Consider the following 228426-nt stretch of genomic DNA (forward strand, 5'->3'; position numbering starts at 1 on the left):
TGTCGGCCTCGGCGTTCTGGTAGGCGGCGTTTTCGATGGGGTTGTACTCAATCAGGTTCACCTTGCAGGGCAGCCACTTGGCAATTTTCAGCAGCTCGGCCGCGTCCTCCAGCTCGTCGTTGAAGTTCTCGAACACGATGTACTCGTAGGTGACTTTGCGGCCGGTTTTTTGGTGGTAGTACTGCAGGGCTTCCTTCAGCGCGGCCAGGGAGTTGGCCTCGTTGATGGGCATGATTTCGTTGCGCTTGGCGTCGGTGGGGGCGTGCAGCGACAGGGCTAGGTTGGCCTTCACGTCGTCGTCGGCCAGCTTTTTAATCATCTTGGCGATGCCGGCCGTGCTGATGGTGATGCGGCGCGGGGCCATGTTCAGGCCGTCGGGGGCGGTGATGCGGCGCACGCTTTCCACCACGTTGGCGTAGTTGAGCAGGGGCTCGCCCATGCCCATGTACACGATGTTGGTGAGGGGCGTGCCGTACTGGGCCTCGCACTGCTCCCGGATGCGCACCACCTGGTCGTAAATCTCGGCCGCGTCGAGGTTGCGCTTGCGGTCCATGTAGCCCGTGGCGCAAAACTTACACGTGAGCGAGCAGCCCACCTGGCTCGAAATGCAGGCCGTCATGCGCGTGTCGTGCGGAATGAGCACGCCCTCCACCACGTTGCCGTCATACAGCCGGAAGGCCGACTTGATGGTGCCGTCGTTGCTCAGTTGCTTGTTCTGCACCGTCACGCCGTTGATGACGAAGTGGTTGGCCAGCAACTCGCGCGTGGCCACCGAGATGTTGTTCATCTCGTCGAAGGTGGCGGCGGTGTTTTTCCACAGCCATTCCAGCACCTGCTTGGCGCGGAAGGGCTTCTCGCCGTGCTCCACCATAAAGGCCTTGAGCTCGTCGGGCGAGGTTTTGCGGATGTCGCGCTTTTTGATGACGGGGGCGAGGGGCAGTTCCAGTAACATAGCACAAAGATACAAGCCAACAGGGCGTTGGGTTCCCAGCCAGCGGCGGCCCGAGCGGAAGCCCCCAAGAGCCTCAGGGCGTAACGGGCAGCGGCGGCCCCAGCAGCTGCATGCCGTGGTCGCGCGACAGCTGCTCACGTTCGGCCTGGGTGCGCGGCGTTTTGCTGGCCGAGAGCGCCCGGAAGAAGTCCTCCATCTGGCCGGCGGGCTGCAGAAAATACACCAGCTTGCCGGTAGCGGTGAGCTGCGTCCAGGTGTGGGGCACCTGGCGGGGTAGGAAAATGGTGTCGCCGGCCTTGAGCTGGCGCTGCTCGCCGCCCACCACAAACAGGTATTCGCCGCTCACCACATAAAAAACTTCGTCCTGCGCCACGTGCAGGTGCAGCGAGGGGCCGCCCTTGGCCACGCCCGTGTACTCAAACACGGCCAGCGCCCCGCCCGTGTCCTTGCCCGAAATCTTGATGTCGTTGGGGTTCGGGCCCACAAAGGTTTTCTCCTGAAAGCGGCCCTCGCCCGCGCTCACCACGAAGCTGCCAGCGGTTGGGGCAGCGGGTTCGGCCGCAAGCGGCGGGGCGGGGTGGGGAAGGCCGGTGGCGGCCAAAGCGGCTGCGGGCGCGGCCAGCAGCGAGGTAGCGAGAAAGTGTCGGCGTTGCATAACCAAAGGCGTTTGAGGTTGGGAATGCACAAATATTCCGCCCCGGCAGCTCCGGCTATTGGTAAAAAATGGACGTTTATAGCAGTGTTGGTGCGTGATAACACGTCATGCTGAGCGCAGTCGAAGCATCTCTACCGCAGTAGTAATAAATCGCCGGGATTAGTTGCGCGGTAGAGATGCTTCGACAAGCTCAGCATGACGTGCCGGAAGTGGGCAAACCCGCCCGCGCCCTACGCCTCCACCAACCCAAAAGCCCGCTCGGGCGCCCGGTTGTCCTGCTCGAAAAACGCGCTGGGGCTGCTGCCCGTGAAGGCGCGGTAGTCTTTGGCGAGGTGCTGGTGGTCGTAGTAGCCGCAGGCCAGGGCAATGCTGAGCCAGTCGAGCCCCGGCTGGCTGTTCTTGAGCCGGAAAGCCCGGTCGAAGCGCACGATGCGGGCGTAGAGGGCGGGGCCCACGCCCAGGCGCTGGGCAAACTGCCGGTCGAGCTGCCGCGGGCTCAGGCAGGCGTGGCCGGCCAGCGCATCGAGGGTGAGGTGGGGCGACGGGTGCAGCAGCAGCCGGCCCACGGCGTCGGCGGGGTGCGGGGCAGTGCGCACGCGCCGGATGCGGCCCAGCAGGAATTCTTCAACCATGGGCAACATCTCGGGCCAGGCAGCGGCGCTGCTCAGGCGCTCGTTCAGTTGGCGCAGTTCGGCGGGCCACACGGCTTCGGCGTCGATGTAGGTATTGGTGAGCTCGGGCTGCGGAATGCTGGTGAGGCGGTAGAGGGCCCCCGGCTGCAGCACCACCTGCAAGGCCAGAAATTCGCGGCCCACGTAGCGGTTGCTCACCACGGCGTGCTGCCCGATGAGCGCCGCGCGGGGCCGGACGGCCTTGGCCGGGCCGGTGGGGTAGGCCACCGCTTCGGCGTCGCGCGGGTAGAACGACAGGCACTGCTCGGGCCGCGGCGGGTAGGCCTTGAAAGGCAGGGGCACGCCAGCCTCGAACACAAAATGAATAACTTGGATGATGCGCACGTACTCCCGCAGCGGCGGGCTGGGCAAAAAATCCTGAAGCAGCATGGCCGGTGGAGGAGCGGTTTATTATGCAGAAAACCTAATATAATATTTTCTGCAATAAGCTGCGGCCACTTGCCTACCCCAGTTGCGCCGCTAGCTCTGCGGGCAGCAGGCGCAGCTTGCGCACGTTGTAGTCGAAGCAGAGCATGCCGGTTTTGGCGCGGGCTATTTCCCGGCCGGCCTGGTTGTGCACGTGGTACACCACGTCGAAACCGTACTTGCTGGCGTCGGTGGCGGCCATGTTGAAGCGCAGCACGTCGCCGTGAAAGGCCTCGCCCTTGTACTCCACGGCCGCGTCGACCATGATGAGGCCGAGCTTGCTGACGGGGTCGTAGTCGTTTTCAAGGCCCAGCGAGCGCAGGAACTGCACCCGCGCCTCGTGCAGCAGGCCCAGCAGCGCATCGTTGCCGAGGTGGCCGCCGTAGTTGAGGTCGGTGATGCGGACCGGGATTTCGGTGCGGAAGGAGAACGTATCGGGCAAGGCTACTTTTACGCGGGGCATGCTTTCAAGAAGGAAATAGGAATGAAGAACGAAGAATTCGCCGACGAGCCAAAGGTAGAAGTGCGGCGCACGGCCGACGGCTCGGCCACGCTCTACGTGCCGGCGCTCGACGAGCACTACCACTCGCGCCACGGCGCCCGGCAGGAGTCGGAGCACGTGTTCATCGAGGCCGGGCTGCTGCCGCGGCTCGAAGCCGGGCTGGGCGGGCCCTGCGCCCGGCCGCTGCACCTGCTCGAAGTGGGCCTCGGCACCGGCCTGAACGCCCTGCTGACCCTGGCCCGCGCCCAAACGGCCGGCGCCGCCGTGGCCTACGACGCCCTCGAAACCGTGCCGCTGCCGCCCGAGGTAGTAACCGAGCTGGCTCGCAAATGGACCACTGATGCACCCGAAAGCGTGGCCTTGCTGCACCAGCTGCACGCCGCCCCTTGGGCCGAAACTTTCCCGTTGGCGCCCCACTTCTTCCTCACCAAGCTGCCCGAGGCGCTGGAAGCCGCCCAGTTGCCCGCCAACTACTACGACCTGGTTTATTTCGACGCTTTCGCTCCCGAAAAACAGCCCGAATTATGGACCGAAGCCATTTTCATTCAGCTTTACGCCGCCGCCGCACCGGGCGCCGTGCTGGTGAGCTACTGCGCCCAGGGCCAGTTTCGGCGCAACCTGCGGGCCGCTGGCTGGCACACCGAAAAGCTGCCCGGCCCCCCGGCAAGCGCGAAATGACGCGGGCGCGCAAGCCATCGAAAGCTGAAGACGCCGCTTGACAAAGGCAATAACCGCCGTTACCCTTTCCACCTGATTGCTGCTATGCCGACCAACTCTACGCTCGAAATTTATTGCCCCCGTTGCCGCTGGGCCCCCGACGGCGGGGCGCATTGGCAGTGCGACTGCGGCTGCATCTGGAACACGTTCGATACGGCGGCGGTGTGCCCGCAGTGCCGGTACCGGCATAGCCATACCCAGTGCCCAACCTTCCCCGGCGGCTGCGGCGCCTCGTCGCCCCACATCGACTGGTACCACGGGCTCGATGAAACCGTGGCGGAACTGGTGGAGCAGGCACACACCGCGCCGGTTAGCGTATGTTGCACCAGTAATGAGTCGTAAATTTCTCGAAACCGAAAGCCCCGCCTGGGTGGCCGAAGGGCTCATCAGCGAAGAGCAGCGGCAGAAGCTGCTGGCCCGCTACCCGCCCGAAGCCCAGGCGCTGGGGCTGCTGCCGCTGCTGGGCAGCGTGCTGGTGGGCCTGAGCGCCCTGAGCGTGGTGGCCGCCAACTGGCAGGGCCTGCCCGCCGTGTTGCGGCTGGCGCTGTTGCTGGGCAGCCTGCTGGGCGCCTATGGAGCGGGGGCCTACTTCCGGCGGCGTGGCAACGTGGATTTGAGCCACGGCCTCATCGGGCTGGGGCTCATTGTGTTTGGCGCCAGCATTATCCTGGTCAGCCAGCTCTACCAGCTGGTGGGCTACGACGTGAGCGGGCTGCTGGCCTGGGTGGTAGCCGGCGTGGCCCTGAGCTACGTGTACGGCTCGCGGCTGCTGGTGCTGCTCACGGTGGTAATAGGCGCTGCCGTGCAAACCTATTGCGTGGAGGTGTTGGGCAGCTTCAGCTACGCCACGGCGGTGCTGGTGGCCGCCGGCCTGGGCTACTACTGGTGGCGGCGCCCCGAGGTGGTGAGCAGCACCGTGCTGGCCACCGGCCTGCTGTGGCAGGCCGGCTTGCTAGTAATTGTGCTGCACGCCAAAATCACCTGGTTTTTTGTGCCGGCCATGGCCATCTACGCGGCCGGCGACTGGCAGCAGAGCCGCAACGGCGCGCGGGCCCTGCAGGGCCCGCCGCTGGTGGCGGCGTATCTGTTCATGTTCGGGCTGGCCACCTTTGGCGAAACCGACACCTACGCCAACGTGCTGCGGCCGCCGCTGCTGCCCTACCTGCTGTCGTTGGGGGCGGTGTTTGCTATTTCGGTGGCCGGCAAGCGGGCGCGTGGCCGCTTCGATACGCTGCTGGACTGGCTGTTGCTGCTGCCGGGGTTTTACCTGCCCGGCGGGCTGCCGCTGGCGGTGGCCACGCTGGTGGTGCTGTATGCGCATGCCGGCTCGGTGCTGGCCCGCGCCCATCGGCAGCAGGATTCCGACCAGCTCACGCTGGGCGCGGTGCTGTTTGTGGTGGCCACGGCCGTGGCCTATTTCAAGCTGACCTGGGCTTTTCTGGACAAGTCGCTGTTCTTCCTGCTGGGCGGCGTGCTACTGCTTGGCCTGAGCTGGTACCTGCGCCGCCGCAATGCCCAAACGCTGGCGGCCGCGCCGGCGCCCACCGCCCCAGCCGCCGGCGAAGCGCCCGACTCAACTGTTGCACCCGAAACTCCGCCGCGCCATGACTGACCTGCTCACCTGGGCTTCGGACCCGGCCCGCCGCCGGCCCCTGCTGCGCCTGCTGGTGGCCGCGCAGGTGCTCTACGTGCTGGGTGTGGCCGGTGCGGGCTACGCCACCACGGCCTTAGGGCAGCACATTGTGCTGGCCACCACCCCCGTCGACCCGCGCGACCTGCTTTACGGCGATTTTGTGCGCCTGCGCTACATCATCAGCGAAGCGCCCCTGAGCCAGTGGCACGATGCCGCGCCGCCCAAGCGCCGCCAGGGCGTGTTCGTGCTCCTGGCCACCGGCCCCGACAGCCTCAGTACTACCGTGGGCATCTACCCCAAAGCCCCCGCGGCCGCCCCCGGCCAGGCCGTGCTCCGCGCCTGGGTCACCGATGTGTTTCGGCACTCATTGGCCCTGCGCTTCAATCTAGAGCGCTACTACGTGCCCGAAGGCAGCGGCCTGCGCCTCGAAAAAGCCGGCCGTCGGCACCCCTTGCGCGTGCATGTCAGCATCGCGCCCTGGGGTCAGGCGCGCATCGCACGGGTAGTGGATGTGGGGGCCGTGGCTGGTAGGAAGTAGGCAGCTTTGGTATCAGCCGGTTTTTGCGTGGTTCCCACCGGTCATTGCGAGCGCTCTGCTCACAATGACAGATGAATGTTTCGCAATGGTAAGAGGCACTGCTACTGAATCTTGAACGTGACGGGCACGGTGAACGACACGCTCACTTCGCGGCCGTTCTGCTTGCCGGGGATGAACCGGGGCAGCGCTTTGATGGCCCGCATGGTTTCCTCGTCGAGGCCGTAGCCGAGGCCGCGCACGATTTTCACGTCCGTCACCTCGCCCTTGGGGTTCACCGTGAAGCTGGCGTATATCTTGCCCTCAATGCCGTTGCTGAGGGCCGGGCCGGGGTAGCGGGCCGATTTCTGGATGGCGGCCACGATGGCGGCCTGCCCGCCACCGCCCGGCAACTCCGGCATCTGCTCTACCGAAACGTACACTTTGGTATCCACGGCATCGCCCACGGTTTTGGGGCCTTCCACGGCTTCCAGCGGTTCGTCTAGTAGGCCGGGGTCGTCTTTGCCCTCCACGGTCACGGTGGAGATGCGGGCATTTTGCAGGTCTTTTTGGTCGGGCACTTCTTCGGTCACCTGCGGGTCGGGCGCCACCACGGGCGGCGTGAAGCGAATACTGGGGGGCGTAGGTGCCTGAGCGGGCGGCTGTGCAGGTGGCGGCGTCACGGGCGGCGGCGGGATGGTTGGGTCGAGCGGCGGGGCAATGAGGATGTTGCCTTCATCAATCTTAGGCGCCGCCACAGGCGTTCGGTCCTTCAACCACTGGGCGGCCAGCGGAAACACCAGCAGCAGCGCAAAAATGGCCGTGCCGATGACCAGCGCCCGCGTCACGTGGCGTTGGTAGAGGGCGCGGAGCTGGTAGGCCCCGTAGTGGCGGTTGCGACCATCGAACACGATGTCGTCGAGGCTGGCCGTGGCCAGTTGCGTATTGGTCATCATAGGGTTGCGGTTTTAAGTAAGGTGAGGTCGGCGGGGGTGATGTTCACCAGCGCGTATTTCTTCTGGTTCGTGATGCTCATCTCATCGAGAATGTCCACCATGTCCTGGTATTTGGAATCGTCGCTGGGCTTGATGAGCACCACCAGGCCGGGCCGCTGCTGGCTGCGCCTGAGCAGCACCTGCCGGATGCCGTCGGCCGCAAACGTGGTGGTTTTCAATTCGGGCGCGGCCACGGTGTTGTCGTTGGGCGCGTTCAACCCGAAGAAGTAATGCACCTGATGGCCCTTGCCCAGAATGATAGTCAGCGCGTCACGCTCCCGGATGGGCGTGTTATCGGTGCTTTTCACCGGCATTTGCAGCTCCAGGGTGTAGGGCTTGGCAAACGTGGTGGTGAGCATGAAAAAGGTGAGCAGCAGAAAGGCCAAATCCACCATCGGCGTCATGTCGATGCGGGTCGACATCTTCTTGGCTCGTCGCTTGCCGGCTTTGTTGGGCCCGGCTGCCTGCGGTTGAATTTCGGCCATGGGTTCTATCAGGTTGAAGTGAAAGATACCCGCCCAACGCAGCGCTTGAATAACTTATTGTCAGGATGTTACGACTAAAAAATAAATTTTTATCGACATACTAAACTGTATAAATCCCGTTTTATCAGGTTGCCCTAAAAGCGCCACAACCGGCTGGGCGTCAGGCAGGCGTGCAGTGGCACGTCGGTGGGCAGCACGTCGGCCAGGGCCGGCACGGGTTCCTCGTCCAGCACATTCAGCCCGATGAACTGCGTGCCCGGCCTGCACTGGGCCAAAAACCGGTCGTAGAAGCCACCGCCGTAGCCCACGCGGTGCCCCGCCGTGTCCACGGCCAGCAGCGGTACCAGCACGGCATCGAAGGTTGCGGCCGCCACCTCGGTAGCCGCTTGCGCTACAGGCTCCGGTATGCCCCAGCGGCTGGGACGCAGCTCGGTGTCGGGCGCCAGCTCGTAGTGTTTCAGCGAAACGCCGTCGGGCTGCACCACGGGCACGGCCAGCCGCACCGGCCACTGCTCGGCCCAGATGCGGCGAATTATCGGCCAGGTATCGGGCTCGTTGCGCTGGCTCAGGGGCAGAAACAGGTGCAGCCAACGCCACTCCGCCACCGGAAAATGCCGAAAAAACTGCTCGCAGAGCTGCTGGCTGCGCTGGGCCACTTCGGCGGCGGGGAGGGCTTGGCGGCGGGCCAGGGCGGCGCGGCGCAGGGCGGCTTTGGTCATGGTTAATTAATCCACAGCGTAAACCGGTGAATAACTGACCATCTATTGTCGCTGGTTTTTTCAAGTAGCAGCAACATGCCGTTGCCATTCAATTCATTGCGACGAATTGCCCGGTACACCACTGCCTTATCGAGGTGTTTGGAATACCCTATTCTGGAGAACTCAAATACTTCATCGGCCAATGGAAATGCTTTGTGAAAGCGCTTCCAACCGCGAAGGGCATCGTTCTTGAAAAAGTCGTTGAATTTGCGCTTAGAGATTACGTAAGCCGAGGGGCTGAACGAGGGTTGGTTATTGATTTGCGCATCAGCGCCGCTCCTGCCAAAGTAGCTCGTGAACGCCTGCAAGCTGGACGAATCCAAAACGGCAGGTTTTAGTGGTACTCCCCAAGATAGCAACGCGAGGACGTTTTCGTCCCGCTCCCGAATGGCGCTGTCTACAATCCGGGACTCACCCTCGGCCACCAACTCCCGAATCACCACCACAGCTTTTGCCGTTGGCGGTGATTCACTCCTGATAATCTCTGCATAAAGCTCATAGTCCAGCCTCGACAACTGTTGCCCTGTGCCAATGAACGGGCATAGTACAAGGGCAGCAACGGAAGCAACCAGGAGCTTTGAAAGCATTTCGGCAAGTTTATCACTGCGCCAAAACTACCCTATTCCTCGCACAGCACGGTAAACTCCAGCGCCAGCGGCTCAAACGCTTCCAGCAGCTGCCGGATGAAGCCCGGGTTGTTTATTAAAATGCTGAGGATGTTCTCGCTGCGCTCCTGCAGGCCGCCGTCGGGGAAGAGCTTTTCCTTGAGGGCGGCGAGTTGAGCGTAGGCCGTTTCGTGCTTGGCTTCGGCGGCTTTGCTCAGGCGCTTTTCGAGGCCGGCGAGGCCGCCCGCGGCTTTTTGGGCTTCGGCAGCCACGGTTTTTACCAAGGTGGGGTCGAGGCGTTGAGCCAGATCCTGCACTTGCTGGAAGGCGGCGGCCAGGGCCTGCTGCTGCACCTTGAGGCTGATTTCTTCCTGGCCCAGGGCGGCGCCCACCTGCTTTTTGAGCTCGGGCAGCGGGCGGAAAATTTCGCGCGTGGTCAGGCCCAGTTTCTTGAGCTTGCCCGCGTTGGCCCGGCTGATGTACTCGGCCGAGTTGCGCGGCAGCACGATGGGGTAGGGCACGCCAAAGGCCGCAAACACGTCCTTCAGCTGGAACCAGTATGCCACTTCGGCCCCGCCGCCGATGTAGGCGAGGTTGGGCAGCAGGATTTCCTGGTACACGGGCCGCAGCACCACGTTGGGGCTGAACTGCTCGGGGTGCTGCCTGGCCAGTTCCAATAGCTCGGCCTGGCTATGGCACTTGGCCGTGTTGCGGATGGTGACTTCCACGCAGTCGGCGCCGCTGGCGTCGGGTTCGAGGCGCTCGCGCTTGCCTTCGTCGGTGATGAAAAACAGATTGATGGGCCGCGAATACACCTGCGGCTTGTAGCCCGCGGCGGTGAGGCGCGCGTTGGTGGCTTGTACCGCCGCGTTCGACACCTGCTCCTGTATCTCGCGCTCCAGCACCGGCACCAGCGCCTTTTTCAGGGCGGGGCGGTCGGCGTCCAGCGTCACCAGGCCATACTCACCAAACAGCGAGTCGACCAGCTTGCGGGTGGCCTGGGCCAGGTTTTTCGACTCGGCGTAGGCCTTGTGAAAAGCGGCCGGCACTTCGGGCGGCAGCTGGCTCAGCAGCTGCTCGGCCAGACCGTCGAGGGGCAGACGGCCCACCGGCCCGCCGGGGGTGGCCGCGTCCCAGGAATAGCTTTTGCCGAAGAGCGAAAAGTGGTTGATTTCGGCAAAGTCATGGTCCTCCGTGGCCATCCAGTACACCGGCACGAAGTCGTACTGCGGGTATTTTTCCTTCAGCTGCCGGCTCAGCTTGATGGTTGAAACGATTTTGTAGATGAAATACAGCGGCCCGGTGAGCAGGTTGAGCTGGTGCCCGGTGGTCACGGTGAAGGTGGTGGGCTCGGCCAGCAGCAGCAGGCTGTCTTCGATGGCCGGCTCGGGCTCGGGGGCGAAGCCGTACTGGTCGCGCAGGGCGGCCACCAGGCGCTTGCGGGCTTCGGGCGTGTAGCTGGCCTGTTTTTCTTCCATCTGCGCCGCGAAGTTTTCCAGCGTCGGAAAGCGGTGGTAGAAAGGCGCCAGTTCGGGTTTCTGGGCCAGGTAATCGGTCAGCAGGCCGGAGAAAGCGCCGGTTTCGGCGTAGGACAGAGTGCTACAGGTGGTGGGCATGGGCAAAGAGCAGGGCCGGGTTCGGTGCGAACCCTTAAGCCAGTGGCAAAAGTCCGCACAAAACCCGGCCCCGCCGGAAAAGTTACTTTTGGTTGGTTTGAACGAGGTAGAGACGCAATATTTTGCGTCTCGTCGTCCGCGCTGCATGGGTGTCGTTCAACGCAAGCCGTTCAACGACGAGACGCAAAATATTGCGTCTCTACACCAAGTGCCCGTAGAGGTCGAAATCCGACGCCGAATCAATCTTCACGTTGGCGAAGTCGCCGAGGCGCACGAACGTGTCCTTCTCTACCGGCACCAGCACTTCGTTGTCTACCTCGGGCGAGTCAAACTCGGTGCGGCCCACAAAGTGGCCGCTTTCCTTGCGGTCGAACAGCACCTTGTAAGTCTGGCCCACGCGGGCCTCGTTCAGCTCCATCGAAATGCCCTGCTGCAGTTCCATGATGGCGTCGGCACGTTCCTGCTTCAGCTCGGCTGGCACATCATCCACCAGCGTGTGCGAGTGGGTGTTTTCTTCGTGCGAGTACGTGAAGATGCCTAGGCGCTCAAAGCGCGTCTGCTCCACGAAATCATACATTTCCTGGAAGTCCTTTTCCGTCTCGCCGGGGTGGCCGGCGATGAGCGTGGTGCGCAGGGCAATGCCCGGCACCCGCTGCCGAATGGTGTCGACCAGCTCCATGGTGCGGCGCTTGGTGATGCCGCGGCGCATGGTTTTCAGCATGTTGTCGGAGCCGTGCTGCAGGGGCATGTCGAGGTACTTGCAGATGTTTTCGCGCTCGGCCATCACGTCCAGCGCATCCAGCGGGAACTGCGAGGGATAGGCGTACTGCAGGCGAATCCAGTCGATGCCGTTCACGTCGGACAGGTGGCGGAGCAGGTCGGCCAGCTTGCGCTCGCCGTAGGCCTGCAGGCCGTAGTAGGTCAGGTCCTGGGCAATGAGAATGAGCTCTTTGGTGCCCATGCCGGCCAGGCGCTTGGCTTCTTTCACCAAGTCCTCGATGGGCCGGTCCACGTGCTTGCCGCGCATCAGCGGGATGGCGCAGAACGAGCAGGGGCGGTTGCAGCCCTCCGCAATTTTGAAGTAGGCGTAGTGCTTGGGCGTGGTGATGAGGCGCTCCCCGATAAGCTCGTGCTTGTAGTCGGCGTTGAGCACTTTCAGCATCTGGGGCAGCTCCAGGGTGCCGAAATAGGCGTCTACCTGCGGGATTTCCACTTCCAGCTCGTCCTTGTAGCGCTGCGAGAGGCAGCCCGTCACGTAGAGCTTTTCGAGGCGGCCGGCTTCTTTCTCGTCGGCGTAGCGCAGAATGGTGTCGATGCTTTCCTGCTTGGCGTTATCAATAAAGCCGCAGGTGTTGATGATGACGATGTTGGCGTCCGACTTCTCCGACTCGTGGGTCACGTCGAAGGCGTTGGCTTGCAGCTGGCCCATCAGCACTTCGCTGTCCACGAGGTTTTTGGAGCAGCCCAAGGTGATGACGTTGACCTTGTTGGTGGTTTGATTTCTAACCTTCATGAATCACAAATTTGTCGAAACGCGCACCGGGAAGGCGGATTTCGGAAGAGTAGCGGGCCGCCTGAAACGGCTGAAATAAGAGCTTTTATAAAATGCGCCGGGGTGGGCAGTCCGGTTGGGAATACAAAATTACGACGTAGCCAGTCCCCGCCCACCGGTCAGCACTGCATAAACCCCGGGCACCGCCCAGCGCAGCAGCGCCCCTACGCCAACGCTCACTACGACGACGAGCAGCGGCAGCAGCAAATAGGTAAGCAAATGCAGGTGCGGCACTCCCCGGCCGTAGCGCAACACCACTTCCGTGGCATAGTTCACGAGCGGCACGTGCAGCACGTAAATCATGAACGAAAAGCCCGTGAGCCAGCGGAACCAGCCGCGCGCCATGCACCCGCGCACCACCCCGTTCAGCCCAAACCACGCCACCAGCATGCCGCTGATTTCGCCCACGCGGTGCAGCGCCAGCATAGTCAGCGCCACCGGCAGCGAAAACGGCGGCCCCGCGTGAAACGCCAGCCAGGTTTTCACGGCCGCCGTGCCTAGCCACAGCCCAACCATCAGCCACAGCCGTAGCCAGGCGGGCCGCGTCAGTACGTCCTTGTCGCGCAGGGCCAGCCACACGCCCAGCCCAAAAAACAGCAGCCCGTCGCCTTCCACGAGCGGCAGGGGCACCATGAAAAACCACAGCAGCGCCGCCACGCCGAAATAAATGGCCGGCCGCCGCGCAATGGCCGTGCGCAGCCATGGATACGCTAGGTTGCACACCAGCAAGCTGCGCAAAAACCACAGCTGAAACGGTGCTGGCACCAGCAACCAGCGCTGCACCAACTCGGCGCTCGAGTACTGGCTCAGCAGCTGGCGGGGCCAGAACGGGCTGATTTCGGCATCAATAACCGCCTGTTTCGTGAGGGGAAACTGCTCCAGGGCCCACAGCACGCCCAGCCACATCAGGCTCCACAACAGGAAGGGGAGGCCCAGCGTGCGCAGCCGGCGTTTCACGCGCTGGGCGTGCGGCGCCGTGCCTTCGTGCCGGGCAAACAGGTAGCCCGAGATGGCAAACAGAATGGGGATGCGAAAGCGCAGCACTCCATTGGCCAGGAAGTATTGCAGCCAGGTGCCCACCGACAGCGGTTCCTGCACGGGCGTGAAGGGCTGCAGGTAGCGCGGGTGCAGGTTGTAGGCGTGCACGTAAATGAGCAGCACCATGGCCATCAGCGACCAAAACTTCAGCTTATGGCTCAGGAATGGGTCGAGCGGCGTGCGGGTGGTGGGCAAGGGTAGGGGAGGCGGCATACCGGCAGAGATGCAAAAAAGCGGGGAACGGTTGTCGCCAACCATGCCCCGCTCCTTGGTATTGAATAGAATACGTCTGCTTACAGCGCTTCAAACTGCCGCAGGAAGCGCATGTCATTTTCCGTGAACAGGCGCAGGTCCTTTATCTGGTATTTGAGCATGGCAATGCGCTCGATGCCCATGCCCCAGGCGTAGCCGGAGTACTTCTCAGAATCAATCTTGGCGTTTTCGAGCACGGCGGGGTCCACCATGCCGCAGCCGCCAATCTCGACCCAGCCCGAGTATTTGCAGATGTTGCAGCCCGCGCCTTTGCAAATGAGGCAGGTGATGTCAATCTCGGCGCTGGGCTCGGTGAAGGGGAAGAAGCTGGGGCGGAAGCGGATGTTGATGTCCTGCCCGAACAGCTCCTGCACGAAGTAGTACACCGTCTGCTTGAGGTCGGCGAAGCTCACGCCTTCGTCAATGAAAATGCCTTCCACCTGGTGGAACATCATGTGGGCGCGGGCCGAAATGGCCTCGTTGCGGAACACGCGGCCCGGCATCACCCGCCGGATGGGCAGGGGCTCGGTTTCCATCACGCGCACCTGCACCGTGCTGGTGTGGGTGCGCAGCAGGTGGGGCTGGGTGCCGGGCTCGCTGCCCACGGGCGGGGTCACGAAAAACGTGTCCTGCATGTCGCGCGCCGGGTGGTTCTCGGGGAAGTTGAGAGCGGTGAAGTTGTGCCAGTCGTCCTCAATTTCGGGCCCCTCGGCCACGGCAAAGCCGATGCGGGCAAACACGCGCAACATTTCCTCGCGCACCAGGCTCAGCGGGTGGCGCGTGCCCAGGGCATTGGGCACCACAGGCAGGGTGTAGTCGAAATCGGGGTTGGCCGGGGCGTTGTCGGCGGCGGCTTCGGCGGCTTGCTGTGCTTCGTCGAAACGGGCCTGGGCCTGCTGCTTCAGCGCATTGAGCTGCTGGCCTACCGCGCGCTTTTCCTCATTAGGCACGGTCTTGAGCTGGTCGAACAAGTCGGCCAGCCGGCCCTTGCGGCCGAGGTAGCTGATGCGAAATGCGTCGAGTTCGGCGGGATTATTCAGTTCGGCCTTCGTAATTTCGGCCGTAAGAGCGGCAATGGATTCCTGCATCATAGGCCGCAAAGTTACGGCAAGGCCCCGGCCCCTGCCGAACGATTCACGAACACATTCAGTTACCCCGATTCCGTATCCACCCCCACTAAAGCCTTTGTCATGAAACGTGCGCTATTTTTTCTGTTCGTATTCGGCGGATTAGCTTCCACCGCCTCGGCCCAGAGCGGCTGGGACACTCCTTCCAGCGGCTGGGGCGATGCCCCGAAAAAAGCCCCTGCCAAGAAAACCACCAAGGCCGCCACTTCCACCGCGGCTGGTCAGAAAGCCACGCAAAATGGCGGTGCGGCCGCTGCTCCGGGCGCCCCCGAAGCCACGCCCGCGCCTGAAGCTGCCGCCGCCCCCGCCGCTGCTGATGACAAAGGCTTTGGTGCCGCCGCCGGTGGCGGTTCGTCTCCGAGCAGCGCCAGCATTGGCCAGGGCATTTCGGTAGCACCCGGCGCCCCGGTGATGATGCGCGGTGGCCGCCACGTGATGCAGGACGACGCCATTGCCGCCCGCGAGCGTCGCCTCAACCGCAAGCCCCGCCGCGAAAAGCCCTGGCCGCCGCGCCCCGTGGCAGACGCCGCTCCGGCACCTGCGGCACCTGCCCCGGCTGCCGCCGCCCCGGCCCCCGAGCCCGCCCCGGCGGCTGATGCCATGGCCGGCAACGCCGCCACTGCCGCCAAAGGCGGCGCCGCTGCCGAAAAGCCCAAAACCGCTACCAAGGCCCCGGCCAAAGCTCCCGCGCCCAAGAAAAAGGCGCCTGAGCCCCTCGGCTGGTAGGCCAGCGCCTCCGCGTTGGAGGTAAGCACATGGCCCGGTCGTTCCCGTAGTGGAATGGCCGGGCCGTGTGGCGTTTTGGGGTTTTGTGAGGCCGTACCGGACCGCAGGGCAGGGTTTTGCGTATGCCCAAAGGCGTTAGCCCGAGGCGAGGGCAGACTCGCTTTTACTTGGGCTGAGTGCCAACCCCCCTCGTTGCAGCCGCAGGCGCCCGAAACGGCCGTTTCGGGCGCCTGCGGCTGAATCTTCTCACCCTTCACCCGCTTGCTTATGTTCCGCATGCTTCTTTCCGGTGTACTGGCGCTGGCCGTGGTGGCCGAAGCCGCCGCCCAAACCGCACCGACCACCAAAACAGCTACTACAACCCGCAAATCCGGCGCCCGGCCGGCGGCTAAAGCGGCCGCTCCTGCCCGGGCCGCCACCACCACGCGCGCTGCCGCTGCTAATACCACGGCCGCAGCGGGTGGTCGCAACGACATCGGCCCCGGCGGCAACGGCGCGGTGGGTTCCACCGAAAGCGCCGACGGCAAGGGGCAAAGCATATACGCCGCTCCCGGCATGCCCGTGAACGTGGACAACCCCAAGAAGGTGGGTAAATACGATGGACCCGCCCCGGTGCGCACCAAAAGCCGCACCACGCTCACCCCGCGATAAAAGGCGGGAGTTGGTCGATGCAATGGCCCGGTTGGTATGCATTTGCGTGCCAACCGGGCATTTTTTTGGGCGCTGATGAGCAGGTTGAAAAAGTTGGCACGCCTTTGGAATATGCCCATACAACAACGGTAACCAACTTTTCTTCCTTTCACTCCTCACTCCTTCAGCCATGCTTCGTTCGTTCCTCACCCTTGCCCTGTCGATGTTCCTGCTGGCTGAAGCCAGCGCCCAAACCACCCCGGTGGCCTCGACCAAAAAGACGGCCCGCGCCACCAAAGTAGCCGCCCGCAAAGCCGCCAAAGCCCGCCGCGTCGCCGTGAAGTCGGCCCCCGCCGCGCCTCTCAACGACGGCTGGCCGCCCATCGAAAACAACACCCAAACCGCCGTGGCTTCGAACGACGGCTGGGGCTCGCCCGAGTCGGTGCTGCCCGCCAGCACGTCCCGCGGCGAAATCGACAACCAGAACATTTCGGCCGCGCCCGGCATGCCCGTGCACGTGCGCACCAGCAACGGCCTGACCCCCTACAGCGTGCGCCCGCCCCGCAAGCCCGCCGCTACCCAAACCACGCTCGGCAACTAATACTGCCCGCTCAGCCGGCCCCAGGACGGAACCTCGGGCCGGCTGTTTGGCTTTGTCCGGCCCCGGCTTCCGCTTTGCGCACCATCCGCCTCGGGCCGTTGTGCGTATGAGTGGGAGCCGGGGTGCTTTGGGTCCGGCTCACACCGCTTTGGCGTCCGCACTTTTTCTGTTTCCTCTCTAATACCAGCCCATATGTTTCGCTACATTTTCCTTTCGCTCCTGTTGCTGGCCATCGCCGCCACCGACGCCTCGGCCCAGACGGGCAACCGCGGCAAGAAAATCACCCCTTACTCCACGCGCGGCCCCCGCAAGGCCAAGCCGGCCGTGAAAATCAACCCCCACACCGGCAAGCCCTATGGCGCCGGCGTGCCCGAAGACATCAAAAATGGCTCGATGTACCTGGCTCCCGCCACGCCCATGCGCCGGCAGGTGGGCTACACTAACAACGGCGGCTACAACGACAACCGCACGCCCCGCCCGCGCTACACCAAGCCCGCCAACAGCTCCCTGAGCCGCGACAGCAATCTGCCCGTAGCCCCCGCCAAAACCAAGGTGAAAGCCAAGCGCAAGTAGGAAAATCCGGACTTTATAAAACAGCGGCCAAAAAAGAACGGTCATGCTGAGCGCAGTCGAAGCATCTCTACCGTGCTACTAATCAATTTTAGTGCGGTAAAGATGCTTCGACTGCGCTCAGCATGACCGTTTATTGTTTTGCGTCAATTATTTGCGCCGCAGGCCGGCTAGTCCTGCGCCACCGCTTCGTAATAGAGAGTGCTGCAGTTTTCGGGCCGCAGCACTTCCTGAGCCGCGGCGCGCACGCTGGCCACCGTCACGGCCTGAATGCGGCCGCTTTCCTCGTTCACTAGGTTGGCGTCGCCCTGCAGCTTGCTGTAGGCCAGGTTGAGGGCGCGGTTCAGCAGGTCGATTTCACCGAAAACCAAGCTACTTTCGGCCTGGTTTTTTACTTTTTCGAGTTCCTGGGCATTCACGTCTTCGGCCAGGAATTCGGCCACCACTTCTTCCACGGCTGCGTCGGCGGTTTTCAGGTCCACGCCCGCGTTCAGCTTGCCGCTGATGACGAGCAGGCCGGGGTCGAGGGAGCCGGTGAGGGAAGCCGAAATGTTATTGAACAGGGCCTTCTCTTTCACCAGGCGCTGGTGCAGGCGGGCCGATTTGCCGTGGCCCAGCATGTCGCTCAGCAGGTCGACGGAATTGTAGCGGGCGTCGCTGCGGGCCGGCATGTGGTAGGCCTTGTAGAGGGCCGAGAGCGGCACGGGGGCCTGGGCCGTGAGGTGGCGGGCTTCCTGCTGCGGGGGCTCCTGCGGCAACTGGCGCTGATAGGTCGGCCCGCCGGGAATGGGCCCGAACCACTTTTCGGCCAAGCGGCGCACCTCGTCGGCGCTGGCGGCACCGGCCACCACCAGCACGGCGTTTTGGGGGCGTAGTGCTTTTGGAAAAAGCCGCGCACGTCGTCCATCACGGCGTTTTCGATGTGCGAAATCTCCTTGCCGATGGTGTTCCACTGGTAGGGGTGGGTGTGGTAGGCCAGGGGTTTGAGCTTGAGCCACACGTCGCCGTAGGGCTGGTTGAGGTAGCTCTGCTTGAATTCTTCCACCACCACTTTGCGCTGCACCTCCAGGCCGTTTTCGGAGAAGGCCAGGTTCAGCATCCGGTCGCTTTCCAGCCAGAAGCCGGTTTCGAGGTTGGCCGCCGGCAGCGAGAGGTAGTAGTTGGTGACGTCGCTGGAGGTGAAGGCGTTGTTTTCGCCGCCCACGCGCTGCAGCGGCTCGTCGTAGCTCGGAATGTTCACCGAGCCCGAAAACATCAAGTGTTCAAACAGGTGCGCAAAGCCCGTGTGGCCGGGGTCTTCGTCGCGCGAGCCCACGTCGTACATCACGTTGAGCACGGCCATGGGGGTAGAAAAATCTTCGTGTACGATGCAGCGAAGGCCGTTGTCGAGGGTGAATTCCTGGAAATGAATCATTGATAAAGCTGGAGCAATACAAGTGGAGCAAACTTAACAGCCCCACTGGCAAAAAGGTCTACGGGAAAATGGGCCGGCCTGTCAATGCCTGATGAGAATTCGTGCGCTGGCTAAGCACCGCCATCAAACCAGGCGCCGCTAAAAGCTGGCCCTTACGCCCAATAGCCAGGTGCGCGGCACGGGGTAGGCATTGGTGTCGTAGCCGGCGGCCAGCAGGGTGGCGCCGCCGCTGCTTACGTTGGGGTCGAAACCGCGGTAGCGGGTGAGCACGAACAGGTTCTGGCCGCCCACCCACACGCTCATGGGGTGGGGGCTGGTGGGCCGAAGGTCGTAGCTGAGCGTCAGCTGGCTAAGGCGCAGGTTGGCGGCCGACTGCGGCGTGCCCGAATCGTAGCGGGCCAGCACGATGCTGCTGCTGGCAGAAGCTTGCGGAATGTCGGGGTTGTTGGCGGTGGGCGTCCAGCGGTCGAGCAGGCGGGTGGTGCCATTGGTGGCGCCGGTGGGCAGCTCCAGGCGGGCCAAGGTAGTGTTTAGCAGCTGGTGGCCGCCCAGCGCATCGGCTTGCACATCCAGGGTGAAGCGCCCGAGCGTCAGGGTCTGGGTGAGCGTGAACTGGCGAGTGGGCAGGACCGTGCCCTGGTAGCGGGCGTCGGCCTCGTTCAGGCGGCCGTTGCCGTCCAAATCCTGGTAGCGCACCTGCCCCGCGGCGGGTTGTCCGCTGGCGGCTACGCCCAGCCGCTCATACAGCAGGTAGGGGTGCGGGGCCTCGCCCACCACCAGCCCCGCCACCGCAACGGCCGCGCCCCCGCCGAGCGGGCCATCGGCTACCGCCAGCACGCGCTGCTGCAGCAGTGCCGCCGCCACGCGGCTGTTCCCCTTGAGCTTGCCAATGGCCCAGGTGCTGCTGGCGCTCAGCTGCAGGCCCTGGGTGCGCAGGTCCGCGTCGCGCTGCTGAAACACGTAGCCCACGCCCGTGGGCAAAGGAGTCGGGACCAGCTGCGGCACGGCCACGTGGGCGGTGGTGCGACGGTAAGCGTCCACATCGAGCAGCACATGGTTTTGCCACAGGCCCACGCGCAGGCCGGCTTCCAGCTGGGTGGTGCGCGGCAGGGCCGAAGCCGGGTAGGGCAGCGCCGCAACCGGCACCGGCGGCCCCACGGACCCGCCCACAACCACCTGGCCGGCCTGCACCCCGCTGCCCAGGCCGCTGCTCACCAGGCCCGTGTTGCTGGTCTGGCCCGCTGCCGCCCACAGCGTAAGCGTCTGCAGGAATTGAGAGCCCGATAGAAAATTTTCGTGGTGCAGGTGCCAGCGCAGCTCGGCGCCCGGTAGCCAGGAAGTAGTCGTCGGGGCGTTGCGGTAAAATGTGGCCTGGTTCACGTCGGCCCGGAGCGAAGCCAGCGCTTCGTAGCGCTCCCGGTAGCTGTACCTGGCCACCAGGGCGGCGTTGTAGAGGGTGTAGTTGGTGGTGGCGCTGTTGCTATATGAAGAGCCGGGCGCGAGTTGCTGGGTGGTTTGTTCGAGGCGGTAGCTCTGGCTGCCCGCAGTGGCCTCCAACGCCAGCAGTTGGTCTTCGGTGAAATGATGGTCGTAGGCCAACTGCAGCTGGGCCACGGTGGCGGCGGTAGTGAGCGTGGTGTTGCGCACGTTGTCGGGCGCAGGGGGCGGGCCACCCCCAAACAAAGCAAAAAGTGTACGGTCGGTACCATCGGTGCCGGCCCCTTCGTGGCTGGCCGATAAGCTCACCCGGAAATTGGGTTGCAGTTGGTAGTGCAGCCCGGCTTGTAGCAGCAAGCGCCGCGTAGTGCCCTCGTAGCCCGCATCGTTGGCAATGGCCAGCGGATTGAAAAATGTGCCCGGGAAGGAGTATGGGTAATAACTATTGGTTTGGTAGTAGCGGCCGTCGGCCTGGCGGGCCGGCAGGGTAGGAGGCGCCAGCAGTGCGGCCGCCACCGCCCCCTGGCCGGGCAGCGTGTGGGCGATGTGGGCCGCCGCGGCGTTCAGCGAAACGCGCAGCTGCGAGCTAAGCTGCTGGTCCAGGTTGAGGCGCAACGCATAGCGGGTCAGGTTGGAGTGCTGCACCACGCCGGCCTGGTTCAGGTAGTCGGCGCTCAGGGCGTAGCGGGTGCGGGCGCTGCTGCCATCGAAGGCAAGGTGATGGTTTTGTAGAAAAGCTGTGCGGAATAGCTCCGCCTGCCAGTCGGTGCCGGCGCCGAGGCGCTCCAGGTCGGGCGATGGAAACGGGACGCCGAAACCGGGACGCGCCGTTGTTTCGGCTTCGTTTGCCAGGTCGGCGTACTGACGGGCATTCAGCAGACTATACCGCTGGCGCACCTGCTGCACGCCGCCGAAACCGGCGTAGCGCACGCGCAATGGCTGTTTCTGGCCCGACTTGCCGCCGCGCTTGGTCGTGATGGCAATCACACCGTTGCTGCCTTGGGCCCCATACTGGGCCGTGGCCACCGCCCCTTGCAGCACCGTGATGCTTTCCACGTCCTCCGTCGGCACAAACAACAGCGGGTTGGCGCCCACCCGGGCGGCTTCGGGCCCGGCCCCAAAGGCCACCCCCTCGCTGATGGCTGCGCCGGGGGCAAAATCTGCATTCAGCGCTGGTAGTCCGTCCACCAGGTACAGGGGCTGGTCGGTGTCGGCCAAGCTGCTGCCGCCCCGAATGCGCACCGTGGCCCAGGCGCCTGGGGCGCCGGAAGTGGGCGTTACCTGCACGCCGGGTACCTGGGTCAGGATGGGCTGAATGGTGAGAAAAGACGGTGGCGTCCAGTGATTGACGATGATTTGAACAGGACAGTAAATAGTGCGGTGGCTAAACGTCTGCACTAGTTGTGGGATAATACTATCAGACATCGTGCCGCGCACGGCAACGCGGCGGGCAGTCAGCGTATCAATTTGCTGAGCCTGAGCGGCCGTGATGGAAAAAACCAGAAGTGCAGCTGGTAGAATTCGACTCATTGGAAAAAAGGGGAAAGAAACTGTCCGAAGCTAGATGCGCGGACCCTGCCGTTTGCACAGGCTTGGGGCCTAACCGCTAGCGCAATGCCCCCAGCCGCAGCGTAAAGCAGGAATCTGTGCGCACCAGCACCTCACACTGGTAGCGCTGCAGCCAAGGCCGGGCCGCAGCCGCTCCACAAGCCACCAGCACGGTGCCCGGCGCCAGCGTGCCGGCCGCGTCAGGCTCGGTGCGGGCAATGCGATGCTGATGCTGCGTGGCGTAGACCTGCCGGTAGTATTCGGGGCTGTCGTTGAAGGTGCCGTCGGTGGCCAGCGCGTAGGCGTTTAGCTCCGGGTGCTGGTCCACCTGGGCCCGCAGGTGGTTGCCGTAGAGCAGCTGCGGCAGCTCAAAGCGGCGCTGGTACCACTCGCGCAGCTGGGCCAGCCGGGCAGCGTAGGGGCCCGCCACGGCCAGCAGCACCGCGCCCGTGAGCACGGCCGGCCGCAGGCGCCAAGCGCGCTCGCGCACCACGGCCTGCCCGGCCCACCACAGGCCCGCCGCCGCCTGCAACGCCAGCAGGGGGTAGAGCGGCGCATCATACCAAGCCAGCTTGGTGCGAGCCAGCGAAATAATCAGCAGATGGCCGCCCGCCGCGGCAGCCGTGGCCCGCGTGAGCCACCAGCCGCGGCTGCCGCGGGGCCGCGCCCACCCCAGCACGTAGCCCAGCAGCGCCGCCGCCAGCCAGAAGCTGAACTTGGCTTCCACCATTTTGCTGATGTACCAGTGGAAGGGTTCTTCGTTGTTTTCAATGACGGCCCCGAAGCGGCCCGGACCCTCGTTTTGCCACACGGCGGCCAGGTAGCCGGGGGCCGCCCGCTCGCGCAGTCCATACCAGATGGCGGCCACGGCCAGCACCAGCGCCGCCGCCAGCCACGGCGCCGGCCGGCGCAGGCGGTGCCAGCTGCCGGTAGCGCCCACCAGCGCCAGCAGGCCCGGCCCGATAAGCACGCCCGCCACGCCTTTGGTGAGCACGGCCAGCGCCAATGCTATGCCAGTGACCCAAGCCAGCCGCGCCCGCCCGCTGGCCACGTAGCCCAGCCAGCTCAGCACGGCGCCGGTGGTGCAGATGGTAAGCAGGGCATCGTAATCGCCGCCGCGGGTGACGTGCCGCGTGACGAAGCCGCCAGCAGTGGCCAGTACCAGCGCCGCCAGCAGGCCCGCTGCCGGGTGGCCCAGCCAGCGCCGCCCCGCGGCCCACACCAGCGCCAGCGTGCCCAGCCCGGCTAGCGCCGAGGGCAAGCGCAGGGCCAACTCAGTGGGCCCCAGCGTGGCAAAGCACAAGCTCTGCAGCCAGCGCAGCAAGGGCGGTTTCACCACCCACAGGTCGGGGGCGCCTTTGTAGTAGGACACCAGCCACTCGCCAGGATGCCGCAGGGCTTCGAGGGCGTGGATGCCGGCCCTAGCCTCGTCCCACTGCTGGGCGGGCATGCTGCCGAGCTTCCAGAAAAGCAAAAAGCTGCCGGCGGCTACGGCGAGTAGCAAGTAGGGCCAGCCAGCCGGGCGCGAAGCGGGAGAAATGGCGGCCATTGGCGAAGTAGATGAGAGTGGGCAACGGAAAGGCGCGGGCCGTGGACGCCCCGCCGGTTCAAAGCTAGCACGCCGCACGGAGCCGCAGCACGGCAGTTCGTCGGCCCATCCCTGCCCGCTACCTTTGCCTTTCCCAACCCACCCCTTTTGCTCCATGACTCCCACCGCAACGGCCCTTCAGTTCGACCGCCAGGACCTCTCCAACGACACCCTGCTACACCTCTACCAGCACCTGCTGCGCCCGCGGCTGATTGAGGAGAAAATGTTGATTTTGCTGCGCCAGGGCAAGGTGAGCAAGTGGTTTTCGGGCATCGGGCAGGAAGCCATTTCGGTGGGCAGCACCCTGGCGCTAGAGGCCGACGAGTACATCCTGCCGCTGCACCGCAACCTGGGCGTGTTCACGGGCCGCGAGGTGCCGCTGGGCCGCCTATTTGCGCAGTGGCAGGGCAAGCGCACGGGCTTCACCAAGGGCCGCGACCGCAGCTTCCACTTCGGCACCAATGAGCACCACATCGTGGGCATGATTTCGCACCTCGGCCCGCAGCTGGCCGTGGCCGGCGGCATTGCCCTGGCCGACGTGCTCGATAAAAAGCCCAAAGTGACCCTGACCTACAGCGGCGACGGCGGCGCCTCCGAAGGCGACTTCCACGAGGCCCTGAACGTGGCCGCCGTGTGGCAGCTGCCGGTCATTTTTATGATTGAAAATAACGGCTACGGCCTGAGCACGCCCAGCAACGAGCAGTTCCGCTTCAAGTCTTTCGTCGACAAAGGCCCCGCCTACGGCATGGAAGCCGTGCAGGTCGACGGCAACAACGTGCTCGAAGTGTACGCCACCGTGAAGCGCCTGGCCGAGGACCTGCGCGAAAACCCGCGCCCCGTGCTGGTGGAGGCCCTCACGTTCCGCATGCGGGGCCACGAGGAAGCCAGCGGCACCAAGTACGTGCCCCAGAGCCTGATGGAAGAATGGGCCGCTAAGGACCCGGTCGAAAACTACGAAAAGTGGCTGCTGGCCGAAGGCGTGCTCACCGAAACCGCCCGGCACAGCATCCGCGAAACCATCAAAGCCGCCATCGAGGCTGGCCTGCAGGAAGCCGATGCTGAGCCCATGCCCACGGCCAACATTCAGGAGGAAATGGCCGACATGTACCAGCCCTTCGAGGCGCCCGTCACGGCCGCGCCCCAGGACGGCGCCGTGCCCGAAAAGCGCTTCATCGACGCCATTTCCGAAGGCTTAAAGCAGAGCATGGAGCGCTACCCCGACCTCGTGCTCATGGGCCAGGACATTGCCGATTACGGCGGGGTGTTCAAAATCACGGAAGGCTTCGTGGCCGAGTTTGGCAAGGCGCGGGTGCGCAACACGCCCTTGTGCGAGTCGGCCATTGTGGGCGTGGGCCTGGGCCTGAGCATCAAGAAGAAGAAAAGCATGGTGGAAATGCAGTTTGCGGACTTCGTGACCTGCGGCTTCAACCAGATTGTGAACAACCTGGCCAAGAGCCACTACCGCTGGGGGCAGAACGCCGATGTGGTGATTCGGATGCCTACCGGCGCGGGCTCGGCCGCCGGGCCGTTCCACTCCCAGAGCAACGAGGCGTGGTTCACGCACGTGCCCGGCCTGAAAGTGGTGTACCCCAGCAACCCGCACGACGCCAAAGGCCTACTCTGCGCCGCTATTGAGGACCCCAACCCAGTGCTGTACTTCGAGCACAAGATGCTGTACCGCAGCATGAGCGGCCCCGTGCCGACGGCCTACTACACCACGCCCATCGGCCAGGCCGCGCTGGCGGCCGAGGGCGACGAGCTGAGCATCATCACCTACGGCATGGGCGTGCGCTGGGCCCTCGACGTGTGCCAGGACCTGGGCGCATCGGCTGACATTCTGGACCTGCGCACCCTGCTGCCCTGGGACCAGGAAGCCGTGCGCCGCACCGTGGCCAAAAACGGCCGCGTGCTCATTTTGCACGAAGACACCATGACGGGCGGCATCGGCGGCGAAATTGCGGCCTGGATAGGGGAGAACTGCTTCGAGCACCTCGACGCGCCCGTGCGCCGCGTGGCCTCGCTGGACACGGCCATCCCGTTTGCGCCGCCGCTGGAAGCCGCGTTTCTGCCGCAGCAGCGGCTGCGCGAGCAGGTGCAGGCCCTGCGCCAGTACTAGGTGCCGAAGTTGGCGCGGTTTTCGCGCCCGCAAGCCTTACCTTCCCTCTGCTTCCTCGCTGACTTTGCACGTTTTACGGTGATTATTCGTATACCCTCTGTTCTTCTTCTGCCTTTGTTGGGCGTATGGCTGCTGAGCAGTTGCACGCTCTACCACAAAGTGGTGCATCCCTACCGCCTGCCCACGCCCAAACCTTCCCCCGAATACAAAGCCCAGCTCGAAGCCAAGAAAAAGAAAGAAAAAGCCCTGCTGTCGTTTCAGCACGACGCCGATAAGAAAGCCAAGGCCAACGGCGACGACACCGAAGAAGCCGCCACCGACGTCTCGACGCCCAGCGGCGGCACCATGGGCACCCCGGTGGCCACCACCACCGAGCCCCGCACGCTGCCCGAGCGCTCTACGGTGCGCTACGACAAGAAGGGGCTGATGAAAAAGCCCAAGCTCAAGCGCCGCAAGGTGAACAAGCAGCACAAGCCGTTCCGTCCCTTGCAATCCATTAAGGACTTCTTCAAATATGGCCTCCACAAGAAACCCAACTACGACATCGACCACAAAGTGGCTCCCAAAGCCCCGCAGGACGAGCCCGCGCCCAACCCCGCGCCCGACGATGCCGGCAGCAAGCCCTAACGGCCGGTTGCTGTGGCTGGCTGCGGCCCTGCTGCTGTGGTTGGGCGGCGGCACGGCGCAGGCCCAGATTTCGCGTGAAAAGCCGGCCCAGGTGAAGGCCGCCAACCGCCGCGCCCTGCGCGAGGCCAAGCGCACCGATTCGCCCTTCAAAGACAGCCACCTCGACGTGACGCCGGCCCGCCTCAAGCGCGGCCAGAGTACCCAGCCGCAGCCCCAAATCGACCCGGAGCTGCGCTATAAGGGCACGGCCCCCGGCGTGAAGCCTCGCGGCTTTCTGGGCCTGCGCCGCGACAAAACCACCACCGTGGTGCGCAAAGAGCAGCGCACCAAGCCTCGTAACGCCGACGGTGGCAAGGCCGAGAAATAAATTTGCCCAACCGTCGGGGAATCAACTTCCCCCCCAACTTTGTAGTACCGGCACCCCGCCGCCCGGCCGCGCTTCTGAGCGCGTCTTCGGGCGGCGGCTTGCTTCACCAATCTTCATATCGAATGTCGACCCCCTGGCTTCCCCTTACCCAACCCGAACAACTTACCGACCTCGCCCAGGCTTCGCACGAGCAGCCGGTGCTCATTTTCAAGCACAGCACCACCTGCTCCATCAGCGCGGCGGCCAAAAGCAAGATTGAGCGCCAGTGGGCCGACAGCGGCCTTGACCTACCCATTTATTACCTCGACCTGCTGCGTTTTCGCCCCCTCTCGGCCCAGATAGCCGAGCAGTTTGGCGTGCGTCACGAGTCGCCGCAACTGTTGCTCATCAAAGACGGCGAATGCGCCTACGATGCCTCGCACATGGGCATCCGCCTCAGCGACGTGCAGGCAGTGGTGAAGTAGTGGATGGGCGGAGTGGTGGGTTGGTGGATTGCCAAGGCTTTTCCGATTAATCCACCACTCCATCACTCCACCAAGCCGCTATTTGTACTCGAACACCACGTTCTGCACCAGGTCGGGGTGCAGGCTCAGGGCTACCGGGCAGGTGTGGGCGGCGCGCTCCAGCACGGTGCGGGCGTTGGCATCAAGCGCGGCCGGCAGCGTCAGCGCCACGTCAATTTGCGCAATGCGGCGCGGGGCTTCCGTGCTCATGTGCTTGGTAACGTTGAAGGTGCTGCCGGTGAGGTCCCAGGCGTGGCGCTCGGCCACAATGCCCATCGTCGTGATGATGCAGGCCCCAAGGGCGGTACTCACCAGGTCGGTGGGCGAAAACGCTTCGCCCCGGCCGTGGTTATCCACGGGGGCATCGGTCTGAATAACGGAGCCGGAGGCCACGTGGGTGGCTTCGGTGCGGAGGTGGCCGGCGTAGCGGGCAGTGGCGGTGTTCATCAAGTCAGGCAGTTACCTTTACCAGGAAGTTTCTTATTTCGCTAAATTACGTACTGTGAACCGGGCCGGGCCGGTAGCGGTTTACGGAGTACATTTTCGGTCGACTATGTTTTCTTCTCTTCATCGCTTTGGGGGGCTGCTGGCCCTCGGTTTGCTCGTCGCCGCTGGGGCCCGGGCCCAGGCACCCGTGCGCTCGGAAATCGTCCCGGCCGCGCCCTCCGACGAGCAGTCGTACAGCAAAGAAGTCGTGTACGGCATCAATTTCAACACCCAGGGCGGCCTGCTGGGTGGCGCGTCGGTGCGTTCCTCGCGCGTGCTCGACGACCGCCTGCTCCGCTTTTGGAGCATTGAGGGCGTGATGCTGAAGGACAAGGCCAAGGAGCTCACGGTGAATACCATTGTGGGCGGTAGCTACGTTGACCGTAAAACCAACTATGCCTTTGTGCTGCGGCCGTCCATTGGCATGCAACGCATCCTGTTTCGCAAGGCCGCCGATGCCGGCGTGCAGGTCAACGGCTTGCTGAGCGTGGGCCCGTCCATCGGCCTGCTGATGCCTTATTACATCAGCTACGACTACACGGCGGCCCGCACGCAGGTCATCAACATCCAGACCGACGACATCCGCAACGAGCAATACGACCCGCTCAAGCACGTCGACCCCAACGTCATTCTCGACCACGGCCCGCTCTTCAGCGGCATCGGCGAAACCAAGGTGGTGCCCGGCTTCCACGCGCGCGGCGGCCTCAGCTTTGAGTACGGCCGCTACCGCGACGCCGTGACCGGCGTCGAAGTGGGCGTGCTGGTGGAAGGTTTCACCAAGCGCATGGTCATCCTCAGCCCCAGCAACCTGGCCGAAACCGACCGGCTGAACCGGCAGTTTTTTCCGTCGGTATACCTCACGCTGTACTTCGGCCACCGCAGCTAAGCGCACTTAGCCGTTCAGCGTGAGCAGTTAACGACGGCCCCACCGGGGACGGAAGGGATATTGTGTCCGGCACACGTTTCGGGAGTTAATTTTGTATGGCTTGCCAAGTCGAAACGATTTGGCCGCGAATTGCTTTTCATAGGGTTAACTGCTCACTGTTAACTGCTAATCGTTAACTGAAAATGATTGATTTGCCCGTTATCCAGCCCGAAACGGCTGCCCCTGCCCGCCCCCGCAAGCCCGACTGGCTGCGCGTGAAGCTGCCCGTGGGCGAAGAATACGCCGCCGTGCGCCGCCTCGTGGACGAGCACAAGCTGCACACCATCTGCGAGAGCGGCAACTGCCCCAACATGGGCGAGTGCTGGGGTGCGGGCACGGCCACGTTCATGATTCTGGGCAACATCTGCACCCGCTCGTGCTCGTTTTGTGCCGTGGCCACCGGCCGCCCCACCGAGTACGACCTCGACGAGCCCCGCCGCGTGGCCGAGGCCATTGCCCTCATGAAAGTGAAGCACGCCGTTATCACCTCAGTGAACCGCGACGAGCTCAAGGACCGCGGCGCCAGCGTATGGCGCGAAACGGTGGTGCTCACCAAGCAGCTCTCGCCCGGCACCACCATCGAAACCCTGATTCCGGACGTGAAAGCCAACTGGGACGCGCTGGACGTGATGATTTCGGGCGGCCAGGAAGTGATTTCGCACAACATCGAAACCGTGGGCAGCCTCTACCGCCTCGTGCGCCCGCAGGCTCGCTACGACCGCAGCCTGGAGCAAATTCGCCGCACCAAGCAGGCCGGCCACCGCACCAAGTCGGGCATCATGCTGGGCCTGGGCGAGAAGCCCGACGAGCTGTACCAGGCCATGGACGACCTCGTGGCCAACGGCCTCGACATCCTCACCCTGGGCCAGTACCTGCAGCCCACCAAGCGCCACCTCGACGTCGCCGAGTTCATCACCCCCGACCAGTTTGCCCACTACCGCGAAGAGGGCCTGCGCCGCGGCCTCAAATACGTGGAAAGCGGCCCGCTGGTGCGCAGCTCCTACCACGCCGAGCGCCACGTTAACGTGCCGGTGTAAGGACGCAGTATATTGGGCCAAAAATCAACATATGGCCTTTTTTACTGCTAAGGGGCGCTTGCGCCGTCGTGCTTACCTGCTGCGGCTGCTGGGGCTTTATGCCCTGGCAATCCTGTTCTACGCAATACCCGGCTTGCTCTATGCGAGCGACGTGCCGGCCGGCTTGGCTTTGGGTGCGTTGGTAGGCATCGTAGCCGTGCTGTACCTGACCATGGTGCAGGTGGCGTTGCGGCTGCACGATTTGGACCTGCGGGCCTGGTGGTGGCTTGTGATGTTGCTGCCGGGCGTGAGCTACGTGCTGGGAGCCGGCCTGCAGCTCGTGCAGGGTACCGTCGGCCCCAATCGTTTTGGTCCCGACCCCAAACGACCCTATCTGCTTCCTCCCTTGCTTGTACAAGACCCGGAAGCCGAATCTGCCTCCGAAACGTGACAAACAAAAAGGCCGCTCCAATGCTGGAGCGGCCTTTTTTGTGCTTGTACCTGCCGGGGGCTAGCGGCGGGCGTTGTTGCCCTGGGGCGGGTAGGTGCTCAGGATGCCGTTCACGATGCGGTGGGTTTCGGCCTCGTCAATAGTGTTCTGGTCGACCTGGGCCTGGCCGGTGCCACGCCAGGCAAGTTCTTTGCGGCGGGCGTCGATGATGTCAATCACCACGGTGCCGGCTTTGTACTGCGTCACGGGCGAGTAGCCGCGGCCGTAGTAGCCATACCCGTAGCCGTAGGGGTAGCCCAGACCATTGTAGTAGGGCGATACTTGCTGCTTGTCTTCTACGCGGGCGCTGTAGGCCACGTAAATATCCGGGGCCGAGGTCACTTCGGTCAGGCCCTTGGCCGTCATCTCAGCAGCCACGGCAGCGCGCATGCGCTTGTCGAGGAAGGACTCGTAGCCTTTAGCAGGGCCACCTTCAGCGTCTTTGGGCTGCTGGGGGTACCAGGCCCAGGTTTTGAAGGCGCGGAAGTTCACAGCGTGGTCAAAGTCGTTGGTGACGCCCACACGGGCGGCGGAAGTACAGCCGCTGGGGCCCAGCAGCAGCACTAAGCTCGCGGCGACCAGGGCCACCGGATGAGCCAGGAATCGGGTGATGCGGTTCATAAAAGAAGGGTAGGATACTGAGTGAGGTAAGAGCCTAAAAACCCGCGTCTCAGCGAGAAGCGCGGTGGTTTTCGGGGCTGCTGTACTAACGAAAAACCCAACGCCGGCGTTCACTTTTTATGGAGTGCAAAACGAGAATGGCGCAGGCGTGAGAATGGCCTGCAACATTGACATAAAAGGATTTTATCCTACCTTACCCCCAAATTCCCATTCCCTCGTTCCTGCTTCGTCAATGAAAAGTACTGTCTTGTTGGTTCTGGCCATTATCGGCATGCTGTCCGCCTGCACTTCTTCCCGCGACGAGCTTCGCCAAACCTCCTCCAACGCCGTGCCGGTGCCGCACAACACCATCGTGGACTGCCCCGTGTACGACGGCATGAAGAAAACCTCCACTGTGCTCACGCAAACCACTGCCGGCAACGAAGTGCAGGTGCTCGATACCATCAACGCCTACTTTGTGCGTGTGCGCCTCGAAAAAAATGGCTTGGTGCAAACCGGCTACATGGACCGCCGCTGCTTCGGCGAGCGGGGCAGTAAGTAACAGAGCAACTAGGTAACTGAGTAAAGAAAAAGCCCGCCTGAGATGTCAAGCGGGCTTTTTCTTTACTCAGTTACCTAGTTACCGTTAGTAGGACGGGCCTTTGTCGGCCTGCACCAAATCTTCTTCCTTGTCGGCGTACTGCTCGATGGGCGTGCAGCTGCAAATGAGGTTGCGGTCGCCGTAAGCCGAGTCGATGCGGCTTACGCTGGGCCAGAACTTGTTGGCGCGCACGTAGTCCATGGGGTACACGGCCTGCTCGCGGGTGTAGGGGCGAGTCCACTCGTGGGTGAGCACGGTGGCGGCGGTGTGCGGGGCGTGCTTGAGCACGTTCTCCTTGGCATCGGCCTGGCCAGCCTCCACGGCCGCAATTTCCTTGCGAATGGAAATCATGGCGTCGCAAAAACGGTCGAGCTCGTCCTTACTTTCGCTTTCGGTGGGCTCCACCATCAGGGTGCCGGCCACGGGGAACGACACGGTGGGGGCGTGGAAGCCGTAGTCCATCAGACGCTTGGCGATGTCCTCTACTTCGATGCCGGCCTTTTTGAAGTGGCGGCAGTCGAGAATCATCTCGTGGGCGCAGCGGCCGTGGCTGCCCGAGTACAGCACCGGGTAGTGCTCTTCGAGGCGGGCCTTGATGTAGTTGGCGTTCAGGATGGCGATTTCGGTGGCGCGCTTCAGGCCCTCGCCGCCCATCATCGAGATGTAGGCGTAGCTGATGGGCAAGATGCTGGCCGAACCCCACGGCGCGGCCGAAACCGAACCGTTCACGCGGCCCTCAACCGCTACCACGGCGTGGCCGGGCAGGTAGGGCACGAGGTCGGCCACCACGCCGATGGGGCCCACGCCGGGGCCACCGCCGCCGTGCGGAATGCAGAAGGTTTTGTGCAGGTTGAGGTGGCACACGTCGGCGCCGATGTTGGCGGGCGAGGTGAGGCCCACCTGGGCGTTCATGTTGGCGCCGTCCATGTACACGCGGCCGCCGTGCTGGTGAATGGTCTCGCAGATGTCGATGATGGTTTCCTCGTACACGCCGTGCGTGCTGGGGTAGGTCACCATCAGGCAGCTCAGGTTGGCGGCGTGCTTCTCGGCTTGCGCTTTGAGGTCGGCCACGTCGATGTTGCCGTCTTCGGTGCTCTTCACCACCACCACCTGCATGCCGGCCATCACGGCCGACGCGGGGTTGGTGCCGTGGGCCGAGGCCGGGATGAGGGCCACGTTGCGGTGGTGGTCGCCGCGAGCGTCGTGGTAGCCTTTGATGGCCAGTAGGCCGGCGTATTCGCCCTGCGCGCCGGAGTTGGGCTGCAGGCTGACGGCCGCGAAGCCGGTCACCTCGCACAGCCAGGCTTGCAGGTCGGAGAAAATCTGCTGGTAGCCCTGGGCTTGCTCCAGCGGAGCGAAGGGGTGGAGGCCGCCGATTTCAGCCCAGGTCACGGGAATCATCTCGGCGGTGGCGTTCAGCTTCATCGTGCACGAGCCTAGCGGAATCATGCTGTGCGCTAGGCTGAGGTCTTTGTTTTCGAGCTGCTTCATGTAGCGCAGCATCTCGTGCTCGGCGTGGTGCGTGTTGAAGATGGGGTGCGTGAGGTACTCGCTGCTGCGCTGCAGGCTGGCGGGCACGCGCAGCTCGGTGGCTTCCACGGCTTCGGCCAGCTGGTCGCTTTCCTTGCCCAGCACTTTGGCAAACACGTCCAGAATGTCGGCCACGTCGTGCAGCTCGGTGTTCTGGTTGAGCGAAATGCCCACCCGCACGTCATCGAAGTAGCGGAAGTTGATGCGGGCAGCTTCGGCTTCCTGGCGCAGGGCCTGCTGCAGCTCGGCGCTTTCCAGGCGTAGGTTCAGGGTGTCGAAGTAGCTTTCGTTGGTTTGCTCCACGCCCAGCTTCTTCAGGCCAGCTTCCAGGGTTTGGGCCAGCACGTGGGTGTTCACGGCAAACTGGCGGAGGCGCTGCGGGCCGTGGTACACGGCGTACATGCCGGCCAGCACGCTCAGCAGCACCTGCGCGGTGCAGATGTTGGAGGTGGCTTTTTCGCGGCGGATGTGCTGCTCACGGGTTTGCAGGGCCATGCGGTAGGCCTTGTTGCCAGCGGCGTCCACGCTCTGGCCGATGAGGCGGCCGGGAATCACGCGCTTGAACTGGTCTTTGCAGGCGAAGAAGCCGGCGTGCGGGCCGCCATAGCCCATTGGCACGCCGAAGCGCTGCGAGTTGCCCACGCACACGTCGGCGCCCAGCTCGCCGGGCGAAGTCAGCAGCGTGAGGGCCAGCAGGTCGGCACCCATCACCACGAAAACGTTATTCTTCTGAGCCTGGGCGATGAAGTCTTTGTAATCAAACACCTCGCCGTCGGCCGCGGGGTACTGCACCATGGCGCCGAAGAAGCCTTCGTTGCTGAGGTCAATCTGGCGGTGGTCGCCCACCACCAACTCGATGCCCACCGGCGTGGCGCGGGTGCGCAGCAGGTCGATGGTTTGGGGAAGCACCTGCTCCGACACGAAGTACTGGTGCGCGCCTTTTTTCTTGGTCTGGCTGTGCAGCATGTGCATGGCCTCGGCGGCGGCGGTGCCTTCGTCGAGCAGGCTGGCGTTGGCGATTTCGAGGCCGGTGAGGTCAATCACCATCGTCTGGTAATTGATGAGGGCTTCGAGGCGGCCCTGGGCAATTTCGGCCTGGTAAGGCGTGTAAGCGGTGTACCAGCCCGGGTTTTCCAGAATGTTGCGCTGAATAACCGGCGGCAGGGTGGTATCGTGGTAGCCAAGGCCGATGTAGGACTTGAACACCTGGTTCTGGCCGGCAATCTGCTTGAACTTGGCCAGGAAGGCCCGCTCGCTGAGGGCAGCCGGCAGCTCCAGCGGACGCTTGAGGCGGATGGCCGGCGGCACCGTTTCGTCGATGAGCTGCTCGATGCTGCTCACGCCAATGGCGCGAAGCATGGCGGCCTGCTCGTCGGCGCCGGGGGCGTTGTGGCGGGCTTCGAAAACGTCAACTGGCGAGAATTTCAACGACATAAAGACGAATAAAGGTTGGGAGTGGGGGCTGGTTTCGGAGACAACAAAGGTAGCCCCGAAAGGATTGCCGCCGGTGCCAAATGCCGGGCAAAAGCCGGGTGCCGCCCAAGCCGCTGGCCGCGCACATCCCCGAAAACTTTAGCTTTGCAGCTCCCATCCACCCTTTGATTCCCACCCATGTCCATTACCGTAGGCCTGCTGCGCGAAACCAAAACCCCGCCCGACAAGCGCGTGCCCCTCACGCCCAAAAAATGCGTGGAAGCCCTAAGTACCTTTCCCAACTTGCGCCTGGCGGTGCAAAGCAGCCCCATTCGGAGCTATTCGGACCAGGAATACCGCGACCTGGGCCTGGAAGTGCGCGACGACGTGAGCGACTGCGACGTGTTGATGGGCGTGAAGGAAGTGGCCGTCGACCAGCTCATTGCCAACAAAACCTACCTCATTTTCTCGCACACCGTGAAAAAGCAGCCCGCCAACCGCAAGCTGCTGCAGGAGGTATTGAAGAAAAACATTACCCTGGTCGACTACGAGCTGCTGACCAACGCCCGGGGCGAGCGCATCGTGGCCTTTGGGCGCTACGCCGGCATCGTGGGGGCCTACAACGGCCTGCTCACCTACGGCCGCAAGCACGGCCTCTACGACCTCAAGCCTGCCTACCAGTGCGTGGACATGGACGACATGCAGGAAGAGTTTTTCAAGGTGAAGAAGCTGCCGCCCATCAAAATGGCCGTGACGGGCTCGGGCCGCGTGGCCCAAGGCGCGCTGGAAGTACTTGACCGCATGGGCATCCGGCGCGTGAGCGTGTACGACTACCTCTACCTCGATTTCAACGAGCCCGTGTATACCCAGCTGCGCAGCTCCGACTACAACCGCCGCCGCGACGGCCGCGTGTGGGACACTCCCGACTTCCACCGTAACCCGCAGGAATATGAGTCGGCGTTTGGCACGTTTCTGCCCGTGACGGATTTGCTCATTGCCTGCGCCTACTGGCACCCGGCGGCGCCTAAGCTGTTTGAAGAGGCCGACACGCGCCTGCCCGGCTTCCGCATCAACACCATTGCCGACGTGACCTGCGACGTCGATGGCTCGGTGCCCACCACCAAGCGCAGCAGCACCATTGCCGACCCGGCGTTCGACTACAACCCCGCCACCGGCCAGCTGGAGCCCGCCTACTCGCGCCCCGATAACATAACGGTGATGGCTGTGGACAACCTGCCTTGTGAGCTGCCCCGCAACGCCAGCCGCGACTTCGGCCGCCAGCTCCTCGACAATGTGCTGCCTCACCTGCTGGGCAATGACACTGAGGGCGTGATTGCCCGCGCCACCATTGCGAAAGACGGACAATTGATGCCCCGCTATCAGTACCTGGCCGATTACGTGGCCGCTCCCGTGCAGGCGTAGGCTGCGGCTACAGGCCGCGCAGCAGCGGGTACTTGGCCTGCACCAGCGAATACAGCCCGTAGGCCAGCAGGCCCGCGGCCACTACGCCCAGGGCCAGCGGCCCCATGGTGGCCAGGAAATCGAAGGCTTCGTCGGTGCTGCCCACGGCGCCGGCGCGGGACTGCCGGCCGGCCTGCACAAAAAAGTAGCCGATGATGGCCACCACCACGCCGCGGGCCGTGACGCCGACCTGCCCGGCCCGGAACACTAGCCGGGCCTGCTCGGCGCTGAGGTGCTGGCTATCCACATCGTTTTTGAGCCGTCCCGAGAAAGCGCGGTAACCCTGAAAAAGGCCAATGCCGATAACGACAAGGCCCGCGATGAGGAGGAGCCAGTCGCCGGCGGGCCAGGCCAGCACGTGGGTGGCCAGGCTTTGGGAGGAGTCGGTGCCCTTTTCGGCGCGGCCATGCAGGGCCAGCTTGCCGGCATAGATGGCCAGGCCGCTGTAGAACAGGCCGCTGCAGATGTACCAAAACCGAAAGACCCAGCCCTTGGCCCCGTTGCCCTTGCCCTCGGTGTCGCGGATGGCCTGGGTGAAGCGCCACACAATGTAGCCGAGCAGCCCCACCGCAATCAGGCCCAGCAGCACGCTGCCGGCGGGCAGGTCCTGCAGGTGATGCACGGCCTCTTCTTTGTCGGCATGGGCTCCGGCGCGCTGGCCAAAGGCTGCCAGCAGCGCCAGCACGCCCATCAGCACATACACCACCCCGATGGCCGCAAACCCCAGCCGCGCCAGCGCCCGAATGCCGGAAGTGGGGGTGCGGGGAACAGCAGCAAGCAGGGAGTCGGTGGTGGACATAGCAGCGGTAATAATGACGTTAAGCAGCGCAATGGCATACGCACAGCCGCTCATGCGAGGATAAAAGCGGCCGGCAAACCATAACTAAAAAGCCCCTTCCGTTGCCGGAAAGGGCTTTTTGCTAACAACGCACCGGCGTGGGCTCAGGGAAGGCGCCTGGCGTTGTTGGGGAAAGGTGCGCGGGCTAGAACGTGCGGTTAAACCAGTTCTTGATGTCTTCCACGGCGTGGCCGGTTTTCTCTTGCAGGCGGCCAAACCACTCGTCCTGTTTGCCGTCCTCGTAGTCGAGGTCGTCGTCGGTCAGCTGGCCCCACTTCTGCTTGGCTTCGCCTTTCAGCTGGTTCCAGTTGCCGCGGGCTTTGAGCTCGGTTTGGTCGTTGAGGTTATTCTGGTTGAGGTCCATGAGTGAAAGGGTTGAAAAGGTAAGGAAATGTGGATGGGAAGAAGTATAACAGTTGGGCTTGTACGGCCCCGCTGGTGGGTGCGTTGAACCCCATATTCAGAATGCCAGAATTTTGTACGTCTTCGGGCTTCTGCCGGCGACCGGGTTCCTCAAAATGCGTGCACGTAGGTGACCTCCGTTCCCGAGGGGCAGTAGATGCTGTCGCGCACTTGGGTGTGAATGCCGGCTTTGGTTTTGTAGATGACGACGTGCGCGTACTGGTTGGCGGCGGTGGTGCAGGTGGCTTCGGTCACGCCGGACGGGCCCACCTCGGTTTGGGTGCCGGGGCGGTACAGCGTCACCCCCACGCCGGTATAGTAATTGCCCTGGTAGCCCACATACGACACCGAGGTATAAGTGCTGTTGGTGGCCGACGCACCGGGAAAGCCGGTTATCAGCACGCGCAGCTGGCCGGTCAGGCGCACCAGGTGTATGGGCTCGTTGCGCTGGGTGCCCGGCGCCAGGGAAAGGTCGCGGTATTGCCGCTCTATAATCCCGCCCTGAGTAGAGCCGTAGCCCTTGTTGGTGAACCGCAGGCGGTAAAAATCGGGCGCGGGCCGGAACCGCGGGTCAAACTGAAGGGTGTAGTTGCCCTGCTGGTCGGCGCTGGTGCTTTCGATGAGGGATTCCTTGACCGAAGACGAAAAAATGCCGGGCACGTAGGTGGCGGCCAGGAGTTGAACCTGGGCGCCGGGTACAGGAGTAGCCGAGCGGTGCCCGGTTCCGACCCGGCCCGTCACCCTGATGCAGTCGCCAGTTGAGCACGTGTCGTCCTTGGTGCACCCGTTGCTGGCAAGGAGCAGCACTCCACAGCCCAGCAGAGGCCACGAGACGCAGGAAAGCAGTAGGTTTTTCATGGTAGAGAAGGAATCCAGTGGCATTAGCGGTGCCGGGCGTTGAAGCCCACCAGCAAGCTCACGCGCATGCCGTCGCGGCCCGGCACCACGGCCAGGTTCACCGGGAAGTTGACGCCGTAGGAGCGGATGGACGTGCCCATGGCCAGCACCAGGCTTGCACCCAGCGGCGTCACGTTGGGGCCCACGCCAAACTCGAATCCCTTGGCCCCCCGAATGCCCAGCAGGCCGTTGATGCTGGGCAGGAACCGGCCCTGTTCGAGCCCGCCCACCAGCGGTACAAATTCCACTAGTCCGCTCACGCCGTTGGGCAACCGGAACAGGCGGCTTTCGAACTGCCAGCCAAACTGCGTGATGACCGCGCCCACCTCCACGCCTTCTTCAAGGGCCTTGCTCCGCACGCCGCTGGAAAGGAACGTGACGCCCACGCGCGGCCCGTCGAGCCGGATGGGCTCTTCCAGCACCGCGTCGTTGGGGTCTTCGTTGCCCACCTTGGGCACTTCGCCGGGGAAGGCGGCGCGCACGGCCGCGGGAGGGCTGGGCGGCCCCGTTGTCTGGAAAATGGTGGCCGCGTTCAGCACCTCTTTCACGCCGTTGGCATACACTATCATGAACACATCGGTGCGCCACACGCTGATGAGCGGGCCGTCGAGGTTGTCGGCGCGGCGAAATTTCACCTCCGAAGGCGTGATTTCAACCACCTTCACCTTTAGCTCCTCGCCGTTGCGCTTGGTGAGCACGTCTTGGGCCCGGGCCGCGCCGCCGGCCAGCAGCAGGAATAAAAAAACGAGTAGGCATGTCCGCATGGCAAGTCGGGGTTAAAGTGGAACCATGCCTAAAGGTGGATTTTTGCGCGGCGGGAAGCCAGCTCATTTGTAGTGAAATCGGACTTCTCTATCAGGTATTTATTGTGGGTAATAATTGATTACTAATGAGTTAAGGGTAATTTTGAGGATATTATGAATATAGGGTAATTACGTTTAAAGCTCGTTTCTCAAGCAATAAAAAAAGCCCCGCTACCGAAGTAGCGGGGCTTTTTGCTGCTGCGTGCAGGCGTTATTTCTGCGGGGTGGCGGGCACTTCTTCCACCACTTTGTCGGCGGGCGTGTTGCGCACCACGGCGGTGTCGCCGGGTTCGCGGGCCATGTCGGCTTTGGCGCTGTCCACGGCATTGTCCATAGCGTCGCCGGCCTGGTCGGCGGTGTTTTCCACGGAGTTGGCGGTTTCATCGGCTTTTTTCTCGGAGCACGACGTGGCGGTGAAGGCTCCCAGAGCGGCCACCATAAGCAGGGTTTTGAAGGACGTTTTCATTGGGTTGTTGGGGAAAGGAATGGTTGAAATACGAGGTTAATGAGCTGCTTCGGCAAAAGGTAACCCGGCAAAACGCTACGGCTGAGCTTGGGCGGGAGCGGCAGCTTAACCTTATGACGGCGCTTTTTCGCTCGTTGCCAGAACGCTGCCGCCAGGCGCCGGGAAAAAGAAAATAAGTGGGCCAGGGCGCCCATGAAGTTGGTTGGCGGCGGCACCCCGCGCCGTAATTTGGCGGCATGGACGACTTGCGCACCACGCTGCTTACCCTGGCCCCCGACGAGCGGCGCGACTTTGGCGTGTTCATTCAGCGGCAGCGCCGCAAGGCCGCCGGGCGGCAGGATGTGCGCCTCTACGAACTGCTGGTGCAGCCCAAGGAGCTGAAATCGGAACAGCTCATTGCCCGCCTCTACCCCGACGAGCCCAACCCCGTGGCCTACTACGCGTTGCGCAAGCGCCTGCTGCGCCACCTCACCGATTTCCTGCTGCTGCGCCAGCGCCAGCTCGACACCACGGCCGCCGCTTCGGTGCGCGGGCAACTCACCCTGGCCCAATACCTCTTCGAAACCGGTATTCCGCGCTTGGCCTGGAGCACGCTGCGCAAAGCCGAAAAGCTGGCCCACGAAAACGAGCAGTACGAACCCCTGAACGCGGTCTACAACCTCCAGATTCAATACGCCAACTCGCCCTACGCTCCGCCACTCGACGAGATTCTGCCGCGCTACCGCCTCAACAAAAAGGCCGCCGACGAGGAAGAGCGTGCCAACATCGCCGACAGCCTGTTGCGCCAGCGCCTGCGCGAGTCCCGCGCGCGCGGCCGCGCTGCCGTGCCGGTCGACGACATTCTGCAGAAAATTCTGGCCGAATACGACCTGCAGGAGGCCTTCGCTCGCTCGCCCTCGCTGCTGAGCCGGCTCATGTCCATTGCCCGCAACGCCATGCTGGTGCGGCGCGATTTCACGGCGTTTGCCCCGTTTATTGAACGCTGCTACACGCTCATGGAGCGGCGGCACGGCTTTGCGCCGGCCCAGCGCGGGCACCAGCTTCGGCTGCTGTACATGCTGGCCCACGCCTTGTACCGCTCGCGCCGCTTCGCTGAGTCGGTGGCCTACCTGCAGAAAGGGCAGGCCTTGCTGTCGGCCGGGCCGGCGCGGCAGTTTGGCGAGTTTGTGCCGCGCTTCACCTTCCTGCTGGCGGCCAACTACGCCTTCCTGCGCCGCAATGCCGAAAGCATTGCCTTGCTCGAAGCCCTGCTGCGCAGCCCCAAGCCCCTGGCGGCGGGCGACGACCTCACGGCCCGCTTCCAGCTCTCGTTTCACTATTTTTCCGAGGGCAACTTCACCAAAGCCAACCACAGCATGCTCAGCCTGGGCCGCACCGACCACTGGCTGGAGCAGCACCTGGGCTTGGAATGGATGGTGAACCGAAACATCGGCGAGCTGCTCATTCAGTTTGAGCTGGGCAATTCCGAACTGGCCCTGAGCCGCCTGCGCGCTATTGAGAAAACCCTGCGCGAGCAGTTTCCGGGCGTGCCCGCCGAGGGCGAGGCGCCCGCCGTGCCCGTGGGCGGCCCCTACAACCCCGTGCTGCTGTACCTGGGCTTCGTGCGCGAGGTAATTGAAAACCCAACCGCCGCCCGCCAGCCCGACTTCGTGCACCGGGTGGCCCACATCCCCAATTTTCTCTCGCAGGAGCGCGAAGATTTACAGGTGCTCAGCTTCTACGCCTGGCTGCGCGCCCAAACGCTGGGCCGGCCCTACTACGACGTGCTGCTGGAGATGGCCGCGGCCTAGCGCTCTCATTGCCAAAAAGGCCCGGCCGCAGCTGCGACCGGGCCTTTTTGGCAACGGGGGAATGCAAACTTATTTCTTCGTTGCTTCCTCCACGTTGGCTTTGGTTTGCTCGGCCGAGCGTTTGGCGGCGTCGCCCAGGGCTTTCATTTTGGCGTCGAGCTTGTCGCTGGCGGCTTCCATCTTAGCGTCGGCCTCGTTCATTTTGGCGTCGAGCTTTTGCCCGGCGGCGTCCATCTTGGCATCAAGCTTCTGCCCGGCAGCTTCCAGCTTATCGCCGGCTTTGGCCGCGGCGGCGTCGATTTTGGCACCGGCCTCGGCGGCCGAAGCGCTGGGGGCCATGCTGTCGGTGGTGACGGTGGTCGTGGTGGTGCCGTCGGCCGCGGTGGTGGTTTCGGCGGTTTTCTGCTCGCAGGAGGTGGCAGCGAAAGCCAGAGCGGCGGCGGCAAACAGGGTTTTGAGCGAAGTATGCATGAGAAATAAAAGTGGAGGTGAACGGATGCCGCTTAATTAAGCAGGACGGTAAAAGGTAACCCTGGCGCGGAGCCCAGCCTTGGCGGCCCGCCAGACGGCCCGGGCTAACTTTTTAGTCACGGCGCTAGTATAGCCCCCTACGCATCTCCCTTATTTCGCATTCCCATGGATTCAACCGCCGCCACCCCGCAGACGCCCGCCACGCCCGAAGTGCCCATGGCCGTGAGCGACCAGCAAAACACCGCGCTGCTCGACGATACGCTTACCTTCCTCACCGCCAGCACGCCCGCCAATTCCGGCCCGCAGGGCGTGGTGGAAATTGAGCGCTGGGCTGCCGTGCTCGCGGCAACCGACCGCCCCGGCCTGGCCAAAATCAAGCAGGAACTCAACCAACTGAGCGAGTTGCTGGGCGACGCCAAAAGCCCTGCCCACGACATTGCCGAAATCCTGGCCAGCCTGGGCGCCGAAACTGCCAAAGTAGCCGAAGAAGCCGGCGGCGACTACAGCGCCCCGCTCACCAACCTGAGCAAGCTGCTCCTCAAAGCCGGCAATTCGCTCTCGCGCTAACCCGCGCCGCCGTAACCATTGTAGCGCGAACTTTGTAGTTCGCGTCCTCCCGCACGCTGCCCCGAACATTCCGGCCCGCGTGCGAGGCGACGCGAATTGCAAAGTTCGCGCTACTTTTTTTTCCGATGGCCCCATTCTCTCCCGCCGACCTGCTGCCCTACGACCCGTTCGACGGCATGCGCTTTGGCCCCGAAACCTGCTTCCTCAGCGGCCAGCCCGTGGGCCCTGCCGATACCGTGCCCGTCTTCGCTGAGTGGCTGCAGGCCCGTTACCACCTCGCCGAACGCCCCATTCAGCTTCTCGACCAGCGCACTGTTCTCATCAAAGACCTGCGCCTGCCCGCCAGCCCGGCTGCCCGCCAGCGCATCGAAGAGCTGGAGAGCAGGGTAGAGGCCGCCGCCGCGCTAGGCCCCGCCGCCCTGCGCGCCCTCGGCGACGACACGCTCTTCCTCTGGATGGGCAAAATGTTCTACGGCATCTTCATCACCGAGCTGCTGAACGAGTTCGAGCCGCTGATTAAGCCCAAGTACCCGCTGGCCGAAAACGCCGCGCTGGTGCGTCGCTTTCAGGCGTTTTTCCAGCTGTTGCAGGGCCTGCGCGTGCCCACCGAATATGCTGATTTTGTGCCCGGCTCCATCTTCGTGCTCGAAGCCGACCCCACCGAAGACGTAACGCCCTTCGAGTACGACGACGACCTGAACACGCTCGTTTTCAGCATCAAGCTCGACAAAGCCGTGCTGGTGGCCTGTCTGGTCGATATCGGCCTCGTGGGCCAGGCCATGCGCAAGGTGTACGCCGATGCCCAGCGCCCGCTGCATCCCGTGCAGATTGCCGAGTTCAAGGCCCGCGTGTACTACGCCGCTCACCTGCTGCACGTGGTGCCCGACATCTACCCCCGCCACCCGCGCCCGGGCGATACCCAAATCGTGTACGATGCCCTCATCGACGACGTCACCGGCGCCATCTTCAACCCCTGGGAAAACAGCGCATATACCCAAACCCTGGCCGAAATGTGGCAGCGCTGGAACATTACGCTGGCTGACGTGGTGGCCAAGCCCGCCGAGCCGATGAGCCTGCTGTATGATGCAGCCGGCGAGCCGCGCGAGTTGAAGCATTGGCCCGAGACTATGTAAGGTTAATGAAACGTCATGCAGAGCGCAGCGAAGCATCTCGCCTGCGCAACTCAATTAAAGAATTAGTGACTGCGGGCAAGATGCTTCGCTGCGCTCTGCATGACGGATTTGATTAAAATATGCTCTCGTTGCCACCTTTTCTTCGCACCGCGCTGATTCTATTGCTGCTCCTGCCGCTGAATAGCTGCATCCGGCTACTGCTCAAGCCGGGCCGCGATTTTGAGAAATATACGCCCCCGCCCGCACCCGACTACGCCCAGGCCAGCAGTTGGGCTGCCCTGCCCACCCGGCGCGACTCCGCCGACGCCGTGCCCCGCCATTCCACCCTGCGCAACGAGCAGGCCACGGCCGAAGTCGATGTGTTTTTTGTGCACCCCACCACCTACTATTCGCCCCGCCACTGGAACGGCGACCTGCGCAAAAAGTGGCTGAATAAGTATACCGACCGCACCACCATCAAGCAGCAGGCCAGCGTTTTCAATGCCACCGGGCGCATCTACGCGCCGCGCTACCGGCAGGCCACCCTCTTTTCCTTCCTCGACAAAGAGCCCAACGGCCAGAAAGCCCTGGAACTGGCCTATTCCGACGTACGCGCCGCTTTCCAATACTACCTCGCGCACTACAACCAGGGCCGCCCGTTCATCATCGCCGGCCACAGCCAGGGCACCGACCACGCCACGCGCTTGCTCCACGAATTCTTCGACAAGGCCACCCCGCTACGCCGCCAGCTCGTGGCCGCCTACCTCATCGGCTTCCAGGTGAAGCCCAACGAATTCCTCACCATCAAGCCCTGCCCCGACTCGCTGGCCACCGACTGCTTCGTCGCCTACAACACCTCTGACGCCGGCCACGAGTCCACGATGTTTCAGCCCAGCATCGCCGTCAACCCCCTCACCTGGACGCTCGATTCCACCCTAGCCCCGGCCAGCCTTAACCGCGGCGCCGTCAGCATCCGCTTCAAGCACGTCCACCCCTATTTCACCGATGCCCAGATTCACCACGGCCAGCTCTGGGTGCACGCGCCGCGCTTTCGGGGCTTCCCACACTTCCCACCCTCCGGCAAAAAGAAGCTGCGCTACTCCCGCCACATCGCCGATTACGCGCTGTTTTACATGAACATCCGCGAAAATTCCCAGGCGCGGGTGCGGGCGTGGCTAAATAAATGATACTAAGGCTAAGCCGATGCTAGGATAAACAGCAAGTAACCCATTGGCACAATAGCACCCGCTGCAAACCCCCATGCATACTGCCTGCTTCTTTTTGATAATAGATAAAGTAGACCGGCATTGATAAGCAGAAGTAGGCCCAGTAGCAGCTTATAGCTGAGAGGCAGCGGGTCTATATGAAATCCTGATTCTCCCGGCATCACTCTGTCCATCGTCGCAAAGTCAACGCCATCAGCCCATAGCCACGCTACCAGAAATCCATCTAGTAGCAGTGTGCCAATGATTATAGCAAGAACAGTTACAACTTGGGACAACCGACTGGAATTGTGAACGGAGGCATTCATAATCACAAAGAAAAGCCCCGCCGGCACGATGCCAGCGGGGCTTTCCATTTAAACTATAAGCTGCAATTAAGCGCCGATAGCCACGCGCTTGAAGTCCGTCACGGTCATGCCTTTCGACTTGCTGTCGAGCAGTTGGGCGATGGTCATCGAGCCGTCTTTCACGAACTCCTGGTTCAGCAGGGTCTGCTCTTTGTAGAACTTGTTCAGCTTGCCTTGGGCGATTTTCTCCAGCATGGCTTCGGGCTTGCCTTCGGCACGCGCCTGCTCTTTGCCGATTTCAATTTCGCGCTCCACCGTAGCCGAGTCCACACCGTCTTTGTCAACGGCAACGGGCTTCATGGCCACGATTTGCATGGCTACGTCGCGGCCCACGGCAGCAGCGTCGGCCGAGCCCACGTTTTTCAGGGCTACGAGCACGCCTTTCTTGCTGTCGGAGTGGATGTACGAAGCCACTTTCTCGCCGGTCAGGGTCACGTAGGTCAGGTCCAGCTTCTCGCCGATTTTGCCGGTCAGGTCGGTGATGTGCTCCTGAATGGTCAGGCCATCGTCCTCTTTCACGGCCAGCAGGTCTTCTTTGGTAGCGGCGTTGGTGCGCACAGCGGCATCCAGGATGCGCTGCACCAGCTCGCGGAAGTTTGCCACTTTGGCTACCGACTCCGTTTCGCAGGCCAAAGCCACCAGCTTGCCGTTGGTGCCGTCTTCGCTCACGGCCACGGTCACGAAGCCTTCCGAGGTTTCGTTCTCGGCGCGCTTGTCAGCGATTTTCTGACCGGCCTTGCGCAGGATGTCGCGCGCAGCTTCGAAGTCGCCATCGGCTTCGGTCAGGGCTTTTTTGCAATCCATCATGCCGGCACCGGTCATGGTGCGGAGCTTGTTTACGTCTGCGGCGGTAATAGCGGCCATTAGATGTTGTGTTTGTTGGGTTGAAATTCAGGGAAAAGAAAAAGGGAACCTCCGGAGCCTAGACTACTCGAAGGTTCCCTTTTTTCAAAGAGCTCAGAAGGGACTATTCTTCGTCAGCAGCCGTTTTTTCGGCAATGGCAGCCTCGTCGGCTTCCTTGCGCTCGGCGTCTTCTTTGTCAACTTTGCGCTCCGACAGGCCGTCTTCGATGGCCTTGCCAATCACGCTCACGATGAGCTGAATCGACTTCGAGGCATCGTCGTTGGCGGGAATCGGGAACTGTACCAATTCGGGGTTCGAGTTTGTGTCGCAGATAGCGAAAACCGGGATGCCCAGTTTCTGCGCCTCTTTCACGGCGATGTGCTCGCGCTTCACGTCCACTACGAACAGGGCAGCGGGCAGACGGCCGAGGTCGGCGATACCGCCGAGCACGCGGTCGAGCTTGGCGCGCTCACGCGACATCATCAGCTTCTCGCGCTTAGCCAGTGCGGCGTAGGCGGTGTTTTCTTTCACCATCTTGTCGATGGTGGCCATCTTCTTCAGGCTCTTGCGCACCGTGGCGAAGTTAGTGAGCATGCCGCCCAACCACCGGTCGGTCACGAAGGGCATCTTCAAACGCTCGGCTTCCGTCGTAACGATTTCCTGCGCCTGCTTTTTCGTGGCTACGAACATGATTTTGCGGCCGCTTTTCGCGATGTTGCGAATAGCCTGGGCTGCGTAATCCAACGAAACCAGCGTTTTGTTGAGGTCAATGATGTGGATGCCGTTCTTCTCCATGAAGATGTACGGCGCCATTTTGGGGTCCCACTTGCGGGTGAGGTGACCAAAGTGGGCACCTGCGTCGAGCAGGTCCTTATAAGTCGTCTGAGCCATGATGTATTTCCTCCTGGATTAGCGTTTCGAGAACTGGAACGAACGACGAGCCTTGCGCTTGCCGAATTTCTTGCGTTCCACCATGCGCGGGTCGCGGGTCAGGAAGCCCTCCTTCTTCAGAGCGGGGCGGCTTTCTTCGTTGTCGCTCACGAGCGCCTTGGTGATAGCCAGACGGATGGCTTCGGCCTGAGCCGAAATGCCGCCGCCGCGCACGTTCACCTTGATGTCGTACTGGCCGACTTGCTCGAGGATTGCCAGGGGTTGGTTCACGACGTTCTCCAGCAGTTCGTTGCTGAAGTACGACTTCATGTCCCGGTCATTGATAGTGATATTCCCTTGCCCGGCCTGCATGTAGATGCGGGCCACCGAGGTTTTTCTTCTACCAGAGGTGTTGGTAATTGCCATTTAGTGGAAAAATAAAAGCGTAAGCCGGCGTTGGCTTACAGGTTGGTCAGTTCGATGGCCACGGGCTGCTGGGCCTCGTGGGGGTGCTCGGTGCCGGCGTACACGTACAGGTTGCGGTACTGAGCGGCGCCGAGGCGGTTGTCTTGCAGCATGCCTTTCACAGCGTGCTCAATTACGCGGCGCGAGTCGCGGGCCATTTGCTCGCGCACCGTGCGGCGCTTCTGGCCGCCGGGGTAGCCCGAGTGGGTGATGTAGACCTTCTCGGTCATTTTCTTGCCCGTTACGCGCAGCTTGTCGGCGTTGAGCACGATGACGTTGTCGCCGCAGTCCGAGTTGGGGGTGAACGAAGGCTTGTGCTTGCCGCGCAGGATGTTGGCAATTTGGCTGGCAACGCGGCCCAGCGGGGCCACGCTGGCGTCTACGATAACCCAGCTCTTCTGGGCGTTGGCCTTATTGACGTGGGTCGTCTTGAAGCTCAGGTGGTCCATGAGTCGAAAAAAAGGTATGCTAAACTATTGAATAAGAGTACGGAGCCGCGAAGGCTTCGGGAAAAACGGACACAAAGGTACTGATTTATGGGGAAATAGCCAAAAGTGTCTGAATAGTTTTCTGATGACCTCCTCAAGCCCTCGGTTCGCAGGCGGCCGGGCCAGGGGCGCCCAACAGTACCCAATCGTACATTTGGACCTTATTATTCCGTATGAGTCCATCTGCTAGTTTCTCCGCCGCTTCGCCAAATTCGGCCGATTCCAACCGTCGGGCTTTGCTCTTGCTGGCCGCGTTGCTGCTGGTTTCGGTGGTGATGGCCTTCGTTACAACCAACACCTACGACTCGGGCGACAGCATCAAGCACTATTTGTTTGCGCGCTACGCTTTCCAGTACCCCATGAACTATATGGACTCGTGGGCCAAGCCGTTGTTTACGCTGCTGGCGTCGCCGGCCGCACAGGCCGGATTTATCGGCATGAAGCTGTTTCAGTGCGCGATTGTGGCCCTATCGGCGTGGTGCGCTTATGTGGTGGCGCGCACCCTGCGGCTGCCCGCGCCGGAGCTGTCCATTTTGTTTGCCTACGCGTCGCCCGACTACTTTATCATCCAGTTCTCCGGGCTTACTGAACCTCTGTTCGGGCTCATCCTAGTGGCCTCGGTGGCGCTGCTGCTGACGGGCCGGGCCGGGTGGTCGGCGGCGCTGATTACCTGGCTGCCCTTTGTGCGGTCGGAAGGATTTATCCTGATTGGGCTGTGGGTGGTGTATTTCCTGTGGCGGCGGCAGTGGCGCTACCTGCCGCTGCTGGTGCTGGGCTATGCGGTGTATAGTGCGGTGGGCGCCGTGGTGCTGGGCGAGCCCGGCTGGGTGTTTGGCCACAACCCTTACGCCACCAAATCGGTGTACGGGCACGGCGAGTGGGACCATTTTGTGTTCAGCCTGCCGGGCCTGCTGGGCTGGGTGGTGCTGTTTCTGGCGGTGGTGGGCGGCGTGCGCATGACGCTCGACCTGCTGGACCCGGAGCGTCGGCAGCGCCGCTTGTTCAGCGCCGAACTGCTGCTCGTTTACGGCAACATCTGCGTGTTTATTGCGGCCCACACCATTTTTTGGGGCGCGGGCCTGTTCAATTCTTTTGGCATGACGCGGGTGCTCGACGTGACGGTGCCGCTGTTTGCCGTGGTGGCGCTCAATGGCCTGACCTGGCTGGTGCAACTCGGCAAAACGCCGGCCGCTCAGCGGCGCATCCGCATTGGGTGGGTGGCGGCCGCGGTGGTGTTCCTATTTCTGGGCACGCGCCAGGGCTTTCGCTGGCGGCGCGACTTCACCCGCCCGCCCGACCAGGAAGTGGCCGAAAACGCCGCCGCCTGGATTCGCAAAACCTACGGGGAAGGCACCCGGCCGCTGGCCTACGAGTTTCCCTACGTGGCCGTGGCCACCCACAATAACTTCTTCGACCCAAACGAGCACCCCGTGCTCCAGGGCCACGGCGACCGACTAGACGAAGTGCCCGTGGGCACGCTGGTGGTGTGGGACGACTGGTTTTCCCGCACCGAGGGCTACGTACAGCTGCCCATGCTGCGCAACGATGCCCGTTTCCGGGAAATGTGGCGCGACGCCCAGCCCCGCAACCGCTACCATCCGGAGCGCGACACCACCCAGATTATCGTATTTGAGCGGGTGCGCTAGCCCGGCAGCTTACTGGTGCTGCCGCAGGGTATCTACCAGCACCCGAAAATCTTTCGGGTAAGGCGCTTCCACGGCAATTTCTTCGCCGTTGAGGCCCGTGAACTGCAGCCGGAGGGCGTGCAGCGCGAAGCGCTTGATGAATGGTTGCTCTTCTTCGCCTTCCTTCATGTTGAATTTCTTCTTCAACGAAGACAGGTAGAAGTCTTCGCCGCCGTAGTCTTTGTCGCCCACGATGGGCGCCTGCAAATACATCAGGTGCAGGCGAATCTGGTGCATGCGGCCGGTCACGGGCTCGCACAGCATGAGGGCGTGGCGGGTGAAGGTTTCGAGGGTGGTGAAGTGCGTCTCGGCGGGCTTGCCCTTGTAGGCCAGGCGGGCCTTGCCGCGCGAAGTGGTTTCGATGTTGCGCTCCACTACCTCGTCCTGTAGCTGCGGCGTGCCCCACACCACGGCGTGGTACTGCTTTTTTACCTCGCGGTTCTCGAACTGCATGGCGAGGTGGCGGTAGGCGGCCGGGTTCTTGGCGAAGGCCAGCGCGCCGCTGGTTTCGCGGTCGAGGCGGTGGGCGGCCTGAATGTCGTCGTGGTGCTGACGGGCTAGGCGCAGCATGTTGGGCGCGCCGCCCACCCGCTCGTCCAGCGTGGCCAGAAACGGGGGTTTGTTGACGACAACGTAGTCGTCGTTTTCAAAAATGACGAGGTCGGAGAAATGGGGAAGCTTCATACGCAGCCCCAAAGGTACGGCGTGCAACCGGCGGGCGGGGAAGCCCCATGCCGAACGCAGCCTCGGCAGGGCGTTGGACGGCTAGCTGCCCGCGGCGCCTTTCGGCTTGCTCAGCTTGAATTCCAGCGTGGTGCCTTCGCCCACGGTGCTCTTCACTTTGATGGTGGACTTGTGCGCCTCCACAATGTGTTTGCTGATGGCCAAGCCCAGCCCAGAGCCGCCGGACTCGCGCGAACGGCTTTTGTCGATGCGGTAAAAACGCTCGAAAATGCGGTTTTGGTGTTCGGGGGCAATGCCGGTGCCGTCGTCGCGCACGGCAATGCGCACGCCCCGGCTGCCTTCGATGAGGGCCACCACCACGCGGCCGTTGTCGCGGCCGTATTTGATGGCATTGTCCACCAAGTTCACCAGCACTTGCCGGATGCGGTTGCGGTCGGCCACCACGGGCAGCTCGGCGGGTAGGTTGGGCGGAAACAGCTCCAGAGTAGTGCCCCGACGGGCGGCCTGCTGTTCCAGCAACTCAAAAATCTCGCGCACCAGCGCCACCAGGTCGAAGCGCTGGCGGCGCATGCGCACCACGCCTTTTTCGAGCTGGGCAATGGTGACAAGGTCCTGCACCAGGGCGTCGAGCGTGTCGAGGCTGGCGGCGGCTTTGGCCAGAAACTTGTGCCGGGTGGCGGCGTCGATGTCGCCGTCTTCGTCGTCGAGGATGGTGTGCACGAAGCCCTGGGCCGCGAAAAGTGGCGTCTTGAGCTCATGTGACACATCGGCCAAAAACTCGCGGCGCAAGGCCTGCAGGCGCACCAGCTCATCAAGCTCCTGCTGCCGCCGCTCGGCCATAAACAGAATTTCGTCGCGCACGCGCTTTACCGGCTCGGGCCGAAAGAGGAACTTGCTGCTGAGCTTCTTGAACTCCTTGCGCTTGATGTGCTCCAGGCCCGCGTAGATGCCGTTGATTTCGCGAAAAATCAGCGCCTCAAACGACAGATACACCAGCAGAAAGCACGCCGCCACCGTGATGCCCGCCGCCAGAAACGCTTCCCGGAACGGCAGCGTAGGGCCGATGCGGGCATAAGCCGTGAGCACGCCCGCCACCAGCAGCGCAATCAGAATGGCAATGGTGCGAGAAGAGAGGTTCATTGGATTATCAGTAGCTAAAAAAACGTCATGCAGAGCGCAGCGAAACATCTTGCGTGCAATAGTAAATAATTACTGGTGGCGGGCAAGATGCTTCGCTGCGCTCTGCATGACGTTTTGCTACACTCAACCAATCAATCCACGTTGAACTTGTAGCCCACGCCCTTGATGGTCTGGATGTGGTGGTCGCCCACCTTCTCGCGCACCTTGCGCACGTGCACGTCCACGGTGCGGGCCAGCACGAAGACGTCGTTGCCCCAGATGTTCTGGAGCAGCTCTTCGCGGTTGAACACCTTGTGGGGCGTGGCCGCCAGGAAGGCCAGCAGCTCAAACTCCTTCTTGGGCAGGCTGATTTTTTTGCCGTCCTGGTACACGGCGAAGGCCGTGCGGTCGATGCGCAGGCCGTTGATGTCAATGGCGTCGACGGCGCCGTGGGGGTCCTGGTCGCGGCGCTTGACGGCGGCCAGGCGGCCCAGCAGGGCGCGCGGCTTGATGGGCTTGGCAATGAAGTCGTCGGCGCCGGCCTCAAAGGCGGCCACTTCGGAAAATTCCTCGGCGCGGGCCGTCAGGAACAGGATGTAGGTGTCTTTGAACTTGGGATTTTCGCGCAGCAAACGGCAAGTGGCAATGCCGTCGAGGTGGGGCATCATCACGTCGAGCAATATGATGTCAGGGTTGAAGCTGGCAGCAATTTCCAGGGCTTTGCGGCCGTCGCCGGCCGAAGCGGTGAGGTAGCCCTCCTTCTTCAGGTTGAACTCCAGCAACTCAACGATGTCCGGGTCGTCGTCGACCACGAGAATCTTGTATACGGCGGATTTGGGAGCAGTCACGGCGTTGCGGGGCTAAGTGAAGCAATTGTTACGGGCACAAAAGTACCGCTTTGGTCGGGCCGCGCTGTGTTACGATTGTGTGACGCCGGTTCCCCGGCCGGGCCGTCGGTGGGTTTTAAGCGCTGGCCGCGGCCGTTGTTCGGCGCGGGGCAATGCTCAGCGCCACGCAATAAAACACGTTCAGGAAGGCGTACAGCATGGCGTGCACGGCCCACACGTTCCGGCTGATGGCCGGCGAGTAGCGAAGCACTAAGTTGCTGGTGAGAAAAATCAGCAGATTGCCGGAGAAGTAGAGCAGCACACCGGTCGAGACCCAGAACATGGGGTCGCGCTCCAGCCGCTCGGTCACCACCTGGCGCAGCACTTCCCGCCGGAAAAAGAAAAACACAAATGCCAGCATCACCACCCCCTCGATGAAGTGCTGCACCGGGCTGAACTCCGCTGTGTCGAGCCGGGGCCGATAGGTGACGGCCGTGCCGAGCAGAAACACGCCGATAAGGGCCGGGATGTACCGGCTGAACGCGTACTCGCGCAGCGTGCGGCGGTACATCAGGGCCAGCAATGTGAACTCAATGGCCGTGTCGATGGGAAACAGGAACAGGTTCGGCCGGTGCTGGCGCTGAAGCGCCGTCGTAATGGCCGTGATGACGATGGCCAGCAGCGTGAGCACCACAAGGTAGCGCATGGTCAGGCCGAGCCGCCGAAAGCGAACCACGCCGATGAGGCCCGCCAAGCACAGCACCACCGTCGATGCATCCGCAACATAAATCAGAGCCGAGACGGGCATGGGGGCGAAGTACGGTCAGGCAGTTCAGAGTTCGAATAGCCGAACCTTCCGGCAGGCAGTGCCCTGTGAGGCAAGGCGAGCCGGCGAATTAATTCACCAAGTTAAGCCGCGATTTCAGCCCCTGGTAGCGCACCATGTCCACCTTCACGGTGCCCACAAACATCTCGGCCTGAAACAGCACCGGAATCTTGTTGCGGTCATCGGAGAAGTACACCGAAATGGCGTTTTCGCCCCGGAAAAGCTTGTTGTTCGGCATTTTGGGCACCAGCTTAAAGGCGCGCACGTCGCCGGCCTTGGTTTCCACCACTTCGCGGCCTTTAAATACCACTTCCAGCATGAAGTTGTCGCCGTCGAAATAGCCGGGCACGCGTACCACGTCGCCCACCTTCATGCGCTCGAAGTTGAGGGTGCGCAGGTAGTAGAAGCCGCTCACCAGCTCCAGGGTGTTGTTGGCCACCTTCACGGTGCTGCGGGCGTTGTTGTGGGTGTGGTCGGTCACCTCGGCCACGTCGTGCAGGTGGTCGAACTCCACGGTTTCCTTTTTGCGGTAGTTCTTCTCGGCAATCTCGCGCTGCGCGCGGATGGGCAGGATGCTGGTGGTGTCGATATAGGCACGCCACTGGTCGCGAATGCGCAGGAAGAAGTCGAACGAGCCAGTGGTTTTGCCGCTCACCGTGGCCTTGTAACAGGGCCGGTCGTTCACGCGCTCCAGGCCGCCGGCGGTTTCCACGGTGGCCTCGCCGCCGTTGATGAGGCCGTAGTGCACGGTGTACTTGATGACCTCGCCGCGGCCGAAGCTGGACTGCGGAATGCTGCGCACGGCATCGCCGGGGCCCAGCGCCAACTGCGCCGATGCCAATAGAACGAGAATAGCAGGGGTAAAAATGAGCCAGCGGCGGTTCATAACAGAATAAGTAGAAGTAACGATTGCAGCCATAGACAAACGCAATGCCAGCCAAAGCATTCCCAAAGATACGGACGTAAAAAAAGCCCGTTGCGGATTGCAACGGGCTTTCACTTTTACCGGTTCCGGCGCGCTTACAGCGTGTCTTCGCCGTCTTCGGGGCCGGCCATGTCCACAGGGATGACGTCGGCATCGCCCTTGGCCATGGTGCGAATCTTGCCTTCGATTTCGTCGGCCAGCTCGGGGTTGTCGAGCAGCAACGTCTTCACGGCTTCGCGGCCCTGCCCGATTTTCTGGTCGCCGTAGCTGAACCACGAGCCCGACTTGGCAATGATGCCCATGTCGACGCCGAGGTCCACAATCTCACCGACTTTCGAGATGCCTTGGCCGTAGATGATGTCGAACTCGACCACCTTAAAGGGCGGGGCCACTTTGTTCTTCACCACCTTCACCTTGGTGCGGTTGCCGGTCACGTTGTCCTTGTCTTCCTTGATTTGGCCAATGCGGCGGATGTCGAGGCGCACGGAAGCGTAGAATTTCAGGGCGTTACCGCCGGTGGTGGTTTCGGGCGAGCCGAACATTACGCCGATTTTCTCACGCAGCTGGTTGATGAAAATGCAGGCGCAACCGGTCTTGTTGATGGTGCCGGTGAGCTTGCGCAGGGCCTGGCTCATAAGGCGGGCGTGCAGGCCCACTTTCGAGTCGCCCATGTCGCCTTCGAGTTCGCCTTTCGGCACGAGGGCCGCCACGGAGTCAATGACGATGATGTCAATCGCACCCGACGAAATCAACTGGTCGGCGATTTCGAGGGCTTGTTCGCCGTTATCAGGCTGGGCGATGAGCAGGTTGGTGGTGTCGATGCCGAGTTTCTCGGCGTAGGATTTGTCGAAAGCGTGCTCGGCGTCGATGAAGGCCGCCATGCCGCCTTTCTTTTGCGCCTCGGCAATCATGTGCATGGTCAGGGTCGTCTTACCCGACGATTCCGGACCGTAAATTTCAATCACGCGGCCGCGGGGCACGCCGCCAATGCCCAGAGCAATGTCGAGCGAGAGCGAACCGGTGCTGATGCTCGGGATGTCGCCCACTTTGTTGTCGCTGAGCTTCATCACGGTGCCTTTGCCGTAGGCTTTGTCCAGCTTGTCGAGCGTGAGCTGGAGGGCTTTCATTTTTTCGGCTGCGACGTTGGTCTCCGCCTTGTCGGCTTTCGAGGCCTTTTCGGTAGCTACTGCCATGGGGTTGGGAAAAAGGAATTAGGTTTGGTAAAGTTAAGGGTTTTGGCGACGTCGCAATCAGATAATTCTATTCCTTGGTTAAAACTTCGGAAAGGCCCTTTTGCGGCGGCTTTTTCTAACACACAGCCCTTCGGAATCGTGCCGTAGAAAGCGGAAATATATGAGGAATTATCTAAGAATTTTAGTTGGCCTTGTGGCTGTGCTAATTAGAGTGGAAACGGCACGGGCGCAACTCGACAATTCTGCGTTTACAGGGCGTTCCCTTGGCACACTTCAAACAGATGGTACATTCGATACAATTGGTTGTCTGTCGCCAGATTCTATAAATAATGAAGCTCGAACCGGTGAATTGCGACTTTCGCTTCATGCCTTTACTTTCTTCAAAGACAACGAGTACTTCAACAAAATTGTAGACGGCTACACGCTCTACGGCACGCAGCTGAATCCGCAACTCGTGTATTATCCGACCAAGGACCTGCGTCTGGAAGGCGGCGTGTTTCTGTGGAAGGACTTTGGCAACCCGGTGCTGCAACAGGTGCGGCCCACGTTCCGGGCCACCTGGACGGTGGGCAAGCAGCAGATTATTCTGGGCAACATCCGGCCAAATCTGGCTCACAATTACATCGAGCCGATGTTCAACTTCGAGCGCGTGATGCTGAACCCGCTGGAAGAAGGCATTCAGGTGCGCTACCAGGGCGACCGACTGTTTGTGGACCAGTGGGTGGACTGGCAGCGCCAGCAATACCGCTACAGCAACTACCAGGAAGAAGTGGCCGGCGGTGTCAGCAGCAGCTACCGCATCAGCCCCGATGGCAGCCGCTGGACGGTTTCCATCCCGTTTCAGTTCACCGCCATTCACCACGGCGGCCAGATTGATACGTTGAACAAACCGCTCCAAACGGCCTTCAACGAAGCTTTTGGACTGGTGGCGCATTATAGTGTGGCCGGCCCCACGGTGCGGGGCGTACGCTTCAACGGCTACGTGCTGGGCTTTCAAGACTACTCGTTCACGGCGGGCCAGTTTCCTTATAAATATGGCCGGGGCCTGTATCTGAACGGCACCCTCGAAACCCGCTTTGTGGACGTGATGCTAAGCTACTGGCAGGGCTCGCGCTTCATTGCCCCGCTGGGCGGCGACTTGTATCAAAGCGCATCGCGCACGGTGTCGAATCCGGACTTTCGGGACCCCCAGCGCAACATTGTGCTGCTACGACTCATGCGCGACTTTCGCATTGGCGACGCGGCGGCGCTCACGGCCCGAGCCGAACCGTTGTTCGACCTCAACGCCAAGCTGCTCGACTACTCCTTCGCGATGTACCTGAACGTGCGCACCGAATGGCTACTGGGCAATGTGGGCAAGCGCGTGCGCGTGGGCCGGTAGCTACTCGTCGCGCGCGAGCCAGAAGCGGCGGATGTTGCTGGTGGCCTCGCTGGCCCGGAACCAATGCGGGCGTTTGGGCGGGGCTTCGGGCTGGAAGCCGGCAGCTTTGGCCACGGCCTGCCCGCGGGCGTTGTCGACGAAGCAGCGGATGAGCAGCTTCTGGCTGCCTACGGGCCCAAAACCGAAGTCAATGATGGCGTTGAGGGCTTCGCGGGCGAAACCCTGGCCTTCGGCGGCAGCGGCCAGGTAATAGCCGATTTCGGCCTGCCCGCGGGCTTGGGGCATCAGGCAGATGTCGCCGAGGTAGTCTTGCGTGGTGCGGAGCCAGATACCAAACACGTAGAAACGACCCGATTCCCAGTCCTGCGCAAAAGTCTGCAGGGCCGTGGTGGCGTCGGCGGGCCCGCGCACGGCCTGCAGGCGGTCGGGGAAGGAGGTGCGAAACCGGGCCCGGTCGGCGTCGAGCAGCGCAAAGAAAGCGCGGGCGTCGGCCGGCTCGTAGGGGCGCAGGCAGAGGCGGGCAGTGTACAGCGGAGTGCGGGGCAACATGGCTGCAGATGCGGCGAAAGCGCCGCCGGAAGAAATAAAAGGAGGCCTTAAAAAAACAGAAGCCGCCTCTGGTCCAGAAGCGGCTTCGCTCGTTGAGACGGGCCGGCTATTTGTTTACGCCCGCGTATTGGCTGGGGCTGCCCAGCGCTTGCTGGGTGCGCATCACGTTCACCTGGCGGGCGGCTTCGTTGAAGAACTCGAGGCGGCGGATGAGCATTTCCTTGGTCAGCACGCGGCCTTCGGGGGTGCGCATGGTGCCGCGCTTGTCGGCCAGCACGCGCTGCATGGCGGCCAGGGTCTGGCCTTCGTGCTTCATAAACTGCTGCTGAAACTCGGCCAGTCGGGCCACGCCGCTGGCGGTGAGCGCGAAGTCTTCGCCGGCGCCCTGGTTCAGCACCTCGCACAGCACGTACACTTCAATGGGCAGGCTGGTTTCGAGGGCCGTGGTGCGCAGGTCGAGGCCGGCAGCCAGGGCGTCGAGGATAATGCGCACGTTGCGCTCAAATTGCTGATAATAGGCTTGGGCTTCCATATTGGGGACTTGGGGCAATGGGGCTACAAAGAACGTCATGCAGAGCGTAGCGAAGCATCTTTACTGCAACAGTAAATAGATTACTGGTAGCGGGCAAGATGCTTCGCTACGCTCTGCATGACGTTCAACGAAACCGCTATAACAACTCTTTCACAATCTGCTCCACGCCAATGCCTTCGGCTTCGGCTTTGAAGTTGCGCACGAGACGGTGGCGCAGGATGGGCACGGCCACGGCGCGTACGTCCTCAATGTCGGGCGAGTACTTGCCGTTGAGCAGAGCGTTGCACTTGGCACCCACAATGAGGTGCTGCGAGGCGCGCGGGCCGGCGCCCCACTCCAGCAGCTGGTTGGTGCGGGCGTGGGCGCGCTCGGTGTTGGGGCGGGTTTTGTGCACCAGGCCCACGGCATATTCCACCACGTTGTCGGCCACCGGCACGCGGCGCACCAGCTCCTGAAACGCCTGAATGTCGGCGGCATGGAGGACTTTGTTTACCGTCGGCTTGCGGTCCGAAGTAGTGTTTTTCACAATGTTCAGTTCCTCAGCATAGCTGGGGTAGCCCAGCTCGATGTTGAACATGAAGCGGTCGAGCTGCGCCTCGGGCAGGGGGTACGTGCCTTCCTGCTCGATGGGGTTTTGGGTGGCCAGCACGAAGAACGGGCGCTGCAGGGCGTAACGCTGGCCAGCCACCGTCACGGCGTATTCCTGCATGCTTTCGAGCAGGGCGGCCTGGGTCTTCGGCGGCGTGCGGTTGATTTCGTCGGCCAGAATGATGTTGGCAAACACGGGACCTTTCACAAAGGTGAAATCCCGCTGCTGGTTCATGGTTTCCGAGCCTACGATGTCGGAAGGCATCAGGTCGGGCGTGAACTGGATGCGGTTGAACGACAAATCCAGCGAGTCGGCAATGGTCTGAATCAGGAGCGTCTTGGCCAGGCCGGGCACGCCCACCAGCAGGCTGTGACCTTGCGAAAACACGGCGGTGAGCACCAGCCGCACCACCTCGTCCTGCCCCACGATGACTTTGCCGATTTCCTGGCGCAGCTTCTGGAAGGAGGCGGCCAGGGCGTCGGCGGCTTCTTTGTCGGAGGGAAATTGGGCCATTCGGGGTCAGTATTCTTGTCTAAATAAAAAGTGTCATCCTGAGCGCAACGAAGGACCTTACCAAGACCGAACAGTTGCAGAATTTCTGCTGCTGACGTGATAAGGTCCTTCGCTGCGCTCAGGATGACAAGGATTTAGCCTATTTGTTCTCTGTCGATTCCAGCACCTTGCACTGGGCGTATTCGGGAGCCACTTCGAGGTATACGCTGTTGCGGTTCTTCTCAAACCACTCGTCCAATGCCTTGTTGCGTTTTTCGTTGAGGGCGGCGGCGGCAATTTTTTGGTAGTCCTGCTCCAAGTTGGCTTGGTGGGGCGGCGTGTTCGACTTCAGCCACAGGATGCGCATGGCGTCCTTGCCGTCGTCGGTGCGGTAGGGCATGGGCGGGGTGATGTGGCCCACCTTCATGGTGTCGATGGTGAAGAACACGGCCGGGTCGAGCTTGTCGAGGGGCAGGCGCGAGCCGCCGTCCTGGCGGTTGGCCAGCAGGCCGCCGTTGGTGCTGCTCTGCTTGTCGGAGGAATTGTCCTTAGCGGCTTTGGCGAAGCTGATGCTGTCGCTCAGAATCTGGCGGCGCAGGCGGGTGAGCTTTTTGGCGGCTTCGCTGGCATCAGCGGTGCCGGTTTCGGGCTTCAGCAGGATGTGGCGCGTCGAGTAGGTGTTGCCCTTGCGCTCGATGAACTGAATGAGGTGGAAGCCGAATTGCGACTGCACCACCGGCGACAGCTGGCCGGGCTCCAGCTTCATCGAAGCCGCTTCGTACTCCGGCACCAGCTCGCCGCGCTTGAAAAAGCCCAGGTAGCCGCCTTCCTTGGCCGAGCCCGGGTCTTCGGAATACTGCTTGGCCAGCGTGGCAAAGTCGGCCCCGGCCAGCACCTGCGCCCGAATGTCGTTCAGCTTGGCCAGAGCGGCCTGCTTGGCCTTCTCGTTCACCTGCGCCGGAATCACAATCTGGCCCACTTCTACTTCGGTGTTGAAGTAGGGCAGGCTGTCCTTGGGCACGCGGCTGAAGTACTGGGCCACTTCGCGGGGCGTCACCGCCACCTTGCCGGTGATGGTTTCCTGCATTTTCTGCTGCGTGAGCTGGTCTTTAATCTGCGGACGCAAGTCATCTTTCAGCGCCTTGATGGGCTTGTTGTACTGCTCTTCCAAGCGCTTCTCGGAGCCAATCTGCTGCACGAAGTAGGCCATGCGGCGGTCCACTTCGTCGTTCACGCGCTTGTCTTCCACAATCACGGAATCGACTTCGGCACGGGCCAGCATGAGCTTATTAAGCACCAGGCTTTGCAGGATTTTGCACTTCAGGTCCGGCGGCGTGGGTTTGCCGGCAGCGCGGGCCATCTCCTGCATGTAGATGTTTTCCACATCGGAGCGCAGCACAATCTGGTTATCCACTTTCACCACGATGCCGTCGAGCAGCTCCTGGCCTTTGGGCCGGCTAATGCCCAATTGGGCTTTGGAGGCGGGCGCAATGCCCACGAGCAACAACAGCGTAAGCAGGGCCGACGCCGCGGCGCGATTCACTTTCACAAGCATAAACAAATAAATAAAGCCTCTCGGCCAAATGCCGGGGCCGGGGCCACACGTGCGCACTAACACGCAAACGGCCCCACAAATTTCATGATAAATCCGCGGGCGGACAAAAACAAGGAGCGCCGCCGCCTTCAGATGGTTGCAGAGCCTCGGTAATAGGGGAATGAGTGAATGGCTGAATGAGTGAAAAATTGCGTTTCACCCATTCAGCCATTCGCTCGTTTTCTTACTGCTTACTTCGTGACAAGCTTGTTCACTTCGGCTTCGTTCACTTTCACCGGACGGGCGGCGCGCATTTGCGAAATCCACTCTTTCTCCAGGTAGGTCTGGTAGTCGCTGGTGGCCTGGCCGCGGGCTTCGGCCAGCGTTTTTGGGCCGGCGGGTAGGGTTTTGTCGATGGTGACGGCGTAGTAGCGGCCGTCTTTCTGCACGTTGTAGGTGCCGGGGCCTTTGCTCATCAGGTCGTCCATCACCTTGTTGTCGCCCTTCTGAAAGATGCGCTGGCTGATTTGGACCGACAGGGGGTTCTGCTCGTTCATTTCGGCCTCGATGGCGGCGGGGTTGGCCGTGTTCAGCGCAATCTGCACCTGGCTGTCGGCGGCAGCATTTTGCGCCGCTTTGCCGATGCGGCGGGCGGGCACGCCGCCACGCGTCCGCAGGTAGCGGGCGGCCGAGTCGGCGCGGGCAGCGGCCAGGCTGGCCTTTTCGCCTTTTTTCACGCGGCCGGTCAGGGTCACGCGGGCCAGGGTGTCTTGCAGCATGCGCTTGGCCACTTCCTGCAGGGCCAGCGCGCCCGTCTTGGAGAACACCGCCGAGTTGGGGCGGAAGGCAGCCACTTTGGGCACGTTACGGGTCAGGGGGAAGCGGCCGGTTTTCAACTCCTTTTGCACACGGCTCAGCAGGGTGGGGGTAGCGGCGCTCACCACGGTGCCCTGCACGCGCTGGTCCCACTGGTACTTGGCCTGGTTTTCGGCGAAGTACTTTTTCAGGCCCACGGTGTCCTCAATGGCCTTGCTCCACACCTTCTCGTCCATCAGCTGGAACAGCAGGATGCCGTCGCGGTATTCCTTCACCAGCATGCGGTAGTCCTCATACTTGGTTTCGAGGCTGTTTTTCTCGAAGTCGGTCAGCGACTGCTCCACGTACTGGTCGTAGAGCTGTTGCATGGCGAAGCTGGGCTGGGCGCCGGTGCGGGGCCGCTGGTTTTGCTGCGCATAAGTCAGGAAATCCTTCACTGTGTAAGGCTTGCCCTTGATGGTGAACAGCGCCGAATTGTCATTCACAGCATTTTTAGCCGGCTTGCCCGTGGCAGCAGCGGGCGCCACGTACTTAAAGCGGCCAGCTACCAGCGCCGTATCCGCTTTGCTGAAAGCGTAAGTTTTGGCGGCCGGTACTTCGGCAAACTGGTCTTCCTGGCGCACGCGCTTCAGGAAAGCAGCTTTGTTCAGTTCCGAGCGCGAGTCTTTGGCCACTTTGCTTTTCAGGCTGGCTTCGAGGTCGGCAAATTTGGCCAAGGGCTGCTTTTCAATCAGCTTGATGACGTGCCAGCCGTAGGGCGTTTGCACGGGGGCTGAAATATCGCCGGGCTTTTGCAGCTTGAACGCCGCTTCCTCAAACGAGGGAATCATGCGGCCGGTGCCGAAGGGCGGCAGCTCGCCGCCGTTGGCCGCCGAGCCGGCATCTTCCGAAAACTGGGCCACGAGCTTGTCCCAGTTTTCGCCCTTTTTCAGGCGGCTGTACAATTCGTCAATCTTCTTCTTGGCCGTGAGCGAGTCGGACTTGGCCGCGTTGGCATTCATCCGAATCATGAGGTGGGCTACCTTGATTTCGCCCTGCGCCGCGCGCTTGTCGTTCACCTTAATGATGTGGTAGCCGAAGCGCGTGCGCACCGGCTGCGACACCTGACCCACCGGCGTTTTGTACGCGGCCGACTCAAACGGGTACACCATCTGCATGGCGGTGAAGTAGCCCAGCTTGCCGCCGTTTTCTTTGGCCGAAGGGTCTTCGCTGTTGGCGCGGGCCAGCTGGCCGAAGTCTTCGCCGGCCAGGGCCTGCTTGCGGAGCTGCTCAATCTTCTGAAAGGCCGCGAGCGTGTCTTGCGGGGTAGCATCGGGCGCCACGCGCACCAGGATGTGCGAGGCGTTCACCTCTTGGCTCATGCGGTCGTAAGCCTCGCGCACCAGCTGGTCGGTCACGCTCTTCTCGGTGAGGTAGGGCTGGGCCAGCTGCTGGCGGTAGCCGTCGAGCTCGCGCCGGAAGGCCTGCGTGGTGTCGAGGCCGCGCTTCTCGGCTTCCAGCACCTTGAGGCGGAAGTTGGTGTAGAGGTCGAGGTAATCGGTCACGCTCTGGCGGGTGCCGTAGTCGGGGGCCGAGCTGTTGTTCTTGCGGTACACGTAGGCAAACTCGTTGGCCGGCACCGGGTAGTCGCCCAGGGTTTCTACCACGGGGCCCACGGCGGTAGCGCCCGTGGTGGCCGAGGCAGCCGGTTTGGAGGTCTGGCAAGCAGCCAGCAGCGCGACGACGGCAGCGCCGGCGTACAGAATGCGTTTGTGCATATAAGGGAAGAAGGAAACAAAAGCGCCGGCCCGGAAAGGAGCAGCCGCGCGGGCATAAAATTACCGGTGCGAAATTAACTAATTTCCGGACGGAATGAAAGGTGGCCGCTGAGGCGTAGCAACGGGCTACAAAACGTCGGGCCAAGCGTCACAAAGCCTCTGTGCAATGCTGGTAACAGAAGTTACTGCAGCGGCAAAGAGGCTTCGTGGCGCTTGGCCCGGCGGAATGTTGCTTATGCCAAGTGCTTGCTCAGGTGGCACACCGTGTGGTTGCCGCGGGTGAAAAACTCCACCCGGTCCATGAGGCGGTTGACCAGGGTCATGCCCATGCCGCCCTTGCGGCCCTCGCGGATGTAGGAGCGCAGGTCGGGGTTTTGGTGGGCGCCGGGCAGGAAAATGGTGTCGCCGTTGTCGGCAATTTCCACGTTGAGCTCGTGCGGACCGAATGCCAGCTCCAAGTCCAGAAACTGGGTTTCGTCCTCGCCGTTGGCGTGGATGATGAAGTTGGCCACCACCTCGTCGATGGCCAGCACTACCTGATTGACCGTGATTTCGGGCAGGTTGCGGCTGTTGAGGTAATTCCGCACAAAGTCCCGCACCTGCTGGAGGTGGCTGCGGGAGCAGGCAATGCGGAGGGTGGATTTCATCGGGTGGTCAAACGTTAAAAGTTGAGAGTCAGGAGTTGCCAGTGATATAGTCGGGAGGCGCGAAGGCCCACGTTCAACTGCTCACTCTTAACTCGTAACTCACCTATGCAGCTTCGGCTTCGGCGGCGCTGGGTACGATGGTCATCAGCGCATCGAGGCCCAGAATTTCGAACACGTTGAACACTTTTTCCTGCATGTTGAAGAACACCAGCTTCACGTTGGCATCCTGAAAACGCTGCAGGTGCGAGATGAACACTCCCAGGCCGGCCGAGGAGATATAGCTGAGCTTGGCACAGTCGACCAGCACCTTGCGGTAGTTGAGGATGTCCGGCTTGGCCAATTCGGTGTCAAGCACAATGGCGGAGCTAGCGTCGAGCTCGCCATCGAGCAGGAGGGTGAGGGTTTCGGCGGAGGGTTGGGCAGTTACTTTCATAATGAGGTCGATACGTCAGGCCAACAGTGGGGGTTGGGCCGACTTGAATTTAATGACCAGCAGGGTCTGGTCGTCGTGAATCGGATGCCCGTGGGTGAAGGCGTTGAGGTCCTTCAAAATAAAGTCCTTGATTTCGTTCGCTTCTTGGTAATAGCTCTCTTCGAGGCGCAGCTTGAGGCGGTCTTCGCCGTATTCTTCGGTGCCGTCGCCGCCCCGGGCTTCCACGATGCCGTCGGTGTAAATCACCATCACGTCGCCGGGGCTGTAGTCGTAAAACTGGTTCTTGATGTGCTTCTCGTAGCTCTCGTTGCGGATGATGCCGAGCCCGAGGCCCTGCGACTCAAAGTAAAACACCTCCTCGCGCAGGGCGTGATAGTACAGCGTGTGGCAGTGCCCGGCGCGGGCAAACACGAAGCCACCCTGCTCATAATCAATGATGTAGAGCGACGAGGTGATGAACGACGATTTCTCTAGGCAGTGGGTGAGGGCCGCGTTGGCCTGGGCCATGAAGCGGCTGGGCACCGGAAATTTGTCCCGCTCGTTTTTCGCCAGCGGGTTTTCCTGCATCAGCGAATGGAAAATGCCCTTCATCTGAGCCATGTGGAAGGCCGCCGTCACGCCCTTGCCGCTCACGTCGCCGATGATGACGGCCAGCCGCCGGCCCGGCAGGTGCAGGAAATCGTAAAAATCGCCGCCCACTTCCTTGGCCGCCAGCGAGTGCGAGCTGATGTCGAACCAGTTGTCGGTGGGCAGGTTTTTCGGAATGAGGCTGTCCTGCACCTGCGAGGCAATTTTCAGCTCCTCCTGCGTGCGCTGGTTTTCCAGCGACGTGCGCACCAGCTCCAGGTTTTCGATGCTGAGCACGGCCTGGCTGGTGAAGGTTTGCAGGATGCTCAGGTCTTCGCGGTCAAAGGTGTTGGGCTCTACCTTGAGCAGGTAGAGCATGCCGTAGTTGAAGTGCAGACCGCGCAGGGGCAGCTGCAGCAGCGAGCGGTAGTGCTGCGTGGTGCCCTCGAACCCGATGCGGGCGTGCAGGTCGTTGGTGATGAAATCGCCCTCGGGCAGGTCGTGGCCCTGCAGGCGGGCGCGGAGGGCATCGGCCTGTTCGGGCTCGAGGTTGAAATACTGCGTGGCGGCCGCCGCAGTCACGCCCGAGTGGCCGGGGTCGAGGTCGAGCCAGGCGGCATCGGCCTTCACCGTCTGCACCGCCGACTCCAGCAGAATGTGGTACACCTCGGCCGTGGTTTGGCCGCGCTGAATGATTTGGGTGAGGCGCTGCAGACGCAGGATTTCGCTGCGCCGCTGCTCGATGACGTCGGCAATGGGCAGGTTGAAGAACGTCACCAACAAGCCCATTAAGGCATAAAATGCCGAGAAGAAAGCCGTGAGCAGCAGAAACGCGTGCTGCGGCTGCGGCGCAATGAGCTGCGGGTCGGCCTGCGTGACGCGGAAGTACTGCACAAATACCAGCACACTAAACAGCAGGCCGGACTGCAGCAGCACGGCGCGCCACTTCTCGCGCTGGCTGAGGTAGGCCACCCATTTCTGGTGCCCGCTCAGGTAGATGCCGTATAGGCCAAGCAGCACCACCAGGGGAATGCCGATGTAATTGGGCGGGTTGACGCCCACCAGCCGGAACAGCAGCGTAGCGCCCAGCAGCACCTCAAAAACCGTCCACTCGCGCTGCAGGCGGGGCAACGACCGAAACAGCACCAGCGCCCGCCACGCGTAGTTGGTGCGCGCCAGAAAAACAACGAATAGCCCCAGGTTCAGGGTATAGATGCTGGTGAAGAACAGGCCGTTGCTGTCGAATACCGGCTGGTCTTTCATGAGACGTTCCAGCAGGTGCAGGCCGATGCAGGCCAACGCCAGCAGGCCCGGCCCCGTGAGCAGGCGCCGCAACAGGCGCACGAACGCCTGCCCGTGCAGCGGCGAGGGCTGGTAGCGGTAATAGAGAAACACGCCCAGCACGAACACCCCCTGCGCCAGCTGCGTGGTCCATTCCGGCCAAGTGCCCAGCCACGGCCCGGCGCCCGAGTGGCTCAGGGCACTCAGTAGCAGCAGGACCCAGCTCAGGAAGCTAAGCGGCAGCAGAAAAGAGGGTAAGCGTTGAAGCACAGACAGAAACTAGGAATAACACAAGCTCACCAGCCCGTTGCGCCGTGGCTAGCGCTCAACCGGCATGCAAGATACAATCCCCCCGCAAAAGCAAGCCCAACATTATGGCATGACTGAAGGAGCCCCGCCAGCGTAGGCCGGCGGGGCTCCTTGGAGGTCAGGGCGCTAAAAAATTACGCTTACCGGCTCGAATAGTTCGGCGCCTCGCGGGTGATTTGCACGTCGTGCGGGTGCGACTCGCGCAGGCCAGCCCCGGTGATGCGCACAAACTGCGCGGCCTGCAACGCCTCAATATTGCGTGCGCCCACATAGCCCATGCCCGCGCGCAGGCCGCCGGCCAACTGGTAAATCACCTCGCTCACGTTGCCTTTGAAGGGCACGCGGCCCACAATGCCCTCGGGCACCAGCTTCTTCACGTCATCCTCGGCATCCTGGAAGTACCGGTCTTTGCTGCCGTCCTCCATGGCTTCCACCGAGCCCATGCCGCGGTACGATTTGTACTTGCGGCCTTCGTAGATGATGAGGTCGCCGGGCGCTTCTTCGGTGCCGGCCAGCAGCGAGCCCACCATCACGGCGGCGGCGCCCCCGGCCAGGGCCTTCACCAGGTCGCCCGAAAACTTGATGCCGCCGTCGGCCACCAGCGTCACGCCGGTGCCTTCCAAGCCCTTCGCGGCTTCGAGCACGGCCGAAAGCTGCGGCACGCCAATGCCGGCAATGATGCGCGTGGTGCAGATGGAGCCCGGGCCCACGCCTACTTTCACCACGTCGGCGCCGGCGTCGGCCAGGGCTTTGGCGCCGGCGGCGGTGGCCACGTTGCCGGCCATCACGGGCAGCTTGGGGTAGGCGGCTTTGATGGCGCGCACGGCGTCTAGCACGCCCTTGGAGTGGCCGTGGGCGGTGTCGAGGCTCACGATGTCGACGCCGGCCTCGACCAGCGCCGCGACGCGGGGCAGCAGGTCGGCCGTGACGCCCACGGCGGCGCCCACGCGCAGGCGGCCCTGGCCGTCTTTGCTGGCGTGCGGGGTGCGGCGGCGCTTGCGAATGTCTTTGTACGTCATCAGGCCGGCCAAGCGGCCTTCGGTGTCCACGAGGGGCAGCTTGTCCACTTTGCTGTCGGTGAGGAGCTGCTCGGCGGCGGCTTGGTCGATGCCGGCGGGGGCCGTCACGAGGCGGTCGAGCGGAATCATGACCGTGGTCACGGGCTGGGTCAGGTCGGTTTCGAAGCGCAGGTCGCGGCTGGTGAGGATGCCTTGCAAGGTGTGGTCTGGGGCCACCACCGGGATGCCGCCGATGTTGTGCTTGCGCATGAGCTGGCGGGCGTCGGCCAGGGTGGCGGTGGGCGGCAGCGTGAACGGGTCCTGAATCAGGGCCGACTCGCTGCGCTTCACGCGGCGCACGTGCTCGGCCTGCGCCTTGATGGACATGTTCTTGTGAATGATGCCCAGGCCGCCTTCCTGCGCCAGCGCAATGGCCATGTCCGACTCCGTGACGGTGTCCATGGCCGCCGAAATGAGCGGGGTGTGCAGCCGGATGGTGGGGGTGAGGCGGGTGCCGGTGTCGCAGTCTCGGGGGAGCACCTCGGAGTATGCCGGCAGCAGCAGCACGTCGTCGTAGGTGAGGGCCTCGAAGGCAATTTTAGGGGTTGCGGAGTCCGCCATGGCAAAAGGGGTTGGGGGTTGGTACCTTTTGCCAGTCAAAGTTACGGCGGGAAATTGGGTTGAAAGCGCTTAAATAGAAGAGCGGCTTTATTCCTTCGTGAATTTTACCACGCCCACCTCATTGCCGGCCACTACCCGTGAGAGGTAAAGCCCACTGGCTAAGCTGCGTAGGTTCACAGCCTGGCCGTTGCGCACGGCTGCTCGCAGTACGGTGCGCCCCTGAGAGTCGCTGATTTCCAGGCCAACTTCGGCCAGAGCGGCGGGGAGCACCACGTGCAGCTCCTGCGCAACGGGGTTGGGGTAGAGGCTCACGGCCAGGCGTTGGGCAGGGCGGGCCGCCGTGGCCACGCCGGGGGCATACAGCCAAGAATAACCGGCCGGAAACTCGCGCTTCCAGAACCACTCGGCGTGTTGGCCGTCGGTGCGGGTGTTGAAGTTGAGGTTAGCCGCCGGCACACCGCCGCGCTGCAAAGAATCGCGCATGGCGGCCATCTGGGGCACCATGGTGGTGCTCTCGGCAGTGCCGCTCACGAAGTAGAAGCGGGTGTTGGGGTTGGCGGGGTGAGCGTGCACGTACTGGAACAGCTGCGTGGCCGCAAACCAGTAGGCCGGCGAAAACACGCCCACTTTACCAAACACCGTGGGCTCGCGCAGGGCGGCGTAGGTGGCAATGAGCGCGCCCATGCTGGAACCCGCGATGCCGGTATTTTCGCGGCTGGTCAGGGTGCGGTAGTTGGCGTCGATGTAGGGCTTCAGGGTTTGCACCAGGAAGTCGACGTAAAGGTCGCCTTGCCCGCCGCCGTACTGCGGGTTGTTCCAGGGCGAGTACTCGTCGAGCCGGGCGCTGCCGTTGTCGACGGCCACCACAATGCAGCCGGTGGGGTCCTGGCCGCTGGCTTGCAGCTGGTTCAGGGTTTCGTCCACGCTCCACTCGCCGGCAAAGGAGGTGCGGGCGTCGAACACGTTCTGGCCATCTTGCATATACAGCACCGGGTAGCGGCGCCCGCTGCTGGCGTAGTCGGCCGGCAGATACAGCCACACGCGCCGGGTACGCCCCAGCTGCGGCATGGCAAACGTGGTGGAAATCACCGTGACGTTGGCCGCCGCCGTGGACGTGCCGGTGGGCGTACCGCCCGCCAGGTCTTCCCAGTTCAATACCTGGTGCAGCACCGTGGCGCCCGCGCCGGCAATGGTGTACGTCCGGTTGGGCACCTGCCCGTTGGAAGCCGTGGTTTCGACCGCCGCCCACGAGCCGCGGGTGAATTTGTACTCAATAGACCCCGTCACCGAGGCGGGCAGGGTGATGGAATACGTGCCATCGGCCGAATTGTACGCCAGGGCGTGGGCCGCGCTGGCGGGGTTCCAATTGTTGAAAGTGCCCGCCATGTAGATGGTGGCATTGGCCGGCGTATTGCTGGGAACGGCCGTAATGCGGAAGGTGGTTTGGGCCTGGGCGGCAAGCCCCAGCAAGGCCAGCAGGAAGGTAAAAAGCTTTTTCATAGCGCAGCGGGACAGAGTGGGAATGGACGTGGCACGAAGGTACGTCCGCGAGCTGCGGCCTATGCTTTCGACCGTTTGGTCAAACAATTCAATACCTCAACTCGTCTTAGCGCCTACCATTTCATTGCAATTCATCATGCCCGATTCCACTCCCCAAACCTGGTTTATTACCGGCGCCTCGTCCGGCTTCGGCGAAGCCCTGGCCGACCACGTGCTCGAACAAGGCGGCCGCGTGGCCGCCACCTTCCGCAAGCCCGAGCAGGCCGCGGACTTCACCGCCAAAACCCCCGACCGCACCCTCGGCGTGGTGGCCGACGTGACCAACGAAGGCCAAGTGAAAACGGCCATTGCCGATTCCATTGCCCGTTTTGGCCAGCTCGATGTGGTGGTGAACAACGCCGGCTACGGCTCCATGGGCAGCATCGAGGAGGTGCCGGCCGAGGAGGTGCAGCGCCAGTTCGACGTGAACGTGTTCGGGGCCTTGCACGTGCTGCGGGCCGTGCTGCCGCACCTGCGCGAGCGCAAAAGCGGCCACGTGCTCAACATCACCAGCATCGGCGGGCTGAAAACTTTTCCCGGCGTGGGCATCTACAACGCTTCCAAATTTGCCCTGGAGGCCATTGGCGAGAGCCTGAGCCAGCAGGTGGGCCCGCTCGGCATCAAGGTCACCAACATCGAGCCCAGCGGCTTCCGCACGAAGTGGGCCGGCGAGTCGGCTACCATCGCCAACACGAAAATCGATGACTATCAGCCCACCGTGGGCGAAAACATCCGCGGCATTGAGGGTTACAGCGGCCGCCAGCCCGGCGACCCCGTGCGCGCCGCCAAGGCCATGTACGACGTAGTGCAGATGGAAAACCCGCCCCTGCACCTGCCCTTGGGCAAAGCCGCCGTGAAGGGCGCCCGCGACAAGTTTGCGACCCTTACTAAAGAGCTGGAGCAGTACGCCGACATGGGCGACGCCGCCGATTTTCCGGCCGGTGAGTAAGAAAAAACTGGTCGGCTGCCGACTACAAACGGTCATGCGGCGCGCCGCATGACCGTTCTTTTTGGTAACATAGGCTTGCCCGCCGCCCGACTTATCTTCGCCCCATGCCGCATTCTACCAACGACCACCGCGCCACCTCTTGGGAAGACCTGCAGCGCCTGCTGTTCCAGAATACCTGGGACGGGCGCATCGGGCGGTTTCGGTCGCCGTTTGTGTACCGGGGCAGCCGTTCGCGGCATTATCTGCTGAATACCAGCTTGCAGCGCCTCGGCGGCGAGTACCACCGCCTGGAGCACCACCTGCTGCGCAACTTCCGCAAATACGCCCGCGACACGCCCATGCAGGCCGCCGGCGCCAGCACCTGGGACTGGCTGGCCCTGGCCCAGCACCACGGCTTGCCCACCCGCCTACTCGACTGGACCTACTCGCCCTACGTGGCCCTGCACTTTGCCACCGACGACCTCGACGCCTACCACGAAGACGGCATCGTGTGGGCCCTGAACTACGTGAAAGCCGCCGAGCACCTGCCCCAACGCCTGCGCCAGGCCCTGCGCCAGGAGGGGTCCAACGTTTTCACCTCCGAGCTTCTTCAGCCCGAAAGCAGCAGCCTGCACGAGCTGGAGCAGCTGCAGGCCGAACCCTACGTGCTGTTTCTGGAGCCGCCCAGCCTCGATGCGCGCATCGTGCACCAATACGCGCTGTTTTCGCTGATGAGTACGGCCCAGAGCGTGCTGCACGATTGGCTGGCCGCCCGCCCCGAGCTGTATTTCCGCATCATCATTCCGGCCGAGCTCAAATGGGAAGTGCGCGACAAGCTCGACCAGGCCAACATTACCGAGCGGGTGCTGCTGCCGGGCCTCGGTGGCCTCAGCCGCTGGCTGCACCGCCACTACTCGCCCCGCACCGATGGTCGCAGCTTCCTGGATGAGAACGAGATGCGGTGATTCAGTGAGCAGTGAACAGTGAGCAGTGAACAGTTGGCAGATGAGGCTAAGCTGTTTTGTTCACTGTTCACTGTTCACTGTTCACTGAAGTTTACTGTCCTAGCCGCTTCTTCGTGAGCTTGGTGGGGATGTGTTCCATAGGCTTATCGGGCCAGGGGTGCTTGGGGTAGCGGCCCTTCAAATCTTTGCGCACATCGAAGTAGCCCTTTTCCCAAAAGCTGCGCAGGTCGCGCGTGACCTGGGCCGGCCGGCCGCCGGGCGAGAGCAGGTGCAGCAGCAGCGGCACCCGCCCGCCCGCCACCGCGGGCGTTTCGGTGAGGCCGAACAACTCCTGCAGCTTCACGGCCAGCACGGGCGCGGCGGGGTCGCTATAGTCGAGGGTGATGTGCGAGCCGCTGGGCACCTCCAGCTCGGCTGGCGCGAGGCGGTCGAGGGTCTGGCGCTGGGCCCAGCTGCCGGGCAGGCGCGCCAGCAGCGGCTCGTATAAGTCCAGACGCTGGACCTGGTCGAGGGTTTTGAGGCCGGTAAGGTGCGGACCCAGCCACTCGGGTAACTCCCGGGTCAAGGTTTCGTCGTCGAAGGCCGGCCACGCTTCGGCCGCGCCGTCTTCGGCGGCGGGAAAGTGCTGCCGCAAGAATTCCAGCCGCTGCTGCAGTTGGCGGGCGCCGGGCGTCCAGTTCAGCTTGCTCACGCCGGCTTCCAGCAAATAGTCCAGCAAGGCCCGCGCCACCAGTGAGGCATCGGGCTGGCCAATGACTTTTTCGTCGAGCAACAGGGCGCCCAGGCGGCGCACCCGGCGGCCGGTCACGCGCTGGGCGGCCGGGTCGTAGCGCACCTCATCGGTGGTCGTAATCTGGTCGGCAAAGGCCAGCTCCAGCTCGTCTTGCCCCAGGGGCGCGGCCAGCGTAGCCCGCGGCGCCGAGGCCGTGCCCGCCAAATGCGCCACCGCAAAAAACGTGGCCTGCGGGTCTACGTCCGTCGTGTTCAGGCTCACGCGCTGGCCCGTCACGAGGCGCAGGCGGTCGTGCGTTTCGCGCTGGGCCAGCCGGTCAGGATAAGCAAGCGCCGTGAGCAGGCCGACTGGTGAATTGGTGAGGTGGTGGGGTGGTGAGGCCGCGGCTTTGCCCAGACGGCCGGTCAGGTTGCGGGCCACGTCGCGCACGCGCTGCAGCGTGGCGTGGTGCAGCGCCAGACCCGGCAGCGGCGGCCGGCCGCTGGTTAGGGCTTCGAGACGCAAGCGCAGGTCGGGCGGCGCGGGGCGCGTGTCGGTGGGAGAGGCCCAGCGCAGCAGGTCGCGCTCAGCCAGCAAAGCGGCCAAGGAAGCAGCTGAGGTGCCGTGCCCCAGTTCCTGTCCGCGCACCACCAAGTGGCCCAGGCGCGGCGGTAGGCCCAGCGCGGCCAGCTGCCGGCCATGCGCCGTGGGTTTGATGGCCGCAGTAGTGGTCACCATGGCTCCTAAGCGTAAGAGTAATTCCTGCGCCTGGCCAAAGGCAGCGGCGGGTGGCGCATCCAGCCAGCGCAGGGCGGTGGGCTCGGCCGCGCCCCATAGCGCTAGCTCCAGCGCCAGGCTGCTGAGGTCAGCAGTGTGGATTTCGGGCGGACGGTGGGCGGGCAGGTTGTGGTGCTCGGCTTCGGTCCAGAGGCGGTAGCAGGTGCCGGGGGCCAGGCGGCCGGCGCGGCCCCGGCGCTGGTCGGCGGCGGCGCGGGCCACGGGCACGGTTTCGAGGGTGGTGAAACCGGTGCGCGGCACGAAGCGCGGCACCCGCGCATAGCCGCCGTCAATTACTACCCGCACGCCCTCGATGGTGAGGCTGGTTTCGGCAATGCTGGTGGCCAGAATGACCTTGCGCCGTCCGGGTTTCGATGGTCGCAAGGCGGCGTCCTGGGTTTCGAGTGGCAATTCGCCGTGCAGCAGGTGCAGGTCGACGTACTCGGGCAGGGCATCTTCCAGCTTGCGGGCGCTGCGCTGCAGGTCGCCCACGCCGGGCAGGAAAACCAGGATGTCGCCCTCGGCGTGGGTGTTCAGCGCGGCGCGCACCTGCGCGGGCACCAGCTCGGCCAAGCGGTCGGCAGGCTTATTGGGCAGGGCGGCGGCCCGCCGCGGGTCGAGGTAGTGCGTTTCAATCGGAAACAGAAAGCCCGCCGACGACACCACCGGCGCGGGCAGCCACTGGCCCAGCCGCTGCGCTTCGAGCGTGGCGCTCATGATGAGGATGCGTAAATCATTGCGCAGCACGGCTTGCGCGTCCAGCGCCAGCGCTAGGCCTAGGTCGGCGTTCAGGCTGCGCTCGTGAAATTCATCGAACACCACCGCGGCCACGCCTTCCAGCGCCGGGTCGTCCTGAATCATGCGCGTCAGAATGCCTTCGGTGATGACTTCCACGCGGGTTTCGGCGCTCACCTTGCTGTCGAGCCGCACGCGGTAGCCAATGGTGCGGCCCACGGGCTCGCCCAGCAGCTGAGCCAGGCGGGCGGCAGCACCGCGCACGGCCAGCTGACGCGGCTCCAGCACCAGAATTTTATCGTTGGGGTTGCGCCACTCGGCGGCCAGCAGCTCCAGGGGTACCACGGTGGTTTTGCCGGCACCCGGCGGCGCTTCCAGCACCACGCGGCTGTTGGCCGCCAGCGCGGCCCGCAAGGCAGGCAGCGCCGCGAGGATGGGCAAGTCGGGCAACGGCGGCAAAACGAAGGCGGGGTTCACCCGGCAAAATTACATCTGCTTTAAGCGGCCCCGTTGCCAGACCGCGCCTTACTTGCCGGGGGTAGTCGGGCGGGGAGCCGAAGCTAGAAGAGCGGGGGTAAGGACGGCTAAAAAACTGCTGCGGTCCGTTAGGCCAGCCGGCAGCGCCGCCGGTTGGTGGCCGAAGCGGCTGCCAGAAGTTTTGGCCAACTCCCCGCTTAGCCACACCTTGGGCCCCGCCACCGCTAGAGTGAGGGCGTCGTCGTCGTGGGGGCCGCCCACGCCTTGTGCCCAGGTAAACCCCGCAGCGGGGCCGGTATCGGTGAGCTTGGCCACGAAGCCATCGGTCTGGCCAACGGAAGACAGCGCCGTGCGGCCAAAGCTAGCCGGGGCGGCAGGAAGGTGCTGTTTTCGGTCGTGGCGGTGGCCGAAGAAACCGGCCACGTACACTTCGGTGCCCTGCACGGCCATGGCGTACACGCCGTCGTCGCCCAGCCCCCCGGCGCGCTCGGCCCACACAAAGCGGCCACTGGCGCCCGTGTCCGTGAGCTTGGCCACGAAGGCATCCGAACCAAACGTTCCGGTGGAGCGACGTGGGCCGCAAACAATACCGGATTTTGGATTGGACGAGTCCGGCAGGTACACGTGCTGGTCCGCATTGGTCAAAGCAAGGGCGCCGAATGTGGCCACGTTGCCCCCAAAATAGCCCGCCAAGTACACACTCTTGCCCCGCACCGCCAAGGCGCGAACGTAGTCGAGGCCGTCGCTGCCCACGCGTTGGCACCAGCCAAAACGGCTGGTGGCTCCCAGGTCGGCGAGTTTGGCGATGAAGACGTTGCTGAGGCCCTTCGCCGTGAGGGACGTGGGGCCAAAAGACACTGAGCCGGAGAAATGACCAGCCACGTACACGCCGCTGCCGCTCACGGCCAGGAGAGGCCCCGAATCGTAGCCACTGCCCCCGGCCTGCTGCGCCCAGCCAAACCGAGCAGCGGGGCCGGTATCGGTGAGCTTGGCCACGAAGATGTCGGGGCTGGTAGCTGTCTGGCCGGTGGTGGCCAACGTGGTGCTGCCGAATTGGGCAGCCTGGGTGAATAGGCCGCCCAGGTACAGTGTGTTGGCGTTGGCGGCCAGGGCCGTGGCGCGGTCATTGCCCGCGCCGCCGGCTCGCGCGGCCCACACAAAAGCGGCCGCCGTGCCATGGTCGCTGAGCTTGGCCACAAACGCATCCGAGCCGCCAGCCGAGGTCAGGGTGGTGGTGCCAAAAGTGGCCGTAGCCGGCGCGCTCGCCGTTTCGGCCGCCGTGCCGCCAAATTGACCCACCACATACACCGCATCACGATGCAGCGCCAGGGATGCGGAATGGTCGAAACCGCTACCGCCGGCTCGTTGGGCCCACACGTATTTTCCCAAAGCCCCGCTCCATTTGGCCACAAACACGTCAGAGCCACCGGCGCTGTTCAGCTCGGTGCTGCCGAGGCGGACTGTGCCCCAGAAGGAGCCGGCCACGTACACATTACCAGCCGCATCGGCCACCGTGGCGTTGATGCGCGACGAGCTTTCGTTCGTTTGGGCGCTCATCATGGCTACTTGCCAAGCCGGCGCTTGCGCAAAGGCCCCGATGCCCCGAAAAACGATAAGTAGTAGCATGAGACGAGCCCAAGTCATGGCAGAGAAGCTAAGTAGTGAGCGCGAAAATCAACAGCCAATGTACGCGCTAGTCGACTGGGTTCAAACGCGCTGCATGGGCCACAGCTCCACGCTCACGGGGCCGCCCGCGTGCACCAGCGGCGCCCCGGCGGGCGTGGGCAAGCCGTGGCTTTCTACCAGCGACGACTCGTAGTGCAGCACCTGCGCCGCGCTCAGGGGCCAGGGCTGGTGGGCCACCCGGCCCCGGTAGAGGCGGGTCTGAGCCTTGTTGCTGGCGTAAAGGCAGTAGCGCTCAGTAAGAAAAAAGGCCAGCGAGCCGGGCTCGGCCGGGGGCAGGGGCGTTCCGATTTTCCAGGTGGCGCGGAAGCTGGCGGCTGGCATGCGCCCCTGCGCGCGCCGCGCTGTGAACTGCCGCAGCTGGGCACTGGGGCTGTCCAGGCGCATGGTGGCGCGCAGGTAGGGCAGGTGGAAAAAGGTGCGCGCCACCCACACGGCCAGCGGGCTGGTGGCATCGAGCGAGAAAAACCACACGCCGGGCACGCCGTCGAGGTGCACGTAGGTGCGCACGTTCAGCTCCAGAAATTCGTCGGTGCCGGGCACGGGCGGCGTGAGGCGGGTGCTCACCTTCGACATCTTGAAGGGCACCACCGCCAGCCAGGCCATGCCGTCGTAGGTGTCGACGCGGAGGCGGGGCGGCAGCAGCGGCTGTAGCAGCGCCGCTGGCACCGGCCAGTGCATAAACAGGAGGTCGCTCCACTGCTGGCGCAGCAGCGGCGCGCCCAGGGGCCGCTCGCGCAGCGCTAGGCGGGCGGCCAGGGTGGGGGCGCTAGGGTCGGCCACAGCGGGCGGGGCAAAAGCAGAATCGGGCATCGCGAAATCAGATTGTATGCCTACAACGGATTCCGGCCCCGAACGATGGTGGAATGTTTGCCCGCCTTCGCAATGGCCTCAGTAAGTCGGAAACGCCGGGTCCACCTGCTCGGCCCAGGCGGCCACGCCGCCGCGCAGGTTCAGCACGTTGGTGCGGCCCAGGCGCTGGCGCAGGTAGCCCGCGGCCTGGCCCGAGCGCACGCCGTGATGGCAGATGACGACTACCGGGCCTTCCTCCCGAATTTCGGCCGTGCGGCGTGTGAACTCGCTCAGGGGCACGAGTTGGCTGCCGGGCAGGTGGCAGTAGTCGTATTCTTCGGGTTCGCGCACGTCGATGAGCTGCAGGTCGTGGCCGGCTTGCAGGCGGCGGTGCAGTTCGGTAGCGGTAATTTCCAGCGGGGCGCTTTCCATGGCAGAGCGTTAGAGGGCGCAAAAGTAGGGGCGAGGCTACCTTGCGGCCTCGCTAGTTTCTGCTTCTGTGGCTGCACTGCTTTTGTTTGATGTTTTGGCGGCGGTCCGGGCCGCCATTCAGTCGGCGTCGCCGCTGGAAGTGGCGGCGGTGGTTACCGGCGCAGCTTGCGTGTGGCTGGCGGCCCGCAATTCCATCTGGAATTTCCCCGTGGGCATCGTCAATGGCATCCTTTACTTGGTGGTATTCTGGCAAAGCCGGCTCTATTCCGACGCCGGCCTGCAGCTGGCTTTCATTGCTTTGCTCGTGTATGGCTGGGTGAAGTGGTTGCGCAAAGCCATGGGGCCGGAGTTACCCATCACGCGCACGCCCCGACGGTTGGCGGCGTGGCTGGCCGTCGCGGGCCTGCTCTACGCGGGTGTGGCGGGCTTTCTGTTTGCCGAGCACACCGACGCCGCGCTGCCGTATTGGGACAGCACTACCACGGCCATCAGCTTGGTGGCGCAGCTGCTGCTCTCGCGCCGTCACATCGAGAATTGGCTGCTCTGGATTGGCGTCGACGTAGCTTACGTGGGCATGTACTGGCACCGCGACCTCTACCTAACCAGCGGCCTTTACGTGGTGTTTCTGGGACTGGCCGCCTACGGCTACTGGCAGTGGCGGCGGGAGCTGGCCCGGGACACCCCGGCGCTTACGGCTTAATATGAAGGCAGATAGTGGGGGGAAATGTAGTAAAGTCGTGGCTTCCTGCAATCTTTGCCAGGCCGCGCTGCCCGGAGACACCCGCGTTATCCACCCATAACGACTCCCTGGCGTCGGCGCTTTCCCTTCTGTGCCGCCCCCTTCCATCCCTCACTTTTGCTGCGCATTTCTTTAACCGGCCCCGAATCAACGGGCAAATCGACGTTGGCTGCCCAGCTGGCGGCCCACTACGGCACGTCCTTCGCCCCCGAATACGCCCGCGAGTACCTTGCCGAAAGCGGCCCCCACTACACCCTGGCGGACCTGGAGGAAATAGCCCGCGGCCAGGTGGCCGCCGAAGCCGAGGCCATGCGCACGGCCCGCCGCGTGGTGTTTTGCGACAGCGACCTGCTGGTGATAAAAATCTGGTCCGAGCACGCCTTCGGCACTTGCCCGGAGTGGATATTGCGCCAAATTGATGAGCAGCAGTATGATTTGGTGCTGCTGATGGGCGTGGACATTCCCTGGCAGCCCGACCCGCTGCGCGAGCACCCCCACCTGCGCCAGCAGTTCTACGACCTATACCAGCGCGAATTGCGGGACCGCATGTCCAACTTCGCCGAAATTTCGGGGCCGCCCGACCGTCGGTTTGCTCAGGCGCGCTTTCTCGTGGACGAGCTCCTGCTGGCCGCCGAGCGCCGTATTTCATCGCCAGAAGTTTTGTTGCCCACTGCCGCCATGCCCACCTACACCCTGCGCACGCCGCGCTGCCAAGCCGTTTTTGCCGCCCACGGCGCCGAGCTCACCAGCTTCATCACCACCGCCAATGAGCTGGAATACATCTGGCCCGGCGACCCCGCCGTGTGGGCCCGGCACGCGCCCGTGCTGTTTCCGCTGGTGGGCCGCCTGCCCAACGACGCCTACCACTACGAAGGCCGCGACTACAAGCTGCCCCAGCACGGGTTTGCCCGCGACCAGGAATTTGCCGTGCTGCGCCACTCCGACACCGAGCTGGTGTTTCAGCTGCAGCACGACGAAGCCACCCGGAACGTCTTTCCGTTTGCCTTCGAGCTCACCATCACCTACACCTTGCGCGACACCCAACTCACCGTGCGCTGGGACGTGCGCAACCCCGCCGAAACCCAGCCGCTGCTCTTCAGCATTGGCGCGCACCCGGCAGTGCGCTGCCCCCTGCTGCCGGGCGAAGCCTTCGACGACTATTTCTTCCAGTTCGACCACCCCGTGACCCTGGAGCGCCACCTGCTGCGGGGCGGCCTGCTCACGGGCCAGACGGCGCCCGTGCTGAACGACGAGCAGGAGCTGCCGCTGAGCTACGCCCTGTTTGCCGACGACGCCCTCGTGTTCAAGCACTACGACTTCACCAGCCTCACGCTGCGCTCGCGCAAGTCGGAACGGTTCGTGCGCTTTCAGTTTGATGGTTTTCCCTACCTGGGCCTCTGGACCAAAGGGCCCGGCGCGGGCTTTGTGTGCGTGGAGCCCTGGCACGGCGTGGCCAGCCCCGACGGCGCCCCCGGCGAGCTGCGCGATAAGGAAGGCATCCTGACTCTGGAACCGGGCCAGGTGTTCACGGCTGCCTACACCATGGAGGTGGGCTAAAGGCGGTCCGCACCGGTTCTTGTTGCTATGCCCAGCGCCGTCTCCATTCGCTCCATTACGCCCGCCGATACCTACGCCCTGCGGCACCAGGTGCTGTGGCCTGATAAGCCGCTGGAATACGTCAAAATAGCGGACGACCACGCCGGGCACCATTTCGGGGCCTTCCAGCAGGACGAGCTGGTGGCCGTTATCTCCTTGTTTGTGACCGGGAACGAGTCGCGCTTCCGCAAGTTTGCCACCCGGCCCGACTACCAGCGGCAGGGCGTGGGCAGCGCCCTGCTCCGTCGCACTTTCACCGAAGCGCAGCGCCTGGGGGCCCGGCACATCTGGTGCGATGCCCGGCAGGACAGCGCCGCGTTTTACGCACGCTTCGGCTTGCGGCCCGAAGGCGACATCTTTTACAAAGGCCCTATTCCTTACGTGCGCATGGCCGGCCAACTGCGGGAGCTGGCCGGCCATGAAACGGGCAATGGCCCGGCATAAACGGGGCTACACGCCGATGCGGCGGCGGTTGTATTCGGGTTCCCAGTCGTTGATGGGGCGCGAGATGCCGGGCGGCAGGTCGAGGTCGGGCAGGCCGGGGTCGTGCGGCTCGCCGCCGTCGTCGTCGCCGTCGTGGGGCGGGGGCGGGGGCAGCACCCGGCGCCGGCGGGGCATGACCAGCACGAACAGAAAAAAAGCGCAAAAGGCAACGGCGTAGACGAGGCTGAACATGGCAAAAGCGGCTGAAGCGGTGCGGAGCCTTAAAACGCAGGCCCCCGGCCCGGCGTTGCGCGGCCGGCGTCCCTAAATTAACTGACAGTCAGGAAACGTCCGCGCATTGGGCGTAGAGAACAAGAAAAAAAGATGTCGGGCGCCCGGGGTGTTACCTTTGCGGCCTGTTTAGGGGTGCTGCGGTTGAGGTCAACCGCGGCTGAGATGATACCCATCGAACCTGAACCGGGTAATGCCGGCGCAGGGAACAAACAATCCGCGGACGTTTCCGCTGCCGCTCCGACCCCTGGGGCGACGGCGCGTTCCATTTTTTCACCCGTTTAATTTTTGAAAACTGTACTGCTTGCCGGAGCCGCCCTTGTGGGCCTGGCTGCGGCCCCAGCGCGGGCCCAGCAAACCCCTGGGCTGCCCGATACCAGCAAGGTGCGCCGCATTCTCACGCCCGAAGCGGTGGTGACGGCCACCCGCGCCACCGACAAAACCGGCACCGCCTACCAGAACGTGAGCCGCCAGGAGCTGCAGGCCCGCAACTTTGGCCAGGACATTCCCTACCTGCTCGACCAGACCCCGAGCGTGGTCACGACCTCCGACGCCGGCACCGGCGTGGGCTACACCGGCATTCGCATTCGCGGCACCGACGGCACCCGCATCAACGTGACGCTGAACGGCGTGCCGGTGAACGAGGCCGAAAGCCACGGCGTGTTTTTCGTCGATTTGCCGGACTTGGCGTCGTCCACCCAAAGCATTCAGGTGCAGCGCGGGGCCGGGCCCAGCACCAACGGCGCGGGCGCCTTCGGAGCCAGCCTGAACGTGGAAACCCTCGGCCTGCGGCCCAAGGCCTACGCCGAAGTGAACAACTCGGCCGGCTCGTTTGGCACTTGGAAATCGACCATCATGGCCGGCACGGGGCTCATCAACGGCCACTTTTCGGTAGATGCCCGCGCCTCGCGGGTGCAGAGCGACGGCTACGTTGACCGCGCCTCGTCGCGGCTGAAGTCGTTGTACCTGACCGGCACGTACTCCGACGACAAGACCCTGCTGCGCGCCCTCGTGCTCACCGGCTACGAAACCACCTACCAAAGCTGGTACGGCTTGGCCGACTCGCTGCTGCGCCGCAACCGCCGCTACAACGAAGCCGGCACCGATGCCGGCCAGCACCTGCCGGCCTATAAAAACCAGACCGACAACTACCAGCAGGACTACTACCAGTTCCTGATTTCGCGCCAGCTCGCGCCGACGCTTAACCTGAGCGTGACGCCGTTCTGGACGCGCGGCGGTGGCTACTACGAGGAGTATAAAGCCAATCAGGAATTCGAGAAGTACGGCATCAGCGGGCCGGTGTACCAGCCGGCGGCCGCCGGCGGGTTCGACACGCTGCGCACCACCGACGTCATTCGGCGGCGCTGGCTGAAAACCGATATGTACGGGGCCACGTTCGCCCTGCAGGCCCGGCCCGTCAGCGGGCTCATCACCGAGGCCACGCTGGGCGGGGCCGTGTTGGGCTACCGGGGCCAGCATTTCGATGAGCTGACCTGGGCGCAGCGCGGCGCGTTCATTCCCGAAACCGGCACGCGCTACAACGACGAGCCCAACGCCCACAAGCAGGACATCAACGTGTATAGCCGCGTGAACGTGGACCTGACAGGCCAGCTGGCGGGCTTTGCCGACCTGCAATACCGCTTCGTGCGCTACGAACTATACGCGCCCGACGGCCGCCCCGACGGCGCCAAAAGCCAGCAAACGACCCGGTTCAACTTCGTCAACCCCAAGTTTGGCCTCACCTACCAGTTGCGGCCAACTACCCAACTCTACGCCTCTTTCGCGCTGGCCCAGCGCGAGCCCACCCGCACCGACTACACCGACACGCCCGCCGAGCGCCGGCCCACCGCCGAAATGCTCTACAACTACGAGCTGGGCTTGCGCCGCGCCACCGAGAAGGTGCAGGCCAACCTGAACCTGTACTACATGTACTACCACAATCAGTTGGTGCTGAGCGGCCGCCTCGACGACGTGGGCAATGCCATTCACACCAACGTGGCCGAGAGCTACCGCCGCGGCGTGGAAGGCCAGGTGACCTACCGCCCCGTGCCAACCCTGAGCCTGACGGGTACGGCCACCGCCAGCCAGAACAAAATCAACAACTACACCGACTACCTGACCGACTACGACCAGGGCGGCGAAAAAGCCACCACCTTCTCGCAAACCAACATTGCGTTTTCGCCCAGCCTCACGGCGGCCTACACCGTGGAGTACGAAGCCCTGCCCGGCCTGAAGCTGGCGGCGCTGGCTCGCTACGCTGGCCGCCAATACCTCGACAACACCAGCACCGAAGCCCGCAGCATTGCCCCCTACTACGTGCAGGACGTGCGCCTGCGCTACCTCTGGCAGCCGCAGAAATGGGGCTTCCGGGAAGTGGAGCTGGCCGTGCTGGTCAACAACGTGTTTGCCACCGAATACGTGAACAACGGCTATACCTACGGCTACGTGTACGGCGGGCAAACGCAGTACTTCAACTACTACTACCCGCAGGCCAAAACCAATTTCCTGGCCTCGCTGAACGTACGGTTCTAAGTCTCCTTGGCCCACAAAAAAAACCCGATACGTGCAGTGTCGGGGCTTTTTTGTGGTCAGATAATCAGCCGCACGCCGCCCAGCTCCGAAATCTGGTACGGAAACCGGTCGCCGGGCGAGCCGATGAACATGAAGTTTTTGGGGATGTTCCACTGCTCGGAAAGCTCCTCAATCAGGGCCGGGCCGAACGTGCCGTGAATGGTCACGAATTCCACTTCAATCTGCTCGTAGGCGCGGTCCAGCACCCGGATGTCGTTCAGCAGCTCCTCGGGGTACTTCTCGCCTTCTTTGAGCAGGGTCACGATGCGCAACCGGTTGGTAAATTCGTTTTCCACCACGTAGGCCATCACCTTGTTGAGGTTCGAGACGTTGTCGCCCTTCGTGAAAAACACGAACTCCTGCTGGGCCAGCTCCTTCAGCTGCCGCCGCACCTTGAGGCGGGCCAGCCGCGCCACCCGCGGCAGGTGGCTGGCCAACCGCTCGGCCGCCGACAGCGCCAGGTTGAGAATGGCAATGCGGTTGAGCATGATGGACACCACGGCCATGGCCGGCAGGAAATACTCCAGGAACACAATGAGGTACTCGGGGTGAATGCGGACGTTGCCGAACAAGGCCACCAGCACGCCCAGCAACGCCAGCGTGACCGTGAGAATGCCCGCGTACACGGGCCGCGGCAGGTTGGGCCGCTTGCCCTTCAGCAGGAAGTTGCCGAGGGCAAACAGGGCCATCACCGACAAAAACGAAATGGTGTACACGCCCGCCAGCGTGCCCAGCTGCCCCTGCGTGATGAACAGTACCGACACGCAGAGTACGAAGAAAACAATGAGAATGAGGTAGTTGCTGCCGCGCTTGTTTTCCTTCAAAAAAACCTGCGGCAGAATGCGGTCCAGGGTCATGCGCTTCATCAGCCCGCTCACACCCACGAACGACGTGAGCACGGCCCCGCTGAGCACGGCCACGGCGTTCACCGAAATGGCCACGCCCAACCACGGCCCGCCCGTGACGGTGCCCAGGTGCGAAAGCAGCGTTTCGGTGTGCTGGCCCACTTCCACCAGCGGTAGCACCGCAATGGCCAGAAAGGCAATGAGCGGGTTGAACACCGTGACCACCACCCACATGTTGCGCAGCGTTTTCTGAAACACGCCGCGGGCCTGCTCTTCCACAAAGTTGGCCGAGCTCTCGAAGCCCGAAATGCCCAGCATGGCCGCGCTAAACCCAAAAAACAGCGCGTTGAGGATGCTGCCGCCCTTCACGGGCACCTGGAAGTTGAGGGTCAGGTTGTGCAGGCCGTGGGTGGCCAGGTACCAGCCCGTCATGCCCACCAACACCGTGAGCGAGGTCAGGTGCACCAGAAAAATAACCACCGCCACGATGGCCGACTCCGACATGCCCAGGATGGTGAGCAGCAAAAACAGCCCCAGCAGCCCCACCGTGGCCCAAATGATGGGCAGGCCCTCCCACAGCGTATGCAGGTAGTGCATGGCCTCGTTGGCCGAAAGCACCGCCGTGGCCATGTACGAGAGGATGGTGAGGCAGGCGGCCAGGGCGGCGTTGCGCTTGCTGGTGGTGTTCAGCAGCACGTTGTAGGCGCCGCCGTTCAGCGGCAGGGCGCCCACCACTTCGCCGTAGATTTTGCGAAACAGAAACAGCACCGCGCCCACCACCAGCAGGGCCAGCCAGGCGTACTGGCCCGCGTAGGAAATGGCCAGCGCCGACACGTAGAGGCACGACGAGGAAATGTCGTTGCCGCAAATGGCAGTGGCTTCCAGCTCATTCAGCTTGGCGGCGTGGGTGGGATGCTCGGCGGTGGCCATGAGGAAAGGATGAATTTTTGGCAAGCATACGGCTTTGTGCGCCAAACGGCGCGGATAGCCGCCGCGGCCCATTGAAACCGGGCCGCCAAGCGGCAGACGATAAGGCCGCTGGCTGCAACCACGCCTGCGCCCCGGCTGTTACCTTTGCAACCATACTCCCACCCAATTCCCACCACCCACTTTTCGCTTATGTCCTCGCAAGCCGACGTACTCTCCCCCGAAGCCAAAGCCCATACCGCCCAGAAAGGCAGCACCAACGCCAACGGCTTCACCGATTATTTCGACCTCGACGGCCTGCTCACCGAAGAGCACCTGCTCATTCGCCAGAGCATCCGCGATTTCGTGAAGAAGGAGATTTCGCCCAACATCGAAAAGTGGGCGCAGGACGCGCACTTCCCTTCGGAAATCGTGCGCAAGTTTGGCGACGTGGGCGCCTTCGGCCCCACCATACCGCAGGAATACGGCGGCGGCGGGCTCGACTACATCAGCTACGGCCTCATCATGCAGGAAATTGAGCGCGGCGACTCGGGCATGCGCTCCACCGCCTCGGTGCAGGGCTCGCTGGTGATGTTTCCCATCTACGCCTACGGCTCGGAAGAGCAGCGCAAGAAGTACCTGCCCAAGCTCGCCAGCGGCGAGTGGCTGGGCTGCTTCGGCCTCACCGAGCCCGACCACGGCTCGAACCCCGGCGGCATGACCACCAACCTCAAGGACATGGGCGACCATTACCTGCTGAACGGCGCCAAGCTCTGGATTTCGAACTCGCCCGAGTGCCAGGTGGCCGTGGTGTGGGCCAAAAACGAACAGGGCCGCATCAAGGGCGTCATCGTGGAGCGCGGCATGGAAGGCTTCAGCACCCCCGAAATCCACAACAAGTGGAGCCTGCGCGCCTCCTGCACCGGCGAGCTAGTGTTTGAGGACGTGAAAATCCCCAAAGAGAATATCCTGCCCAACATTGACGGCCTCAAAGGCCCGCTGTCCTGCCTCGATTCGGCCCGCTTCGGCATTGCCTGGGGTGCCATCGGCGCGGCCATCGACTGCTACGAGTCGGCCCTGAAATACTCCCTGCAGCGCGAGCAGTTCGGCAAGCCCATCGCCAGCTACCAGCTCCAGCAGAAGAAGCTGGCCGAGATGATTACCGAAATCACCAAGGCCCAGCTCATGGCCTGGCGCCTGGGCGTGCTCAAAAACGAAGGCAAAGCCACCAGCGCCCAAATCTCCATGGCCAAGCGCAACTCCGTGGAAATGGCCTTGCACATTGCCCGCGAAGCCCGCCAGATTCACGGCGGCATGGGCATCACCGGCGAGTACCCCATCATGCGCCACATGATGAACCTGGAATCGGTGATTACATACGAGGGCACGCACGACATTCACCTGCTGATTACGGGCGCAGATATCACGGGCATTCAGGCGTTCAAATAGCATATTTCACAGTTTTGATAAAAAGCCGCCGTTCCGCACGCAGAACGGCGGCTTTTTGCGTTAGTGCCCCGATGCAAAAGTTTGGCTTTCTCCTATTGCTATTATTGTTTGAGGCGGTTGTCTGCCGCGCTCAGGAGGGTGCCGAGAAGCTGAAATATCAGCTGGTGGAAGCCATTTTGGAGGAGCTCCCGACGCAGTTTGCCTATGCAAAGCTCGGCCCGGATGGCTTGTACCACCGGCTGCCTCCAATGGTGACCGATACCCCAGTGGTGCGGCTGCTGCTGCTCGACCACCCCTATTCAACCGACCTCGACTACCGGATTGTGTTGGCCGAGGATGGTACTTATGAGCGGACCCAGCTCCTGAAGTACTTCACGGCTGCCGATGTGGCTTACATGCGTCAGCAATTGCCGGCCAGCAAGCTGTTCCGATTTGAACAGGCCAAATTCCGGGAGCCCTGGGTCACGGTGGTTTCGCTCGATACCATGATGGCGCTCAATAAGCGCTTACGCCGGGAAACAGAATTTTCGAGCAGCAATTTGCTGCTACAACGTTATGGCAACGACCGAACCACCGCCGTTTGGGGCATTTTGCTCTCTAAAAACCACAAGCGGGCGTTGGTAAACGTGGGCGGAGACGGCTGGCGGACCAGCGTGTACGTCAAAAGAGGAACCACCTGGTACAAAGAAACCGACCTGTTCGTAGTAGCTTATTAAGCCGAAGCCTCTCAACTTCTCCCGCCCACAAGCTTCCGGACGACGGGGCAAACCGCTGCGTTGCCCCCTTCGTGGTTGCTGCTGAGGCAAAATGCTGCGGGAATCGCCGTAATTTGGCCCCATGATGAAAATCGTGACCGACTCTGAACCCCTTGTGCTGCTCGAGTGCCTCGTGGCCGGCACCTCGCACCGCCCCAATCTGGAGAAATACGAGCCGACTCTGCAGGTAGGCCAGGCTCTGCTGCTCACCCGCGAGCCCGATAACCACTACGACGACTGGGCCGTGCAAGTGCACACCGCCCCCGCCGACTCGGCCGATAACGTGTGGCTGGGCTACCTGCCCGAAGGCCGCAACGAAACCGTGGCCCGCCTGCTCGACGCCGGCAAGAACCTCTCGGCCCGCCTCAACCACAAATCCTGGGAAACCGACTGGCTACACCTCGACATTGAAGTGCTGCTGCACGAATAGGAGCAAGGTGTCATCAGGACTTTTGTCATCCTGAGCGCAGCGAAGGACTTTATCACGTTTGCACCGCAGGAATTAAGGTAAGCAACTCTAACGTGATAAAGTCCTTCGCTGCGCTCAGGATGACAAACGAATTTTTACTTCCTCGAAGGAGCTTTTTTGCCCCCAATGCGGTTACTCACTAGCTTAGCAAGCGCCGACCAATCATTTTAGCAATATCATTATGCGCGAAGCCTTTCTCACCGGCGGAACCGACGGATTCGATGCCACCGACAAGGACATCGACAAAGCCCTCCGCCCGCTTAGTTTCGACGACTTCACGGGCCAGGACAAGATTCTGGAGAACTTGAAAGTCTTCGTGGCCGCCGCCAAGCAGCGCGGCGACGCCCTCGACCACATGCTGCTGCACGGCCCTCCCGGCCTGGGCAAAACCACCCTCTCGCACATCATCGCCAACGAGCTGGGTTCGGGCATCAAGATGACCAGCGGCCCGGTGCTCGACAAGCCCAGCGACCTCGCCGGCCTGCTCACCAATCTGGAGCCGCACGACGTGCTGTTCATCGACGAAATCCACCGCCTCAACCCCGTGGTGGAAGAGTACCTCTACTCGGCGATGGAGGACTACCGCATCGACATCATGCTCGACTCGGGCCCCAACGCCCGCTCGGTGCAGATTTCGCTCTCGCCCTTCACCCTCGTGGGCGCCACCACGCGCTCGGGCATGCTCACGGCGCCGCTGCGGGCCCGTTTCGGCATTTCGGCCCGCCTCGAGTACTACGATTCCAAGCTGCTGACCACCATCGTGCAGCGTTCGGCCGAAATTCTGGGTACGCCCATTCACGAGGACGCGGCCTTTGAAATTGCCCGTCGCTCGCGCGGCACGCCCCGCATTGCCAACAACCTGCTGCGCCGCACCCGCGACTTCGCCCAAATCAAAGGCGACGGCACCATCACGGTCGAAATCGCGCAGTTTGCCCTCAATGCCCTCGACGTGGACGCCCGCGGCCTCGACGACATGGACAAGCGCATTCTCACCACCATCATCGACAAGTTCAAGGGTGGCCCGGTGGGCATCAGCACCATCGCCACGGCCTGCGGCGAGGAAGGCGAAACCATCGAAGAAGTGTACGAGCCGTTCCTGATTCAGGAGGGCTACATCAAGCGCACCTCGCGCGGCCGGGAAGCCACCGAAGCCGCGTATCAGCACCTCGGCCGCCTGTTGCCCAACCACCTGCGCGGCAACAACGGCGTGAGCTTATTTGACGAGATAACCTCGTAATTTATTGTTGAACACACAAAAACGCACCGCCACTTGGCGGTGCGTTTTTGTTTGCCGATGCTAGCCATGCACACGTTTACCGCGCCGCTGGAAATAATTGGTGTCAATCCTTTTGTGCAGGTGCCCGAAGCAATACTGGCCGATATTTTTGCCCAGGCAGGGCGCAGCAAAGGCCCGATACGGGTGCTTGGCACCGTGAACGGCCGGCCCTACCAGCAAACGCTGGTGCGCTACGCCGGCCTCTGGCGCCTCTACATCAACCTGCTGATGCTGGCCAATTCGCCCCGCCGCATCGGGGAAGTGCTGGCCATTGCCATCGACTACAATCCGGAGGCCGCGCCGGTGCTGTCCTGCCCGGCCTTCGAGCAGGCGCTGGCCGAAACTCCCGCAGCCCGGGCGGTGTTTGCGGGCCTGTCGCCTTCGCGGCAACACGAAATAGTGCGCTACCTCCTCAGCCTGAAAACCGACGAGAGCCTGGAGCGCAATCTGGGCCTTGCCATTGGTTTTTTGCTGGGCAAAAACCGTTTCGTCGGCCGCGACCGGCCTTAATCTTATTTCAGTTAGCATGCTTCCTCAGTCCCAATGGGCTCCTTTCATCAAGCGCCGCGCGGCCGAGCTGGGCTTCATGGCCTGCGGTATTTCGAAGGCGGAGTTTCTGGAAGAGGAAGCCCCGCGCCTCGAAACCTGGCTCACGCGCCGCATGAACGGCAAGATGGGCTATATGGAAAACCACTTCGACAAGCGCCTCGACCCGCGCCTGCTGGTGGACGGCGCCAAATCGGTGATTTCGCTGCTGCTCAACTACTACCCCGCGCCGGAAACGCAGCAGCCCGACGACACGCTTAAAATCAGCAAATACGCCTACGGCCGCGACTACCACTTCGTCATCAAAGACAAGCTGAAGACGCTGCTGGCCGACATGGAAGCCGAAATCGGGCAAATTGGCGGGCGCTGCTTCGTCGACTCGGCGCCGGTGCTCGATAAGGCCTGGGCCAAGAAATCGGGCCTGGGCTGGGTGGGTAAGAACTCCAACCTCATCACGCCGGGCACGGGCTCGTTCTACTTCATAGCCGAGCTGATTGTGGACGTGGAGCTGCCCGCCGATGGGCCCATTCGGGACTACTGCGGCACCTGCACCAAGTGCGTGGACGCTTGCCCCACCCAAGCCATCACCGAGCCCTACGTGGTGGACGGCAGCAAATGCATCAGCTATTTCACCATCGAGCTCAAGGACCAGATTCCGACCGAGGTAGCCGGGCAGTTCGGCAACTGGGTATTTGGCTGCGATATCTGCCAGGATGTGTGCCCCTGGAACCGTTTCTCGAAGCCGCACAACGAGCCGCAGTTCGACCCCGCGCCCGGTCTTAAAGACCTGACGCCCGGCGACTGGCGCGAGATTACCCACGAATTATTTACGGAGTTGTTCCGCCAGTCGGCCGTGAAGCGAACGGGCTACGAAGGGCTAAAACGCAATATTCGGTTTGTGGCCGATGGTTACCCCAGCGCCACCGTCGGCGAGGCACCCTGAGGGTTGCCGAATACCTTTTTCAACACCCGCCGGTACACACGCGCAAATTGCTGGTAGCACCACGCCCGAAAATCGGTGAGCTCGGCGGGCACCAGCATCTTGAGTGCTTTGCGCAGTTCTTTCTCGAACAGCACTTTGCTGAAACTGACTTTAAGCAGAATCATTTTCACGTAGTCTAGCATAGCATCAAAGAATACGGGGAGGGGAAGGGTGAAGGGGCCTCGGGCTCCCGGGAAGAGCCTGGCAGCCACCTGATAAGAAAGATACAACATGAAGGCGGCGCAGCGCAAGAGGGGGCAAAATGCGCCGCCAGACCCGGGTGCCCCAATACGCAAAAAGAGCAGCCTGAGCCGCTCTTTTTCGGGAGAATGCCAAAATTATGTATCGTTCTATATTTCCCTATTTAATAGAACAAATTGAGGGCGGCCTGCGCTACAGTGGTGCTTACGGGTTCGTCAAATGCCTCAGCCACTGAGGCGTCGCTCACAAAATTGAGGCGCAATACGCTCAGCAAGGTAGCAAATGGAACCAGAACGCCGGCCTGTTGCTCTTGCGCAAGGTTGCCTTCGCCGCCGGTAGCGGCCGTGGCCAGCACCTGGGCCGCTGCCGGCCGCGCAATGGCGGCATCGGTGGCGCTGGGCCAGCTTTTTACGGCCACGCCGCGGTTGCGGCGCAGGGTGCGCACATGAGCCGAATGCTCGGCCTCGACGGCCACTATGCTCAGCGCTGCTTTGTAGAGCTTGGGGTCGTAGGAGATGTTGAACACCTGGCTGCGGTAGAGGCGGGCGCTCAGGTCTTCGAGCTGCTGCGCCAGGGCCAGAAAGTCGTCGTAGGCCGTGAGCACGTTGGGGAACAGCACGGGGTTGCCGGATGCGTTGCGCTGCCCGCTAAAGTCGAAGGTGGGCATGGCGGGCATAACGGCGCCGCTGTCCTGCAAGGCCTGCGTGAGCAGGGCCACGTGCTGGTTCTGGTGACGCAGGATGCGCTGGAAGTCGGGGACCTGCGCCGCCGGAATCAGGCTGGTGTTCGCCAGTGCCCGGGTGTAGAACGCCGACACCAGCCGCTCGAGCAGCAGAAGCTGGGTCAGGGCGTCGAGGGAGGTGTCTTTGGTTTCGGCGGCGGCGGGCAGGGCGGTGCCCAGGCCCAAGGGCAGCGCGGCCACGGCGGCCCGGCCCAGCTGCTGAAACAAGGCCCGACGCGGCGCGGCGGCGGTGGGGGCGGCCGCTACGTGGTCAAGAATGGATATCAGCTTCATAAAACGGGAACGGGCAAATTGGCAACGGAAATAACGTACGGCGCAAAAAACGGCGCCAAGGCGGTGTTTACCTCCACCGGGGTTCTGGGTTTGAGCTGGCCGGCGGCATTCACCACGTCATCGCTGGCAAACGAGCCGGGCGTGAGCAGGTCGCGCACCACGGCGGCGTGCCGGGCCTGCACCGAGGCGGCCTTCAGCAGCAGCACGCGCTGGTAGGGAGCACTGCTGGCCACCAGCGGCACCACCACCGGGTAAAGTGCCGCCGCCAGGTCTTCGAGCTGTTGGGCCGCAGCCAGCACCCCGGCCCGCGTGGTGAGCGTGAACGAAGTGAGCTTGAAAGCAAAGTCTACGGGGAAGAGCTGCACTGCCTTCGTGGAGTCGAGATAGTTGGGGTCGAGGAGTAGGTGCAGCAGCTCGCGGTAGGCTATTTCGTGGTCGCGCAGGTCCGAGAAGATGGCGCGCTCGGCGGTCGTCAGGTCAGTGGGCGGCGTTTCGTACACCTTCTGATATAGGGTGGACTTTGCCAGCGCCAGCAGGAAAAGGGAATACAACAGGCCGTTGTCGCCGGCCGGCAGCGTTATCAGGTTGGGGTCGGGCGCCACGGGCTCCGGGGTGGAGGTGTCGCACCCCGTGGCGGCTACCAGCGCCACCGTGGCGGCCGAAGCTGCCGAAACCCGCAAAAAACCGCGCCGTCCCAGCGGTTGAGCCCGCCAGGCAGGCGAAAAAGAGTGTTCAGACATGCGTAGTTAAATCAATCGGCCGGCCCGAAACCTCGGGCCACGAGCTACCGCAAAGGTACTCGCTACCTGTTCAATGGTTGCAAAGGCCTAAAAAACAAAGCCGGTTCCGCAACAGCGAAACCGGCTTTGTAAGCAAAATGTGCGCAGGGCAGTGGCCCGGGCAAGCTAGGCGCCAATCAGGCCGCCGGCGCGCGAGTTGTCCGTCACCTCGGCAGGCGTCAGGATTTCGTCGAACGAGGCAGCGGCGTCGGCCGCCGTGTAGGTCGTGTTTGGCGTGATGGCGTTGGCCGCAATCAGGTTCACGCCCGACTGCGTGGTGTTGCTTTCGGGAATGGCACCCTGGTAGTGAGGCTGGCCGTCGAGGTCGCCGCTGCCCGTAATCCAGGGCGTTTGGGCGCGCATGGTGCGAATGTGGGCCGCGTGGCGGGCTTCCACCGAGTGGATGCGCAGGGCGGTTTCCAGCGGGTTATAGGTAGCGCCGCTGATGGTCACGTCGGCTAGGCCGAGCAGGTCGCCGGCGCGGCCTTTGTAGGCACGTACACCGGTATCTTCCAGCAGCTGGGCAACGCCCAGAATGCTGGTGGCGCCGCCGTAAAAGCTCGTCAATGAGCTGAAAACGCTTTGCTTGAACGGTTTGTTGGTCACAGGCGTGCCACCGATGCCCGTTACAACGGCCTGCAGCAGGGCTACGTGCGCATCTTCGTGCTTGGAAATCTGGCGAATGGCAGTCTGGTCAGCGGCCGAAGCCGAAGCGAACAGGGAAGATGCAATCACCTTCTTGTAAAAGTCAGCTTCGAGTAATTCCAGCGTCAGGGCGTAGTTGAATACCTCCTTGGGGTCGCCGGCGGTGGTGCCCGCGTAGGCCTTGGTGAAGAACGAAGCCAGCAGAGCCGGGCCGGCAGCCATGGCCGCGCGCTTGCTCATGGAGGTGAGCGAGTTGAACACCGAGCGGCGGGTGTCGAGGCGACCCATTACGTCGGGGTCCACTTCGGCCAGTTGGTTGATTATATTGAAGAAATTCATGGCGAGAATTGATTACGAATGGAAGGGAAAGGACTAGGCGTTGACGCCAATGCTGCTGCCGTCGAGCTTTTCCGTGATAAAGCCCTGCGCGACAGCCAGCACGGCCGACGGGGCCATCACCAGGTCCAGGCCCTGGGCGTTCACCGAAGTGCTGGCGTTGCCATCTTCGGCAAAGGAGCCGGGCGCAACCAGGTCGCGGATGTAGGCAGCGTGGCGGGCTTCCACCGACACAATCTGGCCGGCAATAACCAGGTAGGCGGGCATTTTGATGAGCTTGCCGGCGCCATTGTAGGCAGCCACGCCGAGGTCTTCAAATGCTTTGGCCGTGGCCAGGATGGTGGTACGCGAGTCGAACGTACCAGCCGGATATTTCGGCGTGAGGCCGCGCAGTACCTGCCCAGCCGCGTCGCGGGTGAGGGCGGCCTTAAAGAAGTCGCGGTGAATGGCTTCGTGCTTGGCTACTTGCTGGAAGTACGAAAACTCGGTAGCGCCCAACAGGCTGGCGCCGTTAGACAGGGCAGCCACTTTGCTGTAGAAATCGGCTTCCAGCTGCTCCAGTGCATACGCGTAATTGAGTACGCCCACATCGCCCGAACCCAGGCTGATGGACCCGTCGGCGGTGGTGGAGTTGCCAGCGGGGAGGTTGGGTTTCACCGGGTCCGAGTCTTTCGAGCACCCGGCCAGCACCAGGGCCGAGGCCCCGGCCGTAGCGCCGGCGTACATGAAGAAGGACCGCCGCTTGATGGGCGTGTACAGCGGCTGGGCGAACGTGGCGTCGTCGGAGCCGCGGGGCTGAAGATTGTCGGACATGGGTGAGAAGGAATTGGTGAAAAATGAATGACGCTTGAGAAAAGGCAAGGCAATGCCCCCGCGGGCCGGCGGCCCGTTCTGGAAGTGAAAACCTGAACAGGGGGGGAGTTGTGAAGGCAGATACGGTGAGGCACGCTCAAAAGGATTCAATAAAGCCAAAATTTGTGTTGCAAGAATCCGAATTTATGAGTATACCATTGGCGTTCAGGCTGCGGCAAAATCCCGATTCAACTGTTTAAACCTACTTTTAGGGGCTGCAATGGCGCCAACATCTATGGGGAGAATTTTGGGAATACTCGCGTGGCTGTGGTGGCTGGGCGCCGCCGGTCTGGTGGCCGCTCAGCCCGGCACCCCGCCCCCGGCCGCACGCCCGGCCCTCGCCGCCGATGTGGTGCTGCTGCCCGGTCCGGCCACGCTGCCGGTCACGGGCACGTTCACGCTGGGCTTCCGGGTGCGCGGCGGCACCCTCGACAAGTACTCGGACTTCCCGGAGCTGGAGGGCTTCAAAAAAACCACCAAGGTGCGCACTAACACCACGCGCACCGTGCAGGGCCGCCGCTTCGTTGACGTCACCATCACCCAGCGCTACGTGCCCTACGGCGAGGGTGAATTCGTCATCAAGCCGTTTCAGATGACGGTGAACGGCGTGGTGCTGAAAAGTGCCGGCGCCACGGTGCGCGTGGGGCCCGCGCCGGCTGCTCCCGCCCCGCCGGCCGCGGCCACGCCCGCCACGGGCCCGGCCCTCACCAAACCGGCCAACCCGGCCGCGCCGCTACAGGCCGTGGGCGACCTCGACAAGCTGTTTGGCAAGCCCAAGCCCGCGCTGTACCAAGACGTGCCCGACCACGCTTTTCTGGCCGTGGTGGCCGAGCGCCCCGGCGTGTTTGTGGGCCAGGGCGTGCGCGTGGGCTTGTATTTCTACCTCAAGCCCGAAGACCAGGCCCTGCTGGCGTTTCACGATTTCAACGACCAGCTGCCGCCGCTGCTGCACGAGCTGCACCAGCCCACCGCCTGGCAGGAGCCCGGCCCCGAAGCCAGCGTGACCCCCGACACCGTGCGCCACCTCGGCGAGCGTTACCTGCGCTTCCGACTGGCCGAAAACGTGTACTATCCCCTCACGGCTCAGCCCCTGCGCTTCCCGCCCCTGGCCCTGACGATGATAAAGTTCAAGCTCCTCAAAAAGCCCGAGGCGGGCCAGGACAACCGCCTGGCTGGCTACAAAACCTACTACGCCCCCGCCGTGGCCGTGCAGGTGCGGCCCTTGCCGGAAGCTGCCCAGCGCGGCCCCGTGCCGGTGGGTACTTACAAGGTGAAGGAGGCCATCAGTCGGACGCGCTTTCGGGTGGGGGAGTCGTTCACGTATTCGTTTGGGGTAGAGGGACAGGGCAACTTGGCGGCGGTGCTAGCGCCGGTGTGGCCCGCCCGGCCCGGTCTAGAAGTGTACGGCCCGGAGGTGCGCGAGGAGCCTGCGCCGGGCGGCGGGCGCAAGCTGTTTCGCTACCGCCTGGTGGCCCGTCAGCCTGGTGTGCTGCCGCTCGATAGCCTGCTAAGCATCGTGGTGTTCGACCCCGTGACGGCTCGCTACGACACCCTGCGGCCAGAGCTGCGCCCCCAGATTCGCGGCGCCGCGCTGGTGGCCAGCCCGCTGCCCAAGCCCGAGGACGACCCCTTCTACGGTCCCGCCCTGGCCAATGCCGACACCACCCTGCAGTCGGTGGACGTGTACCGCGACGTGCGGCGCTATGCCCAGTGGCTGCTGGTGGCGCTGGCCGGGGTGGCCGGGTTTGGCTGGTGGCGCGCCGGCCGGCGGGCGTAGTTTTGGTGTTTGGTTGGTGGTTCTTGGTGCTTGGTCAAGAATTGGCTTGAAGACAAGCACGAAAAACCAGGCACCAAGCACCATCGACCAAGCACCACCAACCAAACACCAAACATGTCCAACTCTTTCGGCTCCCTCTTCCGCATCACCACCTTTGGCGAGTCGCACGGCGCGGGTATCGGCGTTATCATCGACGGCTGCCCGGCGGGCGTGGCCGTGGACGCGGCCCACATTCAGGCGGCGCTCGACCGGCGGCGGCCCGGCCAGTCGGCCCTCACCACCCCGCGCAAGGAAGCCGACACGGTGCACATTCAGTCGGGCCTGTTTGAAGGCGTGACTACGGGCACGCCCATCAGCCTGTTCATTCCCAACGCCGACCAACGCTCCGACGACTACTCCCACATTGCCCACGCCTATCGCGCCAGCCACGCCGACTACACCTACGACGTGAAATACGGCCGCCGCGACTACCGCGGCGGCGGCCGCAGCTCGGCCCGCGAAACGGCCGCCCGCGTGGCCGCCGGGGCCGTGGCCATGCAGCTGCTAGCGCATTTCGGGGTGGAAATTGCCGCCTACGTCTCGGCCGTGGGCGAGGTAGAAGTGCCCGTGGCGTATCAGGAGCTGGATTTCGGCCTTATCGATACGAACCTGGTGCGCTGCCCGCATCCCGAAACCGCGGCCCGAATGGAAGCCCGCATCCGCGAAGCCCAGGCCGCGCACGACACGGTGGGCGGCGTGATAACGGGCGTGGCCCGGCACGTGCCCGCGGGCCTCGGCGAGCCCGTGTTCGACAAGCTGCCCGCCGTGTTGGGCCACGCGCTGCTCAGCATCAACGCCGTGAAAGGCTTTGAGTTCGGCTCGGGTTTCGAGGGCACCAAGCTGCCCGGCTCGGTGCACAACGACGAGTTTTATACCGACGAAACCGGCGCCGTGCGCACCCGCACCAACCACAGCGGCGGCAGCCAGGGCGGCATCTCCAACGGGCAGGATATCTATTTCCGCGTCGCCTTCAAGCCCGTGGCCACGCTGCTGCAGCCCCAGCAAACCATCAATGACCAGGGCGAAAGCATCACGCTGGTGGGCCGCGGCCGCCACGATGCCTGCGTGCTGCCCCGCGCCGTGCCCATCGTGGAAGCCATGACGCAGCTGGTACTGGCTGACCTGTTGCTGCGGGCGCGGGCCAATCGGTTGTAAAAAAGACATCTGGCGCCGGTGCATCTGTTCTTCCTGCGATGGGGATTAATGCTGCTCTTGGTCGGCCAAGGGCAAGTGGCCTGGTCGCAGTGGGCCGAAGCGCCGGCGCCCATCTTTCGCTTTGCGCCGCCAAATTCGCCAGCCCGGCCGTTTGCGGCGGCTCGCTACCGTGGCACCGTGGGCCGGCATCAAGTCACGGTTGAACTGGACCTGGGCAAAGACGAAAACGGCGACCCGGCCCTGCGCGGCACCGTGCGGTTTGCCGGCCAGCCCGCGGTGCTGCACTACCTGCGGGCGTGGCCGGAATTTCGCCCCACTGCGGCCCTGCGGCTGGTAGAAGCCGACAGCGCCCAGCCAACCTTTGACGTAGGGTTTTGGCGGGCCAACCAACCCGCCGGTCCCCGCTTGACGGGGACGTGGACCGGCCCAACGGGGCTTCCGCTGCCATTTGAGCTGCGCGAAGACTACCACGACGACCAAGGCAAGCTTGCTGCTGTGCCCTATGAAATGCTCATGGTGGATTATGTGGCTGTGGGGGAGGAGGCGATGCGCAGTGCCGACTGGCGCCAGCGGGTGAGCCAAGACACGGTGCTGCGCCACGCCACTATGTACGGCATGTATGGCCAAGACTACCTGCACCTGCTGGGCCCTGACACCCTGCGCCCGGCGTTGGCCGACTTGCAGTGCCCGCCCCCGGCGGCCCGCGCTGCCGAACCCCGGCAAAGAGCCATCGAAAAGCTCAACCGCGTAGCCGAAGCGCGGCAACGGGGCGGCTACGAGGAGCCGCGCGGCACCGAAGAGGAATATAACAACCTTTTTGTGGAATACCTCGACCACGGGCTGTTATCCTGGGCCGAAGACCATTCGTACTGCTCGGGCACCTCTGCTTGCTCGCACGGCTTCACCCACGTAGTGTACGACCTGAATACGGGCGCAGCACTGATGCTGACCGATATTCTGCAGCCCGGTGCCGCGGTGGCCCTGCGCCACGCCCTGGCCCGCCACCTGCGCACCGACGACGACCAATCCGACTTCGATGGCCCGGCGGGCCCCGGCGGAGAGCAACGCGCCGACGACGCCTTTGAGGGACTGGCGTTGCCAGCCAACGACGATTTTGGCTTGGTCGAAAAGGGACTGGTGTTTCACTACAGCGACCGTGAGCTGCTGTCTTACCGTTATGGCCCCGAACTGGTGGTGCCCTGGGCCGAGCTACTGCCGCTGCTACGGCCCAACTCGCCCATGGCCCGCATGCTGCGCGAGCGCGGGCTGTGGCGCTCAACTTCCCAATAAAGGCAGGTTGCCAGACGCCCGGCACAAACAAATCAATGTAGGTACATTTGCAACCTCTAGCGCCGCATTGCGGTTGTACCTTTGCCGTTGCAAACGCGTCAAGCTTTCCCCTTGATTTTAAGCCCCCCAGCCATGTCTGTTTCCATTTATGCCGAAGCTTCTCCCAACCCGGAGAGCATGAAATTTGTCCTCAACAACAACCTGCTGGCCGATGGCGTGAGCGTGGACTACCCCAACGTGGAGGCCGCCGCCAACTCGCCGCTGGCCCAGGAGCTGTTCAATTTTGACTACGTGGGCCGGGTGTTCATTGCCCAGAACTTCGTCACCGTCACCAAAACCCAGCCCGACCTCGGCTGGACGCAGCTCATCCCCGAGCTGCGCCAGTTCCTGAAAAGCTACGTGGAGGCCGGTGGCCCCATCTTCACCGTCGACCCCGCCGCCGAGCAAAAGGCTGCCCAAGCTGCCACTGCCGGCGACCCCACCCAGCAGGAAGGCCAGATTGCCCAGAAAGTCATCGACCTGCTCGACAACTACGTGCGCCCCGCCGTGGAGCAGGACGGTGGCAACATCACCTTCAAAAGCTATCACGAAGGCATCGTGACCGTGAACCTGCAAGGCTCGTGCTCCGGCTGCCCCTCGGCCACGGTTACCCTGAAATCAGGCATCGAAAACCTGCTCAAGCGCATGGTGCCCGAGGTGCAAAGTGTAGTGGCCGAAGGCGTGATGGTGTAAGGCTTCAAGCTACGTTTTCAACATAAAAAGGCCCGCCGGACTGCTCCGGCGGGCCTTTTTATGTTGAAAACGTTTTTTAATCCCGCGATTTCACCGTGAAGTTGCGAGCCACGGTGAAGCCGAAGAAGATGTCACCATCGAAGAAATTGCCGGTGGTTTGGGGCACGAAGAATTTCTCTACCATGCCGCTGGAGTTGGTGAGGTGCAGCTGGAACACGTGGCCGCCGGTTTCAATGTCGACGCCCACGCCCAGCGCGTTGCGGTAGTTGTCGGCCACGTAGCCGGGCAGCAGGTAGAAGTAGTCGGCGGTGAGGGCCAGGCGCTTGGTCAGCTTCTGGCGCAGGCCGGCCCCGATGGAATATACATCGTTTTGCATGCCGTCGAGCGGCACGTAGTTGCGGTGAATGAGCGTGGGCATGAGCTGCACCGAGAGGCTGGGGCTGAATTTGCGGGCAATGAGCACCTGGTAGGCGTAGTCGAGGCGCGAAGCGGTGCTGCGCTCGGTGGTGTTCACCTCATTAAACTTGAGCGTGGTGATGGCCGACGACGCAAACAGCGTGACCGAAACCGGCATGGGGTGCGCGCCGGTGCTCTGCTGCAGGGCCTTGTATTTGATGAAGCCGTCGAACGTCTTTTCCTGCGAACTGCGGCCCAGGCCCAGCGCCAGCCGGTCGGTGAGGCCGTACTCGAAGCTGAGGCGCAGCACGGCGTTATCAAGCCCAAAAAACTCGTAAGGGCCGCTGTTGATGGTGCCAAAACGGTGCTGAATGAGGAACGCCAGCGTACCCGCGCCCGGCGTTTCTACCGACTGCGAGTTGATGATGTGCGTGCCCTTGAAGGTGGCCGCCACCGCCTCGCGCTTGGTCGAGTCGGTGGTTTGCTTTTCGAGGTCGCGCAGGAGGTCGTTTTCGGTCTGGGCGCAGGCGGGGCCGGCCCAGGCCAGCAGACCGGCCAGCAGCAAACCCTTGAGAGAAGCAGCGTAAAAATTGCGGAGCATATAGGGAGAAGTTAAGCGGCAGAAAATCAGTTGGTGGGCCGCGCGGCGGCCCCCACGGCAGCGGGCACGGGGTCGCAGGCCAGGGCCACGCGCACGCTCACGATTTTGGCGATGTTGTTGCGCACAATCAGCGGAATTTCAATGTTGTAGTCGGCCGGAGCCACCGAAAACACGGCCGCTGCCAGCAACTGGCCACCTTTCAGCTCCATGGTGGCCGGCACCTTGATGCGGTGCGTGACGCCGTGCAGCGTGAGGTCGCCCTCGACCTGGGCCGTGTGCGAGCCGGGCGTGGCCAGGGTGGCCGCGTCAATCCCCACGAAACGGCCGGTGAAGGTGGCTTTCGGGAATTTATCCGACTCCATGTAGTTCTCGTTGAAATGCTCCTGCATAAGCGTGCGCTTGAACACAAAGCCCTTCACGGGCAGCGAGAACGCCAGCTGGCCGGTGCCGAAATCGAGCACAGCGGCCACTTCCTGGTTTTTGGCCTCGATGTCTTCGATGGGGCTGGCCGAGAAAAACGACACCCGCCCAGCCTTGGTCATGAACTTGCTTTGGGCCCGCGCGTGGGGTTGGGCAACGAGCAGCAACAGCGACAGCAGCAGGGAAAAGGAGCGTTTCATAGCAGGAATAGAAGAAGTTAGTTGTTGGGCTTGCCGGCCGCTATCCAGGCTTCAATGCGCTGGATGTCGCAGTCCGACAGCTTTTGGCGGCCCTGGGGCATGGGGTCGAAGCCGGGGTCGTGGCGAATGCAGCCGAGCAGCTTGCTGGGCGAGAAGTAGCTGCTGAGGGCCTGGTAGTCGCCGAAGTTGTTGCCGCCGCCCTTCACCGGATACACGGTGCTGCCGTGGCATTCGCGGCAGTTGGCGTCGAAGATGGGCGAGATGACTTTCGCGTAGGTCACGTTTTCGCGGGGCACGTCGCAGGCCGGGGCCGGGTCGCCGTGCGAGTAGGTGCAGCTGGCGGCCGCGCCCAGCGCCAGCAAGGCCGCGCCCACCAACGCCGCGCGCAGCCGGGCCGATAAAGTGTACTTGTCGGACATACCGAACATGGTCAGAAAGTGAATAGTGAGTAAACCAGGCGTGAAATTCCAACCCGCAAGCTACGGCGCAACTAGGGTATTTGGGGCGGTTAAAAACCGTATTTTACGCCTACAAAGACGCCCGCACTGGTCAGTTTTAGCTTATAGACACCTACGCCGGCCAGGGGCACCTTCACGTAGGGCTCGGCGTGCAGGCTCCAGCGCGGGCTCAGGGTGCGCTCGTAGCCCACCGACAGGTTGAGGATGCTGAGCAGGTGGCGGTTGGCGTTCACGGCCTCGCCCTCCCAATAGCCGGGCTTGTTGTACTCCACGTAGGCGTAGGAATAGGTTTCGCGCTGCATGAAGAACGACGACAGGCCGGTGCTGCCATACAGCGCGTAGCCGGGCCGCGAAAGCAGGTCGTAGCGCAGGTTCAGCGGCACGTCGAGCACGGTGCAGGTGCCGTCCACGTCGTCGAAGTAGCGGTGCTTCATATACACGGCGTAATCGCCAAAGTCGCAGTCTTCGCGCCGGGCGCTGTATTGTTTCGTCGAGCGCAGCAGGCCGGTGCTCAGGCGCAGGCGGCTGCTCAGGCGGTATTCCAGCACCACGCCCAGGTTGGGCAGCGGGCTTTCCACGCCGGCAAATTTCACGGTCGTCACATCGGGCGCACCCACTAGGCCCACGTAAAAACGGGGCTGGTGCGCCGTAACGGGTGCTTCGGGCCGGGGCGGCGTCACCGTTGTAGCCACCGTAGCCAGCGGGGCCGGCAAGGCACTGCCCGTGGGCAAGGCCAGGCTCACCTCTTTCAGCAGTAGCGCGGAATTATCGGCAGCGGTGGGCACGAGGCCATGCTCGGGCGCCGAAGCTTCGGCTGGCAATGTCGGGGAACCACTACCAGCCGTCTCATGGGCTGTTGTGGTATGCCCCAGGCCCTGCGGAGCAGCGCGGGCGAAAACGACGGGCTGCTCTTGCGCACGCCGCGGCAAAGCCCGTCGTTCCGAAGGCCGGCGCCTGATTTCCGCTGCCGAGGCTGCGGCCGGTACTTTGTGGCGGGCTGCTACCGCTGGTTGGGTCTCTGATTTTGCGCTTGCGTAGGGCTGTTTGGTCGGCGTAGCAGCCACTGCGCCAGCCATGGCACTGCCGCCAGCCCGGCCTTCACGCGGCAAAGCAGTCGAACGGGCCGGTTGGTTGATGGCCATCAGCGCGGGCAGCGAATTTTTGGGCGCAGCCGGGCCCGCCGCCGATGCCGCCGTGGGAGACACCGTTTTGCCGGAAGACGGCAGGGCCGTGGCCGGTGTGGCCTCCGCCGCTTTTGGTGCCACAGCTGCAGTACCCATCGGTGAGGCGGGTGCTGTGAGCGAAGCAGGCGCCGGGGCGTTTGCCGTTGCGGCAGGTTCGGTGGCGTGCAATTGCCTGGCCGTACTGTGCTCAGAGTAGGTGGCGGCAGGCGCATTGGCGGCAGCCATTGTTTTCGTTTGCGATGCTGAGCCGGCGGGCCACCACAGCAGCCAGCCCAGCCCCATCAGGGCCACTACCAGCACTTCCACCGCGAAAAATTTCCACATTTTCCGCCGCACGGCGCGCTGAATCTCGGCCTTGTCCAGCTGCGTTTCCAGGCGCAGCCAGGCATCCAGCGGGAAGGGCGCAGGGTCCGGTTCCGGCGGGTTCAGCCGTTGAAAAGCATTATCAATATCGTTATCCGACCACATAGCGGGCTGAAGAAATAGTAGTAGTGTGGGCCAGCATCGTGCGCAAATGGGCTCGGGCTTTAAACAGATTGGATTTGGACGTACCCACCGAAATGCGCAGCTGCTCGGCGATTTCCTCGTGGCCAAATCCGTCAATCACCGCCAGGTTGAACACCGCGCGGTAGGCCGGGGGCAGGCGCTGCACCAGGCCCAGCAGCTCGTCGTAGCTCAGCGTGTCGAGGGGCGTGGCGCCGCCGTCGGCCTGGTTCAGGGTCACGTCGTCGAGCTCCTGCTGGTGCTGGTGGCGCTCGTTGGCGCGGTAGTGGTCGATGGCCGTGTGAATCATGATGCGCTTGAGCCAGCCCCGAAACGAGCCCAGCACGTCCTCGGGGTGGCGCGCCGCGTCGAAGCGGTACAAGTCGCGGAATACTTTCAGAAAACCGTCGTTGGCCGCTTCCAGGGCCTGGTCGCGGTCGCGGGCATAACGCAGGCAAATGCTCATCGCAAAGCCGTGAAACTGCCCGTACAGCCGGCGTTGGGCCACGCGCTCCTGCCGCTGGCAGGCCGCCAGCAACTCCGGTAGGGTGATGGGAGCAGAAACAGGTGAGGAGAGGTGCAGCATGCGAGCGGCGGTTGGCGGGGCTTCACCAAACCACTCGGAAGATAAGCAAAAACGGTTGCCCCAGGCACAAAAAAAGCCCGGCGCGCGGCCAGGCTTTTTTCAACTAATCAGCTAGGTAAGCCGTGGAACACTACACGTTGGCTTGGCTCAGCTTGGGCGTGCCAGCGTCCACGCCGGTCACGTCTTCGCCGCGGGCCAGGCGCTCACGCTCCTCTTTCTTGCCGTAGGTGTCGAGGATAATCGGGGTGGCAATGAACAGCGACGAGTACGTGCCGAAAATCACGCCGATAATCATGGCGAAGGAGAACGAGCGCAGGGTCTCGCCCCCGAATACGTACATCACGAACACTACCAGGAACACCGTGGTGAACGTAATCATGGTGCGCGAGAAGGTCGAGTTCAGGGCCGGGTTCACCACCTGGGCGAAGGTCAGCTTGGGGTTCTCGCGCAGGTACTCGCGGATACGGTCGTAGATAACCACCGTGTCGTTCATCGAGAAGCCAATAACCGTGAGCAGCGCGGCCACGAAAATCTGGTCCATCTCGTAGTTCAGGCCGAAGAGGCGGGCAATCGGGAAGGCCGCAATCACGAGCAGGGCGTCGTGGAACAGGGCCACCACCGCAGCCATGGAGTACTGCCAGCGCTCGAAGCGGAACAGCACGTACACGAAGATGCCCAGCAGCGTGAGGCCCAGCGAGAGCACTGAGGTGCGCTTGATGTCGTCAGCGATGGTGGCGCCCACTTTCGAGGTCGACTTGATAACCGGCGCGTCGGCGCTGTAGGCCTGCAGGCCCTGGTTAAGGGCGGCCACCACTTTCTTGTCGGCCACGGGGCTTTCGTCTTCGGCCAGGTAGCCGGTGGTGATGCGCAGGCGGTCGGGCGAGCCGTACTGCTTCACTTCGAGGCCAGCGCCTTCGAACACGGGGCGAATTTTGTCGGCCACGTCGGAGGCCACCATGGTTTTGTTGAAGTCAACCACGTAGGCGCGGCCGCCTTTGAAGTCCACGCCCAGGTTGGGGCCGCCCTGGTAGGCCATCACGGCGAAGCCCACGATGATGAAAATAGCCGAGAAGGTGTAGGCCAGCTTGCGCTTGCCCACGATGTCGAAGTTCAGGTTCTTGAACAGGTTACGCGAAATCGCGGTGTTGAAGGTCATCGGGTGGTTCTCGTTGCCCTTCACCATCCACTCGATGATGAGGCGCGACACGAACACGGCCGACAGGAACGAGGTGAGCACGCCAATGCCCAGCGTCACGGCGAAGCTTTGTACCGGGCCCGTGCCGAAGAAGCCGAGAATCACAGCAATCAGCATGGTGGTCACGTTCGAGTCGAAAATGGCCGAGAACGCCCGCGAGTATCCTTTGTTGATGGCGTCGGTCAGGCTCAGGCCATGGTCGAGTTCCTCGCGAATGCGTTCGAAAATCAGTACGTTGGCGTCCACCGAGGTGCCCATCACCAGAATCAAACCGGCGATGCCGGGCAGGGTAAGAGCGGTGCCGAACTGGGCCAGCACGCCCAGAATCAGGAAGATGTTGAAGAGCAGGGCGATGTCGGCCACTACGCCAGCGCGGCCATAGTAGAAGGCCATGAACAGCATGATAATCACCACACCGGCCAGCGACGAGTACAGGCCCTGGTTGATGGCTTCCTGACCGAGCGACGGACCCACCACGGCTTCTTCCACGATGCGCGTGGGAGCGGGCAGCTTGCCGGCCTTCAGCTGGTTGGCCAAATCCTGGGTGTCTTCAATCTGGAAGCTGCCCGTGATGCTGGTGCCGCCACCCGTGATTTCGCCCTGCACCACCGGCGCCGAGCACACGTAGTCGTCGAGCACCATGGCCACCTGGCGGCCGATGTTGGCGGCCGTCATCTTGGCCCACTTGCGCGAGCCGGCGGGGGTCATGTTCATCAGCACTTCCGGCTGGCCGTTCTGGCCGATGTCGGCGCGGGCGTCGTTCACGGCTTCGCCGCTCAGCATGGGCACACCGTCGCGGGTTTTGCGCACCGGAATCAGCTCCAGGTACTCCTGCTTGTCGATGGTGGTCGGCTTCAGGCTCCAAAGCAGAGCCAGGGTGGGGGCAGAATGGCTTTGGCCTCGGGCGAACGCAGGATGGTGTTCATGCGGGCCGTGTCGCGCAGGTTCACGCCCAGGCGGCCGGGCATGGTGAAGAGCTTGGCGAGCACGCCGCCCTGGGTCGAGTTGGCGGCCGAGTCGGCCGTGGCATCCTTGGTTTTCTTGGCCAGCTGGGCCGCCAGCGAAGTCGAGTCGCCGGCCGCGGCGGTAGCCGTGGTGTCGGTGGCCGAAGCCGTGGCGGGGGCCGCTTTGGCGGCGGCCTGCTTGGCCGAGAGCTGCTTGTCGAGGGTCACGAGGTAGGGGCCCACTTCGTTCTGGTTCCACACTTCCCAGAACTCCAGCTTGGCCTGGCCTTGCAGCAGCTTGCGCACGCGGTCGGGGTTGTCGACGCCGGGCAGCTCAATCTGGAGGCGGCCGGTGCCTTTCACGCGCTGAATGCTGGGCTGGTTCACGCCGAACTTATCCACGCGGGTGCGCAGGATGTTGAACGAGCGGTCGATGGCTTCTTCCACTTCCTTATCGATGGCGCCAATCACCTTCTCGTTCGAGGAGTTGATGTCGATGCCGCGGCTCTTGTTGGTGGTGTTGGCGAAGATGGTGGCCAGCGGCTTGCTGGGCGCCAGCTGCTGGTAAGCCTGGGCAAACAGCGCCGTAAACGGCGTGCTGGAGTTGGTTTTCTGGGCTTCCTGGGCGTTGGCCAGGGCGCGGTTGAAGGCGGGGTCTTTGCTGTTGCCGCTCATGGCGCGCACAATTTCCACCGGCGACACTTCCAGCGTCACGTGCATGCCGCCTTTCAGGTCAAGCCCGAGGCCGAGCTCGCTCTGGCGCACCTCGCGGTAAGTGAAGGGGCCGAACACGGGCGCGCGCCACACCGAGTCGAGGTAGTGCTGACGGGCGGCTTCGTCAATTTTGCCGTTGCGCGTGGCGTAGGCCACGGCCTTGCTCTGCACCCCGCGCGAGACGTAGGTGAAGAACAAGAAGTACGCGCACAACGCCGTGACGACGAGGGTGAGCGCGATGATTAATCCTTTGTTACGCATGTGAAAATCAGTTATCAGTTAGTAGTTGTCAGTGAGCAATAAAAGCGGGAAGGGGCATGCAAGCAGCCACCAGCCGGCAGCTCAGGGCCAAGCCCACCAACTGCTAACTGTTCACTGCTAACTGCCAACTGAATTTAAGGGGCCTGCGGCGACAGGGCCACGGCCAGCAGCCGCGCCCGAAACACCTCGCCCGCCCGGATGCCGGCCCGCAGGCGCGGCACGGCCAGGGCCTGGCGCAAGGTGGGCAGCCACACGGCCGGCACGGCGCTGGGCAGCCAGGCCACCAGCGGCGGCGCCACAAAGTGGTCGAGGGCCGTGGTGGCTTCCAGCAATACTTTTTGTTTCACCACCGCCACGCGGGTGGGCTGCGCCCAGCGCGTTTCGCCCTTGCCCACGGGCCGTAGCACGCTCACGGCGCGCTGGTTCAGGCCCAGCACCAGCAGCACCGTAGCGGCGAGCAGGGCAAAGCGGAGCGAGAACCAAAAACGGGAAAGCAGAGCCAGCATGGGTATGGACGGGGTCTGCAAAGATACCCATTTGGCGGGAATGCAGGCAAGGGCCACTTTCGGCCCCGCAAAACGCCCTCGCCGCCGTGTAAGGCCCGCTCGCAGGCCGGTATTCCGCACCTGCCCCCCGGTTTGGGCCGCTCACATGCGCGTAGGATGAACTCGCAACCCGGCTTGACGAACTCGCACGCGTGTATGCCGAACTCGCACCCTTGTTTAACAAACTTGCCATGCGGTTTAACAAACTCGCACACAGGTTTGGGCAGCTCGCACACCGGCTCAACGAGCTTACATCCGTCTGCCGGCAACATAAAAAAGGCCCTTATAACATGGGCCAGCCAAGGCAAAATAGAAACACCAGCAGCTAGAGCTTCTCCAAACGCAGGAGTTGAACCGTACGGCGCAGCGGGTCGGTGACCCGTAACAGGTAGAGGCCGGCGGGCACGGCAGTCAGGCTCAGGTGGTGGCGGGCCTGACCCGAAAGAAGGCCGTGCTGCACCAAGCGGCCCAGCACATCATACAGCACCCAGGTGCCGGTGAGCGGGCGCGCATCGCCGGCTTCCAGCGTCAGTTCGCCAATCGTGGGGTTGGGATAAGCGGCGAGGCGGGCGGCGGTTTCGGCCGGGGCGCGGGCGGGCAGCAAGCGGGCCCAGGAGCGGTAGGCGAACAGAATCTGGTCGTTGTAGCCGACGGGGCCGGGGTCGGTGCCCAGGGCCACGACGTAGTCGCCGGCCGGGGTGAGGCCCACGCCGGCCACGTTTTCCGTGCCGGGGCGCACGAGCAGCGTGTCGCGCAGCAGCGCGCCGTTGGCGTCCACCACCACGAAGCCCACGTCCTTGGTAAACCCGTTGGAGCGTTCGCCCGCCGCCAGGTAGCGCCCGCCCGGCAACTCTGCCACACGGGTCAGACCTAGGAAGGCATTGACTTGCCGGTACGCACGGCTCCAAACCGAGTCGCCCTGCACCGTGAGTTGCGTGATGCCGCCGCCGACGGCAATCACCCCACCTTGAGACGTCAGCTTTAACTGCGCGCTGCCGCAGTCGCGTGGGACAAACCGGAAGAACTGGTAAGCGCCAGCTTCGTCGACTGTGATGAACTTAGGGCGCAGGTTGGACGTATCGGAGAGCGACACCACAAGGTAGCCGTTGGGCACGGCCACCAAATTGGTCAGGTAACCGTTGCGGGTGTTGTCGTAGGGCACGACCTGGGTCCAGAGCAGGGCGCCGGCGGGGCTGAACTTGCGCAGCACGGGAAACGTGTTCAGGCCGCTGCCCACGTCGCCGACGGCCACGTAGGAGCCGTCGTTGCCCGGCACCAGGGCCGTGAGCGTGGCCCCGGCCGGGTCGGCCACGCGCCGGGTCCAGAGCGTGTCGCCGGCGGGCGTGAGCTTGACCAGCAGGCCCTGGGTGGGCAGCGGCGGGGCCGTGGGCGGCACGGGGCGGGGCACGACGATGGCCGAGACAATCAGGTTGCCGGCCGCGTCGGCGATGAGCCCGCGGGCGTCGACGTCCTGCACCCGGCGCAGGGCGTAGCGCTTGGTCCAGACGGTGTCGCCCTGGTAGTTGACCTTGCTCAGGTACAGGCGGTTGTAATTAAACTCGCCGACCTTGACGAAGCCCCCGGGCACGGCCAGCATATAGTCGGCCGTTTCGTCGTTCTGGGCCGTGCCCACCGCGCGCTGCCAGCGGAACTGCGCCCGCGCCGGGGCGGTGCCCAGCAGCAGGCCGCTGCTGATGAACAATAGCACCAAAAGGAAACGATGTCTCATAAAGAAAAGAGAAATAGATAAGGCCGTGACGAGCAGGGCCCGCCGAAAACGAATGCATGCCCCCGCCGGACGGCTGCCAATGGCGCCCCCGAGAAGCGAAATCAAAACCCAGAAAACGAAACGTTACGGGTCGGAAGCCGACAAGCAGCGTGCAAAACCAACGAGGTGCACGAACGCCGAGTGCTCTGCCTAAAGGCGCAGAGAGCCACGAGTTCGGGTAAACTCAGAATAGCGGGGCGGTGGAGGGCGCCCCAGGCCGGCCGTAGTGGAAAGGGGCCGGCCAGTAGGTCAAATATATTCCGCGGCGTGGTGATTACCCTATATCTAATAAAAAACGATTGTTGTGTTTTGACCGCAACAATTCACGGAAAAAGCGCTACCATTACGCGCCGTTCGCTACTCGTTCGGTGTCACTTCTACCCCCATTTTCTATGGATGCCCGCGAAGAAAAACAATACGCCATGACCACCGTGCTGGTCCGGTTCCTGGCCGACAACGCCGCCGCCCTCGCCGCCAGCGACGTGGCCGCCGCCGAAGCCGCCGACATCCCGCCGGCCTACCAGCGCCTGACCGCCGCCGTGGGCGCCGCCCCCCTCAACACCAAAGCCACCACCGCCCAGGCCACCGCCGCCCGCGCCGCCCTGCAGCAGGCCCTCCCCGTGGTGCTGGGCCCCCTGGCCAGCATCGCCACCAAAACCGCCGACCCCGCCCTGCGCGCCCGCGCCACCCTCAACGCTGGCCAGCTGCGCAAAATGCGGCCCGAAGAGCTGCGCGACGTGGCCGGCGCCCTCCTCGACACCGCCGACGCCCATGCCGCCGACCTGAAACCCTACGGCCTCACCAAAGCCCTGCTCACGCAACTGCGCGACCTCCACACCGCCTTCGCCGGCACCGTGCGCGGCACCAGCACCCTCATCGACCAGCGCAGCCAGGCCAACGCCACCACTTCCGACCTGCTCGGCGCCCTCATGCAGCAAGTCTACGAGCTCGATAAACCCATGGAAGTCTTTCGCCTCCTCAACCCCGCCCTGCACGCGGCCTACAAACAGGCCCGCCGCGTAGGCCGCGTGGGCAGCCCAAGCGCCCAGGGCGTTGCAGCAAAAGCGTGAGAAAGAAAAAGCACGTCATGCTGAGCGCAGCCGAAGCATCTCGCTTGTGGCAGTAATCCCTTGGGTGGGATTTACTATTGCACGCGAGATGCTTCGACTGCGCTCAGCATGACGTTCTATTGGGCACACCTCCAATTGCGGCTACTTCAGCGCTTCAAACGTGTACTGCGCATCGGCCCAAAACGCATCGAGGGCCACCATGCGGGGCTTAAAGAATGAAATCAGCTTCGGCCAATCGTCGCGGTTGAACACGTTGGCCGGGCTTAGCTCCGTGTAGATGCAGCTCAGCGGCAGGCCCTGGGCGTCCAAGGCTTCTTCTTCCCATATCCATTCCTCGCCCAGCGTTTCGTGCAGCAGGGTTTTGAGCTCCCGGAACTGCTCAAAAAACAGCTCCCGAATGCCGGCGTCCGGATGGTTCAACTCGATGGCGATTTTGGCCTGCCGGTTGTCGGCCTGCATCCGGAAATACAGGTGCTTGATGCCCGTCTTGTAGTTAATCCAGTTGGTGGTTTCGCCCTCGGCCGAGGGCACCGGGGCCATATACTGGCCAAACGTCGTCCAGAAAGCCTGGCGCAGCTGGGTAGCTTCCGCTTTGCTGTACATAGGGGTAAGGGAGGGGAAAGAAGGGAAGGTAAGGAGAGGAAAAGAAGGGCGGGAAGCAAAAACAGCACGTCATGCTGAGCGCAGCCGAAGCATCTCGCGTGCAATAGTAAATCCCACCTAAGGGATTACTGCCACAAGCGAGATGCTTCGGCTGCGCTCAGCATGACGTGCTGCTATGGGTTCGCTACGCCGTTCTGCCTACAGCGGCGTGGCCCACCAGCCGGCCTCGTTGCTCTGAATGGCCACGCCACCGGCGTTGTGGTAATATTCCTCCACGCACTCCTTAAAGCCGGGGTTGTTGGTGCTGGCGAAGCACACGGCGTGGTCGGCGGTGGGCAGCGGGCCGGTGTGCATGGCAAATACACTGCCCCGCTCGGCCTTCGTAATGATGAGGTAGGTCGTGTCGTTGAGCTTGCCCAGGCTGGCGTCGAACACCTCGCCGTAGGCCTTGTCGGGCGTCACTTCCAAGCGGTAGGCGGCGTTGCCGGCCGGGTGCTGCATGATGCCGGCCTGGCCGTTTTTGTCACAGCTCAGCAAGCCCAGCACGCTCGCCGAAGCAATGATGGCGGTGGCTAGTCGGGAAAGAAGTAGAGATGTGCGTTTCATAGAGAGCAAAGCAAAAATTGACCAGATGGTCCCACACCGGTTGCCGCGCCGCGGGTTAGACGGCCCCACTTCCGGCAGGTGATTTCAGGTCCAAGATAATCCGATTTTACTGCTATTCCATGAACGGCGCCAAAAAACCTTGCCTAGGTGCTTGCAAAGCGCGTTGCCGCAAGCGCCATCAGCCGGGCTGCCTCCGGCTACTGCTGGGCCGCCGCCACCTTGCCGCGCAGGAAGCCCACCAGCACCTCCAGCCCCTTCTCGAAGTGGCGGTTGTTGGGAATCACGATGTCGGCGTAGTGCTTGTAGGGTGCGATGAACTGCTCGTAGGTGGGCGCCACGTGGTGGGTGTAGCGGTAGAGCACGTCGGCCAGGTCGTAGCCCCGCTCGTCGCGGTCGCGGATGATGCGGCGGTGCAGCTTCACGTGTTCCTGGGCGTCGATGTACACCTTCAGGTCGAGCAGCTTGGCGATTTCCTCGAAGTGAAACACGAAGATGCCCTCCACCACCACAATGGGCGCCGGCCGGAACACCAGCTCTTTGGGCGTCACGGCCGCGTTGTTGAAGGTGTATTCCTTGCGGCGCACCTCGTGGCCCTGGCTGATGCGCAGCACGTCGTCGGCGTAGGCCGCGGCGTCGATGCTGGCGGGCAGGTCGAAGTTTTCCACGCCCTGGTCGTCGCGCAGCTGTTTTTCGCGGGGGTGGTAATAATTGTCCTGCGAAATCAGGCAAATCTCCTCTTCGGGAAAGGACGCCAGGAGCCGGCGCAAAAACGTGGTTTTACCAGAAGCGCTGCCGCCGGTGATGCCAATTAGATACGGGGTGTGCATAGCAGGCAAAGGTAACGCTGCGCGCAAATAGAGGAAGGAAAAAGAATGGTCATGCTGAGCGCAGCCGAAGCATCTCTACTGCGAAAGGTAATCATTTAGTGTTGAGGTAGAGATGCTTCGGCTGCGCGCAGCATACCCGTTCTTTCCGACGCTCAAGTTTATTCTTTCAAAAACGCCAGCAGCCCAGCCACCGCCCGTGCCCGGTGGCTGATGCGGTTTTTCTCGGTGCTGCTCATTTCGGCGAAGCTGCGCCCGTCGCCCTCAGCGGGCACAAACACCGGGTCGTAGCCGAAGCCGCCCGTACCGTGGGCTTCTTCCGTAATGTGGCCCATCACCTCGCCGGCAAACTCGTGCACGCTGCCATCGGCCTGGGCCAGGGCCACCACCGTGCGGAAGCGCGCCGATCGGTCGGCGGCGCCGCGCAGCTCCTGTAGCAGCTTGGCCACGTTGTCTTCGGCCAGGCGCTGGGGCCCGGCGTAGCGCGCCGAGTACACGCCGGGCTCGCCGTTGAGGGCCGTTACTTCGAGGCCGGTATCGTCGGCGAAGCAGGCCACGCCGTAGTGCTGGCGCACGTATTCGGCCTTCTGGCGGGCGTTGCCTTCTAGCGTGTCCTGGGTTTCGGGCAGCTCCTCGTGGCAGCCGATGTCGGCCAGGCTCAGCAGCGTGAGGCCGGCCGGCAGTAGCGGCCGGATTTCGTCGAGCTTGTGTGCATTGTTGGATGCGAAGCAGAGTTGGGTAAGCAAGGGAGAAAGTATGTTGGGTTTAAATTAAAACGTCATGCTGAGCGCAGTCGAAGCATCTCGCGTGTGGTAGTAATTCAATCGTAAGAATTACTTCGGCACGCGAGATGCTTCGACTGCGCTCAGCATGACGTTCTACGTAATGGTAAATCCTTTACCTAAACATCGACTTGATGGTGCCCCAGGAGCGTTGCACGGCGCTGGGCGTACCGGCCAGCACCGTGAGGTAGCTCTGGTCGCCGGTGGGGCTGTGCACGGTGAGGCGGTAGGTGAAGGGCCCGCCGGCCGAGGGCGCGGGCGTGCCAGGCGTGCTGCCGGGCGCGGTGCGAAACACGTTGGCGTCGTAGTACTGGTAGCGGCGCTGCCCGTTGGGCACCACGCTCGTCACGGTGCTGTAGCTGGTTTCGGTGGCCGACTTGCGGGCCAGTTCGAAGCCCGTCACGTCGGTTTCGCTGCTCACTTCCCAGTCCACGCGCACCCGGGTGCCTTCGTAGGCGGCGGTGAACATGGTGAGCGACGCGGCCACGGCCAGCACGGCGCTGCACAGCACCAGCAGCAGGGCTGCGGGGCCGGAGCGGCGAATCAGGCGACGGACGGGTACAGATTTCAGCACACGCAGCAGCGGGCCCCGAGTGAGGGCCGAATTCAAATGTACAACCTTTTCGGAAAGGCAACAACCTCAGGAGCACGGCTTGCCCGGCCCGAAGCTGCGGAAAATGTTGGCGCCGGGGTTGGGTATTTCGGAGCTAAGCTGTACTTTTGCAGTCCCTTCCGCAAAATCGGCAGGGTTCAACCGGTAAAACTGACCCTCGATATGAAAAAGGACACCCACCCCGAGTACCAGGAAGTCGTATTCCAGGACTCCTCTTCGGATTTCAAGTTCATCACCCGCTCCACGATGAAGCCGACCGACACCATCACGATGGAAGACGGCAAGACGTACCCGCTGGTGAAAATTGAAGTGAGCTCGGCCTCGCACCCCTTCTACACCGGCAAAAACATGTTCATCGACACGGCCGGTCGCGTGGAGAAATTCCGCAGCCGCTACGCCAAGAAAGAGCAGAGCAGCGCCAACAAAGAATAGCTTGTTTTCAGCTGCTGGTGTATAGCCAGCAACTGTTAGCTTCTTAAAGAACTCCTTTCGGCCCGGTCGGAAGGAGTTTTTTTATTGCCTGCAGCCCCGCAGCGGGCCGTAAATTTGCCCTTCTCCCCAAAGCTAACAGCTGGCAGCTATTAGCGAATAGCTAAAAAAACATGCACGTTCTGCTTTTCGACGACCCGGCCATTCGGCCGCACCTGTTGCCCTTCACCTTCACGCGGCCGGTGGCGGCGCTGCGCTGCGGCATCCTCACGCTGGCCGAGAAATGGCAGCGCCGCCTGGGCGTCGACACCGTGGGCTACCTCACCCAGCCGTACCTGCAGGCCAAGTTCCCGGCGGGCGACGTGCGCGGCGCGGCCCTCATCATCAACGGCGCCGTGTGCCCCGACGACCTGCTCACGCGCCAGGTGCAGGCCCTGCAGCCCGGCCAGGCCCTGTACTGCGACGACCTGTTGGTGGCCGCCCACGTGGCCGATGCCTCGCTGGTGGCCGAGCTGATTCAGGACGGCATTCCGGAAACCCGGCAAGTGGCCGAGCCCGTGACGGTGATTGACCGGCCGTGGCAGCTGTTTCTGCGCAACGGCGTGGAAATCCGCCGCGACTTTGCCCTGCTCACCCAGGGCCGCACCTCGCAGCCCGTCAGCGACGCCCACACCATTGTGTACGGGGCCGAAAACATCTTCATCGAAGAGGGCGTGAAAATCCGGGCCGCCATTCTCAATGCCGAGGACGGTCCTATCTATTTGGGCAAGAACTCGCAGGTGCACGAGGGCGCCATCATCAAAGGTCCGTTGGCCTTATGCGAGGGCGCCCACATCAATGCCGGCGCCAAAATGCGCGGCGACAATACCGTGGGACCTTTCTCGAAGGTGGGCGGCGAAGTGGGCAACAGCATTTTGCTGGGCTACAGCAACAAGGGCCACGACGGCTACCTGGGCAACTCCGTCATTGGCGAGTGGTGCAACCTGGGGGCCGATACCAACACGTCGAACCTCAAGAACAACTACGCGCCCGTCAAAATCTGGAGCCACGCCGCCAGCCGCTTCGTCGACACCGGCCAGACTTTCTGCGGCCTGATGATGGGCGACCACAGCAAGTGCGGCATCAACACCATGTTTAATACCGGCACGGTGGTGGGCGTGGGGGCCAACATCTTCGGGGCCGGTTTCCCGCGCACCTTCATCCCGAGCTTCAGCTGGGGCGGCGCGGCAGGTTTTGAAACCTTCAAGCTGCCCAAAGTGGGGGAGGTGGCCGAGCGCGTGATGGCCCGGCGCAACCTGCCGTATGATGCGGTGGAGCAAGGCATTATGAAGGAAGTGTTTGAAGCGACGGAAGCGGACAGAATCTGGGAAAAGGCAAAAGCATGACCTTCGCCGAAATTCCCAACCAGTCCGCCCTCAAAGCCCTGCTGCGCCAATCGGTACAGCGGCAGCACGTGGCACACGCCCAGCTGTTTCGCGGCAGCGAGGGCGGCGCGGCGCTGGCCCTCGCCCTGGCCTACGCGCAGTACCTGAACTGCGAAGAGCGCGCTCCCGGCGCCGACGACAGCTGCGGCCACTGCCCGGCCTGCACCAAAATTGCCAAGCTGGCCCATCCCGACCTGAACTTCATCGTGCCCGTGACCACCACCAAAACGGTGACCAAGGACGCGGTGAGCAGCAAATTCATGGCCGAGTGGCGGACCTTCATTCTCGACAATCCCTACCAGGGCCTCAACGACTGGATGCAGCACATCGGGGCCGAAAACAAGCAGGGCAACATCTCGAAGGACGAAGCCGTGCAGATTCTGAAGCTGGTAAGCCTGAAGGCGTTTGAGGCCCGCTTCAAAATTGTCATCGTCTGGCTGCCCGAGCTCATGCACCCGGCCGCCGCCAACGCCGTGCTCAAGCTGCTGGAAGAGCCGCCGCCCGCCACCATTTTCCTGCTGGTGAGCCACGCGCCCGAGCAATTGCTGCCCACCATCATCAGCCGGGTGCAGCCGGTGGCGGTGCGCCCGTTTTCCGAAGACGACCTCACGGCCTACCTGCGCGACGAGTACAAAGTGCCCGAAGCCAAAGCCCGCCAGGTGGCTCAGCTGGCCGAAGGCAGCCTGGGCGCGGCCATTGCCAGCCGCGATGCCAACGCCGACCACGACTACTTCGAGTTTTTCCGGGACTGGATGCGTCTCTGCTTCAACTACGGCGGCAAGGCGGCCGACATTCTCAAGAAAAGCGAGGAGTTCCAAAAGCTGGGCCGCGAAAACCAGAAGGAGCTGCTGAGCTACTCGCTGGGCCTCGTGCGCAAGGTGCTGCTGTTCGGAATCGACCCGAAATTTGTGCCCCACCTGGCCGGCGGCGAGCAGCAGTTTGTCACGGGCTTCGCCAAATTCGTTACCCCGCGCAACGCCGACCTGCTCACCAAAGAACTCACCGACGCGCATTATCACATCGAGCGCAACGCCAACGCCAAAATGGTGTTTGTGGACAGCTCGCTGCGCATGGGCGGCTTTTTGCGCATTTGAGTAAAAACGCACGCCAGCTGAGCACGACGTTCAACTAATACCGTTCAACTATGAAAATCCGCCTCGCCACGCGCGCCAGCCGCCTCGCCCTCTGGCAAACCGAACACGTGGCCGCGCTGCTGCAGCAAGCCGGTTTAGAAACCGAAATTGTGCCCATGCAAACCACCGGCGACGCTGTGCAGGACCGCAGCCTGGCCAAAATCGGTTCCAAGGGCGTGTTCACCGAAGAGCTGGAAAACAGCCTGCTACGCGGTGAAACCCACTTGGCCGTCCATTCGGCCAAGGATGTACAAAGCAGCATTCCGCGCGAGTTGGAGCTGCTGGCCTTCCTAGAGCGCGAGCAGGTGAACGACGTGGTACTCAGCTTCGATGAGCAATTTTCGCTCGATAAGCCCGGCATCGTGCTCGGTACCAGCAGCACCCGCCGCAAGGCCCAACTGCGCCGCTTCTATCCCCACGCCGAAACGGCCGAAGCCCGCGGCAACCTCCAAACCCGCCTGCGCAAGCTCGAAGAAGGCCAGTTTGATGCCCTCGTGCTGGCCTACGCCGGCGTGCACCGCATGGGCTACGAGCACCTGGTGCGCTACACGCTGCCCGCCACCCAATTTGTACCGGCCACCGGTCAGGGCAGCATTGCGGTGGAATGCGCCGCCGACCTTAATGCCGACCTCAAGGCCCGCCTCAAAGCGGCCCTCGACCATCCTGCTACCCACACCTGCCTGCTGGCCGAGCGTGCTTTCCTCCACACCATGGAGGGCGGCTGCAGCATCCCGTCTTTCGCCCTGGCTACGTTGGAAGATGGCCGCCTGCGCCTGCACGGCGGCCTCATCAGCCTGAGCGGCGAAGAGTACGTGGAAGAAATCCAGACTGCCGCCTCGCCCGCCGAGGCACACACTCTGGGCGTGGCCGTGGCCGATGCCGTGCTGGCCCGTGGGGGGCGCGAAATTCTGGCCAGCATCCGCGAGCAGCGCGGGTAGCCGGAGCTGGCGGTTAGTTTTGCCTGACGTTTTTTCGTTCTGCTTTTCCTTCTTCTTTCCTACATGAAACATACTATTCTGCGCGCCGCGGCCTTTCTGCTGGTGCTGCTGTGGGCCGCGGCCCCCGTTGTGGCGGCCGATAAACCCGGCAAGCCCAAAAAGAGCGGCAAAGACGAAGTCGTGACCGTGACCACGCCGCAGGGCGTTATCCGCCTCGTGTTGTTCGACGACACTCCCCTGCACAAAGCCAACTTCCTGCAAAAGGCCAAGAGTGGCTTCTACAACGGCACCACCTTCCACCGCGTCATCGACAACTTCATGATTCAGGGTGGCGACGCCAACACCAAGGACGCCGACCCCAGCAACGACGGCCTGGGCCAGCCCAACGACCCCACCATCCCGGCGGAGCTTGGCCCTGGCCACCCGCACGTATACGGTGCGGTGGCCGCCGCCCGCATGGGTGGCCCGCGCGGCACGCCCAGCAGCAATTCCCAGTTTTACCTGGTCGAAAACCACGATGGTACCCATTTTCTCGATGGCCAGTACACGGTATTTGGCCAGGTCATTCAGGGGCTGGACATCATCGACAAGATTGCCAAGGTGAGCAAAGACGCCCGCGACCGGCCCCTCGCCGACGTGAAAATGACCATGAAAGTGGAAAAGCTGAAGCGGAAAAAAATTACCAAGCTGTACGGCTACAAGTACGAGTAGCCGCCCGGCGCTCATTGCCAGCGTATGAAAATTCTCGTCACCGGTTCCAATGGCCTGCTGGGCCAGAAGCTTGTTGCCCTGCTCCGCTCGCAGCCCGAAGTGGAGCTGGTGGCCACCTCGCGCGGCGCCAACAAGCTGGCGGCCCTCTACCCCGACTTGCACTTCGTGCCGCTCGACGTGGCCGATGCCGCCCAGGTGCGGCAGGTGCTGGCCCGGGAGCGGCCCACCCACCTCATCCACACCGCCGCCCTCACCAACGTGGACGAGTGCGAGCTCAACCACGAGGCCTGCTGGCTGCACAACGTGACGGCCGTGGCACACCTCGTCAACGCCTGCGCCGAGCTGGACACCCACCTCACTCACCTCAGCACCGACTTTATTTTTAGCGGCGAAGCCGGCCCGCTGGCCGAGGACGCCACGCCCGCGCCCGTCAATTTCTACGGCCAAAGCAAGCTGGCGGCCGAGGAACTGGTGCAGGCCAGCCCCGGCCGCTGGGCCATTGCGCGCACCGTGCTGGTGTATGGCGTGGCCCACGACTACGGCCGCACCAACATTGTGCTCTGGGTGCGCGACTCGCTGCGCGCCGGCAAAGCCATCAAAGTAGTGTCGGACCAGTGGCGCACGCCCACCTTGGCCGAAGATTTGGCGCAGGGCTGCTGGCTGCTGGCACTCCATTCAGCACAGGGCATCTACCACATCAGCAGCGACGAAATGCTTACGCCCTACGCCATGGCGCTGCAGGTGGCCGACTTTTTCGGTCTCGACCGCGGCCTTATTGAGGAGGCCGACGCGGGCACGTTCACGCAGCCGGCGCGGCGCCCGGCCCGCACGGGCTTCATCATCGACAAGGCCCGGCGCGACCTGGGCTACCGCCCCTGTTCTTTCGCCCAAGGCATTGCGCTGGTGGGCCGCCAAAGCGACGAACTATAGGGGCAAAAAAAACCCGCCGGGGTAGACGGCGGGTTAAAACTCGGCAGGGGTAGCCAGCGAGCGGTAGATGCTAAGACTAGGTAGATAGAGTAAGGGTATTATACCAAATTGCGGGAAGTTGATAAGTAATGGGTAATCGACTGGATGCGATGGTTAAGGGTTAGCGAGGAGAGGAAAGGAAGAATCAGGATTGCGGCCACACACCCACCAGCAGGCCGCCCACCAGTACGGCGGTACGTCCCAGCAGAGCGGCTTCGCCCAATGCGCGCGGCACAACCATGCCGTCGGGAGTCACGAAATCAATGCCTACCGAAATAGGGCGGGTCGCCTGCGAGGCAGATTTGGCGCGGCGGGAAGAGCCCATCGAGGGGTAAACGAGCAGATACATAGGGCGTTGGGTAGAAAAAAAAGAGGGGATTCGGGGTGGATGAGAGTTGCTTTGTGCTGAAAAGCAATACAATGTTACCACCTCATTTTACCCTGTAAAAGGACATATCCCTTAAGAGTGAGACATCGTCTGCGCGCCAAATTTTATTAGATAAATAAAAAAAATATTTAAAAAAGTACAGATTTAATCACTGCTCATTCTGAGAGTAGAAAAATAAGTAATTGTTTGTCAATCGAATGACGCCAATTGGTGCTAGTGCTTTTTGAGTTTAATCCTGGAAAAAAAGGCCGATTTGAGACATCAAAACACGGGCATCTGCTCTCGGCATCGGTGCGTTTTTCTGTTTGCTTCCGGAGGTCTGCTCCCACTATTCTACATGCTGTTGTGGGCGCACCAAAGACAATGAATAAAGGCTCAAAATGCTGAATGCTAGTATTGATGCGGGAAAAATGAATGTCCACCATGCGCTTGTGTCGTAGCGGAATGACGCCATGAGTCGCCCCCAGCTTGCTGCTTCAGGCGGCAAGCCGACACCCAAAAACGACAAGGTGCTTTCCAGCCCCAGCAGACGCGCAATGCTCAGCGGGAATGCGGCTCGTAATGGGTTGATTGCGTGTGGCATACTGTGTTTAAGCCAGATTTGCCAGGCGGGAACCCCGGCGGCCTGTGCAGCTTCAACAAACGGCAGCGCCCGTGTGCGCAGCATCTGGGCCCTGACTAGCCGGGCGGGCGTCGACCAAGCCGTAAATGCCAGCAGCGCCAGCAATCCCGGAGCCGAAACGCCGCCGGTACCGGCCGCCACGGCCAGTACCAACACTAGGTGCGGAATGGTATCGAGGGCCGTGGCGGCCCCCATCACGACGGCATCAAGGGGTAGCGGGGCGCCATAAGCAGGGCCCTGGCCCCGGCGCCACAACAGGCGCGCCACGCCGCCCACGGCCGCCAGCAGGCCAAGTGCAGGAGCGGGCAGGCGCAGGGCCCACCACGCCGCACCGGTAGCCAGCAGCCAGTAGCCAGCATCGGCCCGCAGCCTGTTGCCCCCAAAGCCGGCCGCACCGCCCAGCAGGGCGCCTATCACGGCCGCAATGACGGCGGCGGGGAACGTGATGAACACCGCGGTGCGGCTCCCATACACCAGCAAGCTGAGCACGTCGAGGCCCTGCGGGTCGGTGCCCAGCCAGTGGTGCCCGGGCGCCAGCGGGGCCTGCGACACGTGCGCCAGGTCGGGCACGTTGGGCGGGTAGGGCAGCGGCAGCAGCGGCGCTGCCACGGCCATCAGCGCCAACAGGCCCAGCCAGGCGGCGGCCGCTTTTTGCGTCCGCGAAAAGGAAGACGGGCTCAGGATTGCCACCGGATGCGAGGGTCGGCCCAGAAATTCAATACATCGGTGGCCAGTAATGCCAGCATGCGGGCCGCGCCCACCAGCAGCACACCGCCCACCAGCACGGGGGCGTCGCGCGCGGCGGCAGCCCCGGCCAGCAGGCGGCCCATGCCCGGCAACGCAAATACCACCTCAACTACTACCGCCCCGGCCACCAGGGCTGGCAGTAGCTCGGCCAGCTGTGCCAGCGAGGGCAGCAAGGCATTGCGCAATGCATGGCGCCGGATAACGGCCGGCTCGGCCAGTCCCTTGGCGCGGGCGGTTACGGCATAGCGGGAGCCCAACTCCTGCACGAGGCTGGCGTGCAGCTGCAGGGTAAGCTCTGGAAGGGCGCTGATGACCAAGGCGGCGGTTGGCAGCACCAAGTGCCACAAATAAGCCATAAAGTAACCCCAGGTGCCGGGCGGCTGGTCGGTGGTCTGCCCCAGCCCATATCCCGGAAACCAGTCCAGCGCCTCGGGGTTGGCAAAGGCCAGTAGCAGCACCAGCCCCACCCCAAACAGCGGCAGGGCCTGCAGCCCTACCAACCCGGCCCGCACCGGGCGTTGCCACCACGGCCGGCCCGCCAGCCCCAGGGCAAGCAGCAGGGCGCCGCCCACGGAAAGTGCCACCGCCAAGCCGGTGAGCGGCAGTGTGAACGCCAGCGCATCGGCCAGCTCCGCGCTGACCGCGCGGCCCGTGCGGAAGGACAAGCCGAGGTTTCCCTGCAAGAGCTGCGCGGCCCAGCGGTGGTATTGGTTGCGCAGGCCATTACAGCGCCAGGAGTCGCGAGCTGCAGTGGGCGGGCTCACGTAAAAGAGCGGCTCATCGAGGCCGAGACGCTGGTTGATGGCCAGTTCGGTGGCCGCCTGAGCCGTGGCCGAAAGAGGCGCGCCGCTACCGCGCTGCTCCGACGCCTCGGGCGAAGCCAGCTGCACGGCGCCCAAATCGCGGTGAATGAGCAAAAACACCACCGAAACCAGTACCCACACCGCCAATCCCGTGCGAAGCAAATGCCAGGCTATGCGCAGGCCCATGGGTCAGGGAGCGGGTTTGGCAACCCGTTCGATGGTGGCCGCAGCAAAGCCCGGCCGGAGGCTGCCCACGTGCAAGCCGGTGAGGGCGCGGTTGGCCGCCACGCGGTTGGGGAGGTAGAAGAGGGGCACGATGGGCGCCTCGGCCTGCAACAGGGCCTGAAATTGCCGCAGCAGTGCGGTGCGTTGCGCGGGATTGTCGGCGCTGGCGATGGCCGCGATGAGGCGGTCGCTGGCCGGCGTGCCAAACTTCGTGATGTTGGTTGCGCTTGCCGAATGCAGCATCGGCACGAAGTTGAACATGAAGGGATTGCCCCGGAGCACGCGCAGGTACACGTCGAAGTCGCCGCTGCGCATGGCCGTGCCGAACGTGCCCGGCTCGGAGGGCCGCAGCGTGACCGGCACGCCAATGCTGGCCGCCGCCGCCTGAAACTGCAGCGCTACCGTGCCAAATAGCACTTCCTCGGCACGGTAGCGCATCAGCAGGCGCAACTGCTGGGCAGGGCCCCGGCCCGAGCTGCGAAACCAGCCTTCGTGCGGGGCCGCCCGGTGCTGCCAGCCGGCGCGCTGCAGCAGCAGCACTGCCGAGTCGGGGGCGAAGGGCGCGGGAGCCAGGCTGTCGTTGTAATTGGCGCGGTCGGCGGGGCTGATAATGCCCACCGTGCGCTGCCCCTCGCCCAACTGGGTGGCGCGCAACAGGCCCGCGGCATCGAAGCAGCGGCTGAGGGCCCGGCGGGTCAGGGCATCGGCCAGGGCCGGATGCTGCGTGTTGAATCCGGCCGTGGCCACGTCGTACGACGGGCTGGTGTAAAAGCGTAGGGTTGACTGGGCTGCCGGCATGGCGCGCAGCCGCGCAAACTCGCGGGCCGGCATCTGCGGAAACACGTCTACGTCGCCGCGCTGCAAGGCCAGGGCGGCGGTGGCCACATCCGGAATGATGACGTATTCAAGCTGGGGGGGCTTGGCCTGCAGTACCAGGGGGACGGGCTGCAGGCGGCTGCCCCACCAGCGCGGCTTGCGTCGAAACGAAAGAAATCTATCCTTCTCCCATTTCTGCAATTCGTAGGGACCGCAGCCGGGCAGGCGGTTAGGCGAGTGGCTTGCCACCGCCGCCAGGTAATATTGAGCTACGGCCCGGGCACCGGAATCGGCGCGGGGCGACAGGGGTTGGCGCTGCAGGTCGGCCAGCGACCACCGGCGCAACAGCCCGCGCGGGTCGAGGCTGTGCTCGGGCAGAATGAAAAAGTCGCCCGAGGCCTGCGCATACTCCAGGCTCCGGCCCCGGCACAGCAGCGTGAAGCGGCGGGGGTCTTGCGGATGAGGTAGCAAGGCCCGAATGAAGCCGTATTGGTTGCGGGCGGCCTCGTTGGGCAGGCCCGGGCAAAGCATCAGCTTCAGGGTAAAATCGACGTCGCTGGCCAGAACGGCCCGGCCATTGTCCCAAGTGGCGGCGGGCCTGATGCGGTACTGCAGCTGGGTGAGCGAGTCGCCCACAAGCTGAACGGTGGGCAGCTCTTCGGCTAGGGCTGGTGCCAGCTGCTGAGTAGAAATGTCGCCCTGCAACAGGCTGACGTGAAGCAGGTTGTTGGCGTCGAATGCGGCCAAGTTGGACGCAAAGAGCGGGTCGAGCGTTTCCGGGTCGCGGGCCCAGCGGATGCGCACGGTGTCGCGCTGAGTGTGTTGGCCGCCGCAGCTGAATAGCAGCAAGGCGATTGCAATGCGCAGCAGAAAGTTAGCTGGAAGAGAATGCTTCACGCGGTACACCTAGCCTGAAAGTCGCCCCGTGGCGGTGAACAGGCAATATAGGCACGAAACGCGACCTGCGGCTAAACTAGGCAACAATGTCGTTGCCCCAGCCGCCGGTGCCGCCGTCGAGGCTGTCGATGTCGTTGCCCCAGCCGCCGGTGCCGCCGTCGAGGCTGTCGATGTCGTTGCCCCAGCCGCCGGTGCCGCCGTCGGGGCTGGTGCTGATGATGTCGTTGCCCCAGCCGCCGGTGCCGCCGTCGAGGCTGGTGCTGATGATGTCGTTGCCCCAGCCGCCCGTGCCACCGAAGGCAACAATGTCGTTGCCCCAGCCGCCGGTGCCGCCGTCGATGTCGTTGCCCCAGCCGCCCGTGCCGCCGTCAAAGTCGTTGCCCCACCCACCGGTGCCGCCGTCAAAGCTAGTGCTGTCGTTGTCCCAGCCACCGGTGCCGCCGTCGATGTCGTTGCCCCACCCACCGGTGCCGCCGTCGAGGCTGGTGCCGGTACCGCCGATGTTCGTCGAAATGCTGGCCACGGGTGCCTGCAGAACAAGCGCTTTCTGGGGGGCGCTGGTGGTGAAGCTGGCAAACTGGAACAGGGCGATGGCGAAGAGGTTCAACATGTCTATTGGGTATTAAAAGAGTGTGTCAGGCGATTGATTGACACAAAGTTGGGGGGCGCCACCACCCCACAAAAGGACAATGTTGTTCTAAATCAGACTTGTGTATAGCTAATATTTAAAATAATTTTTGAAAGAAGATGCAATTACGAAATGCTTTCCTGAATTGCAGCAAAAGTTTTTAAAGCAGCACTTTTGGAAAAAATATGCTATTTGCGACGTCAAGCCCTGAAAATGACCGTAACAAATCACGATACAAAGGTGGGGGGAGCAATTCCAGCAAAAAAGGAAAGAAGGCCTCTGTTTGTGACATCGGATTTACAGCAGTTTTTTTATTGTAAAGGCCAAATTTGAGCTCGTAGAGCGCTTTTCTGATGAATGAAATTTCAAATTTGGCGCGAATTGTGACATCGCGTAGCTTGGCGTCTTTGCCGGTTTTGGACCTGGCAAGCACCCGGCCCAATAAGGAAAACCAATTCGTGGCCACCCTCACCGCAACGCCGGGAGCCACCCAGCTGCAAGTGGTGAAGGCGCTGTATGGCAAGCCCACCGCCGCCAACGTGCGCGCCCTGCAACGCCTGCAGTCGCGCGTGAAAAACAAGCTGCTCAACCAGCTCTATTTCCTGGACCATTCGGACCCGCGCCACCTGGTGTCGCGGCGCTACCAAATGGAATGCCTCGACCTGCTCCACAAGATAAACATTCTGTTTGCGGAAGGCGAGTATGTGCTCACCGAGCGCCTGCTCTACCGCTGCAAGCGCCTGGCCGAAGCCGGCAGCTTCACGCCCTACAGCGTGGAGTGCGCCCGCCTCATGTGCACCGTATACTCGCAGCAGCGCCAGGCCCTGCGCTACCAGAAAGCCACCAGCCAGCTGCTGAAGCTGCAGCAAATTCTGGCTTGGGAAGACGAAGCCGAGCGCATTTATTCCGACACGCAGATGGCGCTGGCCCACACCGTGCGCAGCCGCCGGGCCGTGCTGCCCCTTCTGCCCACCTACATTGCCCAACTGGAGGTCCTGCACCGCAAGGCCCGCACCTTCAGCACCTACAACCACCTCTACCGGCTGCGCCTGGCTTACGAGGAGCTGCAGGGCAATTTTAAGGAGATGATTAAGGTGACGGCCGAGGCCTCGCGGCGCTTCCGGGATGGCAAGCTCAACGCCCGACGCTTCGACCTGCGCTTCAACCATTTCGTGAGCATCTACGCCTACCTGCGCAGCCGGCAGCCGGTGCAGGGCCTGCGCCTGGCCGAGCAGTACAGCCGCGATTTCCATCCGTCGTCGAGCAACTGGTTCTACTTTCAGGAGCACCACGTGCTGCTGGCCCTGCACGCCGAGCAGTACGAGCGCGCCCAGCAGCTGCTGAGCACCATCACCAAAAACCCCGCTTACCTGATACAGCGCGAGGCCGCCCTCGAACGCTGGGACCTCTATAAGGCTTACATCGACTTTGTGCTGCCGCCCCAGCGCGCCACCGCCCGGCAGCGCCAAATGGCGCAGTGGGTGCTGCAACTGCCCGAGTACAGCCGCGACAAGCGCGGCCACAACGTGGCCATTCTGGTGCTGCAGCTGCTGCACTTCCTGCGCGAACGCAGCCTGGAGGAGGTGCTGCTGCGCCTGGAGCGCCTGCGCAAGTACCAGCAGCGTCACCTCTACGAAGCCAGCACGCTGCGCAGCCGCTTGTTTTTGCGCCTGCTGCAGGTGATTGTGGAAAAGAACTTCGACGCGGCCGGGGCCGCCGAGCGCGGCAAAAACATGTTGCTGCAGCTGCAGGAAACGCCCCCGCCCGGCGAAGCTTTTGCCGAAGTCGAAATCATTCCCTACGAACAGCTGTGGAAGCTGGTGCTGGGGCTGCTGCGCGAAGGCCGGCCCCTGGCCACGGAAGCAGACGCCTAACCCCGGGCCCGGAAAACGACGCACGCCCCCGCTGCGCAGAAGCCTGCGGGCGGGGGCGTGCTCTTCAGAACCCTGAAGGGTGTTATTGAATAGGTGCTGCGGAGCTACGGCTCCACCACAATTTCGCGCGAGACGCAGTGGCTGGCAATGCAGGCCGCTGAGCCATAGCCGCGCATGCTGAAACGAACCTGGTAGGTGCCGGGCCGCCGGAAAACGTGCTCTGCCGTACGGCCCTGCTTCACGGTGCCATCCCGAAAATCCCACACATACTGCACGTTGTTGCAGCTGAGCAGCTGCGCCTCGGGCGAGGCGAAGCTGACGGGCTGGCCCACGCGCACGCGGGCGGTGGAAGCGGTGAAGTCGATGACGTCCTGCTGCACGAGGTTGACGGGAATGTATTTTTGCCCGCGGCGTATTTCGCCGGTTTTGTCCACGATGACGTCGAGCTGCACCACGTAGTTTTTGCGCTCCTTGTAGCAATGCGTCACGGTGGGCCCGGTGAGGGTGGTGCCGTCGCCCATCTGCCACTGGTAGGTGAAGGGGCCGGCGGCCTCATCCACGGAAGGACGGCCGTCGAGGTCGACGCAGAGCATGCGCGGCAGCGGCGGGCCGCAGTTTACGCTGGTGGTGTCGCCGGCCTGCTGGGCGCGGGCCGCCAGCCCGGCCAAGCTCAGCAGGAAAGACAGGACGGCCACGCGGCCGCGAAAAGCTGCTAGGGAAAAGCGCATAGAAAGGCAGAATTAAAATTTGTTGAGGCGCTGCATCACGTCGCGCAGGTAGGTTTGGCCCACCGGAATGTGCTTGGTTTCCACTACCAGCGAGTTGTCTTCGAGGGCCTGAATGTGGTCGAGGTTGACGATAAACGAGCGGTGCACCCGCACAAAGCGGCTAGCAGGAAATTTCTCCTCCACGGCCTTCATGGTGCTGTACACGATGAGCTTGCTGCGGTCGGTGATGACGTGCACGTAGTCGCCGAGGGCCTCCACGTAGCGCACGTCGTCGAAGGTGACGCGCACCAGTTTGTTGTCCACCTTCACGAAGGTGAAGGCGGCGTTGGGTGCCGCGGGCTGAATGGCGTCGGAATCGTCGGCGGACTGGCGCTCGGTCATTTCCAGGGCTTTTTGCGCGGCCTGCAGGAAGCGGGCGTAGCTCACGGGCTTCACCAGGTAGTCGACCACGGCGTGCTCGAAGGCCTGCACCGCATAATCTTTGCTACTGGTGATGAGCACCACCAGCGGCGGGTGCTGCAGGGTGCGCAGCAGCTCGATGCCCGACATGAGGGGCATTTCCACGTCCAGAAACAGCAGGTCGATGGGCTGAGTGCGCAGGGCCTCCGCGGCTTCGACGGGGTTGGTGTAGCTGCCAGCTGCGGTCAGGAAGGGCGTGTTGGCGATGCAGTTAAGCACCACTTGCACCGAGAGCGGGTCGTCGTCGACGACCAGGCAGCGGAGTACGGATGTAGACATAAGAGTAATTGTGAGAAGCGTTAATTGGGCTAATGTAAGTCCGTCAACCGATTTACTAGCTGAGTGTTCGCGCTTCCAGTTGCGGGTACAGCTCGGCTAGTTGCTGGCAAATGGCGTCGACCAGGGGCTGGCAGTAGGGGCAGCCGGGGAGGCGGGCCGCGCGCTCCAGCTCGTCGAGCTGGGCGTGCAGCACCGGCACGCCAAAGTACGCCACCTGGCCCTTGAGCTTATGCGCGGTGCTGGCCAGTGAGGCCGGGTCGTGGGCGCAGGCGGCGCCCAGCAGTGCTTCCAGCGCCGGCGCTTCGGCCAGGAAGGTGCGCACAATCTGGCGCAGAAAGCCTTCGTTGCCGCCGGCCAGCTCTTCCAGCAGCTGCCAGTCGGGTTTTATTTTGAGGGTAGACGGGTAGGCAGGCGGAAAGGAGGCAGATGCTTCGGCTGCCTCAGCCGCCGCGCCCGCTTGCCCTGATGCCAGCGTGCCTTCCGGTCCCGCGTGCCGGCCCGTGAAGTGTGCCAGGCGCGCATAGAGCACGGCCGGCTCAAAGGGCTTGGCGAGGGTGTCGTTCATGCCGGCGGCCAGGGCCAGCACCCGGTCTTCGGGCAGCACCGAGGCCGTGAGGCCGATGATGGGCAGCTGCCGAGCGTCGGGGAAGAGGGCGCGCAGGCGGCGGGCGGCCTCGTAGCCGTCCATTTCGGGCATCTGCACGTCCATCAGCACGGCGTCGAAGGGCTGGGCAGCGGCAGCAGCGGTTTCTACGGCCAGGCGGCCATTTTCGGCAATGACGACCTGCACGTTCCAGGCTTCCAGGGTTTTGCGGGCCACCATCTGGTTCAGGGCATTGTCTTCGGCCACCAGCACGCGCAGGGCCGGCTCGAAGGGCGCCAGCGGGCCGGCGTGGGCGTCGGGCTGGGCGGCGCTGGCATCGGCCACCTCGTAGGGCAGTTCGAAGAAAAACTCTGAGCCCTGGCCTTCCTCGCTGGTCACGCCGAGCTGGCCGCCGTGTAGCTGCACCAGGTTGCGGGCAATGCTCAGGCCCAGGCCGGTGCCGCCAAACTCGCGCGTGGTGGAGGTATTGGCCTGCGAAAAATCCTCGAAAATAGCCCCCAGCTTATCGGCCGGAATGCCAATACCGGTGTCGCGCACTCCGAAGCGAATACGAGAATGGTCGGGTTGAAGGGTTCCCGCATGCTCCGGTGACGGTACCGCTTCCACCGCCACCGTGACGCCGCCGGCGCGGGTGAACTTGATGGCGTTGCCGACGAGGTTGACCAGAATCTGGTTCAGGCGCACGGGGTCGCCGAGCACGGCGGCGGGCACGTTATCGGCCACGTTAATGGTTAGCGCCAGCCCTTTGCTCTCCGTCGCAAACTTGAACATGGCCCCAAGGCGCCGCACAGCCTCAGGCAGGCGGAAGGGCACCTGCTCCAGCGACAGCTTGCCGGCCTCCATCTTCGAGCTGTCGAGGATGTCATTGATAATAACCAGCAGGTTTTGCGACGACGACTCGATGGCCGTCAGGTATTCGCGTTGCTCCTGATTGGGCCGGGTAGCCTGCAGCAAGTTGGTGAGGCCGATGACGGCGTTCATCGGCGTGCGAATTTCGTGGCTCATGTTGGCCAGAAACTGCGCCTTGGCCCGGCGCGAGGCCTCGGCGGCATCGCGGGCCACCACCAAATCGGCGTTGATGTTCTCAATGTGGGCTTTCTGCTGGCGCAGCTCGGCGGTGCGCTCGCGCACAGTGCGCTCCAGCACCAGCTGGGTGCGGCGCAGGCGTCCCTCCCGGGCCCGCACCACCCCAAAAACCAAGCCGCTAAGGCCCAGCACGGCAAAAGTGGCAAACCACCACGTGCGCCAAAACGGCGTGGCAATGCCAAACGCGGCCGCCACTGCCGGGCTCCACGCTCCCGTTGCGCCGCGCCGCACCCGCGCCTCAAACACGTACCGGCCGGCGTCGAGGCCTGGAAACTGAGCTTCGCCCGCCGCGCTGGGCCGGCTCCAGTCGTCGGACAGGCCGCGCAGGCGGTATTGGTAAGCCAGCGCCTCATTGGGGTTCAGGCTGATGCCCTGGAAAGCGAAGCCGAGCCGGTGGCGGGTGGCCGAAAGCTGCCCCAGCGCGTCCACGGGCTGCGGCGCGCCGTCCACTTCGGCCGCGGTGAAGGCCAGGCCCGGCGGCCGGGTCGTGGCGTAACGCCGGGCCGCCGCCAGGTCGAGACGTAATAGCCCGGTGCGGGTGGGCAGCCAGGCCACGGCGGCATCGGGGCCCTGCACGGCGATGGCGCCGGCGCCCAGGCATTCGCGCACCAGTGGGTTGTCAGGCGCTGCCAGGGCGGTGAAGCGCAGCCGGCGCACATCGAGCAGGGTGAGGCCCTGGCGGTGCACCAGTAGCAGCTCGGGCCGGGCCGTCGGAGCCGGTAGCGGCAGCAGGCCATACACGTAATTGGACGGCAGCGCGCTGCCTTCAAACTGCTCCCATTTGCCGGTGGGCGGGTGATAGAAGAGTCCCTGCCCTTCGGTGCCTACCCAGAGGCCGCCGTCGGCATCTTCAGCAAAGCAGGTGATGTCGAGGCCCGTGGAGGTGAGGCGGGCGTACTCGAAGGTGCGGGTGCGCGGCTGGAATACCGCCAAGCCGGTACCGCGCGTGCCCACCCACACGCGCCCGGTGCGGTCGGCCAGCAGAGCGGTGATGCTGTTTTGCAGCAAGCCGTCGGCTGTGGTGAAGTGGCGGATGGCCTGGCTCGAATCGGCCGGGACGAGGTAGATGCCGTCGGCGGCGGTGCCCACCCACAGGCCGGATGTGGGCGCGTAAGCCAAGGCCGTGACCTCGTAGTTGATATTGTTTGATAAGCCCGGCACTGCCACGCCGCCCGAGCCGGGCTTGGGGACGACGTAAACGCCGGTGGCCGTGCCCAGCCAAAAGCCGCCGCCCAACCGTGCCGGGCGCGGCAACAGGGCTTTCACCGGCTCGCCCCGCAAGGGCGGTACGTGTCCATTACCTGCGTAAAGCAGCGGCGCAGCAGTGTGAAAGGGTAGCTGAAAGAAACGGTTGCCGCCAAAAGTGCCCCAGGCTTCGACGCTGCCATTGGTCGCAGTGGTAGCCAGTGCCAGTGTTTGCCCCATTGGACCGGCTGGCTGCGACAGCAATTGCAAATGCCGGTCCGAATGCCGCCACAGGCCCTGCCCGGCGGTGCCCAGCCAGGCGTTGCCCTCCCGGTCTTCGAGCAGGGAAATAACCTCGGTCCCGGCGGGCAGGTGCAGGTGGTAGCGGCGCAGGTAGCGCCCGATGGAGGCTGTGTCGACGGGTGGCGTGCCGTCGGCGGTCAGCTTGAGGCCGGCGGGTACGGTGGCGCGGTCGGCGGGGGTGAAGGAGCCGGTAAGCGTTTTCCTCACCGAAACGCCGCCCTGGTAATGGCCCACCCATAAGGCGCCCGTGGCCGGGTTTTCGCGCAACGACACCACGAAGTCCTCGGCCAAGCCGTCTTTTTTGGTGAAGGCGACAAAGCGGGTGCCGTCGTAGCGCACCAAGCCGTCGCCGGTGCCGAGCCAGAGGTAGCCCTGCCGGTCTTGCAGCAGCGCGTAAATGAACGGGGCGCGCAGCCCTTCGGCCGGCCCAAACTGGCGCATATACACCTGCTGCGCCCGCGCCGGCCGTACCACCAGTAACAACGCAGCCAGCAGCGCCAGCAACAGCAGGCCCAGCCGCCGCACGTACAAAAAGTGAAAAAGAGGTTTCAAGCAGAAGCAGCCGAATGGGCCGGCGGGCTGGGGACGGGGCGTTTCGGTGCGCAAGGTAGAAGCCTGTGCCGGGCTGCGGTTCAGCTTTCCGATTATCAGCGGGACCTGCGCGGCCAACGCCGCCATTTTCCCGACCGCCCGGCCTACTTAGCCGTCACCTTGAACTCGGTGCGGCGGTTGAGCTGGCGGCCGGCTTTGGTGGTATTGGGGGCCACGGGCTGGGTTTCGCCGTAGCCGGCGGCCGAGAGGCGGGCGGCGGCAATGCCGTGCTGCGTGAGGTAAGCCACCACGGCCTGGGCGCGGCGCTGGCTCAGGTCCTGGTTTTTGGCGGCCTCGCCCACGTCGTCGGTGTGGCCGGCCATTTCCAGCTTCAGGGCCGGCGTTTCGGTGAGGAGCTTTTGCAGGCGCTCCAGCTCGGCGGTGCTTTCGGGGCGCAGGCTGGCTTTGCCGGTGTCGAAGAAAATATTGCGCAGCACGATGGTGGTGCCCACTTCCAGCTTCTTCAGCGGAACGTCCTTCACCACTTCGGCAAAGGCCGCGCCGGCCGGCAGGTCGAAGTTTTCGGAGTGGAAGAGGTAGCCGTCCTGCCGCACCACAATGCCGTAGTTGGTGCCCGAGGGCAAGCTCACGAGGTAGCGGCCCGAGGTGGCGTTGCTGCGGAAAGTGGCAATGGTCTGGCCGCTGGTGTTGTCGATGAGGTCGATGGCGGCGTCGAGCGGCTGCTTGGTGGCGTCGTCGGTCACGGTGCCTTTCAGGATGGTGACCTGAGCGGTGGCCACGGCCACGGCGGGCGCCAGCACGGTTTGCTTCACGGGGTTCAGGCGCGAGGCCAGCAGCTGGTCTTCCTCGCTGAGCACGGGCGGCTTTTCGGGGCCGAGGAAAGTGATGCGGTAGATGTCTTTGGCACCCAGGCCGCCGGGCCGGTCGCTGCTGTAGTAGCCGTGCCGCCCCGAAGCCGAGGTCACAAAAAACACGTCGTCGTCGGGCGTGTTGATGGGCCAGCCCAGGTTTTCGGGCTCGCCCCACTTCCCGTTCTCCAACACCGATTTGAAGATATCGTAGCCGCCCATGGAGTTGTGGCCTTCGGAAGAAAAGTACAGCGTCTTGCCATCGGGGGCCATGAAAACGCCCTCTTCGCCGTAGGAGGTGTTGATGGCCGAGCCCAGATTGACGGGCTGGGTGCGGCCTTCCATGTCCACTTTGTAAATGTCGGAGCCACCCAGGCTGCCTTCCTGCCGGTCGCTCACGAAATACAGCCAGCGCCCATCGGGCGAGTAGCTGGCCGACGACTCGTGGTATTTGGTGTTGATGCGCGAGCCCAGCTGCTTGGGCTTGGTCCAGGCGCTGCCCGTGAGGTTGGCTTCGAGCAGGTCGCCGCCGTTGGTGCCCACGTACACGAGCATGCGCTGGCCGTCGGGCGCCAGGCCCACGGTGGCGTTGTGGTCGTCGGTGTTCACGGGCGTACCCAGATTGGTGGCGCGGCTCCACTTTTTGCCCTGCCAGGAAGCCTGGTAAATGTCCTCGAAAAAGCCGTTGCCCTCCGGGTCCTTCTTGCCGCCGGTCGAACCGGCCCGGCGCGAGGTGATGAGGATGGTCGACTCATCGGCCGATACCACCGGGCCGTAGTCGGAGTCGGCCGAATTCAGCTCCGGCCCGGCGTTGTCGATGAACACGCGGGTGGGGTGCGCGGCCAGCTGCTGGCCGTTCCGGCACTGCTGCATGTAGCGCTGCAGGTCGTTGGCCGAGATACTTTCGGCGTCGCCGTTGCGGGTGTTGCCGCCCACGGGCTGGGCCTGCTGGTACTCGGCCAGGGCTTCGCGCCACTTGCCGCTGAGGTGCAGGGCGCGGGCCAGCAGGTAGTGCGTGCGGGCATCGGCAGTAGCGTCGAGCTTGGCCGCTTTTTGCAGGTAGGGCAGGGCGGCGGTTTTGGTGGACGAGTGCAGGTAGCAGTCGCCGATTTTCACGTTCAGGGCCGCGTTGTTGGGGTTGAACTGCTGCGCTTCCAGGAAGTGCGGCAGCGCGGCGGCGTAGCGCGGCGGGTCGGCGCGGTACTCGGTGTCGCCGTCTTTCAGCTCGCGGTTGGCTTCGCGCAGGCCGTCTTTGTTATCACCAAAGTTGTCTTTGGTGAAGGCGATGCTTTGCGCGGCCGCGGGTAGGGCGGCGGTTACGAGGAGCAGAAGAAGCAGACGGATGGAGAAGAACATTATATCAAGCTTAACATGGTCGTCATGCAGAGCGCAGCGAAGCATCTCGCATGCTTTAACTAATTACTTGCTGCACGCGAGATGCTTCGCTGCGCTCTGCATGACGTTCTGATTTACTCCGTAGCCTCGCCTGCGCAGCCAGCGGCGGCGGCGTAGTCGTTGCCCGCTTTCAGGCCCAATTCGGCGGCTTTGCGCCAGTCCTGGCAGGCTTCGTCGGCCTGGCGGAGCATTTCGCGGGCGTGGCCGCGGTTGAGGTAGGCCTCGGCATAGTCAGGCTTGAGCTTGATGGCTTGGCTGGCGTCGGAAGCAGCGTCGGTGTATTTCTCCTGCTTGAGCAGGGCGGCGGCGCGGTTGTTCCAAGCGTAGGCGTACTTCGGGTCGAGCTGCAGGGCCTGGTTAAAATCGGCGATGGCGCCGGCGTAGTCTTTGTTTTCGAAGCGCGCGCTGCCGCGGTTGTTGTAGGCCAGCGCGTTGTCGGTTTTCCTGGACAGGTAGGCGTCGTAGTCTTTCAGGGCCTGGGGCAGCTGGCCGGTGCGGCGTTCGGTGGCAGCGCGGTTGAGCAGGGCCGGCAGCAGGTCAGGCTGCAGGGCCAGGGCCTGGGTGTAGTCCTGCGCGGCGGCCGCGAAGTTGCCGAGCTTTTGCTGGGTGCTGGCGCGGTCGTGGTAGGCGTAAGCCAGCTTGGGGTCGGCCTTGAGGGCGCCGTCGAAATCCTCGCGGGCAGCCTGGTAGTCGCCTTTTTCAAAGTGCAGCACACCGCGGTTGTACCAGGCCGGGGCGTAGTCGGGCTTTGCCTTCACGGCTTCGGTGTAGTCCTGCTCGGCCTCCTGGATGTGGTTTTGGGCCTCCTGGGCCCGGGCCCGGCCGAAGTAGCTGGCGTAGTTGCCAGGCTCCAGCTTCAGGGCCTGGTCGTAGTCGGCCTGCGCCTGCGGGTAGTCTTTCAGCTCTAGGCGGGTAGCGGCGCGGTTGGTGTACGCGGCCACAAAATCCGGCTTGGCGGCAATGGCCTGGTCGAAGCTGCGCAACGCGGCCGGGTAGCTCTGGGCCTGAAAACTGGCCAGCCCGGCGTTGTAGGCCTTCTCCGCCAGCTGCGGCCCCGGCAGGGTGCTGGCCCGCACCGTATCGACCTGCGCCTGCGCGGCAATGGGCGCTGTGAGCAACACGATAAAAAGTAGAGTGTTTTGTATCATAGCTGGATAATGCATCGATTCAAGCGCGTAGTAAGCGAATGTATTGGATTTTTTATTCCCAGTCAATAGCCCGGCGCATAAAGAAGCCCGTCGTGCAGGACACAAGCCTGCGCGACGGGCACCGTTCCATTTGCCCGGTTACTTTACCTTTTTCCGGCTTTCACCTTCCCAAAAATGCTCTTCGGCAGCATCATGTGCGCCCCGCGAGTGCCGTCCACTACCTGCGTGGTGTTCAGGTCGCCGGCCACGCTGCAGAGCATGTAGGCGTCGTCGCGCGTCAGGTGTTTCTCGGCCACCAGGAAGGCTATCATTTCGCGCACAGCATCCTTGGCTGCCAAGGTCAAATCTTCGTTCAACCCCATGCTGATGTAGGCAGTGGGCGTTTCGGCGCGGGGCAGGGTCAAGTGCAGGTCCTTGCGCACAATGAACTGCAGCGTGCCGGTGAGTGAAGTCTCCAGCGCCGTAATGTCCACCTCGCCGTTGCCCTGGCCGGCGTGGCCGTCGCCCACAAAAAACAGCGCCCCCGCCGCGTGCACCGGCAAATACAGCGTGGTACCAGCCACCAACTCTTTGTTGTCGAGGTTGCCGCCGTGAATGCCGGGCGGCGCACTGTTCACGCGGCCCGATGCGGCCGGAGGCGCCACGCCCATGCTTCCGAAAAACGGCCGCAGCGGCACATCGATGCCCGGCAGGAAGTGCGCCACCATCTTCTTCTCATCGAGCGGAATGATGCGCATTTTAGCGTAGCCGAAGTCTTCGGGAATGAAGCCGCTTTTGGCCCCAAAAGCATTGTAGGCGTAGGGAATGGCCAGCTTGATGGCCTGAATGCGCACCTCCAGCACGTCGCCGGGCTCGGCGCCCTCCACGAAAATGGGGCCCGTGAGGATGTGCCCGCCGGGCCCTTTGTTGGTCACGTGCTCCACAATGTCGCGCAGGTTGGGTTCGACTTGCGCGGGCGGCAGGCCGGCCCCTTCCAGCCGGCTGGGCGTGGAGGTGATGAGCGTGTGCACTTCCACGGTTTCGCCGGATTTGATGCGCAGCACAGGCGGCGCGGCGGCATCGTAGTAGCCCCAGGCGGCGGTGGCGGGCGTGATGGGCAGTTGGTGCGTGGCTTTTTGGGCGTGTGCGGCACCTGCCAGGCCAAGGCATAGCGCCAGCACTATGCGGCTCCGATGGGCGAACGATGGGCGGAATTTCATAGCGGCAAGTACGCACCTGCGAAGGGATGGGCCCATGAAGCGCCGCAGCAGAAATTTTATGTCGATTATATAATTCCGTCGCGTAGATTTGGCTTATAAACTTTAGGGGTGCTGCGCTTCGGCGCGGCTGAGATGATACCCTTGGAACCTGATTCCGGCTAATACCGGCGAAGGGAAAAGTACTGGTCCGCTCGCGGCTGCTCTGTGGGCAGGCCGTTGCCGGCGCCCGCTATTGTTTATGGATTTGCCTCACCACCAACTTTTCCAGTTGCCATGGTCTGCTACGTAAACAATTCGCCCCAGGAAACCGCCGAAGCCCAGACGCTTACCCAACTTCTCGCCGGCCTGGCATTGGCCGAACAGCGCGGCCTGGCCGTGGCCGTGAACGACGAAGTGGTGCCCCGCGCCGCGTGGGCTGCACACGCCCTGCGCGAGCATGACCGGGTCACGATTATACGGGCTACGCAGGGCGGGTAGGGCCCATCTGTTTTGGGGCTGTCATCCTGAGCGCAGCGAAGGACCTTCTCACTGCTGCGCCGTTGGCGAGCTTCAAAAACTCTGACGTGATAAGGTCCTTCGCTCCGCTCGGGATGATAGACTATTAGGTCCCAATCGACAACCATTTCACCGCTACATTCTCAATAGATGAAAAAGAAAGACCACGCCCCGCAGCAGACGCTGGTGGAGCGCCAGCCCCTCACCGGCTCCCGCAAGATTTACGTGCCAGGCAAGCTGCATCCCGAAATCCGGGTGGCCATGCGCGAAATCGCCCTGGCCGACACCGAGCGCAAGTTCGATTTCGGCTTCCCATCGGAGCAGAACGCGCCCGTGACGGTGTACGACACCAGCGGCCCCTACACCGACCCCAACGTCGAAATCGACCTGAAAAAAGGCCTGCCCCGCCTGCGCCAGCAGTGGATTCTGGACCGCGGCGACGTGGAGCAACTCCCCGGCACCACCTCCGAATACGGCCAGGAGCGCGCCGCCGACGCCAGCCTCGACCACCTGCGCTTCGAGCACATCGCGGCCCCGCTGCGCGCCAAGCCCGGGTACAACGTGAGCCAGATGCACTACGCCAAAAAAGGCATCATCACGCCCGAGATGGAGTACATCGCCATTCGCGAAAACCAGCGCTTCGACGAGCTGCCGGCCGACGACCCGCTGCGCACGCAGCACCGCGGCCACAGCTTCGGGGCTAACACGCCGGAGGGCCACATCACGGCCGAGTTTGTGCGGCAGGAAGTAGCCGCCGGCCGGGCCGTTATCCCCAGCAACATCAACCACCCGGAGAGCGAGCCGATGATTATTGGCCGCAACTTTCTGGTGAAAATCAACACTAACATCGGCAATTCGGCCGTGACCTCAAGCATTGAGGAAGAAGTAGATAAGGCCGTGTGGAGCTGCCGCTGGGGCGGCGACACGCTGATGGATTTGAGCACCGGCAAAAACATCCACGAAACCCGCGAGTGGATTATCCGCAACTGCCCGGTGCCGGTGGGCACCGTGCCTATCTACCAAGCCCTGGAGAAGGTGAACGGCAAGGCCGAGGACCTGACCTGGGAGCTGTTCCGCGACACGCTGATTGAGCAGGCCGAGCAGGGCGTCGACTACTTCACCATCCACGCCGGCGTGCTGCTGCGCTACGTGCCCATGACGGCCAAGCGCGTGACCGGCATCGTGTCGCGCGGCGGTTCCATTATGGCTAAATGGTGCCTGGCACACCATAAGGAGAGCTTTCTGTACACGCACTTCGAGGAAATCTGTGAAATCATGAAGGCCTACGACGTGGCCTTCTCGCTGGGCGATGGCCTGCGCCCCGGCTCCATCGCCGATGCCAACGATGAGGCGCAGTTTGCCGAGTTGGAAACCCTGGGCGAACTCACCAAAATTGCCTGGAAGCACGACGTACAGGTGATGATTGAGGGCCCCGGCCACGTGCCCATGCACCTCATCAAGGAGAACATGGACAAGCAGCTGAAGGAATGCCACGAGGCGCCCTTCTACACGCTGGGGCCGCTCACGACGGACATTGCGCCGGGCTACGACCACATCACCTCGGCCATCGGCGCGGCCATGATTGGCTGGTTTGGCACGGCCATGCTCTGCTACGTGACGCCCAAGGAGCACCTGGGCCTGCCCAATAAGCAGGATGTGAAAGACGGCGTTATCGCCTACAAAATCGCCGCCCACGCCGCTGATTTGGCCAAAGGCCACCCGGGCGCGCAGTACCGCGACAACGCCCTGAGCAAGGCCCGCTTCGAGTTCCGCTGGGAAGACCAATTTAATCTGAGCCTCGACCCCGATACCGCCCGCGAGTACCACGACGAAACCCTGCCCGCCGAAGGCGCCAAAGTGGCCCACTTCTGCTCGATGTGCGGCCCGCATTTCTGCTCGATGAAAATCACCCAGGAAGTGCGCGACTACGCGGCCAAGCAGGATTTGACGGCGAGTGAGGTGCTGGCCCGGGGCCTTGTGGAAAAGTCGCGTGAGTTTGTGGAAAAAGGCAGCGAGATTTACCTGTAGAGACGCAACCTGTTGCGTCTCGTCGTCCGCGCCGCTACCAGTGTGCCGCTCGGGCATAGTCCATGCGTCATCGTTCAACGACGAGACGCAATATGTTGCGTCTCTACACCGGTCTAACTCATGTCCAATAAACGCCCCCTTGCCCTCAGCATTGCCGGTTTCGACCCCAGCGCCGGGGCTGGCCTGCTGGCCGATGTGAAAACCCTGGAAATGAACGGCGTGTACGGCCTGGGCGTCTGCACGGCCCTCACGCTGCAAAACGACGTGTCGTTTGAGCGGGTGAGCTGGGTGCCGGCCGCCGAAATCCGGGAGCAGATTCGCATACTGTTTGCGCGTTTCAAGGTCGATTTCCTAAAAATTGGCCTGGTCGAAAGCCTGCCGCAGCTGCTGGAGCTGGTGGGCTGGCTGAAGGGACAAAACCCGAAGCTGAAAATCGTGTGGGACCCGGTGCTGAAGGCTTCGGCCGGCTACGAGTTTCACCGCAAAACCGACCGCAACCTGCTACAGGCCCTGTGCGCCGAAATGGCCCTTGTGACGCCCAACAAGCCCGAAATGCTGCGCATGTGGCCCGGCGAAGAAGCGGCCGACATCGCGGCGCAGGTGGTGAGCTCTTTCTGCCCGGTGCTGCTGAAAGGCGGGCACGACGAAGGCGCCCAGGCCACCGACGTGCTGTTCGACAGCGGCAAGTGGCACTCCTTCACCTCGCCGCGACTGCCACACGGCGAGAAGCATGGCAGCGGCTGCGTGCTCTCGGCCGCGGTGCTGGCCAACCTGGCCAAAGGCAAAAACCTGGTGGAAGCCTGCCGCGCGGCCAAGGATTATACCACCGCCTTTCTGGCCAGCAACGACACGCTGCTGGGGTATCATTCTTAACTGTGAGACTTGAGACGATGAGAAGTTGGAGTGAGACGATAAGCCAAGATTAAAGGCGTCTGTCTCACATCTCACCATCTCATTTCTCCAATCTTTTAACGCCATGCATATCAATGCCCTGCACTACATCACCACCAATCCCGAGGCGGCCGAGCTGGCCTGCCAAGGCGGAGTGCGCTGGGTGCAGCTACGGGTGAAAAACCAGCCCCACGCCGTCTGGAAGCAATTGGCGCTCGACACGCAGGCCGTGTGCCGGCGCTACGGTGCCACGCTGCTCATCAACGACAACCCGCGCCTGGCCCAGGAAATCGGCGCCGACGGCGTGCACGTGGGCGCCGCTGATATGCCGCCCGAAGAAGCCCGCGCAATGCTGGGCGCCAGCTTTATCATCGGCGGCACGGCCAACACGTTTGCCGACGTGCAGCGGCTGGCCGCGGCGGGCGTCGACTACGTGGGCTTGGGGCCGTTCCGCTTCACCAGCACCAAGGAAAAGCTGAGCCCGATTCTGGGTTTGTCCGGCTACGCCGAAATCATGCGGCAGTGCCGGGCGGCGGGCATCACCGTGCCCGTGGTTGGCATCGGCGGCATCACGCTGGGCGATGTGAAAAGCCTGCTGACAACCGGGCTCAGCGGCGTGGCCGTGTCCGGCGCTATTGACAAGGCGACGGACCCATCTGAAGAAGCAAGCTTGTTTATCAGCGAGTTATCGGCCATAAAAGCCATTTAATTATTATGTTAAATAACAAACTGGTCATTGCAGACCGTACTTTCAGCTCTCGCTTGTTCACTGGGACGGGCAAATTTAGCTCGTCGGTGTTGATGGAGGAAGCCCTGCTGGCCTCAGGTTCGGAATTGGTGACGGTGGCCCTGAAAAGGGTGGACGTGGCCGATGCCGAGGACGACATTCTGCGGCATCTTTCGCACCCGCAGTTCAATCTGCTGCCCAATACCTCCGGCGTGCGCACGGCCAGAGAGGCCGTCTTCGCTGCCCAGTTGGCGCGCGAGGCGCTGGAAACCAACTGGCTCAAGCTCGAAATTCACCCCGACCCCAAGTACCTGCTGCCCGACCCCATCGAAACCCTGAAAGCCGCTGAGGAGCTGGTGAAGCTGGGTTTCGTGGTGCTGCCCTACATCCACGCCGACCCCGTGCTGTGCAAGCGCCTGGAAGAAGTGGGCGTGGCGGCCGTGATGCCCCTCGGCTCGCCCATCGGCTCGAACAAAGGCCTGCTGACGCGCGAATTCCTAGAAATCATCATCGGCCAGAGCAAGGTGCCGGTGATGGTAGATGCGGGGATTGGCGCGCCCTCGCACGCAGCGGCAGCCCTGGAAATGGGCGCCGACGCCGTGCTGGTGAACACGGCCATTGCCACGGCCGGCAACCCGGTAGCCATGGCCACGGCCTTTAAAATGGCCGTGGAAGCCGGGCGCCTGGCCTACGAGGCGCGGCTAGCGGCCCCGGTGGCGCACGCCGAAGCGGTGGCCAGCTCGCCGCTAACGGCGTTTCTTGATTAGCGGTTAACGGTCTGCGGTAAGTGGTTAGTAATGAGACAGCCGCTTCCTATACTTTCCAATATTAACCGCTTACCACTAACCGTTAACCACTAGTAACATGAGCTTCCGCCCCATTTTTGAAGCCCACCCCTGGGACGACGTGAAGGCCAGCATCTACGCCAAGACGGCGGCCGATGTGGCGCGCGCCCTGGCCGCGCCGCACCGCACGCTGGAAGATTTCAAGGCGCTGATTTCGCCTGCTGCCGTGCCCTATCTGGAGCAAATGGCGCAGCTCAGCCACCAACTCACGCGCAAGCGGTTTGGCAACACGGTGCAACTCTACGTGCCCATGTACCTGAGCAACGAGTGCCAGAACATCTGCACTTACTGCGGCTTCAGCCTCGATAATAAAATCCGCCGGCGCACCCTAAGCAGCGTGGAAATGATGCAGGAAGCCGCCGTGCTGAAAGACTGGGGCTATGAGCACGTGCTGCTGGTGACCGGCGAAGCCAACCAGACCGTGGGCGTCGACTACCTGGAAAAGGCCCTGCGCACGCTGCGGCCGCACTTCGCTCATCTGTCCATGGAAGTGCAGCCTCTGGACCAGGAAGACTACGAGCGCCTGATTCCCGAAGGCCTGAACACGGTGCTGGTGTACCAGGAAACCTACCACCGCGACGACTACAAAAAGCACCATCCTAAGGGCAAGAAGTCGAACTTCAACTACCGCCTCGATACGCCCGACCGGCTGGGCCGGGCCGGCATCCACAAAATGGGCCTTGGCGTGCTCATTGGGCTGGAGGATTGGCGGACGGACTGCTTCTATACCGCGCTGCACCTCGATTATCTGGAAAAAACCTATTGGCAGACCAAGTACAGCCTGTCGTTCCCGCGCCTGCGACCGGCCGAAGGGTTGCTGCAGCCCAAAGTGGAGATGAGCGACCGGGAGCTGGTGCAGCTCATCTGCGCCTACCGCTTGCTGAATGAGGAAGTAGAGCTGTCAATTTCGACCCGCGAGAGCCCGGTTTTCCGCGACAACGTGGTGAAGCTGGGCATCACCAGCATCAGCGCGGGTTCCAAGACCAACCCGGGCGGCTACACGGTGGCGCCGGAGTCGCTGGAGCAATTTGAGATTTCGGATGAGCGCAGCCCGGCCGAGATTGCCGCCATGCTGCGCCGCCAGGGCTACGAGCCCGTCTGGAAGGACTGGGACGCCACGCTGGTGGGGCTGGCCCGGTAGGTAATTATAAGCCCATCATGCTGAGCGCAGTCGAAGCATCTCTACTGCGGGAGTAATCCTTTCAATTGGATTAGCTGTTGCGGTAGAGATGCTTCGGCTGCGCTCAGCATGACGGCCTGACTTTGCTAATGAAAACCAACACCGCCCTTTCCCCCGCCGAAACCAACCGCTACAGCCGCCACCTGCTGCTGCCCGAAATTGGCCCGGCCGGCCAGCAGAAAATGAAGGCGGCCCGGGTGCTGGTGGTGGGCTGCGGCGGCCTGGGCTGCCCGGTGCTGCAGTACCTGGCGGCGGCCGGCGTGGGCACACTGGGCCTGCTCGATTTTGACACCGTGGACGACAGCAACCTGCAGCGCCAGGTGCTCTACGCCACCGCCGACGTGGGCCGACCCAAGGCTGTTGTCGCCGCCGAGAAACTGGCGGCCCAAAACCCCTTCATCAGCCTGCAAACGCATCAAACGCTGCTGTCGAGAGACAACGTGCTGGAGCTGTTTGCGCCCTACGAACTGGTGGTGGACTGCTCCGATAACTTTGCCACGCGCTACCTCGTGAACGATGCCTGCGTGCTGCTGAGCAAGCCACTGGTGTTTGGGGCCATCTTCAAGTTTGAGGGGCAGGTGTCGGTGTTCAATTACCAGAACGGTCCCACCTACCGCTGCCTCTACCCCGAGCCGCCCGCGCCGGGCGACGCCCCCAGCTGCGCCGAAATCGGGGTCTTGGGCGTGCTACCGGGGCTGGTGGGCACGCTGCAAGCCACCGAAGCGCTGAAAATCATCCTGGAGCTGGGCGAGGTGCTGAGCGGCCGCCTGCTGCTGGTGGATGCCTTGGGCATGCGCTTTCAAACGGTGCGTTTCCGGGCGGTGGCGGCCAATCAGCAGCTCACGGCGCTGGCGCCCGACTACGCTGCTTTCTGCGGCGAAGCCCCGATGGAAGCCGCTCCGCAGCGTGCCCCCGAAATCTCGGCCGACGACCTGAAAGCCTGGCAGCAAAGCGGCCGGCCGCTGCAGCTGCTGGATGTGCGCGAGCCGCACGAGGCCGCCCGCCGCAGCATCGGCGGCCGGCTTATTCCGCTGGGCCAGCTGGGCGGAAGGCTGACCGACATAGCCGCCGATGTGCCAGTGGTGGTGCATTGCGCCAGCGGCGTGCGCAGTCAAAAAGCAGCCCAGCTGCTGCTGGCGCAAGGTGTTGGGGAAGTATACTCGCTGCGCAACGGACTGGCCGATTATTAATCAGCCAGCGAGTGCAACGTGCGGAAGGCCGCTACCGGGTCGGGGCTTTGCCACACGGCGCCCAGCACGGCCGCCCCGGCAAAGCCTGCCTGCCGCACGGACGCCAGGCGTGGGGCATCGATGCCGCCCAGAGCCACTACCGACGGAGCATAACCAGGGCGTTGGCGAAGCTGCCGTAGCGCTTCGGCCACTGTTTCAAGGTCGAAGGCTGCGGCGTAATTCTCTTTGCTGAGGCTGTCGAAAATCGGGCTTAGGAACACGTAGTTGTAGCGGCGCCGGTGCTGCCGGATTTCGGCCAGTGTGTGGAAGGACGTGGACAAGCTCTGGCCCGGTGCCAGGGTTGGGCGAGTGTTGGCCGCCCGGGCGGCGGCGGTGAGGTGGGCGCCGCCCAGGCCCAGCTCGGCCACCAGCGCGTGGTGCGAGTGCAGCACCAACCGAGGATGAAATTCGGCCGGAATAGCAGCCACATATGCCGCCATTTCGCTCAGTCCCCAGCCGGGCTTGCGCACATGAAAGCGCGTGAGGCCAGCGGCTAGCATTTCGCTCACCAAAGTGCTTTCGTGGGCCACGGCGTGCGGGGGCGAAATGACGATGAGCTGCATGGGTGCTGGGCGCACGCGCTTCAGGTGGTGAGGCCGGATACGGGCCAGTTGGCCAGCCGGGCCAGAATGTGGTCGAGCCGGGCCTGCTTGGGCGCGGCGCGTCGGGCAATGGTGGTGCGCGTCCAAAAGCGGTGGCCAGTGAGAAAATTGGCCTGCAGCTGAAACCAGGCATGCTCGTCGGCGATGAGCTGCCGGGCGGTAAGCTCGCGGAACAAGCTGGTCGATATCGGCTCGAAGTCGTCGCGGCCCAAGTAGTCGAGGTCGGCGTCGCACAGGATTTCGGCCAGGTGGCTTTGGGGCTCCTGCGGGTATTTGGTGGCCAGTATCAGGGCGCAAATCTGCTCAATCTGGCCGGGCGTGTAGCCGAAGCCGGGCAGCGTGGCGCGGGCCAGCTCGCAGCCCTGCGCCTCGTGGCCCTGGTAGGCCTGCAGGAAGCCGGCGTCGTGGTAGAGGGCGGCGGTGCGCAGCAGGGCCAGGGGCTCGGGGTCGGTAAGCCCCTCGGCCGCGGCCAGCTCTCGGGCCACTTCGGCCACGTCGAGGGTGTGGTGCAGGCCGTGGTAATAGAGCGTGGGGGAGAGGCCGCGCCGCAGCTCATTCACGATAAAACTTTCGGCGGCTTGGTGGTTCATGCGGCGGAGGGCGCGGCCCGGAGCGGCCCGGACGGGCGCAAAGCAACTACGTAAAATACGAATCGGAAAAGCAATTGGTAGCCAGCGGATAAGCCAGCCCGGTAATTCGCCGGTCGAGCTTGGCCGGATGCGCAGAATTAGTTCATCTTTACGACATGACAGCGCAGGCAGTAGCTTTGGGGGTTGTGCGGGCGGCAACCCGGGCCGGAGTTCGGCGTGGGGCGTGGCTTGCACGGTTTTTGTGTATTGCGACGGCGCCCGGCTGCAGGTGGGCCGCGGCGGGCCGGCGGCCGGCCGCGGCCCCCGCCACGGCCGGCATCGTTGCGGCGTTTGCCTGCCGCCTTCACGCTGGTTTCTACCCATGAAATGGATTCTTACGGTGTTGGCGGTGTGGGCGCTGAGCGGGGCGGCGCACGCCCAGCGGCGCTACTGGGACGCCGACGCTGATTCCCTGGCCCGTGTGCTGCCGCAGCAGCCGTCCGACTTGGCCCGGCTGCGCACGCTGGTGCACCTGCTGGACCTGCGCCCCACCAACGCCGCCGCGCTGCCGCTGCTCGACCAGCTGCTGGCCCTGAACCAGCGCCTCCAAACCCTCGACGACGAGCCCTACCGCCGCCTGCGCGCGGGCTTGGCCCTGTGGCAGCGCACCCCCAACGCCGCCGCCCTGACCGCCATGAAGGCCGCCGTGGCGGAGTTTGACCGCGCGGGTCGGCCCATTCCGTGGCTGCTGATGAACCTGGTGAGCCTCTACAACCAGCTGAACCAGATGCGGGAGCGCAAGGAGTACTACGACGAAAAGCTGGCCTACTACCGGGTGCGCGGCGCTACCGAGAACGTGGCCGCCTGCTACGTGTCGCAGGGCGCGTACTACCGCCGCCTGGGCGATTACAACCGTTCCATCAACAACACGCTGCGCGCGGCCGACATGGCCCTGGGCTTCAGCCGCAAGCTCTACATCAACGAAATCATCGTGACCGGCGGCATCTACGCCGACTGGGGCAACCACGCCAAGGCCGTGCAGTACCTGAGCCAGGCCCAGGCGCTGCCCGAGTTCCGGCGGGTGCAGGGCACCAACCGGGTGTTCACGTTTCTGGCGCTGTCCAAGCTGTTTGGGCAGCTGCACAAATACCCCGACGCGCTGCATTCGGCCGATTCGGCCCTGGCCGCCCGCGTCGACGAGCCCTACGAGCGGCAGCTGGACCGGGCCTTTGCCTTGGTGCAAAAAGCGTCTGTGCTGCTCCAGATGCGCCTGCCGGCCCAGGCCCGGCCGCTGCTGCGCCGCGCCCAGCAGCTCGACGACTCCCTGGACCTGCCCACCTCCAGCGGGCCGGGCGAGTTTGAGCTGGACGCCACCTGGGCCCGCTACTACACTACCCAAGGCAACCACCGCCTAGCTGAGCACCACTGGCTGCGCGCCTACCAGAAAGCCACCGCCGCCCGGCTCGACAAGCTGCGCCCGCGCTACCTGCAGGAGTTGGCCGCCTTCTACGACGCCCGCGGCCAGCTGGTGGAAGCCCAGCGCTACTCGCGCGCCTACATTGCCCTCGCCGATACGCTCAGCGTAGCGCAGGCAGCCTTCCATGTGGCGCAGTACGAAAACGAGCGCATCGAGCAGGCCAAAAACGCGCAAATCAACGAGCTGCGCCAAGCCCAGGCCGTGCAGGCCGAGCGGCTGCGCCTCGGCAACTGGCTGTTGCTGGGCGCGCTGGTGGCGGTGCTGGTGGTGTCGGGGCTGAGTGCTTTCATCTACCGGCAGCTGCGCGTGAACCGCCGCACGCTGGACCAGCTCCGGCAAACGCAGTCGCAGCTGGTGCAGGCCGAGAAGATGGCCTTCCTAGGCGAGCTCACGGCTGGCATTGCCCACGAGCTGCAAAACCCGCTCAACTTCATGAAAAACTTCGCCGAAGTGAGCACCGACCTGGTGGAGGACATGAACGGCCGCGGCCCGGCCCGGTCGGCGGGCCTGGAGCAGGAAATTCTGGTGGGCCTGAAGCAGAACCTGCAGCAAATCAGCCAGCACGGCCAGCGGGCGTCGTCCATCATCAAAGACATGCTGGCGCACTCGCGCTCCGGCACGGGCCCGCGCGAGCTCAGCGACCTCAACGCCCTGGCCGACGAGTCGCTGACGCTGGCCTACGACGGCCTCTGCGCCCAGGACAAAACCTTCCGGGCCACGCTGGGTAAAAATTTCGACACCCAACTGGCCCCGGTGCCCGTGGTGGCGCAGGACCTGGGCCGGGTGCTGCTCAACCTGTGCACCAACGCCCTGCACGCCGTGCGCCAGCGCCAGCGCGAAGCTCAGGAATCGGGCGCTGCCTACGAGCCCACCGTCACCGTGAGCACCTGCCGGCCCAGCGGGCGCGCAGTCGAAATCCGGGTGAGGGACAACGGCACGGGCATGCCCGAGAGCGTGCAGGCGAGGATTTTTCAGCCCTTCTTCACCACCAAGCCTGTGGGCGAGGGCACGGGCCTGGGCCTGAGCCTGAGCCACGACATCGTGACCAAAGGCCACGGCGGCACCCTCACCGTGGAAAGCCGCGAGGGCGAGGGCACCGAGTTTGTGGTGCGCCTGCCGGCGTAGGGGCTCGCGGGCGCGGCGCCGGCAATGGTTCGGCGGCTGCTGATTAACATTGCCGCGCACTTCGTCGGGGCCGGGTCCCGGCCACGCGCTGCATCGACTTTCATGGCAAACTATTCAAGCTTTGGCGACATTCTAATCATAGCCCCGCTGGCGTATGGCGTGGTGGGGGCGCTGCGCAAGTTCCTGGACCTGCCCCGGCGCATGCCCCGCGGCAACCGGGCCCTGAACTGGATTTGGGTGCCCGGCGTGCTGCTGTACCTCGGCGCTCGCGCGCTCGACGTGCGCAGTGCCAACCTCGACGACGCTTATTTGCTGCTGGTGCTGAGCGTGGTGGTGGCCGTGGTGGTGGCCGTGCGCGACTACCGGCCGGCCCGCTCGCTGCTGCTGGCCGTGAGCCCGTTTTTGCTCTACAAGCTGGTCGAATTTGTGGTGGAATCGCCCACGGGCAAGGTGCCCAAGCAGTACGACGCCGCCCTCGATACGACGCAAGCGTTTGCCATTATCTGGCTCATTACCTTTATTTTCATTGCGCGCAGCCAGAAAAAGCAGCTGGAAAAAGAGCGGCTGCAGCGCGAAGAAGAAGACAAGGCCAAGCGCCTGATTGAGGCGCAGAATGCCGAGCTGGAACGCCTGGTGAACGAGCGCACCGCCGCCCTCACCCACCAGGCCGAGGAGCTGCGCACGGCCCTCACCGAGCTCAAAACCACGCAGGCGCAGCTCATTCAGAGCGAGAAGATGGCCAGCCTGGGCGAGCTCACCGCCGGCATTGCCCACGAGATTCAAAACCCGCTCAACTTCGTCAATAACTTCGCCGAAGTCTCGGCCGAGCTGGTGACGGAGCTGGAAGAGGAGCGCGAAAAGCCTGACCGCGACCTGGAGCTGGAAGCCGACCTGCTGGCCGACCTCAAGCAGAACCTGCAGAAGATTCATCAGCACGGCGGGCGCGCGGCCAGCATCGTGCGCGGCATGCTGGAGCACTCGCGGGCCAGCTCCGGCGAGCGGGTGCCCACCGACCTCAACGCCCTGGCCGACGAGTACCTGCGCCTGGCCTACCACGGCCTGCGCGCCAAGGACAAGAGCTTCAACGCCACGCTCAAGCCCGACTTCGACCCCAGCCTGCCGCCCGTCGAAGTCATTTCGCAGGACCTGGGCCGAGTGCTGCTCAACCTGCTCACCAATGCTTTTTACGCCGTGAAGCAGCGCCAGCAGCGCGGCGAGCCCGGCTACGCGCCCACCGTGAGCGTGAGCACGCGCCGCGAGGGTGACCAAGTGGAGCTGCGCGTGAAAGACAACGGCACGGGCATGCCCGAAAGCGTAAAGGCCAAAATCTTCCAGCCTTTCTTCACCACCAAGCCCACCGGTGAGGGTACGGGCCTGGGCCTTTCGCTGAGCTACGACATTGTGACGCAGGGCCACGGCGGCACGCTGGCCGTGGAAAGCCGCGAGGGCGAAGGCACGGAATTTATCATTAGCTTGCCGGCCTAAAAGTCAATTTTAACCGGGATTAATTCTAACCGCAACAGATGAACTGCGGCATGGTGCCGGCGTTTGCCTATGCGTCTAGTTCTACTGCTCGCGGCCCTGGGGCTGCTTTTTGGGGTTGCCACCGCCGCGCCGCTGCCGGCTGATACGGCGGTGCTGCGCATCAACCGTCTGCCCGCCACGGGCAGGTTCCTGCTGCAAAAAGGCTGGCGCTACCACGCCGGTGACGACCCCGCCTGGGCCCGGCCCGACTTCGACGACCGCGCTTGGGACACACTCAATCCCACCCGGCCACGGCGCGCGCAGCCGCGGGCTGTGCAAACCGGCATCAGCTGGCTGCGGCTGCGCTTCCGCCCCGGCGACAGCCTGCGCGGGCACGACCTGCTGGTCAATTTCGGGGAACTGGGTGCTATTGAAGTATACCTCAACGGCCAGTTGGTACAACGACAAGGTATCATCAATGCCGACCCCGCTCGGGTGGTGCCCCGGGGGCGCTTTCCGCAACCTGGGCAAGCGCCGGCGGGCGGGCCAGCCGAGCAGGTGCTGGCCGTGCGCTACGCACCCTGGCAGCCGCCTTTCCTGATGGGAGCTGACCGAGGCCCGCAGCTAACAGCCTTTTTGTTCAGCCCGCAGGTATTCTGGCAGGGGCAGGCCAGGGAAAGAGATAACGCCCGGATATTCCTAGTGTTGCTGGGATTTTCGGTTATGCTGGCCCTGCTGCACTACGCCTTTTACCGCTACAACCCGGCCCAGCGCGCCAACCGGTATTTTGCCCGCTTTGCCTTGGCGGCGGCGCTGGCCTCGCTGGGTGCCTATTTCAATTTCACCCAGCCTTTCGATTCGTTATGGACTTATCTGACGGTGCACGTCGCCAGCAATTTGCTGGCGTGCATGGCCGGCCTGTGGTGCGTGCGGGCCTTGTATGCCTTGTTCCACGAGCGGCCCGGGCGCGTTTACGCCGGCTTGTGGGTGTGGTTCGCAGGGGCCGTGCTGACGCAGGTGCTGGCTCCTTTTCATCCAACGACGGGTTATCTGTGGGCTGGCCTGGGCGTTGTAATCAATGCCGAGGAGTTGCGCCTGACCGTGCGGGCCTTGCGGCAGCGGCGGCGCGGGGCCTGGATTGTCGCCGTTGGCTTTGCGGGCGGGCTGCTGGCCGCGCTGGGCTATGCGGGCGGGATATTGCTGTCGGCGCCGCTGCTGCTGCAAAATCTACTCATCGTGAACATTTTTGCGCTGCCAGCGCTGGGCATTTCGCTATTTTTGGCCCGCGAGTTTGCCCTCGATGCCGGGCTGCTGCAAGTGAAACTGGCCGAGGTGGAGCGGCTTTCGGCCCAGACCATCGCGCAGGAACAGGAGAAACAAGCCCTGCTGGCTCAGCAAAACGAAACCCTCGAAACGCAGGTGGCCCAGCGCACCGGCGAGCTGCAACGCTCGCTCACCGACCTACGCGCTACCCAGGCCCAGCTCATCCAGAAAGAAAAGATGGCCAGCCTGGGCGAGCTCACGGCCGGCATCGCCCACGAAATTCAGAACCCCTTGAACTTCGTCAACAACTTCTCGGAGGTGAGCCAGGAGTTAATGGAGGAGCTGGAAGAAGAGCAGGCCAAGAGTATTCGCGACGCGGCGCTGGAAGCCGAGCTGGTGAGCGACCTGCGGCAGAACCTGGGCAAAATCAGCCACCACGGCAAGCGGGCGGCAGCCATCGTCAAAGGCATGCTGGAACATTCGCGCACGAGCACCGGCGAGCGCGCCCCGACGGACCTGAACCAGCTCTGCGAGGAATACTTACGCTTGGCTTATCAAGGCCTGCGGGCCAAAGACAAAACCTTCAACGCCACGCTGGAAACGGATTTTGCGCCGGGCCTGCCGTTGGTTTCGGTGGTGGGCGCGGACGTGGGGCGGGTGCTGCTGAATCTGCTCGGCAATGCGTTTTACGCCGTGCAAAAGCGCCAGCAAACCGGCGAGGCCGGCTACCAGCCCACCGTCACGGTCAGCACAAAGCAAGTAGGGCAACAGGTCGAAATCCGAGTGGCCGACAACGGCACGGGCATGCCGGCCGCGGTGCAGGCGAAAATCTTCCAGCCTTTTTTCACCACCAAGCCCACGGGCGAGGGCACGGGGTTGGGTCTCTCGCTCTCGCACGACATCATCGCCCAGGGCCACGGCGGCGCGCTCACGGTGGCGTCTCAGGAAGGGAAATTCACCGAGTTTCTGATTAGCTTGCCACTTAATTGAGTAAGCCAGCTAATGGCCAGCTTACGAGTTCGTTTGCTCGGGGGTGCACTAGCGGTTACGGGCGGGGAAACCCTCACTGCCCTTCCGTCAGCATGCGTCCCCGATTCGGAATTCGCTGAATTTTCCTCCGGCTTGGTACCTTCTCTATTGCGCACGTTTATTTCTCTTTTTCGGAGTAGGGCTGCCGGGGTGGCATGGGCGGCCGTGGCAGCGCTGCTGCTGCTGCTGCTGCCACGGGCGGGGCAGGGCCGCATCATGCCGCCGCCGCCCAGCCGCGCCGTGGACAGCCTGCGCCACCTGCTGGCCCGCCCGCTGCCCGACACCAGCCGCGTGGTGCTGCTGTGCCAGCTCAGCGACCAGCTCTGGACCCAGCGCACCGACTCGGCCGCGGTGTATGCCTACAAAGCCCTGGCGCTGGCCCGCCGCGTGCACTACCGCCACGGCGAGGGCGAGGCCCTGAACCGCCTGGGCGCCGCCCTGCGCGAAAGCAACCTGGCCCGCGCGCTGGAGGTGTTTCAGAAGTCGCTGCGCATTGCCGAAGTCACCCACGACCGCGCCCTGGCCGCCCAGAACCTGCGCAGCATCGGCATCATCTACGTGTACCTGCGCGACCAGCGCCAGGGCCTGGCCTACTACTTCCGGGCGCTGAAAATTGGCGAGGAACTGCGCGACGAGCGCCGCGTGGTGATTGAGCTCAGCAACATCGGCCTGGCCTACGACCTGTTCAACCAGCTCGACTCGTCGCGCATCTTTCAGGAGCGGGCCTACGCGCTGGCCCGCCGCCTGCGCACGCCCACCAACTACATTCTCTACGGGCTGGGCAACGTGGCCCGCAAGCAGGGCCGCACGGCGCAAGCCAAGGCGTTTTACCGGGCCAGCATCACGGAGTCGAAGAAGGTGCAGCACCTGCGCAGCCTCAACTTTGCCTACGTGGGCCTGGCCACGCTCTACCAGCAGCAGGGCCGCCTCGACTCCAGTGTTTACTACGCCCGGCTGGGCTGCCAGGCCGCTCAAACCAACGGCTTCCTGCGCGGGGTGCTCAACGCCAGCACCCTGCTCACCCAGGACTTTAAAACCCGCGGCAACGCTGACAGCGCCCTCAAGTACCAGAGCCTGATGCTGGTGATGAAGGACACCCTGTTTGGGCAGGAGAAGGTGATGCGCCTGCAAAACCTCAACTACCGCGAGCAGCAGCGCGCCCAGGAGGCCGCCGCCGGCCAGGCCCGCCTCAAGGCCCGCTACCGCACCTACGGGCTGGTGGCCGGCCTGGTGGCGCTGCTGGCGCTGGCCTTGCTGTTGGCCCGCCACGCCCGCCAGCAGGAGCGCGCCCGCGAGGCCCTGGAGCAGTCGCTGGCCGAGCTCAAAACCGCCCAGGACCAGCTGGTGCAGCGCGAGAAAATGGCCTTTCTGGGCGAGCTCACGGCCGGCATTGCCCACGAGCTGCAGAACCCGCTCAACTTCGTGAAGAACTTCGCCGAAGTCAGCACCGACCTGGTCGACGAAATCACCGGCGAGCACCGCGACCCCACCCGCAGCACCGGCCTGGAGCAGGAAATCCTGACGGGCCTGAAGCAGAACCTGCAGCAAATCAGCCAGCACGGCCAGCGGGCCACGTCCATCATTAAGGGCATGTTGGAGCACTCGCGGGCCGGCACCAGCCAGCGCGTGCCCACCAACCTCAACGCCGTGGTGGAAGACAGCCTGCGCCTGGCCTACCAGGGCTTGCGCACCAAAGACAAGGAATTCACGGCCGAGCTCGTGACGGAGTTGGCCCCCGGGCTGCCCCGCATCGAGGCCATGTCGCAGGACCTGGGTCGCGTGCTGATAAACCTGTTCACCAACGCTTTCCACGCCGTGCAGCAGCGCCAGCGGCAAAGCCCGGACCCGGGCTACCGGCCCACCGTGACCGTGAGCACCCACGCCGTGCCGGGCGCGGTCGAAATCCAGGTGAAGGACAACGGCACGGGGATGTCGGACGGGGTAAAGGAAAAAATCTTCCAGCCCTTCTTCACCACCAAGCCCGTGGGCGAAGGCACGGGCCTGGGCCTGAGCCTGAGCCACGACATCGTGACCACGGGCCACGGCGGCACCCTCACCGTGGAAAGCCGCGAGGGCGAGGGCACCGAATTCGTGGTGCGCCTGCCGGCCCAAGGCGGACCGGGCCTACCTTTGGCCCCAACTCTTACTCCGCAAAATTGACCCCATGCAAATTCTGGTAGTTGACGACGAAACCGATGTGCGCGACTTGTTCCAGCAGCGTTTCCGGCGCGAAATCCGCAGCGGCCAGTGGACCTTCAGCTTTGCTTTCTCGGGCGAGGAAGCCCTGGAATTTCTGCGGGCGCACCATTCCGAAGTGCTCATCATCCTCTCCGACATCAACATGCCCGGCATGAGCGGGCTCGACCTGCTGGGGCACGTGAAGGAGGAGTTTGAAATGCCGCCCACCACCATGATGATGATAACGGCGTACGGCGACGACGAAAGCCACCAGAAAGCGCTGGCCCTGGGCGCCCACGATTTCCTCACCAAGCCGGTGGATTTTGCGGTACTTAAAGATAAATTAGCACATTTGCTGCCTTCCTAAGCGCGCAGCCAACCGTTCTACCGCAACCCGTGTCATGAAAACGAAAATTCTGGTGGTCGACGACGAAACCGACCTCGAACTGCTCATCAAGCAGAAGTTTCGGCGCAAGATTCGGGAGGCTACCTACGAGTTTGTGTTCGCCACCAACGGCGAGGAGGCCCTGACGCGCATCGGCGAGCACCCCGATACCGACGTTATTCTGTCCGACATCAACATGCCGGTGATGGATGGCCTCACGCTGCTCAGCCACACCCACGCCCAGCACCCGGCCATGAAAACGGTCATCGTGTCGGCCTACGGCGACCTGGGCAACCTGCGCACCGCCATGAACCGCGGCGCCTTCGATTTCGTGGTGAAACCCGTCGATTTCACCGACCTGGAAGTCACCATCGAGAAAACCGCCGACCAGGTGCGCCAGTTGCGCGACACCCTCAAGGCCATTCAGGAAAACAATATCCTGAAGATGTACGTCGACGAGACCGTGCTCAACTTCATGACGCGGCCCGACTTCGAAAACCGCCTCACCGCTTCCGAAACCGTGGAAGCCACCGTGGTTTTTCTGGACGTGTGCGGCTTCACGGCCTTGGCCGAAAAGCTGGCGCCCACCGACGTGGTGAGCCTGCTCAACACGTATTTCGACCTGGTGGTGAAGGAGTTCATTGCCCAGGGCGGCCACGTCGACAAGTTCATGGGCGACGCCGTGATGGTCGTGTTTCGCGGCGAGCACCACCTTGACCGGGCCATCGACGCGGCGCTTTCGGCCCGCGAGGCCCTGCAGCAGAGCGACGCCCCGCTGCCTGCCGGTTTTGAGTACCGCCCGCAGGTGAGCATCGGCGTGAACACCGGCGAAGTGGTGTCGGGCAACATCGGCTCGGCCTCGCTCAAGCGCCTGGATTACACCGTCATCGGCGACGTGGTGAACATGTCGCAGCGCCTGCAGTCGGCCGCCAAGCCCAACCAGATTATCATCAGCGAAGCCGTCTATTTGAAAGTGAAAGAGTCCTTCCAGTGCCAGTTTGTGAGCGAAGTCACGCTCAAGAACAAGGCGCTGCCGGTAAAGATTTACGAGGTGGTGGAGTGAATAACCCGCTTGTCATCCTGAGCAAAGCGAAGGACCTTATCACGCCAGAACAAGTCGTTCGAGCGTGATAAGGTCCTTCGCTTTGCTCAGGATGACAAGTTACTATCCTGCAGCCAGCCCGCGCATTTTCTCATTCTGCAACCGGATGCGCTGGCAAAGAATGCGCAGGATGTTGCGCAGCACTTCGCCGCGCTCCTCCATCACGTCGTAGAAATCTTCTTGGTCGATGCGGAAGGCCAGCACTTCGCTCAGCGTGGCCGCCGTGGCTGAGCGGGGCTCCGCATCGAGCAGGGCCAGCTCGCCGAAGAAGTCGCCGGGGCCGAAGGTGGCCAGCTGCTGCGCGCCCGTAAAAATCCCCACCTGCCCATCGTGCAGAATAAAAAGCGAGGTGCCGAGGTCGCCCTGGGCAAATATTTCCTCGCCTTCGTGAAACGTCACCTCCTTCATGATGGGCACAATGCTGCTCAGCACGTTTTCGGGCGTTTGGGCAAACAGGGCGGTGTTTTTGAGCACCACCACCCGCTCAAGCGAGGACACGCGGGCTTCGGACTGGTGGGAAGAATGCTGGCTCATGTCGGGCAGGGGAAGTGAGGAAATGGGCTGGCCCAATGTGGCGGCCAGGGCGGCCGCGGCCACCTGCGCGCTTTCGCGCAGCAGCTGGTAGGGCGAAACGAGGTAGGGCCGTAGAATGTCGGCGGCGTCAGGCTCGGTGGGCCGCCAGTGGCGCAGGGCCAGGCCCAGCGTCCAGGAAGTAAAGGCCATGTGGCCGCGGCGCAGCAGCAGCGTGGGCAGCGGCTGGGCGGGCGGGGCGGTGTGGGGCGGCGCCGGGGCCGTGAGCCGGGCAAACAGCGCCGCTTTCTCGGGCAGCGGCGAGTCATCGAGCAGGGCCTGCAGCCCTTGGTAGACGGGGCGGGGAATGAGGTTATCGAGGATTTCGAGGGCATTGGCCTGACGCTCGCGGGCGGCGTGGGCCACGTTGCGCTGGGCCGTGGCCACCGATTCGGCGTCGTAGAGCTGGGCGAGCAGGCCAAACACGCGCTGGTGCAGCAGGCTTAGCTCGTAATCGATGGTGGCCTGGAATTCAGCCTGGCCATCGGCCACCAAGCCTTGCAGCAGCTGCGCGGCCAAGGCAAATTCTTCGCGCAGCAACTGCTCAAATACCGGCCGGTCGGCCGAGCGGGCCGGGAAACGGCGCAGGGAGCGCAGCGCCACGCCGCGGGTGAACAGGTGCGGGTGCTGGGCCAGCTCGACCAGGGCGGCGCGGCTGGCAGTGGTGTTCAGGCGCTCCAGCACCAAGGCCGTGCGTTGCGGGTGCAGGGGCTCAGGCTCGCGGCGCAGGGCCTCGCGCAGCAGCGGCACCACGGCCGGGCCCAGGGCCACCAGGCTGTCGGCGGCCGGCTCCCAGAGGTGCTGGTCATTGAGGGCCGTGAGCAGGTGCTCTGCCAACTGCATGTGCCCTACCGTGCCCAGGGCCGTGAGGGTGGCCCGCACCATTTCGGGTTCGGCACTGGCCAGCCCACGCTCCGCGAGATGGGCCTGCACATCAAGGGGGAAAAACGCCAGCAGGCGCAAGGCCACCTCAAGGGCCGTGGTGGGCGCATTGGAAGCCGGCACTAATTGCAACAGGCTGGACTGGGCCGCCGCGTGCTGCGGCGCCACGGCGAGGCTGCCGCGAATGGCGCCCTGCCGCGCGTCCCAGTCGGTGCCGGCCAGCAACTGGCGTACTTCCGGGGCATCGGGCGCGGCGGCGGCCAGCTGCTGAGCAGCGGCGGCGCGCACGGCCGGGGCAGCATCGCCGAGGGCCAGCGCCTGCAGGGTTGCGACGGGCAAAGTCGTGGCTTCGGCCGAGGCCAGCAGGGCTAAGCGCACCCGTTCATCAGCATGCGCCAGCAGGGTGGGCGCGTGGCTGGCCAGGGTGGCGGGCTCGCGCTGGCGCAGCCAGGCCACGGCATTGAGCACTTCGGTGGGCTGGGGGCTGCGCAGCTGGGCCAGCACCACGTGGCGCGCGGCGTCGGGCAGGGCCAGCTCGGCCGTTTCGGCGAAGCGGCGACCCAGGCCTTCCTTCAGCTCGGCCAGATAGCTGCGGTAGGTGCGGGCTAGAAACAGCAGCGCCAGCAGCAGCAGTGCGCCCATCCAGACGAATGGCATGCCGCCGTCGAGTCGGCCCACGTAGCCCAGCACGAAGAACAGCAGGCCGGTGAGGCCCATGCCCAGCGGCTCGTAAAAGCCCTTGGCCAGCGTGTGGGCGGCCAGGCGCTGGGTGGGCGCCAGCGGCTGAAACAGAACCAGAAAAACGGGGTCGAACACGGTGCGGCGCAGCACTTCCAGCAGCAGGTACAACCCGCAGAAGAAGGCTAGCTGCCCGCTTTGGCTGTAGCCGCCCGCCACCTGCAGGCCGCCAAAAACGGCCAAAGCTACCAGCGCCACCACTGGCAGCAGCCGTAGCGACCACTGCACGCCGTAGCGCTCCAGCGCCTGCCGGCTCACCAGCAGCTTGAAAAACGTGGCCGCGCCGTAGGTAGCCGCCAGCACCCAGCCGACGGACTGCATCACGTCGGCCGAAGCGTGAAACTTGTGCTTCACGTTGAGGAAAAACATGTACTCCACGCCCGTGACGACGCCCGCAATGGCCACCAGGCTCAGGCACATGGCCTGCACCAGCTCGCTGCCCCCGAAAAGCTGCTGAAGCAGCCGGCCCGGCGGCCGGCGCACCCGTCGCACCGCCCGCGCCGTGGCCTCCACCACGTGCGAAGTGAGGGTGGCCCGCAACGTAAACAGTGCCCCCAGATACGCCACAAACGACAGCCCCAGCAGCACCGGCAGCTGCGCATCGCCGTGAATGAGGGCCGCCAGAATGGCGCCCAGCGCCTTGGCCGGCATGTCGCCGGAGCTGATGACGCTGAACAGGCGCTTGCTCTGGCGCACATCAAACACCACCGCCGACACGCCCCAGAACTCCAGGTTGGTGAGCAGGTAGATGACCCGGTAGCCCGCCATGATGGCCACCGCGGCCGCCACCGAATGGCCGAACACCACCAGTACGCCCAGCATGCCCACCAGCGCTACCGCCGCTAGCAGCACGCGCACCGCCAGCTTGCGCAGCAATAAATGGTGCTCGAAATGGGTGTAGACTTTGCCCACGGCCATCATGGCCAGGGCACCGGCCACGTATCCCAGGGGAAGGCTTTGGGCGGGGTCGTGTTCCAGCAGCAGCACGTTGGCCGCCACGTACACCAGCACCGAGCCGATGCCGAGCAGGAAGTTGTGCAGCGAAAACAGCCCCACGGTGCGGGCTTCGCCGGCTTTGATGCCGAACAGGCGTTGAAGAGAGGTGGCCGAGAGCATGGGGAAAGGGCAGCCGGCACCACCGGGCACGGCCGTTGCCAAAGATACGGGCCGCGGGAAGCTACGCGGGGCAACGGGAGTAAGGCAGGGGAAGAAAAGCAGAACGTCATGCTGAGCGCCGCCGGAGCAACTCGCGTGCAAGAGTAAATGATTACTACCCCACGCGAGTTGCTCCGGCGGCGCTCGGCATGACGTTCTGCCAAGCCAGTTGCCGACCTCCGCCGCAGCCTAGTACACCCGAAGCGGCCGGCTGAAGCTGTTGTTGCTTTCCAGCCATTCGGCAATGGCGTTGGTGCCATCTACCACGGCGCCCACCGTGAAGGTGCCGCTGGCGGTGGGTTTCCAGTTATTGGTGGTGGCGGCCAGCAGGCGGGCCTGGCCGGGCAGCAGCGGCTGCTGCAAGCCCTGCAGGCTGCCCACCTTGGCTTTGTCGATGGTGAAATTCACGCCCAGCTTGCTGCCGGTGGGCACGGGCGCGGTGCCCATGTTTTTCACCATGGCGTAGAACGTCACGGCCTGGCCGGGCTTGGGGAAGCGCGGCATCGTGAACACCTGCGTTACTTTCAAATCGGGTTTGGCGGTGGCGGCTTGCAGGGTGAGGGCGCCGCCTAGGGGCAGTTTGTCGGAGGCGCTGCCCACCTTGAAGGCGTAGGCGCCGGGGTGCACCTCGTAGGCTTTGGTTTGCTCGTTCCAGAAGTAGAAGTCTTCGGCCGAGAGCGTGAACGTCACGGTTTTCTTCTGCTTCGGGGCCAGGTTGATGCGCTCGAAGCCTTTGAGCTGCTTCACCGGCATGTCCAGCTTCGAGGATTTGTCGCTCACGTAGAGCTGCACTACTTCGTCGCCGGCCACGGCGCCGGTGTTGGTTACGTCCACGCTGATGGTGACGGGGGCGCCGGCGGCCACGGGTGCTTTGGGGGCCTGCAGGTTGCTGTACTGGAAAGTGGTGTAGCTCAGGCCGGCCCCGAAGGCGACCTCCGGCTTCATGCCTTTCTTGTCGTAGTAGCGGTAGCCCACGCCGTTGGCGTCGCGCAGGTCGTCGCCCCAGGCGGGCAGCTGGCTGTCGCCGGTGGGCATGCTCACGGCCATGCGGCCGGCGGGGTTGTAGTCGCCCAGCAGCACGTCGGCCAGGGCAGTGCCTGCTTCCTGGCCGGCGTAGAAGCTGTACACGAGGCCCTTCATGCGGGGCAGGCTTTCGTGCATGGCGCACACGCCGCCGCTCTGCACCACCACCACCACGTTGGGGTTGGCTTTGGCCAGGGCCATGATGAGGGCCTGCTGCTGGCCGGGCAGGGTGGCCGAGTTGTTGGCGCGGTCGTGGCCCGAGTTGTAGGCTTCGCCCTCCTGCGTGCTGTCGAGGCCGGCGGCGAAAATCACCACGTCGGCCTTGCGGGCCAGCTCGCGGGCCAGCTTGAAGCCGGTGGTGTCGGCGCTGTTCATGTCGCAGCCTTTGGCAAAGGAAATCTTGTCCACGCCCAGCTTGGTTTCCAAGCCTTGCTTCAGGCTCACGGCGTAGGGAGGCGTGGTTTCGGAGCTGCCGAAGCAGTTCAGGTTGCCCTTGTCGGCGTTGGGGCCAATGAGGGCAATGCGCTTCACCGAGGCCTTTTTCAGCGGCAGAATGTTGCCCGCGTTTTTCAGCAGAATAATGGACTCGCGGGCCGCCTGCTGGTTGAGCTTGGTGTGGGCCGGCGTGTTGGCGTCGGCCTTGCTGCCTTTGGGGTAGTAGTCGAGCAGGCCGGCCATGATTTTGGTCCGCAGCACGTTGCGCACGGCCGCGTCGATGGCCGTCATGGGCACGGCGCCGCTGGCCACCAGGCCGGGCAGGTCCTTGAGGTAGTCGTCGGAGCCCATGCACACGTCGTTGCCGGCCATGATGGCTTTCTTCGTGTCGTGCACCGCGTCCCAGTCCGACACCACGTAGAACGGGAAGCCCCAGCGCTCGCGCAGCACCGTGTTCAGCAAATACGGGCTTTCGGCCGCGTGCTCGCCATTTATCAGGTTGTAAGCCGACATCACGCTCAGCACGGCGCCCTCCTGCACCACGGTGCGGAAGTTGTAGCCGTAGTGCTCCATCACGCCGCGGTCCGTAAACAACTCGTTGCGGGTGTGGCGCGTGGCCTGCTTGCCCTCAATCATGAAGTGCTTCACGGTGGCCATCGCCGGCGTTTTCTGAATGCCGAAAGCCACGCGCGACTGCAGCTGGCCAATCAGGTAAGGGTCTTCGCCGCCGCTTTCGGCGCTGCGGCCGCCGCGCGGGTCCTGCGTCAGGTCGATGCAGGGGCCCAGCTGCTGCTGCTTGCCAAAGGCCCAGAACTCTTCGCCCATGGCCTGGCCCACCTGTTCGGCCAGGCCGCGGTGCCAGGTCGAGACCAGGCCCATGCCCGTGGGCCAGGCCGTGGCTTTCTCGAAGCGCACGCCGTGGGGGCCGTCGTCCATCACAAAGCCCGGAATGCGAAGCCGGGTGTTGTCCGGCGTGGTCATGAAGCTGTTTTTGGTGAGCTGAGCCAGCTTTTCCTCGGTGCTCATGGCTTTGAGCAGCGAGTCGATGCGGGGCTCCAGGCCCAGGCGCTGGGCCCGGGCGGCCGGGCTGGCGGCCAGCGCAAGCGCGGCCCCAAAGGCCAGGCGCCGGAATGTAGAGACGGGGTTTTTCATGCAAAAATGGAAGTCAAAACAGAGGCAGCACTGCAACGCGCAGTGCTACAGAAGGAACGAGCCAGCGCAAGCCAGCTCACCAACAGACCCGCAGGACCCGTTCCTTCATCGTGATGCCGGCGTTCCACTGGAGCGCGGCATCGGCAGCACCCGCCAGCCACTCATCGGGCCGGGCGGGGTAAAGAGGGAGGATGGCGGGCGCCTCACCCCCTGACCCCCTCTCCCAAGGGAGAGGGGGCACCGGTTCGTGAAGATGTCCGGCTCCCCTCTCCCTTGGGAGAGGGGCCGGGGGTGAGGCGCTACGCCCGAAATCAGCTCTTTTTCATCTGGTAAAACCGCACGTAGTCCACCAGCATCTGCTGCGGGAAGGCGGCTTCGTCGATGCCTTTCAGGCCGCCCCACTCGCCGCCCACGGCCACGTTCAGCAGCAGGTGAAAGGGTTTGTCCCAAGGCCAAGCTTCCCAGCCGGTGCGCTCGTTGCGCATGGCGAAGTACTGCTCGCCGTCGATGTCGGCCGTGATGGTTTCGGGCGTCCACTCAATGGCGTAGACGTGGAAGGCCGTGGTGGCGTCGGGCAGTTTGGTGATGCCCGTTTTCTGGTTGTTGATGCGGAAGTAATACGCCTTGCAGTGCGTGGTGGCGTGTATCACATTGGGGTCGTAGCCCACGTGCTCCATGATGTCGATTTCGCCGTTGTCGGGCCAGCTGTGGTTGCCGTAGGGGTTTTCATCGGGCAGCATCCAGATGGCGGGCCAAGTGCCACGCCCGGCCGGAATCTGGGCCCGCACCTCAATGCGGCCATAGGTCTGGCTGCCGCCGGGGCCGCGCGACACCAGCCGCGCCGAGGTGTAGGGATTGCCCGGCATCAGGGCTTCCTTGCGGGCTTCCACTATCAGGTGGCCGCCTTCCACGCGGGCATTTTCGAGGCGGCGCTTGGTGTAGTACTGCTCCTCCTTATTGCCCCAGCCGCTGCCGCCCACGTCGTATTTCCACTTCGTGGAGTCGGGCAGGCCGGTGTAGTTGAACTCGTCGCTCCACGCCAGCTTGGTGAAGGTGTAGCGCGGCTTGGCAGGCGGCGAGGGCGGCGGCGCTGCCTCGGCGTTCAGCAACAGGAAACCGGAAAGAAGGAAGGAAAGCATGGCGTTGAAATAAGGCCCGGCGCGGCAGAAACCACCGGTAGCCCGGGCTGATAATACCATCGGGGGCAGCCGCCCCGGTTTGTCCGAACCGGGAGCGGCTGCCGCCCTATCCGGCGGGGTCATATCCCACCAATTCCCGGCCGGACTGGTAGCAAGCGGGCGGGGTAGCGCGCTTATTTGTATTGGTACTGGCGCACGTAGTCCACCACCATTTGCTGGGGGAAGACGGTGCTGGCGTCGGGGTTGCCGTCGAAGTCGCCGCCCACGGCCACGTTCAAAATCACGAAAAACAGGTTGTTGAACGGGTTGGGCGAGGCGCCCCCGTTACCGAAGGTGTAGTACTGCTGCCCGTCGATGTAAAAGCGTAGCTGGTCCTTGCTGCGCACCACCGAGTAGATGTGGAAGGCGTCGGAGAGGTCGGCCGGCTGCAGCTGCGTGGTGCCCTGCTGGCCGTGCGTGCCCTGCGCGGTCTGGAAGTGCATGGTGCTGAGCAGCTCGCGGGGCTTGCTGCCGCGCACCTCCATGATGTCGATTTCGCCGCACTTGGGCCAGGGGTTCTGGCCGATGTCGGAGCCCAGCATCCAGATGGCGGGCCAGATGCCCTTGCCCTTGGGCACCTGGGCCCGCACGTCGATGCGCCCGTACTGGAAGTCCTTCTTGCCGCTGGTGAGGATGCGGGCCGAGGTGATGTTGCCCGAGCTCGACTTAATGGCCTTGATGTAGAGGTTGCCGCCGTTCAGGTAGGCGTTATCGGTCGAGTTGGTGTAGGTTTCGAGCTCGTTGTTGCCCCAGCCGCCGCCGCCTAGGTCGTACTTCCACTTGGCTTGGTCCAGCGCCGCGCCGTCGAACTCGTCGCTCCACACCAGTTCGGTGTAGTCGGCGTAGGCACGGGCGTCTTCATTGGTCACCGGCGTCACCGGCCCCGGAGGCGTCACCGGGCCGGGCGTGAAGGAACTGCCTTTGTCGGTGCAGGCCAGCAGGTTCAGTGCGAGGAGCAGGCCGGCCCCGTGGCGGGGCTTGAAGCGGAAGTCAGGAAATCTCATGGGGCGGAGGAAAGGAGGGTGTTAAGCAGCCAAACGCGGCTACTTCGCAACAAATTTCATGTCGAACACCACGCCGGCAGCCGTGCTGCCCGCGCGCACCAGCATGTGCTGCGAATCGATGGAAAGAATGCGGTAGGTAAAGCCGGGGGCATCGGTCACGCCAATGAACGGCGCCGGGGTGGCGCTGGCCAGCGTGAGCTGGGCCAGGCCCGGGCCCGTGGCGTTGCCAAAAGTGAACGACGTGCTCACGTTGCGTGGGGCATCGCAGGCGCCACCGGCCACGAAGGTCTGGCCCTTGGCGTCGTAGGTGAATACGTTGGCGGTGCTGAACGTGTACTCGTCATCGGCCTGGCAGGCGGGCAGCTGACCGGGCATGGGGTTGCCGGCGTAGTAGCTGGTGGGGTCAGAATCCGACGGGCCCACGGTGATGGGCGCAATCACGGTGTTGTCGAGCTTCCAGGTTTTCGAAGAGCCGCCCGTGAGGATGCCTTTCACGATGGCCGACACCTGCGGGAGCACCACGTCTTTGGTGGCCGACACGCTGGTGCCGCCCCGGTAGGCCGTGATGAGGCGGGCCTTGAGCGTGCCGCCGCTGGTGTAGGTGTGGCTCGCGGTTTGGCCCGTGCCCACGGTGCCGTCGCCAAACTCCCACTGGTACAGGAAGCCGTCGGTATTATTGGCCCGGAAGGTGGCCACCGTGGTCAGGCCCGTGGTGACCGTGGTCACGGTGAAGTCCGACGCCGGCACGGCGCCTTCCAGCTGGTTTTCTTTCTTGGTGCAAGAGGCCAGCAGCATCGGCGTCAGCAGGAAACCGAGGGCCGCGGCGCGTACAATATTTTTCATGGGTTGAATCTGGACAAAGGGTGAAAGAGCAAAACGGCTCGCCCACGCGCACGTGGTTTTCGCGGCGCGGGCGAGCTGTAGGCTAGTAGCCAGGGTTCTGCTTCAGGTTGGGGTTGATGTCGAGCTCGCTCTGGGGCAGGGGCAGCACCACATTGGTGGGCTTCACGCCCTTGGCCAGCAGCTGGGGCGAGGTGAGCAGCTCGCCGGTGCGCTTCATGTCGAACCACCGGTCGTTCTCGAAGGCCAGTTCGTACTTGCGCTCGCGCCACACGGCCGTCTTAAATGCTTGGGCACTGATGCCGGCCGCCACGTCGCGGGCCGAAGGCGCGTTCAGGGGCAGGCCGAAGGCGCGGCGCCGCACGATGTTGAGGGCCTCCAGGCCGCCCAAGGGCGAGGTGCCCGTGGTGGGGCCGGTGGCTTCGGCGTAAATCAGGTACACTTCGGCCAGGCGCATCACTTTGATGTTCAGGCCCGAGTCCCACACGCGGGTGTCGACCTTGCCGATGAACCACTTCTTGCAGCCGTAGCCGCTGGGCGAGCCCGGCAGCGAGGCCGGCTGGGTGCGGCCGTCGGGGTACACGTCGCCGGGCTTCCAGATGGTCACGTCGCGGCGCAGGTCGCCGGTTTCGTAGCCGGCCACGAAGTCGTTTTCCGGGATGTTGAAGCCGTAACCGCCCTGGGGCACAATGCTCTGGCCGCGGGGCCCGAAAAATTCGTTGCCCACAAAGCCCAGGCCGTCGAAGGTGTATTCGTTGCGGCCCGAGATGTACTGCACCTCAAACAGGCTTTCGCGGCCGTTGTCGTTGGCAATCTTGAAGATGTCGCCGTAGTTCGGGAACAGGCTGTACACCCCCGAGTCAATCACGGCCTTGGCTTGTTGGGCGGCGGCGGGCAGGTTGCCCTGGGTGAGGTACACCTTGGCCAACAGGCCCTGCGCGGCGCCCTTGGTCACGCGGCCGATGTCTTCGCCGGTATAGGTGGTCGGCAGCTTGGTGATGGCGTCCGTGAGGTCGTTCACAATCTGGGTGTAGACCTGCGCGGCCGGGGTGCGCGGAATGTTCACTTCGGCCGGCGTGAGGGGCGGCACCGTGAGCAGGGGCACGTCGCCGTAGGCCCGCACCAGGTCGAAGTAGTACTTGGCCCGCAGGAACTCGGCCTCGCCCAGGCAGCGGTTCTTGATGGCCGGGTTCATGCCCGCAATGCCGGGCACTTTTTGCAGCACGATGTTGGCCCGCCCGATGCCGATGTAGCAGCCGCCCCACAAGCGGTTGATGATGGGGTTGGTGCTCGGGATGTTGAAGTTGTCGAGCTGCTGCTGCTCAATGCCGTCGCCGCCGCCGCCGCCGCCGGTGTAGGAAATGTCGGAGCCGATGTCGCCGATGCCCCACAGGGCGTAGTTGTACTGGCCGCCCTTGCCCAGCTCGCTGTACACGGCGTTCACGGCCAGAATGGCGTCTTGTTCGGACTTGTAGAAGTTGGCGTCGGTGACCTGGTCGTTGGGGGCTTCGTCGAGGAATTTCTCGCCGCAGCCGCTCAGCAGGCCCAGGCCCAACAGGGCACCCCACGCGTATTTATGAAAAATGGACATAGTCTGGATGGCTAAGAATGAGGTGGGAAGAGGCGATTAGAACCCGATGTTGAGGCCGCCGAGGAAGGTGCGGGCCTGCGGGTAGATGCCGCGGTCGACGCCGCTGGGGCTCACCTCCGGGTCGAAGCCCGTGTATTTGGTGAAGGTGAAGAGGTTTTGGGCGCTCACGTACACCCGAATCTGCTGGGCGTTGATGCGGCCGAGCAGGCTGGTGGGCAGCGAGTAGCCCAGGGTCAGGTTTTTCACGCGCAGGTAGGAGCCGTCCTCGATGTAGTAGCTGCTCACGCGCAGGTTGTTGTTGGGGTCGCCGGCAATGGCGCGGGGCACGTCGTTGCTGGTGCCGGCGCCGGTCCAGCGGGCCAGCACGCGGGTGCCGCCGCTGGCGTTGCCGTACAGCGGCGCTTCTTCCAAATAGCGGTTCAGGTTGTACACGTCGTTGCCCTGCACGCCCTGCAAAAACACGCTAAAGTCGAAGCCCGCGTAGGTGAGGGTGTTGGTGAGGCCGTAGGTGAAGTCGGGGTTGGGATTGCCGATGAAGGTGCGGTCGGCGGCGTCAATCTTGCCGTCGTTGTTCAGGTCCTTGAAGCGGATGTCGCCGGGGCTGGTGGCTTTGGTGGGGTCGGCGTTCACGGTCTGGGTGGCGTGGTTGCGTACGTCTTCGGGCGTCTGGAACAGGCCGTCGGCCACGTAGCCGTAGAAGGAGCCAAACGCGTAGCCCGGCTCGTAGCGCACGATGTCGCCGCTCAGCGAGCCCTGGCCGTTGAAGGGCAGGCCGGCGCCCAGCGAAGTCAGGCGGGTTTTGAAGGTCGAGAAGTTCAGCGTCGTGTTCCACACCAGGCCGCGGCCGGCGTTGCGGAAGTTGTGCGAGGTCAGCGAGAAGTCGAGGCCGCGGTTGTAGGACGAAGAGGCGTTGCGGGGCACGTTCTCGTAGGTGCCCGACACCAGCGACACCGGCACCGAGGTAATCAGGTTCGGCGAGTTGCGGTTGTACAGGTCCAGGGTGGCCTCAATGCGGTTGTCGAACAAGCCCAGGTCGATGCCGAAGTTGGTTTGGTCGTTGGTTTCCCAGCGCAGCTCGGGGTTGGGCTGGCGGGTGGGCGCGCCCCCGAGGAAGATGGTGCCGTTGGGCCCGAAGGGGTAGTTAATCTGCGAGTTGATGGAGTAGAGGTAGGCGAAGCGGCCGGCGTTGTTGGGGTTGCCCACTTTGCCGTAGCCCGCGCGCAGCTTCAGGTTGCTCACCACGCGGTTGTCCTTCATGAAGTTCTCCTCCGAGATGCGCCAGCCCACCGACACGCCGGGGAAGGTGCCAAACTTGGCGCCGGGGGGGAAGGCACTGGAGCCGTCGGCCCGCACCACCGCCTGCAGCAGGTACTTGCCGGCGTACTCGTAGTTGAGGCGGGCAAAGTAGCTGGCCAGGTGCGAGGGCACCCCCAGGTAGCCGAAGTTGCCGAGCTGCGGGTTCACCGGGCCGTTGTTGAGGTTTTGCAAGTCGTTGCTCAGGTAGCCGTTGCGCGAAGCGCCCACTTCCTGGCTGTTGAAAAGCTGCGCCGACTGGCCCACCAGCAGCGTCACCTGGTGCTTGTCGGCAAACAGGTGGTCGTAGGTGCCGGTGTTCTCAATCAGGTAGCTGTAGATGGTGTTGGCCTGCGAAAACGCGCCCGCCGTGGAGTAGCGCGTGGTGTACACGTCGCTGCCCACCGTCAGCTCCGGGATTTTGGGGCCGAAGCTGTTGTTGTTGGTGAAGTTGAAGTCGACGCCCACGTTGGTGCGGAAGCGCAGGCCCTTCACGGGCTCCAGCTCGGCAAACAGGGTGGTCAGCAAGCGGTTGCGCACGTACTTGCGGTTGGCATACAGCTGGGCCAGGGGGTTCTCTTCCACAAAGTTGTCCTGCTGGCCGCGGGGCTCGTAGTAGTAGCCATCGGGCCGGTACACGGGCACGATGGGAATCATGCGGATGAGCTGCTGCACCGTGCCGTACTCGCCGCTGTTGGTGGTTACCTGGCGGTCTTCCTGGTGCGTGAGCTGAATGCTGTTGCCCAGCTTGAGCATCTTGTTCACCTGCACGTCGCCGTTGGCGCGCAGCGTGAAGCGCTCAAAATTGGTCCCGATGATGATGCCGTCCTGCTGGAAGTAGCTGCCCGACACCGCGTAGCGGGCCTTTTCGCTGCCGCCGGTGGCACCCAGCGAGTAGTTCTGCATGGCAGCCGTCCGGAAAACTTCTTTTTCCCAGTCGGTGCCTTCGCCCAGGGCGGCGGGGTTGCGCAGGCGGTCCACCACAATGGGCTGGTTGGCCGCAATGCGGTTTTCGTTGTTGATGACGGCGTATTCCTGCGCGTTCAGCAGGCCCAGCTTGCGCCAGGTGCTCTGCACGCCGCGGTAGGCGTCCACGTTGACGGTGGACTTGCCGGCCTTGCCGCGCTTGGTGGTGATGATGACCACGCCGTTGGCGGCGCGCAGGCCGTAGATGGCCGTGGCCGAGGCATCTTTCAGAATGTCAACGCTCTCGATGTCGTTGGGGCTGATGACGTTGAGCTGGTCTTCGCCCGAATCCGGCAGCGGAAAGCCGTCCACCACAAACAGCGGGTGGTTGTTACCGGACGAAGTGATGCCACGGATGAGGATGGACGTGCCGGCCGCCCCGCCCGGCGCGCCACCGTTGGAGGTGATGGTCACGCCCGCCGCTTTGCCTTGCAGCGCCTGCGTTACGTCGGCCACCGGCAGCGCCGCAATTTCCTGGCCGCTCACCGAGGCCACCGACCCCGTCACGCTGCCGCGCTGCTGGGTGCCGTAGCCCACCACCACCACTTCGTTCAGCTTCTGGGTGTCTTCCTTCAGGCTCACGCTCAGGGCGCCGGCGTTGGACGACGTCAGCACCACAGTTTGCGTGGTGTAGCCCACAAAGCTGAACACCAGCGTGCTGCCTTCGGGGGCAGTCAGGCTGAAGGCCCCGTCGGCGTTGGTGCTCGTGCCCACGGATGTGCCTTTCACCAGCACGGTCACGCCGGGCAGGCCGGCGCCGTCGGGCCCGGTCACGCGCCCACTCACGGGCACGTCGGCCGCGGGGCTAACCAGCCGGCTTTCGGCCTCGGCTGGGGTGCTGTGCGCCAGCGCGGGAAGCCCGCAAGCCAGCATCACCGCCGTGCGGCGGAGCAGCGCATTTAAGTAAACAGGTCGCTTCATAATGAAAATTGTGAAGTGGGTGGGAAAAAAATGTCAAAAGGTGAGGCCGCGCTGGTGAGAGGCGGCAAGCGTTGGACCGGTTAGTTGGTTGAGTTCAAAGGGACGCCGGGCGTTACCACAGCGCCCGTGGTTTTGGCGGGCATCGTGCTGCTGGTGGCGCCGCCCGCATAGCGGAACCGCGCCGTTTGGGTGCCCACCCGCAGCGTATACCAGCCGTCTTCGAGCTGCGGGCGGCCCTGGCCGTCGGGGTAGCTCAGGTCGCGCAGGGGCTCGATGGTGAACGTCAGCTCGCGGGTTTGCCCGGCGGCGTAAGACTGCTTCTCGAAATGCTTGAGCATTCGCACCGGCCGCGCAATACGGCCCACCTCGTCGGTCAGAAACCACAGCGTGGATTCCTGCCCGGCGCGGGCGCCGGTGTTGGCCACTTGCACGGTAGCCCGCAGCCGGGCGCTAGTGCCCGTCAGCACCGAGTCGCTGAGGGTTAGGCCCGAATAGGTGTAGGTCGTGTAGCTCAAGCCTTCGCCAAACTCGGTGAGCATGGTGCTTTTGTACTTGGGCGCGTTGGCCCCGAAACCGGCGGCGAAATCCGTGAGCCCGGCGCTGTCCTCGTTGGCGTCGTGGTGGTAGTTGGTGATGTGGCCGGCAAACTGCGGGTAGGTAAACGGCAACCGCCCGCCGGGATTGGTCGTGCCGCTGATAACTTCGGCCAAGGCCGTGCCGCCGCCATAGCCCGGCAGCCCCGCCCAGATGACGGCCGCGCTGCCGCCCGCCACCGCCCGGATAATGCTCGGCCGCCCGCCAATGATGACCAGCACCGTGGGCTTACCGCTGGCCTGGGCCGCGCGCACCAGCTGCTGCTGGTCGTCGGGCAGGGTCAGGTCCGAGGTGTTGCCCAGCACTTCGGTGTAAGGCCGTTCGCCCAGGGCCAGTACCACCGCATCGGCCTTCTTCGCCGCGGCCGAAATGCTAGTTAGCAGCAGCGTGCCTTTGGCGTCGCGGTAGGGGAGGGTCTCGACGGTGGCGTTGGGGTATTCCTTGCGCAGGGCTTGCACCAGCGTGGGCACGTCTTTAGGATATCCCTCTTCGGCCCGACCCTGCCAGGCCAGCGTCCAGCCGCCGCACAGGTTGGCGCGCGACTCGGCCGAGGGGCCCAGCACCAGCAGGCGCTTCACGCGGGCGGGGGCCAGCGGCAGCGTGTTCTTGTCGTTCTTCAGCAGCACCAGCGACTCGCGGGCCGCCGCCACAGCCTGGGCACGCAGAACGGGGTCGCCCACGCGGTCCAGCCGGTCGGCGCGCGGCATGGGCGTTTCAAACAAGCCGATTTCGTCCTTCATCTGCAGCACGCGGCCCGCCGAGAGGGCGATGCGCTCTTCGCTCAGGCGGCCTTCCTGCACCAGCTCCTTCACGTAGCGGCAGAAGTTGGTGTCGTAGGGCGTCATGGCCACGTCAATGCCCGCGTCGAGGGCCATCCAGGTGGCTTCCTTTTCGTTGGCGGCCACCTTCTGCACTTTCACCAGGCGGTTGATGTCGCCCCAGTCCGTCACCACCACGCCGCGGAAGCCCATCTGGCGCCGCAGCAGGTCAGTAAGAATGACTTTGGAGGCGTGCACGGCCTCGCCGTTGATTTCGCCGGAGTTCACCATCACGCTTTTCACTCCGGAATCGATTGCGGCCTGAAAAGAAGGACGAAACAGTTCCTGCAGCCGCTGGTCGGAGATGAGGGCGTTGGTGCGGTCCCAGCCGTTGCGGGGGTCTGAGTAGCCAAGAAAGTGCTTGGCGCAAGCCGCTATTTTGTAGGGCGCTATCTCGCTGTTATTCTGCGCTTCGCGCACAAACGCTGCGCCCATGGTGGCGGCCAGCAGCGGGTCCTCGCCGTAGGTTTCATACAGGCGGGGCCAGTAGGTGTTCACCCCAAGGTCTAGCACCGGGGCAAACAGCCAGCGGTGGCCCAGGTCGGCCGATTCGAGCACCGTGGCGCGCGCCGTCTGGCGGGCCAGGTCGGGGTTGAAGGTGGCACCCAGGTTGAGGTTATGCGGAAAGATGGCCGTGCCGCTCACGTAGCTGGCCCCGTGCATGTGGTCGATGCCGTAGAGGATGGGCACCTGCAGCCGCGACTCGCGCAGGGCAATGCGCTGCAGCGCCGCCGAGTAGCGCACCCACTGCGCCGCCGGAACCGCCTGCCCGTTGATGAACGAGCCGATGTGGAAATCCCGCACCAGCGCAGTTGCCTTGGCCGAATCCAACACCACATCCTTATCCTCGCCCGTGGTATTTATCGTGGAGATGTTGAGTTGGGTCATCTGCCCGATTTTCTCTTCCAGCGTCATGGCGGCCAGCAACTGCCGCACGCGGGGGCTGAAGGTGGCCAGCGTCGGATTGGCTACGGCAGCCGGGGCAGTGGTTGCGGTGCCGGGCGCCACGCCGGCAGTAGGGACCGCGGCCCGCTGGCACCCCACCGCCAAAGCCAGGCATAGGAATAGCGCGCCCTTGGCATGCCCGCGCCGGAGGGCAGGCAAATGGGTGCGCACGGAAGCAGCCGAAAGACGGACAGTAACCGATAAAAACACGAGCGTCAGGTGGGATGAGACGCTCAAATGTATGGGTGTGTGTTTGGCAAATGCAAGTCGCAAAACCGCCTAGGATGCCTGTATTGGCCGTTTTTACGCTTTGTCGGCTAAGTGCTTATACGCTTGCTGCACACGTGAAAAAACCGCTTTATGCCTCAACAGTACGGGCGGCGCCTTTTCGCAAATTCCCGCTTTGGGCTAAAAAACAACGAAAAAAAATGTCACAAATCGAAAAATAACTAGGGTCAGGACTGCGCCAGTTGCTGTTGCCTCTGAATTCAGGCCCGGAATACTGAAAAACAGGAATTAGTATAGAGGTAACGGTCACAATCGTTACCGGACAGTTTCGGTCTTTATTTTTCGGTTTCGGCGGGTGCTTCTTCGGCCAACTCGGCTTCTCCGTTGGCGTCCAGCAGCACGTGCGTCCAGGGCTCGCCGTCTTCGTAGTCGGGAGCTTGGCGGCGGCGCTGCAGGGCGGCCAGCACCTTCTGAGCAAAGGCCCAGCTGGTGGCTTGTCGCAGCTCCAGCACCCGCGCCAGCTCCGAGGGCGAATAGTTGCCCTTGTGGGCATGAAGCAGGAACACCGCGTACAGTGCCTTCACAATAGAGAATTTGCACTTCTGCAGCAACGTGCCGGCTGTGGCCGACTCCACGTAGCGGCAGCGGGTGCAGCGGCGGGCGTGGGGCTCGCGGGCTTCGCAGCTTTTCTCGTGGCCGCACTTGCGGCACCGGTAGCTGCCGTGCTCCCACTTCAGGCCGGCCAGGTAGCGCAGGCAGGCGTCCTTGTCGGGATAAATCTGGCTGAACTCGCCAAAGTCTACTTCGCGGGCCTCGATGCGGGCCGCCTTTTCGGCGTGCAGGTCGCGGCTGAGCTCAGCATTGAGGTTTTCGATGGCGGCCGACTGCAGGGCCAGCAGGCCGTTGGCTTCCAGCAGCTCGCGGTTCTGAGCGGCCACGGTGTCGTTTTGGCGGCGCAGCTCGGCGGTGCGCTGGGTCACCAGGGCTTCGAGCTCGGTGTTGAGGCGGTCTTTGAGCTCCTGGTTTTCGCGCATCTGCTCCACCAGGCGGTCCTGGGCCTGGTGCTTTTTGCGCAGCTGCTTCAGCAGCCGATGCTGGGTGAGCAGGGTCGTATCCATCAGGCCTTTGAGCTTTTCGCCCAGAGCGTAGCTCAGAATCACCACTTCGGCCACAAAAGCCGCGTAGAGGCTATACACGGTGTAGGCATTGTTGTAGAAGTCGATGCCCAGCTTGCGCATGATGAGAAAGGTGAGGCTGCTGGCCACCAGCGCCTGCGCCAGCAGCAGGTAGCGCGCCGGCCGCAGCCCGCTGCGGTACGCCCGAAAGGCCGAGTAGTAGAGCAGACCATAGGGCAGCAGGTAGAGCCAAAAGCTGAAGCCCGAGTGCACCACGGCCGCATCCAGCACCAGCAGCGCCGTGCTCAGCCCCACCACCCAGCGACCAAATCTATACAGGGTTGGCAGGCGCGAAGCCATGTCGAGGAAGCCGCTGGCGTACACCGCAAAGGTGATGAGCAGTAGCACCGGCGCCGCCGCCCCAATGAAGTGGTTCAGCCCCGGCCCGCCGGGCCAGAGGTACTGAAACCCCAGGCCGTCTTCGGTCAGAAACAGCAGCGTGCCGCTTAGCACGTACAGCACGTACGACAGATAGGTCTGCTCCTTCAGAAAGAAGAACAGTATCAGGTTGTACAGCAGCATGATGACCAAAATGCCGTAGAACACGCCCAGCAGCCAATACTGCGCCGACAGCTCCGGAATAAGCCCCGGCCCGCTATGCAGCATGGCCCGAAAGCTGGTGCGCGTATCGGAGTGCAGGCGCAGGTAGTAGGTGGCGGTTTGACCCGGCCGCGGCGGCAGGTCGAACAGGAAGTTCTTGTAGGGGTGCGGGCGGGTGGCGAAGGGCAGGCTGGCCCCGGTCACCACGCTGTCGTAGCTGGCCGTGGTTCCGGGGCGGGGCCGGAAAAACACGGCCTGGCCAATGTGGGAGTCGTAGAGCTCAAGGTACCAGGCGGCCGTTTCGAGGGGCGCGTGGCGCACCGTGATGCGCAGCCAGTAGGCGCTGCGCGTGTGGTCGATGTTGGCGGGGTGGCCCGAGCCGCGCAGCCGCACGAAGCGCCGGCTCCAGGCCGGGCTTTGCACCTGCGCCAGCGTGAGGCGGCCCGTGGGGTCTTCCAGCAGGCTGTAGTAATTATCGTCGAGGTAGATGGCCGACTGCGCCGGGTCCACCACCAGCGTGTCTTCGGGCGCGGCGTGCGCTGGCCATGCGCTGCCCGGCAGGCCCGCTAGTAGCAGGCTCAGGGCGAAGAAAAACCGCCTGAGCGTGCTTCCCAACGCCCGGCGGGCCCGGGACCCATCGGCATTGTCTGATTGTTGCATGAGGCGTCTAAAATACAAAAAGCCCACCGGCTTTGAACCGGTGGGCTTTCCGAAGCAGGAGGGGGCGGGCCTTACAGGCGGAACTGCGCGCCCACCTTGATGCCGAAATTCTGGTGCTTGGGCGTGATGAGCGTTTCGCGCTGGGGCTGGTCGCGGTAGGTGAGGCGGTGGATGAAATCGACCCGTATGAACTTGAAAATGTTCTCGATGCCGTAGCCCACTTCTACGTAGGGCTGCTTGTCGAGGGTGGGGATGGGGGCCAGCTCGTGGCCGCTCATGTCGCGGCGGGGCTGCGTGGTGTTGGTCTTGGACAAGGTGCCGTACAGCACGTTGGCCGTGCCCACCAGGCGCCAGTTGAGCGAGCGGATGCCGGGAATGCCGTTGAGGAACAGGCCTTCGAAGTGGTGGTCGAGCCGCAGCGACACCGAGCGGTCGGTCACGAACTCAAAGTAGTTCATCAGGTTAAACGAGTTGGCGTTGTAGAACGGCGTCTGGTTGCCCAGCGGCGTTTTGAGGATGAGGTAGGGCACTGCATCGGGGATGTAGCTGCCCTCCACGCGGTAGTTCAGGCGGCCCAGCTGGCCCACCGATGCGCTGTGCGTAATCAGGAGGTTAAATTTCTGGTACGGGGGAGGCGTCTTGGCCTCGAATAGGTTGCGGTAGCCGAGCGTGTAGCGGAACGTGAACACCGGCAAGCGCTTCAGGCCCACGGCCCGGCGGCGGTTCTCGCTCTGCACCAGGTTTTCGTCGGGGGCGTAGCGCGATTCCAGCACCGCTTCCGACAGCGTCAGGTCGTGGCCGATGGGCGCCGACGGGCCGCGGTCGGTGGTGGAATAGTAGGCAAAATCGTGCAGCGGCGAGATGTCCTGGTGGCGCAGCGTCAGGGTCTGGGTGAAGCCGTGGAACAGGTCGCGCTGGGCGCTGAGCGAGTACAAGTCGCGCAGAATGGGCCGGCCCTGTATGAAGCGTCCCCAGCGCGAGGCGGCCGAGAACAAGTTGTCGGCGGCGGTGAAGTCGTTGTCGAGCAATGCCACCTGCTCCACGTCGTGCCGGAACTCACCGCTGAGCAAGGTCCAGTGTCGGCGCTCGGCAATGTAATAGGTCCGGAGGCCGTATTTAATGCGGGTGTCGCGGGTGCCGTAGGCCACGTAGCCCTGCGTCACCCAGTCGCGGCTGATGCTGGGCGTGGTGCGGAAGCCCAGGCGAATGCGGCTGCCCTCGTAGTCGTTGTGGGCGTAGGAGGTGAGAATGGGGCCGATGTCCCAACGCCCCACGCGCTTGTAGCCGTTCACCAGCAGGTCGACCCAGTCGAGCAGGTTGCGCACCGACGGCAGCTGCTTGGCCGAGTCGAGCACGGCAAAGGTCTGGCGCTCCGACAAGCTGAGGGTATCGGGGCGGTGCTCGTCGAAATAGCCGCGGGCGCCACCTTGCGGCTGGCTCGACAGCAGGCCGCCGTCGCTCTGCTCAACCGGCTCCATCAGCGACGACACAATGGGCAGGTCATAGAAGCCGGGCTCGGTGTGCAGTTGGTTGCGCACAAAGTTGCTGCTCACCGTAGTGAAGCGCACCAGCATGGCGGCCTGCTTCTCGTAGGGCCGCACGCTGAGCACCAGCTTGGTGCGAATGGGCAGGCCCGGGCCGTCGCCCGGCGAGGTGAGGTCCTGGTAGATGCGCAGGTCGCTCACGAAGTTGATGTTGGCGTCGGGGCTGGCCACCACGTCGATGCGGCGCAGCGCGTAGCCTTCCTGCGTAATCCAGATGGTGCCTTTAAAGGCCAAGTCGTGGCTGCGCTTGGGCGTCACGGCTATCTTGTAGCACCAGTCTTTGCCCACAAACACGGAGTCCTGCAGCTCATAGTCGTAGGTGAGGCGGCCGCCTTCGGCAATGGGCGAAATGAAGTCCTTGCCCAGCACGTTCTGCCAGTTGGGATAGAAGTCGAAGTTCTGAAAGTTCGAGCCCAGCATTTGCGACAGCACCGAGCCCTCGCGCGGGGCCGCGCCGCGCATCTGCTTGTGCAGCAGGTCTTCGCGGCGGCGCAGCGGGGCATTGCGCTGGTACACCCGCGAGCCCACCTCGGAGGCAAAAATGGGCAGGGGGGCGTCGGCGTCGGCGGCGGCGGCGGCGCCCTGGCGCACGGCCAGCGCCCGAATGTCCTTGATGACCTTGCGCTTGGCCAGGTTGGCGGGCACGTCAATCAGGCTGGTTTCGATGCGGTTGTAGGAGTCGTACTCGGCGGCTTGCAGGGCCGAGCGTTCATTTTCGGGCTTGTGCTTCTGCACTTCGCGCAGGATGCGGAAAGCGGGGTTTTCAGGCTGGCGCGACGATACCACCACTTCGGCCAGCGCCACGCCGCCGGTCTTCAGCCGGAACAACACGTTTTGGGTGGGGGCGTCGCTGAGCTTGCGGCGCTGGGTGGCAAAGCCCATGGCCGAAGCCGCAATGGAGTCGGGGGTGCCCGTTACGGACAGCTTGAATTTGCCATCGGCGTCGGCCGTGACGCCCGCGCTGGTTTTGGGAACGAAGATGGATGCAAACGGCACCGGCTCACCGTTCGTAGCCTCCACTACCTGGCCGCTGATTACAATACGCTGGGCTGCGGCTGGCAACACCAACAGGAGTGCCAGGAGCAACGGAGCAAAAAATTTCATACTGAGTAGTAAGGAGCCAAATGCAAGAACCTGAAGTAGTCCGGCAATTTACGCAAAGCGTGAGCGGCTCCCAACTAGTTCCAAGCCGAAAGTATGAAAATTTCGGGCCAACTGTTAAACCTGGCGGCTGAATCATTGTCGCGGCCCGGCGAAGGGCGCCCACCCCGGCAACTGAGTGAATGGCAGCACCTCATCGAAGCGGCTCCCAACCGCTGGCGGAAGCCTGGCCAGCCAAATCGTTTGCAGGCCCAAAGCGGCCCGGCCGGGCAAAAAAAGGCCCGCGCCACGGCGCGGGCCTTGCCAGCCGGACTGCGCCGCGCTAGCGAATGACGATGGCGCCGTTGCCGCTCGTGGCCACGCGTCGCTCGCCCGCCGCCAGCAGGCCGCGGCTCATGCCGAAGGCAAAGCCCGGGGTGCTGCTGCTCAAGCCGGTGATGTTGCCTCCGCCGGCCGCCACCATGTTGCCCCCACCGGCGGCCACCACATTGCCGCCACCCGCGGCTACCACATTGCCCCCGCCGGCCGCCACCACGTTGCCGCCAGAGTTCTGCACGGCAACAGCAGAAACCTGATTGCCATTCAGAACGGCCACGGCGAAGTTGCCATTGGGCAGGGGAGTGTAGCCCAAGCGGGTGCCACTGGCCAGAAACTGCCGCACGTAGCCCACCAATTCATTGTAGTTGCCCCAACTGCCATTGTTGTAGAGGTGAATGTTGCATTCGCAAACTTCGCCCTGGCCCACGGGCGCCCGGTTGGCTACCTGCTTATAGGCTTGCGCAATCCAGGGGTCGCGGCATTGGGCCGAGGCGGTGCGGGGCTGGCCGGCCAGCACCAAGACCACGCCAATCAGGAAGGAGACAAAGATTTTGGACATAACGAGATAAATGAAAGGTGAAAGATGAACACCGGTAACTCCGGTGGTCACCAAGCTAGCCGCCCCGGCCGGGCTGCCCAACACCCGTCTAGCAAGCCGCTAGAAAAGTCGACGGAGACGGCGTGGTATCGGCGAAGGCGGGCTTGCCTTTCCATCTCGTGTTCAATGAAGGCCCGTGTACGGGTCCGGGCCGGCTTGCGCCAGCCAGATTTCTGTGCCCGCTGGCCAACCGGTGGCCGCTTCCAAATCAAGCAGCAGCCCGCGTGTGGGGACGGGCGTTTCGCCACGGGCCACCTCCTCCACAGTGGCTGCGGCAGTGCGGCGGGTTCCGTCGGGCAGCCGCGCTTCCACGGCCAGGGCGGTGTGCAAGGCGTAGGGCGCCAGGGCCGGGGCGGGCCCGTTGGGCAGCACCAGCAGGCCCAGGCCGGGCAAGGGCCAGGCAGCGGCCACGCGCAGAAGCAGAATGGTGGGCATAGTATAGAGACTACGCTTCTGGCTTGGGTGCCGGCGGGGCCGGGGGCGAGAGGTAGTTGGCGGCGTTGGAAATGACGAACACCGTGGACACAAAGCCGGCAATCTTTTCGAGCAGCAGCAGGGCCTGGGCCGCGCCGATGGTGGCCGTCGCGCCGCCGTCGGCGTTGTTGATGAGGGTGCCGACGCTGTGGTAAAAAAGCTGGCCGAAAATCGCGAATTCGGAGCCGGCGTGCAGGCCGTTGAAAGCCGAGGCGTGCACGCGATAAAGGCAGTAAAAGTCGAGCGCAAACGACAGCGCAATCATGCCCAGGTTGAGGGAAACCAGGAGCAGGAATTGCTGAAACGTTTCGCGTAGGGCCGCCAGCGCCCTAAAATTGTGCAGCAGGAAGTAGGCCGTTTTGGCGGCCGCGGCGGCCAGCAACACGGCCGTAATCACACCGGGCGGCAGGCCTTCGTATTTGTCTACCAGATACAGGCCCAGGCCCAGGAGCAGCAGCAGGCCGTGCTGCCAGAGCAGGTGCGCCAGCTGGCGCGGCGGAAGCACGCGTTTCATGGGGCTAACATTGGCCACGCCGGGTGTGAAACCGATGAAAAACCATTCGCGGCGGGCGTTACTACACCTCTACTTTCAAGGTGGCGGGCGATTTGGTTACTTCAAACAACTCGCCGTGGGGCACGATGGTGATTTGGCCGTATTCCTGCAGCAGCATCTTGTAGCACTCGGCCACGGGGCGGGGCTTGCGGTCGAGGTCGAAGAGGCCGCAGGGGTTCACCTTGCCCACTTTGCGGGCCAGGCCGATGTCCCAGTCCAACTGGTCGATGAGCGAGTACCAGGTGAAGCCCAGCACGGGCACGCCCTCGTCGCGCATGCGCAGGATGTTTACCCACTGCTTCCAGAGCCAGGTGGGGGCGTTGTGGGCTTCCAGCACGTTGGTTTCGGTGTGCATCACGGGCTTGCGGTAGCGGCGGTAATACTCCAGCGTGATGTTGTACCAGCCCAGTACGTCCATGCTGGTGCAGATTTCGCCGTCGGGCAGCACGATGCGCTCGTTGCGGCCGTAGTAGTCGTTGCCCATAATCTGGTAGCCGGGCGGCTCACCGGCCATAAACCAGTCGTACTCGCGCCGGGTCATGCCGTTGTCCAGAAGGTAGTTGAGCACGTCGCCGTCGGGGTGGTGGGCGTAGAGCAGGTCCAGCGACACGAAGCGCAGCTTGTTTTCTAGCGCTACTTCGGGCGAGGGGTTGGCGCGCAGCTCGTGGATGTACTCCGCCGACTCGCTTTGCACGATGATGCAGTCGGGCCGGTGCACGGCAATCTGCTGGGTGGCCATGATGCTGGCCGCCACCAGGTGCTTCATGGCCGTCACGAAGCCGCGGTCCGACTTCAGCTGCTCGTTCCAGATGCCGTCCTTGGCGCTCATGCGGGCCGTCACGTAAATCTCGTTGATGGGCGTGTAGTAGCGCACCCAGGGGTAGCGTCGGGCCACGGCGCCCGCGTACTCGGCAAAGTGCACCGGCAGTTCGGGGTTCTGAAAATTGCCCAGCCAGTCGGGCACGCCAAAATGCAGCAAGTCGAGAATGGGCGTGATTTCCAGGCGTTGCATTTCGGCCATCACCTGGTCGGCAAATTCCCAGTCATACTTGCCCGGGCCGAGGTGAGTCTTATGGTAGGGGAGGCCGTAGCGCAGCACTTTCAGCCCCATGCCCTTCACCAAGGCCAGGTCTTCGCGCCACCGTTCGTAGTGGCCGCACTCTTCCAGCAAGTCGCGCCGGGTGCGGCCGTGGTCGATGGTAGGGTTCGAGCACTCGATGCCGGTGGCAAACATGAAGTTGTTGGGCAGGCCCGTGGGCAGGCCGCGGCCGTCGTGCCCGCGCGCGCCGCCAAACTCGTCGCCGGCGTAGTTGCCGTCGCCGTATTTCTCCTTGATGTGGGTGAGGAAAGCTTTCATCGAGTTGATTTTTAGACCGTCCTGCTGAGCGCCGCCGAAGCAGCTCGCGTGCAGCAGTTATCCAATCGTTGTTTCAATGGTGATTAGTGGTGGCACGCGAGATGCTTCGGCTGCGCTCAGCATGACGTTAAGAATCCAGGCGGCGCTGCTGCTCCAAGAACTTGTCGGCCGTGCGCAGGCTCAGGGCCATGATGGTCAGGGCCGGGTTCACGCTCAGCGCGCTGGGGAAAGTGGAGTTGTCGGAGATGTATAGGTTGGGCACGTCGAAGGCGCGGCCGTTGGTGTCCACCACGGCGTCGTCGCCGCTCAACCCCATGCGGGCCGTGCCGATGACGTGCGCGTAGCGCTGAAACGACCATATATCCGTAGCGCCGGCCGCTTCCCAGATGCCGCGCATGATTTTTTCGGCGTGGGCGTTCATGCGCTGCTCGTTTTCCTGGGCCGAGAAGTGCAGGCGGGGCTTGGGCAGGCCGCGGGCGTCTTTCTCCTCGGCCAGTTCCAGAAAGTTGTCGGCATGCGGCAGGCAGTCGCCCAGAATATTGATGCCGGCCACGTGGTTGTAGTTTTTCATGTAGTCGCGCAGCGGCTGGCCCCAGAGCTTGCGCCCCCGTGCCACCTGCCCCGCAAACGTGACGGGCATGATGCCAATGCTTTGCAGCAGGTAGCCACCCGCAAAGTCGGCGTCGGCCGGCCGGTGGGTATCCTGCGAAATCAAGGCGCCCGGAATGCCTTTATAGGGGCGCACGGCTTCGGCAAAGGTGCCGAAAACCTGCAGGCCGGGGTGAGCCATCAGGTTTTTGCCCACCTGGCCGCTGGTCAGGGCCAGCTCATTCAGCAGCAGCAGGCGCGGCGTCTCCACCGAGCCGGCGCAGAGGAACAGGTGGCGGCAGCGCTGGCGTTGCTGCGCCCCGTTTTGCGTATACACCACGCCCGTGATGCGGCCCTGCGCGTCGCGCTCAATCTCGGTCACGAAGCTGTTGGGCCGAATGTCGGCCCCGTGCTTCACCGCCAGCGGAATGAACGTGACGTCCATGCTGGCCTTGGCGCCGTTGGAGCACCCCGCCTGGCAAAAGCCGCGGTTGGTACAGGCCTCGCGCCAGCCAATGCCTTCCTGATAATACCGCGCCGAAAGCGCCGCATTGGCCGCCGGCGAGGTGCGAATGCCCAACTTCTCGGCCCCGCGCACCATGAGCTGGGCGGCGCCGTTGAGCGGCAGCGGAGCCAGCGGGTAGCCCTTGCGGCGGCTGGGGCCCCAGGGGTAGGGCGTGGGCCCCGAAATGCCCAGAAACTGCTCCAGCTCTTCGTAGTACGGAGCCAGCTCCTCGTAGCCCACCGGCCAGTCCTCGCCTTTGCCGAAATCGCGCTTCAGGTGCAGGTCGTCGGGCAGGGGGCGGGGCGTGTAGGCGGTGTAGTGCAGCGTGGAGCCGCCCACGCCGGTGCCGGAGTTGTTTTTGCCCATGGCCAGCGGGTCCTGGCCGGCGCTCAGCCGCTCGTCGTTCCAAAACAGAAAGTTCTGGGCGTGCTCGTCCGTAGCAAAGTCTTTTTCGGGGTTGTGCCAGGGGCCGGCTTCCAGCGCCACTACCTTCAGGCCGGCCATGGCCAGGCGGGCCAGCAGCGGCGCCCCGCCCGCGCCCAGGCCGATGACCACGCAGTCTACTTCGTCGGCTTCAGCCGGAATGGCTTGCGGTTGTTCCTTGGGCGTATCGGCCGCTACGGGAGCAGTAGCCGGCTCGTCGGCCAGCAGCGCGCGCAGCAGCGGGTCTTGTACTTCCGGCTTCACCGGGTTGATGACGCCTTCTTCGAGAACTTCTTCGTCGGGCATTTTTACAATGGGTAAATGAATGAAGGGATGAATGGGTGGATAAGCGGCCGGGCGAGTGAGCAGACGACCCTGGAGTCATTCGCCCATTCCCCCTTCACTCATTCACCCATTGGGTTCACCTCCCGGTCTTCTTTTTGGTAGAGGCCGATGCGCGTCCAGGCGGGCAGGTCGGCCATGCCCACGTAGCCAATTTCTTCCTGGGCCAGCGGATGGGCGTAGTAATACTCGGTGAGCTCGGCCAGCAGTTCTTCGAAGAAGCGGCCGGCGTGCAGCGTTTGCCAGGTGGCGCCGGGCGGGCGGCCGTCGGCCAGGGCCTGCAGCACGGCATCCTGCTGCTCAGCGGGCAGCGCCAGAAAATCAGCCTGAAACAAGGCCTGCGCTATTTCCTGAATGCCGCCCAAGCCCAGGCGCACAGCTTCGCGGTCGGGCGGCAGAGCGTCGTAGCGCCAGCCGTCGGCACGGCCTTCGGCCAGGCGCTGGTCCACGGCCGGGGCCAGGGCAATGGGGTGTTCGGCGCGGTCGGGCTGGGGGAAAAGGCGGGCGGCCACGGCGTCCAGCAGGCCAAAGGCTTCGGGGCTGAGAAACTGCGGCGCGTAGGCAGCGGGAGCGTCGAGGCGCTCCTGCAGGGCGGCGCGGGTGGCTTCGGAAACGTGTTCGGTGCCGAGCAAAGCGCGCACGGTGCCGCTCGGGTACGTGGGGACGGGCATAGTAAAGGCTGTAGCTGATGGCAACGCCGCGGCAAACGGCTCAGCTAATAACTCCTTACGAGCAAAATCTTCCCGGCGGTTGAAAACTTCGGGTTTGTCATGAGGAAAACAAAACGCCATGCTTCGCGCCGCGAAGCATGGCGTTCAACGTTTGTGCAGCCAGGGCGCTGCTACTCGTCGCTGCTGAGCTTGCCGCCGGTGACGTGCACGAGGCTGCCGGTCATAAACGAGCCGTCCTGCGAGGCCAGCAGCACGTATGCGGGCGCCAGCTCCTCGGGCTGGCCGGGGCGCTTGAGGGCAACTTCGTGGCCGAACTTCTCGATTTCTTCGCGCGGCATGGTGGCCGGGATGTTGGGCGTCCAGACCGGGCCCGGCACCACGCAGTTCACCCGAATGTTCTTCTCGCCCAGGTACAGCGCCAGCGACTTAGTCAAGGCGTGAATGCCAGCCTTCGAGCAGGCATAATCTACCAGAATCGGGATGCCCGTGATGCCCACAATGCTGCCCGTGTTGATGATGCAGTCGCCGGCTTTCAGGTGCGGAATGGCCGCCTGCGCCATCCAGATGTAGCCCAGAATGTTGGTGTCGAAGGTGCGGCGGATTTGCTCTTCCGGAATTTCCTCAAACTTCTCTTGGCTGTTCTGGAAGGCGGCGTTGTTCACCAGAATGTTCAGGTCGCCCAGCTCGGCCAGGGTGCGGCGCACAGCCTGCTTGCACTGCTCCGAGTCGCGCACGTCGAGCTGCAACACCAGGCACTTGCGCTTTTCGCGCTCCACCAGCCGGCGGGTTTCCGCGGCGTCCTCCACGTTTTCGTTGAAGACGATGGCCACGTGGGCGCCTTCTTTGGCAAAGGCAAGGGCCACAGCCCGACCAATGCCGGAGTCGGCGCCGGTGATGAGGGCAATTTTATCCTTGAGCTTGCCGGCGGCGCGGTAGTTGGCCAGGTCCGAGTCGGGCTGCAGCCGCATGTCGGCCTGCTTGGCCGGGTAGGGCAGCTTCTGGGCGCCGGCTTTCATGTCCTTGGCGGTGGGGCGGCGCTCGGGCGTGGCGGCTTTCTTGGCAGCCGCAGGGGCTTTTTTGGTGGCCGGCTTGGCCGTGGCGGTTTTTTTGGGAGAAGGCATAAACAGAAGAAAGAATGACGGTACTGCTTACGCATAACCCGCGGAAAAGGCCAATGGCGGCCCCGATGGCCAGTCAGGCCGCAGCATCCGGATACACGGGTGGGCGCTCGGTGCCCGGTCGGCGCCAGCACCGGTAAGCCGCGGCCGTGGCCCACATGGCCGCCAGCGGGCCCACTACATACAGCCACAGCCCCGGCGCCCGGCCCGCCGCGGCGGCCGTGCCCAGGGTGCGGGCCGGGTTCAGGCTCATGCCCGACAGCGGCGACTCCACCACAACGAATACCGCCAGCAGGCCGCCCGCCAGCGCGCCCGCCCACTTTTTGCGCGTGGACGAGTGCAGGGCCCACAGCAGCCCCAGCATCAGCAGGGCCGAAATCAACATTTCGGCCCCCAGCGCCAGGGCCCAGCCGTGGGGTGCATCGAGGGGCTCGGTGGTGTTGTCGTGAATGCGCGAATGCCCGAACCACGGCGCCAGCAATTCGCGCATGCCAAACCCGGCCGCCAGCGCCCCCGCCACCTGCGCCAGCCCGTACCACAGTGCATCGGACGTGCGAATGTGGCCCAGCTGCCAGAAGCCCAGCGTCACGGCCGGGTTGAAGTGGGCGCCTGACCGTTTGCCCCAGGGCGAGTAGGCCATGGCCGCTATCAGGCCGCCCACCACCATGCCCACGCCCATGCGCTGCACCCACTCGTGCGGCCCCAGCGCCCGCGCCACCGCCGAAGCAGGGTGGTGAAACACCACGGCCGCCGTGCCCGACACCGTCAGAAAAGCCATGATGCCGCCGGCCTCAACCAAGTAGTGGCGCCAGTGCCGGCGCAGGGCCTGCGTCATGCGGGCGGCAAATGCCATATGGAAAGGAGAAGGGTGGGCTTCTGGAACGCAGAACTGCGCGGTGGGTTGGTGCCAGGGCTGCGTCTTTCCACCATCAGAGCCGGCGCAGGGCCACGCGGCGGTTGCGCGGGCGCTGGGCGGGGTCGGCGTTGTCGGCCACGGGCTGAGTGCCGCCGTAGCCCACGGGGCGTAGCTGCCCCTCGGCCACGCCGTGGGCCGTGAGGTAGAGGCACACGGCCTCGGCGCGTTGCTGCGAGAGCTGGCGGTTGAGCTCGGCATTGCCCACGTTGTCGGTGTGGCCCTGCACCTCGAAGCGCAGGGCGGGCCGGGCGCGCAGCGCAGCGGCCAGCCCGTCGAGGGCGGTGCGCACGGCGGGCAGCAGCCGGGCCTGCCCTTGGTCGAAGTACAAGTCGGGCAGAATAATGGCCTCGCCCACAGCCAAATTCGCCAGGCGCGCCGGGCGGCTGGAGTCGGCCGCGGCCACAGCGGCCGGCGGTGGGGGAGCTGTCGGCGCGGGCGCGGGACGCGGCTCCGGGGCCGCTGGCCGGCGCGGCCGCGGCACCATCGTTGCGGTGCGTGGCGCGCGGCGCGGCGCAGGAGGCGGGGCCACGCTGGCCGCCGGCAATGCCTTGGGCGCGGGCGCGGCGGCAGCAGACGCCGCAGGCCTGGCCACTGGTTTGGGATTGTTCTGAAACAGATAAGCCGCCGAAATAGGCTCGGGCCGGGCCTTTTCGGAAGTCATTCCCCACAGGTTTCGCCAGGAAGCGGCCGTGGCAGCGGGCTGTTCCCACGTCACGAATACGCGGGTGTCCAGCCCGTACTGGCAGTAGTCGACCCGCAGGCGGTACGGCTCGCCGGCCCGTAGCTCCACAGCTGCTGTGTAGCTGCTTTGGGGCTGGCCGCGCCACTCGTTCAGCAGCAGCCGGTCGTTCAGCCACAGCCGGATGCCGTCGTCCACGGTCACATGGAAAACGTAGCGGCCGCTGGTGGGCGGCACCAGCCAGCCCGTCCAGCGCACCGAGAAATCCTCGGCCGGGAGCCCCGGCGCGGGCGGCTGCTGGCCCCAGTTGAAGTTAATGGTGGCGTCGCGCCGGGTCAGGACGTATTTCTCAAAATTGGTTCCTTCGTAGTAGTCGCCCTTCAGGCCGGTGCCGGTTTGGGCGCGGGCGGGCGCGATGGCCGCGGCCAGCAGCAGCAGCGGCCAGGCATTGCGCAAAGTGGGAAGCCGGGTGGTGGCCATGCCGCTACAACGCCGGAGCAGGCCGGGATGGTATGCTGCCCAACAAAACCGCTAAGCTCAGGGCGCTTTGGAAATTCTGTGTACCTTGAAGGCCAGACCACTGCGGCTGCCGCAGTGGTCGAACTCACTCTTTCCACACTTTATGAAAAAAGGCTACCCCCCCCCCCCCCCACGTATTGCCGGCTGAAGCAGGCATTATTCGTACTCGCTATGTTGATTAGCTGGCGACCCGCCGCGCAGGCCCAGCTTTACCTGGCTCCGGATTGCAGCCAGCCCCAGACGTATACCGCCACGCTCGGCAGCCCCACCCAGACACAATTGCAGCCCACCGGGCAAGGCCTCTGGCGTGCTGATGTGAAAGTGCGGGGCGTACCGGCTGGTCAATATGCTGCGCGGCTGCTAGTAGACGGGGTGCCGGTTTCAATGCAGAAAGTAGTTGTCAACCGTTAATTAGAAGGGCCGACTTTGGGATTTACTACCAAGGTCGGCCTGCTTATTATATGTGGTGCAAGAAATGGGCAACGGTATTATTGCTGGGAGCAATAACCGTTTTCTCTGCTGCTGCGCAGGGAGTTGGTGGGTGGGAGCGGTTGGACTTATTTGGCAACCCAGTTTCCAACAATGTGGGAAATACATATGGACGTTTCATACTTCAGCAAGGCACTATCACTGTGTGCGCCAGCGCTTCTACTTATTTTGGTTACTGGGCGCAATATGATGAGTCAGGCAGTCGGAAATGGCAAAAAAGAGGGCGTAAAACTTCGGGTGGGTTAGTTGATGAGCCTTGGGGCCGCGGGGTATTTGCTGCCGGTACCCAACCCGCCAATAATGCTCTAGGCGTTACAAGCATTTTTCATTGGCTGAATGCTCAAGGCGATACCATACGGGTGCTAGGTAGGCCAACAATTAATGTAGCACTCGAATACGGTAGTACGTTAGGATTACACGGCCGTTACTACGTGGGAGGGGGCGGCGACGGCAGCGGGCTGGGGCAGCGCCCCATTGCCCTGCACTATTCGCTGGTGTGCCTCGACACGGCCGGCCGGTTTCGCTGGCAGCGGCAGTATCCCAACCCCGCCATTCGGCTCGGGCCGGCCGCCCCGGCTTTCGTGGGCGGCTACGCCTACCTGATGCAGGTACTGGAAGCCCCGCGCCAGCGCCTGCTGCTGCTGGGATACACCCAGCGCGACTCCGTTAGTTTCCAGCTTTATGCCATGGAGGTAGACACGGCCGGGCAGCTGCTGCGCACGCGCTGGGTCGAGCCCTTCGGGCGTCGGGCCTCGGTCACGATGACCAGCCTGACCAACGCCGTGCGCCTGCGCGACGGCAGCGGCTACGTGCTGACGGGGTTTGCCAAGATTGACTCGCTTACGCGCACGCGCAGCCGCGGCTTCGTGGCCAAGCTCGACACGGCTCTGCGCGTGGTGTGGCGCACGCTGCTGCCCACGCCCAGCGCGGCCGGCCCGCCGGTGCAGGGCGTCGACGTGCAGCCGGGGCAGGTGCGCGAGCGCGCCGACGGCGGCTTCACCGTGCTCGTGACCGAGCAGGGCGGCCTAAGCCGCCGCCGCGAAAACGAGGTCGACTTCATTCGCCTCAACGCCCAGGGCCGGGTGCTGGGCTGGGACAGCTACTGCACCCAAACCTGCAACCGCGTGGAGCCCTACTCCTGGCAGTACCTGCCGGCCGACTCGTCCATCATCGTGAGCGGCTGGGGCGAGCAACGCGACGCGGTGGGGCGGGTGCTGGCCCGTCCGGCCTGGTTGGCGCGGCTGGCCGGGGCGCCCTGCCGGCGCTACGTGGTGCCGGCCGTGCCCACCGCCGCGCGGGCCGGGGCCGGGGTGGATGCGCCGGGCCTCTACCCGCAGCCGGCCCGCGCCGGCGACGTGGTGCGCCTCACCAATGGGGGACCCGCCCGCCCGGTGCGCCTGCTCGACGCGCTGGGGCGTGAGGTGGCGCGCTGGCCCGCGCCCGCCCGCGCCGGCGGCGCCCTGGTGCTGCCCCTGCCCGCCGGCCTGCGCCCGGGCCTCTACCTGGTGCAGGCCCTGGGCGGCGCACCCATCACGGCCCGGCTGCTGGTGAGCGAGTGAGGCGCATCCGGAGTGGGCGCGACTACCGGCGCAGAAATCCCGAGTAAAACGGAACGTCATGCTGAGCGCAGTCGAAGCATCTCGCTTGTGGCAGTAATCCTATCAACCGGATTTACTCTTGCACGCGAGATGCTTCGACTGCGCTCAGCATGACCGCCTTTTATTAGCTGTTCCGCCGCCCCGCCTACTTGTACTCGTTGCCGCAATGGAAGCAGTGGTAGCGCTTGTCGGGCACGGGGTAGCGCAGCAGCACCGACAGCAGCGTCGACGCCCAGGTATAGCTGGGCCCCGTGGCCGGCCCATAGGCCACGTCCGACGACCCGCAGCGTGGGCAGCGCGGCGCCACCGGGTCGGGGGCGTCGGCTTCGAAGGACGCATAATCGGGCGTGGTGGCCGGCGGCACCGGCACCGAACGCAGCAACTCCAGGGCGGTTTCCGCGTCGCGCTGGTACACGTGCAGCCGCACCCCGCCCGTGATGGGGCTGTAGAGCGGCATGAGCGACACCAGGTTTTCGTTGCTCAGAAAGCACGGAATGCCCGCCGCCTCCAGCCGGGTGCGGGCCAGGTTGGCGGCCATCGGCTCGTAAAACGATTCGAGGAAAACGACGGAGTCGGGCTTGGGCACGCGGGTGAACAGTGTGAATTTAGAAGACCGTCATGCAGAGCGCAGCGAAGCATCTCGCGTACAATAGTAAATGATTACTGCCACATGCGAGATGCTTCGCTGCGCTCTGCATGACGGTCTTTTTGTTCCTGATTTACAAAATCACTTCGCCTGCTTCGTAGCATCGTTGATGCCCTTGGCGGCGTGGCCGGCTTGCAGGGCCACAAACTCAGCCTGGCGCGCTCGAATGGGCACCTCGTAGCGCGTGGGCATGTCCATGCGTATCTGCTTGAGCTGGTCGTTCAGGCGCTGGTACACGGCGCGGGCATAGTCCCAGTCGCGGTCGGTGAAGGTGGCGCGCTCGGTGCGCACGGCCCGCACAAACTGGGCGTAGGCGTTGGGCAGGTCGGCGGGCGTGAGGGCGTTTACCTGGCCGGAATAGGGACCCAGTAGCTTGGTTTCCATCGCAATCTGCTCGCGCGGGTCCAGAGGACGGGCGCGGCGGGCGCGGTTGGCCTCGTGGTAGGTGGCCGTGGCCTTGCCCACGTTGGCAATTTTGCGGGTGGCTTTGCGGGCCAAGGTGTCGAGCTCGTGGCCGGCGGTGCGGGCGGCTTCCTGCCGCTCGCGCGGGGTCGAGTCGCAGCCGCTGAGCGAGAGCGTGGCCAGGGCCAGCAGGGCCCACAGCGGGCGGCGCTTGTAAGGAGTCAGGCTTGCAGTCAAGTGGTTCATAACGCACCGAAATGGGGGTGGAAGGGCAGTGGTTTTCCCGCCTTCTACGGCCGGGCCGGACGAAAGTAAGCGCGCCCGGGCTTCCGTTATTCCAGCGGGCCACTGTCTTCCAGCAGCTCGCGCAGGGCCAGCTGCTGCTCGGGCAGGCCAGGCAGGTGGGCGCACAGCGCGGCCAGCCGGTCCAGGGTGCGCAGGGCGCGGCGGTAGTCGCCCAGCTGCCGCAGGATGCCTGCCTTGCCCCACAGCGCCCCAAAATGCCGCGGCTCACGGAGCAGGGTTTCAGCAATGTCTTCGAGCGAGGCTTTGTATTCGCCGCGCAGGTAGTGGGCCGTGGCGCGCTTGTTCCAGGCCTCCGCAAAATCGGGATTAATCTGGAGGATGTGCGTGAACAGCGCAATGGCCAGCGTGTGGTCCTCGGCCTGCATGGCGCGCATGCCCGCTTCGAGCTCTTTGTCGAGGGCCGCGTCGCCACTGCTCAGCCAGAGCTGCCAGATACCGCTTTGCAGGGCTTCAATCTCGGCCGGCGCAGTGGCCGTGCGCAACTGGGCAAACAGGTCGTCGAGCATTTTCAGGTTGTTTGGAGTATCAGAAAGAACGGTCATGCTGAGCTTGTCGAAGCATCTCTACCCCGCCAGTAACCCATACGAATGAATTGCTATTGCGGTAGAGATGCTTCGACAAGCTCAGCATGACCGTTCTTTCAAGTCCAATGAATCAAAACAGCTCCTTGGCCACGCGCCGGATGCTTTCGGCCTTGCCCATGGAGTAGTAGTGCAGGCAGGGCACGCCGTGGGCCATCAGCTCGCGGCTCTGGTTGAGGCACCACTCGATGCCCACGGTGCGCACGGCTTCGTTGTCGCGGCACTGGCTCACGGCTTCCACCAGCGGCTCGGGCAGGTTGAGGTAGAAGGAGCGGGGCAGCATCGAGAGCTGGTTTTTGGTGGTAAGCGGCTTCAGCCCCGGAATGATGGGCACGTTGATGCCCGCCGCCCGGCACAGTTTCTCGAAGCGGAAAAACTCCTCGTTGTCGAAAAACATCTGGGTCACGATGTAGTCGGCGCCGCGGTCCACCTTGTGGCGCAGGTAGCGAATGTCGGCGTTGTAATTGGGCGCTTCGAAGTGCTTTTCGGGGTAGCCGGCCGTGCCGATGCAGAAGTCGGTGGCCCAGGCCTCGTCCTGCTCCTGGTCGAGGTATTCGCCCTTGTTCAGGTTGGCCACCTGGCCGATGAGGTCGCAGGCGTAGGCGTGCCCGTCGGGCTCGGGCTTGAACACGCCTTCGCTCTTGATGGGGTCGCCGCGCAAGGCCAGAATGGAATCGATGCCCAGGAAGTGTAAGTCAATCAGCGCGTTCTCGGTTTCCTCCTTCGTGAAGCCGCCGCAGATGAGGTGGGGCACGGTGTCCACATCAAACCGGTTTTTGATGGCCGCGCAAATGCCCACGGTGCCGGGGCGGCGGCGCACGGTTTTCTTCTCCAGCAGGCCGTTGGGGTGGTGGCGGTACACATACTCCTCGCGGTGGTAGGTCACGTCGATGAACGGCGGCTTGAACTCCATCAGCGGCTCGATGTTCGAGAACAGCGTGTGGATGTTTTCACCCTTTTTGGGCGGCAGCACCTCAAACGAGAAGAGGGTTTTGCCGTTGGCCTGGGCGAGGTGGTCGGTAACTTTCATGGAGTGTAGCGTGGACTTTTAGTCCGCGCCTGCAAGCGTTAGGTCGATAGATTCAGAGGCGTTCACTCGCGGACTAAAAGTCCGCGCTACTTCTTTGGTTCGTAGTTGAGGTTGGGCATCAACCACCGTTCCAGCTCGACGGTTTCCATGCCCTTGCGGCGGGCAATGTCGCTTACCTGGTCCGCGCCAATGCGGCCGAGGCCGAAGTAGCGCGAATCGGGGTGGGCGTAGTACAGGCCGCTCACCGACGAAGCCGGGTACATGGCCAGGTTTTCGGTGAGAATGATGCCCGTTTTGCCTTCCGCGTCAAGGAGGTTGAACAGCGTGATTTTTTCGGTGTGGTCGGGGCAGCCGGGGTAGCCGGGGGCGGGGCGCACGCCGCGGTATTTCTCCTGCACGAGGTCCTCGTTGGTGAGGTGCTCGTCGGGCGCGTAGCCCCAGAACTCGCGGCGCACCCGCTCGTGCAGGCGCTCGGCAAAGGCCTCGGCCAAGCGGTCGGCCAGGGCCTTCACCATGATGCTGGAATAGTCGTCGTGGTCGGCCTCGTACTGCTCCAGCAGCTTCTCGATGCCGATACCAGCCGTGACGGCGAAGCCGCCGAGGTAGTCGGCGCGGCCGGTTTCCTTCGGAGCCAGGAAATCGGAGAAGGCCAGATTCGGAATCTTCGGCCCCTTCTCGCCCTGCTGGCGCAGTGTGAAAAATTCGGTGTCTACGGTCTCGCGCGAGTCGTCGGCGTAGATTTCGATGGTATCGTAATCCTTGGTATTGGCCGGCCAGAAGCCCAGCACGGCGCGGGCGGTGAGCAGCTTCTCATCGATGATGCGCGTGAGCATGGCCTGCGCATCGGCAAAGAGCTTGGTGGCGGCTTCGCCCAAGTTTTCGTCTTCCAGAATGCGCGGGTAGCGGCCTTTCAGCTCCCAAGTGTGGAAGAAGGGCGTCCAGTCGATGTATTGGGCCAGCTCGGCCAGGTCGTAGTCTTCCAGCACTTTGGTGCCGAGGAAGCTGGGCTTGGTAATGCTCACCGTGTTCCAATCCGACTTGAAGCCGTTGGCGCGGGCCGCTTCGATGGTCAGGTAGCTTTTGTCGCGCTGGCGGCTGGCGTAGTCGGCGCGCAGGGCGGCGTAGTCGTCGGCTACGGTCTGGGCGTAGGCTTTTTCGCCCGAGCCGAGCAGGCCGGCCGCCACGCCAACCGAGCGGGAGGCGTCGTTCACGTGCACCACCGGGCCGCTGTAGGAGGGCGCGATTTTTACGGCCGTGTGCAGGCGCGAGGTGGTGGCGCCGCCAATGAGCAGGGGCACCTTCATGCCGCGCTTTTCCATGGCCTGGGCCACGTACACCATCTCGTCGAGCGAGGGCGTGATGAGACCGGACAGGCCGATGACGTCCACGTTCTGCTTCTGAGCTTCGTCGAGAATCTTTTCAAGCGGCACCATCACGCCGAGGTCCACGATGTCGAAGTTGTTGCAGGCCAATACCACGCCCACAATGTTTTTGCCTATATCGTGCACGTCACCTTTCACCGTGGCCATCAGGATTTTGCCGGCCGTCTGGCGGTCCGAGCCTTGCTTGTCGGCCAGCAGGTACGGTTCGAGGTAAGCCACGGCCTTCTTCATCACACGGGCCGATTTCACCACCTGCGGAAGGAACATTTTGCCGGCCCCGAACAGGTCGCCCACCACGTTCATGCCGGCCATCAGCGGGCCCTCAATCACGTCGAGGGGCCGGGCCAGTTCCTGGCGGGCGGCCTCGGTATCCTCGTCAATAAATTCGGTGATGCCCTTTACCAGCGCGTGTTGCAGACGCTCCTGCACCGGCAGGCTGCGCCATTCGTCGGCTTTCACTTCGGCCTTGTCCTTTTGCTTGACGGTGTCGGCAAACTCCACGAGGCGTTCGGTGGCGTCGGCGCGGCGGTTCAGGAGCACGTCTTCGCAGAGCTCAAGCAGGTGGGGCTCAATTTCATCGTATACGCCGAGCTGGCCGGGGTTCACGATGCCCATGTCCAGACCTGCTTTGATGGCGTGGTAGAGGAAGGCCGTGTGCATGGCCTCGCGCACCACGTCGTTGCCGCGGAACGAGAAGCTGATGTTGCTGATGCCGCCGCTGGTGAGCGCGCCGGGCAGGTTGCCCTTAATCCAGCGCACGGCCTCGATGAAGTCGATGGCGTAGTTGCGGTGCTCGTCCATGCCCGTGCCCACGGTCAGGATGTTGGGGTCGAAGATGATGTCGGACGGGTCGAAGCCCACTTCCCACACCAGAATATCGTAGCTGCGCTGGCAGATTTCGATGCGGCGCGCCAGCGAATCGGCCTGGCCGTCCTCATCAAAAGCCATGACCACCACGGCGGCTCCGTACTGGCGCACCGTGTGGGCCCGCTCGCGGAAGGCGGCTTCGCCTTCCTTCAGCGAAATCGAGTTTACGATGCTCTTGCCCTGCACGCATTTCAGGCCGGCTTCGAGCACGCTCCACTTCGAGGAGTCAATCATGACGGGCACCCGCGCAATGTCGGGCTCCGAGGCGATGAGGTGCAGAAAAGTCGTCATCACCTGCTCCGAATCGAGCATGCCCTCGTCCATGTTGATGTCGAGTACCTGGGCGCCTTCTTCCACTTGCAGGCGGGCCACGGCCAGGGCTTCCTCATACGCGCCGGTCCGGATGAGGCGGGCGAAGGCACGCGAGCCGGTCACGTTGCAGCGCTCGCCCACGTTCACGAAGAGGCTTTCCTCCTTGATGGTAAACGGCTCCAGGCCGCTCAGGCGGGTAGAAGGAACATGCTCGGTAGGCAGCTGGCGGGGCTGGTATTTCTCGGCCAGCTTGCTCAGCTCGGCAATGTGCTGGGGTGTGGTGCCGCAGCAGCCACCCACCACCGTCACGATTCCTTCTTTCAGATACTCCTCCACCAGCGCGGCAAATTCCTGGGCCGATTCGTCGTAGCCGCCGAAGGCGTTGGGCAGGCCGGCGTTGGGGTAGGCGGAGATGTGGACGTCGGAAATGCGGCTCAGCTCCTGCACGTACTGGCGGAGCTGGTCGGCCCCGAGGGCGCAGTTCAGGCCCACGCTCAGCAGCGGCAGGTGGCGAATGCTGTTCCAGAAAGCTTCTACCGTCTGGCCGCTCAGGGTGCGGCCCGAGGCGTCGGTGATAGTGCCCGAAATCATGACGGGCACTACCCGGCCGCCTTCGTCGAAGAACTTCTGCACGGCGTAGAGGGCCGCTTTGGCGTTCAGCGTGTCGAAGATAGTTTCGATGAGCAGCGTGTCGACGCCGCCATCCACGAGGCCGCGCACCTGCTCCAGGTAGGCGGTGGCCAGTTCATCGAAGGTCACGGCGCGGAAGCCAGGGCGGTTGACGTCGGGCGAGAGCGAGGCGGTGCGGTTGGTGGGGCCCACGGCGCCGGCCACGAAGCGCGGCCGCTCGGGCGTGGCAAACTCGTCGGCGGCCTCGCGGGCTAGGCGGGCCGACTCGTAGTTCAGCTCATACACCACGTGCTCCAGGCCGTAGTCGGCCTGCGCGATGGTGGTGCCGCTGAAGGTGTTGGTTTCCACCATGTCGGCCCCGGCGGCAAAGTATTCAGCGTGAATGCCTTTGATGATATCCGGCCGCGTGATGCTCAGCAGGTCATTATTGCCCCGCAGCGGCTTGGGGTGGTCGGCAAAGCGGGTGCCCCGGAAATCCTCTTCGGTCAGCGGGTGGCGCTGAATCATGGTGCCCATGGCGCCGTCGAGAATCAGCAGGCGCTGGCGAAGCAAATCGGGAAGCGGGGAGGGAGCGGGGAGGGTGGCAGTGGACATTTCTTTCGGGGTCGAATAGCTACGGTAGCGCGTATCCAGAAAGAAACCCGCGCAGCAAAGCACGGTTCCGGCTGTCATCTTCTTTCGCCAAAAAAGCGGCGAAACGGGAGTTGGCACCTACTCGCGGCAGGTTGCCAAGACGTCATCGGGCCCGGTCCCTCGGTCTTTCTGGATAGCAGCGTAGGGCGAAGATACAACCACCAGGGCTTGTCGCGTATGCGTTGGCTTGTGCATTGAATGAATAATTTGGCCCGACGCGGCACGAGCTGAAGTCGGCGCTACAGCGCCCACGCCGGCCACACGCTGCCCGCCGCAAACACGGCCGGCTCGGGCGGCAACTCCAAAAATGCAGTTGCCCCCACCAGCCCCATCATGTCGCCGGAACCACCCACGCGGAGCGGGGTGGCCAAGCGACGGCCTCCAGCGTCCACGGTCAGGCGCACGGGCACGAAGTGGGTGAGTTGGGGCTTGAAATTGATGTCGACGGTAAGCACGGCTGGTTGTGGGGCCTCGGCAGCGGCGGCAGTTTCGGGTGTGCCTGCGAACTGTTGCACGGCGCGCAGCCAGGGCCGCACGTAGCGGCAGGCCGTGATGAACGTTGAAACCGGGTTGCCGGGCAACCCAAACACTACCGGCCCGCCGGCCCGCGCTCCAAACCACAGCGGCTTGCCCGGCCGCTGCTGCACTTCGTGGAAAATTTCCTCGACCTGCAATTCACGCAACAGGCCCGGCAGGTGGTCGGCGCGGCCCTTGCTCACGGCTCCGCTCAGCACCACGGCATCAAAGCCTGCGCCCAAAATTTTGGTGAGACCATCGCGCAGCTCCGCCACGTCGTCGGAGAGGTGGAACAGCGAAACGTCGGCCCCGGCCTGGGCAAACAGCGCTTGCAGCGCGTACACGTTGGAACGCCGTATCTGGTGCGCCAGGGGCTTTTCCCGAATGCCCACCAGCTCGTTGCCGGTGCTCACCACGGCCAGGCGCGGGGCGCGCAGCACGGCCAGCTCGGCAGCGCCCACGGTGGCGGCCACGGCCAGCTCGGCGGGTCCCAGGCGGGTGCCGGCGCGCAGCAGGGCATCGCCGGCGCGGCGGTCGGCGGCCTGGTGGTGGATGTTGACGCCGGCCGCATCGGGCGTCGGAATCTGAATGCGGGCGCGATTGTCGTGCAGCAGAATGTCCTCGTAGCGAATCACCGCATCGGCCCCGGCGGGCAGCACCGCGCCCGTCATCACCTCCACGGCCTGCTGCGGGCTGGGCAGCGGGCGGGCGGGCTCACCGGCATACTGGGCGTGGGCAATGTCGAATTCCGTCTGGCCCCCGGCCCAGGTGGCAAAGCTCACCGCAATGCCGTCCATCGCCACCCGGTTGAAAGGCGGAAAGTCGCGGTCGGCCACCAGCGTTTCGGCCAGGATGCGGCCGGCAGCGTGGGGCAGGGCCACGGTTTCGGGCGGCAGCGGGCGGGCCGTGGCAAGGACGCGGGCGGTGGCTTCGGCGGGGGAGAGCATGGGTGGGTGAGTTAAGAGTTAGGAGTGGCCGTCATGCAGAGCGCAGCGAAGCATCTTTACTGCACAACGCAGTCTAATTATCGGGATTAGTGGTGGCGGTAAAGATGCTTCGCTGCGCTCTGCATGACGTTCTGCGAATAACGCTTTGCCAACGTAGCGCCTATGGAATCAGCCGGTCTTGGCGCAGCTTCGCAAATAAATCGAAAAACGAGTCCTCCGTGCTCTGAAACACGGTGAAGCCGCGCTTGCGGCTATTGGCCATGTCCGTCATCACCTCGATGGGGCGGCCCAGGTCCAAATCCGTGTGCCAGGGCGAAGCCAAGCGGCTTAAGTCAGCTTCGGCCAAACCGTTTTTCGTGGCGATTTCGCGCCACAGCTCCGCATCGCCGGCCATCTCGGCTTCGAGCGGGTGAATGCTGCCATCGAAGCCCACGGCCTCCACGCCAAACCACTCGGCTAGGCGGCCCCATAGCTGGCTCCAGCGGAAAACGTCGCCGTTCACCACGTTGTAGGCCTCGTTGCGGGCGGCTTCGGTGGTGGCAGCCCACACCAGCTGCTTGGCGATAACGCGGGCATCGGTCACGTCCGACAAGCCTTCCCATTGCGCCTGCGAACCGGGCCAGCGGAAGGGCCGCCCGGTGGCCTTGCAGATGCTCGCATACACGGCCAGCGTGGTGCCCAGGTTCATGAGGTTGCCCACGGCCTTGCCGATGATGGTGTGTGGCCGGTGGATGCTCCAGGTGAAGCCGTCGCGCGCGGCGGCGGCGTACACCTCGTCTTCTTGGGCGTAGTAAAAGTTGTCGAGCGCCAGCCGGGGCTGCGACTCGCGCAGCGGCGTGGGCGGCGGCATGCCCCCGCTCACGTAAGCCTCAAACGGCCCCAGATAGTGCTTCAGGCCGGTTACCAGCGCTACGTGCTGCACCGAATGTTTCGGGCCCAGCACGGCCAGCAGGTTGCGCACCATGGCGCTGTTCACGCGGATGTTTTCGGCCTCGGTGTCGTTGCGCATCCAGCTGGTGATGAATACGTGCGTGGGCCGGAGGTCGGCCAGCGCAGTTTCGAGGCTGGCGGGGTCCAGCAGGTCGGCGGCCACGGGTTGCAGGCCGGCAATGCTGGTATCGGGGCGGCGGGCCAGGCCGTAGGTAATCCAGTTGTGGGCCAGCAGCTCCTGGGCCAGGTTGCTGCCGATGATGCCGCTGGCACCTACTACTAAAGCGGTATTGGTCATACTAAATTTCGGGATGAATGGGGCGGCCAAGAAGGGCCGACGCGGCAGAATTAGCCGGGGCATTGGGGCCCGTTTAAGCCCGCGCTTCGTTGAAAACGGCTGCCGCGACCAATAGTTTGCAGCAAAACAATTTGCGGCCGGGTTGGCTAAGTGAGACGTAGCGCGGACTTTTAGTCCGCGACACCACCAGCCTTGCGTTGGCGCAGACTGAAAGTCCGCGCTGCACTTCCGCCAACGATTTGGTGCCATTACGCGTCTCTACAGCCCTATGCTAACCAAGAATTTCACCCACGTCAACGCCGCCAATCAGCCTACTATGGTGGATGTCGGCCAGAAAACGCCCACCCGCCGCGTGGCCCGCGCCCACTGCCGCGTGGTGCTGGGCGAGGAGCTGCTGAGCCGGGTGCAGGCCGGCGAAATGCCCTCGCACAAAGGCCCGGTTATTCACACGGCCATCCTGGCGGGCATCATGGGCGCCAAAAAAACGGCCGACCTCATCCCGCTCTGTCACCCGCTGGGGCTCGATGATTGCAGCATCACCATCGAGCCCGACGGCCCCGATGCCCTGCGCGTGGTGTGCACCGCCGTGGTCACGGGCCGCACCGGCGTGGAGATGGAGGCCCTGACCGGCGCCACCGTGGCGGCCCTCACCATTTACGACATGTGCAAGGCCTTTTCGCACGATATTGCCATTGATAGTGTGCAGCTTATCGAGAAAACCGGCGGCAAGAAGGATTTTCACCGCGCCGAAAATTCGTAAATTCCGACATGGATAGTTTACCAAGCCCAACCGCAACACGAACCAAGCACGCGGCCCTCGCCCGTCCCGACGTAGGCGACTTTGGCCGCCACGAGCTGGCCATTCTGGGAGCGCCCTGCGGCGACATTCAAATGCTGGTGGCCCGCCTGCTGCCGCACCTAGCCCCGCAGCTGCGCGTGGGGTACGTGGATGCCGACCACGCCGCCGGCGACGCTGCCGCGGCCGAAGAACCAGCCGAAACGGCCGCTAAGCCCGTGCCCTACGTGGCCGCAAACGGCCTCTCGGCCGAGCTGGTCGATAAAATCACCTACCGCCAGCTCAACCTCACGCGGGCCCTCGACCGCTTCACGCAGCCCGAGCTGCTGGCCCACGAAAGCGTGGTGCTGGTGAATGGCAACCACTTCCGCGCCCGCCAGCAGGTCGTCATCGTCGACCCGCGTAAGCCCTTGGACAAGAAGCTTGACCGCCTCACCGACGTGCGTCTCATTCTCCTCGCCGATGGGCAGACCGAGCTGCCGGCCGTGCTGCTCGAGCACCTCAGCGCCGCCCCGCTGCCGCCCGTGCTGCCACTGGCCGACACGGCCAAAATTGCGGCCTTCATCCGGCAGTGGTACCAGCTGGCGGTGCCGGTGCTGCGCGGCCTCGTGTTGGCCGGTGGCCGCAGCGAGCGCATGCAAACCGACAAGGGCGCCCTGCACTACCACAGCCTCGACCAGCGCCAGCATACCGCCGCGCTGCTGGCCGAGTTCTGCCCCGACGTGCGCGTGTCGGTACGCCCCGACCAGGCCGGCGGCTTGCCCGCCGGCCTCACGGCTCTGCCCGACACCTTCCTGAACCTGGGCCCGCTGGGCGGCATCCTGTCAGCCTTGCAGGCCGACCCCAACGCGGCCTGGCTGGTGCTGGCCTGCGACCTGCCCTTCCTCACCCGCGACACGCTCGAATACTTGGTGAGCAACCGGCAGCCGAGCCGTATGGCCACCTCGTTCCGCAGCCCGTGGGATGCGTTTCCGGAGCCGCTGGTGAGCATCTGGGAGCCGCGCAGCTACGGGCAGTTGCTGCGGTTTCTGGGCCTGGGCTATTCCTGCCCGCGCAAGGCGCTTATAAACTCCGACATCGAGCTGCTGGCCCCGCCCGTGCCCGCCGAGCTGCGCAACGTGAACACGCCCGCTGAGCGCGCCGCTGCTGAGCAGGAACTGCTGCGCTGACCGCCAGACCTGAAGCAAACCCATGCCGGCTAACAACCTGAAAGCCTGACTGCCACCTCGGCGGCTAGGCTTTTTCTTGCGTCATGGGTATAGCAGACGAGGGGAAAAAGGCGTTTAAAGCACGGCTTGGCACACTTTTCGAATAGCGCCAGCCAAGGTTTATTCCTTCACTTGCTATCCTTATCATGAAAAAAATCATCGTTCCAGTTGCCGCGCTGCTAACCGTGGCCGCTGTTTCTTCGGCCCGGGCGCAGGACGTGCGCTTCGGCCTGCGCGCCGGCGCTAATTATTCTAACTTGGCCGGCGACATCAAAAACGAATCGACCTACAACAACAAAGTCGGCTTCCTGGGCGGCGTGATGCTGAACGTACCCGTGCTGGCCGACGGGTTCCTGTCGGTGCAGCCCGAGGTGCTGTATTCGCAGAAAGGCTTCGAAAACAAGCCCACCGAATACACCAACCTATTGGGCGCTAAGCAAAAGCGCGAGGGCCAGGTGAACTACAACTACCTCGACGTGCCGGTACTGCTGAAAGTGAATGCCGGCGGCTTTATCGTGGAGGCCGGCCCGCAATATTCCTACCTCATCAGCTCCAACAACGAAACCAAATACACCACCACCCCGGCGCTAGGCGGCACCCCCTCCGTGACCGAAACCCAGAATAAAAACGATGTGAGTGGCCTCAATCGCAACGAGCTCGGCTACGTGGCCGGCGTGGGCTACCAAGCCGACAATGGCCTGAACCTGAGTTTGCGCTACACCGGCGCCTTCAGCGACTTCGTGAAGAGCGACAACAACACCTACTTCAACGGCGACCTGAGCAACGCCCGTCACTCCGCGTTCCAGCTCTCGCTGGGCTACCTGCTGCCGGGCAAGTAAAGGCTTGATTTGCTTTTCGGCTGTCATGCTGAACGCAGTGAAGCACCTTATCACGCTGGAACGTTTTGTTCTGGCGTGATAAGGTGCTTCACTGCGTTCAGCATGACAGGAAAGGAAAAATAGGCTACGGGTGCGCCGCTACCCACTCGGTGCCGTCCTCGTATTCCTCTCGCTTCCAGATGGTGACCACCTGCTTCAGCGTGTCGATGATGAACTGGCAGGCGGCGAAGCTTTCGGCGCGGTGGGGCGTGGCCACGGCCACCACCACCGCCACGTCGCCGAGCTCCAACGTGCCTTTGCGATGCACCACCGCCACTTCCTGCAGCATGGGCCACTTTTCGTAGGCCTGCGCCACCACGTGGCCCAGCTGCGTGAGGGCCATGCTGTCGTAGGACTCGTAGTGCAGGCGGCGCACCGGGCGCCCGCCCGACTGGTTGCGCACCGTGCCAATAAAGGAGTTGACCGCACCAGCCGTGTCGGTTTGCACGGCCGCCAGGGCGGCGGCAATGTCAATGGGCTGGTCGGTGATGGATAGGGTAGGGGTCATTGAATCAGTTGGCAGTTGGCAGTGAGCAGTTATCTAATATGGGAGAAATTTAAACTGTTCATTGCTCACTGATAACTGCTAACTGAAGCCTAGCCGCCGGCCACGGGCGGGATGAGGGCAATTTCGTCGACGGTGTGCAACGGCTGGTCGTGCGCCGCATACTCGTTGTTCACGGCCACGGCGCAGCTGCGCAGCTCGCCCAGGGCGGGATATTGGCGGCGCATTTCGGCCAGTAGCTCGCCCACGGTGGCCGGGGCCGGCGCGGGCAACTCAATCACGGAGGTGCCCACGATGTCGCGGGTGATGCCGAACAGGGAGATTTTTAATGACATATCTTTCGACGTAAACGTGTGGGCGAACCGGGGCCGCCGGTCCAGTGGCCCGCGGCACCCGCCGGGTCTGAACACCTTTGGCGCCGGGCGGGTTATCGCAGGCCGGCAGTCTTACGTACAGCCGCACAAAATTGGTGATAAACGTGCTTCCAACTCTTCTCAGCCCGGCCGCGCCGGCCGTCACGCCCCTCTACGACCAGCACGGCCGGCCGCTGGAGTACCTGCGCCTGGCCGTGACGGACCGCTGCAACCTGCGCTGCTTCTACTGCATGCCCGAAGAAGGCATCAAGTACATGCCCAAGCACGAGCTGCTGAGCTACGAGGAGATGCTGCGCCTCACGGGCCTGCTGGCGGGGTTGGGCGTGCGCAAAGTGCGCCTCACCGGCGGCGAGCCCTTCGTGCGGCGCGACCTGGTGCCCTTCATGGAGCGCCTGGCCGAGCTGCCCGGCATCGACGACATCAGCCTGACCACCAACGGCGTGCTCACGGCGCCGCACGTGCCCGCGCTGGCCCGCCTGGGCGTGAAGGCCGTGAACCTCAGCCTCGACACGCTGGACCGGGAGCGTTTCTTCCAAATAACGCGGCGCGACGAGCTGCCGCGCGTGATGGAAACCTTCTACGCGCTGCTGGAGGCTGGTATTCAAGTGAAAATCAATGCCGTGGTGATGGACGGCCAAAACATTGCCGACCTCATTCCGCTGGCCGAGCTCAGCCGCGACCTGCCCGTGGACGTGCGTTTCATCGAAGAAATGCCCTTCAACGGCGGCAGCCACGAAGCCGGCCCCGCCTCGCTGCCCTGGAACCACGTCCGCATTCGCCAGCACCTGGAAGCCCATTTCGGCGCCCTTATGCCCGTTAGCATGGCGGCGGGTGCCACCGCCTCGGAATACACCATTGCCGGGCACCAGGGTACGGTGGGCATCATCGCGGCTTATTCGCGCACCTTTTGCGGCACCTGCAACCGCCTGCGCCTCACGGCCGAGGGCGGCATCAAAACTTGCCTCTACGACCAGGGCGTGCTCGACACCCGCGCCCTGCTGCGCGGCGGCAAGTCCGATGAGGAAATCGTAGCGGCTCTATCGACCGCTTTCCGCCACCGCGCCGCCAACGGTTTCGAGGCCGAGCGGCACCGGCCCCTGCATCAGCTCAGCTTTGAGAGCATGGCCACCATCGGGGGCTAGGGCCGCCGCAATCGTTAGCTGAGCGCAGGCGAAATCCCGCGCCGTTGAAACGATGCCGTGTGTCTCAGGTCAGCAGCCCATTAGGTGAACTACTGTTGGGCTGCGCGTGCGCAGGTGCTCACCCGCGCTGCAAAACGGGTGCGCACGGTGGTGGAAAATAGTATCGTTGCTATGAGTTTGTTTAAATTTATTCATTTTTTAATCATGTGTTAGTAAGATGGTTAGCCTGCATTAAGGACATATCTTTGTTGCCTTATTATTTATACATTATTTAGGCAATGTCCTTTTCTACTCGTCTTTCTGCTTCTGATACCCCCGCTCCGGCCCCGGCCGAAGTTGAAGTGCGTAGCAGTAAAACGGCAGAAGATGAGATACTTGCTTTGCGGCAGGCTTTGGCGGCTGCCCAGGCCGAAGCCGCTACCGCCGCCCAGCGCCTCGAAGAGCAGCAGGATTTCTACGAGACCATTCTCAACAACCTGAAAGTGGAGGTGGTGGCCTTCGATACCGAGCACCGCTACCAGTTCGTGAATGCCCTGTGCTTCAAAGACCCGCACATGCGGCGCTGGGTGATTGGCAAAAACGACTTCGACTACTGCGACCTGCGCGACCTGCCCGTGGAGCTGGCCGAGAACCGGCGCCTGGCCTTTGCCAAGGCCGTGCAGTCGCACACCGAGTCGCGCTGGGAAGAAACCTTGCCGTCGGCCACCGGACCGCGGCGCATCCTGCGGCAGTTCATTCCTGTGTTTCGGCCCGATGGGCAGCTGCGCATGGTGGTGGGCACCGGCACCGACATCACCAAGCGCTGGCTGGCCGAGCAGAAGCTGGCCGAGCAGCGCGAATTCTACGAATTCACCCTCGACCACATTCCCTGCGACCTCGGTGTGTTCGACGCGCAGGGCCGTTACCTGTACGTGAACGCCGTGGGCATCAAGGACCCCGTGCGCCGCCGCTGGGTCATCGGCAAAGACAATGTGGAGTATTACACCCGCTACGGCTATCCGCGCGCTCAGGCCGAGGAGCGCCACGCCCGCATCATGGCCGCGTTCGACGGCGGGCAGCTGGTAACGTTTGAGGAATCGTATGACCGGCCCGGCGGCACGCGCCACCAGCTGCGCTGCCTGCAGCCCGTGTTTCATGCCGACGGCACGCCGCACCTGCTGGTGGCCTACGGCATCGACATCACCGAGCGCGTGCTCACGGAGCAGGCCCTGCGCCACGCCAAGCTGGCGGCCGAAAGCGCGGTGCGGGCCCGCGAGATTTTCCTGGCCAACATGAGCCACGAAATCCGCACGCCCATGAACGCCATCCTGGGCATGAGCCAGCTCTTGGCCAAAACCCCGCTGGAGCCCGACCAGGACAGCTACCGCCAAGCCATTGCCACCTCGGCCGAACACCTCCTGGTCATCATCAACGACATTCTGGACCTCTCGAAGCTGGAGGCCGGCAAGATGACGCTGGAGCACATGGGCTTCGAGCCCGTTCAGCTGCTGGCCGAAGTGGACCAGACCCTGCACTACCGCGCCGTGGAAAAAGGCCTGACCCTGCTCACCCGGGTGGCGCCCACGGTGCCGTCGGTGCTCATCGGCGACCCCTACCGCATCCGGCAGGTGCTGCTGAACCTGGCCGGCAACGCCATCAAGTTCACCGACGCCGGGCAGGTGAGCGTGAGCTGCGAGTTTGTGCCCGGCACAGAAGATGAACCCGGCGAGGTGGTGTTTGAAGTGGCCGATACGGGCGTGGGCATCGAGCCGGAGTTTGTGCAGAAGATTTTTCAGGAATTCAGCCAGGAAGACTCGTCCGTGACGCGCAAGTTTGGCGGCACCGGCCTGGGCTTGAGCATCTGCCGCAACCTGCTGGGCCTGATGGGCAGCGACGTGCAGCTCGAAAGCGAGAAAAACCAGGGCACGGTGATGCGCTTTGCCCTGCGCCTGCCCGTGGGCACCGTGCACGACCTGCCGCCCAAGGAAGTGCTGCCGCCCGACAGCCCCATGCGCAACGACCTGCGCAACAAGCAGGTGCTGCTGGTGGAAGACAACCGCTTCAACCGCCAGATTGCCAAAACCTTTCTCACCCACGCCCACGTGCAGGTGACCGAGGCCGAGCACGGCGCCCTGGCCGTGGAGCTGGCCCGCCACCAGCCCTTCGACCTCATTCTGATGGACATTCAGATGCCGGTGATGGACGGCTACGCGGCCACCGCGCTGCTGCGCCGGCAGCTGGGCCTGACCACGCCCATTGTGGCCCTCACGGCCAACGCCATCAAGGGGGAGCGCGAAAAGTGCCTGGCCGCGGGCATGAGCGACTACCTGGCCAAGCCATTTAAGGAAGAAAGCCTGCTAAAGATGCTGAGCAAGTGGGTGCTGCCCCACATGGCTCCGGCCGAAGAAGAAGACCACCCGGAAATGGCACCGGCAGCCGTTGCCGCGCCCGCCACTGCCGACGGGGAGGTGAAGCTCTACCAAGTAGAAGAGTTGCTGAAGGTGGGGCAGGGTGACCTCGACTTTGTGGCCTTTATGCTGGACACCTTTCTGGAAAGCTGCGAGGAAGCCTTGCGCGAGCTGAGTGAAGGCATGCAGCAAGCCGACATCGGCCTGCTGAAGGAGGCGGCCCACAAGCTGCGGCCCAACCTGGTGCACCTGGGCGCCCTGCACCTGCTGCCGCCCGTGGAAGCGCTGGATGAGTGGCAGGGCGGCTTCCGGCGCGATGCCCTGGAGCCGCTGGTGGAATCGGTGGGCCTGTTGCTGCGCGAAATCATGCTCCAGATTCGGCTCGATTTGGAGGAATAGCCCACGGTGGCAACTTCTGAGGGCGGCGGGGCGTTGGGGGAGCTTGTAGTTTTGCAAGACCGCCCGGCCCGCCGCGCGGCGCGTGAGGACCCGTGTTTATGATTTCGTTGACTGCTTCGGCCCGGCCGATTTCGCGCAAGGCCCACCGTGTGGCCGTGAGCGCCTTGTTTTTCCTGTTGGGCCTGTGCTTTGCGACCTGGGCGTCGCGCATTCCGAGCGTGCAGCAGCGCATGGGCATTTCGGAAGCCGCGCTGGGCGGCGTGCTGCTGGCCATTCCGCTGGGGCAACTGCTGTCGCTGCCCTTCACGGGCTGGCTGGTGGCCAAAGAAGGCAGCCGCAAGGTGGTGCTGTGGGGCGTGGTGCTGTATGCGGCCGCGCTGCTGGGCCTGGGCTGGGCCGCTAACCTCTACCAGCTGGTGCCCTGCCTGGTGCTGTTTGGCGTGGGCGGCAACCTCACCAATATCTCGGTAAATACCCAGGCCGTGGGCGTGGAGCGGCTCTACAAGCACCGGCCCATCATGGCCTCGTTTCACGGCCTGTGGAGTTTGGCGGGGTTTGTGGCGGCGGCCATTGGCTCGTTCATGATTGGGCACGCCGTAGCGCCGGGCCTGCATTTTATTTTCATTGCGCTATTTATTCTGGCGGGCCTGGCCGTGAGCGCCGGTTACACCGTGCGCCAGGACAGCAACGTGGACCCCGACCAACCCATCTTCGTGAAGCCCGATAAGGAGCTGCTGGGGTTGGGCGCCATTGCCTTCTGCGCGCTCATTTGCGAAGGGGCCATGTTCGACTGGAGCGGCGTGTATTTTAAGAAAGTCATTCAGGCGGAGCCGCGCTGGGTGGGGGCGGGCTACACGGCCTTCATGAGCACCATGGCGCTGGGGCGTTTCGGGGCCGACTGGCTGGCCCATCGCCTGGGGCCGAAGCGCGTGATTCAGCTCTGCGGCCTGCTCACCGCTACGGGCCTGCTGATTGCGGTGCTTCTGCCCATGCTGCCCACGGCGTTGCTGGGCTTTTTGCTGGTGGGATTTGGCACGTCGGCGGTGGTGCCGCTGGTGTACTCGGCGGCGGGCAAATCCACGCACATGTCGGCCGGCATGGCGCTGGCCTCGGTGTCGACGATTGGGTTTTTCGGGTTTCTGCTGGGCCCGCCGGTGATTGGCATGGTGGCCGGGGCCACGAGCCTGCGCGTGTCATTTGCCTTCATTGCCTTCATGGGGCTGTGCGTGTCGGCGGTGGCGGGCCGGGTGCGGGTGTAGGGCGGAACAGGGGTGGGAAAAGAACGTCATGCAGAGCGCAGCGAAGCATCTCGCTCGGAGCAGCAACCCTTTTCCTGCGATTGAGTTACTACCCCGAGCGAGATGCTTCGCTGCGCTCTGCATGACGTTCCGCTACTCCTTTTATACTTCAAAACACCCCCATGCCCGAAACCTCACAAGTGACCAAATACGCCTGGGACGACATGCCCAAGGAGCAGCTCTCCGACCAGCTGTCGCGGCGCCTCATCACCGGCGATAAAATGATGCTGGCCCACGTCTACCTCAAAAAAGGCTGCATCGTGCCCCTACACCATCACGAAAACGAGCAGATTACCTACATTCTGGAAGGCGCCCTGCGGTTTCATATCGGTGCCGAAGACGGCGAGGAGGTCATTGTGCGGGTGGGCGAAGTGCTGCACATTCCCTCCAACGTGCCGCACATGGCCGAGGCGCTGGAAGACACGCTGGACGTGGACATCTTCAGCCCGCCCCGCCAAGACTGGCTCGACAAATCGGACGACTACCTGCGTAAAAAGTAGGCTCATGGACCTCGGACTACAAGGCAAAGTGGCCCTGGTGGCCGCCGCCAGCAAAGGCCTGGGCCGCGCCGTGGCCGAAGAACTGGCGGCCGAAGGTGCCTCGCTGGTGCTCTGCGCCCGCGGAGATGAAGCCTTGCGCGCCACCTGTGCCGCCATCGAGGCCGCTCACGGCGTGCCCGTTCTCGGCCTGACCGCCGACGTGGCCAACCCCGCCGACGTGGCCCGCTTGGTGCAGGCCGCCCAAGAAAAATTTGGCCGCATTGATATACTGGTGACTAACGCCGGCGGCCCGCCCGCCGGCACCTTCGATTCGCTGAGTGCCGAGCAGTGGCAGGCTGCCACCGGCTTGCTCCTCACCAGCGTGGTGGAGCTGACGCGCGCCGTGCTGCCGGGCATGAAGGCGCAGGGCTGGGGCCGCATTCTCAACATCACTTCCATCTCGGTGAAGCAGCCGGTGGAAAACCTGATGCTCTCGAATAGCCTGCGGGCGGCCGTGACGGGCATGGCGCGCACGCTGGCCACGGAGGTGGCCCCGTTTGGCATCACCGTCAACAACATTCTGCCCGGCTACACGCGCACCGAGCGGGTGGTGAACCTGGCCGACGCCACAGCCGCCAGGGAAGGCATTTCGGCCGCCGACGCCACCGCCCGCTGGGAAAACCAGATTCCGATGCGCCGCCTGGGCGAGCCGCGGGAGTTTGCGGCGCTGGCGGCGTTTCTGTGCTCGGAGCGGGCCAGCTACATCACCGGCACGTCCATCCCAGTAGACGGCGGCTGGATACGCTCGCTGCTGTAACCTCTGCAGCCGGCTGCGTATAAGAAACAGAGCGTCATGCTGAGCGCAGTCGAAGCATCTCTCCCGCAGCAGTAAAACCAATTACTTGTGCGGGAGAGATGCTTCGACTGCGCTCAGCATGACGTTCTGCTTTCAATCGGCCACGCTCTCACTATTTCCGCTCTTCATTTTGACCGAAAACCTCACCCACCGGCAGAAGATGCTCACCTTCGGCGGCATTCTGCTGGCCATGTTTCTGGGGGCGCTGGACCAAACCATTGTGTCGACGGCGCTGCCGCGCATCGTGGCCGACTTGCAGGGGCTCGATAGGTTTACGTGGGTGGCCACGGCGTACCTGGTGGCCAGCACGGCGCTGGTGCCCATTTACGGCAAGCTGGCCGATATGTATTCGCGGCGCACCATCGAGGTGACGGCGGTGAGCATTTTTCTGGTGGGCTCGATGCTGTGTGGGCTGGCCGGCGAGTTTGGCCCGCTGCCGCTGCTGGGCGATGGCATGAACCAGCTGGTGGTGTTTCGGGCCATTCAGGGCCTGGGCGGCGCGGGGCTGTTTGCCATGGCCTTCATCATCATTGCCGACCTATTTGCCCCGGCCGAGCGGGGGCGCTACCAGGGCTTTACGGGGGCGGTATTTGGCACCTCGTCGGTGCTGGGGCCGCTGCTGGGCGGCTTTCTGACTGACCGCGGCACCGGGCTGATTCCGGGCGTGGCCGGCTGGCGGCTGGTGTTCTACGTGAACCTGCCGCTGGGCGCGCTGGCCCTCTGGTTCATTCTCACGCAAATGCCTCCCCTGCGCCCGCGCACCGAGCCCAAGCCGTTCGATTTCCTCTCGGCCGTGCTGCTGATGGTGGGCCTGGGACCCTTGGTGGTGGCGTTGCAGCTCAACAAAGCCCAGTACGGCTGGACGTCGCCGCTCACGCTGGGGCTGCTGGCCGTGGCCGTGCTGGCGCTGGGCTTGTTCGTGGTGCGCAGCCTGCGGCACGAAAACCCCATTCTCAACTTTGGGCTGTTCAAAAACCGCGTGTTTCGGACGGCCAACGCGGCGCTGTTTCTGATGGGCGGCGCGTTTCTGGGCGTCATCATTTTCGAGCCGCTGTTCATGGTGAACGTGCTGGGCGAAACGGCCACCCGCGCCGGCATCAGCCTCATTCCCATGTCGCTGGGCGTGGTCACGGGGTCGATGCTGGCCGGCCAGATGGTGTCGCGCTTCGGCCACTACAAGCGCTGGATGCTGGCCGGGCTCGCGCTGCTGCTCGTGGGGCTGTCGCTGCTGGCCACCATGCCCGTCGACGTGCCCTACTACCGCGTGCTGATGTACCTGGCCATCTGCGGGCTGGGGCTGGGGCCCACCATGCCACTCTACACCCTGGCCGTGCAAAACGCCACCGAGCCCGCGCTGATGGGTCAGGCCACCTCGGCCAGTCAGTTTTTTCGGCAGATTGGCGGGGCCATCGCGGCCTCGGTGCTGGGCACGGTGCTCACCCTCACCCTGGCCCAAAACCTGCCCGCCACGGCCGCCAGCTCCGCCGCGCAGCAAACAGTGGTGGCCGAAGGCCCGGCGCTACCTTCGGCCACTGCCACCGGCCGGCCGAACGAGGCCATGCGCCAAGCCTTCTCCAAAGCCATTTCGCGGGTGTACTTCTTCAATATTTTCCTGGTGGTGGGCGGGCTAATTATGACGCTGTTTGTGCCAGAGCTGCCGCTGCGCAAGGCCAATGAGCAGGTACCAGTGGCGGCAGAGTGACGTCCGCCCCCGGTCCGACGGCGCAGCCGTCCGACCGGTCTTCGTGAGTACCGTCTGCGACCAGCCCTGAGGATACCATTCAACGATTTCGTCCTTGTGACGACTGGTCGGACGGCTGCGCCGTCGGACCGGAGTAGCCGCTAGTGCTTGCCCAGCCCCACCCAGCCGCGGCGCATGGCGTAATACACGGCCGTGCCTACCACCAGGCCCACGAGGTAGCCATAGGGCAGCCCGGCGCACAGCAGGCCCACCAGCAACGCCACCAGCAGTTCGCTCCGGTCGCCGCTGATGTCGCGCAGCAGCGTGGCCAGCGACAGCGCCTCGAACAGCAGCAGCACGCCCAGCACCGGCAGCGGAAAAATCTGCACCACCTCGGCAAAGCCCTGGCTAAAAAACAGGCCCATCACCAGGAAAATGCCGCCGTAGATGACCACCGAGCCGCCCGTGCGCGCCCCAAATGCGTAATGACCCACCATTCCCCCCGAACCGTGGCACACCGGAAAGCCGCCGAAAAATGGATTTACCAGATTCATCAGCGCGTAGGTGAAGCTGATTTTGCGGGTGGTGAGCTGTCGTTCGGGAAATAAATCGTGCGCCACCTGCCGGGTGGCCAGCACCGAGTTGCCGAGCGACAGCGGAATCTGGGGCAGCGCCAGCAGCACGGCGCCGGTGAGGATGTCGGCCGTTTGGGGCAGGTGCCAGGTGGGCAGGTGCAGGCCCACGGCCTTTTGGGCGGTGGCCAAATCGAGCTTGAACATCAGTGCATACGCCACGCCCAGGGCAATGACGATGAGCGCCGCCGGCCAGCGCCGGTTGCCAAACAGCACTACCGTCACCGCGAAGGCCGCGGCCGCCAGCGCATAGCCCGCCGCACCGTCGGCGCCCACGTACTTGGTGAGGGCCAGCGTGGAGAGCTGCAGCGCCAGCCCAAACTGGATGCCGCGCACCACGGCCTTGGGCACCAGCCGCCCCAGCGCATCAATAAGCCCCGTCACCGACAGGAAAAACATGCTGACCCCAATGGCCAGCCCACCGCCAAAAATGACCCGTCCAGGCAGTTTCTGGGCAATAACCAGCGCCGCAAACGCTTTGAGCGGCTGCACCGGCATGGGCATGCGGTACCACAAGCCGGTGAACACCTGCATCAGCCCAAACATCACCAATACCCCGGCGCTGTCGATGCCCGAGGCGGCGATGACGCCAATGAGCAGCGGCAGGTCGGTGCCCAGGTCACCGAAGGCGCCGGCCACCTCGTTGCGGTCGAAGCGAATGGGCGGACGGGTAGGGGCGGGGGGCGCTGGTTGGGCTTGGGTGAGGGTCATGGTAAACGTGAACAGCTGAGCTTACTTAGCATTACTCCTCATCGCGTAGTCGCGTTCTGGCTTCGGCAACCAACGTGGCAAAGTTTGCCTGCAGCAGTTCTGGTAATTGCTTCTCAAGCAAGCATTCTACGTTCCAAAGCGCACGTTGCTCGGCTTGGTCCTCAAACAACTCTGGTTGGTCTGTTGAATTTATTCGATGCAGAAATTCGAACAACACCAAAGCCTCGTCTTTTGATAGGTTAAGTAGGGGTTGGTCTTGGCTAGACATGCTTGCTGGTCATTGGTTTACGTTTGTGGTAGTTCCGACCACATCATTTCCTGTTCTTCAACAGGCGCGCCAATTCGCTGGCTTGCTCAGCGGCCTCGCCCAGGTACTCGCCACTCGTGTAGCCTTTGCGGAAACGCAGCGGCTTAAGGCGCTTGCCCAGAGCATCGACGGCCATTTCGTGGTCGAGGGCGCCTTCGTTGTGGGCCAGGAACACGGTGGCCACGCCGTTGCCAATGAAGTTGGTGATGCTGCGCGCTTCCGACATAAACCTATCCACGCCCAGCAGCAGGGCCAAGCCTTCCACCGGAATCACTTTCATGGCCGTGAGGGTGCTGGCCAGCACCACGAAGCCGCTGCCGGCCACGCCCGCCGCGCCTTTCGAGGTCACCATCAGAATGCCCATCATGGTCAGAATCTGGCCCGCGGAGAGGTCGACGTGGAATACCTGCGCCAGGAACAACGTGGACAGCGAGAGGTAGATGGTGGTGCCGTCGAGGTTGAAAGAGTAGCCCGTGGGCACCACCAGTCCCACCACCGGCTGGGCGCAGCCCATGCGCTCCAGCTTTTCCATGAGGCCCGGCAGACCGGCTTCCGACGACGAAGTGCCCAGCACAATCAGCAGCTCGGCCTTGAGGTATTTGAGGAACGACCACATGCCCACGCCGCAATAGCGCAGAATGGCTCCCAGCACCACAAAAACGAACACACCCATGGTCAGATACACGGTCACCATGAGCTTGCCCAGCGGGAGCAGCGTGGCAATGCCGTACTTGCCGATGGTGAAAGCCATGCCCCCAAACGCCCCAATGGGCGCCAGCAGCATCACCAGGTGCAGCCCGCGAAACACGTATTTGGAGGCTTCTTTCAGGAAATGAATGATGGGCTTGCGGCCGGCGTACTTGCTGAGAATAATGCCCAGCGCTATGGCCACCAGCAGCACTTGAAGCGTCAGGTTATCGGCCAAAAAGTGAGTCCAGGAGAAATCAGTGGCCCTTTTGGTGAACTCGCTCACTTTGCCGGTATCCAGCTTGCCGGTGCTCACACCCGCCCCTGGCCGCACCAGCGCCGCCACGCCCACCCCGATGAGCAGGGCCAGCGTGGTCACAATCTCAAAGTACAGCAGCGCCTTGCCGCCGATGCGCCCCACCTTCTTTAAATCCCCCATAGTGCTGATGCCGAGGGTGATGGTGAGGAAGATAATGGGGTTGATGAACAGCTTGACGACGTCGATAAACCGCTTGCCCAGAAACTCCATCTGCACGGCTTCGGCGGGCCGGAAGTGGCCTAGCAGTGCCCCGGCCACAATGGCCAGCAGCACCCAAAGCGTGAGGTTGCGGCTGAGTTTCTTGAATTTCATGGGCAGAATGTGGCGGAATTAGCTTACAAGAACGTCAGGTAAAAGAGAACGTCATGCAGAGCGCCGCGAAGCATCTTTACCGCCACCGCTAATCCTTTTTCTTTAGCGGTTGGTTTACCTGTGGCCGGCGAGATGCTTCGCGGCGCTCTGCATGACGTTCTCTTTGCTCGCATTCCCGCCCCATGACTCCCGCCATCCTGCTGCCCGCCGCCAGCTATGAATTTGCCAGCATCCAAAAGGTAAGCGGTGCCGGCCCGCCCGTGCCGGCCTCCGACCAACTGGCCGCCGAGGAACCGCTCGAAATCCGCGTGGGCTACGATGCCGGGGGCAGCGCCAGCACCGCACCCTCTCGGTCACCATGCGCACGCCCGGCCACGACGAAGAGCTGGCCGCAGGCTTCCTGCTCACCGAAGGCCTCATCCACAACAAAAAAGACCTACTCGGCATCATTCCCTGCCCCGACGTGCAAAAGGCCGAGGAGGCAGGCAATGTGGTGCGCGCCGAGCTGGCCGCGCACGTGCAAGTCGATTTTGCGGCCATGGAACGGCATTTTTACACCAGTTCCAGCTGCGGTGTGTGCGGCAAAACCAGCATTGATGCCGTGCGCACGGCCTCCTGCCCGGTGCTGCCTGCCGAGGGGCCGCACCTCAGCTACGCCACGGTGCACCGGCTGCCGGAGCGGCTGCGCGCGGCTCAGGCCGGCTTCGAGCAAACCGGCGGGCAGCACGCTTCGGCGCTGTTTTCGCCGACGGGCGAACTGCTGCTGCTGCGCGAGGACGTGGGCCGGCACAATGCCTTGGATAAAGTCATTGGGGCGGCGCTGCTGGCTGGCTGGCTGCCGCTACACCAGCACATTCTGCTGGTGAGCGGGCGCGTCAGCTTCGAGCTGGTGCAGAAGGCGGCGGCGGCCGGCATCGGCGTGCTGGCCGCCGTGGGCGCGCCCAGCAGCTTGGCCATTCAGGCCGCCGAGAGCTTCGGCATGACGGTGCTCGGCTTTGTGCGCAACGAGCGGTTCAACGTGTACTGCCACGGGTGGCGTTTGACGGAGCGCGCCGAATAAGCTTTTCTCGGCTCCGCCTCTGGGGGACTATAGCGCCGGTTTTACTTCAAAATCGAAGCTGGTAGTTCCCGCCGAGCCATTGGGGCTGAGGCCCTGCACCACCACCCGGTACTTGCCGGCCTGGTCGGAGGTATAAAACGTGAGCTCCTCTCCGCTGGCATTGGGGTTCCAGTAAAGCAGGTTGCGGAAGTCGGGCATACGGCTCTGGACGGCTTGCGGGGTGTCGTAGCGGGGGGCATAAAACTCGCGCTGGCCCTGCAGCCCTTCGTAGTCCTGCAGCAGGGCGTAGGGGTCGGGCGGCACCCCGCCCAAATCCCCTTTGTAAGAGGTGTAGCTCACCACACCGTTGTACACGAGTGGGCCGTGAAAATAGCGGGCCGTAATCACGTCCAGACGTTTGATTTTTAAGGGGTCGACGGCCATTATTTTGTTGGTGTCAAACACGGGCATTCCGTCCAGTAGCACCAGCGGGTTTTCCAGCAGGTTGCGCGAGTTGTGGTCGAGCACCAGGAAGTGGAAGCCGTCCTTGCGCATACGCACCATCACCCCCGGCACGTATTCGCGCATCACCTCTTCGAGGGTCTTAAACCGGGTAAACTGGTCGAGGAAATACCGCTCGTCGGGCTTGCCGTAGAAGGTAGCGGTGTCGGGGAGGGGCGTGGAGTAGGCCGGTGTTTTGCTTTGGAAATGCAACTGTACTTCCGATTGCACGTGGCGCTGGCGCAGGCTGGCAGCCCAGCCCGGCGGCAGCTGCAACGGCGCCGATGGCCGCCGGGCATAGCGCGTGGAAAACGGCGACAACAGGTCGACGCGGTACAGGGTGTCGCGCTCGGTATTGGGCTGCACGATGAGTTGGGTGGGGCCGTACAGGTCCGGCGCTTCAAAGCGAATGCTGCCGTCGGCCCGGCTCACAGAATTGTATAGCTGGAAATAGCGGCCGGGCATCGTGAGGTAGACGGGCACATTGGCCACGGGCGCGCCCGTGGCGCTCAACACCACCTGGCCCCGCACCACGTGGCCGTTGAGCTCGGGCAAGTGCTGCAGCGGCGCTGGCTTGGGGGCCAGCACGTCGGCCCACTTAAAGCGGCTCCAGCCCTGGGTCAGCATCAGGTTGTCGGTGGCTTCGGCGCGGTCGCGGCTTGGGCTCGTCAGGTAGTATTCCGGATTCTCCACCACGCCCCGCAGCTCCGAGGTCAGCCACAGGTAGGGCACGATGTTGGTCCCGCCCGCGGCCGAAAGCGAATCGAGCTGATACACCGCCACCGACAGGTTGGCCGGTCCGGCGGCCGTCAGCCGCAGGCTCACCTTTTCGCGGGGCCCGTACTGCGGCTTGTCGGTTTGGGCCGCGAGGCGGAGTTGTTGGGCCGGCGGCCGGAAGTAGAGCCGCTCGCACACCGGCTGCCGGCGGCTGTTGAATAGCGTGAAATGCGAGATGCCATCGGCCAGCCCGGTTTTGGCCACGCTGAACACGGCCTTGCCTTCGTAGAGTTGGCCCGTGGCCGCCACCGCCACCTGCTGTCCGGCGTGGGCCAGCAGGAAAAGGCGCTCGTCCGCGTCGCCGGTTCCGGTTGCCTGCACCACCAGCCGCAGCCGCTCGGCACTGCCTTCTTCCAGGCGCAGCACGTAGCCCCGCGACTCCACCACGGGAAGGCTGACGACGATGGGCGGGCGGCGGGCCAACTTGATTTCGGCCCGGTACCCCCCACCCGCGCTGGACGGAACGAAGGAAAAGCTACCCAGGCCCTGCCGCAGCGTGGCAAACTGCGCCACGCGCGCGCCGCTGGGGTCGAGCACCACGCCGGTAGCCGCCACGCCGTGCCCGGCCCCGTCCGTTATTTTAAAGCCCACCCGGCTGAGCAGGCCTTGCACGAGGTGGCCGCCTTCGGGAAAAAAATGCGCGTCGGGCGCGGCGGCTGGGCCAGCCGCCGGCAGTCCCGATTGCGTGTGCGTGTTCACCACGCTCACCGTGGTGTGGAAATAAAGCTCGGGGTCGCCGTTCTGCATCCAGCGGGTATAGGCGCGCACCGTGTAGTGGCCCGAAGGCAAAGACGAAGGCAGCACCAGCGACCCCCACCCTGCGGCGCGCGCCAACCCGATTTTGGTTTGCAGCACGGGCACGTTCTCGCGATTGAGCACTTCCACGTAGGCCACTTTGCTGGCGGCCAGGGGCCGGTGCGGATTGCCGGCCACGGTGTACGCCTTAAACCACATGGTTTCGCCGCTCAGGTAGCTGGGCCGGTCCACGTGTAGGTAAAGCTTTTCGGCGGGCACGCGCTGGCTGTAGGCTGCGAAGCGCGGGCCAATGGCCGGCAGCAGGGAGTCGGCAGGCTGCTGGGCCCGGGCCGTGCTCAGGCCCAGCAGCCCGGCTACGGCCGCGCCGAGCAAGCGTGTCTGTAGCCGGCAAAACGTCAAAAAGGAGCGGTCAGTCATTAAGAAAAAGGACGCAAAAGGGGCAGCGTGAGGCGGCTTGGGGCAGTGGCTAGGGCCAGAAGCTCGGCTTCACGTTGGTGCCGCGCCGGCGGCAATCCACGCAGTCGGGTGACGATGAAAGGTAGAAGACCGGGTTGAAGTTGCCATCAAGAAGGGCATAGGTCGGCACGTTGACCGGGTTGCGGAAAACGTCGTTTACCAGGCGCAACGGAATGGTGTCCTGGTAAATGCAGTCTTCGTATCCCGTGGCGTACTTCGTGCCCAAGGGCAGCTGAGACCGGTCGATGAACATGCGCTTTTGCGTGACGGACGTCGCGCCGACGTAGCCCAGCACGAGCTCACCGGCATCGTCCAGGCAGTGCACGTTGCCGGTGAGTTGCGTGGGCAGCGGGTCGAAGAGGGTGCCGAGGCTCTCGGTGTTCTTCTGCAGCATTTCCCAGTAAGCGTATTCTTCGGCCGTTTGGGCCAGCTGCTGCACCAGCAGGCTGTACTTCACGCGCAGCTTGTAGGAGTTTCGGGGCAGCAAGTGCAGCGGCGCGTTGGCCACCACGTCATCGCTCAGCTTCTGGGTGTTGCCCAGCATGATGGACGTGGAGTTGGCCGTGCTCCAGCACGTGAAAATGTTCTCGACGCGCGGCCGCATGGCCCCGTTGACGTACTCGTAGTCGGACCGGAAAGCCGAATTGTACTGCCAGGTTTCCTGCGCTTTCCAGCGGTAGTAGCGGGTGGCGTTGGCGGGGTCATGCGTGCTCACGTAGAGCTGCACCCCCTTGCTGTCCACGCTCCAGGTCACGCTGTCGATGGGCGGGGCCACCTTGGCCACCACCAGGTCGGAAGCATAGCGCCGGCCCGTCAGCGTGCTCACCTGCAACTGGTAGCGGCGGTTGGGGCTCAGGGCCAGGGGCTGCGACGAGTAGGTGCCCGGCAGTCGTTCGGCGAGGGGGTAGAGGGCACCGGCGTCGTCTTTGATGCTCACCATGGCCTTCGCCTCGAAGGGCGGCGCGGTGGTGAGGGCCAGGCTTTGGCTTCTCGACAAGCGGATAACCGTGACGCCGCTCAGGTTGATGAAGCCGTCGACCACCAAGTAGCGGGCGGGCGAGCTTATCACCGGCGGCGCGTAGGGCTCCACGCAGGCCGTCAGGCTCAGCAGCAGCCCCAGCACACAATATTTTAAGGCGCGCAACATCGAGCGGGTCAAAATTTGAAGTTGTAGGTGACGGTGGGAATGGGCTGTGCGAAAATGGACAGCTGGTAGCCCTTGATTTGCCCGCCCACCGATTTGAAATACACCGAATACGGGTTGCTGCGGCCGGTGAGGTTGTACACGGCCACCGTCCAGGAGCTGTGGGCCAGCTTCTTGATGCGGTGGTTGCCTTCGATGTTCATCGAAAAGTCCACGCGGTAGTAGTCGGGCACGCGGTAGGCGTTGCGGTCGGAGTAATACACGCGGCCCGTGCCGTCGATGTAGTACTTCGACAGCGGCAGCGTGATGGGCCGGCCCGTGCTGTAGTTGAAGTTCACCGATGTGCTGAAGCGCTTGCTGAAGCGGTAGTTGCCGGCCAGGTTCACCTCGTGGGGCTTGTCGTAGTTGCTGGGGTAGTAATTGCCGCCGTTGATGCGTTCGGCCGGGTTGTCGGGGTTTACCTGCGCCAGCGTGCGGGCGTAGGTGTAGTTCAGCCAGCCATTCACCTTGCCCGCGGTTTTGCGAACCGAAACTTCCACCCCGTAGGCTTTGCCCTTGGCGCTCACCACGTCGGTTTCGAGGTGGGGGTTGAGGAGCAGCTTGGCGCCCCCTTTATAGTCCAGGAAGTCCTGCATCACCTTGTAATAGGTTTCTACCGACGTTTCAATGGTGTTGGCTTTGAAATTCCGGTAATAGCCCACCGATACCTGGTCGCCCACCTGCGGGCGCACGTAAGCGTCGCTCAGCTTCCAGGTGTCCGTCGGCGACACCGAGGCCGTGTTGGTGAGTTGGTGAATGTACTGGCGCGTGCGGTTGTAGGCAGCCTTCACCGAGGAGTTGTCGTTGAGCGCGTACTTCAGCGAAGCCCGGTACTCGGGGCCGTGGTAGGTGGCCACGGTGCGGCCGCTGCCGTAGCGCATCGTATCGAGCACGGTGGTGGGGCTGCGCGGCCGGCCATCCTCGTAACGGTACACGTCGCGCGGGCCTAGCGCCTGGTAGTAGGAATAGCGTAGCCCCAGGTACACCGAAAAGCGCGCCGTCACGTCCCACCGGTCCGAGACATAGAGGGCGCTTTCCTGGGCCTGCTCGCGCGCCAGCGTTTGCGACACCACCAGCGACTTGTCGCCGCGGGGCTGCAGGCTGCCCGGCGACATGCCGTAGCGCAGGGTGCTGCCCCCAAAGTCGACGGTGTGCGCCGAGCTGTGGAAATAGCTAAAATCGGCCTGGCCGCCCAGCTGTTCGATGTCGAAGCGCAGCACCGAGGCGTTGACGGGGTTCCGTTCGCTTTCTATCTGGTAGTCGTAGCGGCTGTACGTGCCCGTGAGCACCCCGAATAGCTGGCTGCCGAAGGTGTGGCGCCACTTCACGCTCCCGTTCCGGTTCTGGTAGGCATACGTGGTGTCGGCGCCGAACTTAAACCGGTCGCGGCTGACATAGCCGTTGACCGAAAGGGCGTTGTTGGGGTCAAACGTGTGGTTGACCTGCGCGTTCACGTCGTAGAACGAGGCCGAGCTTTCGCGCAGGGTGCGGCTGGGCAGCTTGCCCAGCAGCCAGTCGGAATACGAAGTGCGCCCACTCACCAAGAACGAGGTTTTGTCCTTCACAATGGGGCCTTCCAGGGCCAGGTGGCTGGTGAGCAGGCCAATGCCGCCGGCCCCGGCAAATTTTTGCTTGTTGCCCTCGCGGGTGGTGATGTCGAGCACCGACGACAGGCGCCCGCCGTACTTGGCCGGAATACCGGTTTTGTACAGCTCCACTGACTTGAGAATGGCGGGGTTGAAGCCCGAAAAAAAACCGAACAGGTGCGAAGGGTTGTAAATGGTGGCGTCGTTGAACAGAATCAGGTTCTGGTCGGTGCCGCCGCCGCGCACGCTGATGCCGTTGCTGCCCTCGCCCACCGACTTCACGCCCGGCAGCATCAGCACCACCCGCATCACGTCGGTTTCGCCGAAAGCCGTGGGCACCTGCCGCATGGTCTTGATGTCGAGCTTCTCGACGCCGATTTGCATGCCGGTCACGTTCTTGGTTTTTTCGGCTTCCACCACCACTTCCTTCAGCACCACCACGTCTTCCTCCATCTGCACGTCGAGCTGGCCGTTGGCCAGCAGCAGCACGCGCCGCCGCGTGTTCTTAATGCCGATGCCCCGAATGTTGAGCACGTGCGGCCCCACGGGCAGCGTCAGGGCATAATACCCCTGCGCGTCGGTGGCCATGCCCCCGCCGGGGCCGTCCACATACACCGTGGCGCCGGCCACCGGGCCGCCGGTTTTGGCCGAGCGCACGTGCCCGGTCAGCGTGGCCCGGCCGCTGGCCGGCGCCGCGCTCAAGCGCCCAATTTCGTAGAGCTGCGACGGGCTGGCGGCCACCGGTACCGGCCGGTTCGCCACGGCCGCGCTGTCGGCCACCGGTGCCGCCGTCAGCGTTTCAAAAAAGCCAGCGGGCAGCACCAGGGGCAAGCCCCTGTCCTTGGTGATGAACACGTGGCGGTCGGCGTCCATCGAAAACCGCAGCGCGGTGGGCTGGAGCGCCTGCCGCAGCACCGAAGCCACCGTTTGCTCCCGGACTTCTGCCCGCACCGTCACGCCCCGCACCGCGGCCGAATCGAAATAAATGCGGTAGCCGCTGCGGGCTTCCAGCTGCCTGGCCAGCTCCTCCACGCTCAGGTCCTGGAAGCTCCCGCTGATGAGCGGCTCGGCCTGCTGAGCTAGGCCCAACCGGCTGCCCATGCAGCATATAAATAAAATAACAAGTCGGTAAAGGGTTTTCATGCAAGCGGGGCAGGTAGAAAAAGGGCCTGGTGAAGATGAGGCAGGCACCCGAGCGAAGAAACGGAATGGTGGAGGGGGCGTCGCCGCATCAGGGGAGGGGCGCCGGGGCGGCCGCGTAGCGCACCAGCTCCGTCAGGGCCCGCTCGCGCCCGTTTTCGCCAAAGTTTAGCTGCTGTGCTTTCAGGTACTTGCGCAGGGCGGCCTTTTGCTCCGGGAATATTCCCAGCACCGAATTTGCGCTACCGGCTTTGTAATAATGGCCGTCTTTGTGGATGAAATAGGTCACCTTTTCCTCCATTTCGCCTTGCAGACCGGTGTTTGTAGAGTGCTGTTGAATTGATTTGCGGCGCGCCGCCAGCAGGCGCGCCCGGCCGTCGACCAACACTTCGTAAAAACCAGTCTTAAGCGGGGCCTCTTCGCCGGCGGCCACCACCACCCGCACAAATGAATGCGTGTCGATGGTGAACCGGGCCAGGTTTTCGGATACCAGTTGCAGGTAATAGTCGTTGGACGGGGCTTTGATGACCACTTGGTCGCGCATCAAGTCGTAGCGCAGCTCCACCCCAGGATACAGCACGCCGCGGTAGTAGACCGAGCCCGTTTGCGAGTCGGCAGAGCCGAAGAACTGGTGCCCGCTGATGTTGCCGCTCACGTAGTGGGCGTATTCCGGGCCATTGTAGAGTCTGGTTTCAAACCCTACATCGGCCGCGTAATGTCGATAGAAAGCGACAGGTAGTGAGGCAGTTGCTTGGCCCGAATCTGGCAACGCAACGCTTTGGGCCTGGGCGTGGGCTTTGGGTAACAGCAGCAGCGTGAGCAGGCAGCAAAGAAGGGCGTTTTTCATTCGAAGCAAAAAGCCACCCGTGTCCCGACAGGGAAGGACGACTGCACAACAGGATATGGCCTACCAATGTACTAGACTTGTCGCAAATGGCCGGGCGCAACGGCCACCTTTGTCTTACGTTAAACAAAAGCATCACCCCTTTCACGGTTAGTTTGTCATGAAGCTCCGCATCGAAGACGACACCCTGCGCCTGCGCCTTTCCGACGGCGAAGTGCGCACTTTTGCCGAGCAAGGCCGCGTGGAAGGCGCCGTGCACTTCGGCCTGAGCCCCGAACAGCGCCTGACCTACGCCCTGGAGCGCGGTTCCGAACGCCCCCAGACCATGCCCAACGAAGAACCCGTGCAAATCCACTACGAGCCCGGCGCGCTCACCGTGCTGGTGCCCTTCGCGCTGGCCAAAGCCTGGGTTGAAACCGATCAGAACGGCTTTTCGCACAGCCTTTCGCTGGCTGAAAACCAGCACCTGCGCATTCTGGTTGAGAAAGACCTGGACTGCAAGCATTAGGGCAGATGACTAAGAACGTCATGCAGAGCGCAGCGAAGCATCTCGCTTGCTCAAACTGATTCAACTGACTGAATAGATTACTTGAGCAAGCGAGATGCTTCGCTGCGCTCTGCATGACATCTTCCTTTTAACGTCTATTCCGCTATGCCCGATACTCCGCACTCCCCGCAAAACGACCTGAGCCAGGCTGGCCGCACCCATGAGCAGGGCGCCCAGGCCAACGCTCCCAAAAGCGGCGAGCGGCCCGCCCAGGGCAGCGCCCCCGCGCCCAACCATTACCGCTCCGACCCCAACCGAACCAACGTGCACGCCCACATTCCGGCCCCCGACGTGGCCAACGCCAAGTACCTCCACCCCGTGCTGGCCCAGCCGCCCGAAGCCCTCACCGGCCTGCACCTGGAAGAGCGCCAGAAAATTGCGGCCGGCGTCACGGCCGTGCTCAAGTCCATGCAGTTCAGCTGGGGCGAGGCGGGCGTGACGCGCGGCACCCACGCGCTACTCAAAATGAACCAAAAGGACGGCTTCGACTGCTCCAGCTGCGCCTGGCCCGACCCCGACGAGCACCGCTCGGTGGCCGAGTTTTGTGAGAACGGCGCCAAAGCCAGCGCTTCCGATTCCGACCACCGCGCGGCCGGGCCGGAGTTCTTCAGCAAGCACAGCTTGGCCGAGCTTTCGCGCATGACCGACCGCGACCTCAACAACGCCGGCCGCCTCACGCACCCGCTGGTGAAGCGCCCCGGCGACAACCACTACTCGCGCATTGCCTGGCCAGATGCCTTCGACATCATTGCCCGGGAGCTGAACGCCATGGATTCGCCCGACGAGGCCATTTTCTACACCTCGGGCAAGGTGCCGAACGAGCCGGCGTTTCTGTTCCAGCTGTTTGCCCGCGAGTTTGGTACCAACAACCTGCCCGACTGCTCCAACATGTGCCACGAGAGCAGCGGCTCGGGCCTCACGCCCACCACGGGCCTGGGCAAGGGCTCGGTCACGCTCAACGACATCCACGAGGCCGAGGTGCTCATCATCATGGGCCAGAACCCGGGCACCAACCACCCGCGCATGCTCTCGGCCCTACAGATTGCGAAGAACAACGGCGCCAAAATCATCAGCGTGAACCCGTTGATTGAGGCCGGGCTCAACCATTTCCGCAACCCGCAGGAGTTCATGAACCCCCTGAAAGCCATGGGCGCGCTGCTGGGCGGCGGCACGCCCATTACCGACGTGTACCTGCAAGTGCGCATCGACGGCGACATGGCCCTGTTGCGCGGCATCATGAAGCACCTGTTCGAGGCCGAGGACCTGAACCCCGGCCAGGTGGTCGACCACGCCTTTGTGCAGGAATTCACGACTGGCTTCGAAGAGTTTAAGCAGAACATTCTGAACACCAGCTGGGAGGACATCGAAGAAATTAGTGGCATCAGCCGGGCACAGTTGCTGGAAGCTGCCAACATTATTGCCCGCAAGCAGAAAATCATCGTGTGCTGGGCCATGGGCATCACCCAGCAGCGCCAAGGCGTGGAGACGGTGAAGGAAATCGTGAACCTGCTGTTCATGAAAGGCGCCATCGGTAAGCCCGGCGCGGGCACCTGCCCGGTGCGCGGCCACTCCAACGTGCAGGGCGACCGCACCATGGGCATTTGGGAGCGCATGCCGAAGAAGTTTCTCGACGCGCTGGAAAAGGAGTTTGGCTTCACGCCGCCCACTAAAGATGGGTTCGACGTGGTCGAATCCATCAAAGCCATGCGCCTGGGGCACACCAAGGTGTACTTCAGCCTGGGCGGCAATCTGCTCTCGGCCGGCCCCGACACGGAGGTGATTGCCGAGGCCATGCGCAAGCAGAAGCTGACCGTGTACGTGGGCACCAAGCTCAACCGCGGCCACCTCGTGACCGGCGAAACCAGCCTGCTGCTGCCCACCTTCGCCCACGCCGACATCGACCTGCAGAAAGCTGGCCACCAAATGACCAGCTGCGAAAACTCCATGGGCGTGGTGAGCCAGAACAAGGGCGTGTTGGTGCCCGTGGAAGGCGACCAGCTCAGCGAAGTAGCCATCATCTGCGGTATGGCCATTGCCACCCTGGGCAGCAAAACCAGAACCGACTGGGTGGCCATGACGGAGAACTATGACGTCATTCGCGACCACATTGCGCGCGTCATTCCCGGCTTCGAAGACTACAACCACAAGCTGCGCAAGCCCGGCGGTTTCTACCTGCCTAACGGCCCCCGCGAACGGAAATTCACGACCGAAAACGGCAAGGCCAACTTCTCGAAAACCACTTTGGAGAAGTACTCCCTTGAGCCCGACCAGCTGGTGCTAATGACCGTACGCTCGCACGACCAGTTCAACACCACCATCTACGACTACAACGACCGGTACCGCGGCATCCACGGCGAGCGCCGCGTGCTGTTTATGAACCCGGCCGACATGGAAGCCCGCGGCATCAAGGCCAAAGACCTCATCGACATCACCAGCCATTACAAGGGCGAGCAGCGCCGCGTCGAGAAGTTCGTGGCCGTGCCCTACGACATTCCGAAAGGCAACGTCTCGGCTTATTTCCCCGAGGCCAACCCGCTGGTGCCCATCGGCTCGGTGGCCAAAGTGAGCAACACGCCCACCTCAAAATACGTGGTGGTGACGGTGGTGCCCACGGCCATCAACAACCCGCTGCGCGTGAAGGCTCGCGAGGAGATGATGGCGGAGTAAGCGCCTCGCAATGACAGCCGTTATACGGCAGGCGTCGGCTGCTTCTCCAAATCGAACAGCTCGCCCAGCAGCTCTACCAGCTGGCCGGCGTCGTCGCGCTTGCAGGCGGCTTTGAGTTGCAGCACATGCTGCTTCAGCACCTTTTGCATCAGCGAGCGGGTGGCTTCGTCGAGGAGCTTGCTTTCGGCGGGGGTGGCTTTCTTCTGGAAACGGTCCAGTTCTTCCTGGCGCAGCTGCTCCAAACTGGCTTTTACGCGCTGAATGATGGGCGACACCATCATTTCCTTGCTCCACTCACTCAGGCCGGCAATGCTTTCGGCGATGATGGCGCGCACCTGGGGCACGGCGGCCAGGCGCATTTCCAGCGCGGCCGAGGCCTTGCTCTGGATGGCGTCGATGTTGTAGACCAGCACGCCGGGTACCTGCTCCACGTCGGCGCCGATGCTGCGGGGCACGCTCAGGTCGATGAAGAACTTAAAGCTCAGCACGTCGAGGTGCTGCACCAGCTCTTTGGTGAAGAACGGCTCGGCGCGGTTGATGGAGGAAATGATGACGTCGGCCTCTTTCAGCGCGGGCACCAGATTCTCGAAATCCACTATGTTCATGCCGCATTCCTCGGCCAGTGCTTCGGCCTTGCTGCGGGTGCGGTTGCAGAGAGTAATGGTGCCAAAGGCCTTGCTGGCAGCCAGGTGGCGGCACACATCGGCGCCGATTTCGCCCAGGCCCACCACCAGCACGTTGGGGTTGGCCACGTCGGCGGTCAGCTCTTCCACCAGTTCCAAAGCGGCGTAGCTCACGGAGGCGGCGCCGTCGCGGAAGCTGGTTTCGGTTTGCACGCGCTTATTGGTAAAAAACACCGTGTGCAGCAGGCGGTGCAGGAAGGGGCCGGCGGCGTCGGCATCGGCGGCCCACTGGTAAGCCGTTTTCACCTGGTTGCTGATTTGCAGGTCGCCCACCACTTGCGCGTCGAGGCCCATGGCTACTTCGAAAAGGTGCTGCACGGCCGCGTCGGCGTCGGTCAGCAGGTCGAAGTAGGGGAGGAACTGGCCGATGTCGGCGCGGTCCTTGAGGTGGCCCAGGGCGAGGATGATGTCGCGGCTGCGGTCGTCCTCGGCGGTGTAGTATACCTCGGTGCGGTTGCAGGTGCTCAGCACGAGCAGGTCGCTTAGGCCCAGCTCATTGTGCAGCGTGTGTAGAAAGCGGCGACAAGCGGCCTCGTCTAAAGAAAGCAGCTCGCGGATGGCCAGCGGCGCTTTCTTGAAGGATAGGCTAACGGCCTTGAACGGATGGGACATAGAGTAAATCGACACGAAATCGGACTACAAAATTACGGCAGGATTTCGGTTCCGAATACTAACAGCCAGTGCCCGCGCGGGGTTCGTGTACTAACCTGACGAATATCAGCCGCCAGACCCGCCTCAGGCGCCGGGAAAGCACCTGGCCGCCGGCTGGCTGACAAAAATCAGTTGCCCCGCGCCGGTCAATAAGCTTCAAAACCGCAACATTCTGGAAAAACCGCCGTGCGCAGGGCCCGTACCTTTGCCGCATGTTCCTGAAAACCCCCTCTGCTGCTGATTCTCCACTCGGGCCGCGCCCCGCCGGGGTTGCCTCTAGCGCAGGCCCCGCCGGCAGCGACCCCGGTGCCGTGGGCGCCGCCGACGAAACCGCCTCGCTGGAAGCGGCCGAAGCCATGGCCGTGCCCGCGCCAGCCGTCACCACGCCCGTGGCGTGGGTGCTGCTGCTGGTGCTGGCGTCCATCTGGGGCACGTCGTTTATCCTGATGAAGAAGGGGCTGGTGGTATTTTCGGCCATGGAGTTGGGCGCCACTCGTGTCACGGTAGCGGCCCTGTTGCTGCTGCCGTTTGCCCTGCGCCACGTGGGTCGCGTAGAGCGCAGTCGCTTCAAGTGGCTGGCCCTGAGTGGCATGGTGGGCACGTTTATTCCGGCTTTTCTTTTTGCTTATGCCGAAACCAAGCTGGCTTCGGGGCTGGCGGGCGTGCTCAATGCCCTCACGGTGGTGTTCACCCTGCTGGTGGGCGCCCTGTTGTTTGGGCAGCGGCTCACGGGCCTGCGGGTGCTGGGCATCACGCTGGGGCTGGTGGGCACGGTGGTGATGCTGCTGCTGGGCGGCAGCGGCGGCGCCGAAACCCCAACGGGCGAGGGCAATGCGTGGTACGGCATCTACATCCTCATTGCCACCATGGGCTATGGCTTGAGCGTCAACGTTATCAAGCACAAGCTGGGCGGCATGACGCCGGTGGCCGTCACCTCGGTGCTGCTGCTGCTCATTGGCGGGCCGGCCCTGGCGTACCTGCTGCTGGGCACTGGCTTTTTACACAAGTTATCTACCGTGCCGGGGGCCTGGGCTGCCTTTGGCTACATCGCGCTGCTGGCCACTATGAGCACAGCCGTGGCCATGGTGCTGTTCAACAAGCTCATTCAGCAGTCCACGGCGCTGTTTGCCTCGTCCAGCACCTACCTCATTCCCATCGTGGCCCTGGCCTGGGGCGCCCTCGACGGCGAGGCGTTCAACCTCTGGCACTTCGCCGGCATGGTGGTTATTCTGGCCGGCGTGCTCATTATCCACCGGGCCAACTAGATAGAATAAATACTTAGTACGTCATGCAGAGCGCAGCGAAGCATCTTTACCTTAATACTAAATCAGATTAGTTGTGCGGTAAAGATGCTTCGCTGCGCTCTGCATGACGTTCTTCTATTTTCCTGCCTTTCAGTCATTCACATACGGCCACTCCTGGAACCGCGCGGGCAGGCCGGCCTGCCGGGCGTTGCCGCGCACGTAGGCCAGCAGGCGGATGAGCTCGGCTTCGTCCTGCACCTCGTATTCGTGCCAGCCCACCTGCCAGAACTCGGCTTCGGGCGGGAGTTTGGGGCGCACCAGGCGGCGGCAGGCGGTGCCGGTGCGCAGGTGCAGCAGGTCGATGGCTTTGGCGAAGGAGAGCGGGCTGGTGGCGGGCAGGTGCAGCACAAGATGAGCGTGATTGGGCAAAATGGCGAAGCCGTGCACCACGAAGCCGGTTTCTTCCAGCATCAGGATTTCACCGGCCAGTACTTCGGCCATTTTCTCGTGGTCGAAGTAGCGCGGGCCGATGGGGGCGCGGTCAAGCACGGCGTCGAACCGGGCAAAGAACTGCTTTTGGGCCCGGCGGTGCTCGGTGCCGGCTTCGAGGGACCGGCGGTGTTCGGCCTTGAGCTCGCGGGCGGTGGCGGCCGGCACAGTGCCGTGCAGGCGCAGGGTGAGGAGGCTGGTGGGCATGGCGGCGCGCCGCGGCAGAAAGTTTTTGTGAAAGATTGGCCTCTTCGAGGGCGAGGACGACAGAGAATTAGCTGAAGCGGGAGAGGAAACGGTTTTCTGGCGCCCACGGCCTTACCCGCGGCGGGCGCGGGGCTGGCCCGTGGGCAGGACGAGGCCGGCGGGTTGGCGCGGGCGTTTGAAGCGGCCGCTGGTATGGGAGTTATTGCGGTTCTTAGGGCACCAAAAAGCTGGTTTGCCGTAATTCCGAAAGGCAGCTGCGCTGTTTGCGGCCACGAAGGCTTTCGGCTGAGGCATAAGGGTCAGTAAGTTATGTGAACGTTGCTCCGGCGGGAGAAGGCGCGTCGCGTTTTCGGCCGCGGTTCGCAAATAAAGCCGACCTGCTGCTTTCCACCGCGGCCCGGGCTGGCCTGGCCTGGCCTGGCCTGGCCTTGTGGTCACCGTTTTACGGCCTTGCCGCCAGCCCTACGTTCTGTCCTCTTCTTCCCGGAGACTAGCCCTCCTCGCTGCATGCACACCCTTCTCATCGACGACGACCCCATCGGCGTTTTTCTTACCGAGCGCCTGCTCCGACGCGAAGCCTTTTCCGAGGACATTGTCGTGCTGAGCACTGCCGGCGAGGCCCTGGCTTTTTTCCAGCAGGCTGCCCCCGACGAATTGCCCCGCGTAGTGTTCCTGGACCTGAACATGCCCGCGATGGACGGCTGGGAGCTGCTGACGGCGCTGCGGCCCCTGGCCGACCGCCTGCGCGGCCGCTGCCGCTTCTACATCCTCACGTCGTCGCTGGCCCAGGCCGATGCGGCCCGCGTGGACGAGTTTGAGCTGGTAGCCGGCCTGCTCCGCAAACCCATCGACGGCGAGCAGATTCGCTGGGTGCGCGCGCAGCTGGAGCAGCCCTCGTAGCCCTCGTAAGGACCGGGGGCTTACTCGGCGGCGCCGGGGGCGTTGGGCAGCTCGATGTAGAAGGTGGTGCCTTTGTGCTCCTGGCTGTCGAACCAGATGCGGCCGTTGTGCAGCTGCACTATCGTGTGGATGAGGTGCATGCCCAGGCCGGTGGTTTTTTCGCCGCGAAGGCCCGGCCGCCGGGCTTTGGTGAAACGGTCGAACAACACCGGGTGCAGCCGCTCGGGGATGCCGATGCCGTCGTCGGCCACCGAAATGAGGACGTGTTCGGCGCGCTGCTCCACCGACACGGCAATGCGTCCGCCCTCGCCCGTGAACTTGATGGCGTTGGACAGCAGGTTGTTGATGACCTGCAGGAACTTGTTGTGGTCGATTTCGACGTAAATCGACGGGCGCGAGGTTTCGAACGAAAACCACTTGGCCACCAGGTACTCGTTTTTCTGGTAGGTTTCCATCACCTGGCGCAGCTCGGCGGCCAGGTCCACGCGCGTGCGCTTCAGCTCCACGCTAGCCGAGCCCATGAACTCGCCATCCACGAAATCGCGGATGAGGTTCACGCTGTCGCGGCAGGTGTCCTGCATCACGCGTATCATGTTCTGCACCTGCGGGTCGTTTAGGGCCTGGGTTTTCTCTTCCAGAAAATCGGCCAGCTGGCGCAGCATGTTGAAGGGGCCGGCCAGGTCGTGCGACAGGATTTCGAGCGTCGTGTTTTTCTTGGCCATATACAGGTCCGCGTTGCGCAGGTATTCCTGCTCCACGGTCACGTCCTGCACCGAGCCCGTGAGCAGCTCCTGGCCGTCGGCGGCGGTGGCGCGGCGGGCCTGCACGGCCAGCCAGCGCAGGGGCCGGTCGGGCCCGGGCTGCAGGCGCAGCAGCAGGTCGTCGCGCAGCTCGCCCGAGGCCAGGTCGACGAAGCATTCGCGGGCATAGGCCTGGTCGTCGACGGGCAGCAGGCCCAGCAGGTGCGGCAGGTCAGCGTCTATGTTCTCGCGGCGCCGGTCCGGAAACAGCTGCTCGTAGGAAGGGCTCAGGTAAAGAATTTTGCCCGCGCTGATGCTGTAAATGAAAAAAGTTTGCCGGCTGCCTTCGAGCAAATGCTGAAACAAATCCGGGGGAGTAAGCATGGGAATGGGACAGAAAAGTCGCGGTGCGAAGGGCCCGGCCCCAACACCTAAAAGCCCGGGGTGGGGCGGCCAAGCCCGCAAGAAGGCCGAAATATACACCGTTTCACTCCGAGGCAGTCAACCCTGTTAGAAGCCGCCTGCATCGCAGTTACTCGGTGGGGCAAAGCCTGGTTTGGTCGGCGGTTGTTGACCCAGTGGCGGCTAAAATTATGAACGCACCGTGGGAAAACCGGCCGTGTCGCATTCGTCCAATACTATGTATTGCTTAATATATACTTTTGACTATGCTTTTTGCTGCTCCTTCCATCACGTCGAGGCCTTCGGACGATTGGCAAGGGAGAGGCAGGAAGTGACGCAGGTTGGTAGCGGCAGCAGGCTTATGAAGCGACAGCATACCCTCATTCTTTAGTTGACCTAGCAGCCAGATGCCCCGGGAGTTGTGGCCCAGGACGCGCTGCATCCCCGCTCTTTTCTCTCCTTTTTCTGTTTAAAAGTCCTGTACCATGAAAACTTCCTTGTTGCTCGTGGCCGCGCGTTTCGGCCGGCCGTTTGCCGCAGTCCTTCTCGGGGCTGCGCTTAGCCTTCTGGTTGCCAGCCCCAGCCAAGCCCAAACCTGCGACCAATGGGCCGGAGTTATCAAAATGACCGATTTGAGCTACCGGGTGTGGGCGTGCAACCCGGCTGCCAAACAGGGCTACATCCAAATGATGGACGACAAAGGCACTGTGTACTTCGAGCAGTACAGCAAGGCTACGAATTTTGGGCGCAAGCTCAATCTTTGCGAACTGCCCAATGGCAAGTACACCATTCTGGTTAAAATCGGGTACGACGAACACCGGTTCAACGTGAACATGCAAAGCTCCTCGCGCCAATGGGCCGACGTGGTGGAGGAAAGCAAGCCCAACCAACGCCTCGTCACCATGGAAACCGGCTCAATGCCGATAAAATAGCTGCTTCCCGTGTAGCGAGCCCTGCGTATGCCACAACTAGCCGGCTCGTTTCGTGGCAGCGTGGCCTGTAATTCTACACAAACGAGGGCCTTGGCGAACACTCGCCAGGGCCCTCGTTTGTGTGCGCGGCCGGTGCCGGCAGGTTGCAGGAGCTACGCCAGCGCGGGCGGGGCCGCGGGCTGCCCCAGCTTGGAATTTTTGTAGCCGTAGGTGAAGTACACGGCCAGCCCAATCAGCAGCCACACAAAGAAGAGCGTCCAGTTGCTGATGCCGAGCTCCGTCATCAGGTACAGGTTGATGAGCAGGCCCAGCGTGGGCAGCAGCGACAGCTTTTTGCGGAAGGAGAGCACGCTCAGGGCCAGGCAGAACAGGAAGAACACCAGCGTGGGAATCTGGTGGGCAAAGCCGCCCGTCACCTTGCCGCTCACGGCGTCGCGCTGCAGCCAGCCGTGCTGGCCGCTGGCGTCGAGCCAGAACTCGTGGTTGCTGGCGGCGTTGTAGCGGATGACCAAGAAGGCGCCCACGGCCAGAATGAGCGGCACCAGCCACTGCCCGTTGATGTAGGGCACCTTGAATCGGGCCTCGGAACGGCCGTAGGGGTCGATGATGAGGATGCCGCCGCACACCAGCGCAAACGCGAACAGCGTGCCGATGCTGGTAAGGTCGACCACCAGGTCCATATTCAGAATAAGCGCCGGCACGGCCACGAAAAAGCCCGTGACGATGGTGGCAAACGAGGGCGTGTGAAACTTCGGGTGAATCTTGGAAAATACCTGCGGCAGCAGCCCGTCGCGGCTCATCGTGAGCCAGATGCGCGGCTGCCCCAGCTGAAACACGAGCAGTACCGAGGCCATGGCAAACACGGCGCTCACCGCCACCAAGCCCGAGAGGCGCGACAAGCCCACCTTGGCAAACACAAACGATAGCGGGTCGCCCACGCCCAGCTCTTTGTAGGATACCATGCCCGTGAGCACCAGCGTGATAACCACGTACAGCACCGTGCAAATGATGAGGGCGTACATCATGGCCTTGGGCAGGTCGCGCTGCGGGTTTTTGCATTCCTCGGCTGTGGTGGAGATGGCGTCGAAGCCGATGTAGGCGAAAAACACCGCCGATACGCCCTTGAGCACGCCGCCCACGCCGTTGGGGGCGAAGGGCGTCCAGTTGGCGGGCTGCACGTAGAACGCGCCCACCGCAATGACAATGAACACCACAATGAGCTTGAGCAGCACCAGCAGGTTCGACGCGTTTTTGCTTTCCTTGATGCCCACGTACACCAGCGCCGTGATGAGCA

General features: G+C 63.5%; 198 protein-coding genes, 1 pseudogene and 3 riboswitches (2 of these 202 running past the window's edge). Of the genes and pseudogenes, 77 read left to right on the plus strand and 122 right to left on the minus strand.

Features of this window, described 5'->3' with window-relative positions:
• The 4 genes from rlmN to MUN81_RS02945 form a co-directional block, all read right to left on the minus strand.
• On the minus strand, positions 1-952 hold the 5' portion of the coding sequence (rlmN, locus tag MUN81_RS02930) for a 23S rRNA (adenine(2503)-C(2))-methyltransferase RlmN (RefSeq protein ID WP_245114898.1). The gene continues 134 nt to the left of window position 1, outside the view; the window shows 952 of its 1086 coding nt (coding positions 1-952); it begins with the start codon at positions 950-952; its stop codon lies beyond the left edge, outside the window.
• A gap of 73 nt (positions 953-1025) precedes the next feature.
• A complete protein-coding gene (locus MUN81_RS02935) occupies positions 1026-1607 on the minus strand; it encodes a cupin domain-containing protein (RefSeq protein ID WP_245114899.1) in 582 nt (193 codons plus the stop codon).
• Between the two features lie 230 nt (positions 1608-1837).
• Positions 1838-2668, minus strand: coding sequence for a helix-turn-helix domain-containing protein (locus tag MUN81_RS02940; RefSeq protein ID WP_245114900.1), 831 nt, complete (start codon positions 2666-2668; stop codon positions 1838-1840).
• A 73-nt stretch (positions 2669-2741) separates the two neighbouring features.
• Positions 2742-3167, minus strand: coding sequence for a thioesterase family protein (locus MUN81_RS02945; protein WP_245114901.1), 426 nt, complete (start codon positions 3165-3167; stop codon positions 2742-2744).
• A gap of 21 nt (positions 3168-3188) precedes the next feature.
• On the opposite strand from MUN81_RS02945, the gene mnmD reads away from it, so the two are divergent.
• From mnmD to MUN81_RS02965, 4 genes are all read left to right on the plus strand, one after another.
• Positions 3189-3884, plus strand: a complete 696-nt coding sequence (gene mnmD / locus MUN81_RS02950; RefSeq protein ID WP_245114902.1) for a tRNA (5-methylaminomethyl-2-thiouridine)(34)-methyltransferase MnmD — start codon at positions 3189-3191, stop codon at positions 3882-3884.
• 84 nt (positions 3885-3968) lie between these two features.
• A complete protein-coding gene (locus MUN81_RS02955; RefSeq protein WP_245114903.1) occupies positions 3969-4265 on the plus strand; it encodes an anaerobic ribonucleoside-triphosphate reductase in 297 nt (98 codons plus the stop codon).
• Positions 4255-5535 (plus strand): DUF2157 domain-containing protein, encoded by a 1281-nt coding sequence (locus MUN81_RS02960; protein ID WP_245114904.1) that lies wholly within the window; start codon positions 4255-4257, stop codon positions 5533-5535. The genes MUN81_RS02955 and MUN81_RS02960 overlap by 11 nt, the downstream gene beginning before the upstream one ends.
• Positions 5528-6094, plus strand: a complete 567-nt coding sequence (locus MUN81_RS02965; protein ID WP_245114905.1) for a GDYXXLXY domain-containing protein — start codon at positions 5528-5530, stop codon at positions 6092-6094. Before MUN81_RS02960 ends, MUN81_RS02965 begins: the two co-directional genes overlap by 8 nt.
• A 101-nt stretch (positions 6095-6195) precedes the next feature.
• On the opposite strand, the gene MUN81_RS02970 is transcribed toward MUN81_RS02965, so the two are convergent.
• From MUN81_RS02970 to pheS, 8 genes are all read right to left on the minus strand, one after another.
• Positions 6196-7026 carry an energy transducer TonB gene (locus tag MUN81_RS02970; RefSeq protein ID WP_245114906.1) on the minus strand — a complete coding sequence of 277 codons (831 nt, stop codon included), beginning with the start codon at positions 7024-7026 and terminating at the stop codon, positions 6196-6198.
• Positions 7023-7550 carry a biopolymer transporter ExbD gene (locus MUN81_RS02975; RefSeq protein ID WP_245114907.1) on the minus strand — a complete coding sequence of 176 codons (528 nt, stop codon included), beginning with the start codon at positions 7548-7550 and terminating at the stop codon, positions 7023-7025. The genes MUN81_RS02970 and MUN81_RS02975 overlap by 4 nt, the downstream gene beginning before the upstream one ends.
• Before the next feature lie 134 nt (positions 7551-7684).
• The gene (locus MUN81_RS02980; RefSeq protein ID WP_245114908.1) at positions 7685-8269 is read right to left on the minus strand and encodes a 5-formyltetrahydrofolate cyclo-ligase; all 585 of its coding nucleotides are present in this window, start codon (positions 8267-8269) and stop codon (positions 7685-7687) included.
• Positions 8270-8271: 2 nt separating this feature from the next.
• Positions 8272-8895 (minus strand): hypothetical protein, encoded by a 624-nt coding sequence (locus MUN81_RS02985; RefSeq protein WP_245114909.1) that lies wholly within the window; start codon positions 8893-8895, stop codon positions 8272-8274.
• 32 nt (positions 8896-8927) lie between these two features.
• Complete coding sequence (gene bshC / locus MUN81_RS02990) at positions 8928-10529, minus strand: bacillithiol biosynthesis cysteine-adding enzyme BshC (RefSeq protein WP_245114910.1); 1602 nt, start codon at positions 10527-10529, stop codon at positions 8928-8930.
• 199 nt (positions 10530-10728) lie between these two features.
• Positions 10729-12042: a 30S ribosomal protein S12 methylthiotransferase RimO gene (gene rimO / locus MUN81_RS02995; protein ID WP_245114911.1), complete on the minus strand. Its 1314-nt coding sequence runs from the start codon at positions 12040-12042 to the stop codon at positions 10729-10731.
• A 129-nt stretch (positions 12043-12171) separates the two neighbouring features.
• Complete coding sequence (locus tag MUN81_RS03000; protein WP_245114912.1) at positions 12172-13332, minus strand: acyltransferase; 1161 nt, start codon at positions 13330-13332, stop codon at positions 12172-12174.
• A gap of 80 nt (positions 13333-13412) precedes the next feature.
• The gene (pheS, locus tag MUN81_RS03005; protein ID WP_245114913.1) at positions 13413-14462 is read right to left on the minus strand and encodes a phenylalanine--tRNA ligase subunit alpha; all 1050 of its coding nucleotides are present in this window, start codon (positions 14460-14462) and stop codon (positions 13413-13415) included.
• 99 nt (positions 14463-14561) lie between these two features.
• Here pheS and MUN81_RS03010 point away from each other — a divergent pair, with 99 nt between their 5' ends.
• The 4 genes from MUN81_RS03010 to MUN81_RS03025 all read left to right on the plus strand — a co-directional run bounded on the left by MUN81_RS03010 (position 14562) and on the right by MUN81_RS03025 (position 17028).
• On the plus strand, positions 14562-15224 hold the full coding sequence (locus MUN81_RS03010; protein ID WP_245114914.1) for a hypothetical protein: 663 nt from the start codon (positions 14562-14564) through the stop codon (positions 15222-15224).
• A 267-nt stretch (positions 15225-15491) separates the two neighbouring features.
• Positions 15492-15875, plus strand: a complete 384-nt coding sequence (locus tag MUN81_RS03015) for a hypothetical protein (RefSeq protein ID WP_245114915.1) — start codon at positions 15492-15494, stop codon at positions 15873-15875.
• 169 nt (positions 15876-16044) lie between these two features.
• The gene (locus MUN81_RS03020) at positions 16045-16455 is read left to right on the plus strand and encodes a hypothetical protein (protein WP_245114916.1); all 411 of its coding nucleotides are present in this window, start codon (positions 16045-16047) and stop codon (positions 16453-16455) included.
• A gap of 192 nt (positions 16456-16647) precedes the next feature.
• Entirely contained in the window at positions 16648-17028 is a 381-nt protein-coding gene (locus MUN81_RS03025; protein ID WP_245114917.1) for a hypothetical protein, read from the plus strand.
• Between the two features lie 167 nt (positions 17029-17195).
• Here the strand turns inward: MUN81_RS03025 and MUN81_RS03030 are convergent.
• The 3 genes and pseudogenes from MUN81_RS03030 to MUN81_RS03040 all read right to left on the minus strand — a co-directional run bounded on the left by MUN81_RS03030 (position 17196) and on the right by MUN81_RS03040 (position 22973).
• Positions 17196-18439, minus strand: a pseudogene (locus MUN81_RS03030) (pitrilysin family protein).
• Positions 18440-18577: 138 nt separating this feature from the next.
• Positions 18578-21406 carry a TonB-dependent receptor plug domain-containing protein gene (locus tag MUN81_RS03035; RefSeq protein ID WP_245114918.1) on the minus strand — a complete coding sequence of 943 codons (2829 nt, stop codon included), beginning with the start codon at positions 21404-21406 and terminating at the stop codon, positions 18578-18580.
• 76 nt (positions 21407-21482) lie between these two features.
• On the minus strand, positions 21483-22973 hold the full coding sequence (locus MUN81_RS03040; protein WP_245114919.1) for a glycosyltransferase family 39 protein: 1491 nt from the start codon (positions 22971-22973) through the stop codon (positions 21483-21485).
• Between the two features lie 154 nt (positions 22974-23127).
• Here MUN81_RS03040 and MUN81_RS03045 point away from each other — a divergent pair, with 154 nt between their 5' ends.
• The 4 genes from MUN81_RS03045 (at position 23128) to ytxJ (ending at position 26586) form a co-directional block, all read left to right on the plus strand.
• Complete coding sequence (locus MUN81_RS03045; RefSeq protein ID WP_245114920.1) at positions 23128-25128, plus strand: dehydrogenase E1 component subunit alpha/beta; 2001 nt, start codon at positions 23128-23130, stop codon at positions 25126-25128.
• Positions 25129-25242: 114 nt separating this feature from the next.
• The gene (locus tag MUN81_RS03050; RefSeq protein ID WP_245114921.1) at positions 25243-25755 is read left to right on the plus strand and encodes a hypothetical protein; all 513 of its coding nucleotides are present in this window, start codon (positions 25243-25245) and stop codon (positions 25753-25755) included.
• Positions 25736-26122, plus strand: coding sequence for a hypothetical protein (locus MUN81_RS03055; RefSeq protein WP_245114922.1), 387 nt, complete (start codon positions 25736-25738; stop codon positions 26120-26122). The genes MUN81_RS03050 and MUN81_RS03055 overlap by 20 nt, the downstream gene beginning before the upstream one ends.
• A 122-nt stretch (positions 26123-26244) precedes the next feature.
• A complete protein-coding gene (gene ytxJ / locus MUN81_RS03060) occupies positions 26245-26586 on the plus strand; it encodes a bacillithiol system redox-active protein YtxJ (RefSeq protein WP_245114923.1) in 342 nt (113 codons plus the stop codon).
• Positions 26587-26664: 78 nt separating this feature from the next.
• Here the strand turns inward: ytxJ and MUN81_RS03065 are convergent, their stop codons facing one another.
• Positions 26665-27072 (minus strand): OsmC family protein, encoded by a 408-nt coding sequence (locus MUN81_RS03065; RefSeq protein WP_245114924.1) that lies wholly within the window; start codon positions 27070-27072, stop codon positions 26665-26667.
• A gap of 106 nt (positions 27073-27178) precedes the next feature.
• Here MUN81_RS03065 and MUN81_RS03070 point away from each other — a divergent pair, with 106 nt between their 5' ends.
• The 3 genes from MUN81_RS03070 (at position 27179) to MUN81_RS03080 (ending at position 29503) form a co-directional block, all read left to right on the plus strand.
• Positions 27179-27997, plus strand: a complete 819-nt coding sequence (locus tag MUN81_RS03070; protein ID WP_245114925.1) for a hypothetical protein — start codon at positions 27179-27181, stop codon at positions 27995-27997.
• 182 nt (positions 27998-28179) lie between these two features.
• Positions 28180-29073: a lipoyl synthase gene (gene lipA / locus MUN81_RS03075; protein ID WP_245114926.1), complete on the plus strand. Its 894-nt coding sequence runs from the start codon at positions 28180-28182 to the stop codon at positions 29071-29073.
• Between the two features lie 31 nt (positions 29074-29104).
• On the plus strand, positions 29105-29503 hold the full coding sequence (locus MUN81_RS03080; protein WP_280638256.1) for a DUF805 domain-containing protein: 399 nt from the start codon (positions 29105-29107) through the stop codon (positions 29501-29503).
• 60 nt (positions 29504-29563) lie between these two features.
• On the opposite strand, the gene MUN81_RS03085 is transcribed toward MUN81_RS03080, so the two are convergent.
• On the minus strand, positions 29564-30163 hold the full coding sequence (locus MUN81_RS03085) for a DUF4136 domain-containing protein (RefSeq protein ID WP_198976545.1): 600 nt from the start codon (positions 30161-30163) through the stop codon (positions 29564-29566).
• Positions 30164-30395: 232 nt separating this feature from the next.
• Here MUN81_RS03085 and MUN81_RS03090 point away from each other — a divergent pair, with 232 nt between their 5' ends.
• Positions 30396-30704, plus strand: coding sequence for an SH3 domain-containing protein (locus MUN81_RS03090; RefSeq protein ID WP_245114928.1), 309 nt, complete (start codon positions 30396-30398; stop codon positions 30702-30704).
• An 84-nt stretch (positions 30705-30788) separates the two neighbouring features.
• Here MUN81_RS03090 and gcvP read toward each other — a convergent pair whose 3' ends face one another.
• Positions 30789-33707, minus strand: coding sequence for an aminomethyl-transferring glycine dehydrogenase (gcvP, locus tag MUN81_RS03095; RefSeq protein WP_198976547.1), 2919 nt, complete (start codon positions 33705-33707; stop codon positions 30789-30791).
• Between the two features lie 177 nt (positions 33708-33884).
• Between gcvP and MUN81_RS03100 the strand changes: the two genes are divergently transcribed.
• On the plus strand, positions 33885-35108 hold the full coding sequence (locus MUN81_RS03100) for an NAD(P)-dependent oxidoreductase (RefSeq protein WP_245114929.1): 1224 nt from the start codon (positions 33885-33887) through the stop codon (positions 35106-35108).
• Positions 35109-35115: 7 nt separating this feature from the next.
• Here MUN81_RS03100 and MUN81_RS03105 read toward each other — a convergent pair whose 3' ends face one another.
• From MUN81_RS03105 to MUN81_RS03125, 5 genes are all read right to left on the minus strand, one after another.
• On the minus strand, positions 35116-35946 hold the full coding sequence (locus MUN81_RS03105) for a DUF1206 domain-containing protein (protein ID WP_245114930.1): 831 nt from the start codon (positions 35944-35946) through the stop codon (positions 35116-35118).
• Between the two features lie 184 nt (positions 35947-36130).
• Complete coding sequence (locus tag MUN81_RS03110; protein ID WP_198976551.1) at positions 36131-36349, minus strand: CsbD family protein; 219 nt, start codon at positions 36347-36349, stop codon at positions 36131-36133.
• A gap of 149 nt (positions 36350-36498) precedes the next feature.
• Positions 36499-37245, minus strand: coding sequence for a hypothetical protein (locus MUN81_RS03115; protein WP_245114931.1), 747 nt, complete (start codon positions 37243-37245; stop codon positions 36499-36501).
• A 23-nt stretch (positions 37246-37268) separates the two neighbouring features.
• Positions 37269-38048, minus strand: a complete 780-nt coding sequence (locus tag MUN81_RS03120; RefSeq protein WP_245114932.1) for a hypothetical protein — start codon at positions 38046-38048, stop codon at positions 37269-37271.
• Positions 38049-38298: 250 nt separating this feature from the next.
• On the minus strand, positions 38299-38553 hold the full coding sequence (locus tag MUN81_RS03125) for a hypothetical protein (protein WP_245114933.1): 255 nt from the start codon (positions 38551-38553) through the stop codon (positions 38299-38301).
• A 236-nt stretch (positions 38554-38789) separates the two neighbouring features.
• On the opposite strand from MUN81_RS03125, the gene MUN81_RS03130 reads away from it, so the two are divergent.
• Entirely contained in the window at positions 38790-40343 is a 1554-nt protein-coding gene (locus tag MUN81_RS03130; RefSeq protein WP_245114934.1) for a hypothetical protein, read from the plus strand.
• 69 nt (positions 40344-40412) lie between these two features.
• Here the strand turns inward: MUN81_RS03130 and MUN81_RS03135 are convergent, their stop codons facing one another.
• On the minus strand, positions 40413-40814 hold the full coding sequence (locus MUN81_RS03135; RefSeq protein WP_245114935.1) for a hypothetical protein: 402 nt from the start codon (positions 40812-40814) through the stop codon (positions 40413-40415).
• A gap of 165 nt (positions 40815-40979) precedes the next feature.
• Here MUN81_RS03135 and MUN81_RS03140 point away from each other — a divergent pair, with 165 nt between their 5' ends.
• The 3 genes from MUN81_RS03140 (at position 40980) to MUN81_RS03150 (ending at position 43680) form a co-directional block, all read left to right on the plus strand.
• Entirely contained in the window at positions 40980-41381 is a 402-nt protein-coding gene (locus MUN81_RS03140) for a hypothetical protein (protein WP_245114936.1), read from the plus strand.
• A 125-nt stretch (positions 41382-41506) separates the two neighbouring features.
• Complete coding sequence (locus MUN81_RS03145) at positions 41507-42514, plus strand: hypothetical protein (RefSeq protein ID WP_245114937.1); 1008 nt, start codon at positions 41507-41509, stop codon at positions 42512-42514.
• A gap of 128 nt (positions 42515-42642) precedes the next feature.
• The gene (locus MUN81_RS03150; protein ID WP_245114938.1) at positions 42643-43680 is read left to right on the plus strand and encodes a DUF3089 domain-containing protein; all 1038 of its coding nucleotides are present in this window, start codon (positions 42643-42645) and stop codon (positions 43678-43680) included.
• An 8-nt stretch (positions 43681-43688) separates the two neighbouring features.
• Here MUN81_RS03150 and MUN81_RS03155 read toward each other — a convergent pair whose 3' ends face one another.
• From MUN81_RS03155 to rplM, 5 genes are all read right to left on the minus strand, one after another.
• Entirely contained in the window at positions 43689-44072 is a 384-nt protein-coding gene (locus MUN81_RS03155) for a hypothetical protein (protein WP_245114939.1), read from the minus strand.
• An 18-nt stretch (positions 44073-44090) separates the two neighbouring features.
• A complete protein-coding gene (gene tsf / locus MUN81_RS03160; RefSeq protein ID WP_245114940.1) occupies positions 44091-44927 on the minus strand; it encodes a translation elongation factor Ts in 837 nt (278 codons plus the stop codon).
• A gap of 103 nt (positions 44928-45030) precedes the next feature.
• Complete coding sequence (gene rpsB, locus MUN81_RS03165) at positions 45031-45798, minus strand: 30S ribosomal protein S2 (RefSeq protein WP_245114942.1); 768 nt, start codon at positions 45796-45798, stop codon at positions 45031-45033.
• Between the two features lie 18 nt (positions 45799-45816).
• Positions 45817-46203, minus strand: a complete 387-nt coding sequence (rpsI, locus tag MUN81_RS03170; protein ID WP_191003878.1) for a 30S ribosomal protein S9 — start codon at positions 46201-46203, stop codon at positions 45817-45819.
• A gap of 35 nt (positions 46204-46238) precedes the next feature.
• Positions 46239-46691 (minus strand): 50S ribosomal protein L13, encoded by a 453-nt coding sequence (gene rplM / locus MUN81_RS03175; RefSeq protein ID WP_190924988.1) that lies wholly within the window; start codon positions 46689-46691, stop codon positions 46239-46241.
• A gap of 212 nt (positions 46692-46903) precedes the next feature.
• On the opposite strand from rplM, the gene MUN81_RS03180 reads away from it, so the two are divergent.
• Positions 46904-48376, plus strand: coding sequence for a DUF2079 domain-containing protein (locus MUN81_RS03180; protein ID WP_245114944.1), 1473 nt, complete (start codon positions 46904-46906; stop codon positions 48374-48376).
• A 9-nt stretch (positions 48377-48385) separates the two neighbouring features.
• On the opposite strand, the gene MUN81_RS03185 is transcribed toward MUN81_RS03180, so the two are convergent.
• The 6 genes from MUN81_RS03185 to recA form a co-directional block, all read right to left on the minus strand.
• On the minus strand, positions 48386-49099 hold the full coding sequence (locus MUN81_RS03185) for an RluA family pseudouridine synthase (RefSeq protein ID WP_245114946.1): 714 nt from the start codon (positions 49097-49099) through the stop codon (positions 48386-48388).
• A gap of 81 nt (positions 49100-49180) precedes the next feature.
• Positions 49181-50239 carry an ATP-binding protein gene (locus tag MUN81_RS03190; RefSeq protein ID WP_245114948.1) on the minus strand — a complete coding sequence of 353 codons (1059 nt, stop codon included), beginning with the start codon at positions 50237-50239 and terminating at the stop codon, positions 49181-49183.
• A gap of 131 nt (positions 50240-50370) precedes the next feature.
• Positions 50371-51066 carry a response regulator transcription factor gene (locus tag MUN81_RS03195; RefSeq protein ID WP_245114950.1) on the minus strand — a complete coding sequence of 232 codons (696 nt, stop codon included), beginning with the start codon at positions 51064-51066 and terminating at the stop codon, positions 50371-50373.
• Positions 51067-51181: 115 nt separating this feature from the next.
• On the minus strand, positions 51182-51853 hold the full coding sequence (locus MUN81_RS03200; protein WP_245114952.1) for a hypothetical protein: 672 nt from the start codon (positions 51851-51853) through the stop codon (positions 51182-51184).
• Between the two features lie 88 nt (positions 51854-51941).
• On the minus strand, positions 51942-52757 hold the full coding sequence (locus tag MUN81_RS03205; RefSeq protein ID WP_245114954.1) for a DUF3108 domain-containing protein: 816 nt from the start codon (positions 52755-52757) through the stop codon (positions 51942-51944).
• 134 nt (positions 52758-52891) lie between these two features.
• Positions 52892-53989, minus strand: a complete 1098-nt coding sequence (recA, locus tag MUN81_RS03210; RefSeq protein ID WP_245114956.1) for a recombinase RecA — start codon at positions 53987-53989, stop codon at positions 52892-52894.
• Positions 53990-54338: 349 nt separating this feature from the next.
• Between recA and MUN81_RS03215 the strand changes: the two genes are divergently transcribed.
• Entirely contained in the window at positions 54339-55370 is a 1032-nt protein-coding gene (locus MUN81_RS03215; protein ID WP_245114958.1) for a hypothetical protein, read from the plus strand.
• Here MUN81_RS03215 and MUN81_RS03220 read toward each other — a convergent pair whose 3' ends face one another.
• The 10 genes from MUN81_RS03220 to MUN81_RS03265 form a co-directional block, all read right to left on the minus strand.
• Positions 55371-55919 (minus strand): GNAT family N-acetyltransferase, encoded by a 549-nt coding sequence (locus MUN81_RS03220; RefSeq protein ID WP_245114960.1) that lies wholly within the window; start codon positions 55917-55919, stop codon positions 55371-55373.
• Positions 55920-56025: 106 nt separating this feature from the next.
• On the minus strand, positions 56026-56451 hold the full coding sequence (locus MUN81_RS03225) for a hypothetical protein (RefSeq protein ID WP_245114962.1): 426 nt from the start codon (positions 56449-56451) through the stop codon (positions 56026-56028).
• Between the two features lie 136 nt (positions 56452-56587).
• A complete protein-coding gene (locus MUN81_RS03230; protein WP_245114964.1) occupies positions 56588-57553 on the minus strand; it encodes a MoxR family ATPase in 966 nt (321 codons plus the stop codon).
• Positions 57554-57692: 139 nt separating this feature from the next.
• The gene (locus MUN81_RS03235) at positions 57693-59081 is read right to left on the minus strand and encodes a peptidylprolyl isomerase (protein WP_245114966.1); all 1389 of its coding nucleotides are present in this window, start codon (positions 59079-59081) and stop codon (positions 57693-57695) included.
• Positions 59082-59317: 236 nt separating this feature from the next.
• A complete protein-coding gene (locus MUN81_RS03240) occupies positions 59318-61639 on the minus strand; it encodes a peptidylprolyl isomerase (protein WP_245114968.1) in 2322 nt (773 codons plus the stop codon).
• A 233-nt stretch (positions 61640-61872) separates the two neighbouring features.
• Positions 61873-62286: an ATP-binding protein gene (locus tag MUN81_RS03245; RefSeq protein WP_245114970.1), complete on the minus strand. Its 414-nt coding sequence runs from the start codon at positions 62284-62286 to the stop codon at positions 61873-61875.
• A gap of 103 nt (positions 62287-62389) precedes the next feature.
• Positions 62390-62719, minus strand: coding sequence for an STAS domain-containing protein (locus MUN81_RS03250; protein WP_198976574.1), 330 nt, complete (start codon positions 62717-62719; stop codon positions 62390-62392).
• 15 nt (positions 62720-62734) lie between these two features.
• Positions 62735-64837, minus strand: a complete 2103-nt coding sequence (locus tag MUN81_RS03255; RefSeq protein ID WP_245114972.1) for a GAF domain-containing SpoIIE family protein phosphatase — start codon at positions 64835-64837, stop codon at positions 62735-62737.
• 179 nt (positions 64838-65016) lie between these two features.
• Positions 65017-66495, minus strand: coding sequence for an IMP dehydrogenase (gene guaB, locus MUN81_RS03260; RefSeq protein ID WP_245114974.1), 1479 nt, complete (start codon positions 66493-66495; stop codon positions 65017-65019).
• An 87-nt stretch (positions 66496-66582) separates the two neighbouring features.
• Entirely contained in the window at positions 66583-67995 is a 1413-nt protein-coding gene (locus tag MUN81_RS03265; protein WP_245114976.1) for an alpha/beta hydrolase-fold protein, read from the minus strand.
• A 136-nt stretch (positions 67996-68131) separates the two neighbouring features.
• Here MUN81_RS03265 and MUN81_RS03270 point away from each other — a divergent pair, with 136 nt between their 5' ends.
• Both MUN81_RS03270 and MUN81_RS03275 read left to right on the plus strand, forming a co-directional pair.
• Positions 68132-68983, plus strand: a complete 852-nt coding sequence (locus tag MUN81_RS03270; protein ID WP_245114978.1) for an oxidoreductase — start codon at positions 68132-68134, stop codon at positions 68981-68983.
• A 104-nt stretch (positions 68984-69087) separates the two neighbouring features.
• The gene (locus tag MUN81_RS03275; protein ID WP_245114980.1) at positions 69088-69927 is read left to right on the plus strand and encodes an FRG domain-containing protein; all 840 of its coding nucleotides are present in this window, start codon (positions 69088-69090) and stop codon (positions 69925-69927) included.
• Positions 69928-70018: 91 nt separating this feature from the next.
• On the opposite strand, the gene hrpB is transcribed toward MUN81_RS03275, so the two are convergent.
• From hrpB to MUN81_RS03295, 4 genes are all read right to left on the minus strand, one after another.
• A complete protein-coding gene (hrpB, locus tag MUN81_RS03280) occupies positions 70019-72601 on the minus strand; it encodes an ATP-dependent helicase HrpB (protein ID WP_245114982.1) in 2583 nt (860 codons plus the stop codon).
• Between the two features lie 75 nt (positions 72602-72676).
• Complete coding sequence (locus MUN81_RS03285) at positions 72677-74272, minus strand: hypothetical protein (RefSeq protein ID WP_245114984.1); 1596 nt, start codon at positions 74270-74272, stop codon at positions 72677-72679.
• 63 nt (positions 74273-74335) lie between these two features.
• Positions 74336-75124: a DUF2071 domain-containing protein gene (locus tag MUN81_RS03290; protein WP_245114986.1), complete on the minus strand. Its 789-nt coding sequence runs from the start codon at positions 75122-75124 to the stop codon at positions 74336-74338.
• A gap of 78 nt (positions 75125-75202) precedes the next feature.
• The gene (locus tag MUN81_RS03295; RefSeq protein ID WP_245114988.1) at positions 75203-75535 is read right to left on the minus strand and encodes a rhodanese-like domain-containing protein; all 333 of its coding nucleotides are present in this window, start codon (positions 75533-75535) and stop codon (positions 75203-75205) included.
• Positions 75536-75602: 67 nt separating this feature from the next.
• Here MUN81_RS03295 and pnuC point away from each other — a divergent pair, with 67 nt between their 5' ends.
• The 3 genes from pnuC to MUN81_RS03310 all read left to right on the plus strand — a co-directional run bounded on the left by pnuC (position 75603) and on the right by MUN81_RS03310 (position 78314).
• Complete coding sequence (gene pnuC / locus MUN81_RS03300) at positions 75603-76235, plus strand: nicotinamide riboside transporter PnuC (protein WP_245114990.1); 633 nt, start codon at positions 75603-75605, stop codon at positions 76233-76235.
• Positions 76236-76391: 156 nt separating this feature from the next.
• Positions 76392-77831, plus strand: a complete 1440-nt coding sequence (locus MUN81_RS03305; RefSeq protein ID WP_245114992.1) for an AAA family ATPase — start codon at positions 76392-76394, stop codon at positions 77829-77831.
• A 27-nt stretch (positions 77832-77858) separates the two neighbouring features.
• Positions 77859-78314, plus strand: a complete 456-nt coding sequence (locus MUN81_RS03310) for a GNAT family N-acetyltransferase (protein WP_245114994.1) — start codon at positions 77859-77861, stop codon at positions 78312-78314.
• A 6-nt stretch (positions 78315-78320) separates the two neighbouring features.
• Here the strand turns inward: MUN81_RS03310 and MUN81_RS03315 are convergent, their stop codons facing one another.
• Positions 78321-78545, minus strand: coding sequence for a hypothetical protein (locus MUN81_RS03315; RefSeq protein WP_190925985.1), 225 nt, complete (start codon positions 78543-78545; stop codon positions 78321-78323).
• A gap of 160 nt (positions 78546-78705) precedes the next feature.
• A riboswitch (TPP riboswitch) is annotated at positions 78706-78811 on the plus strand.
• A gap of 61 nt (positions 78812-78872) precedes the next feature.
• Here MUN81_RS03315 and MUN81_RS03320 point away from each other — a divergent pair.
• The gene (locus MUN81_RS03320; RefSeq protein WP_245114996.1) at positions 78873-81116 is read left to right on the plus strand and encodes a TonB-dependent receptor; all 2244 of its coding nucleotides are present in this window, start codon (positions 78873-78875) and stop codon (positions 81114-81116) included.
• Positions 81117-81172: 56 nt separating this feature from the next.
• Here the strand turns inward: MUN81_RS03320 and MUN81_RS03325 are convergent, their stop codons facing one another.
• Positions 81173-82930 carry an APC family permease gene (locus MUN81_RS03325; RefSeq protein WP_245114998.1) on the minus strand — a complete coding sequence of 586 codons (1758 nt, stop codon included), beginning with the start codon at positions 82928-82930 and terminating at the stop codon, positions 81173-81175.
• Between the two features lie 189 nt (positions 82931-83119).
• Between MUN81_RS03325 and MUN81_RS03330 the strand changes: the two genes are divergently transcribed.
• The 6 genes from MUN81_RS03330 to queG all read left to right on the plus strand — a co-directional run bounded on the left by MUN81_RS03330 (position 83120) and on the right by queG (position 88344).
• Positions 83120-84355 carry an acyl-CoA dehydrogenase family protein gene (locus MUN81_RS03330; protein ID WP_245115000.1) on the plus strand — a complete coding sequence of 412 codons (1236 nt, stop codon included), beginning with the start codon at positions 83120-83122 and terminating at the stop codon, positions 84353-84355.
• 71 nt (positions 84356-84426) lie between these two features.
• Entirely contained in the window at positions 84427-85071 is a 645-nt protein-coding gene (locus MUN81_RS03335) for a hypothetical protein (RefSeq protein ID WP_245115002.1), read from the plus strand.
• A gap of 121 nt (positions 85072-85192) precedes the next feature.
• On the plus strand, positions 85193-85540 hold the full coding sequence (locus tag MUN81_RS03340; protein WP_245115004.1) for an HIRAN domain-containing protein: 348 nt from the start codon (positions 85193-85195) through the stop codon (positions 85538-85540).
• A gap of 220 nt (positions 85541-85760) precedes the next feature.
• A complete protein-coding gene (gene ruvB, locus MUN81_RS03345) occupies positions 85761-86816 on the plus strand; it encodes a Holliday junction branch migration DNA helicase RuvB (protein WP_245115006.1) in 1056 nt (351 codons plus the stop codon).
• 66 nt (positions 86817-86882) lie between these two features.
• Entirely contained in the window at positions 86883-87365 is a 483-nt protein-coding gene (locus tag MUN81_RS03350) for a YdeI/OmpD-associated family protein (protein ID WP_245115008.1), read from the plus strand.
• Positions 87366-87381: 16 nt separating this feature from the next.
• The gene (gene queG, locus MUN81_RS03355; protein ID WP_245115010.1) at positions 87382-88344 is read left to right on the plus strand and encodes a tRNA epoxyqueuosine(34) reductase QueG; all 963 of its coding nucleotides are present in this window, start codon (positions 87382-87384) and stop codon (positions 88342-88344) included.
• Here the strand turns inward: queG and MUN81_RS03360 are convergent.
• From MUN81_RS03360 to MUN81_RS03380, 5 genes are all read right to left on the minus strand, one after another.
• Positions 88311-88526, minus strand: a complete 216-nt coding sequence (locus MUN81_RS03360) for a hypothetical protein (RefSeq protein WP_245115012.1) — start codon at positions 88524-88526, stop codon at positions 88311-88313. The genes queG and MUN81_RS03360 overlap by 34 nt on opposite strands.
• A gap of 221 nt (positions 88527-88747) precedes the next feature.
• Complete coding sequence (locus tag MUN81_RS03365) at positions 88748-89599, minus strand: ferritin-like domain-containing protein (RefSeq protein WP_245115014.1); 852 nt, start codon at positions 89597-89599, stop codon at positions 88748-88750.
• Positions 89596-90339: a ferritin-like domain-containing protein gene (locus MUN81_RS03370; RefSeq protein WP_245115016.1), complete on the minus strand. Its 744-nt coding sequence runs from the start codon at positions 90337-90339 to the stop codon at positions 89596-89598. Before MUN81_RS03370 ends, MUN81_RS03365 begins: the two co-directional genes overlap by 4 nt.
• 165 nt (positions 90340-90504) lie before the next feature.
• Complete coding sequence (locus MUN81_RS03375; RefSeq protein WP_245115018.1) at positions 90505-91362, minus strand: ferritin-like domain-containing protein; 858 nt, start codon at positions 91360-91362, stop codon at positions 90505-90507.
• Positions 91363-91395: 33 nt separating this feature from the next.
• Entirely contained in the window at positions 91396-92172 is a 777-nt protein-coding gene (locus tag MUN81_RS03380) for a ferritin-like domain-containing protein (protein ID WP_245115020.1), read from the minus strand.
• Positions 92173-92458: 286 nt separating this feature from the next.
• On the opposite strand from MUN81_RS03380, the gene MUN81_RS03385 reads away from it, so the two are divergent.
• The 4 genes from MUN81_RS03385 to MUN81_RS03400 all read left to right on the plus strand — a co-directional run bounded on the left by MUN81_RS03385 (position 92459) and on the right by MUN81_RS03400 (position 97204).
• Positions 92459-93988 (plus strand): BatD family protein, encoded by a 1530-nt coding sequence (locus MUN81_RS03385; RefSeq protein ID WP_245115022.1) that lies wholly within the window; start codon positions 92459-92461, stop codon positions 93986-93988.
• A gap of 114 nt (positions 93989-94102) precedes the next feature.
• A complete protein-coding gene (gene aroC, locus MUN81_RS03390; protein WP_245115024.1) occupies positions 94103-95182 on the plus strand; it encodes a chorismate synthase in 1080 nt (359 codons plus the stop codon).
• Positions 95183-95230: 48 nt separating this feature from the next.
• The gene (locus tag MUN81_RS03395; protein ID WP_245115026.1) at positions 95231-96472 is read left to right on the plus strand and encodes an RsiV family protein; all 1242 of its coding nucleotides are present in this window, start codon (positions 95231-95233) and stop codon (positions 96470-96472) included.
• 132 nt (positions 96473-96604) lie between these two features.
• Positions 96605-97204, plus strand: coding sequence for a NifU family protein (locus tag MUN81_RS03400; protein WP_245115028.1), 600 nt, complete (start codon positions 96605-96607; stop codon positions 97202-97204).
• Between the two features lie 76 nt (positions 97205-97280).
• Here MUN81_RS03400 and MUN81_RS03405 read toward each other — a convergent pair whose 3' ends face one another.
• The 9 genes from MUN81_RS03405 to MUN81_RS03440 all read right to left on the minus strand — a co-directional run bounded on the left by MUN81_RS03405 (position 97281) and on the right by MUN81_RS03440 (position 106920).
• Positions 97281-98201, minus strand: a complete 921-nt coding sequence (locus MUN81_RS03405) for a DUF5777 family beta-barrel protein (protein WP_245115030.1) — start codon at positions 98199-98201, stop codon at positions 97281-97283.
• Positions 98202-98227: 26 nt separating this feature from the next.
• Positions 98228-98821, minus strand: a complete 594-nt coding sequence (locus MUN81_RS03410; RefSeq protein WP_245115032.1) for a YceI family protein — start codon at positions 98819-98821, stop codon at positions 98228-98230.
• Positions 98822-98838: 17 nt separating this feature from the next.
• Positions 98839-99240: a cytochrome c gene (locus MUN81_RS03415; RefSeq protein ID WP_245115034.1), complete on the minus strand. Its 402-nt coding sequence runs from the start codon at positions 99238-99240 to the stop codon at positions 98839-98841.
• 89 nt (positions 99241-99329) lie between these two features.
• Complete coding sequence (locus MUN81_RS03420; protein ID WP_245115036.1) at positions 99330-100100, minus strand: hypothetical protein; 771 nt, start codon at positions 100098-100100, stop codon at positions 99330-99332.
• Positions 100101-100917: 817 nt separating this feature from the next.
• Positions 100918-101532 (minus strand): sigma-70 family RNA polymerase sigma factor, encoded by a 615-nt coding sequence (locus tag MUN81_RS03425; protein ID WP_245115038.1) that lies wholly within the window; start codon positions 101530-101532, stop codon positions 100918-100920.
• Between the two features lie 130 nt (positions 101533-101662).
• Positions 101663-103537 (minus strand): protein translocase subunit SecF, encoded by a 1875-nt coding sequence (gene secF / locus MUN81_RS22790; RefSeq protein WP_348533162.1) that lies wholly within the window; start codon positions 103535-103537, stop codon positions 101663-101665.
• 44 nt (positions 103538-103581) lie between these two features.
• Positions 103582-104646, minus strand: a complete 1065-nt coding sequence (locus tag MUN81_RS22795) for a hypothetical protein (RefSeq protein WP_348533163.1) — start codon at positions 104644-104646, stop codon at positions 103582-103584.
• A 134-nt stretch (positions 104647-104780) separates the two neighbouring features.
• Positions 104781-105152, minus strand: a complete 372-nt coding sequence (locus tag MUN81_RS03435) for a hypothetical protein (protein ID WP_245115040.1) — start codon at positions 105150-105152, stop codon at positions 104781-104783.
• Positions 105153-105516: 364 nt separating this feature from the next.
• Positions 105517-106920: a T9SS type A sorting domain-containing protein gene (locus MUN81_RS03440; protein ID WP_245115042.1), complete on the minus strand. Its 1404-nt coding sequence runs from the start codon at positions 106918-106920 to the stop codon at positions 105517-105519.
• 431 nt (positions 106921-107351) lie between these two features.
• On the opposite strand from MUN81_RS03440, the gene MUN81_RS03445 reads away from it, so the two are divergent.
• Positions 107352-108029, plus strand: coding sequence for a hypothetical protein (locus MUN81_RS03445; RefSeq protein ID WP_245117452.1), 678 nt, complete (start codon positions 107352-107354; stop codon positions 108027-108029).
• 141 nt (positions 108030-108170) lie between these two features.
• Here MUN81_RS03445 and MUN81_RS03450 read toward each other — a convergent pair whose 3' ends face one another.
• From MUN81_RS03450 to MUN81_RS03470, 5 genes are all read right to left on the minus strand, one after another.
• Entirely contained in the window at positions 108171-108632 is a 462-nt protein-coding gene (locus MUN81_RS03450) for a DUF4268 domain-containing protein (RefSeq protein ID WP_245115049.1), read from the minus strand.
• 198 nt (positions 108633-108830) lie between these two features.
• On the minus strand, positions 108831-109238 hold the full coding sequence (locus MUN81_RS03455) for a hypothetical protein (protein WP_245115051.1): 408 nt from the start codon (positions 109236-109238) through the stop codon (positions 108831-108833).
• A 197-nt stretch (positions 109239-109435) separates the two neighbouring features.
• Positions 109436-110065 carry a uridine kinase gene (locus MUN81_RS03460; protein WP_245115053.1) on the minus strand — a complete coding sequence of 210 codons (630 nt, stop codon included), beginning with the start codon at positions 110063-110065 and terminating at the stop codon, positions 109436-109438.
• Positions 110066-110223: 158 nt separating this feature from the next.
• Complete coding sequence (gene rdgB, locus MUN81_RS03465) at positions 110224-110808, minus strand: RdgB/HAM1 family non-canonical purine NTP pyrophosphatase (protein WP_245115055.1); 585 nt, start codon at positions 110806-110808, stop codon at positions 110224-110226.
• Between the two features lie 151 nt (positions 110809-110959).
• Positions 110960-111418, minus strand: a complete 459-nt coding sequence (locus MUN81_RS03470) for a hypothetical protein (RefSeq protein ID WP_245115057.1) — start codon at positions 111416-111418, stop codon at positions 110960-110962.
• A gap of 201 nt (positions 111419-111619) precedes the next feature.
• Here MUN81_RS03470 and MUN81_RS03475 point away from each other — a divergent pair, with 201 nt between their 5' ends.
• The 6 genes from MUN81_RS03475 to MUN81_RS03500 all read left to right on the plus strand — a co-directional run bounded on the left by MUN81_RS03475 (position 111620) and on the right by MUN81_RS03500 (position 117022).
• Positions 111620-111889: a type B 50S ribosomal protein L31 gene (locus MUN81_RS03475; RefSeq protein ID WP_190925099.1), complete on the plus strand. Its 270-nt coding sequence runs from the start codon at positions 111620-111622 to the stop codon at positions 111887-111889.
• Between the two features lie 170 nt (positions 111890-112059).
• Complete coding sequence (locus tag MUN81_RS03480; protein ID WP_245115059.1) at positions 112060-113271, plus strand: GlmU family protein; 1212 nt, start codon at positions 112060-112062, stop codon at positions 113269-113271.
• Positions 113268-114404: a DNA polymerase III subunit delta gene (locus MUN81_RS03485; RefSeq protein WP_245115061.1), complete on the plus strand. Its 1137-nt coding sequence runs from the start codon at positions 113268-113270 to the stop codon at positions 114402-114404. The genes MUN81_RS03480 and MUN81_RS03485 overlap by 4 nt, the downstream gene beginning before the upstream one ends.
• Before the next feature lie 50 nt (positions 114405-114454).
• Positions 114455-115381, plus strand: coding sequence for a hydroxymethylbilane synthase (gene hemC / locus MUN81_RS03490; RefSeq protein ID WP_245115063.1), 927 nt, complete (start codon positions 114455-114457; stop codon positions 115379-115381).
• Positions 115382-115444: 63 nt separating this feature from the next.
• Positions 115445-116092, plus strand: coding sequence for a peptidylprolyl isomerase (locus MUN81_RS03495; RefSeq protein ID WP_245115065.1), 648 nt, complete (start codon positions 115445-115447; stop codon positions 116090-116092).
• A gap of 24 nt (positions 116093-116116) precedes the next feature.
• Complete coding sequence (locus tag MUN81_RS03500; protein WP_245115067.1) at positions 116117-117022, plus strand: SDR family oxidoreductase; 906 nt, start codon at positions 116117-116119, stop codon at positions 117020-117022.
• Between the two features lie 184 nt (positions 117023-117206).
• Here MUN81_RS03500 and MUN81_RS03505 read toward each other — a convergent pair whose 3' ends face one another.
• From MUN81_RS03505 to MUN81_RS03525, 5 genes are all read right to left on the minus strand, one after another.
• Positions 117207-117410 carry a hypothetical protein gene (locus MUN81_RS03505; RefSeq protein WP_245115069.1) on the minus strand — a complete coding sequence of 68 codons (204 nt, stop codon included), beginning with the start codon at positions 117408-117410 and terminating at the stop codon, positions 117207-117209.
• Positions 117411-117777: 367 nt separating this feature from the next.
• Complete coding sequence (locus MUN81_RS03510) at positions 117778-118761, minus strand: ABC transporter permease (RefSeq protein ID WP_245115071.1); 984 nt, start codon at positions 118759-118761, stop codon at positions 117778-117780.
• Entirely contained in the window at positions 118749-119807 is a 1059-nt protein-coding gene (locus tag MUN81_RS03515) for an ABC transporter permease (protein ID WP_245115073.1), read from the minus strand. The genes MUN81_RS03510 and MUN81_RS03515 overlap by 13 nt, the downstream gene beginning before the upstream one ends.
• Positions 119808-119810: 3 nt before the next feature.
• Positions 119811-121559: an ABC transporter substrate-binding protein gene (locus MUN81_RS03520; RefSeq protein WP_245115075.1), complete on the minus strand. Its 1749-nt coding sequence runs from the start codon at positions 121557-121559 to the stop codon at positions 119811-119813.
• A gap of 76 nt (positions 121560-121635) precedes the next feature.
• Positions 121636-122169 (minus strand): hypothetical protein, encoded by a 534-nt coding sequence (locus MUN81_RS03525; RefSeq protein ID WP_245115077.1) that lies wholly within the window; start codon positions 122167-122169, stop codon positions 121636-121638.
• Between the two features lie 434 nt (positions 122170-122603).
• On the opposite strand from MUN81_RS03525, the gene MUN81_RS03530 reads away from it, so the two are divergent.
• Positions 122604-124061 (plus strand): hypothetical protein, encoded by a 1458-nt coding sequence (locus tag MUN81_RS03530; RefSeq protein ID WP_245115079.1) that lies wholly within the window; start codon positions 122604-122606, stop codon positions 124059-124061.
• 104 nt (positions 124062-124165) lie between these two features.
• On the opposite strand, the gene MUN81_RS03535 is transcribed toward MUN81_RS03530, so the two are convergent.
• The 6 genes from MUN81_RS03535 to MUN81_RS03560 form a co-directional block, all read right to left on the minus strand.
• Positions 124166-124789 (minus strand): PKD domain-containing protein, encoded by a 624-nt coding sequence (locus MUN81_RS03535; RefSeq protein WP_245115081.1) that lies wholly within the window; start codon positions 124787-124789, stop codon positions 124166-124168.
• 12 nt (positions 124790-124801) lie between these two features.
• Positions 124802-125527, minus strand: coding sequence for a LytTR family DNA-binding domain-containing protein (locus MUN81_RS03540; protein WP_245115083.1), 726 nt, complete (start codon positions 125525-125527; stop codon positions 124802-124804).
• Between the two features lie 55 nt (positions 125528-125582).
• Entirely contained in the window at positions 125583-129257 is a 3675-nt protein-coding gene (locus tag MUN81_RS03545) for a hybrid sensor histidine kinase/response regulator (RefSeq protein ID WP_245115085.1), read from the minus strand.
• 143 nt (positions 129258-129400) lie between these two features.
• Positions 129401-131461, minus strand: a complete 2061-nt coding sequence (locus tag MUN81_RS03550) for an OmpA family protein (RefSeq protein ID WP_245115087.1) — start codon at positions 131459-131461, stop codon at positions 129401-129403.
• A gap of 113 nt (positions 131462-131574) precedes the next feature.
• Positions 131575-132648 (minus strand): tetratricopeptide repeat protein, encoded by a 1074-nt coding sequence (locus MUN81_RS03555; protein WP_245115089.1) that lies wholly within the window; start codon positions 132646-132648, stop codon positions 131575-131577.
• Between the two features lie 143 nt (positions 132649-132791).
• Positions 132792-133847, minus strand: a complete 1056-nt coding sequence (locus MUN81_RS03560; RefSeq protein ID WP_245115091.1) for an acetamidase/formamidase family protein — start codon at positions 133845-133847, stop codon at positions 132792-132794.
• 94 nt (positions 133848-133941) lie between these two features.
• A riboswitch (TPP riboswitch) is annotated at positions 133942-134040 on the plus strand.
• A gap of 80 nt (positions 134041-134120) precedes the next feature.
• Between MUN81_RS03560 and thiS the strand changes: the two genes are divergently transcribed.
• The 7 genes from thiS to moeB all read left to right on the plus strand — a co-directional run bounded on the left by thiS (position 134121) and on the right by moeB (position 141203).
• The gene (thiS, locus tag MUN81_RS03565) at positions 134121-134324 is read left to right on the plus strand and encodes a sulfur carrier protein ThiS (protein WP_245115093.1); all 204 of its coding nucleotides are present in this window, start codon (positions 134121-134123) and stop codon (positions 134322-134324) included.
• A gap of 168 nt (positions 134325-134492) precedes the next feature.
• Positions 134493-136370, plus strand: a complete 1878-nt coding sequence (thiC, locus tag MUN81_RS03570; RefSeq protein ID WP_245115095.1) for a phosphomethylpyrimidine synthase ThiC — start codon at positions 134493-134495, stop codon at positions 136368-136370.
• A 120-nt stretch (positions 136371-136490) separates the two neighbouring features.
• Complete coding sequence (locus tag MUN81_RS03575) at positions 136491-137243, plus strand: hydroxymethylpyrimidine/phosphomethylpyrimidine kinase (protein ID WP_245115098.1); 753 nt, start codon at positions 136491-136493, stop codon at positions 137241-137243.
• 103 nt (positions 137244-137346) lie between these two features.
• Positions 137347-137970 (plus strand): thiamine phosphate synthase, encoded by a 624-nt coding sequence (locus MUN81_RS03580; RefSeq protein WP_245115100.1) that lies wholly within the window; start codon positions 137347-137349, stop codon positions 137968-137970.
• Between the two features lie 5 nt (positions 137971-137975).
• Entirely contained in the window at positions 137976-138755 is a 780-nt protein-coding gene (locus tag MUN81_RS03585; RefSeq protein WP_245115102.1) for a thiazole synthase, read from the plus strand.
• A gap of 97 nt (positions 138756-138852) precedes the next feature.
• Positions 138853-139974 carry a 2-iminoacetate synthase ThiH gene (gene thiH / locus MUN81_RS03590; RefSeq protein ID WP_245115105.1) on the plus strand — a complete coding sequence of 374 codons (1122 nt, stop codon included), beginning with the start codon at positions 138853-138855 and terminating at the stop codon, positions 139972-139974.
• A 128-nt stretch (positions 139975-140102) separates the two neighbouring features.
• Entirely contained in the window at positions 140103-141203 is a 1101-nt protein-coding gene (gene moeB / locus MUN81_RS03595) for a molybdopterin-synthase adenylyltransferase MoeB (protein WP_245115107.1), read from the plus strand.
• On the opposite strand, the gene MUN81_RS03600 is transcribed toward moeB, so the two are convergent.
• Together MUN81_RS03600 and MUN81_RS03605 are read right to left on the minus strand one after the other, a co-directional pair.
• On the minus strand, positions 141200-141820 hold the full coding sequence (locus MUN81_RS03600) for a thiamine phosphate synthase (RefSeq protein WP_245115109.1): 621 nt from the start codon (positions 141818-141820) through the stop codon (positions 141200-141202). The two genes, moeB and MUN81_RS03600, sit on opposite strands and share 4 nt — an antisense overlap.
• A gap of 5 nt (positions 141821-141825) precedes the next feature.
• Positions 141826-142434: an HD domain-containing protein gene (locus tag MUN81_RS03605; RefSeq protein WP_245115111.1), complete on the minus strand. Its 609-nt coding sequence runs from the start codon at positions 142432-142434 to the stop codon at positions 141826-141828.
• Positions 142435-142795: 361 nt separating this feature from the next.
• Between MUN81_RS03605 and MUN81_RS03610 the strand changes: the two genes are divergently transcribed.
• From MUN81_RS03610 to MUN81_RS03635, 6 genes are all read left to right on the plus strand, one after another.
• Positions 142796-145015, plus strand: a complete 2220-nt coding sequence (locus tag MUN81_RS03610; RefSeq protein WP_245115117.1) for an ATP-binding protein — start codon at positions 142796-142798, stop codon at positions 145013-145015.
• 102 nt (positions 145016-145117) lie between these two features.
• Positions 145118-146500: an ATP-binding protein gene (locus tag MUN81_RS03615; RefSeq protein ID WP_245115119.1), complete on the plus strand. Its 1383-nt coding sequence runs from the start codon at positions 145118-145120 to the stop codon at positions 146498-146500.
• Positions 146501-146569: 69 nt separating this feature from the next.
• Positions 146570-148732 carry an ATP-binding protein gene (locus tag MUN81_RS03620; protein ID WP_245115121.1) on the plus strand — a complete coding sequence of 721 codons (2163 nt, stop codon included), beginning with the start codon at positions 146570-146572 and terminating at the stop codon, positions 148730-148732.
• A gap of 204 nt (positions 148733-148936) precedes the next feature.
• Positions 148937-150931 (plus strand): ATP-binding protein, encoded by a 1995-nt coding sequence (locus MUN81_RS03625; RefSeq protein WP_245115123.1) that lies wholly within the window; start codon positions 148937-148939, stop codon positions 150929-150931.
• 4 nt (positions 150932-150935) lie between these two features.
• Positions 150936-151316 carry a response regulator gene (locus MUN81_RS03630; protein WP_190925161.1) on the plus strand — a complete coding sequence of 127 codons (381 nt, stop codon included), beginning with the start codon at positions 150936-150938 and terminating at the stop codon, positions 151314-151316.
• A gap of 34 nt (positions 151317-151350) precedes the next feature.
• Entirely contained in the window at positions 151351-152397 is a 1047-nt protein-coding gene (locus MUN81_RS03635) for an adenylate/guanylate cyclase domain-containing protein (protein WP_245115125.1), read from the plus strand.
• Positions 152398-152499: 102 nt separating this feature from the next.
• Here MUN81_RS03635 and MUN81_RS03640 read toward each other — a convergent pair whose 3' ends face one another.
• The 19 genes from MUN81_RS03640 to MUN81_RS03730 all read right to left on the minus strand — a co-directional run bounded on the left by MUN81_RS03640 (position 152500) and on the right by MUN81_RS03730 (position 182811).
• Entirely contained in the window at positions 152500-155742 is a 3243-nt protein-coding gene (locus MUN81_RS03640; protein ID WP_245115127.1) for a cyclic nucleotide-binding domain-containing protein, read from the minus strand.
• A gap of 228 nt (positions 155743-155970) precedes the next feature.
• Positions 155971-158391, minus strand: coding sequence for a glycoside hydrolase family 3 C-terminal domain-containing protein (locus MUN81_RS03645; protein ID WP_245115129.1), 2421 nt, complete (start codon positions 158389-158391; stop codon positions 155971-155973).
• Positions 158392-158702: 311 nt separating this feature from the next.
• Entirely contained in the window at positions 158703-159530 is an 828-nt protein-coding gene (locus MUN81_RS03650) for a glycoside hydrolase family 16 protein (RefSeq protein WP_245115131.1), read from the minus strand.
• Positions 159531-159703: 173 nt separating this feature from the next.
• Positions 159704-160573, minus strand: a complete 870-nt coding sequence (locus MUN81_RS03655) for a glycoside hydrolase family 16 protein (RefSeq protein WP_245115133.1) — start codon at positions 160571-160573, stop codon at positions 159704-159706.
• 39 nt (positions 160574-160612) lie between these two features.
• Positions 160613-161416 (minus strand): PKD domain-containing protein, encoded by an 804-nt coding sequence (locus MUN81_RS03660; protein ID WP_245115135.1) that lies wholly within the window; start codon positions 161414-161416, stop codon positions 160613-160615.
• 82 nt (positions 161417-161498) lie between these two features.
• A complete protein-coding gene (locus MUN81_RS03665; protein WP_245115137.1) occupies positions 161499-163004 on the minus strand; it encodes a RagB/SusD family nutrient uptake outer membrane protein in 1506 nt (501 codons plus the stop codon).
• Positions 163005-163040: 36 nt separating this feature from the next.
• Entirely contained in the window at positions 163041-166184 is a 3144-nt protein-coding gene (locus tag MUN81_RS03670; protein WP_245115139.1) for a TonB-dependent receptor, read from the minus strand.
• A gap of 80 nt (positions 166185-166264) precedes the next feature.
• Complete coding sequence (locus MUN81_RS03675; protein ID WP_245115141.1) at positions 166265-168712, minus strand: glycoside hydrolase family 3 N-terminal domain-containing protein; 2448 nt, start codon at positions 168710-168712, stop codon at positions 166265-166267.
• 392 nt (positions 168713-169104) lie between these two features.
• Entirely contained in the window at positions 169105-171144 is a 2040-nt protein-coding gene (locus MUN81_RS03680) for a 7TM diverse intracellular signaling domain-containing protein (RefSeq protein WP_245115143.1), read from the minus strand.
• A 71-nt stretch (positions 171145-171215) separates the two neighbouring features.
• Positions 171216-173792 (minus strand): DUF5686 and carboxypeptidase-like regulatory domain-containing protein, encoded by a 2577-nt coding sequence (locus MUN81_RS03685; RefSeq protein ID WP_245115145.1) that lies wholly within the window; start codon positions 173790-173792, stop codon positions 171216-171218.
• Positions 173793-174111: 319 nt separating this feature from the next.
• Positions 174112-174666 carry a hypothetical protein gene (locus MUN81_RS03690; protein ID WP_245115147.1) on the minus strand — a complete coding sequence of 185 codons (555 nt, stop codon included), beginning with the start codon at positions 174664-174666 and terminating at the stop codon, positions 174112-174114.
• Positions 174667-174828: 162 nt separating this feature from the next.
• The gene (locus tag MUN81_RS03695) at positions 174829-175140 is read right to left on the minus strand and encodes a hypothetical protein (protein ID WP_245115149.1); all 312 of its coding nucleotides are present in this window, start codon (positions 175138-175140) and stop codon (positions 174829-174831) included.
• Positions 175141-175150: 10 nt separating this feature from the next.
• Entirely contained in the window at positions 175151-175693 is a 543-nt protein-coding gene (locus MUN81_RS03700) for a hypothetical protein (protein ID WP_245115151.1), read from the minus strand.
• Positions 175694-175754: 61 nt separating this feature from the next.
• Positions 175755-177089, minus strand: coding sequence for a family 1 glycosylhydrolase (locus tag MUN81_RS03705; RefSeq protein WP_245115153.1), 1335 nt, complete (start codon positions 177087-177089; stop codon positions 175755-175757).
• A gap of 127 nt (positions 177090-177216) precedes the next feature.
• On the minus strand, positions 177217-178911 hold the full coding sequence (locus tag MUN81_RS03710; RefSeq protein ID WP_245115155.1) for a GMC family oxidoreductase: 1695 nt from the start codon (positions 178909-178911) through the stop codon (positions 177217-177219).
• A gap of 98 nt (positions 178912-179009) precedes the next feature.
• On the minus strand, positions 179010-179618 hold the full coding sequence (locus MUN81_RS03715; RefSeq protein ID WP_245115157.1) for a gluconate 2-dehydrogenase subunit 3 family protein: 609 nt from the start codon (positions 179616-179618) through the stop codon (positions 179010-179012).
• Between the two features lie 170 nt (positions 179619-179788).
• Positions 179789-180739 (minus strand): SDR family oxidoreductase, encoded by a 951-nt coding sequence (locus MUN81_RS03720; RefSeq protein ID WP_245115159.1) that lies wholly within the window; start codon positions 180737-180739, stop codon positions 179789-179791.
• Between the two features lie 73 nt (positions 180740-180812).
• Complete coding sequence (locus tag MUN81_RS03725; protein WP_245115161.1) at positions 180813-181589, minus strand: aquaporin; 777 nt, start codon at positions 181587-181589, stop codon at positions 180813-180815.
• Positions 181590-181665: 76 nt separating this feature from the next.
• Positions 181666-182811: a PA14 domain-containing protein gene (locus MUN81_RS03730; protein ID WP_245115173.1), complete on the minus strand. Its 1146-nt coding sequence runs from the start codon at positions 182809-182811 to the stop codon at positions 181666-181668.
• Between the two features lie 210 nt (positions 182812-183021).
• On the opposite strand from MUN81_RS03730, the gene MUN81_RS03735 reads away from it, so the two are divergent.
• Together MUN81_RS03735 and MUN81_RS03740 are read left to right on the plus strand one after the other, a co-directional pair.
• Positions 183022-183261: a hypothetical protein gene (locus tag MUN81_RS03735; protein ID WP_245115175.1), complete on the plus strand. Its 240-nt coding sequence runs from the start codon at positions 183022-183024 to the stop codon at positions 183259-183261.
• Between the two features lie 509 nt (positions 183262-183770).
• Complete coding sequence (locus tag MUN81_RS03740) at positions 183771-184898, plus strand: hypothetical protein (RefSeq protein WP_245115177.1); 1128 nt, start codon at positions 183771-183773, stop codon at positions 184896-184898.
• Positions 184899-185082: 184 nt separating this feature from the next.
• Here MUN81_RS03740 and MUN81_RS03745 read toward each other — a convergent pair whose 3' ends face one another.
• From MUN81_RS03745 to MUN81_RS03775, 7 genes are all read right to left on the minus strand, one after another.
• On the minus strand, positions 185083-185523 hold the full coding sequence (locus MUN81_RS03745; protein ID WP_245115179.1) for a DUF2007 domain-containing protein: 441 nt from the start codon (positions 185521-185523) through the stop codon (positions 185083-185085).
• Between the two features lie 141 nt (positions 185524-185664).
• Complete coding sequence (locus MUN81_RS03750; protein ID WP_245115181.1) at positions 185665-186231, minus strand: hypothetical protein; 567 nt, start codon at positions 186229-186231, stop codon at positions 185665-185667.
• An 86-nt stretch (positions 186232-186317) separates the two neighbouring features.
• The gene (locus MUN81_RS03755; protein ID WP_245115183.1) at positions 186318-186833 is read right to left on the minus strand and encodes a tetratricopeptide repeat protein; all 516 of its coding nucleotides are present in this window, start codon (positions 186831-186833) and stop codon (positions 186318-186320) included.
• A gap of 112 nt (positions 186834-186945) precedes the next feature.
• Entirely contained in the window at positions 186946-187902 is a 957-nt protein-coding gene (metF, locus tag MUN81_RS03760; RefSeq protein ID WP_245115185.1) for a methylenetetrahydrofolate reductase [NAD(P)H], read from the minus strand.
• An 86-nt stretch (positions 187903-187988) separates the two neighbouring features.
• Complete coding sequence (gene metH, locus MUN81_RS03765) at positions 187989-191687, minus strand: methionine synthase (protein WP_245115187.1); 3699 nt, start codon at positions 191685-191687, stop codon at positions 187989-187991.
• Positions 191688-191758: 71 nt separating this feature from the next.
• A riboswitch (SAM riboswitch) is annotated at positions 191759-191866 on the minus strand.
• A gap of 99 nt (positions 191867-191965) precedes the next feature.
• Positions 191966-193189 (minus strand): molybdopterin molybdotransferase MoeA, encoded by a 1224-nt coding sequence (locus tag MUN81_RS03770; RefSeq protein ID WP_245115189.1) that lies wholly within the window; start codon positions 193187-193189, stop codon positions 191966-191968.
• Between the two features lie 160 nt (positions 193190-193349).
• Complete coding sequence (locus tag MUN81_RS03775; protein WP_245115191.1) at positions 193350-194417, minus strand: SDR family oxidoreductase; 1068 nt, start codon at positions 194415-194417, stop codon at positions 193350-193352.
• Between the two features lie 268 nt (positions 194418-194685).
• Here MUN81_RS03775 and moaC point away from each other — a divergent pair, with 268 nt between their 5' ends.
• The 3 genes from moaC to MUN81_RS03790 all read left to right on the plus strand — a co-directional run bounded on the left by moaC (position 194686) and on the right by MUN81_RS03790 (position 197260).
• On the plus strand, positions 194686-195177 hold the full coding sequence (gene moaC, locus MUN81_RS03780; RefSeq protein WP_245115193.1) for a cyclic pyranopterin monophosphate synthase MoaC: 492 nt from the start codon (positions 194686-194688) through the stop codon (positions 195175-195177).
• Between the two features lie 8 nt (positions 195178-195185).
• The gene (locus MUN81_RS03785) at positions 195186-196382 is read left to right on the plus strand and encodes an NTP transferase domain-containing protein (RefSeq protein WP_245115195.1); all 1197 of its coding nucleotides are present in this window, start codon (positions 195186-195188) and stop codon (positions 196380-196382) included.
• Positions 196383-196567: 185 nt separating this feature from the next.
• Positions 196568-197260, plus strand: coding sequence for a porin family protein (locus MUN81_RS03790; protein WP_245115197.1), 693 nt, complete (start codon positions 196568-196570; stop codon positions 197258-197260).
• Between the two features lie 124 nt (positions 197261-197384).
• Here the strand turns inward: MUN81_RS03790 and MUN81_RS03795 are convergent, their stop codons facing one another.
• Positions 197385-197807: a molybdenum cofactor biosynthesis protein MoaE gene (locus tag MUN81_RS03795; RefSeq protein WP_245115199.1), complete on the minus strand. Its 423-nt coding sequence runs from the start codon at positions 197805-197807 to the stop codon at positions 197385-197387.
• 89 nt (positions 197808-197896) lie between these two features.
• Positions 197897-198139: a MoaD/ThiS family protein gene (locus MUN81_RS03800; protein WP_245115201.1), complete on the minus strand. Its 243-nt coding sequence runs from the start codon at positions 198137-198139 to the stop codon at positions 197897-197899.
• A 143-nt stretch (positions 198140-198282) separates the two neighbouring features.
• On the opposite strand from MUN81_RS03800, the gene moaA reads away from it, so the two are divergent.
• The 6 genes from moaA to MUN81_RS03830 all read left to right on the plus strand — a co-directional run bounded on the left by moaA (position 198283) and on the right by MUN81_RS03830 (position 206441).
• Positions 198283-199320 carry a GTP 3',8-cyclase MoaA gene (gene moaA / locus MUN81_RS03805; RefSeq protein WP_245115203.1) on the plus strand — a complete coding sequence of 346 codons (1038 nt, stop codon included), beginning with the start codon at positions 198283-198285 and terminating at the stop codon, positions 199318-199320.
• Positions 199321-199700: 380 nt separating this feature from the next.
• Complete coding sequence (locus MUN81_RS03810) at positions 199701-202106, plus strand: response regulator (RefSeq protein WP_245115205.1); 2406 nt, start codon at positions 199701-199703, stop codon at positions 202104-202106.
• 98 nt (positions 202107-202204) lie between these two features.
• Complete coding sequence (locus tag MUN81_RS03815) at positions 202205-203365, plus strand: MFS transporter (protein ID WP_245115207.1); 1161 nt, start codon at positions 202205-202207, stop codon at positions 203363-203365.
• A 161-nt stretch (positions 203366-203526) separates the two neighbouring features.
• The gene (locus tag MUN81_RS03820) at positions 203527-203904 is read left to right on the plus strand and encodes a cupin domain-containing protein (RefSeq protein ID WP_245115209.1); all 378 of its coding nucleotides are present in this window, start codon (positions 203527-203529) and stop codon (positions 203902-203904) included.
• Positions 203905-203908: 4 nt separating this feature from the next.
• Complete coding sequence (locus tag MUN81_RS03825; RefSeq protein WP_245115211.1) at positions 203909-204700, plus strand: SDR family oxidoreductase; 792 nt, start codon at positions 203909-203911, stop codon at positions 204698-204700.
• 118 nt (positions 204701-204818) lie between these two features.
• Positions 204819-206441 carry an MDR family MFS transporter gene (locus tag MUN81_RS03830; protein WP_245115213.1) on the plus strand — a complete coding sequence of 541 codons (1623 nt, stop codon included), beginning with the start codon at positions 204819-204821 and terminating at the stop codon, positions 206439-206441.
• A 140-nt stretch (positions 206442-206581) separates the two neighbouring features.
• On the opposite strand, the gene MUN81_RS03835 is transcribed toward MUN81_RS03830, so the two are convergent.
• The 3 genes from MUN81_RS03835 to MUN81_RS03845 are packed head-to-tail and all read right to left on the minus strand — an operon-like array spanning position 206582 to position 209388.
• On the minus strand, positions 206582-207763 hold the full coding sequence (locus MUN81_RS03835; protein WP_245115223.1) for a putative sulfate/molybdate transporter: 1182 nt from the start codon (positions 207761-207763) through the stop codon (positions 206582-206584).
• Positions 207764-207794: 31 nt separating this feature from the next.
• Entirely contained in the window at positions 207795-208031 is a 237-nt protein-coding gene (locus MUN81_RS03840; protein WP_245115225.1) for a hypothetical protein, read from the minus strand.
• Between the two features lie 43 nt (positions 208032-208074).
• Positions 208075-209388, minus strand: coding sequence for a cation:dicarboxylase symporter family transporter (locus MUN81_RS03845; protein WP_245115227.1), 1314 nt, complete (start codon positions 209386-209388; stop codon positions 208075-208077).
• Positions 209389-209746: 358 nt separating this feature from the next.
• Here MUN81_RS03845 and fdhD point away from each other — a divergent pair, with 358 nt between their 5' ends.
• Positions 209747-210448, plus strand: a complete 702-nt coding sequence (gene fdhD / locus MUN81_RS03850; RefSeq protein WP_245115229.1) for a formate dehydrogenase accessory sulfurtransferase FdhD — start codon at positions 209747-209749, stop codon at positions 210446-210448.
• Positions 210449-210475: 27 nt separating this feature from the next.
• Here fdhD and MUN81_RS03855 read toward each other — a convergent pair whose 3' ends face one another.
• The 4 genes from MUN81_RS03855 to MUN81_RS03870 all read right to left on the minus strand — a co-directional run bounded on the left by MUN81_RS03855 (position 210476) and on the right by MUN81_RS03870 (position 217673).
• The gene (locus MUN81_RS03855; RefSeq protein ID WP_245115231.1) at positions 210476-212878 is read right to left on the minus strand and encodes a hypothetical protein; all 2403 of its coding nucleotides are present in this window, start codon (positions 212876-212878) and stop codon (positions 210476-210478) included.
• Positions 212879-212927: 49 nt separating this feature from the next.
• Complete coding sequence (locus tag MUN81_RS03860) at positions 212928-214064, minus strand: DUF4249 domain-containing protein (RefSeq protein WP_245115233.1); 1137 nt, start codon at positions 214062-214064, stop codon at positions 212928-212930.
• A gap of 8 nt (positions 214065-214072) precedes the next feature.
• A complete protein-coding gene (locus MUN81_RS03865) occupies positions 214073-216829 on the minus strand; it encodes a TonB-dependent receptor (RefSeq protein ID WP_245115235.1) in 2757 nt (918 codons plus the stop codon).
• A gap of 88 nt (positions 216830-216917) precedes the next feature.
• On the minus strand, positions 216918-217673 hold the full coding sequence (locus MUN81_RS03870) for a hypothetical protein (RefSeq protein ID WP_245115237.1): 756 nt from the start codon (positions 217671-217673) through the stop codon (positions 216918-216920).
• Between the two features lie 157 nt (positions 217674-217830).
• Here MUN81_RS03870 and MUN81_RS03875 point away from each other — a divergent pair, with 157 nt between their 5' ends.
• Complete coding sequence (locus MUN81_RS03875; protein WP_245115239.1) at positions 217831-218178, plus strand: hypothetical protein; 348 nt, start codon at positions 217831-217833, stop codon at positions 218176-218178.
• Between the two features lie 144 nt (positions 218179-218322).
• Entirely contained in the window at positions 218323-220884 is a 2562-nt protein-coding gene (locus MUN81_RS03880; RefSeq protein WP_245115241.1) for an FdhF/YdeP family oxidoreductase, read from the plus strand.
• Positions 220885-220904: 20 nt separating this feature from the next.
• Here MUN81_RS03880 and hemA read toward each other — a convergent pair whose 3' ends face one another.
• Positions 220905-222179: a glutamyl-tRNA reductase gene (gene hemA, locus MUN81_RS03885; RefSeq protein ID WP_245115243.1), complete on the minus strand. Its 1275-nt coding sequence runs from the start codon at positions 222177-222179 to the stop codon at positions 220905-220907.
• A gap of 251 nt (positions 222180-222430) precedes the next feature.
• Here hemA and MUN81_RS03890 point away from each other — a divergent pair, with 251 nt between their 5' ends.
• A complete protein-coding gene (locus MUN81_RS03890) occupies positions 222431-223483 on the plus strand; it encodes a DMT family transporter (protein ID WP_245115245.1) in 1053 nt (350 codons plus the stop codon).
• A gap of 129 nt (positions 223484-223612) precedes the next feature.
• Here the strand turns inward: MUN81_RS03890 and MUN81_RS03895 are convergent, their stop codons facing one another.
• Positions 223613-224158, minus strand: coding sequence for a hypothetical protein (locus MUN81_RS03895; protein WP_245115247.1), 546 nt, complete (start codon positions 224156-224158; stop codon positions 223613-223615).
• A gap of 507 nt (positions 224159-224665) precedes the next feature.
• Between MUN81_RS03895 and MUN81_RS03900 the strand changes: the two genes are divergently transcribed.
• Positions 224666-225058: a response regulator gene (locus tag MUN81_RS03900; RefSeq protein WP_245115249.1), complete on the plus strand. Its 393-nt coding sequence runs from the start codon at positions 224666-224668 to the stop codon at positions 225056-225058.
• A 20-nt stretch (positions 225059-225078) separates the two neighbouring features.
• Here the strand turns inward: MUN81_RS03900 and MUN81_RS03905 are convergent, their stop codons facing one another.
• Complete coding sequence (locus MUN81_RS03905) at positions 225079-226182, minus strand: ATP-binding protein (protein ID WP_245115251.1); 1104 nt, start codon at positions 226180-226182, stop codon at positions 225079-225081.
• Between the two features lie 503 nt (positions 226183-226685).
• Between MUN81_RS03905 and MUN81_RS03910 the strand changes: the two genes are divergently transcribed.
• Positions 226686-227132 carry a hypothetical protein gene (locus MUN81_RS03910; RefSeq protein ID WP_245115253.1) on the plus strand — a complete coding sequence of 149 codons (447 nt, stop codon included), beginning with the start codon at positions 226686-226688 and terminating at the stop codon, positions 227130-227132.
• A gap of 152 nt (positions 227133-227284) precedes the next feature.
• Here MUN81_RS03910 and MUN81_RS03915 read toward each other — a convergent pair whose 3' ends face one another.
• Positions 227285-228426, minus strand: the 3' portion of a protein-coding gene (locus MUN81_RS03915) for an amino acid permease (protein WP_245115255.1). It continues 643 nt past the right edge of the window; 1142 of the gene's 1785 nt are visible here — the last part of the coding sequence; its start codon lies beyond the right edge, outside the window; the stop codon is at positions 227285-227287.

Source organism: Hymenobacter sp. 5317J-9, from assembly GCF_022921075.1.
Lineage (GTDB): Bacteria > Bacteroidota > Bacteroidia > Cytophagales > Hymenobacteraceae > Hymenobacter.

What these genes read in the sequence shown, in the direction of transcription:
- MUN81_RS03000 (WP_245114912.1), bottom strand. Translation starts at nt 13,332, where the DNA reads ATGCCGCCTCCCCTACCCTTGCCCACCACCCGCACGCCGCTCGACCCA.
- recA (WP_245114956.1), bottom strand. Translation starts at nt 53,989, where the DNA reads ATGGCAGTAGCTACCGAAAAGGCCTCGAAAGCCGACAAGGCGGAGACC.
- MUN81_RS03825 (WP_245115211.1), top strand. Translation starts at nt 203,909, where the DNA reads ATGGACCTCGGACTACAAGGCAAAGTGGCCCTGGTGGCCGCCGCCAGC.
- MUN81_RS03190 (WP_245114948.1), bottom strand. Translation starts at nt 50,239, where the DNA reads ATGAACCTCTCTTCTCGCACCATTGCCATTCTGATTGCGCTGCTGGTG.
- MUN81_RS03270 (WP_245114978.1), top strand. Translation starts at nt 68,132, where the DNA reads ATGCCCGATTCCACTCCCCAAACCTGGTTTATTACCGGCGCCTCGTCC.
- MUN81_RS03440 (WP_245115042.1), bottom strand. Translation starts at nt 106,920, where the DNA reads ATGAGACATCGTTTCCTTTTGGTGCTATTGTTCATCAGCAGCGGCCTG.
- gcvP (WP_198976547.1), bottom strand. Translation starts at nt 33,707, where the DNA reads ATGTCGTTGAAATTCTCGCCAGTTGACGTTTTCGAAGCCCGCCACAAC.
- MUN81_RS03370 (WP_245115016.1), bottom strand. Translation starts at nt 90,339, where the DNA reads ATGTCTGAACACTCTTTTTCGCCTGCCTGGCGGGCTCAACCGCTGGGA.
- MUN81_RS03515 (WP_245115073.1), bottom strand. Translation starts at nt 119,807, where the DNA reads ATGGGCCTGCGCATAGCCTGGCATTTGCTTCGCACGGGATTGGCGGTG.
- queG (WP_245115010.1), top strand. Translation starts at nt 87,382, where the DNA reads ATGCTTCCTCAGTCCCAATGGGCTCCTTTCATCAAGCGCCGCGCGGCC.
- MUN81_RS02970 (WP_245114906.1), bottom strand. Translation starts at nt 7,026, where the DNA reads ATGATGACCAATACGCAACTGGCCACGGCCAGCCTCGACGACATCGTG.
- bshC (WP_245114910.1), bottom strand. Translation starts at nt 10,529, where the DNA reads ATGCCCACCACCTGTAGCACTCTGTCCTACGCCGAAACCGGCGCTTTC.
- MUN81_RS03180 (WP_245114944.1), top strand. Translation starts at nt 46,904, where the DNA reads ATGAGTCCATCTGCTAGTTTCTCCGCCGCTTCGCCAAATTCGGCCGAT.
- MUN81_RS03130 (WP_245114934.1), top strand. Translation starts at nt 38,790, where the DNA reads ATGGACGACTTGCGCACCACGCTGCTTACCCTGGCCCCCGACGAGCGG.
- MUN81_RS03310 (WP_245114994.1), top strand. Translation starts at nt 77,859, where the DNA reads ATGCCCAGCGCCGTCTCCATTCGCTCCATTACGCCCGCCGATACCTAC.
- MUN81_RS03230 (WP_245114964.1), bottom strand. Translation starts at nt 57,553, where the DNA reads ATGGCCCAATTTCCCTCCGACAAAGAAGCCGCCGACGCCCTGGCCGCC.
- MUN81_RS03615 (WP_245115119.1), top strand. Translation starts at nt 145,118, where the DNA reads ATGGCAAACTATTCAAGCTTTGGCGACATTCTAATCATAGCCCCGCTG.
- MUN81_RS03715 (WP_245115157.1), bottom strand. Translation starts at nt 179,618, where the DNA reads ATGCCCGTCCCCACGTACCCGAGCGGCACCGTGCGCGCTTTGCTCGGC.
- MUN81_RS03240 (WP_245114968.1), bottom strand. Translation starts at nt 61,639, where the DNA reads ATGCACAAACGCATTCTGTACGCCGGCGCTGCCGTCGTCGCGCTGCTG.
- MUN81_RS03045 (WP_245114920.1), top strand. Translation starts at nt 23,128, where the DNA reads ATGACTCCCACCGCAACGGCCCTTCAGTTCGACCGCCAGGACCTCTCC.
- MUN81_RS03125 (WP_245114933.1), bottom strand. Translation starts at nt 38,553, where the DNA reads ATGAAAACGTCCTTCAAAACCCTGCTTATGGTGGCCGCTCTGGGAGCC.
- MUN81_RS03115 (WP_245114931.1), bottom strand. Translation starts at nt 37,245, where the DNA reads ATGAAAAACCTACTGCTTTCCTGCGTCTCGTGGCCTCTGCTGGGCTGT.
- moeB (WP_245115107.1), top strand. Translation starts at nt 140,103, where the DNA reads ATGAAAACCAACACCGCCCTTTCCCCCGCCGAAACCAACCGCTACAGC.
- MUN81_RS03865 (WP_245115235.1), bottom strand. Translation starts at nt 216,829, where the DNA reads ATGAAAACCCTTTACCGACTTGTTATTTTATTTATATGCTGCATGGGC.
- MUN81_RS03330 (WP_245115000.1), top strand. Translation starts at nt 83,120, where the DNA reads ATGTCCTCGCAAGCCGACGTACTCTCCCCCGAAGCCAAAGCCCATACC.
- MUN81_RS03660 (WP_245115135.1), bottom strand. Translation starts at nt 161,416, where the DNA reads ATGAAAAATATTGTACGCGCCGCGGCCCTCGGTTTCCTGCTGACGCCG.
- MUN81_RS03540 (WP_245115083.1), bottom strand. Translation starts at nt 125,527, where the DNA reads ATGTCTACATCCGTACTCCGCTGCCTGGTCGTCGACGACGACCCGCTC.
- MUN81_RS03800 (WP_245115201.1), bottom strand. Translation starts at nt 198,139, where the DNA reads ATGTCATTAAAAATCTCCCTGTTCGGCATCACCCGCGACATCGTGGGC.
- MUN81_RS03325 (WP_245114998.1), bottom strand. Translation starts at nt 82,930, where the DNA reads ATGGCCACCGCCGAGCATCCCACCCACGCCGCCAAGCTGAATGAGCTG.
- MUN81_RS03200 (WP_245114952.1), bottom strand. Translation starts at nt 51,853, where the DNA reads ATGCCCGTCTCGGCTCTGATTTATGTTGCGGATGCATCGACGGTGGTG.
- MUN81_RS03295 (WP_245114988.1), bottom strand. Translation starts at nt 75,535, where the DNA reads ATGGAAAGCGCCCCGCTGGAAATTACCGCTACCGAACTGCACCGCCGC.
- MUN81_RS03635 (WP_245115125.1), top strand. Translation starts at nt 151,351, where the DNA reads ATGAAAACGAAAATTCTGGTGGTCGACGACGAAACCGACCTCGAACTG.
- MUN81_RS03065 (WP_245114924.1), bottom strand. Translation starts at nt 27,072, where the DNA reads ATGAACACCGCCACTGCCCGCTACGCCGGCCACCTCCGCACCGAAGCC.
- MUN81_RS03710 (WP_245115155.1), bottom strand. Translation starts at nt 178,911, where the DNA reads ATGCCCGACGAAGAAGTTCTCGAAGAAGGCGTCATCAACCCGGTGAAG.
- MUN81_RS03220 (WP_245114960.1), bottom strand. Translation starts at nt 55,919, where the DNA reads ATGTTGCCCCGCACTCCGCTGTACACTGCCCGCCTCTGCCTGCGCCCC.
- MUN81_RS03555 (WP_245115089.1), bottom strand. Translation starts at nt 132,648, where the DNA reads ATGATACAAAACACTCTACTTTTTATCGTGTTGCTCACAGCGCCCATT.
- MUN81_RS03365 (WP_245115014.1), bottom strand. Translation starts at nt 89,599, where the DNA reads ATGAAGCTGATATCCATTCTTGACCACGTAGCGGCCGCCCCCACCGCC.
- MUN81_RS03550 (WP_245115087.1), bottom strand. Translation starts at nt 131,461, where the DNA reads ATGTTCTTCTCCATCCGTCTGCTTCTTCTGCTCCTCGTAACCGCCGCC.
- MUN81_RS02935 (WP_245114899.1), bottom strand. Translation starts at nt 1,607, where the DNA reads ATGCAACGCCGACACTTTCTCGCTACCTCGCTGCTGGCCGCGCCCGCA.
- MUN81_RS03290 (WP_245114986.1), bottom strand. Translation starts at nt 75,124, where the DNA reads ATGCCCGATTCTGCTTTTGCCCCGCCCGCTGTGGCCGACCCTAGCGCC.
- MUN81_RS03630 (WP_190925161.1), top strand. Translation starts at nt 150,936, where the DNA reads ATGCAAATTCTGGTAGTTGACGACGAAACCGATGTGCGCGACTTGTTC.
- MUN81_RS03460 (WP_245115053.1), bottom strand. Translation starts at nt 110,065, where the DNA reads ATGCACACCCCGTATCTAATTGGCATCACCGGCGGCAGCGCTTCTGGT.
- hemC (WP_245115063.1), top strand. Translation starts at nt 114,455, where the DNA reads ATGAAAATCCGCCTCGCCACGCGCGCCAGCCGCCTCGCCCTCTGGCAA.
- MUN81_RS03670 (WP_245115139.1), bottom strand. Translation starts at nt 166,184, where the DNA reads ATGAAGCGACCTGTTTACTTAAATGCGCTGCTCCGCCGCACGGCGGTG.
- MUN81_RS03585 (WP_245115102.1), top strand. Translation starts at nt 137,976, where the DNA reads ATGTTAAATAACAAACTGGTCATTGCAGACCGTACTTTCAGCTCTCGC.
- thiS (WP_245115093.1), top strand. Translation starts at nt 134,121, where the DNA reads ATGGTCTGCTACGTAAACAATTCGCCCCAGGAAACCGCCGAAGCCCAG.
- tsf (WP_245114940.1), bottom strand. Translation starts at nt 44,927, where the DNA reads ATGGCCGCTATTACCGCCGCAGACGTAAACAAGCTCCGCACCATGACC.
- MUN81_RS03105 (WP_245114930.1), bottom strand. Translation starts at nt 35,946, where the DNA reads ATGTCCACCACCGACTCCCTGCTTGCTGCTGTTCCCCGCACCCCCACT.
- MUN81_RS03655 (WP_245115133.1), bottom strand. Translation starts at nt 160,573, where the DNA reads ATGAGATTTCCTGACTTCCGCTTCAAGCCCCGCCACGGGGCCGGCCTG.
- MUN81_RS03145 (WP_245114937.1), top strand. Translation starts at nt 41,507, where the DNA reads ATGGCCCCATTCTCTCCCGCCGACCTGCTGCCCTACGACCCGTTCGAC.
- MUN81_RS03380 (WP_245115020.1), bottom strand. Translation starts at nt 92,172, where the DNA reads ATGTCCGACAATCTTCAGCCCCGCGGCTCCGACGACGCCACGTTCGCC.
- MUN81_RS03835 (WP_245115223.1), bottom strand. Translation starts at nt 207,763, where the DNA reads ATGACCCTCACCCAAGCCCAACCAGCGCCCCCCGCCCCTACCCGTCCG.
- MUN81_RS03495 (WP_245115065.1), top strand. Translation starts at nt 115,445, where the DNA reads ATGAAACATACTATTCTGCGCGCCGCGGCCTTTCTGCTGGTGCTGCTG.
- MUN81_RS02945 (WP_245114901.1), bottom strand. Translation starts at nt 3,167, where the DNA reads ATGCCCCGCGTAAAAGTAGCCTTGCCCGATACGTTCTCCTTCCGCACC.
- MUN81_RS03535 (WP_245115081.1), bottom strand. Translation starts at nt 124,789, where the DNA reads ATGCGCTTTTCCCTAGCAGCTTTTCGCGGCCGCGTGGCCGTCCTGTCT.
- MUN81_RS03700 (WP_245115151.1), bottom strand. Translation starts at nt 175,693, where the DNA reads ATGAAACGCGTGCTTCCGCCGCGCCAGCTGGCGCACCTGCTCTGGCAG.
- MUN81_RS03285 (WP_245114984.1), bottom strand. Translation starts at nt 74,272, where the DNA reads ATGACTTGGGCTCGTCTCATGCTACTACTTATCGTTTTTCGGGGCATC.
- MUN81_RS03455 (WP_245115051.1), bottom strand. Translation starts at nt 109,238, where the DNA reads ATGAAACGCACATCTCTACTTCTTTCCCGACTAGCCACCGCCATCATT.
- MUN81_RS03155 (WP_245114939.1), bottom strand. Translation starts at nt 44,072, where the DNA reads ATGGAAAGCCCCGCTGGCATCGTGCCGGCGGGGCTTTTCTTTGTGATT.
- MUN81_RS03410 (WP_245115032.1), bottom strand. Translation starts at nt 98,821, where the DNA reads ATGAAACGCTCCTTTTCCCTGCTGCTGTCGCTGTTGCTGCTCGTTGCC.
- MUN81_RS03890 (WP_245115245.1), top strand. Translation starts at nt 222,431, where the DNA reads ATGTTCCTGAAAACCCCCTCTGCTGCTGATTCTCCACTCGGGCCGCGC.
- MUN81_RS03360 (WP_245115012.1), bottom strand. Translation starts at nt 88,526, where the DNA reads ATGCTAGACTACGTGAAAATGATTCTGCTTAAAGTCAGTTTCAGCAAA.
- MUN81_RS03340 (WP_245115004.1), top strand. Translation starts at nt 85,193, where the DNA reads ATGATGAAAATCGTGACCGACTCTGAACCCCTTGTGCTGCTCGAGTGC.
- MUN81_RS03100 (WP_245114929.1), top strand. Translation starts at nt 33,885, where the DNA reads ATGTCCATTACCGTAGGCCTGCTGCGCGAAACCAAAACCCCGCCCGAC.
- MUN81_RS03910 (WP_245115253.1), top strand. Translation starts at nt 226,686, where the DNA reads ATGAAAACTTCCTTGTTGCTCGTGGCCGCGCGTTTCGGCCGGCCGTTT.
- MUN81_RS03140 (WP_245114936.1), top strand. Translation starts at nt 40,980, where the DNA reads ATGGATTCAACCGCCGCCACCCCGCAGACGCCCGCCACGCCCGAAGTG.
- MUN81_RS03720 (WP_245115159.1), bottom strand. Translation starts at nt 180,739, where the DNA reads ATGCCTTCTCCCAAAAAAACCGCCACGGCCAAGCCGGCCACCAAAAAA.
- MUN81_RS03335 (WP_245115002.1), top strand. Translation starts at nt 84,427, where the DNA reads ATGCAAAAGTTTGGCTTTCTCCTATTGCTATTATTGTTTGAGGCGGTT.
- MUN81_RS03185 (WP_245114946.1), bottom strand. Translation starts at nt 49,099, where the DNA reads ATGAAGCTTCCCCATTTCTCCGACCTCGTCATTTTTGAAAACGACGAC.
- MUN81_RS02940 (WP_245114900.1), bottom strand. Translation starts at nt 2,668, where the DNA reads ATGCTGCTTCAGGATTTTTTGCCCAGCCCGCCGCTGCGGGAGTACGTG.
- MUN81_RS03250 (WP_198976574.1), bottom strand. Translation starts at nt 62,719, where the DNA reads ATGAAAGTAACTGCCCAACCCTCCGCCGAAACCCTCACCCTCCTGCTC.
- MUN81_RS03135 (WP_245114935.1), bottom strand. Translation starts at nt 40,814, where the DNA reads ATGCATACTTCGCTCAAAACCCTGTTTGCCGCCGCCGCTCTGGCTTTC.
- aroC (WP_245115024.1), top strand. Translation starts at nt 94,103, where the DNA reads ATGTCCAACTCTTTCGGCTCCCTCTTCCGCATCACCACCTTTGGCGAG.
- ytxJ (WP_245114923.1), top strand. Translation starts at nt 26,245, where the DNA reads ATGTCGACCCCCTGGCTTCCCCTTACCCAACCCGAACAACTTACCGAC.
- MUN81_RS03820 (WP_245115209.1), top strand. Translation starts at nt 203,527, where the DNA reads ATGCCCGAAACCTCACAAGTGACCAAATACGCCTGGGACGACATGCCC.
- MUN81_RS03645 (WP_245115129.1), bottom strand. Translation starts at nt 158,391, where the DNA reads ATGAAAAACCCCGTCTCTACATTCCGGCGCCTGGCCTTTGGGGCCGCG.
- MUN81_RS03855 (WP_245115231.1), bottom strand. Translation starts at nt 212,878, where the DNA reads ATGACTGACCGCTCCTTTTTGACGTTTTGCCGGCTACAGACACGCTTG.
- MUN81_RS02960 (WP_245114904.1), top strand. Translation starts at nt 4,255, where the DNA reads ATGAGTCGTAAATTTCTCGAAACCGAAAGCCCCGCCTGGGTGGCCGAA.
- MUN81_RS03785 (WP_245115195.1), top strand. Translation starts at nt 195,186, where the DNA reads ATGGATAGTTTACCAAGCCCAACCGCAACACGAACCAAGCACGCGGCC.
- MUN81_RS03880 (WP_245115241.1), top strand. Translation starts at nt 218,323, where the DNA reads ATGCCCGATACTCCGCACTCCCCGCAAAACGACCTGAGCCAGGCTGGC.
- thiH (WP_245115105.1), top strand. Translation starts at nt 138,853, where the DNA reads ATGAGCTTCCGCCCCATTTTTGAAGCCCACCCCTGGGACGACGTGAAG.
- MUN81_RS03010 (WP_245114914.1), top strand. Translation starts at nt 14,562, where the DNA reads ATGAAACGTGCGCTATTTTTTCTGTTCGTATTCGGCGGATTAGCTTCC.
- MUN81_RS02985 (WP_245114909.1), bottom strand. Translation starts at nt 8,895, where the DNA reads ATGCTTTCAAAGCTCCTGGTTGCTTCCGTTGCTGCCCTTGTACTATGC.
- MUN81_RS03860 (WP_245115233.1), bottom strand. Translation starts at nt 214,064, where the DNA reads ATGTTGCGCGCCTTAAAATATTGTGTGCTGGGGCTGCTGCTGAGCCTG.
- MUN81_RS03205 (WP_245114954.1), bottom strand. Translation starts at nt 52,757, where the DNA reads ATGAACCGCCGCTGGCTCATTTTTACCCCTGCTATTCTCGTTCTATTG.
- metF (WP_245115185.1), bottom strand. Translation starts at nt 187,902, where the DNA reads ATGAAAGTTACCGACCACCTCGCCCAGGCCAACGGCAAAACCCTCTTC.
- MUN81_RS03080 (WP_280638256.1), top strand. Translation starts at nt 29,105, where the DNA reads ATGGCCTTTTTTACTGCTAAGGGGCGCTTGCGCCGTCGTGCTTACCTG.
- MUN81_RS03790 (WP_245115197.1), top strand. Translation starts at nt 196,568, where the DNA reads ATGAAAAAAATCATCGTTCCAGTTGCCGCGCTGCTAACCGTGGCCGCT.
- MUN81_RS03055 (WP_245114922.1), top strand. Translation starts at nt 25,736, where the DNA reads ATGCCGGCAGCAAGCCCTAACGGCCGGTTGCTGTGGCTGGCTGCGGCC.
- MUN81_RS03400 (WP_245115028.1), top strand. Translation starts at nt 96,605, where the DNA reads ATGTCTGTTTCCATTTATGCCGAAGCTTCTCCCAACCCGGAGAGCATG.
- rimO (WP_245114911.1), bottom strand. Translation starts at nt 12,042, where the DNA reads ATGAAGGTTAGAAATCAAACCACCAACAAGGTCAACGTCATCACCTTG.
- MUN81_RS03750 (WP_245115181.1), bottom strand. Translation starts at nt 186,231, where the DNA reads ATGAACCACTTGACTGCAAGCCTGACTCCTTACAAGCGCCGCCCGCTG.
- MUN81_RS03905 (WP_245115251.1), bottom strand. Translation starts at nt 226,182, where the DNA reads ATGCTTACTCCCCCGGATTTGTTTCAGCATTTGCTCGAAGGCAGCCGG.
- MUN81_RS03900 (WP_245115249.1), top strand. Translation starts at nt 224,666, where the DNA reads ATGCACACCCTTCTCATCGACGACGACCCCATCGGCGTTTTTCTTACC.
- MUN81_RS03525 (WP_245115077.1), bottom strand. Translation starts at nt 122,169, where the DNA reads ATGTTGAACCTCTTCGCCATCGCCCTGTTCCAGTTTGCCAGCTTCACC.
- MUN81_RS03685 (WP_245115145.1), bottom strand. Translation starts at nt 173,792, where the DNA reads ATGAAATTTTTTGCTCCGTTGCTCCTGGCACTCCTGTTGGTGTTGCCA.
- MUN81_RS03690 (WP_245115147.1), bottom strand. Translation starts at nt 174,666, where the DNA reads ATGTCCAAAATCTTTGTCTCCTTCCTGATTGGCGTGGTCTTGGTGCTG.
- MUN81_RS03245 (WP_245114970.1), bottom strand. Translation starts at nt 62,286, where the DNA reads ATGAAATCCACCCTCCGCATTGCCTGCTCCCGCAGCCACCTCCAGCAG.
- MUN81_RS03425 (WP_245115038.1), bottom strand. Translation starts at nt 101,532, where the DNA reads ATGCTGCACCTCTCCTCACCTGTTTCTGCTCCCATCACCCTACCGGAG.
- MUN81_RS02980 (WP_245114908.1), bottom strand. Translation starts at nt 8,269, where the DNA reads ATGACCAAAGCCGCCCTGCGCCGCGCCGCCCTGGCCCGCCGCCAAGCC.
- MUN81_RS03875 (WP_245115239.1), top strand. Translation starts at nt 217,831, where the DNA reads ATGAAGCTCCGCATCGAAGACGACACCCTGCGCCTGCGCCTTTCCGAC.
- MUN81_RS03035 (WP_245114918.1), bottom strand. Translation starts at nt 21,406, where the DNA reads ATGAGTCGAATTCTACCAGCTGCACTTCTGGTTTTTTCCATCACGGCC.
- MUN81_RS03040 (WP_245114919.1), bottom strand. Translation starts at nt 22,973, where the DNA reads ATGGCCGCCATTTCTCCCGCTTCGCGCCCGGCTGGCTGGCCCTACTTG.
- MUN81_RS03705 (WP_245115153.1), bottom strand. Translation starts at nt 177,089, where the DNA reads ATGAAAGCTTTCCTCACCCACATCAAGGAGAAATACGGCGACGGCAAC.
- metH (WP_245115187.1), bottom strand. Translation starts at nt 191,687, where the DNA reads ATGTCCACTGCCACCCTCCCCGCTCCCTCCCCGCTTCCCGATTTGCTT.
- MUN81_RS03435 (WP_245115040.1), bottom strand. Translation starts at nt 105,152, where the DNA reads ATGCTGGCTCTGCTTTCCCGTTTTTGGTTCTCGCTCCGCTTTGCCCTG.
- MUN81_RS03090 (WP_245114928.1), top strand. Translation starts at nt 30,396, where the DNA reads ATGAAAAGTACTGTCTTGTTGGTTCTGGCCATTATCGGCATGCTGTCC.
- MUN81_RS03505 (WP_245115069.1), bottom strand. Translation starts at nt 117,410, where the DNA reads ATGTATCTGCTCGTTTACCCCTCGATGGGCTCTTCCCGCCGCGCCAAA.
- MUN81_RS03265 (WP_245114976.1), bottom strand. Translation starts at nt 67,995, where the DNA reads ATGAAAAAGCTTTTTACCTTCCTGCTGGCCTTGCTGGGGCTTGCCGCC.
- MUN81_RS03020 (WP_245114916.1), top strand. Translation starts at nt 16,045, where the DNA reads ATGCTTCGTTCGTTCCTCACCCTTGCCCTGTCGATGTTCCTGCTGGCT.
- MUN81_RS03120 (WP_245114932.1), bottom strand. Translation starts at nt 38,048, where the DNA reads ATGCGGACATGCCTACTCGTTTTTTTATTCCTGCTGCTGGCCGGCGGC.
- MUN81_RS03775 (WP_245115191.1), bottom strand. Translation starts at nt 194,417, where the DNA reads ATGACCAATACCGCTTTAGTAGTAGGTGCCAGCGGCATCATCGGCAGC.
- MUN81_RS22795 (WP_348533163.1), bottom strand. Translation starts at nt 104,646, where the DNA reads ATGCGTAACAAAGGATTAATCATCGCGCTCACCCTCGTCGTCACGGCG.
- MUN81_RS03015 (WP_245114915.1), top strand. Translation starts at nt 15,492, where the DNA reads ATGTTCCGCATGCTTCTTTCCGGTGTACTGGCGCTGGCCGTGGTGGCC.
- MUN81_RS02975 (WP_245114907.1), bottom strand. Translation starts at nt 7,550, where the DNA reads ATGGCCGAAATTCAACCGCAGGCAGCCGGGCCCAACAAAGCCGGCAAG.
- rpsB (WP_245114942.1), bottom strand. Translation starts at nt 45,798, where the DNA reads ATGGCTCAGACGACTTATAAGGACCTGCTCGACGCAGGTGCCCACTTT.
- guaB (WP_245114974.1), bottom strand. Translation starts at nt 66,495, where the DNA reads ATGGCGGACTCCGCAACCCCTAAAATTGCCTTCGAGGCCCTCACCTAC.
- MUN81_RS03840 (WP_245115225.1), bottom strand. Translation starts at nt 208,031, where the DNA reads ATGTCTAGCCAAGACCAACCCCTACTTAACCTATCAAAAGACGAGGCT.
- lipA (WP_245114926.1), top strand. Translation starts at nt 28,180, where the DNA reads ATGATTGATTTGCCCGTTATCCAGCCCGAAACGGCTGCCCCTGCCCGC.
- MUN81_RS03830 (WP_245115213.1), top strand. Translation starts at nt 204,819, where the DNA reads ATGACGTTCTGCTTTCAATCGGCCACGCTCTCACTATTTCCGCTCTTC.
- MUN81_RS03485 (WP_245115061.1), top strand. Translation starts at nt 113,268, where the DNA reads ATGACCTTCGCCGAAATTCCCAACCAGTCCGCCCTCAAAGCCCTGCTG.
- MUN81_RS03620 (WP_245115121.1), top strand. Translation starts at nt 146,570, where the DNA reads ATGCGTCTAGTTCTACTGCTCGCGGCCCTGGGGCTGCTTTTTGGGGTT.
- MUN81_RS03315 (WP_190925985.1), bottom strand. Translation starts at nt 78,545, where the DNA reads ATGTTCAGCCTCGTCTACGCCGTTGCCTTTTGCGCTTTTTTTCTGTTC.
- MUN81_RS03605 (WP_245115111.1), bottom strand. Translation starts at nt 142,434, where the DNA reads ATGAACCACCAAGCCGCCGAAAGTTTTATCGTGAATGAGCTGCGGCGC.
- MUN81_RS03275 (WP_245114980.1), top strand. Translation starts at nt 69,088, where the DNA reads ATGCCGCATTCTACCAACGACCACCGCGCCACCTCTTGGGAAGACCTG.
- MUN81_RS03445 (WP_245117452.1), top strand. Translation starts at nt 107,352, where the DNA reads ATGGATGCCCGCGAAGAAAAACAATACGCCATGACCACCGTGCTGGTC.
- MUN81_RS02955 (WP_245114903.1), top strand. Translation starts at nt 3,969, where the DNA reads ATGCCGACCAACTCTACGCTCGAAATTTATTGCCCCCGTTGCCGCTGG.
- ruvB (WP_245115006.1), top strand. Translation starts at nt 85,761, where the DNA reads ATGCGCGAAGCCTTTCTCACCGGCGGAACCGACGGATTCGATGCCACC.
- MUN81_RS03070 (WP_245114925.1), top strand. Translation starts at nt 27,179, where the DNA reads ATGTTTTCTTCTCTTCATCGCTTTGGGGGGCTGCTGGCCCTCGGTTTG.
- pheS (WP_245114913.1), bottom strand. Translation starts at nt 14,462, where the DNA reads ATGATGCAGGAATCCATTGCCGCTCTTACGGCCGAAATTACGAAGGCC.
- MUN81_RS03475 (WP_190925099.1), top strand. Translation starts at nt 111,620, where the DNA reads ATGAAAAAGGACACCCACCCCGAGTACCAGGAAGTCGTATTCCAGGAC.
- MUN81_RS03640 (WP_245115127.1), bottom strand. Translation starts at nt 155,742, where the DNA reads ATGCTCTCGGCCACCTCTCTTCAACGCCTGTTCGGCATCAAAGCCGGC.
- MUN81_RS03755 (WP_245115183.1), bottom strand. Translation starts at nt 186,833, where the DNA reads ATGACCGTTCTTTCTGATACTCCAAACAACCTGAAAATGCTCGACGAC.
- MUN81_RS03375 (WP_245115018.1), bottom strand. Translation starts at nt 91,362, where the DNA reads ATGAATTTCTTCAATATAATCAACCAACTGGCCGAAGTGGACCCCGAC.
- MUN81_RS03735 (WP_245115175.1), top strand. Translation starts at nt 183,022, where the DNA reads ATGTTGATTAGCTGGCGACCCGCCGCGCAGGCCCAGCTTTACCTGGCT.
- MUN81_RS03225 (WP_245114962.1), bottom strand. Translation starts at nt 56,451, where the DNA reads ATGGAAGCCCAAGCCTATTATCAGCAATTTGAGCGCAACGTGCGCATT.
- MUN81_RS03415 (WP_245115034.1), bottom strand. Translation starts at nt 99,240, where the DNA reads ATGTCCGACAAGTACACTTTATCGGCCCGGCTGCGCGCGGCGTTGGTG.
- MUN81_RS03110 (WP_198976551.1), bottom strand. Translation starts at nt 36,349, where the DNA reads ATGGACCTCAACCAGAATAACCTCAACGACCAAACCGAGCTCAAAGCC.
- MUN81_RS03650 (WP_245115131.1), bottom strand. Translation starts at nt 159,530, where the DNA reads ATGCTTTCCTTCCTTCTTTCCGGTTTCCTGTTGCTGAACGCCGAGGCA.
- MUN81_RS03450 (WP_245115049.1), bottom strand. Translation starts at nt 108,632, where the DNA reads ATGTACAGCAAAGCGGAAGCTACCCAGCTGCGCCAGGCTTTCTGGACG.
- MUN81_RS03610 (WP_245115117.1), top strand. Translation starts at nt 142,796, where the DNA reads ATGAAATGGATTCTTACGGTGTTGGCGGTGTGGGCGCTGAGCGGGGCG.
- MUN81_RS03815 (WP_245115207.1), top strand. Translation starts at nt 202,205, where the DNA reads ATGATTTCGTTGACTGCTTCGGCCCGGCCGATTTCGCGCAAGGCCCAC.
- MUN81_RS03500 (WP_245115067.1), top strand. Translation starts at nt 116,117, where the DNA reads ATGAAAATTCTCGTCACCGGTTCCAATGGCCTGCTGGGCCAGAAGCTT.
- hemA (WP_245115243.1), bottom strand. Translation starts at nt 222,179, where the DNA reads ATGTCCCATCCGTTCAAGGCCGTTAGCCTATCCTTCAAGAAAGCGCCG.
- MUN81_RS03350 (WP_245115008.1), top strand. Translation starts at nt 86,883, where the DNA reads ATGCACACGTTTACCGCGCCGCTGGAAATAATTGGTGTCAATCCTTTT.
- rplM (WP_190924988.1), bottom strand. Translation starts at nt 46,691, where the DNA reads ATGGACCACCTGAGCTTCAAGACGACCCACGTCAATAAGGCCAACGCC.
- MUN81_RS03680 (WP_245115143.1), bottom strand. Translation starts at nt 171,144, where the DNA reads ATGCAACAATCAGACAATGCCGATGGGTCCCGGGCCCGCCGGGCGTTG.
- mnmD (WP_245114902.1), top strand. Translation starts at nt 3,189, where the DNA reads ATGAAGAACGAAGAATTCGCCGACGAGCCAAAGGTAGAAGTGCGGCGC.
- MUN81_RS03795 (WP_245115199.1), bottom strand. Translation starts at nt 197,807, where the DNA reads ATGACCCCTACCCTATCCATCACCGACCAGCCCATTGACATTGCCGCC.
- rpsI (WP_191003878.1), bottom strand. Translation starts at nt 46,203, where the DNA reads ATGGCAATTACCAACACCTCTGGTAGAAGAAAAACCTCGGTGGCCCGC.
- MUN81_RS03085 (WP_198976545.1), bottom strand. Translation starts at nt 30,163, where the DNA reads ATGAACCGCATCACCCGATTCCTGGCTCATCCGGTGGCCCTGGTCGCC.
- moaC (WP_245115193.1), top strand. Translation starts at nt 194,686, where the DNA reads ATGCTAACCAAGAATTTCACCCACGTCAACGCCGCCAATCAGCCTACT.
- MUN81_RS03580 (WP_245115100.1), top strand. Translation starts at nt 137,347, where the DNA reads ATGCATATCAATGCCCTGCACTACATCACCACCAATCCCGAGGCGGCC.
- MUN81_RS03895 (WP_245115247.1), bottom strand. Translation starts at nt 224,158, where the DNA reads ATGCCCACCAGCCTCCTCACCCTGCGCCTGCACGGCACTGTGCCGGCC.
- MUN81_RS03730 (WP_245115173.1), bottom strand. Translation starts at nt 182,811, where the DNA reads ATGGCCACCACCCGGCTTCCCACTTTGCGCAATGCCTGGCCGCTGCTG.
- MUN81_RS03560 (WP_245115091.1), bottom strand. Translation starts at nt 133,847, where the DNA reads ATGAAATTCCGCCCATCGTTCGCCCATCGGAGCCGCATAGTGCTGGCG.
- MUN81_RS03770 (WP_245115189.1), bottom strand. Translation starts at nt 193,189, where the DNA reads ATGCTCTCCCCCGCCGAAGCCACCGCCCGCGTCCTTGCCACGGCCCGC.
- MUN81_RS03405 (WP_245115030.1), bottom strand. Translation starts at nt 98,201, where the DNA reads ATGCTCCGCAATTTTTACGCTGCTTCTCTCAAGGGTTTGCTGCTGGCC.
- MUN81_RS03025 (WP_245114917.1), top strand. Translation starts at nt 16,648, where the DNA reads ATGTTTCGCTACATTTTCCTTTCGCTCCTGTTGCTGGCCATCGCCGCC.
- MUN81_RS03845 (WP_245115227.1), bottom strand. Translation starts at nt 209,388, where the DNA reads ATGAAATTCAAGAAACTCAGCCGCAACCTCACGCTTTGGGTGCTGCTG.
- MUN81_RS03480 (WP_245115059.1), top strand. Translation starts at nt 112,060, where the DNA reads ATGCACGTTCTGCTTTTCGACGACCCGGCCATTCGGCCGCACCTGTTG.
- MUN81_RS02965 (WP_245114905.1), top strand. Translation starts at nt 5,528, where the DNA reads ATGACTGACCTGCTCACCTGGGCTTCGGACCCGGCCCGCCGCCGGCCC.
- thiC (WP_245115095.1), top strand. Translation starts at nt 134,493, where the DNA reads ATGAAAAAGAAAGACCACGCCCCGCAGCAGACGCTGGTGGAGCGCCAG.
- MUN81_RS03870 (WP_245115237.1), bottom strand. Translation starts at nt 217,673, where the DNA reads ATGAAAAACGCCCTTCTTTGCTGCCTGCTCACGCTGCTGCTGTTACCC.
- MUN81_RS03695 (WP_245115149.1), bottom strand. Translation starts at nt 175,140, where the DNA reads ATGCCCACCATTCTGCTTCTGCGCGTGGCCGCTGCCTGGCCCTTGCCC.
- MUN81_RS03725 (WP_245115161.1), bottom strand. Translation starts at nt 181,589, where the DNA reads ATGGCATTTGCCGCCCGCATGACGCAGGCCCTGCGCCGGCACTGGCGC.
- fdhD (WP_245115229.1), top strand. Translation starts at nt 209,747, where the DNA reads ATGCGCACGCCCGGCCACGACGAAGAGCTGGCCGCAGGCTTCCTGCTC.
- MUN81_RS03665 (WP_245115137.1), bottom strand. Translation starts at nt 163,004, where the DNA reads ATGTCCATTTTTCATAAATACGCGTGGGGTGCCCTGTTGGGCCTGGGC.
- MUN81_RS03575 (WP_245115098.1), top strand. Translation starts at nt 136,491, where the DNA reads ATGTCCAATAAACGCCCCCTTGCCCTCAGCATTGCCGGTTTCGACCCC.
- MUN81_RS03395 (WP_245115026.1), top strand. Translation starts at nt 95,231, where the DNA reads ATGCTGCTCTTGGTCGGCCAAGGGCAAGTGGCCTGGTCGCAGTGGGCC.